Source organism: Actinomadura sp. 9N215 (genome assembly GCF_044326345.1).
Taxonomy (GTDB): domain Bacteria; phylum Actinomycetota; class Actinomycetes; order Streptosporangiales; family Streptosporangiaceae; genus Spirillospora.
Genome location: NZ_JBIRBA010000015.1, coordinates 57,672 through 236,312 on the forward strand (window position 1 = coordinate 57,672; position 178,641 = coordinate 236,312).

A 178,641-nucleotide genomic window follows, 5' to 3' on the forward strand; every position below is an offset into this window, starting at 1 on the left:
GTGGAAGTTGCCCTCGAACGTGACGATGTTCGCCTGCCCGGCCGGGACGCCCTTGACCTCGTACCCCCATTTGCGGGCGGTCTTCAGGGCGGTCTCGACGCCTTCGGCGCCGCTGTTCATCGGCAGCACCATGTCCTTGCCGCACAGCTCGGCGAGCTCGGTGACGAACGGCCCGAAGTTGTCGTGGTCGAACGCGCGGCTGACCAGCGTGACGCGGTCCATCTGCCGCTTGGCGGCGGCGGTGAGGCGCGGGTTCCGGTGCCCGAAGTTGACCGCCGAGTAGGCGGCGAGCATGTCGAGGTAGCGGCGCCCTTCGACGTCGGTGAGCCACACGCCCTCGGCCTCCGCGACCACGATGGGGAGCGGATGGTAGTTGTGCGCGCTGTGCTCATCGGACATCGCGCGCAGCTCTTCGGTGGAGACCGCGCGCGGCTTCTCGATCGGCGTCACGACGCTCCTTCGCGGCTCGGCCCGGCCGGCAGGGCCGGGCATGGCGGGGACACCGGACGGCCGTCCGGTGTCCGCGGGGAGGGCCGGGCGGGTCAGGTGGCCGCCGGTCCACTATCCAGCGTATGTTCGGGATCGACCGTCGACCAATGACGGAAACAGACTTTGGGGGTGTTATTTGTTGCGTCTTGACGAGCTTGACCGTCGAATCGTTGCACAGCTCCTGGAGGACGGCCGCGCCTCGTACGCGCAGATCGGGGACAGGGTCGGGCTGTCGGCCCCGGCGGTGAAACGGCGCGTCGACCGGCTCCGCGCGGACGGCGTCATCAACGGCTTCGCGGCCGTCATCGACCCGGCCGCGCTCGGCTGGACGACCGAGGCGTTCATCGAGATCTTCTGCACGGGCGCGACGTCCCCCGAGGAGATCTACTCAAGCGTCCGGGGGCATCCGGAGGTCGTCGCGGCGTACACGATCAGCGGTGACGCCAGCGCCCTGGTGCACGTGCGCGCCCGCGACATCCAGCACCTGGAGCAGGCCCTCGAACGCCTCCGCCGCGAGGACAACATCACGGCGACGAAGACGGCGATCGTCCTGTCGCGGCTGCTCGGCCGTCCCATCGACGCCCCGTCGCACTGAGCGCGCCGCCCCGTCGCACTGAGCGCGCCGCCCCCCTCGCGCTGAGCGGCCGGGTCACCTCTCCGTAGAGTGCTGGGATGGAGTTCGCGACCGCTGATCTCATCGACGACTTCGGGGACGAGTTGCGCAGCTGCGCGACGCAGTTCCGGCAGTACGGGGCGCGCACGTCGTTCGCCGGACGGGTGGCGACCGTGCGCTGCGACCGCGACAACGGGCTGGTGAAGCGGCTGCTCAACACGCCCGCCGAGGGCCGGGCGCTGGTCGTGGACGGCGCCGGGTCGCTGGCGTCCGCGCTGATGGGCGACATGATCGCGGCCGCGGCGGTGGCGAACGGCTGGGCCGGGGTGGTGATCAACGGCGCGGTCCGGGACGTGGCGGCGCTGCGCGGGCTGGATCTGGGCGCGAAGGCGCTCGGCTCCAATCCGCGCAAGAGCGCCAAGGACGGCGCCGGTGAGGTGGACGTGCCGGTGGTGTTCGGCGGCGTGGAGTTCCGTCCGGGCGACTGGCTCTACAGCGACGAGGACGGCATCGTCCTGGCCGAACGCGATCTCCTGGCCTGACGCGATCTCCTGGGCGAACGCGATCTCCTGGCCTGACCTGGCTCATACCGGACAGATCACGCGCTGGACGGTCTGACCTGGGCGCATCGTCCGACATGCCAGGCCAAACAGGGCGAGATCGGCTAAGTCGGCCGTAGCCGGGCGTATGCCCCATTCTTTACTTTCTCCCCGCAACACCCACCTGAGGCAGGGGAGACATGCGCGCCAAGAACATGCTGTTGGTGCCCGCGGCGGCGATAGGGCTGGTCGTGGGACTCGCGGCCCTACCGGCCGCCGCGCAGCCGAGTCCGCCCATCCCGAAACCGACCGCCAACCCGTGGCAGATGCGGCACTGGCCGCAGACGCAGCCGTGGCAGCGCGCCCAGCCGTCCCCGCAGAGCTTCGGGCGCGGCGTCCCGCGTCCCGTCGACCCGCAGAACTACGAGCTGCCCGACACGATGACCTGGGACGACTACAAGAAGATCCCGGGCACCAACTGGTCCGACCCGGCCAAGAAGGGGTCGCTCAAGAACTTCAACGGCGCCGTCGTGCTGGTCGACTACTCCAACCAGCCGTTCGCGGTGACGCAGCCGAAGAACTCCACGATCTTCGGCAACCCGGTGGCGGTGGGCGACGTCCCGCGCGCCAAGGTCGCCAAGTTCTACGAGGACTTCCTCAACAAGCCGCAGGAGCTCAACCACGGCCACACCCTCCACGAATACTGGATGGAGGACTCCGGCGGCCGGTACGGGGTGAGCCTCACCGGGTTCGGCGCCTACAAGATGCCCGCCAAGGACCACGAGTACGGCGTGGACGGCATGCAGGGCGGCACGGGCTGCCCCGCCGGCGACACCTGCAACCGCGACCTGCGCAAGGACGCGCGCGCCGCGTGGATCGCGGACGTCGGCGAGGAGACCGCGAAGAAGTTCGACTTCGTGTTCTTCCTCAGCGCCGGGCAGGACGAGTCGTCCACCTGGCAGGAGTTCGGCGAGATGAAGTTCGGCACGAAGGAGAACGTGCCCGCCGAATGGGGTCCCGGCGACCCGAAACTGACGAACTGGGTGCGGACCAGGTACGTCCCCTGGACGTCCTGGCAGGCCGGCTCCACCATCTGGCCGAACGCCGTCTTCGGTGAGTCGTCCACGCAGGCGGAGAGCTCCGGCATGTCGGTCTTCGCCCACGAGTTCAGCCACATCCTGGGCATCGCCGACAACTACAACAACCCGTACGGCGTCCCGCCGCGCCGCGCCTACAGCGGGATCTGGGACATGCTGAGCCGCGGCACGTTCAACGGGCCCGGCGGCCCGCACAGCCGGTGGACGATCCCCGCGACGGGCGGCGGCTCCATGGGTGCCCAGCACATGCTGCGCAACAAGCTGAAGCTCAGCATGGTCGACGCGGGCAAGGTGCTCCAGCTCGACCGGGGCGCGCTCGCCACGTCCGGGACGGTCGTCGCGCGCGTGACCGCCCGGTCCGTCGAGCCGGCCAAGAACGAGCTGGCGGGCATCAACCTGAAGCTCGGCGCGGGCGGTGACAAGAGCCCGAAGTGCGACGAGAAGACCGACCCGCTGTGCGACGGCGGCGGTTACAACAACTACACCATCGAGGTCGTCGACCGGATGGGCACCGACTCCTTCACCCCGGACTCCGGCGTCCTGCTGGCGAAGACCAAGGACGCGGACAACGCGCCGTTCATCTGGGTGAAGGACGCCAACCCGCAGGACATCGACAAGGTCGACTTCGTCCTGCCGGACGGTACGCCCAAGAAGATGACGATCGGCGACTACCGGCAGCTCTCCGACGCCCTGTTCCACGCGGGGACGGACTCCGGCAGCGAGTACGAGTACGTCGACCAGGCGAACCGGCTGCACTTCTACGTCCTCGACCTGAAGCGGGACAAGGACGGCGTCCTGTCCTACACGGTCGCGATCCGGTCGCTGGACGGCGCCGGACCGCAGCAGCGCGGCGTCGAGCTCGGCAACGGCAAGGCCGAGCCGACCGGCGGCGGCTGGATGAAGTGCAAGCTGACGCTCCGTAACACGGGCTCGGGCGGCACCGGTCACTACGGATCCGACGTGTTCCGGCTCAAGGCCGGCGTCTCCGCCCGCGGCTGGACGACCTGGCTGCCGAACGAGCTCGCCACCGCCGAGGCCAAGGGCAGCACCGAGGTCGAAGTGTGGGCCAAGGCCGACCGGAACGCGCGACGCCGGGCGAGCCTGCGGCTGACGGGCACCTCCGAAAGCGACCCGACGAAGTCGGCCAGCGGCATGTGCAACATGCGCTGATCGGCTCACTCGTGGACGGGACGGTCTCCGGGCCGTCCCGTCCGCCATTTCCGCGCGCCGTCGCGCCGCGTGACGTCCGGGGCGGGCCGGTGGTAAACCGGCGGGACGTAATGGTCAACGAAAACTATGTTGCATTTTCCGAGGTCATCTCTTCACCAACGGTGAGGACCGGCCGGGATACGTTGCGGAATGTGATCATCTTGCAGCGTACAGCGACCGGGGTTCGCCCGCGGGACCTCATGGCCGCCGCGGCGGCCGTCCCGTTGGCCGCGCTCGCGGCGAGCATCGTCCACGCGCCGCCCGCACGGGCGTCGTCCGCACAAGCATCGTCAGCCCAGGTGTCGCCCGGGCAAGCGTCGTCCGGGCAGGAGGCCACAGCGCAGGCGGCCATCGGGCGTTCGGCCGCCACGCGCCCTGCGGGCCCCGCGGGCCTCGCGGCTCCCGCGGCCCCGAATCCTCGTGACTTCGACCTGCGCCGGGGCTCCGACCGCGGCGCGCCGATCCGCGCGCTCGACGCCCGGCTGGAACGCAGCAGCGTCGGCGCGCTGCTCGACTCGTCCGGCCAGCGGAGGTTCGGCCGCGGCTGCGGCAGGCCGGCCGCCGTGCCCGCCCGCTCCCTCGTGTACTGCTTCGACAGGGAGGACAGCACGACCGGGAAGTGGGTCCCGCAGGGCGTCACGAGCGTGTCGGACGCGGTGGAGGGCGAACGGTGGTCCGGCGGCGGCCGCCCGATGCTGGTGTCCTGGCACGACAGCGGCCGCGTCCGCCTGACCTTCGTCAACCCGGACAGGCGCACGTACCGGCACGTCCTGCTCGTCTACCCGACGATGAAGGGCGGACGGCCGACCTACACCGACATCGGCATCCACGCCGGCGGCATCGCCTGGTACGGCAACACGCTGTACGTGGCCGACACGCGCCACGGCGTGCGCGAGTTCGACATGCGGCGGATCTTCGACCTGGGCAAGAGCAAGGCCGGGTCCACCGGGCACGCGGGCTGGGTCGGCCTGCACGGCAAGAAGTACTACGGCCACGGCCACCGCTACGTGCTGCCGCAGACGGGCAGCCACCACTTCACCGGCGGCCCGACCGGCGGGAAGTGCCGGGGCTCGGGCCCGCTGCGCATGTCGTGGATCGCGGTCGACCGGACCACGTGGCCCCACGTCCTCATCGCCGGCGAGTACTGCAGGCCGAAGGCGCCGCAGGGACGCGTGGCGACGTGGCCGCTGGGGGCGCTGTCCGGGTCCGGTGTCGTCCACGCGAACTGGGCCGCCGCCCTGCCGGGCGACAAGATCCAGGGCGGCGTCAGGACGCACCACCGCTGGTGGTTCACCCAGGGCCGGGGCGAGAAGCGCGGGCGCCTCCTCATGACGTCCCGCGACTGGTCGGACTGGGGGCGCGTCACCCGCCGCACCATCTCGCACGGCCCCGAGGACCTGTCCTGCTACCGCGGCCAGCACCGCATCTGGACGATCGCCGAACACGCCCACAAACGCGCCCTCTGGGGCTTCCCGGCCGACGCCTGCAGCTGACGCCTGCGGCTGATCGCGACGAGACCGGGCCGACGCGGGGACCTCCTCGCGCCGGCCCTCCGTCATGCGTTCACCCTCGGACGAGCCCGCCGTCCGACGGCCGCGGCCGTCCGCTCGCGCCTCTGCCCGAGGGCCACCGCACCCAGCGCCAGCGCGCCCAGGACGGCCCCGATCCAGGCCGTGGACGAGAGCCCGGCCCCCGCGTCGATCGCGAGGCCGCCGAGCCACGGCCCCGCCGTGATCCCGATGTTGAACGCGACGACGTTCCCGGCCGCGACCAGCGCCGCCGAGCCACCGTCCTCCAGCCCCCGTCCGCCACCGTCGAACGACGAACTCCGCTCGGCCACCATGCCGAATCCCCGCGAGTTGAGCGTCGGGTTCGTCGCGAACCCGACGAGGCCCAGCAGGAACACCAGCGCGACCGCCGGCGCGGGCGACCCGGCGGTCAGGGCCAGCGCCACCGACACCAGGACGAGCCCGCCGAATCCGGCGTACAGGGTCGGGACGCCGCGCGCGTCGGCCGTCCGCCCGCCGGCCGTGATGCCGATGAGCGCGCCCGCCCCGTACAGGGCGAGCACCGCCGGAACCCACGCCTCCGCGATGCGGGTCGTCTCCTCCAGCAGGGCGCCCAGATAGCTGAACGTGACCATGAGCCCGCTCGTGGCCAGGGCGATCGTCCCGTACAGCAGCCACAGCCTGGGGACGGCCACGGCGCGCAGCTCGTCCCGGATCCGGGGGACGTCGCCGTCCGGGCGTCCGGCGGGGATCGTCGCCGCCACCCCGGCCATCGCGATCACCGACATCGCGGCGACCGTCCAGAACGCCGCCCGCCAGCCGAGATGCTGCCCGATGACCGTCCCGGCCGGGAGGCCGACGATCGCCGCGACCGTGAGCCCGCCGGCGACGATCCCCATCGCCTTCCCGCGCGCGTTCGCCGGGACGAGTCTGATCGCCGTCGCCGCGGCCACCGCCCAGAACCCGGCGTAGACGAACGCGCCCACCACCCGCGTCGCGAACAGCACCCGGTAGTCGGACGTCAGCGCACCGACCGCGTGGGCCGCGGCGAACGCGGCGAGGAACGCGTGCAGCGCCCGCCGGTGCGGCCAGCGCCGCGTCAGGACGGCCAGCACCGGCGCGCCGAGGAGCATCCCGATCGCGAACGCCGAGATCAGCAGCCCCGTGTCCGGCACGGACACGCCGAGGTCGTCCGCCATGCCGGGCAGCAGCCCCGCCAGCATCAGCTCCGACGTCCCCTGCGCGAAGATCGCCATCCCCAGCACATAGACGGCCAGTGGCATCGGTCTCTCGCCTCTCTGTATTGGACGGTTCGGTTCAAAATCAGGTCGTGAAAAAGGACGGGCGTGTGCCCGTCCCTGGCTCAGATGGCGTCCATGGCCGTGTCGGCGATCGAGGCCAGCACGCGCCTGCCGGCGCCGCCGCGGGCCACGACCCGCATGCCGCTGACCGTCGCGACGACGAAGTGCGCCAGCGCCCGCGCGTCCTTGCCCGCGTCGATCTCCCCGGCGCGCATCCCCTCCTCGATGGCCGCGGTCAGCGCCGCCAGCCGCCGCCGCTCATCCCCTTCGATCCGCTCGGCGATCGCCGCGTCGCGCGGAGCCAGCTCCACCATCGCGTTGACGACCATGCACCCGACGGGATCGTCCGCTTCGGGGTCGACCGTCCACTGCAGGATCGTCCGCAGCCGCTCCCGCACCGGACGTCCGCCGTCCTCCAGCACCTCGATCATGCTGGTGGTGTTGATGTCCATGTAGCGGGCCAGGGACTTCTCGAACAGGTCGTGCTTGCTCCTGAACGTGTTGTAGATGCTGCTGCGACCCAGTCCGGTGGCCACGCACAACTCCTGCGTGGAGGTCGCCTCGTACCCGTCCGCCCAGAACGCCCGCATGGCGGCCTCCACCGCCCGCTCCTCCTCGAACTTCCTCGGCCGCGCCATACCCGCACCGTAACACGTTATGAACTGACCGATCCAATACGGTCAGGACGACCCTGCAACCGGATCAGCGTGCGGGTCTCGCCGCGCACCAGGATGGCGTGGCCCCGCGGGATGGGGCCCCGCAGATCCTCCGGAAGGCGCCACAGGTCCGCGTCCCGGCCCCCGCTGTGGCCCAGCAGCAGCGCCGGGGCCGAGAGCTCGCGCGTCATCTCGACCAGCCGACGTGACCGTTCGTCGGAGCCGGACTCCTGCGACACCACGAGGTGCACGTTGAACTCGCCGCTCCGCGCTATCAGAAGGAGGCTCGACGGCCATCCTCCGATGTCTCGGTTCCGGATGAACATGTACGGCCCGCGATCTGACGCCCGCGCTCGCCGGTGTGCCGTCTCGATGACCTCGAGCACGAGCGAATCGACCGCTCCGTCGAGGTCGGTGTACCGGATGCCGAACATTTCCGCGAACCCCGGATGCGAGGGGAGCGGGGGCGGCTCCCTGTCCACGAAGAAGATCCGATTCTCCTGGCCGCGCTCGCGCCTGGCGATCTCTTCCATGAGCCGGCGCATCAAAGTCGCCTTCCCGGAGCCCGGCGGTCCGATGATCAGAAGATGCCGATCGGCCTCGAAATCCAGCAGGACGGGCTCGCCCGACTCGTCGACGCCGATCAATATCCGTTCTTCCGACGCCGGAGGTCGCGACGGCCGAGACCCACCGCGATCCACGATCCACCGGAACCGATCGGCGAGGAGCGGGTCGATCCGGCGGAACGCGGCCACCTCATCCGCGTTTCCGTAGATGACAACGGTCGGGTTGTCGCCGTGGTCGTCCATCGCCCCGAGCATGGCGTGGATTCCGGTGCGGGTGCGCAGAGGACGCATGTGCTTCAGGTGAAGGAGCAGAACTCCGCCGCGACTCTCGTCGAACAAGTCGCGGATCGACCTGGTCTCCCTCACCGGACGCCCCGATGGATGGAACACGGGTACTTCGCGCACCTCGCCGTCGGGCAGTATCCCCAGGCTCCGGAGCATCAGCCCGTACAGTTCAGCCGCCCTGAGCATTCGGGTTCGGCCCAAGCCCTCGATGACCAGATGGCGGGAACCTCCTCCCGGCGACAGCGACGTGTCGGCCTCCTCAAGGTAGAGCTCCCGGAGCAGGTCCATGATCGATTCGTCTTCGACGTCCTGGTCGAGTGTGAGCCGGTGAGGAGTGGACGTGGTCTGCTCAGGTCGGCTTCGGCTTCGTTCGATGAAGTCGTCGACGACGGCTTGTGAGGGCTCGTTCGCGACGGTGAACGGGCGCGGGGTACCGCCTCCTGCCAGCAGATACGCCGTCCGGTCGTCGGCGAACGGGAGACTCGCACGTCCGAGAACGCGCCGGAGTTCGGCGGGCGGCAGGCGGCTCGCCGCGATCCGCCAGCCGAGGAGCGGTAGGAAACGATTCCAGATCGTGGTGTCCTCGACGGTGGTCGCAGCGAGCAGCAGTTGTACGCCGAGGGCCCTGCCCCGCTGGGCGAGGGAGAGCAGCGTTTCACCCACGTCGCGTCTGCTGGACGGGAATGTCAGCGACACATCCGCTACCACCAGCAGTCGCGGCAAAGTCTCTGGGAATGGCGCCGTGGCCCGGGCGTCCAACTGGTCCCTAAGGCGCGCGATGAACCCATCGAGCGCGTCCGGGCGACCGAGCAACTCGGTGTCGGAGTAGCCGATGTGCGGTAGGTCGATGTGCTCCCCGAGGGGATTCTCGCCCAGCCCTGCGAAATCGAGTCTGACGTCCGAGGGGGAGTAATTCGCGGCGAGCGCGAAAGTGATCGCGCGGACGACGCGTTGCCGGGCCTCGGTCTCGCCGACGACCAGCCCGTGCGGAAGACCCGACGAATCGTCGAGCGGGTAGAGCGTGACGATGTTCCCATCCGCGTCGTGGCCGATGGCCGGATCCCGGGGATCAGACGCGGGAAGCGCCCACCTCTCCTCGAACGTCCCGACGAGCCCGCCGCTGTTCAGCCTCAAGACGTCGAGCTCGGGGACGGACGGAGTCGGCGCCCTCGGCTCGGCTGATCCGTCTGTCCGGTCTACCGGCGCCGGTGCGGTTTCGTCCGGCGATGTGCCCCTGTTCGTGCTCTGGAGGCGTTGGAGGATTTCCTCAAGAATGCGGTCGCCGGCCCTGCGTGATATGCGCGCGGGTAGGTAGTCCTGGATGCTCTCTCCGATGATGTGGAGGGACGCGATGGCGTCGTCCTGTCTGCCAGAGGCGGTGATCCGCCACCAGACGGACTCGGTGAGCCGAGCCGGCCAGCGACGATCCTCTGACGAGCAGAAGACGAACTCCATGCCCAGGGCCGGTCCTGTTTCACAGAGCCGGGCGAGGGGTGCGCTCAGGTCGTTCCAAGCCGCCAGAGAGAGCCTGGGTTCATCGAGGATCACGATCAGGGCGGGAAGCGGTTCGAGACGGCGTCCCCCGGCGATGTCCGACTGGTAATCGAACCAGGTCGATGTCCCCGCGTTCCGCAGGATCGCCGCGCGGCGCCGTCGCTCGGTTTCGAGGTCGGCCCGGAGCCGGGCGACCGCCGGTGACTTCGACGTCGAGCGGGGCACATCGCCGACGATGTGAGGCAGCCCGCCCAGGCCGACGGCAGCGGCGCCCTTGGCGAAGCCGGAGAACCAGAAGGTCACGACGTCCGGCGAGTGGCTGAGGGCGAGGCTGAACACGAGGGTACGTACCAGCCCCCTGCGGGCGGCCCAGGTGCCGACGATCTCTCCATGCGGCCTGTCGACGTCGCCGAAGGGCACCAGCCACACCGGTGCGCCGTCGTCCACGACGCCGAGCAACGTCGGGCGCGGGCCACGTTCCCACTCCTGGCCGAGAAGTTCGCTCTCCGGGGTGTTGAGGAGGTCGGGGTCGCTCGGAGGCGGTATTGGGGTGGGGGTGAGGTGGGTGCGGGTTCGGGGGGTGAGGAGGGCGAAGTGGTCGGTGTCGGCGGTGAGGGTCAGCGGGCCGCCGCCGGCGGGGAGGAGGGCGCGGAACCGGTCGGCGGACGTTCCCGCGCGCCGTTCGATCTCGGCGGAGACGGCTTCGAGGACGCGGCGTGTGTGCAGGGCCTCGGGGCGGGGGAGCGTGTCGAGGAGGGCGTCGCGGGCGCCGGGGACGAACTCGTAGCGGACGCCGCCGGTCGGGCGGAGGAGGCCGCTCAGCAGGACTTCTGCGAGCTGTCCCGGGCCCGAGCCGCCGAGGATGCGGTGCTGGATGAGGCGCATCACCGGCAGGGACGGGACGGAGACCGCGACATGGGCGGCGAGTTCGGCGGCGTCCGGGGAGGCCGTGGCGAGGAAGCGGCGGACGCGTTCGCCGATCGGCAGCTCGCGTTCGCGGTGGAGCGGGGCCGTCCCCGAGGGGCGCGACGCGAACGTCGCGACGGCGGCGGGCTGCGGGCCGGAGCCGGAGACCAGCCGGGCCCAGGCGCCGAACCAGCGGGGCGCCAGTTCCAGGACGGGCACGGGGACACCGGGTGAGGCGACGCCGTCGTACGGGGTGAAGCGCAGGCCCGTGTTCGGTGCGGCGGGGCGCGGCAGGAAGGCGAGGCCGGGGGCGGCTGGGGCGGCGGTGCGGCGCCAGAGGCGTTCGGCCAGGGGCTGGAGGATCGCGGTCGGTCCGGTCTGTGCCCAGCGGCGGACGGCCTGGGCGGCGCGTCCGTTCCACCAGTGCGGGCCGGAGCAGTCGGACAGGACGAGCACCGCGTGGCGGCCTGAGGCGTCCAGGAGGGTGCCGGGGTCCTGGCGCGGGGCGTCCGGGGTCGCGGTGATGCCGCCGGTGGTGTCGAGGAAGGCGGTGTGGACGTCCTGGAACGCGCCCTGGCGGAGGAGCGTCTCGGCCAGCTCGCGGGCGAGGGGGCGCCAGAGCCGCATCGTGGGGCCGGTGTCGACGACGAGGCTCAGGCTCAGCCAGCGTTCGGGCGACGGGACGAGGACGGGCGTCCACAGGCGGGTGTCGGCGATGCGCGCGGCGGTGGCGTCCTCGTCCAGCTCGAAGCGGTGCCGCGACGGGACGCGGCGCTTGAGCGGGCGGAGCGCGCGCTGCACGCCGAGCGGGTCGGCCAGCATCGGCGCGGTCGGGACGAGCACCTCCGCCGCTTCGCCGACCGGTTCGGCCCCGGGCGCGGGACGGGGATGTAGCCGGGTGAGCGGCTCGCGCGCGGGCGGCGGCGGGGCCGGGGCGGGCGACGGGGGCGGAGGAGGAGGTTCGGCGGGCTCCTGCCGAGGTGTCGGCGGGACCGGCGAGCTGGGACGTTGCTCGGCGGGAGGTGAGATGTGGCAGGCGAGCCATAGCATCTCGCTCAGTTCGCGGGCGTCCGGTGGCGGACCGATGGCGGTGAGCGCCTCCCGGAGGCGGTCAATCGTCATCGATGGGCTCCGACAGGTACGGCATGATGCGGTCGGCGAGCGTCCTGCGGTCTTCGGTGTCGGCGTGGCGGCACAGGTAGACGGCGTTGAGGAGCTGGTCGGTCGCGAGGGTGCCGGACGTGGAGCGCTCGAAGAACCGGCGGACGAGGTCGTCGCTCTGGTCGGCGAGCGGCCCCAGGTGCTCGCGGACGATCGCGGACAGCTCCGCCTCGCCCGCGGGCTGCCGCAGCTCGACGGTGACGCAGCGGCGCAGGAACGCGGGCGGGAACTCGCGTTCGCCGTTGCTGGTCAGCACGACCAGCGGGAACGCGTTGCAGCGGACCGTCCCGGCGGTGATCGTGACGCGGGAGTGGGGGCTGGAGGACGGTCCGTCGAGCGGAGCTCGTCCTTTGGATGGCGGTGGGTGGGGGCTGGAGGACGGTCCGTCGGCGGTGAGGACGTCGGCGGACGGGTCGGCGCGGCGGGTCAGCTCCGGCAGCTCGTACTCGCCCTTCTCGAAGATGGTGAGCAGGTCGTTCGGCAGGTCGATGTCGCTCTTGTCGATCTCGTCGACGAGCAGGACGCGCGGACGCCCGTAGGGGAGCAGCGCGGTGCCGAGGGGGCCGAGGCGGATGTAGCGGCCGATGTCCTCCTCGGAGGGGGCTTCGGCTCGTCCGGCGGCGTAGAGGCGGGTCAGGGGGTCGTACTGGTAGAGGCCGTCGCGGAGGGTCGTGCGGCTGGTGATGGGCCAGTGCAGGACGGGCCCCAGCCTCAGTTCGTGGGCCACCGCGTACGCGAGCGTTGATTTCCCCGTACCGGGCGGGCCCGTCACCAGGAGCGGACGACGCAGATACAAGGCGGCGTTGACCTGCTGTACGGCGTCGTCCGACGGACGGTACGTGGTCGCCTGGTGCGCGTTACCCGAGGAGCCGGACGGGAACGGCAGGACGGGCTCGCCGTCGAACGCGCGCCAAGGCGGCGGTGGAGGCAGCCGGTCGATGCCGTCGTGCGGGCGACGGCTCCCTGTGTAGAGCAGCCAGTCGGGCACCTAAACCTCCATGGCGAGTGGGGGATCGGGGAGCCGCGACGGATCGTCCCACAGCAGCGTGAGGTCGCGTCCGCAGTGCGGCGTGTCTTTGGGGGCGACGAGCGCTTCCTTGCGTAGGGCGAGCGCGACCTGGGGCAGGTCGCCGGGGTGTTTGTCGCCCACGGCGGCGGTCAGCTCGTCGAGGACGCGGTGTCCGCGGCAGTCGCCGTGGGACGGCCCGTCGCACGGCGTACGCGTCCACAGCATGACCGGGATGCCGTTGTTGAGCGCGGCCGTCAATCGGCTCTTCACCGGACGCGACCCATACACGAGCACGCAGAAATCGACATGTGCTTCCAGCCAGTCTTGGAATTCGATGCCTTTGCGCGGTTCGTCGCACGGGATCGGGTGCGGGTCGCTGCGGCCGCGCGCGTTCAGCAGCCGCCAGCGGTGGTGGGCCTGGTCGCGGCGGATCGAGTCGGGGCGCAGCCGCTCCACGTCCCGCACGACCACCGGATACCGGCGCATCGGGATCTTGTTGCGGGGGTCGACGTGCCACTGCTCGAACGGCTTGCCGAGCCAGCCCTCCGGCACCGCGAACTCGATCATCCAGTCGTGCCCGAAGAGCTCGGGCGCGAGCGCCGCCACGCCCTCCTCGACCGCCTGCCGCACCCGCCGCTCCGGGACGCGCACGGTCCGCCTGGACGGCCCTTCGGCGCCGTCGATCCAGGTGTGCACGGTGACGTCGAAGGCGTTGTCGAACGTCACCCGCTCCAACCGGACGATCACCGAGGCCGGTCCCGGACGCGCCGCGCCCGGGCCAGGGCCGGGGCCGGCGGGCGCGGCGCCGGGCAGATGCCGCGCCGACCACCCGGCGAGCCGCTGCCGCCGCTCGTCCGGCAGATGCCGCCCCAGCGCCGCCAGATACCGGGCGAGCCGCTCCTCCGCGAGCCCTTCCGCGACGTACCGCACCGACGCCCACGCGGACCGGAACTCACGAAGCGTCCGGCGGCCGACCGCCCGCTCCAGGTCGGCGCCGAGCGGTTCGGTGAAGCGCACGCCGTCCAGCAGCTCCCGCAGCTCGCGCCGCGCCTCGGCGGTCGACCACCGGTGCGGGAGCAGGTCGTCCAGCTCCTCCCAGTGCTCCCGGATGCTGGTGACGGGCAGCATCCAGCCGAGTTCCGCGCGGTCGCCGTCCCGGAGCTCGGCGTTCGTCACCATGCCGATGACCTCGCCCGTCGACGTGTCGTACACGGCGGACCCGCTGTAGCCCTCCTCCAGCCACTCGCCCGCCCCGGTCTTCAGCTCCCACCACTCCTGCCGCATCGCGCGGAACGGCGACGTCGTCACGGTCGCGTGCCGCTCGTTCCGGTCGAACCGGCGGGGGAAGCCGCAGACGCCGAACGTCCGGCCGCCCGGGTTCCCGTCGGGCAGGGTGCGCTCGTGCAGGTCGTCGGGCGCGGCGAGCCGGGCGGGCGCGTACGGCACCGGGTCCCGCAGTTCGAGGACGGCGACGTCGCCCGTGTCGCCCTCGCGCCGCCATCCGCCGCGCCACACGACCCTGGCGGGCAGCCCCTCCCGGAGCCCGGGGAACCCCACGTGCGCCTCGTCCAGCCCCTGGACGGTGTGCGCGCAGGTCAGCAGCCGTGTCGCGGTGACGAGGAACGCGGCGCCGAGCTTCCCGCCCGCCGGATGCCCGACCCAGGCGCGCCACTGCCAGCCGTCCACCCGGCCCCGCCAGCCGTCCACCCGGCTACGCCTCCTCCGGGGCCCCGGTTCCCGTTCCCGGCCGGCCCCAGATCATCTTGACCTTGAGATGCCCCTCGACGGACGTCTTGGCGATCACGGCCCCGGCCGCCGCGTTCAGCTTGACGCCGAACTCCAGCTCGACCCCGTCCGGATTCAGGTCACCGCCGCGCAGCGCCCCGAGCGCCGCCTCCGCCGCGTCCCTGACGTGCTGGAACGCGTCCTCGAACTTCCCGGCCGCGTCGTGGATCACCCCGCCCGTGCGGGACACCGACGCGAACCCGGGCTCGCGGTCGTCGGTCTCCACGACGACGGTCCCGTTCTCGGTCTGCCAGCGCACCAGTTCGTTCACGACCGCCCCCTCGTCACGGAAATCTATCAAGATCATGCGGTGTGTGATGCTGTGCTGAGGACACCGCGGCCCTGCGGCCACGGCCACAGGAGGACAGGATGATCACCGTCGACCAGGTGCGGGCGCTCACCCGTACGCTTCCGCGCACCTCCGAGCACCTGATCAGGGACCAGGTGAAGTTCCGCGTCGGCGCGATCGTATACGTCGCCTTCTCGCAGGACGAGACCGTGATGGGCTTCGCGTTCCCCAAGGTGGAGCGGGACGCGCTGATCGAGTCGGAGCCGGCGAAATTCCACCTGCCGCGCGAATCCGACCTGCGTTTCAACTGGGTGCACGCCTGGACGGAGGCGCTCGACGAGCCCGAAATGCAGGAACTGGTCGTGGAGGCGTGGCGCATGGTCGTCCCGAAAAAGGTCGCCGCCGCCCGCCTCGGCCTCTAACCCCGTCCGGCGGCTTAGTTCGCGTTAGCGCTCGGTTCGTGGTCGTGCTCAGTTCGCGGTTGCGGGCTGCGGTTCCTTCTCGTCCGGCGTCTCCCGCACCGGCTTGGCCTTCGACCGGCCGGACGGGACGCTGCGTCCCCACGCCATCGCCGCCGCGAAACACGCGAACGGCAGCGCGGGCAGCAGATAGCGGTAGTCGAAGTCCACGGTGATGGGCGGGACGGCCAGGAGCATCACGCTCGACGTCCAGAACAGCGCCGTCCGCGCGCGCGCCCGCCGCCACACGATTCCGGCCAGTCCGGCTAGCAGGACGCCGCCCAGCACCGTGCCGGGCACGCTCACGTGTTCCTGGTAGCCGCGCATGACGCCCGCGTACGGGTCCACGATGTGGGTGCGTCCCGTGCCATGCGAATACTCACGCACCACCGTCCGCCGGTCACCGCCGCCGAGCACGGGAAGGTCCGGCTTCTGCGCGGTCGGCTTTGTCGGGAAGTGGTACCGGGCCTCGGTGCCCACGGTCGGGTAGCGGCTGCGGTTCCAGGAGAACGTCCGGACGAAGAAGTCGTACGACACCACCCGCGCGTAGTCGAGCGGCTGGTTCCGTATCGCCCACAGCGCGAACCGCTGCGCGTCCGCGTTGGTCTTCTCGTCGAACGCCTCACCGTTGGACCACCCGGTCGGCGAGCCCTCCCGCCAGATCTGGTGGGACGAGGCGGGCCGGTCGTCCTTCGGGCCGTGCGGGCAGAGCCTGGCGATGTCCGGGGGCGGCGTGAACGCGTCGCAGTCGGCGAACGCGGCCGTCCGTCCCCACAGGAAGATGCCGTCCACCCCGGTCATCCCGAACCGGCCGTGCTCCTGCTGGTACCACGTCGCGTACGCCCCGACGGGCAGGACGAACGTCACCGCGAGCGCGACGTACGCGGGCCACCGCGTCCGCCGCACCAGCAGGTACAGCACCGCGATCAGGAACAGCGGCACCCCGACCGTCCGCGTGACGGCCGCCACGCCGAGCAGCGTCCCCACCAGCGCCGCCCGCTGCCACCCGGTCGCGCCGGGCTTCGCGAGCAGCAGCATCGCCCCGAGCGCCAGGACGGTGAACAGCGTGTCCGACAGCAGCAGATGCTCAAGCTCGATCTGGTACGCGTCCAGCAGGACCGGCGCGACCGCCACCGCCGCCCACACCCGCCGCACGTCGAAGTCGCGCACCAGCATCCGGTAGCCGACCACCGCCAGCCCGACGATCGCCGCATGGTGCAGCACCGTCACCAGCGCCAGGCTGTGGAACGGCTTCAGCCCCCACAGGAAGATCCCGTAACCGGACGGCCGCAGCGGATGCGGGAACGGGTCGTTGGCGATCCGCACGAAGTCGTAGCTGTCGTTGAACCACAGCACGCCCTGGAAGCCCAGCACGGTGATCACACGCAGCACGATCCCGGCGGCCAGCACCGCGGCGAACAGCCGGTTCCCCTTCACCGCGTCCACCACGGCCCCGGCCGTGGGACGGCGATCGAGCAGCGGGGAGAGCAACACCGGGACCCTAACTGTGGGACGTGCGGGCGGACAGAATCCTGTGCCGACCGGACCTCGGCCGCGTCACGCCGGGGGCGGCAATCCTGGGCTCGTCGTACCCATCCGCCCACGCATCGGCCGAGATCTTACCAGCGCCCTCCGAACCCCTCAGCGGCCCAGCGCGCATATCGCCAAACCCGGACGTAGGGGGACCACCCGCCCGCCCCGGGAACACGGCGACGCGATCACCGGCGCGCGCCGCGCCCGCGAACGCCCGACCGGGACACCCCGGCCGGGCATTCGCGGATCGCCCGGCCGGGGTTCGCGGATCGCCTCGATCGACCTCGCGCGTGGCTCTCGCGCGGCTCATGAACGTCCCGGAGCGCCAGGCCGCCGTCCGGGCCGCCCTGCCGAGCCCAGACTCTTCCGCTCAGTGCGCCATGGCCGCGCGCACGTCCGTGGCGATGGCCTCGTCGATCCTTCCGTCGGGTGCGCCGCCGACGCCGATGCCCGCAATCGGGAAGCCCTTGTGCAGGATCGGCACTCCTCCGGGGAGGACGAGCGTGCCGGGAATCTGCTTGATCGTCTCGTTCCCGGTCAGCGCGCTGGTGGGCTGACCGAAGGCCACGGCCGTGTACGCCTTCCGTTTGGCCGACTCGTAGGTCTGCGGGCCCGCCTTGCGCGTCCTGACGACCAGCCGGATGACCCCCGACCGCTCCATGATGACCATCGTCACCCGCTGGTCCCCCCGCCGCTTGGCCGACTTCACCAGCTCCTGGGTGGCGCGGGTGAGCGACCGGTTGGACAGCACATGATCCACCGGCCAGCCGCGGCCGCCCACCGCCCCGACGACCGTCCGCCCCGCCCTGACCTGCGCCGCGTCCGCCTGCGCCGGACCGGCCTGCGCGGGCAGGGCCGCGACGGCGAACGTTCCGGCGGCGACGGCGCCCAGCACAGCGACGCCGCCGACGAGATGCCTGTAAGACATGACGACTCCCCAATTGGCCACTCGAAGTAATCAAAGCACTTCAGAAAGTGACATCTCCCATTGATGCCGGTTGCACCGCCATTAGGGGCGTTTTGGCAGTCGCTTCGCGCTCAATTTAGGAAGTCATGGCGTATCCCGGACTGCTCCGCTCAGACGACCAGTGGCAGGAAAATGGTGTCGACGATCTCCCGGACGGCTGCCGGCGACATCGGCTCGACGTTCATGAGCGCTTCGTGTCTGAGCAGGTCGTAGGGCAGGCTCACGATGCGCGGAGTCACCTTCGAGGCATCGATCTCCCCTCGTTCGACGGCGCGGTTGACCACCGACTCGATGAGCGGCCATCTCCCACTCACCAGGGATTCACGAAGCTCGGCGGGGCTTGTTCCGGTTTCCTCGAAGAAGGTGGCCAGCCGTGCGGTCATCACCGCGGCGAACGCGACGAACGCCTCGTTGAGTTGTTCGAGCAGGGCGATGGTGTCGTCGCGCAGGGAGCCGGTATCGGGATCGACCAGTGTGAACCGATCGTTGGCCCGCGCGATGGCCTCCCGGACGAGGACGTCCTTGGTGGCCCAGCGGCGGTTGACGACCGGGCGGCTGGTGCCCGCACGCCGGGCGACCGCGTCGAACGTGAGCGCCGCGTATCCGCGTTCGGTCAGTTCGTCCCATGCGGCGTCGAGCAGCGCGGCCTCCAGTTCCGCGCCGTGCCGGCGACGGGCGCGGGCCGGCTCGCCCCTTGCAAGATGCATGAGTGCATCTTACACTCCCGGACAGGCCCGTGACATGGGTCGACACACCCCCGGGCCGGGCACCGCGACGGCCGCGGGTGCGGTTGCCCGGATCAAGAAAGGGGATGCGATGGGGATCGATGCCGGCGCACAGCCGTCTCCCTCGGTGACGGTCGCGGTGCGCACGCTGGGCGCCACGTTCGACGAGTCGGCGGTGGATCGGTGGGAGCTGAAGGCCGCACGGCGAGCCCTGAAGAACCTGAAGACGGTGGCCGACGGCCAGGTGATGATGGATCTGCTCGCCGAGCAGATCGACGCCGGCGATCGCTTCCACCGGGAGCTCGTGGAGGCTTCGGGGGGCACGTACCGGGAGTCGCGCACCGAGTTCACCGTACGCGGACTCAGCGGCACCGACCTGGCCGGCTGGTTCCGGTCGCAGACCGCCACCGGCCGCTTCCAGGACAAGGTGCTGCTCCTCAACGCCCACCCCGAGCACTACGTCGAGCCGCCGGACTACACGGGCGGCATGGTGGAGACGATCGGCGGTCACCTCACCCGGTTCAAGGTGGCGGTAGCGCGCGAACTGCCCCCGCCGGTCAGCGCGTACCTCGATCCGTCCTACCCGGCGACGCTGATGAACGCCCTGCTGAGCCTGGACGACGGCACGCCCTTCGCGTACGCGCTGCACCAGGCACGGGACACCGACACCGGCGCGGACGTGGTGGTGCGCATCATCTACCCGTCCGCCGCCCCGGACTCGATGATCGAGGGACACTGCGAACACCTCGCGGTCGAGTTCCGCAGCTGGATCCGGAACGCGGCGGCCGCGACCCGCTAATCCGCCTTCGCCGCCGGCACCGCCCACCGACCCGACAAGGGATGAACCCATGGACTTCAGGACAAGAAAGCGCTGGTCACCGGCTCCGGCATGATCGGTGGCCTGGGCCACGCGGTGGCCGGGCCGCCGGTGGCGCGGACGTGGTGATCACCGGCCGCGACCCGGAACGCGGCGCCCGCGTCGCCGCCGACGGAGGCCGCTGCCGCTCCGCCATCTGACCCCCCCGCCGCCCGCCCGCGCCGCCGGTCATGAGGGCGCGCGTGTTCAGCCGTCCAGTACCTCGATCACGGGCAGGGTTCCGTCGATGGTGGCGCCCGCCGACTCGGGAGGGATCGCCGTCCCCTCCCGCACCGCCGTTGTGATCTTCATGGGGACGGACGGGGTCACCAGGTACCTGCCGGGTGGCAGCAGCCCGTGGTCGGGAAGGACGATCCGGTACGTCGTCGTCCAGCTGCTCAGGTTGGCGCATTCCGATGGGACGTACGGCTGCCGCTCGCCGGTCGTGTCGCTGGTCACGGGGAGGGTGATCGCGTTCGTCGCCTTCTGCGGGATCTCTTTGCGCTTGAGCGGCGGTATCGGGTAGAAGCCCAGAACATCCGAGTCCTTGGCGTCGAGCTGGTCTTCGTCGAGGCCGATGGACCACTTGTACGCGTTGGTCTTGGGCGGGTTCCCCTTCACTCCGAAGCACTGACGTCCACCGCTCGGCGGGTAGTAGACGCCTGCCGGAGTCCGCGCCCGGAACCGGCCCACGAGGCGGACCTCCGTGCCGGTCTTCGCCCTGGCGGGGGTGAGCGTGAACTGGAGGTCGATGTACGGGGTCTCGGCGGCGGGCATGTTGGCCTGGCCGAGGAGCACGCCGGGTTTCTTGAAGTACGCGTGGACTCCGGCGCGGCTCGTCCCGCCGACGTCCGGGCCGGGCCAGAAGAACCACGCCGCGATCACGGCGCCCGCACCCACGGCGCCGATGCCCGCTGCCCCCTTCGCGCCGCCGACCTTGGCCAAGAAGCCCTTGGACACGGGGAGGCCCGTCTTGGCCAGACCCGAAGCGGCGGTGCCCACCGCCGTTGAGGCGGCCCCGGGTGCGAGGAGCGCGCCTCCGAGCATCGTCAAGGGAATGGCCGTGGCGACCGTCGCGGCCACGGCGCCGAGCGCGATCAGGCCGCGCCGCTCCCACTCGGCGCCATAGGTCCGGACGGCGACGGCCTCAAGTTCGCTGACGAATTCGTATGCGTTCCGCGTCCGGTCCGCGGGGCGCTTGGCCAGTCCACGTCGAACCAACGGGTGCAGGGGCTCGGGCACCTTGTCCAACGGGGCCGGGCTTGTGGTGTGCGCGGCCCTCAACTCGGCGAGAGTCGTGCCCCGGAAGGGCCTCTCGCCCGTGACGCATTCGACGAAGACGCAGGTCGCCGCGTAGAGGTCGGTCGCCGGTGAGGCGGGCTCACCGGTCCACTGCTCCGGCGACATGTAGGAGGGCGTCCCCGCCTGCCCGCCCTGGCCGATCAGGACGGCGATGCCGAAGTCGATGAGTTTGCTCCGCCCGTCGTCCTGGACGAGCACGTTCGCGGGCTTGTAGTCGCGGTGCACGACTCCGACGGTGTGGGCCGCCGCCAAACCGAGAAGCGAGCCCTTCAGCGTCACCAGCGCGGCCTCGGCCGCCATCGGCCCGGCGTGCTCGTCCAGCACCTTGCGGAGCGAGCGACCGGGCACCGCCTCCAGGATGATCGCCGCACCCCAGGGCGATTCCCGGTAGTCCAGCAGCCGCGCCACGTGGGGATCGACGACCCGCCTGAGGAGCTGCGCCTCATGGCGGAACGTGTTCCGCGCCGCCGGGTCGCCGAGCAGCTCGGCGGCGAGGTACTTGATCGCGACCGGTCCGCCGCCCGACCGGTGGCGTGCGAGCACGACCTCGCCCTGCGCCCCTGTCCCGAGCTCGGCCAGCTCGACGAATCCGGGCAGCCGATGCTCGCGCGAGATCACTGGCCGGTGTTGGTCTGGATCTCGCTGACGACGAGCGGCGTGGGCGCGGAGGTCGCCGGGTTGGCGCCGAGATCGCCGCCGGGCGCGTCACAGCCCGGGCCGTCGCACGTCCACCTGACGTCCCAGTTGACGGTCGCCGTGATCTTGTACGAGCCCTCGGGCTGCGCGGCGGACGAGCGCCGGTACCTGTAGTTGCAGGTCTTGCCGTCCCTGCTGCCCGCGTCGTCGCAGACGACCTTCTTCTCGCCCAGGTCCCACGTCACGGACTTGGGCGTCGCGATCAGCTGCACGGTCTGCCCGTCCAGGGTGATCGGGTCGGTCTGCACGTTGCCGAAGCCCTCCACCCACAGGGAGGTCCGCAGCCGCACGTAGGTCTTGTTCGCGGGTGCGGTGTGCACGACGGGTGTGGGGAACGTGGTCGCCGCGCGTGCCGTGGCGACCAGGTCGGCCGTCGTGGCGGGCGCGGCCTGGAGCGGCCCCGCGCCGCCGGGCGCCGGTACGAAGCCCTGTGCCTGGTCGGCGGTGAGCCCCTCCGGCGGAGGCGGCAGGACGGGACCGCTGCTGCCCCCGCCTCCGCCGGCTCCGCCGCCGCCCCCTCCCGTGCCGGGCTTGCGGATCACCAGGTTGCAGGTCCCGAGCTTCTTGTTCGCTTTGCTGCACGGCGCGGCCTGCGCCGGAACGGCGATCAGCAAAGGTGCGACCAGCGCGGTCGCCATGATCGCCGCGGTGGCCGTTCGTCGTCCGGTTGGGGGGTGCGGGGACATGTCGCGTCCTTCCCTGCTGGTCGTCAGCATGGGCGGTCCCGAACGTTCGCGGCGACCTTCCAGGCGCCGGAGTCGTACTGGACCGTGGCCCGGTACACGTACGCGCCGCCGGGGACCTCGCCCGTCCGCTTGCCGGTGTCCGCGGAGTAGCGGTAGGCGGCGAGGGTGCGGACGCAGTCGATGACGTAGATCTTCGTGCTGTCCTTGGCGCGGGCGTAGACGCGGGGGTTGAACGTGTTGGTGAAGCGCCAGATCTCGCCCTTGGCCCTGGTGGCCTCGACGTCCTTGGTCACCTGGCTGAGGAGCGGGTCCATGGCGAAGGTGGGGAGTTCGGCGGGATTGTTGGTCTCGTAGGCCTTCTTGTAGGCGGCCTGGTAGGCGCGGTAGCGCTCAAGGATCGTCTTGTAAAGCTGCTGTGGCGGGATGCTGGACGGCGGGGCGGCGGCGGGTGAGGCGGCCGGGGCGCCGTCGTTGAGGGAGCCGTTGGGGGCCAGTTCGCCGCTGGAGGACGAGCCGGACGAGCCGCAACCGGCGACGAGGCAGGCGGTCAGAACGAATCCCAGTGCGGGGGAACTGACTGACCGGGCGCGCATCGCCATCCCTGAGGGGCAGCCGACAACGGGGCGGAATACGCGCAGAAGCTTACAGAGGCGCGTGTGGCGAGAAAAGGGATTCGTTGGGGGCGCCTTGACCTCGACTGGGCTTGAGGTAGCACGCTTCAGGTGAATGCCGTGATGGGAGGGGTTCTTATGCGTGCGGTGTGGTTGAAGGAGTTCGGTGGGCCGGAGGTGCTGGTGCCGGGGGAGGCGCCGGATCCGGTGCCGGGCGAGGGGCAGGTGCTCGTCGCGGTCGAGTTCGTCAACATCACGTTCGTGGAGACGCAGATGCGGGCGGGGGCCGGTCCGGGTCCGGTGCGGGTGGAGCCGCCGGTGATCCCGGGGAACGGGGTCGGGGGCGTGGTGGCGGCGGTCGGGCCGGGGGTCGATCGCGGGCTCGCAGGGCGGCGGGTGGTGAGCAGTACGGGGGGTTCGGGCGCTTACGCGGAGCTGGCGGTCGTGGACGCCGCCGGGCTGTTCGAGGTGCCGGACGGTCTGGCGCTCGACGACGCCGTCGCGCTGCTGGCGGACGGGCGGACGGCGACGATGATGCTGAACGCGGTGCGGCCTCGTCCGAGGGAGCGGGTGCTGGTGGAGGCGGCGGCCGGTGGGGTCGGGACGTTGCTCGTCCAGCTGGCGAAGGCGGCGGGCGCGGAGGTCGTCGCGGCCGTCGGGAGTGCGCGCAAGGCTGAGGTGGCGCTCGGGCTGGGTGCGGACGAGGCCGTCGACTACGCCGAGCCCGGCTGGGCCGAGGCGTCGGAGGCGGTGGACGTGGTGCTCGACGGTGTCGGAGGCGAGGTGGCGCGCGAGGCGTTCACGCTGGTCAGGAGGGGTGGGCGGATGGTCAGCTTCGGGCTGTCGAGCGGCGAGTGGGCCGGTGTCCCGGAGGAGGACGCGGCGGAGCGGGGCGTGACGCTCGTCCGGGCGACGGCCACGCCGGAGGAGTTGCGGGAGTTCACGCTCAGCGCCCTTGCCGAGGCCGCTGCGGGGAGGCTGCGGCCGCTGATCGGGCAGCGTTTCCCGCTGGACGGGGCGGCGGACGCGCACAGGGCCATCCAGTCGCGTGCCACGGTCGGCAAGACGCTGCTGGAGGTCAGGCGACCTTCTTGAGGAAGGCGCTGAGTGCGTTCTCGTAGGCGGCGGGGTCGACGTTCCACGACTCGGTGTGGCCGCCCGGTGTGGCTATGTGCGTGACCATGCCGGGAGGGGCTTTTCTGGTGAAGGCGTAGGCGGAGCCGTTGTCGACGGTGGCGTCGTCGTCGGCGGTGAACAGGAGTACCGGTGTGCGCAGCCTCGGCGCGTACCGGCGCTGGTCGAAGTCGGACAGGTCCATGCCGATGCGCCACTCCAGGACGCGTTTGGCGACGTTCGTGACGAAGCCGGGGAGATTGCGGGCGTCGCCTTGCTTGTCCAAGGTGGCGCTCCAGTCGAGGACGGGGGAGTCCAGGACGACGCCCCTGATGAACGACGAGTCTTCACGGAGGGTCCGCATGGACATCGCTCCGCCCATCGACCACCCGTACAGGACGACGCCCGTCGCACCGTGCGCGCGTGCGTAGCCCATGGCGGAGACGACGTCATGCCATTCCGTGTCGCCCAGGTGGTTCTTCCCGTCGCTGGACTGTGGAGCGCCTACATCGTTCCGATATGCGATGGACATCATCGGCAGACCGAGCGCATGGACGGCCCGCATGGCGCGGAACGTCTCGGCCTTGTCCGCATTCCGTCCGTGGACGCCGATGACCCATGTGCTCTTGGGCGACGTACCTGGAATCAACCATGCGGGCATGGGCCCCGCCCTGGACGGATACGTGACGTCCTGGAAATCGAGTCCGAGAGCTCTCTTCGGGTCGCCGTCGTACACCCAATGGTCGATTGTCGCGGGGGAGCCTTGCACCAAGGTGCCTTCGACTATGGACGAGACCTGTCGTACGACGTGCTCGTCGTCGCCGCCTGTGATGGGGCCCAGCAGGGCGCGTCCGTCCTTCCAGGCGAGCGTCCACGTTCCCGGACGCTCCGTCGCCTCGTCGCGGGGCAGCGTGACCGTGCCGTTCCCTGTGGCCACGATGGTGAGCGGATAGCCGGAGCTGTGGTCGACCTCGATGGCGACGCCCGCGAAGTACCAGCCGATCCCGCCGACGACCGCGCACACCAACACGATGACCGCGACGGCCGCCGCCATCAGCGAGCGGGCGCGGCGCCGACGCCGCCGCCGAATCGGTGGTTCGGGGGCGGCGGGGGCCGGCGACTCCGGAACCGCGGTCGACACGACATACGAACTTAGCCTCCCGCGAGCGTCGCGGACGCTCGGGCCGCTCCGCAATCCGGTGATCAGTGCGGTTAATCTGCCGGACAGGTGCCATTGATCGGACGGAGGGACGCCTGGCGTGACGGGGCAGAACGACCGCATCGCGGAGATCGAGGGCGAGGTCGTCGCGTTCGCGCGGCGGATGGCGCCGCCCGGATGGCGGCGGATCGACCTGCACTGCATCGCGACCGTCGCCGTCAACGACGTCGCCCTGACCGTGCTGACCGGCGACGGCAAGACGGTGACGGCGGAGACCGTCCCGCAGGAGCTGACCGGGCTGCTGATGGACCTGCGCCGCGCGCACTACCTGTCCGAGCAGGGCACCTGGTTCTCGATGGTCGCGATCATCGAGCCCGAGTCCGCGCGGCCGCTGTACAACTACGACTTCGATCCGCTGTGGGATCCGCCGATCCCGGTGGACTACTGGCGGCGCGACCAGATCGTCCTGCCGCGCGACGGCGCGAACGTGCCGGGCTGGCTGCGCGACCGGCTGAACGGTCGCGAACCCGCCCCCGCGGACGTGGCCGACCCGGTGCCGATGAATCCGGTCGAGCAGATGGAGTTGCTGTCGAACCAGGTCACGATCGTGATCGCCGATCACGCGCCGCCGCTGTGGCGGACGATCTCCGGGTACTACCAGGCGGTCGGCGGGCACGTGGAGTTCCCCGCGATGACGTGCCACCGCGCGGACGGCGCCGTGTCGCCCTGGACGGCGCCCGCCGCCACCGCGGGCCTCCTCGACCGGCTCCGCGCCGGGACGTACGCGTTCCAGGGGTCCACCTGGTCCCGGATCGACTTCGAGGTCGTGTACGAGGACGGCGAGGTGCGCTGCCGGGCGAGCTTCCGGCACGACGACGAGCCGCACTGGGATTCCGAGCCGTCGTCCGCCGACATGAGGCGGGAGCTTGAGCGGTTCCCGCGCGACGAGGTCCCGGAGTGGATGGCGCAGCGGCTCGGCAGCCGCACCCAGCCGGAGACGGTCGCCGACGTGCCGGTTCCTCCGCCGCCGGGTGGGCTCCGCCGGGCGCGGATCTTCGACCACGCCGGGCCGGACGGCGCCCGTCCTGCCGTGTCGCGTCCGCCCGTCCCGCCGGACGAGGTGGAACGCGTGACCGAATACCTGCGGCAGGGCCCGATCGTCATGGCGGCCCGTTCCAACGCGCCCGACAGGCTCGATTCCGCACGCGGCGCAGCCGTGCCGCTCACGTTCCACACCGATGGGACATGGGTCTGGTCAGGCGCGGTGGCCTATTACCTGATTGAGCATGGTGTCGCGCCAGAAGCCGATCTGGTGGCGCACATACGCGCCAACGGGTTCCAGGTGCCTGCGGTCGACGACGACACCATGAACGCCGCTAACGCGGCCGTGACAGGCGGGGCGGTGCCTGAACGCGTCCTGACCGAACAGAAACCCGACTGGACGAGCACCCTCCAACACCGTCTGGACCAGCTCCGCGTCGATCGCGCCGCGTACCGCATCAACGACACCGCAGAGGGTGTCTGGTGCCTCCTGCCAGAGGGAGACCGCTGGTCGGTGTTCCAGCAGCGCGACGGTGAGCGCCGCAAGGAGATCACGTTCGACGACACCGAACAGGCCGCCGCGCATCTGCTCGGATGTCTCCTCATCGACCCGCGCCATACCGTCCAGGAGGGTCCGTTCGAGCCGCTCAAGGGCGAACCCCCGCTCTCCCTTCTGCGCGACCGCCACGTCATGGAACTGTCCGCAGGAACGGAAGTGGACCGCTATGGCGGCTCCGAGGGCAACGTGACGTACGCGGCGCGCACGCCGTATCCGCGACGGTCGCTGCCGCGCGAATGGCAGGACCGTCCGTACCACGTCTACCGGCTCGAACGGCCCGTGGAGGCGCTGACGGGCACGGCCGTGCCGTGGTTCGGCGAGCCGGGCGGCGGGACGGCTCACGTGTTCCGCCGATCCATCGCCGAACTGCTGGCCGACGGCGCCCTCATCGAGATCGACGCACGGAAAGACGACTGAACGGGCGACTAGACGGTCGGGCGGTCGGTTAGGCGGATAGGCGGTTAGGCGCTGCCGATGGCGGAGACCAGATTCAGCCCCAGCAGCAGGTCGAGGTGGATGAACGTCTCCAGTTTCGCGCCCGGCGGCACGTCCGCGTCGGCGGCGATCCGGTCGAGGACGGCCAGCGCGCCGGGGCTGTCCAGGTCGTCCGCCAGGGCGGTCTCCGCCTCTGTCGCGTACGCGCGGTTTATGGGACGTCCCGGCGCCGTGGCCCATTCCGCGACCTTGCCGCGCCACCTGTCCAGCCGCTCGGCGGCCTGCGACACCTTCGCCTCCGACAGTTCCAGCGGCTCCCGGTAGGGGACCTGCAGCATCGTGAGGCGCATTGCGAGCCCGTCCACGGACGTGGACGCCGCCGTCCAGCCGTCGCCCGTCTCGCGCGCCACGGTGAGGCAGAGCGCGTCCTCGCGGGCTTCGCTCGCGACATAGACGTCGGCGTCCGCCATCGGGACGTCCAGCGGCTCGAACGACGCGACGTTGGAGTCGGCCAGGGCGGCGTCCGCGGTGAGGGGCGGGGTGCACGCGACGCGGACGCGGCGTCCGGCCCGTTCGGCGACACGGCGCAGCAGGTCGGCGACCACCGGGACGCGGTGTCCCGACCCGTCCAGGACCTGGACGCGCAGGCCTTGCCCGGCGGGCAACGGCTCGGCCTGCCCGGTGCGATGGTCGTACAGCCGCAACATGCCCCCAACCCTAGGGCGGGCGGCCCCGGGGTCAGAGCTGCGGGTCGGACGGCATCGGGCCGGTCGGCATCGGGGCGGCGCCGTCCGGCTTGCGGACGGCGGCGAACCGCAGCCGCACATAGTCGGCGACCCAGCCCGACTCGCGGCGCAGCGCCGGGGCGGCGAGGTCATTGACCCGGGCGAGCAGCGGATCGACCAGCTCGGGCGGGACGTCCGCCAGCGCGGTGGCCGCGTACGCGCGGACCCAGTCGGCCGCGCCGTTCGGCCCCTCGGTCATCCGGGTCGGACGGTCGGCGTGCTCCAGCAGCCGCAGCGTGAACCCGGCCTCCTCCAGCTTCGTCGCGTACTCGGCGGGGGTCGGGAAGTACCAGGGCAGGTCCGGCTCGCCGAGGCCGAACACCCGCCAGGCGGTCTGCATCGCGACGATCAGCTCGGCGCAGTTCCCGGCCCCGCCCAGCTCGCCGACGAACCGCCCGCCGGGCCGCAGCGACGCGTGGACGCGTCCGATCACGGCATCGGGGTCGCGGGTCATCCAGTGCAGGGCCGCGTTCGAGGCGACCGCGTCGAACGACTCGCCGACGGTGAAGTCGTGGGCGTCGCCGAGCACGAACGACAGCCCCGGATGCATCGCGGTCGCCTGCGCGACCATGTCCGGGTTGCCGTCGATGCCCAGCACCTCGGCGCCTCGCTCGGCGATCTCCGCGGTGAACGCCCCGGTGCCGCACCCGAGGTCGATGACCCGTTCGCCGGGCTGCGGATCGAGCAGGTCGACCAGGGGCGCACCGTGCGCGGAGACGTACCCGAAGGCGGAGTCGTACGTCGTCACGGCCCAATTCACTGTCGTAATTTATCGGACATCGTCCCGGGGTGACGCGCCGTACACCCACATCGGGCGACCCCGGCGTCCGGCCGTCCGGACGCGGTTTGCATGATGGGAGGGCATGCGCACGCCGTCCGGAGGACGATCCGCAAGATCCACACTTTGACGGCATGTGTTGCTTTGGTGACGGAGGGTATGAAGCCGCCCGAGCGACACGTTCGGGGGTGCGTGGTGCGGATTAGGACAATCGCCGTTATCGGTGCCGGGCTCCTGCTCGTCGCCGGAAGCGCCGCGGGCGCCGGATGCAGTGGCCCTGAGGAGAAGCGGGCGCGGACAGCCGGCGAGAACGCCGCGCTGGGGAAGAAGGCCCAGTCCAAGCGGCCCCCGGCGCCGCCCCCGCCCAGGAGGATCGACTGCGACCGGGCCAAGTGCGTCTCGCTGACGTTCGACGACGGGCCCGGCCCCTACACGGCACGGCTCCTGGACACCCTCAAGGCCGGCGGCGCCCGCGCCACGTTCTTTCTGCTGGGCGAGAACGTCCACGCCCACCCGGACGTGGTGCGGCGGATGGCCATGGAAGGCCACGAGGTCGCCAACCACACCTGGTCCCATTCGAACCTCACCACGCTGCCGCCCGCCGCCGTGCGGTCGCAGATCCAGCGGACGCAGCAGGCCGTCAAGAACGCCTCCGGCGTCGCGCCGACGCTGATGCGCCCGCCCTACGGGGCGACGAACAAGCAGGTCGGACGTGCCATCGGGATGCCCCTGATCCTGTGGAGCGTCGACACGCTCGACTGGCGGCACCGGAGCGTCAGCCGCGACACCAAGATCGGGATCAAGGAACCGCGGAGCGGCGGCATCGTCCTGTTCCACGACATCCACAAGCCGAGCGTCGACGCCATCCCGAAAGTCGTGGACGGCCTGAAGAAGCGCGGATTCACGCTCGTCACGGTGTCGGAGCTCTTCCAGGGGACGCCGCTCAAGCCAGGCCAGACCTACAACGAGCGCGCCCAGAAGACCGAGCCGGTGACGGCAAGCCCACCTCCATCCGGCTCGCCCGCGGGCGCCCCGTCCGGCGGGCCGCACCGGCCCTCCCCACCCCGTTGACCACCCACGCGGATCGACCGGCCGCGCGGATCGACCGGCCGTGCGGCTTGTCCGGCCGTGCAGGTTGTCCGGCTGTGCGGGTTGACCGGTCGCGCGGGTTGTCCGGTCGTGCAGGTTGACCGGCGGCGCGGATCGACCGGTCGTGCGGGTTGGCTGGTCGTGCGGATTGTCCGGCCGTGTGGGTTGGCCGGCGGCGCGGGTTGACCGGCTGTACGGGTTGTTCGGCTGTGCGGGTTGGCTGGTCGTGTGGGTTGGCCGGGGGTGCGGATCTATCGGCCGTGCGGATCGAGCGGTGGGGCGAGGGTCTGCTAGCTGCGCGGAGAGACCAGGGCGTTGTCGAAGGCGAACACGACCGCCTGGATTCTGTCGCGAAGGTCGAGTTTGGCCAGGATGCGCCTGACGTGCGTCTTGGTCGTCGCCTCGCCGATGTGGAGGCGGGCGGAGATCTCGGCGTTCGACAGGCCGCGCGCCATCAGCAGCAGGACCTCGTGCTCGCGGTCGGTGAGGCGGTCCAGGCGGCGCCGCGCCCCGGCGTCCGGCGGGGCGGGCGAGGTGCGCGCGAACTCGGCGAGCAGCCGCCGCGTCACCGACGGGCCCAGCAGGCCCTCGCCGGACGCGACCGTCCGGACGCCCTCGATCAGCGTCTCCGGCGGGGTGCGCTTGAGCAGGAAGCCGCTGGCACCCGCCCGGACGGCGGCGAAGACGTACTCGTCCAGCTCGAACGTGGTCAGCACCAGGACCCGGGACGCCGGCTGCCGCGCGGTGATCTCGGCGGTGGCGGCGACGCCGTCCATGACGGGCATCCGGACGTCCATGAGGACCACGTCCGGCGCGAGCGCCGCGGTGCTCCGGACGGCCTGCGCGCCGTCGGACGCCTCCGCGACGACGGTGATGTCGGGCTGGGTCTGGAGCATCATGCGCAGGCCGCCGCGCATCAGCTCCTCGTCGTCGGCGAGCAGGACCCGGATCACGCGACGGCCCGCGCGGTGAGGGGGACGCGGGCCTCCACGCGCCAGCCGCCGTCCTGGGCGGGGCCCGCCTGGCACGTCCCGCCGAGCCGTGCGGCGCGCTCCCGCATCCCCGCGAGCCCACGAGCGGCCCCTCCCCGCACGTCGGACGGCTGAGACGGGCCCGGGATGGCGGTGCCGTCGTCGGTCACGGTGAGCCGTACGTCGTCCCCGGCGCGGTCCACCAGGATCCGGACGGTCCCGGCGGAGGCGTGCCGGACGACGTTCGTGAGCGACTCCTGGACGATCCGGTACAGCGTCTGGACGACCGGCTCCCCGAGCGGGGGCAGGTCGCCGTCCACGGCCAGGTCGGCGCGCAGGCCGGGCGGGAGACCGGCGACCAGGCCGCGCAGCGCGGCCGCCAGGTCGGGCGGGTTCGGCGGTTCGGCCTCGTCCAGGAGGCCGAGGACGCGGTCGAGGTCGCCGAGGGCGGCGCGGCCGACGTCCTCGATGCTGCCCAGCGAGCGGCGGACGTCCGCGTGCCCGTCGCCCTCGGTTCCGGGAGATCCGAGGGAAAGGCGGGCTGCCCCGGCGTGCGTGACCATGACCGTGACGGCGTGTCCGACGGCGTCGTGCAGTTCGCGCGCCATCCGGGCGCGCTCGTCGGCGAGGGCGCGCCGCCGGAGCGCCGCGGCGCGCTCGGCCTCGTGCTCCCGCAGCGCCGTGGCCGCCTGCCAGCGCGAGCGGGCCGCGTCCCCGGCGAGCAGCGCGCCGCCGTGCAGGAACGCGCCGAGCACGAACGCCTCGGTGTTCTCGGTGGCGAGCGCGGCGAGCGCCGCAACGACCGGGACGGCGGCGAGTTGCGCGGCGCGCGGACGGGGCCGGGTCTGAGCGACCATCGTCAGCGCCAGCGCGGACGCCGCCGACAGGTTGGTGAGGGGGTGCCCGGCGAGGGCCGTCGCGACGGTCGCCGCCGCCGACGCCCACAGCGCGGTCGCCGGCGCGAACCTGCGCCCCGCGATCGCGGCGAACCACACCACGGCGGCGGCGCGCACGACGACCGGCCCGTGGAACGGCGACGCGGTGACGTCGGAGTCCCCGATGGTGATGGTCGCCGAGACGTAGGCGACGAACACGTCCAGCGCGACCCAGTGCCACCGGCGGCCGGCGAGCCGGTCCGGGCCCCACCGGCCGGCGAGCCGGTCCGGGCCCCACCGTCGAAGGTCCATGGCCGTCAGCGTATGAAAGGTCGGTGATCTGGGGAATCGTCCGGCCGGAGGACGATCCGTACCCTCCAGGGGGACGAACCGGATCCCGGCCGAGGGACGACCGCGCCCCGCCGCCGTTCCTACCGTCGCGGCCATGATCTCGACACAGACCTCGATCCCGACACCGGCCCCCGCGTCCCTGCGGCGCCGGCTCGGCGGCGGCGCGCTGATCGTCACCGGGTTGCTGCTCGCCCCGCTCGCCGCCGCCGTCGCGTTCCTCGCCGCCGCGGCGGCCGGCGCGCCCCTCCCCGCCTGCGCGGCGATCGGCCTGGCCGCCGCCGTCCAGCTCTCCGGCGCCGTCGCCTACCTGGGCGGACGGCTCGCCCGCACGCGCCGCCGCGGACTCGTCGCGGTCCTGGCGGCCGCGGTCATGGCCGTGGTCATGGCGGTCGCGGGACATCTGCTGGTCTTCCGCCCGCTCGGCGTCCCCGCCACCGCCCTTCCCGCCCAGGACACCCGCTACTGGCGGCTCTCCACCGGCTCGCGCATCGCGTACACCCACACCCCGGCGCGCGGCCAGCGGAGGCCGGATCCGGTCGTGCGGCTGCACGGCGGCCCCGGCACCCCGGGCGCCGGCCCGGACGACCTCGACCGCGCCCTGGCCGCGACCGGCTTCGACGTCTACACCTACGACCAGCTCGGGTCCGGGCGCTCGGAGCGGCTGGACGACCCCGCCGGCTACACGGTCGCCGGTCAGGTCGCCGACCTGGAGGCGATCCGCGGACGGATCGGCGCGAACCGGCTGGTCCTGGCGGGCAGCTCGTGGGGCGCCACGCTCGCCGCCGCCTACCTCGCCGCGCACCCGGACCGCGTGGCCCGCGTCGTCTTCACCTCGCCAGGCGCCCTGTGGGCTCCGGAATGGGAGAAGTCGGGCGAGGGCGAGATCTGGGACCGGCTCACCCCGGCCCAGCGCCGCCGCATGGACGACCTGGAGAACCGTCCCCAGCTCGTCGCCTGGTCGCTGCTCATGGCCGTGAACCCGCGCGCCGCGCACGCGCTGCTGCCCGACGAGGAGATCGATCCCCTGTTCGACGCGCTGCTGTCGTCGGTCGGGTCGGCCGCGACCTGCCGTCCAGGACGTCCGCTCCACGAGGCCGCGTCGCGTTCGGGCTTCTACTCCAACCAGATGATCTCCGACGACGCCCTGAAGGTCCCCGACCCGCGCCCCGCCCTGCGCCGCGCCGCCGTGCCCGCGCTGATCCTGCGCGGCCAGTGCGAGTACAAGAGATGGGAGATCGCCCGCGAGTACCGCGACACGGTCCCCGGCGCGAAGCTGGTGCACGTCCCGGGCGCGGGCCACGTGATCGACGCTGAGCAGCCCGAGCTGTACCGCTCCACCGTCACCGCGTTCCTCACCGGCCGCCCGCTCCCCCTGCCCCCGTACACGGCCCAGAACGCCCCACCGGCCACCGTCCGCTGACCTCACCCACCACCGCCCGCCCCCGGCCCTGCCCCCGGGCCGCCGCCGGCCGCTGAGCCTGGTCGCCACCGGTCCCTGACCTTGCCGCCACCGGTAGCTGACCCAGGCCCCACTGCCGCGAATGCGGCGCGCCCGGGCGCAGCGGCTCAGTCGTCCCGGCGGGGACGGCGCCGCGGCGGGGGCTGCGGCGGGACGACCTTCGCCGCGACCATGATCTTTTCTGGGATCTCGACCAGCTCGCCGTCGCGGCGACGCACCGTCAGGACCCCGCCCGACCAGGATTCGAGGACGCCGACGACGTCGCTGTACCCTCCGGTTGGCAGACGACGGCGCAGCGAGATCCGCCGCCCCACGTCCGCGCCGCTGATGGACACGACCAGGCGGGCGGCGAAGCGACCGGACATGTGTCGACCCCCGTGTCGAATCGGCGGCGCCGTGGCAGCCATACTATTCACAGCGAGCTTGCGGTGAGCCGTGACGTTGCGGCGGGGCCGGAAATCCGAGAGGAGTCACTGACGTGACCTACGTCATTGCGCAGCCCTGCGTGGACCTGCTCGACAAGGCATGCATCGAGGAGTGCCCGGTCGACTGCATCTACGAGGGCAAGCGCATGCTGTACATCCACCCGGACGAGTGCGTCGACTGCGGTGCGTGTGAGCCTGTCTGCCCGGTAGAGGCGATCTACTACGAGGACGACACGCCTGACCAGTGGAAGGACTTCTACAAGGCCAACGTGGAGTTCTTCGAGGACCTCGGCTCGCCCGGTGGCGCCTCCAAGGTCGGGAAGATCGACAAGGACCACCCGATCGTCGCCGTCCTGCCTCCACAGAGCCAGGACGACTAGCGGGGCGGTCCTTCGGGACGTGCCCGCGTGGCACGTCCCAAAAGCACGCCTGTGTTGATTTCGGGCCGTGGCCTCCACGTTCGTGGAACGCCACGGCCCCTCGGGTTGAGAGATAGGGGTGCGGACGTGTTCACGTTGCCGGACTTTCCGTGGGACCGGCTGGCGCCGTACAAGGAGCGGGCGCTGGCGCACGCGGACGGCATCGTCGACCTGTCGGTCGGGACGCCCGTAGACCCGACGCCCGAACCGATCCGGGCGGCCCTCGCGGACGCGTCCGACGCGCCCGGATACCCGCAGACGTACGGGACGCCGCGGCTTCGCGAGTCGGTCGCGGGCTGGCTGCGGCGCCGCGCCGGAGTCTCCGGCGCCGACCCGGACGCGGTGCTCCCCGTGCTGGGCACCAAGGAACTGGTCGCCTGGCTGCCGACGCTGCTCGGCACCGGCCCCGGCGACACGATCGTCTTCCCCGAGCTGGCCTACCCCACCTACGACGTCGGCGCGCGGCTGGCCGGGGCCAAGCCCGTCCCGACGGACGGGCTCCTCTCCCTCGGCCCCGTCTCACCCAAGATCGTGTGGGTGAACTCGCCGTCCAACCCGACCGGGAAGGTGCTGCCCGCCGAGCATCTGCGCAAGGTCGTCGCGTGGGCGCGCGAGCGCGGCGCGATCGTGATCAGCGACGAGTGCTACCTGGAGTTCGGCTGGGACGAGGACAGGCCGCCGGTCTCGATCCTGCACCCGGACGTCTGCGGCGGCTCCCACGAGGGGCTCCTCGCGGTCAACTCGCTGTCGAAGCGGTCCAACATGGCGGGCTATCGGGCGGGGTTCCTCACCGGCGACCTCGGGCTGGTCAAGCGGGTGCTGGAGGTCCGCAAGCACGCGGGCATGATCGTCCCGGCCCCGGTGCAGGCGGCGATGATCGTCGCCTTCGACGACGACGCGCACGTGGACGAGCAGCGGGCCCGCTACGCGCGCCGCCGCGCCGCCCTGCGCGCCGCGTTCGAGAGGCACGGGTTCCGCGTCGACCACTCCGAGGCGTCCCTCTACCTGTGGGCCACCCGGGACGAGCCGTGCTGGGACACCGTCGCGCACCTGGCGTCCCTCGGCGTCCTCGTCGGGCCCGGCGAGTTCTACGGCCCGGCCGGAGCCCGGCACGTCAGGATCGCGTTCACCGCGACCGACGACCGCGTGACCGCCGCCACCACCCGCCTCTGACCCACCTCAACGACACCGCCCAGCGGTCAACCGCTGCCGCCCGCGGCCAACCGGTGCCGATCGGCGGTTGACCGGTGCCGACCACGATGAACCAGCAGCCGACCCGCAGTAAACCGGTGCCGCCCGCGATGGACCGGTGCCGACCCGCGGCCAACTGGCGCCGCCCGGCGGTTGACCGGTGGCGACCCGCGGTGGACCGGTGTCGACCGTCGTCAGCCGGTGCTGATCCGTTGTGAGATGGTGTCGGCTCGCGGTTAATGGGTGTTGAGCGGTGGCTGAACGGCGGGTCGCCGCGCCGGCCCGATTTCGTTTCGGTTACGGCGTTCTCGCATGCAACCAGTGGTTCCTTTGATACGTCTGAACGCGGTATGGGCATGAGAGGCCACAGTCGGTAGGATCCCGCAGGTCTGTGACCGTCCTGTAGACGAAACGATGGAGGTGTCCGTGAGCGGAGCGGCGATAGTGATCCTGCTGGCGCTGATCCTGGTCGCCTTGATCGTGCTGATCATTGTCCTGCTGCGGCGCCGGTCCGGGACGGCGAGGACGGGCCCGGCGCCCGCGCCCGCCGCGCCGCGCGACCCGTTCGCGGCCGAGGACCAGGTGGCCGGCGACCCGCGGACGCTCAAGGCCGGCGACATGGTCGAATACCTCGGCACCCGCTACTTCGTGCGCGGCTCGGTGCGGCTGAAGGAGGGCGGCTACACCTGGAGCGAGCACCTCCTGGACGCCGACACCATCGAGGGCACCAAGGTGTGGATCTCCGTCGAGGAGGACCCCGACCTCGAAGTCGTCTGGTGGACGGAGCACGACATCGGCGACCTGACGCCCGGCGAGCGGACCATCGTCGTCGACGACGTCGAGTACCGCCGCGAGGAGCACGGAACCGCCGACTACACGAGCGAGGGCACGACCGGCGTCGGCGTCCAGGGACGGGTCGAGTACGTCGACTACGAGGGCCCGCGCGGGAAGTACCTGTCGTTCGAGCAGTACGGCGGCGGGCAGTGGGAGGCGGGCCTCGGCGAACGCGTCCCGACCGGGTCGATGACGATCTACCCCGGCAGCGGTGGCTGATCTTGCGCACCACCCTCGACGCCCCCTACGCGGACGCGCGCGCCGACGCGCTGTCGTTCGCGCTCGGCCTGCCGCCGCTGGACGCGCTCGCCGTCCTGCCGGTCGAACGGGCAGGGCTGACCGTGGAGTTCCGGCTGCTCGGCGCGTCCCACCAGGTCATCGCCGGTCCGCTGAGCGAGACGGTGGCGTGCCTGCCCGGCGGCGCCGAGCCGCTGCCCGGCCGCGCGAGCACGGACGTGCCCGGCTGGACGTACGAGTTCGCCGCGACCACGGCCACCCTCAGCGACGACACGGCGTTCTGCCGCGCCGTCGAGGCGGTGTGCGCGCGGCTCGCGGACCGCGGCGACGCCCTGACCGGGGACTTCCCCGGCTCCCGGCACGCCGTGACCGCCCTCGCCCTGGAGCAGCCCATTGCTGAACGCGCCGTCCCAGAGCGCTTGGCCACGGAGACCCCCGCAGTGGAAGAGTCCGGGATCGGCTGGCGGACGTGGCACGCCTATCCGCAGACCCGGGAGATCGTGATGACGCGGAGCCGGCTGGTGAGACCAACGTGAACAGTAGACACCGGATGATCGGCGGCGTGTGCGCCGTCCTCCTGACCGTCCTGGCGCTCGGGGGCTGCGGCAGCACCTCGAAGGAGTCCTGGATCAAGGGCAAGTACAAGAAGAGCGGGACCGACTACCGGTCCCCGAAGGCTCCGCCGGCCGTGGCCACGGAGATCAACAAGAAGTTCAAGGCGATCGACCGGGTGGACTCAATGGCGACCAGGGGCGCGGCGGGCGGCATCTTCCTGCGCTACCCGAAGCTGGTCGTCGGCGTCCTGCCGAGCGGAACGGGCAGTCAGATCACTCTGTCCTCCCCGAGCCTCGGCTACAACCGCTACTACTCGCACGTCAGCGGATTCTGGGCCAGGCCCGGCAGCGGCGGCTGGACGAACGGCGGCGCCGCGTCCTTCCGCGGCGGCGGGCCGGGGTCGGGCAAATAAGGAGCAACAGATGGACGACCTCTTGGACGAGATCGGCGCCACCTTCGCCTACGGCGCGGTCGGCATCGCGCTGATGGCGATCGGCTACCTGGTGGTGGAGGTGACGACGCCCGGCCGGCTCGGCAAGCAGATCTGGACCGAAGGGAACCGCGGCGCGGCGCTGCTGCTGTCGGCGAAGCTCCTCGGCATCGGCGCGATCGTCACCACCGCGATCATCACGAGCGACGACGACCTGAGCGACGGCCTGATCGACACGGCGGTCTTCGGCGGGATCGGCGTCGTGCTGATGGTCGTCGCGTTCCTCCTCCTCGACGTGACCACGCCGGGCAAGCTCGGCGCGACGCTCGTCGACGGCGGCGCGGCCGGCGCGGGCGGCGTCGGCGCGGGCATCCACCCGGCCGGGTGGGTGGTCGCCGCCGCCGACCTGGGCGTCGCCGCGATCGTGGCCGGGGCGGTCTCCTGACGTCCCGCGACCTGGACGACCCCGCCGCCCCGGCCCGTTCCGCGGCGGCGGAGCCGTCTCCGCCCGCGCGGGACGAGCCCGCGCAAGACGGGTCCGGGCGGGACGAGCCTGTGCGGGACGGGTCCGGGCGGTTGCGCGTCCCGGCGCGGGCGGCGCGGACGCTGGTCCTCGCGGCCGTGTTCACCTGCGCGGCCTGCGGGCTGGTGTACGAGCTGGCCTTGGTCGCGCTCGGCAGCTACCTCGTCGGCAACTCCGTCACGCAGGCGTCGATCGTCCTGTCGGTCATGGTCTTCGCGATGGGGATCGGCTCGCTGGCGGCGAAGCCGCTGCAGGGCCGTCCGGTGGTGGCGTTCGCCGTCGTGGAGGGCGCGCTCGCGCTGACCGGCGGGCTGTCCGTGCTGGCGCTGTACGCGGCGTTCGCGTGGCTCAACCTGTACGTCCCGGCGCTGGTCGTGGTGGCGTTCGCCGTCGGGGCGCTGATCGGTGCGGAGATCCCGCTGCTGATGACGCTGTTGCAGCGGATCAGGAAGCAGGACGCGGGCAGCGCCGTCGCCGACCTGTTCGCCGCCGACTACGTCGGGGCGCTGATCGGCGGGCTGGCGTTCCCGTTCCTGCTGCTCCCGGCGTTCGGGCACATCAAGGGCGCGCTGCTCGTCGGCGTCGTGAACGCGGTCGCCGGGATCGCCGTCGTGCTGTGGCTGTTCCGGCACCAGATCGGACGGCTCACGCGGGTCGCGCTGGGCCTCGGGATGGTCGCGGTCCTCGCCGTTCTCGGCGGGACGTACGCGCTCGCGGACGGGTTCGAGGTGTCGGCGCGGCAGGCGCTCTACACCGACCCGATCGCGCTGTCGAAGCGCACCAAGTACCAGGAGATCGTCATCACGAGGGGGCTCTCCCTCTCCGGCGCCGCCGACGTGCGGCTGTTCCTGAACGGCGACCTGCAGTTCTCGTCCGTGGACGAGTACCGGTACCACGAGTCGCTCGTCCATCCGCTGATGCCGGGTCCGCACGGCCGGGTGCTGATCCTCGGCGGCGGGGACGGCCTGGCGCTGCGCGAGGTGCTGCGCTACAAGGACGTCCGGTCCGCGACGCTGGTCGAGCTCGACCCGGAGATGCTGCGCCTCGCCCGGACGTACGGGCCGATCGCGTCCCTCAACGGCCACGCGTTCGACGACCCCCGGGCCAAGATCGTGGCCGCCGACGCGTTCTCGTGGCTGCGCGGCCTGAACGAGCAGTTCGACGCGGTGATCGTGGACATGCCCGACCCGGACGACGTGTCCACCGCGAAGCTGTACTCGGTCGAGTTCTACGGCATGGTGAAGCGGGTGCTGGCGCCGGGCGGGCGGATGGTCGTCCAGTCCGGGTCGCCGTACTTCGCGCCGAAGTCGTTCTGGAGCATCGAGAAGTCGATCGCCGCCGCCGGCCTGGCGACGACTCCGTACCACGTGGACGTGCCGAGCTTCGGCGACTGGGGCTACGTCCTGGCGTCGCCCGCGGCGAAGCCGGTGCCGAGGCTCGCGCCCGGTGTCTCCGGCCTCCGCTTCGTGGACGAGCCGCTCCTCCAGGCCGCGACGGTGTTCCCCAAGGACCGCCGCGTCCGCGACGTCGAGGTGAACACACTCGTCCACCCGCGGCTCGTCGAGTACGAGCGCCAGGAGTGGAAGAACGCCTGACCAGGGCGTTCAGTCGGGCACGGACTCCCGGATCGCCTTGTCTACGGCCCGCTGGAACGACGTCACCAGCGACTGGATCATCAGGGGCTTGAGCTTCCCGGCCATCACCATCAGCCGCTCCCGCTCCTCCGGCGCCCGCCCGCCCTCCCGGTACGGCCGGACGACCGTGTCCTGGAAGACCCGCTGCAGCTCGGCGGCCAGCGCGGTCGTGTGCCGGTCGACGGCGTCGTGGGAGGCGATCAGCGTGTCCAGCGGCATGGGCAGCGCGGCCACCTCGGCGCTGATGCCGAGCAGCGCGGGGCTCAGCACCCGCACGCCGCCGTCCGGCGTCCGCTCCACCACGCCGAGGGCCTCAAGCCGCTTGAGGGTGTCGTCGTCGAGGTGCCGTCCGGCCCGGCGGTCCAGCTCGTGCCGGTCGAGGTCTTCCGGACGTTCCGGCGCCCACGGCGACAGCAGCGCCCGCTGCAACGCGAGGTCTTCGGCGGACGCGTCCGGCGGGATCCTCCGCAGATGCTTCTCGATCGCCGACAGCGTCAGCCCGAGCGACTGCAGTTCCCGGACGAGCTCCAGCCGCGCCAGATGGTCGGCGCCGTACAGGCCCGTCCTGCCGCGCAGCCTCGGGGGCGGGAGCAGCCCGCGCCCGGCATAGAACCGGACGGTGCGGACGCTGACCCCGGCGCGCGAGGCCAGCTCGTCGACGGTGAGCTCCATCCCGCCTCCTCTATGTGACAGTGCCAGTGTTACATTAATCCTGTATCAGGACGTACTTACCGAGGGGACCCGCCTGATGGGACGCGACATCTACACCGAGGAGCACGAGGCCTTCCGCGACATGGTGCGCTCCTTCATCGCGAAGGAGGCGGCGCCGCACCACGAGCAGTGGGAGAAAGAGGGCGTCGTCTCCCGCGAGGTGTGGCTGGCCGCGGGCCGCGCGGGCCTCCTCGGAATCGACATGCCCGAGGAGTACGGGGGCGGCGGCAACCCCGACTACCGCTACTACGTGATCTTCAACGAGGAGCTCGCGAAGGCCGGGATCCACGGGCCGGGCTTCGCCGTCCACAACGACATCAACGGCGGCTACCTGCGCCAGCTCTGCACCCCCGAGCAGAAGGCCCGCTGGCTCCCCGGCTACTGCTCCGGCGAGATCATCACCGGCATCGCGATGACGGAGCCCGCCGCCGGCTCGGACCTGCAAGGCATCATGACCACCGCGATCAAAGAGGGTGACCACTACGTCCTGAACGGCTCGAAGACGTTCATCTCCAACGGCATCCTGGCCGACCTCGTCATCGTCGTCGCCAAGACCGACCCGTCCGCCGGGTCCAAGGGCGTCAGCCTCCTCGCCGTCGAACGCGGCATGGACGGCTTCACCCGCGGCCGCAACCTCGACAAGGTCGGCATGCACGCCCAGGACACCGCCGAGCTGTTCTTCGACGACGTCCGCGTCCCCGCGTCGAACCTGCTCGGCGAGGAGGGCATGGGCTTCGTCTACCTCATGCAGAACCTGGCCCGCGAACGCCTCTCGATCGGCGCCACCGCCCAGGCCGCCGCCGAGACCGCGTTCGAGCAGACCCTCGACTACTGCAAGACCCGCGAGGCGTTCGGCCGTCCTATCGGCAGGTTCCAGCACAACCGCTTCACCCTCGCCGAAATGAAGACGGAACTGACCGTCACCCGCGCCTTCACCGACCAGTGCATCGTCAAGGAGGGCGAGGGCGAGCTCACCGCCGAAGAGGCCGCGATGCTCAAATACTGGAACACCGAACTCCTCAAAACCGTCGTGGACCGCTGCGTCCAACTCCACGGCGGCTACGGCTACATGACCGAATACCCCATCGCCAAGGCCTACCAGGACGTCCGCGTCCAAACCATCTTCGGCGGCACCACTGAAATAATGAAAGAAATAATAGGCCGCTCCCTCGGCGTCTAGCCGACTGCCGGTGTGCTGCTCACCAGGGCGATCAGGACGGTCACACCGAGATCGCCATGTGCGGCTGGAGTATTAACCGCGTCGACGTAGAGCGCGTAGCGCGAAGAGGTTGATCGCGAAAATCAGCGCAAGCCCGGTGAGTGAGACCCAGAATCCGGTCTCGGGACCGGCGGCGTAATGGAACTCTTCTTCCCCCCGTTGCCCGAACTCGTTGGCGAGGAGGCCATACGTGTTGTCTTCCATCCGTCCGGCGGCCGACAGCACCGCCAGCGCCAGGAACACCCCGGCCACTGCCGCCACCTGGGCGGCATGCCGCAGACGCCTCTCGGCAGGACGAACCAGACCAGTTCCCGCACCCGCCGCCATGACGAGGACCGTGACGATCGTGCCCATGCGCAGCTCGACCGACCAACCGTAGCCGGACCGGTGGGCCGACTGGTGGGGCGGGCCGTCGCGGAACGCGATGTTCCCGCCCGTCACGGAATCGTCGGTGACCGCCTTGAAGAATGAGTTGTCGCGCAGCACAAAGATTGAATTGTCGCGCAGCACCATGGAGGGCCACTCTGTGACCGAGACGGAGGCGCACGGCAGAAACAGGAACGCGAGCACGACGGCCACGAAACCGACCGGGTTGATCACTCGGGTCACCCATTGATCGAACGAGAATCGAGGCATGACGCTCATTCGCGGAACGCTAGCCTCGGCCGTTCGAGAGGGGTCCCGCCATGACAGCGGCCGGTTAGTCGATGGTGACGCCGTGGTCTCGGGCCAGGCCCGCGAGGCCGTCGGCGTAGCCTTGGCCTACGGCGCGCAGGCGCCAGCCGCCTTGGCGGCGGTAGAACTCGGCGCAGATCACGACTGTTTCGGTCGTGGAGTCGGTCGCGAGGGCGTGGGCGGGCCCGTTTCGCTCGGTCACGGTGAGCCGGACGGCGCCGGGCGGCCCGCTCGTCACCAGCAGGACGGTCGACACGTCCGTGGGGAGCCGGGCCAGGTCCACTCGCACCTGACGGGTCGCGGTGTCCAGTTCGACCGCGCCGTCCGCGGAGACCGGCTGGTTGTAGAAGACGAAGTCGGCGTCGGAACGGACCTTGCGGTCGTGGCCGAGAAGCAGGGCGCACACGTCGTGGTCGGCGGACGGCAGCGCGAAGGCGCACAGCAGCGCGGTCGCGGAGATCTTGACGTTCCCGCCCGCGCGCAGCGGGCTCGGGGGAGCGGCAGAGTCGGCCCGGTCGAGGCCGGGGTCGCGCCAGCCGTCCGGTGCCTCGATGCGCGCGTCCACCCCTGCGTGCTCCTTGAGGAGGTAGAGGAGGTTCGCGCCGTCGAGAAGCTCGATGGGCTTGTTCTTCGCGAAGTCGAAGGACGCCTGGCCGTAGCCGCTGGTCGTGACAAGGATGCCTTTCGACGCGCCCTCGTTTTGCAGCGTCCCGAACAGGTCGCGGACGGCGGAGACCCCGACGGTGTTCCGGTAGCGCTTCGCCTGGATCACGACCTTGCCGCCCATGATCGGGCGTGGGTCGTAGGCGACGCAGTCGACGCCGCCGTCGCGTGACGGCCTGGTCTGCCGGGTCTCCAGCCCCATCCGGGTGAACAGGTTCTGGATCAGCCCCTCGAACTCCGTCGGGCTCATGTCCAGGAGGTTCGGCCGCTCGTCCAGTTCGCCGAGGACGTCGGTCTCCTCAACGAACCGCGGGTCGACCATGCTGAACTCCAGCACCGGACGGACGGGTGCGAGCTCGGCGGTGTTCCGGGACACGCCCGCGCCGAGATGCTTCAGGCAGGCCGCCGGTTCGACCCGCGCGAGATCGAGTTCGGAGAACGTCTCCTTGGTCGTGCGCAGCGTCAGCAGGCAAGGGCGGACGGGGCGCCCGGTCGCCGCGTCGATGGTGTCGACCATGCCGTTGAACACGACGGTCGTCACATGACCGGCGGCGTCGGCCTTGAACAGGTCCCGGACGACCCGCAACGCGACCTGGCTGACGACGGACGTGTACTGGGCTTTGACCTGTGCGGCCGCACGCTTGGTCTCGGTGACGGAGTCGGACGTCTTGACGTACCGGTAGGTCTTGACCGTCGGGACGACGTCGATGGCCGGCAGTTCGTACTCGACCACGAGCTGAGCCGACTCCGGGACGAAAGCCAGCCGCCACTTCGCCGGAAAGCCGTCCGGGTAGGAGACGGTGTTCAGGACCAGGTCGAAGTAGGCGACGACGGCGTCCGGCCGTCCTTCGGCGAGTTCCCGTTTGAAGGCCTCGACTTCGGCGTGCTGGCGCCGGGTCTTCTCTTCCGCTTCGCTCGTCCGCCGTACGTGTTCCTGCTGGAGGCGGCCCAGCGTGGCCTGACGGGCCTGTTCCCGCTGCGCGTGCTCGGCGCAGGCCTGCTGGTAGGCCAACTGCCCCTGCTGGACCTGTTCCTCGTGCCGCGCCCCGCCGAACAGCTTGGACAGGCCCGTCTGCGGCGGCGGCAGAAACGCTTCCTGCCGCGGCGGGGGTTCCGGACGGGCCACCGGACCGGGCTCGAATGGCGTCACCTCCGCCTTCTGCTTGAGCCGGTCGAGGTTGAAACGCGTGTTGATGCGCAGGCCGGAGACCAGGACGGAATCCAGTTCGTCCAGTCGCTGGGCGAGGCTCTCGTTCAACGCGGCGACTTCGGCCACCCGGGATTCGGTGTAGAGGCGCTTGCGCTCCTTCTCGTCGGCGGCCCGCGCGCGCTGGTATTCGGCCTGGGCCCGCGCCGCCTCCTGTTGTGCGGCCATTTCCGCCCGCCGTCTCGCCGCCGCCGCGCTCTCCGCCTCCCGCTGCATCCGCGCGACCGTCGCCATGAACCCCTGACGCCTCGCCATTCACCTCACCCGTCGATCTTGACCCGAATCCTGCGAACTCCTCGTCGTCAACGGTAGGCATTTACTCGTTCCGGTCGAGTAATTTCCTCTTGATCAGTTCACCTGACCGATGGCGGTCACGCGGGCATTCGAGCGGGTGCGGGACCGGCGCCTGTCAGGTGGGCATTAGGGCCCGGACGATTTCGCCCTGACCGGTGGCGGAAGGATGGGTGCCGGTGGCCTTGGCGTAGGCCGCGCTGATCGCCAGCCCTCGGCCGTTTTCGGCTTTTTGGACGCTTCGCGGCGGTGAGGAGCGTGGGAGAGGGATCCCAGCACTCAAGGAGCGGGGCGTTGTCGTGGAGGGTGCAGCGGAGGCGGATGTGATGGCCTCGGGCGGTGGTCACGGCGTTGGTGACGATCTTGCTCATCACGAGCATGGCGTCGTGGACGAGGCCCTGGCTTGTCGGGGTGGCGGTGCCGGTCCGCTTCCGCGTCTCGCCGAGGCGCGCTGTGAACTCCGACTCTGACCACCGGGGGCGTAAGGGGCGGGTGAGCGTTAGCGGTCACCTTGGCGAAACCGGGTGGGTGGAACGGTTCAGCGCGTGGAGAGACGTGAGGAAACGGTCGTGCGGCTCGATGCCGTGCGCAAGGCATACGGTGACGTCGCCGCGCTGGACGGGGTGACGCTGGAGATCCGGCGCGGCGAGGCCGTGGCGGTGATGGGGCCGTCGGGGAGCGGGAAGTCGACGCTGCTCAACATGGTCGCGGGGCTGGACCGTCCGACGGCCGGGACGGTGACCGTGGACGGCGAGGACCTCACCGGGATGCGGGAGGCGGCGCTGGCCAGGTTCCGGCGCCGCCGGATCGGGATGGTCTTCCAGTTCTTCAACCTGCTCGACGATCTGCCCGCGCTGGAGAACGTGGCGCTGGCGGCGCGGCTGGTGGGCGTCCCGGCGCGCAAGGCGCGGGCGCGGGCGCTTGAGCTGCTCGACGAGCTCGGCGTCGCCGACCGGAGCGACGCCTATCCGGCGGTGCTGAGCGGGGGCGAGCGCCAGCGGGTCGGGGTCGCGCGGGCATTGGTGAACGGGCCGGCGCTGCTGCTGGCCGACGAGCCGACCGGCGCGCTCGACAGCAGGAACGGCGAGCAGGTCGTCGACCTGCTGCTCGAACTCAACCGGAAGGGCCAGACGCTGCTGCTGGTCACCCACGACGAGCGGCTGGCCGCCCGGTGCGCCACCCGGCTGGTCGACTTCGTGGACGGACGGATCGAGCGGGAGAGGAGCGAGCCGTGGAGCGTCCGCTAGGCGCGGTGTGGGCGGCCTCGCGCGCGGGCGTGCGGCGCCGGCGGCTGCAGTCGGTCAGCATCGCGATCGTGGTCGCGCTGTCCACGGCAACGATCGTGTTCGGTCTCGGGCTGCTGGCGGCGTCGAACTCGCTGTTCGACGACGCTTTCGCCGAGGCGCGCGGCGCGCACGCCACCGCCTTCTTCGACGCCGGCAAGGTGACGGAGGGGCAGGCGGCGGCGACCGCGCGGGCGTCCGGCGTCACGGCCGCGGCGGGGCCGTTCCGGACGGCGGTGCTCAAGTCGGACGAGACGCCCGGCAGGATGCCGCTCTGGCGCGGCGGCGACCTCACCGTGGCCGGACGGGCCGACCCCGGCGGCCCGGTGGACAGGCTCACGATCACCGCTGGACGGTGGGCCCGCGCGCCGGGCGAGCTCGTCCTGCGCGGGCGGCCCGAGGGGCCGATGAAGGTCGGCGGCAAGGTGGTCTCGCCGGGGCTCCCGGAGCTCACGGTCGTCGGCTTCGCGACGTCGGCGACCGGCGGGACCGACGCGGACGGCGGGACCGGCGGGTGGGTGACGCCGGAGCAGGTCGGTCGGCTCCGTCCGGACGGGCTCCAGATGCTGTACCGGTTCGCCGACGCCGCGGACGCGTCCGAGGTGCGGCGCAGCCTCGCCGCGGCGACCGGCGGGCTGCCGATGACCGGCAACGAGTCCTACGTGGTCGCCAGGCAGGAGTTCGAGGGCAGGTTCAACGAGCTGATCCCGTTCATCACGATCTTCGGGTCGCTGGCGCTGGCCGTGTCGGTGTTCATCATCGGCAACGTGGTCAGCGGCGCGGTGGTCGCGGGGTATCGGCGCATCGGCGTGATGAAGGCGCTCGGCTTCACCCCGGCGCAGGTGTCCGCGGTGTACGTCGTGATGATCGCGGTTCCGGGGCTGGCCGGCTGCGCGGCGGGCCTGGCGGCCGGCCATCTCCTCGCGGCGCGGGTGGCGCGCAACCTGGCCGAGGGGTTCGAGCTGCCGTCGGCGGGCGGGTCCGCGATCATGCCCGATGCGGTGGCGGGCGGCGGCGTCATGGCGCTGGTGGTCGTGGCGGCGCTCGTCCCGGCGCGGCGGGCCGGACGGCTCCCGGCGGTCCAGGCGATCAGCGCCGGGACGGTGTCGCGCCGCGGCCGCGGCCGGAGGGTGCAGCGGTGGCTGGCCAGGACCCGGCTGCCCGTCCCGGTCGCGCTCGGGCTGAGCCTGCCCTTCGCCCGTCCCGGCAGGACGGCGCTCACGCTCGCCGGGCTCTGCCTCGGCGTGACCGCGGTGACCATGGGCCTCGGGCTGCACCAGACGGTCATGAAGATCCTCACGGCCGACACGGAGGGGCACACGTCCGTCAATGTCGGCGTCGACCCGCGCGCCGCGGGGAGCGCGAACCTGTCGGAGCGGCAGGTGTTCGCGCTGCTGAAGGCGCAGCCTGGCACCGGCCACGTCATGTCCTTCAGCACCGCGAACGTGCGGATCCCCGGGCTTCCGTCGCGGCTGTCGGCCGAGACCTACAGCGGGGACTACCGGCCGTTCCTCGGCGACAGCCTCGTCCGCGGGCGCTGGTTCGCGGGCCCGGGCGAGCTGGTGCCGAGCGAGGCGTTCCTGCGGCTGCACGACCTGGACGTCGGCGACACCGTCACGCTGCGGACGGGCGGCGCCGAGCAGGTCAAGGTCCGGATCGTGGGCTCGTTCGCCCACCCCGACACCGCCCGGCTGATGCTGGACGCCGCGAGCCTGCCGAGCACCGGCGGCGGGGTCGAGCGGCGGCCGTTCGCGGTGATCGTGAAGTCGGGCGCCGACCCGGCCGCCTATGCCGGCCGCGTCAACGCCGCGGCCGGCTCCACCGGGCTCTTCGCCGAGGTCACCGAGCCAGACCTCGGGGACAGCGCGGTCTTCGACGGCCTGTTCCTGCTGTTCTCCCTGATCATCTGCGCGGCGGCGGGCCTGGGCGTGCTCAACAGCGTGGTGCTCAGCGCCCGGGAGCGCAGCCGGGACCTCGGCGTGCTCAAGGCCGTCGGGACGACCCCGCGGCAGGTGATCGTCCTGATGGTGACGTCGATGGCCGTGCTCGGGGTCGCGGGCGGAGTGGCCGGGCTGCCGCTCGGCGTCCTGGCGCACCACGGCGCCGCCGAGCTCACCGGCGAGATGATCGGCAGCGGGATGGCGGCGTCGTGGATCCACGTCTACGGCTGGCGGCTGCTGGTCCCGCCGGCGCTCGCCGGGCTGGCGATCGCCGTCCTCGGGGCCTGGCTGCCCGCGAGCTGGGCCGCCGCCACCCGTACCGCGACCGTGCTCCGCAGCGAATGATCAACCCGGCGGATCGTGGACGGGGAGGGCCACGGTGACGGTCAGGCCGCCGTCGCGGTTCGCCGTGGCCCGCACGGAGCCGCCGTGCGCGTGCGCGATCGCGGACACGATCGACAACCCGAGCCCCGCCCCGTCGCCCGATCCCGTGCGATCGCCCGATCCCGTGCGATCGGCTGATCCGGTGCGGTCGCCGCGCAGTCTCCTGAACGGCTCGAAAAGCCCGTCCACCTGCTCGGACGGGACGCGCGGCCCGCTGTTGCGGACGATGAGCCCGGCGTCCCGGGACAGCCTGACGTGGACGTCCCCGCCCGGATGGTTGTGCCGGATCGCGTTCTGCACCAGGTTCGCGACCATCCGGGTGAGCAGCACCTCGTCGCCGGCCACCGTGACCGGACGGATCGTCGCCTTGACGGTGACGCCGCGCCGCTCGGCGTGCGCCAGCTCGTCCTCGACGACCTGCCCGGCCACGACGCCGAGGTCCACCGGCGTCCGCGCGTCGAGGCCGCGCTCGCCCTGCGCGAGGACGAGCAGCCCGTCGATGAGCCGCTCGGACCGCCGGGTGTTGCGCAGCATCTCGGCCCGGATCGCGGCGAGCCGCTCCGGCGACGGGTCCGCGAGCCCGACCTCGATGGCGGTGCGCTGGATGGCGAGCGGGGTGCGCAGCTCGTGGGACGCGTTGGCGACGAAGCGCCGCTGGCTCGCCACGGCGTCCTCCAGCCGGTCGAGCATGGCGTCGAAGGTGTCGGCGAGCTCCTTGAGCTCGTCGTCCGGGCCGGTCAGCGCGATGCGCTCGTGCAGGTTGGACAGCGAGAGCCGGTGCGCGGCGGCGGTGACGCGCTGCAGCGGCCGCAGCAGCCGCCCGGTCAGCCACCAGCTGACCGCGAACGCCAGCACGATGATCACCACGATGGCGACCAGGGTGACGAGCCGCTGCGACCCGGCCAGGTTGTCCTGGAACTCCTCCGGCCCGATCGCCCGCTTGCCCGCCGCCTCGGGCGGGACGGGCACCTTGGGCACGTCGGGCAGGTCAGGGGGCTCCGGACACACCAGCTCGGTGCCCTGCCGGTAGCACGGTGGCCTGCCGGCGATGAAGGGAGCGTCCTGCATCCTGTCGTTCACGATCCGCTGCTGGATCCACAGCACGGCGCCGAGCACCCCCAGTGTGATCACGGTGAAGAGGCCGCCGTAGAGCAGCGTCATCCGGACCCGCACCGAGCCGCGCACCCGCCGCCTGATCAGCGCCGGTGTCACAGCCGGTACCCGAATCCGGGGACGGTGACGATGACGGGCGGCTCGCCGAGCTTGGCCCGCAGCTTGCTCATGGTCACCTTGACGACGGTGGTGAACGGGTCGGTGTGCTCGTCCCAGGCCCGTTCCAGCAGCTCCTCCGTGCTGACGACCGTGCCGCGCGCCTGCATCAGCACCTCCAGCACGGCGTACTCCTTGCGGGACAGCGGCAGGTACCCGCCGTCCCGGAACGCCTGCCGCCGCGCCGCGTCCAGCGTGATCCCCGCGTGCTCCAGGACCGGCGGCAGCGGCGGGACGTTCCGCCGCGCCAGCGCGTTGACCCGCGCCACGAGCTCGTCGAACGCGAACGGCTTGGCCAGGTAGTCGTCGGCTCCGAGGTTGAGCCCGTCGACCCGCTCGTGCACGGCGCCGGACGCGGTCAGCATCAGGATCCGCACCGCCGCCCCGCGCTGGGCCAGCTCCCGGCACACCTCGTCGCCGTGCACCAGCGGCAGGTCCCGGTCGAGGACGAGGACGTCGTACTCGTTGACGGCGAGGCGCTCCAGCGCCCCGGCCCCGTCGTAGGCGACGTCCACGGCCATGGCCCGTTTGCGCAGGCCCTCGGCCACCAGGTCGGCGAGGAACCACTCGTCCTCGGCCACGAGTATCCGCATCCTGCCATTGGCCCAGATCACCGATAAGGCGACGGTTAACGCTTGAGAGCCTCACGCCCGCGGCGGGGCGTGAGGGTCTCGTCCGAGATCATCGCGGAGGCCGGGCCTCCAGGGGAGCGGTGGCTCAGAATGCCGAGTAGGCGCTGAGGCCCTCGACGGGCAGGAAGGGCGCCGACTCTCCCCGGTCCAGGTGGTCGAGGAGCTTGCCGGTGCAGTCCTTGCCCGAGTAGACGACCAGGATGACCGGGATGCCGGGACCGCTGCCGTTCCACGTGTTGGCGGCGGATCGGAGCGGGAACTCCGCGTTGGAGCAGCCGCCGCCCGCCCGGAACGTCCTCACCTGTCCGGTGAAGTTGGTTCCCGACCAGCCGCACAGCAAGGTCTCCGGGCAGCCGGGAAGACCGGCGGCTGCGGTGGTGGTCGTTGTCGCGGACGCGAGCGACGCGGGCAGCACGACCGCGGACGCCGCCACCGCCGCGGCGAGCAAGACCCGCCCTAATGATCGCTTCATGGATGCACTCCCTTCGATGGGTGGTGCCTCACACGATCACCGGGCGGACGGACGGAGTCCACGACAGAGATCAACATTGCCGGAACCGGACAGACGCTCCGGGCGCGGACGAGCCGGGGGCGCTATCCCGGGGCCACGATCTGCTGGACGTTCCAGCCGTTGCCGTCCGGGTCCTTGAAGAAGACGAAGCGGCCCCAGGGGAAGTCGTGGACGTCGCTGACCTCGACGCCGCGGGCGGCCAGTTCGGCGCGGGCGGCGTCGGCGTCGGCGACGACGAGTTGCAGGCCCTGGAGGGTGCCGGGGGCCATCTCGGCGCCCAGGCCGGTGCCGATGGCGATCGAGCAGGCCGAGCCGGGCGGGGTCAGCTGGACGAAGCGGATCTCGTCGCTGACCCGGTGGTCGTGGTCGGCGTTGAAGCCGGCCTGTTCGGTGTAGAAGGCCTTCGCGCGGTCGACGTCCGAGACGGGCACCGCGACCAGTTCCAGTTTGAAGTCCATGGGGTTCTTTCTATCCCAGGGGTGACATTCCCATTCCCGTCAGGCGGGCCTTCCGCCTGCGCCTGGGCCCGCGCTCTCGCTCGCGTCCGGGCCTGGGAAGCGGATGAGGAACGTTCCAGCGATCACCACCAGGCCGGACAGCGCCAGGACCAGGCGGGGCGGGACCATGCCGAGCGGGCTGACGTCCCACCGTTCCAGCAGGTCGGACGCCGCGCCGGAGAGCAGGGCCGCCAGCGCCAGGCCGAAGCGCAGGACGGCGTGGAACGCGGTCAGGGCGAGGTTGCGCCGGTAGCCGTCCAGGCTCTCCTGCAGGTAGGTGATGCCGCCGACGAGGGCGGCGGTGGCGGCGCCGCCGAAGACGACGGCGCCCACGAACGACCAGGTGATCGACGCGGCCGCGCCCATCGTGGCGATCGTCGCGCCCTGCAGGGCGGTGGCCGTCCTGATCTGGGTCATCAGCTGCCACCGGCCCTTGCGGACGATCATCAGGCCGGTGATCGCGCCGACCCCGAACAGCGCCACCAGGGCGCCGAAGCCGACCGGGCTCGCGTCCAGGACGTCCTTGACGAACACGACGCCGAGCGAGAACAGCGCGCCCAGGCCGAGCGCGACGACCGCGACGCCGGGCAGGACGCCGCGCACCACGCGGAGCCGGAGCGCGTCGATGAAGCCGCCCTGCCGCTTCCCCGCCCGCTCGGCGGCCTGGTCGGCGGCCCACCGCTCCCCGGGCGCGGGGCCGAGGTCCGGGATGGAGCGGATCGCGAAATAGGACACGAGGTAGGTCAGCGCGTTCAGCCAGAACACCACGACGTAGCGCCAGTGGCCCTCCCAGCCGGCGTTGTTCGACGCCCAGAGCATCAGCCCGAACAGGCCCGCGCCGACCGGGATCATGCCGTAGGACGTGGCCATCGTGATGCCGTTGGCGACCTCCAGCGTCCCGGTGTCGTGCTCGCGGCCGTGCCTGCGCTCGTCGCGGTCCTCGATGAGGTAGGGGATGGCGGCGTCCCGGGCGGGCAGGAAGCACAGGCCGACGACCTCGATGGCGAACGCCCAGAAGTACACCCACCACAGCCAGGGCAGGACGGGCAGCGCCACCGCCATCCCCACCCGGATCAGGTCGGAGGACATCATGACGCTGCGGCGCCGCCACCGCGTGACGACCCGTGCCGCGACCGGCGCGCCCAGCGCCGAGGGGAGCAGGCGCAGCACGAGGACGCCGCCCACCGCCGTCGTGGATCCGCTCAGCTCCAGCACGAAGTACATGAGGGCGAGCGTCCCCGTCCAGTCGCCTAAGGAGGAGACGGTCTGCCCCACCATGAGGCGCCGGAAGTCGCGGCGGTTCAGCTGCTCTTTGAGTCCCATGCGGGATCGGCCCTCCGTACCGCGTCCCGAAGCGCGTCCCGCCGGGCCGGGCCGGCGCCGGGCGCTCCGGCGGGGACGGGCGGTTCGGCGGGGGCGCCGCGGAGGAGGGCGGCGAGCCGGGCGGCCGCGCGGTCCCAGCTCCATTTCTCGCACACCCAGCGGCGGCCGTCGTCGCCCATGCGGCGGGCCCGGCCCGGGTCTGCCAGCAGGTCGTCCAGGACGCCCGCCAGGCCGTCCGCGCGTGTCGCGTCGACCAGGACGCCGGTGCGCCCGTCCAGGACGGACTCGGGGCTGCCGCCGGACCGTCCGACCACGACCGGCAGCCCGGCCGCCGACGCCTCGAGGACGGACAGCCCGAGCCCCTCGACCTGCAGCCCGCCCCGGGTGTCCCGGCACGGCAGGACGAACAGGTCGGCGGCGGCGTAGTAGCGGGGAAGGTCCGCGGCGGAGACGGTTCCGGGGAGGGTGACCGTGCCGGGCGCCGCGCGTGCCGCCTGTTCGATCAGGTGGCCGCGCATGGGGCCGTCGCCGACGATGACCAGCCGCGCGCCCGGATGCCGCCGGACGACGCCGGGCCAGGCGTCCAGCAGCAGGTCATGGCCCTTGCGGCGGACGAGCCTGGACACGCTGAGGACGACCGGCCCCGGCCCGAGCCCGTGCCTGCGGCGCACCGCCCGGCCGTCCAGCCCCGGACGGAACCGGACCGGGTCGACGGCCCCGGCGAGCTGGACCAGCCGCGTCCGGTCGCCGAGGACGGCCGCGATCTCGCCGCGCGTCCCCATGCTGAGGAAGGTGAGCGCGTCGAAGGCCGGGGCCACGGCGCGGAGCGCGGCGCGGGTGGGCGCGCAGCGGAACCAGCCGAGCTCCTGGCCGTGCGTGGAGCCGATCAGCCGGGGCACGCCCGCGGCCTTCACCAGCGGCGCGTACATGGCGAACGGCGCGGCGGCGGTGATCCAGGCGACGTCGGCGCCGTGCCGGGCGGCGAGCCTGCGCAGTCCGCGGAACAGCAGGTAGCCGTGCCGCCGGACGACCGGGAAGCCGAGCCGGGCGTCGAAGGCGGCGTCCCCGGGCCAGGCGGGCGCGACCACGAGCAGCCGGTCGGCGGGGAGCCGGCGCACGAGTTCCCAGGTGAACGTCTGCACCCCGCCGGCCTCCGGCGGGAAGTGCCCGGTGATCACGAGGGTCCGGGGTATCTCCATGTGGACCCGTTTTCCCCGGTAGCGGGGTGCCATTCACCGGCGCTGGGAGGCGCTACCGGGTCCGGTGCCACCCACACCGGACCCGGCCGCCTCCTCGGTGGACCAGGCCGCCCCCTCAGTGGACCGCCATCGCCATGACGCAAAGCGAATCACGCCGCCACGGCCATAGTCAACTATTCATACAAAGATAGTGGGAAACATCACGCGTCCCCGCCGATGTGGCCGAGGGACGGCGCGCAGTGGAGTGTGACATTTCTGGGTGAAATGTGATGTGAACCTCATCGTCGGGTGTCCGTGTCACACTTCGGCCCGCCGATTCGCTCATGGGACGCGACTCGATTCGACTCGGAGGACCCCATGACAGACAAGGCGGAGGGGACGGGCGCCGGCCCGTCCTTCCTCGCGACCGGACGCGGCAAGCTGACCCTGACGCTGCTGTGCGCCATCGCGTTCCTGGACTTCATCGACGCCTCGATCGTCAACGTGGCGCTGCCCGCGGTCAGGCAGGACCTGGACTTCTCCGTCCAGGACCTGCAGTGGGTGCCGAGCGGCTACCTGCTCACCTACGGCGGTTTCATGCTGCTCGGCGGCCGGCTCGCCGACTTGCTCGGCCGCCGCCGCGTCGTCCTCGCCGGGACGGTGCTGTTCTCGCTGTCGTCCCTCGCGGGCGGCCTGGCGGTCAGCTCCGGGATGCTGGGCGGGGCGCGCCTCGCGCAGGGCGCCGGGGCCGCGCTGATGCTCCCCGGGACGCTCTCCATCCTGACGACGATGTTCAGGGAGGGCGGCGACCGCGCCAAGGCGCTCGGCGTCTGGGGCGGGGTCGCGGGCGGCGCGAACGCGCTCGGCGTGCTGCTCGGCGGGCTGCTCACCGACGGACCCGGATGGCGCTGGGTGATGCTCGTGAACGTCCCGGTCAGCGCGCTGGTGATCGTCGGGCTGTTCCTGCTGGTGGACGGCGACCGCAGGTCCGCGCGCCTGAAGAGCTTCGACCTCGGCGGGACGGTCCTGGTCACCGGCGGCATGCTGCTGCTCGTCTTCACCCTCGTGAAGGCCCCCGAGGCCGGCTGGGACTCGGCCCGCACCATCGGCGGCCTCGCCGGGACCGCCGTGCTGCTGGCCGCGTTCGCCGCCAACGAGCAGCGCCACCGCAGCCCGCTGCTCCCGCTGTCGATCTTCCGCGTGCGGGGGCTCGCCGTCACCGACGTCGCCTACCTCGTCGCCGTCGCCGGGCTGGCGTCGATGTTCTTCTTCCTCAGCCTCTACATGGTGAACGTCCTCGGCTACTCGCCGCTGGAGACCGGCCTGGCGTACCTGCCGCTGTGCTTCGGCGTCGGGATCGCCGCCGGCGTCACCCCGATGCTGATCGCCCGGACGGGCACCCGCCCGTTGATCGTCGCGAGCCTGCTCGTCACGGGCGGCGGGATCTTCTGGCTGTCCCGCATCCCGGTGGACGGCGCGTACCTCACCGACCTGCTGCCGGGCCTGCTCGTCACCTCGCTGGGCCTCGGCGTGGTGTTCGTCGCCGTCACCACCGCGGCGAACGCGAACGTCTCCCCGGACAAGGCGGGCCTCGCCGCCGCGCTCCTCAACTCCTCGCAGCAGATCGGCGGCGCCCTCGGCCTGGCGATCTTCTCCGCGGTCGCCACGTCCCACACGGACGGCCTGCTCGCCGACGGCAAGCCGGTGCCGGAGGCGCTGACGTCCGGTTTCGCGAGGGCCCTGCTGGTGTGCAGCGTCTTCCTCGCCGTGGCCGCCGCCGTCGCCCTGCGCGCCGCCAACACCCGGGGCGAGGCGTCCGGCGTGGCGTCGGAGCCCCGCCCCGAGCCGCTCCCCGTCAAATGAGGGGCGCGGCCGGGAGCCGGCGGTGGCTGGCCGGGTGTCAGAAGTAGCGGACGGACGCGCTCAGACCCGGGGAGGGCAGATTGCGCAGCGACTGCTTGTTGGAGACCGAGCCCAGGCGTTCGCCCGTGCAGTCCTTGCCGGACCAGACGGTCAGGGAGATGGGCAGCTCCCACCTGATCGGGTAGTTGTTGTGGATCGACCGGACCGGGAACGGCGCGTCCGTACAGGTGAACTTGCCGAAGGTCGTCATCGTCCCGGTGAAGCCGACTCCGTTCCAGCCGCAGAAGGACGATAACGGGCAGTCCTCGACTCCGGACGTGGTGGCCGCGGAGGCGTTGGCGGCGGGCAGCAGGGCCAGCGCCCCCGCCGCCGAGGCGGCGAGCGAGATGTGTGCGAGCTTTCGCAACATGGAGCGACTCCTTTCGTGAGTGCTCCCGCCATCAACGCATGAAGCGCTCTTGATGATCAACGAACGGCGTCCGAATTGCCGATTGTGGACATCCGCAGTTGAACGGCGGCGCGGTCGAGTATCGGTCGCGCGGCCAATGGAGCCGAATTGCCGGACGTGGTCGCCAGGGCGCTTCAGCGGATTCAGCGGATGATGACGGCGTCGGCGCGGGCGGGCTTGTCGTCCGTCCAGCCGTCGTGGCCGGCGTCGGCCTCCCAGTGGCGTCCCGCGAAGCGGACCTCGGTGAGGCCGTAGGCCTGCGCGTGCGTCACCGCCCACGCCGCCACCGCCCAGCCCGCCCGCGCGTTCGTGACCTTCACCGCGTTCCAGGAGTCGGGGCGCGCGGGCGCGCCCGTGCCGAGCGGGCCCGGGCCGCTCACGCGGAGCTTGCTCCCGAACGCGCGGCGCAGCTCCCGGATCGCCTCCGGACGGCGGGACGCGGTCCGCTTGCCCGGCGGGTACCAGCAGCGCGCGGTGCCCGCCTCGCGTCCGGTGAACGCCGCCGCGAGGAGTTTGCCGTCGTCCTCGTGCTGGGCGTAGGCGCTGCCGTCCGCGCTGCGCTGCACGCGCTGCGCCGCGTCGTGCAGGTCGCGGTCCAGGTAGCCCTTCACCTTGACCAGCGCCTTGAAGAACCTGGTGGTGGACTCGACGGGGTCGCGGAGCTTGTGCGGAGCGCCCCAGCCCTGCGACGGGCGCTGCTGGAACATGCCCACCGAGTCGCGGTCGCCGCCCGGCAGGTTGCGGATGTGCGACTCCTGGATCGCGGTCGCGTAGGCGATCACCGCGGCCCGCTCGGGCAGCCGCTCGCGGAACGCGACCCCGGCGATCGTGGCGGCGTTGGCGCCCTGCTCCAGGTCGAGCGGCATCTTGCCCACGCTCGTGCTCACCTCGCAGCCGGTGCCGTGCAGATACGGGCGGGCCTTGTGGAACAGCGCGTAGGCGCCCACGCCGAGCAGCAGCACGACGACCGACACGCCCGCCGCCCAGCGCCCGCCGCGGCGGCGTCCGCCGTGGTCAGGCCCCTCCTCGGGGCGCGCCTTCAACCTCGCCCAAACAGCCACGCGATGAAGGTACCGGGGAATGGCCCCCAGTAAGCTCATGGCCCATGACCGAAACGTTCACCAGCCCGATCTCCGGCGGCATCGACGAGCTGTGGGAGCGGCGCGCCGACCTCACCCCGGACGACGTCGACGCGCGCACCGCCATCGTGGCCGCCGTCGACCAGATCGACGCCGGCGAGGCCCGCGTCGCCCGCATCGACCCCGGCACCGACGAGGTCCTCGTCGACGAGCGGGCCAAGCGGGCGATCCTGCTGAGCTTCAAGGTCCTCGGCATGGTGCGCTCCCAGGTCGGCGACTTCCGGTACCACGACCGCATCCCGCTGAAGACCCGCCTGGACGGCGTCCGCGTCGTCCCCGGCGCGATCGCCCGCTGGGGCTCCTACCTCGCGCCCGGCGTGGTGCTGATGCCGTCGTTCACCAACATCGGCGCCTATGTCGACTCCGGGACGATGGTCGACACGTGGGCGACCGTGGGGTCGTGCGCGCAGGTCGGCAAGAACGTCCACCTTTCGGGGGGCGTGGGCATCGGCGGCGTGCTGGAGCCGCCCAACGCCAAGCCGGTGATCATCGAGGATGAGGCGATGATCGGCAGCCGGTCGATGATCGTCGAGGGGGCCCGGGTGGGGCGCGGCGCGGTCGTCGGGTCCGGCACGAACCTGTCGGCGTCCATGCCGGTCATCGACGTCGAGACGGGCGAGGAGGTCGCCCGCGGCCGCGTCCCCGACTGGTGCGTCGCGGTCGGCGGCACCCGTTACAAGGAGTTCAAGGGCGGCACGTTCGGGCTGCCCGCGGTGCTGATCCTCAAGCGCCTGGAAGAGGGGCAGCGGCACGACAAGGCGTCCCTCAACGACATCCTGCGGGACCACGGGATCAACACGTGACCTCGGTGATCTTGAGCGGGCGGTCGGTGAGGACGGCCGCCGCGGCGGCGTAGCCGGGCCCCGGAGTCAGGTCGGCCAGGCGGACGGGCGAGACGGCCGCCTCCCCCTCCCAGGCGACGACCTCGGGAGGCTCGTCGGGCGCGGAGACGTGGATGGCCGTCATGGGCGCCGCCAGGCCGTGGCCCGTCGCCTTCAGGAGTGCCTCCTTGCGCGTCCAGTAGCGGTGGAAGCCGCGCCGTTGATCGTCCATGGCGGCGAGGACGGCGCGCTCCGGGGCGGCCAGGACCATCTCGCCGAGCCTGTCGATGTCGCGGTCGCCCTCCTGCTCGACGTCCACGCCGACCTCGGCGCCCTCGGTGAGGACGACCACCACGCGGTCGCCCGAGTGGGACAGCGAGAAGTCCACGGCGGAGCCGGGCAGCCGGGGCTTGCCGTGGGAGCCGCCACAGTGGGGGCAGTCGGTGGTGAACCGGATGTCCTCGGGGGCGAGGCCGGTGGCCTCGGCGAGGGCCGTGCGGGCGAGGAACCGCCCGGTGACGAAGCGGGCCTTGTCGGCGGGGCGGAGGAAACGGTCGTAGCGGTCGCGTTCCCCGTCGTCCAGGAGGGCGCGCATCTCGGCGTCGTCGGCGGGGCGTGCCCAGCGGACGGCGCACTCCAGTACAGGCTTGTCCACGACGGCGATGATAGGAGTTGGGCATGGGGCTTGATCTGTTCTCGGACGTGGCGGACCTCACGGCCGCCATCGTCGACGTCGAGTCGGTGAGCGGTGCGGAGGAGGCCCTCGCCGACGCCGTCGAGGAGGCGCTGCGGGCGCTCCCGCACCTGGCGGTGGAGCGCGACGGCAACAACGTCGTCGCCCGTACCGGGCTGGGACGCGCCGAACGGGTCGTGCTGGCCGGGCATCTCGACACCGTCCCGCTGAACGGGAACCTTCCGTCGCGGGTGGACGGCGACCGCCTCTACGGCTGCGGCACGACGGACATGAAGAGCGGCGTCGCGGTCGCGCTGCGGCTCGCCGCCACCGTGGCCGAGCCTGTGCGCGACGTCACGTACGTGTTCTACGAGTGCGAGGAGATCGAGGCCGAGCGCAACGGGCTGCGGCGGCTCGCGGCGACGCGTCCTGACCTGCTCGCGGGCGACTTCGCCGTCCTGCTGGAGCCGACCGGCGCGCAGATCGAGGGCGGCTGCCAGGGCACGCTGCGCGCCGAGGTCACGGCCGTGGGGGAGCGGGCGCACAGCGCGCGGGCGTGGATGGGCTCCAACGCGATCCACACGGCCGGGCAGATCCTGGACGTGCTGCGCGCGTACGAGCCGTCCCGTCCGGTGGTGGACGGCCTGGAGTTCCGGGAGGGCCTGAACGCGGTGTTCATCAGCGGCGGCGTCGCCGGGAACGTCATCCCGGACGAATGCGTCGTCACCGTGAACTACCGGTTCGCGCCCGACAAGTCCGTCGAAGAGGCGGAGGCGTACGTTCGGGAAATCTTCGGCGGCTTCCAGGTGACGGTCACCGACACCGCGTCCGCGGCCCGTCCCGGGCTGACGCATCCGGCGGCCGCGGCGTTCGTCGCGTCCAGCGGGGCCGGCGTCCGCGCCAAACTCGGCTGGACGGACGTCGCCCGCTTCGCCGAACTCGGCGTCCCGGCCGTCAACTACGGGCCCGGCGAGCCGACCCTCGCGCACACGAAGGACGAATTCGTCGAGATTCCCCTCATCGCCGAGTGCGAGCGACGTATGCGCATGTGGCTGGAGCGTCCTACTAACGTGGGTCCATGACATCGGAAGTGAACTCCCGCTCGCGCCGGCAGGGCCCGGCCATGCTGCGGGGACGGGCCGTCCCCCAGACCACCACCGACCAGCGCCTCCTCGACGGCCGCGGCCCGGCCGACTGGGTGCACGCCGACCCCTGGCGCGTGCTGCGCATCCAGGCGGAGTTCGTCGAGGGCTTCGGCCTGCTCGCCGAGCTGCCGAACGCCGTCAGCGTCTTCGGCAGCGCCCGCACGAAGCCGGGCAACGAGGAGTACGAGCTCGCCGTGGACATCGGCGCCCGGCTGCACGACGCCGGCTACGCGGTGATCACCGGCGGCGGCCCGGGGATCATGGAGGCGGCCAACAAGGGCTGCGACGAGAACGGCGGTCTGTCGGTCGGGCTCGGCATCGAGCTCCCGTTCGAGCAGCGGCTCAACGACTACCTCGACATCGGGCTGGAGTTCCGTTACTTCTTCGTCAGAAAGACCATGTTCGTCAAGTACTCGCAGGCGTTCGTGGTCCTGCCCGGCGGGTTCGGGACGCTGGACGAGCTGTTCGAGGCGATCACCCTCGTCCAGACCAGGAAGATCACCCGGTTCCCGATCGTGCTCGTCGGGACGGAGTTCTGGGGCGGGCTGCTCGCCTGGATCAAGAAGACCATGCTCCCCGGCGGCAAGATCTCCCCGCAGGACCTGGACCTGATCCACCTCACCGACGACCCGGCGGAGGTCGTCCAGATCATCATCGACGGCCACACCCGGGCCCAGCAGGAGATCATCGAGGCCCGGGCGTCGTCCGAGGCGGCGGAGACCGCCGGCGAGTGACCGCCCGTTCCGCGCCGGTGCGGGACTCGATCGCGTGGACCACGGCCGCCATGTCCGCCTCGCCGTGCCCCAGCGCCAGGGTCTCGCCGTAGAGGGCGTGGCAGGCGTCGAGCAGCGGCGAGGCGATGCCCGCGTCCCTGGCGGCCTCCGCGACCAGGCGGTTGTTGTCCAGGACGTTGGCGATCGACGCCTGGACGGCGAAGTCGCGGTCGACGAGCATGCGCGACTTCGCGCGTGACACGGTGCTCGCCATGGGGCCGGCGTCGAGGACGTCCCGGAGGCGGTGCTCGTCCAGGCCGTGTCCGCGGGCGAAGTGGAACGCCTCCGCCAGCCCGGTGACCATCGTGATCAGGAAGAGGTTGACCGAGAGCTTCATCAGCAGCGCGTTCGGCACCGGGCCGCAGTCGAACGACTCGTGGCACATCGGGCCGATCAGCGGGCGGACGGCATCGACGGCGTCCGGTTCGCCTGCCAGCATCGCGACCAGGCTTCCCGCCTCGGCGGGCCCGCGCGAGCCGGAGACGGGCGCCTCGACGTACCGGCCGCCGGCCGCGCGCAAGTCGGCTTCGAGGCCGCGCGAGTAGCCCGGGGACGTCGTGCCCATGTGGACGATCACGCGCCCGGCGACGTTGGCGGCGAAGGCGGGCGTGCCGCGTCCCAGCACGGAGTCGATCGCGGGGCCGTCGGCCAGCATGAGGAACACGATCCCGGCGCGGCGGCACACGTCGGCGGGGCTCGCCGCCACCGCCGCTCCGGCGGCCCGCAACGGCTCGGCCTTCGCGGCGGTGCGGTTCCAGACGACCAGCCCGGTACCAGCCCGAGTGGCATCGGCGCGGGCGAGGTTGAGCGCCATGGGCCGCCCCATGACGCCGAGACCGATGAAACCGATGTCCGCACGCATCGCCGCCTCCGGCCCTGCCGTCGTCCGATCTTGCGAGTTATGACAACGGTCATGATAATGGCCCAGGTGATAGACGCAATAGCGGGATGGATCTGATGGCCGCGGCCGAGCGGGGGCCACGGGAGCGGATGGTGTTCAGCGCGGCGCAGCTCATCCGCCGCGACGGCGTCACCGCCACGGGCCTGCGGGACGTCGCCGTGCACGCCGGGGCGCCGCGCGGCTCGCTCCAGCACTACTTCCCCGGCGGCAAGGAACAGCTGGTCAACGAGGCCGTGGAATGGGCGGGCCGGTACGCGAGCAAGCGCGTCGCACGGTTCATGGCGGCGATGGCGCGGCCCACGCCGGGCAGGCTGTTCGCGGCGATGGTCCGGCAGTGGACCGACGAGTACCGCACGGCGGGCTTCGCGAAGGGCTGCCCGGTCGCGGCGGCGACGGTCGACTGCGCGGACACCGTCGAGTCGACGCGGGCCGGGGCGGCCGCCGCGTTCGCCGACTGGCGGCGTCCGGTCGCGCGGGAGCTGGCCGCGATGGGCGTCCCGTCCAGGCGGGCGGACGCGCTCGCCACGCTGATGATCAGCTCGCTGGAGGGCGCGATCCTGATGGCGCGGGCGGAGCGGAGCGTCCGGCCGCTGCGGGCCGTGGCGCACGAGCTCGCCCCCTACCTGGACTCCTGCGTCGAAAGGCCCGCCGAGGAGGGCTGAGCGCCTCCTCGTGGTGGCGCTGCGGCTCAACCTCACCCTGGACAAGGCCGTCCCCTGCCGCGGCTGAGAGGATGGTGACCATGGCCAGGGGGCGGCTCCGCATCTACCTCGGGGCAGCCCCCGGGGTCGGGAAGACCTACGCCATGCTGTCGGAGGCGCGGCGGCGGCAGGACCGCGGCACCGACGTCGTCGTCGGCTACGTCGAGACGCACGGCCGGGCCCGCACCGCCGCCCTCCTCGACGGCCTGGAGGTCCTCCCGCGGGCGACGGTGACGCACCGCGGCGCCGAGTTCACCGAGCTCGACGTGCCCGCCGTGCTGCGCCGCGCCCCCGAGGTCGTGCTGGTGGACGAGCTGGCCCACACCAACGTCCCCGGCGGCCGGCACGACAAGCGCTGGCGGGACGTCGAGGAGATCCTCGACGCCGGGATCGACGTGATCACGACCGTGAACGTCCAGCATCTGGAGTCGGTCAACGACGTCGTGGAGAGCATCACCGGGGTGCCGCAGCGGGAGACCGTCCCGGACGAGGTCGTCCGCGGCGCCGGGCAGGTCGAGCTGGTCGACATGGCGCCGGAGGCGCTGCGCCGCCGGATGGCGCACGGCAACGTCTACACGCCGGAGAAGGTCGACGCGGCCCTGTCCAACTACTTCCGCGTCGGGAACCTGACCGCGCTGCGCGAGCTGGCGCTGCTGTGGCTGGCGGGCAAGGTCGACGAGCAGCTCGACCGGTACCGCGCCGACCACGGCATCGGCGGCACCTGGGAGGCGCGGGAGCGGATCGTCGTCGCGCTCACCGGCGGGCCCGAGGGGGAGGCGCTGCTGCGCCGCGCGACCCGCATCGCCGCCCGGTCCAAGGGCGCCGACCTGCTCGCCGTGCACGTGGCCCGCGGCGACGGGTTGGGCGGCGGCGCGCGGCCGCGCGACCTGGCCCGGCAGCGGGAGATCGTGGAGGGGCTCGGCGGCACGTTCCACCAGGTCGTCGGCGACGACATCCCCCGCGCCCTGCTGGAGTTCGCGCGCGCCGTCAACGCGACGCAGCTCGTCCTCGGCATCTCGCGGCGGGGGAGGCTCGCGCAGCTGCTGCGGCCGGGGATCGGGGTGACGACGACCGCGCTGTCGGGGTCGATCGACGTCCACATGGTCACCCACGACCAGGCCAGGCAGGGCATCCGCGGGCCGGTGCGCGACCAGGGCCTGTCGTCGCGCCGCCGCGCCGCCGGGTTCCTGGTCGCGGCGGGCGGGCTGCCGCTGCTGACGTTCGGGCTGGTGGAGGCGCGGCCCGCGTTGTCGCTGCCGTCCGACATCCTGTTCTTCCTCGCGGCCGTCGTCGGGATCGCGCTGGTCGGCGGGATGTGGCCCGCGCTGTTCACCGCGGTCGCCGGGTTCCTGCTGCTCAACTGGTACTTCACCCCGCCGCTGCACCGGTTCACCGTCGCCGAGCAGGAGAACCTGATCGCGCTCGCGGTGTTCGTGCTGGTCGGCGTGGGCGTCAGCATGGTCGTCGACAACGCGGCGCGGCGGTCGCGGGAGGCGGCGAAGCTGGGCGGCGAGGCGGGGCTGCTGTCCACGCTGGCCGGGAACGTGCTGCGCGGCGAGCGCGCCCTCGACATCCTGCTCTCGCGGATGCGCGAGACGTTCGGGCTCACGTCGGTCACGCTGCTGGAACGTCCGGTGCCCGCCACGCCCGACAGCCATGACGACCCGTCCGACTGGCGGATCGTCGCGACCGTCGGCGGACGGCCCTGCACCTCGCCCGGCGAGGGCGACACCGAGATCCCGGCGGGCGACGGCCTCACGCTGGCGATCCGGGGGCGTCCGCTCCCGGCGGGCGACCGGCGGGTGCTGGAGGCGTTCGCCGTCCAGGCCGCGGGCGCGCTGCACCAGCAGCGGCTGGAGGCGGAGGCGGGACGGGCCCGTCCCCTGGAGGAGGCCGACAAGATGCGGACCGCGCTGCTCAACGCCGTCAGCCACGACCTGCGCACCCCGCTGGCCTCGGCGAAGGCCGCCGTCGACAGCCTCGGCACCACCTCGGTCGCCTGGACGCCCGAGGAGCGCGCCGAGCTGCTCGACACCGCCGCGCAGTCCCTCGACCGGCTCGACCGCCTGGTCGCCAACCTGCTCGACATGAGCCGCCTGCAGGCCGGGGTCCTCGGCATCGCCGCGCAGCCCGTCGCCCTGGACGAGATCATGCCCCGCGCCCTGGACGACATCGGCGGCACCGGCGGCACCGGCGACCGGGTGACCGTCCGGCTCGACCCGCGGCTGCCGGAGGCGACCGCCGACCCGGCGCTGCTGGAACGCGTCCTGGTCAACCTGGTCGCCAACGCGCTGCGGCACAGCCCGCCGGGCGAGCCCGTCCTGATCACCGCCGGCGCGATCCAGGGCCGGGTCGAGCTGCGGATCGCCGACCGCGGCCCCGGCGTCCCGCCCGCCGACCGGGAACGGATCTTCCAGCCGTTCCAGCGGCTCGGCGACCGCGACAACCACACCGGCGTCGGCCTCGGCCTCGCGCTGGCCCGCGGGCTCACCGAGGCGATGGGCGGCGAGCTGGTCCCCGAGGACACCCCGGGCGGCGGCCTCACGATGATCGTCGCCCTGCCCGTCCACGAGCCGGGGCCCGTCCATGAGCCGGGGCCCGTCCATGAGCCGGGGCCCGTCCATGAGCCGGGGCAGGTCCACGAGCCGAGGGAGGCGTCGTGACGCGGGTGCTGGTCGTCGACGACGAGCCACAGCTCCTGCGGGCCCTGCGCATCAACCTGCGCGCCCGCGACTACGACGTGGACGTCGCCGCCGACGGCACGACCGCGCTCCGCCGGGCCGGGGCGGCCCCGCCCGACCTGGTCGTCCTCGACCTCGGGCTGCCCGACGTCCCGGGCGTCGACGTCATCCACGGGCTGCGCGGCTGGACGCGGGTGCCGATCATCGTCCTGTCCGGCCGGGCGGGCAGCCGGGACAAGGTCGAGGCGCTGGAGGCCGGCGCCGACGACTACGTCACCAAACCGTTCGACATCGAGGAGCTGGTCGCCCGCATCCGCGCCGTGAGCCGCCGCGTGTCGGTGGCGGGCGAGGTGTCGCGGGTGGACGTCGGCGACCGCACCGTCGACCTGGCGGGCAAGACGGTCAGCGGCGGCGTCCGCCTGACGCCGACCGAATGGCATCTGCTGGAGATCCTGCTCCGCAATCCGGGCAAGCTCATCAGCCAGCAGCAGCTCCTCACGACGGTGTGGGGGCCGTCCTACCGGCGCGAGACGCACTATCTGCGCCAGTACATGGCGCAGCTGCGCCGCAAGCTCGAAGCCGATCCCGCGCACCCGAGGCACCTGCTCACCGAGCCCGGGATGGGGTACCGCTTCCAGCCCTGACCTCCCATGCCTGATCTCCGGGAGGAGGGAAGGAACCCGTCCGGGAGGTGGGGAGCGTGGAGAGGAAAGCGAAGGTCAAGGCATGCGCGGCGGTGGCGGCGGGGACGCTGGCGCTCGCCGGGTGCAGCGGCGACGAGGGCGCCGGATCGACGGCCGCGCGGACGTCCGCCCCGGTCAGCGCCGGGCCTGCGGCGGACCTCCAGCAGCAGTACGAGAAGGTCGTGGACGCCGTCCTGCCGTCGGTGGTGAAGATCCAGACCGACCGGGGCGAGGGATCGGGGGTCGTCTACGACGGCCACGGCAACATCGTCACCAACGCGCACGTGGTCGCCGGGGCGAACAGGATCCAGGTGACGGCGGCCAGCGGCGGCTCGCCGCTGAACGCCGACCCCGTGGGCGCGTTCGCGGCCGACGACCTCGCCGTCGTCAAGGTGTCCGGCGGGTCGCTGCGCCCGGCGTCGTGGGGCGAGTCGGGCAAGGCCGAGGTCGGGCAGATCGTCCTGGCGATGGGCAACCCGCTGGGCCTCGCGGGCAGCGTCACGAACGGGATCGTGTCCGCGCTGCACCGGACGGTCTCCACCAAGGGCGAGGGCGACTTCCAGGGATCGACGATCGCCGACGCCATCCAGACGAGCGCGGCGATCAACCCGGGCAACAGCGGCGGCGCCCTGGTCACGCTGAGCGGCCAGGTGATCGGCGTGCCCACCGCCGCCGCGTCGGACCCGTCGATCGGCGCGCCGGCGGCCGGGATCGGGTTCGCGACGCCGAGCGACACGGTCAAGCGGATCGTCCCGCAGCTCATCAGGTCCGGGAAGGTGTCGGACTCGGGGCGGGCGGCGCTCGGCGTGACGGTCCGGACGATCGTCGACCCGCAGAGCGGGCGGCGGTCCGCGGTCGCGGTCGTGGAGGTCCAGCGGGGCAGCGGCGCGGCGAAGGCGGGGATCGAGCCGGGCGACCTGGTCCTGTCGGTGGACGGCACCGCCACGCCCGACCAGACGGCGCTGGCGTCGGTGCTGGCGAACCTCAGTCCAGGCGGCATCGCGAACGTCGAGATCCAGCGGCCGGACGGGAAGAAGCAGCGGGTCCAGGTGACGCTCGGCGAGCTCCCCGGCGGCGGCTGAACCGCGTCCCGGAACCGCGTCCCGGAGGGGCCGTCCGCGGCGGCCGGCCCCGGTTGGACACCCTGCCTGTACAGGGGTACAGTGTGCATCGGTACAGCTTACTGATCGTTTGTACAGGTGGTGAAGATGCGGGGCAGGGAGCGGGCCGAGGATCTGACCGGCAAGGCCCGGATCAGGGACGCCGCGCTGCTGGAGTTCGCGGAACGCGGGGTGAAGGGCGCGACGATCCGGGGCATCGCGAAGGCCGCCGGCGTCTCGCCCGCGCTCGTCCAGCACCACTTCGGGACCAAGGAGGCCCTGCGCGAGGCGTGCGACGAGTACGTCATGCGGGCCATCCGCGAGGTCAAGGACGAGTCGCTCCAAGGCGGGATGGCCAGCCCCGGATTCACCGAGCTCGCCCTGCGGACGACCCTGCCCATCCAGCGCTACGTCGCCCGGGCGATGACCGACGGATCGCCCGCGGCGGCGGCGCTGTTCGACGACATAGTCGTCTACACCAAAGAGGTCCTCGAGAGCGGCAGGCCCGGGGTGGCCAGTCCCGAGTCCGACGACCTGCACGCCTACGCGGTCGTCATGACCGGCATGAGCCTCGGCGCGTTCGTCCTGCACGACCACCTGACGCGATCCCTCGGCGCCGACGTCCTGACGAGCGAGGGCTACCCCCGGATGGCGCTCGCGATGATCGAGATCTACGACGACAGGCTGCTGTCGCCGGAGCTGGCCGCACAGGCGCGCGCCGCCATGAAGAGCATGCTCGCCGCCGGCGAGCAGTCACCCAACGAGGAGAACCGGTGACCGAGAAGACGCCCCCCGTCGAGATCTCCGGTCTGGTCAAGACCTTCGGCCAGACCCGCGCGCTGGACGGGCTGGACCTGACCGTCCGGCAGGGAGAGGTGCACGGCTTCCTGGGCCCGAACGGCGCGGGCAAGTCGACCACCATCAGGGTCCTGCTCGGCCTGCTGCGCCCGGACTCGGGCACGGCCAGGCTGCTCGGCGGCGACCCCTGGCGCGACGCGACCGACCTGCACCGCCGCCTCGCCTACGTCCCAGGCGACGTGACGCTGTGGCCGAACCTGTCCGGCGGCGAGGTGATCGACCTGCTCGGCCGGATGCGCGGCGGGACGAACCCGCGCCGCAGAGCCGAGCTCTTGGAACGTTTCGAGCTGGACCCGCGCAAGAAGGGCCGCGCCTACTCCAAGGGCAACCGGCAGAAGGTCGGGCTGATCGCGGCGCTGGCGTCCGACGCCGAGCTGCTGCTGCTCGACGAGCCGACCTCCGGCCTGGACCCCCTCATGGAGGAGATCTTCCAGGAGTGCATCCGCGAGGAGCGGCGCGACGGGCGGACCGTCCTGCTGTCCAGCCACATCCTGTCCGAGGTGGAGGCGCTCTGCGACCGGGTGACGATCATCCGCAACGGCGCCGCCGTGGAGACCGGCACCCTGGACGAGCTGCGGCACCTGACCCGCACGTCGATCCACGCCGAGCTCGCGGCCCCGCCGGACGGCCTTCCGCTGCCCGGCGCCCACGACATCCACATCGAGGGCACCACGATCAGGTTCGAGGTCGACACCCCGCGGCTCGACGAGGCGCTGCGGCAGCTCACCGAGATCGGCGTCCGGAGCCTGACGAGCCGTCCGCCGACGCTGGAGGAGCTCTTCCTCCGCCACTACAAGGAGGAACTTGAGGAGGTCGCGCGATGACCGCGCTCGTCGGAACGGGCGGGCTGGTCCGGCTGATCCTGCGCCGCGACCGGTTCCTGCTCCCCGCCTGGGTGATCGCGTTCGCGGTCATCCCGATGGGCTTCGTGGGGGCGACCGACAACCTCTACCCGGAGGCGGCCGACCGGCTCCACTACGCCGACACGACCGGCACCAACCCGACGTTCCTCGCCCTCTACGGGCCGCTGTACGACACCAGCCTCGGCGCCATCATCGCGCAGCGCTCCGGGTTCATCCCCGTCGTGGTCGGGCTGATCAGTGCGCTGACCGTCGTCCGGCACACCCGCACCGAGGAGGAGGCGGGACGCCGCGAGCTGCTCGGCGCCACCGTGACCGGACGCGGCGCGGGCCTGGCCGCCGCGCTCATCGTGACGATGGCGGCGAACCTCGTCCTCGCCCTGCTGCTCACCGCCGGGCTGACGGCCCAGGACCTCCCGCTCGCCGGGTCGCTGGCCCTCGGGCTGCAGCTCGCCGCGGCCGGCTGCCTCTTCGCGGCGGTCGCGGGCGTCACGGCGCAGCTCAGCGAGGGCGCGGGCGCCGCCCGCGGGATCGCGCTCGCCGCGCTCGGCGCCGCGTTCGCGATCCGGATGGCCGCCGACGTCGGCGGCAAGGACAGCGGCCTGACGTGGCTGGGCTGGGCGTCGCCGTTCGGCTGGACCAACCGGATGCGCGCCTTCGGCGGCGAACGCTGGTGGACGCTCGCGCTCGTCGCGGCGCTCATCGCCGTCCTGGTGGCCGCCGCGGGGGCGCTCCAGGCGCGCCGCGACGTCGGCGCCGGCATCCTGCCCCCGAAGCTCGGGCCGGTCGCCGCGTCGGTGCGGCTTTCGGGGCCGTTCGGGCTCGGCTGGCGGCTGCAGAGCCGTCCCATGTACGGGTGGCTCGCCGGGTTCGCCGCGCTCGGCGTGATCTTCGGCGCGCTCGCCAAGGGCATCGAGGACATGGTGGAGGACAACCCCGAGCTGGAGGAGATCTTCACCAAGATCGGCGGCCAGTCCGGGATCACCGACGCCTACTTCGCCTCCGTGATGAGCATCCTCGGCATCATCGTCGCCGCCTACGCGGTGTCGGCCGCGCTGCGGCTGCGCACCGAGGAGTCGGGGCAGCGCGCCGAGCCGCTGCTCGCCACCGCGACCGGACGGCTCAGGTGGGCGTCCAGCCATCTGGTGTTCGCCCTGCTGGGGCCCGCTGTCGCGCTGGCCGTCTCCGGCACGGCGGCCGGGCTGACGCACGGCCTCAACGCCGGCGACGTCGGCGGGGAACTGCCCCGCGTGTTCGGCGCCGCGATGGCGCAGCTGCCCGCCGTGTGGCTGGTCGCGGCGATCGCGCTCGCGCTGTTCGGGCTGGCGCCCAGGCTCACCGCCGGCGGCGCCTGGGCGGCGGTCGGCCTGTTCGGGGCGATCTCCATGTTCGGGCCGAGCCTCGACCTGAGCGAGGGGGTGATGGACGTCTCGCCGTTCACCCACATCCCGAAGATCGGGCAGAACTTCGCCGTCATGCCGCTGGTCTGGCTGGCGGCCATCGCCGCCGTGCTGGCCGTCCTCGGCATGGTCGGCTTCCGTCGCCGCGACCTCGCCATGCACTGATCCATCCTGCTCCGTCCGCCAGCAGGGCCGTCCGGCGCCGACCCCCCCGTCCGGCGTCGGACGGCCCGTAGGATTGGGCCGGTGGAATCCCCGAAGCGCCTCGCCGTCTGCGTCTTCTGCTCGTCCAGCGGGACGATCGACCGCCGGTACGTCGACCTCGCGGCGCAGGCCGGAGCCGAGCTCGCCCGGCGCGGGCACAGCCTCGTCAGCGGCGGCGCCCAGGTCTCGTGCATGGGCGCGGTCGCGCGCGCCGCGCGGGCCGGCGGCGCCCGCACCGTCGGGGTGATCCCCGAGGGCCTGGTCAGCGTCGAGATCTCCGACGAGGACAACGACGAGCTGATCGTCACCCCCGACATGCGCACCCGCAAGGGCGAGATGGACCGCCGCAGCGACGCGTTCCTCGTCCTGCCCGGCGGCATCGGCACGCTGGAGGAGCTGTTCGAGGTGTGGACGGCCCGCGTCCTCGCCATGCACGCCAAGCCCGTCGTGATCCTCGACCCGACCGGCGTCTACGACCCGCTCCGGGAGCTGATGCGGGGCCTCACCGAGCAGGGCTTCGCCCGCGCGAAGATCTGGGACGCCATCGGCTGGACGAACTCCGTCCCCGAGGCGTTCGACCTGCTGGAACGCTCCCAGCCGCGCATCGAGTTCTCCCCGGAGGACTACGCCGAGGCGGAGCTCTAGCCCGCGTCCGGCGCCGAGGCGGAGCTCTGGGCATCGGATAACGTCGGAATGTGCGCGCCCGTGAACTCGCCGCCGAGTACCCGACCGTGACGCCGTCCGACAGCGCGATGGACGCGGCCCGTCTCCTCGCAGGTCAGGGCCTTCCGGGCCTGGTCGTCGTGGACGGCGAGGGCCGCGCCGTCGCGGTGGTCCCCGGCTCGCGGCTGCTGCGGCAGATCGTCCCGGCGCACGTCCGGGACGACCCGGCCCTCGCCCGCGTCTACGACGAGCGCCACGCCGACCGGCTGTGCGCGAAACTCGCCGACCGGACCGTCGCCGACCTGCTGAAGGACGACCGGATCCCGCTCCCCGTCGTCGACCTCGACGCGACCGTCATGGAGATCGCGAGCGTGATGGCGGGCGCCCGGAGCCCCGTCGTCGCCGTCACCGACAACGAGCGCCGCCCCGAGGAGGGCGCGGTCGTCGGCGTCATCACCGCCGCGCGCCTCCTGGAGCGCCTCCTGCCCGCCTGACCGGCGTCCGCCCTGCCTGCGTCCGCCTGCCCGCAAGCCGTCACCCGAAGGAGCCGAATGAACGCCGACGTGCCCGCCTCACGGGAGCTCGCCGCGATCGCCGAACTCGCCGCCCGGACCACCGGCGGCCGGTTGCGGACGGCGTTCCGCTCGCGTCCGGAGGTCGACGTCAAGACCGACTTCCACGACCCGGTCACCGAGCACGACCGCGCGGCCGAGGAGACCATCCGGGAGGTGCTCGCCGAGCACACCCCGGGCAGCGTCGTGGTGGGGGAGGAGGGCGGCGCGCGCGGCGACTCGTCCGGCTCGGGCGGTTCCGGGATCCGCTGGTACGTGGACCCCATCGACGGGACGGCCAACTTCGCGGTCGGCCTGCCCTTCTGGTGCGTGTCGATCGCCGCCGTCGCGGGCGACGAGCTGGTCGCGGGCGCCGTGTACGACCCGGTGCGCGACGACATGTTCACCGCGACCCTGGACGGCGCCACCTGCAACGGCGAGCCGCTCCGCAGCCGGGGCGCGACCCACGACGCGACCGCCGTGGCCGCCTCGTCCTACCCCAGCCCGCGCGACCTCGCCGACGGCGACCGCGACGAGACCCTGCGGCGCTTCGGCCTGATGGTGGACGCGTTCGCCACCGTCCGCAGGCCCGGCAGCGCCGCCCTCACGCTCGCGCACATCGCCGCCGGCTGGACGGACGTCGCCTACGACTCGTCCATCAACGCCTGGGACATCGCCGCCGCGATGCTCCTGGTCAGGCAGGCCGGCGGGACGTACCTGCCGCTCGGCGGGCGGCCGGGCGGCCACGACTGGGACGCCCCCGGCTACCTCGCCTGCGTCGGCGGCTTCGACCTGGCCGCCTCCGTCATGACCGAGGTCGCCGGGCTCGCGGGCGCGGGAACGCGCCGGCCCGGAACCCCCTCCTGAGCGGGTCCCGAAGTCCGGAAACTGAAGATTGTCCTGGGGGTTTGCCACCCGGCCGGTGCTCGTTCACCGCTGGTTCAGGGGCGGCGACCAGGCTCCCGCGTGATCCCCTCACGTGAAGGAGTGCCCATGTCCGTGACCCGTCGCGGAGTCGTCAAGGGCGGCGCCGCCGGTGCGATGTCCATCGCACTCGCCGGAAGCCTGGACGGAATCTTCCAGACCTCCGCGGGCGCCGACACCGGTGAGGCGTACGGCTACGGCCCGCTCGTCCCCGACCCCAAGGGCGTCCTCGATCTGCCCAAGGGTTTCTCATACAAGACGCTGTCGGTGGAGGGCGAGCCGATCTCCAGCGGCGTCGTCGTCCCCGGCAAACACGACGGGACGGCCACGTACCCCGCCCGCGGAGGCCACGACCACTTCCCGCACTGGCCCGACTTCCCCGACTTCCCTGACTGGCCCAACTGGAGCGCCCGGGAGCGCGAGCGCGAGCGGGGCCACGGCCGCCGCGGGCAGACGATCCTCGTCCGCAACCACGAGCAGAGCAACGGCGGCACCCGCACCGTCGCGCCGCCCGAGCTGACCTACGACCCGGCGGCCACCGGCGGCACGACCAACCTGCTGGTCGACCGCGACGGCGGCCTGGTGTCGCAGTACGTCAGCCTCGCCGGGACGGCCGTGAACTGCGCCGGCGGCCGCACCCCGTGGGGGACGTGGCTGACCTGCGAGGAGACCGAGGGCTTCAAGGGCGAGACCAAGAGCCACGGCTGGGTCTTCGAGGTCGACCCGTACGGGCGGCGCACCAAGCCCGTCCCGCTGACCGGTCTCGGCCGGTTCGCGCACGAGGCCGTCGCCGTCGACCCGCACACCCTCACCGCCTACCTGACCGAGGACGCGTCCGGGCCGTTCGGGCTGTTCTACCGGTTCCGTCCCCGCGCCCACCGCGGCGGCTACCACGCCTACCTGAAGGGCGGGGAGCTGGAGGCGCTGAACGTGCCGAACGTCCCCGACCTGTCGCTCGTCACCGAGCCCGGGACGAAGCTCCGCGCCCAGTGGGTGGACGTGCCGGACCCGTCCGCGAAGCAGACGTCCGTCCGCAAGCAGTTCGAGACGATCACGCGGAGCCAGAAGCTCGAAGGCGCCTGGTGGGGCCACGGCAAGGCGTACTTCGTGTGCAGCTTCTCCAGCAAGGAGGACGGCGCCGCGGGCGACCACGCCGGGCAGGTCTGGACGTACGACCCGCGCCGCAACGAGATCGAGCTCCAGCTCATCTTCAAGCCGGGCGGCCGCTTCGACGGCCCGGACAACATCACCGTCTCCCCGTACGGCGGCGGCGTGATCCTGGCCGAGGACGGCGACGGCGAGCAGTACCTCGTCGGCACCACGCGGCGCAACAAGCCGTTCGCGATGGCCCGCAACGCCCTCAACGGCAGCGAGTTCACCGGGGTGACCTTCTCCCCGGACGGCCGCGTCCTGTTCGCGAACCGGCAGTCCGACCCGGGCGCGACGTTCGCGATCACCGGCCCCTGGCACCGCCTCCGCGGCTAGACGGGGTCCACGGTCAGGCGAGGCGGAGGGGCGCCGGGCGAGGCGGAGGTCAGGCCAGGCCGCGGCGGGCGACGGCGGGGGGCCGGGCGCCCTGGATGGACGCCACCATGTCCAGCACCTGCCGGACGCCGTCCGCCTGCGAATCCGGCACCCGGAACACCGCCGCGCCCAGCCACGCGTAGACGGACGCCGCGGCGAGCAGCCCGGGATCGGGCTCCCGCGCGTCCGTCTCCAGCGTGACGAGCACCGCGTCCCCGGCGGCCGTGAGCCGCTCCACACGGCCCGCAGGGGGCGCCGTGCCCGCGTCCACGACACCGTCCGGCACCGGCGCGCCCGATGACAGGACCTTCCGCTCTCGCACGTCCATGCCGTAAAGCGTGGCACGATCTGGGTTCGGGAATCGTCCTTACAGAGGGACGTCAGGCAGATCGGAGCGTGATCGTGGTCGTCGTGGTTCTCGTCCTGGCCGGCGTGGCGGTGCTGGGCGCCGTCGTGCTCCTCGCCATGGGCAGGGGCGGCGAGCTGGCCGAGACCCATCCCGACTATCCGCGGCTTCCGCTCGGCGCCGACGGCCGTCCCATCACCGGCCCCGAGGTCGCCCACATGCGGTTCCCGCGCACGTTCTGGGGCTACCAGCCGCACGTGATGGACGAGGCGCTGCGCCGCGTGTCGCATGCGCTCTCCGAGCGCGACGCCCGGGTCGCCATGCTCGAACAGCAGCTCCACGACCTGCGCCACGGCGCGGGCTCGATCGGCGCCCTACACGGCCTGGAAGACCCACACGTCCTGGAAGCCCCGCGCACCCTGGACGACCCGCGCACCCCAGAAGATCCGCGCACGCTGGCCGACCCGCACGCCCTGCCGGGCGCGAACGGTGACCGGCCACCGCGCCTCGACAAGGACGAGACCCAGGACGAGCGGGTGGGCGGCGCGGCGGAGGAACGTCCGTGAGCCGCGTCGCCGTCCATGCGGAGGCGGTCTCGTCCGCGTCCGCCGATCGCCTCTTCGACGTCCTGACCGACTGGCCGCGGCACGCCGAGTGGATGCCGTTCACCAGCGCGGAGGGCGGCCGGAAGGCCGGCGACGAGCTGCGCGCCCGGACCGGGGTCGGCCCCGTCGGGTTCCTCGACACGATGGTGATCACCGACTGGCGGCCTGGCAGCCGTGTCGCCGTCCGGCACACCGGACGCGTGGTGCGCGGCGAGGCCTGGTTCAAGATCGTCCCAGAGGGGACCGGCAGCCGCATCGTGTGGGCCGAACGCGTCGACCTGCCGCTCGGTCCGCTCGGCCGCGCGGGATGGCTCGTCGCCGGTCCGGTCGTGAAGGCGTTCATGCGCCTCGGCCTCCGCCGTCTTGCCGTTTTGTCGGAGTCGTGAGGTAGAACGGGCGGGTGACCACCGCGATTCTGGGCGAGGACGGGCTGGCCCGCTGCCCGTGGGGCCTGTCGGCGCCCGACTACGTCGCCTACCACGACGACGAGTGGGGGCGTCCCGTCCGCGACGACCAGGGCCTTTACGAGAAGCTCTGCCTGGAGGCGTTCCAGTCCGGGCTGTCGTGGCTGACGATCCTCCGCAAGCGCGAGGCGTTCCGGGCCGCCTTCCACGGGTTCGACCCCGAGAAGGTCGCCGCGTTCGGTCCCGGCGACGTCGAGCGGCTGATGGCGGACGCGTCGATCGTCCGCAACCGGGCCAAGATCGAGGCGTCCATCGCCAACGCCCGCGCCGCCCTCGACCTCCCGGGCGGCCTCGCCGCCACCGCCTGGCGTTACGCCGACCCCGACGCGCCCGCGTACGCCGACATGGACGACATGCCCGCGTACACCGACGGGTCGAAGTCCCTGGCCAAGGAGCTGAAGAAGCACGGCTTCCGCTTCGTGGGCCCCACCACCGCCTACGCCCTCATGCAGGCCTGCGGCCTCGTCGACGACCACCTCACCGGCTGCGATTTCCGTGGCGTTGCTCGTGGCTGGAAGGCGTGACCGCCTTCCAGCCACGAGCAACGCGTGCGATCGCTGCATCGCTCCGGCTCGCCTAGCGGCTCGCTGCGCGATCAGGTTTCTCGCAGGCTCGAAACCTGCCTTCGGTCGCGATCGCGAGGACTGAGGTCGTTGCGGGGTTGCGGCGATGGCTGGGGTCATGGCGGATCCGCCTCATTCGGCCTTGGCCGCCTCCAGGATCGGCACGGCCGAGGCGCGGCGGGCGGGGAGGGCGGACGTCGCCAGGGTGACGCCCGCCGCGCCCGCGATGACCACGACGAACAGCCACCAGGGCGGGTTCGGCGCCAGGAACGAGCTGCCCGTCCCGACGTGCATGAGGAGGCCGGTGCCGAGCGCGGTGCCGAGCCCGAGGAGCGTGCCGAGCAGGACGACCGTCGCCGCCTCCCAGCGGACCACCGAGCGGATCTGCGCCGCGGTGGCGCCGACGGCGCCGAGCAGCCCGAACTCGCGGGTCCGTTCGCCGACGCTCATCGACACGGTCGTCGCCATGCCGAACAGGGCCAGCAGGAGCGCCATCCCGATGAAGCCGTAGATGACCCTGATGCCGTTGGTCATCGCCTTCGCCGCCGTCTTGACGTAGCCGGACTTGTCGAGCACCTGCGCGCCCGGCACGTCCGCGACGGCCCGCGCCAGGCCGTCCTTGGTGCCGCCGCGGACGAGGACGGCCCGCGTGCCCGCCCCCGAATCCAGGCGGTCCATGGTGGCGGAGGACACCAGCGCCTGGTCGGCGAACAGGTGGGACGGGTCGTGGTAGGCGCCCGCGATGGTCAGCGGGACCTTGCCGCGGTTGCCGCGGACCACCACCCGCTGCCCCTTCTTCAGCTTGTTCGCCTTCAGCACCGTGGACGTGACGCCGATCTCGCCGGGCCGGAGCGGCCGCAGGCTCCCGCCGAGGTCCAGGACGGACGGCAGCGCGCCCGGGTCGGCGCCGGTCACGTCCAGGAACACCGGCTCGGGCTCCTCCCCGGGCGACGGCCGTTTCGGCGGCGGCGCGACGAGCTCGGCGGACGTGCCGGTGAGCGCCATCGCGCGGGACACGCCCGGCGCGGCGGCGGCCTTGGCGACGGTGTCGCGGGGCAGCGGCGCCTGGCCGTCGGACGTCTTCTCCGACGCGGCGATCGCGTGCTCGGCCAGCATCACCTCCTTGCCCGCGCTGTCGAACCTGGCGTTCACCGACAGGACGATCATCGCCGTGGCGGAGACGAGCGCGACGCCGAGCATCAGCGAGGACGCGGCCGATGACACGCGGCGGGGGCTGCGGGTGATGGTGGCGCGGGCGAGCCGTCCCGCCTCCCCGCTGACGGCCGTGCCGATGCGTCCGACCAGGCCGCCGAGCGGGCCGACGAAGAACGGGGCGAGGACGGCGAGCCCCGCCACCATCGTCATCGACCCCATCAGGATCAGCATGCAGACGCCGACCGTGCGCTCGACGCCCGGCGGCTCCTCGCTCCGTATCCCGAACACGGCGCCGTAGAGCATGAAGGCGAAGGCGAACACGGTGAGCGCGCCGATGATCCGGGGCCAGCGCCGTCCGGCCGTGTCGGTGCTCGCGGCGCGCAGCGCCTGCATCGGCGCGATCCGGGACGCCCTGTGCGCCGCGCGCCAGGCCGCGAGCTGGGTGACGAGGATCCCGGCGAGGGTGGGCGCGGTGAGGGCGATCCAGCCGAAGTCGGCGTCGGCGACGGAGATGTCGAAGCCGTCCTTGGCGAACAGGTCGGTGAGGGCGCCCGACACCGGGTAGCCGACCAGGACGCCGCCGATGGACGCGACGATCCCGAGCGCGAGCGCCTCCAGCCGGATCAGCCGTTTGATCTGGCGGGGTGTGGCGCCGATCGCGCTGAGCAGCGCGAGCCGCCGGGTCCGCTGCCGGACGAGGGTGCCGAACGTGTTGGCGACGACGAACAGCCCCACGAACACGGCGAGGGACGCCAGCATCCCCAGCGAGCCGCCGACCGAGGTGCTCGCGGAGTCGAGGGTGGCCGACTGCGCGTGCCGGACGCTGCCGGCCGTCCGCACGGTGGCGTCCTCGCCGCGCAGGTCCCGGGCCAGCCCGGCGCGGAGCTCCCCGGCCTGCACGCCGGGCGCGGCCTTGACCCACACGCCCTGCCAGGTCCCGGGCGGCAGCTCGGCCGCCCGCCGGACGGTCTCCGGCGGCGCCAGCAGCAGGTCACCGCTCGCGACGGCGCTGCGCCCCTCAACGGTGACGATCCCGACGATCTTCATGGCGCGGGTCTGCTTCGGCAGCGTCGTCCGCAGCGGGTCGCCGACGCCCAGCTTGCCGGCGCGGGCGACGTGCCGGGTGACGGCGACCTCGCCGTCGGCGGCGGGGGCGCGCCCGTCCTCCAGGTGGTACGGGTTGAGCCGCGGCTCGGGCGTCCACGGCCTGAGCTGGGTGGACGCCCCCGCCGGCGGCAGGATGAGCTTTCCGTCGGAGCCGGTCGCGGTCACCGGGACCGTCGCGTCCCCGGCCACGGCGGCCACGCCGGGACGTCCGGCGACCCGGTCCAGCGGCACCTGCCCGTCCGGGGCGGCGTAGACGTCGCCGGGGTCGGTCGTCCCGCCGAGCACCAGCACGTCGGCGCGGGCGTACTCGCTGGCGTCGGTGCCCGCCACCGCCTCCTGCGCCCGGAACGTGAACTGCAGCGACCCGGCGATCAGCCCGATCGCGAACATCGCCGCCAGCAGCGTGGCGGTCAGCTGCTTCCAGCCGCCGGTGAACGAGCGGCGCGCGATGAGCCACATGACGCGCTCAGCCCTCCATCCGCCGCATGGCGGCGTGGACCTGGTCGATGGTGGGGGAGTGCAGCTCGTGCACGATCATCCCGTCGGCGAGGAACAGCACCCGGTCGGCGTGCGCGGCGGCCACCGGGTCGTGCGTCACCATGATCACCGTCTGGCGGTAGGCGTCGACGGCGCGGCGCAGGAACCCGAGCACCTCGGCGCCCGACCGCGAGTCCAGGTTGCCGGTCGGCTCGTCGGCGAACAGCACCTCGGGACGGGTCAGCAGCGCCCGCGCCACCGCGACCCGCTGCTGCTGCCCGCCGGACAGCTCGCTCGGACGGTGCGCCAGCCGCTCCCGCAGGCCCAGCGCGTCTACGATCGTGTCGAACCACTGCCGGTCGGCGCGCCGGTTCCCGAGCCGTCCGGTGAGCCGGATGTTCTCCTCCGCCGTCAGCATCGGCAGCAGGTTGAACGACTGGAACACGAACCCGAGCCTGTCGCGGCGCAGCTTGGTCAGCCGCGTCCGCGTCAGCGTGGTGATGTCGACGTCGCCGATCAGCACGGAGCCGGACGTCACCGCGTCCAGCCCGGCCATGCAGTGCAGGAACGTCGACTTCCCCGAGCCGGACGGACCCATGATCGCGGTGAACCGGCCGCGGGGGAACGCCGCCGAGACGCCGCGCAGCGCGGTCACCGCGCCGTCGCCCGTCCCGTACGACTTGACCACGTCGCGGGTCACGGCGACGTGGTCGTGGACCTGCCCGGCAGGGGGAACGGCGGTTGTCTGGATCATGCCGTCCAGCAAACCGCCGGAGGCCCCTCGCGCGCATTGACGCCCGCTCCCGGGCCTGCGGTGGGGACAGCCCCACCCGCCCCCACGTGGAGACCCGAGCCTGCGTCCTCAGCCGCGCTCAGCGGCCTTCAGCGGCCCTCGAACGCGGGCTGCTGCTTCTTCAGGAACGCCTCGGTCGCGTTGTGGTGGTCGCTGGTCCTCTCGCACTCGTCCTGGAGCTCCGCCTCCCGTTCGAGCGCGGCCGCCAGATCGTGCGTCGCCGCGAAGTCGAGCGCCGCCTTGACCGCGCCGTAGGAGACCGTCGGACCGGCGGCGAGGCGGCGGGCCAGCTCCACCGACGCGGAGGCCAGCTCGTCCGCCGGGACGACCCGGCTCACCAAACCCAGCTCCAGCGCCTGCTCGGCCTTCACCGGCTCGCCGAGCAGCAGCAGCTCGGACGCCTTCGCGCGGCCGACGAGGCGCTGCAGCGTCCACGACATGCCGCTGTCGGGCGCGAGCCCGATCCCGGTGAACGCGGTCGCGAACCGGGCCTTGTCGGACGCGACGGCCAGGTCGCACGCGAACGCCAGCGACGCCCCCGCCCCCGCCGCGACGCCGTTCACGGCCGCGACCACCGGCTTCCGCATCCCCGCCAGCGCCAGCACGATCGGGTTGTAGTGCTTGCGGACGGTGTCGTCCAGCCCCTTCCCGGCGGCGAGGTTGTCACCGTGCTCGCGCAGGTCCTGACCGGCGCAGAACGCCCGTCCCGCGCCCGTGAGGATCACCGCGCGGGCGGCCGGGTCGGCGGCGGCGCGCACGACGGTCGCGCGGAGCAGTTCCTTCATCTCGACCGTCAGCGAGTTCATCCCGTCCGGACGGTTGAGTGTGATCGTCCCCACGCCGTCGGTCACGTCGTACAGCACGGTCTCGGCCATCGTCGTCCCCTCCCGCAAGCCCTCCGCCGATCCTCTCATCTTCCGATCTGGAGGCTGATCGTTACCACTTCGCGCCCGGAAGACGAGATAATGGACCACTACTGATGACGCGGATGCGACACGCGGCCACGCGGCCAACGGTGTGCGAAGGCCGCGGCCCTACGCAGGAAGGGGATACGCATGGCGGCGATGAAGCCGCGGACGGGAGACGGTCCGCTCGAAGTGACCAAGGAGGGACGCGGAATCGTCATGCGGGTCCCATTGGAAGGCGGCGGACGTCTCGTGGTCGAGCTGTCCGCCGACGAGGCCAAGGAGCTCGGCGAGGCCCTCAAGGGCGTCGTGGGCTGACGGCGATCGCCGTTCCCGGCTTGTTGGTGACGGTCCCGGCGGGTTTCGCCGGGGCCCTTGCCATTCCCGCCTGAAACACACCCGACCGAGAACCTGGGGGATTCGCCGACATGCCCATCGAGACCCGCATCCAAGGCGCCGGCGGCACCGTGTCGCAGACCGCGGTCGACCTGGAAGCGGAGGCTGTGGCGGTGCCCGTCGTGTCCGGGCCGGTCGCGCCCGCCGCCGAGGTGGCACAGTCGCTGCCGTTCACCCTGGACGAGCTGCTGGAGCTCCACCGCGCCAAGGGCGAGCCAGGCGAGATCACGGCCACCCAGGTCCGGCTCGGCGACCGGATGCGGGAACTGCTGCTGTACGGGGTGGGCGAAGCGGCCCCGGCCGACCTGCGCAAGGCCGGCGCCGCACTCGCCCGCCGCGGCAAGGGCCGCACCGCGCTGGTCGCGGGCGTCCCCACCGGGGACCTCGCCGCGTTCGTCGAGGGCGCGCTGCTCGCCGGCTACGAGTTCAAGATCGGCGCCCCGCCCGCGAAGAAGGCGCTCGGCACGCTGGCCGTCCTCACCGAGGCCGGTCCCGCGGCCGACGCGCCCGCGATCGAGCTGGGCACGGCACGGGCGCGCGCGACGGCCCTGGCCCGCGACCTCGCCAACACGCCGTCCCGCGAGAAGGACCCGTCGTGGCTCGCCGCGCAGGCCGGTCAGGTCGCCGCGGAGACGGGCCTGACCGTCCGCGTGCGCGGCGAGAAGGAGCTGGTGAACGAGGGCTTCGGCGGCCTCGTCGCGGTCGGCGGCGGGTCGTCGCGTCCGCCCCGGCTGATCGAGCTCTCCTACACCCCGGAGGACGGGCCCGCCGAGCGGCACGTCGTCCTCGTCGGGAAGGGCATCACGTTCGACAGCGGCGGCCTGTCCCTCAAGCCAAACGACGGCATGAAGGCCATGAAGACCGACATGGCGGGCGGCGCCGCCGTCATCGCCGCGATGGGCGCGCTGCGCGGCCTCGGCGTCCGCACCCGCGTGACCGGGCTGGTCGCCGCCGCGGAGAACATGCCGTCCGGGTCGTCCATGCGGCCGGGCGACGTGATCGCCCACTACGGCGGGACGACCTCGGAGGTGCTGAACACCGACGCCGAGGGACGGCTCGTCCTCGCCGACGCGCTCGCCTACGCCCGCGCCGAGCTGGCCCCCGACGTGATCGTGGACGTCGCGACCCTGACCGGCGCTGCGAAGGTCGCGCTGGGCCTGCGGCACGCGGCCCTGTTCGCCAACGACGACGCGCTCGCGGCCGAGCTCGCCCGGGCCGGGTCGGCGTCGGGCGAGCAGGTGTGGCGGCTGCCGCTCGTCGACGACTACCGCGCCGCGATCGACTCCGACGTCGCCGACATCAACAACATCGGGCGCGGCGGCTACGGCGGCGGGTCCATCACGGCGGCGCTGTTCCTGCGCGAGTTCGCCGGCGACCGCCCCTGGGCCCACCTGGACATCGCCGGGCCGGGACGCGCCGCGTCCGACGACGCCGAGCTCACCCGCGGCGCGACGGGCTTCGGCGTCCGCCTCCTCCTCACCTGGCTGACCGCCCAGACCGCCTGACGGCCTCCGGTCGGCAGACCGTCCTCCAGCCCCCGCCCGCCACCATTCAAACGACGAGCTCCGCTCGGCTTATCACTTCGTGCGGCGGTCGATCACCGGGACGCGGCGGTACCGCCGGGCCTGCTTGACGATCTGCGGGAGCGTCGCGTCCCAGGCCGCGTCCACCGCGAACGACCACGGCACGGCGTCCGCCGTGGCCGGCACGTCCCGCAGCGTCAGCGCCACCAGCCGCGGCCGCTCCGACGTCAGCGCCATCTCCGCCAGCTCGGCGGACGGCAGGAACACCAGGTAGTCCTGCTCGCCCCGGCGGGTTCCCGCGGCGCCGCGCCGCAGCGCCGCGATCGCCGCCACGTCCGGCCAGGGCAGGACGCGTCCGGACCGGCCGGGCAGCGGCCAGCGCGCCGGGCGCCGCACCCCGCCGCCGTCGAACTCCAGGACGGGACGCCGCGCCAGCATGCCCCCCGCCGACGCGAGCAGCCCCGCGCCGAACAGCCCGAGCCCCGCCACGCCGAGGACCATGACGGTGACGCCGGCGGCACCGGAGCCGCGCATCGCACCGCCCGCGACGAACGCCACCGACGCCAGGAACATGATCAGGAAGGCGGTCAGCCGCCACATCCCCCGCCAGGTCACCCGCTGCCGCACCGCGAACACCTCACCCGCGGCGGCGGCCTCCGCCTCGCTCACGGGCTAGTCGCGCTTCACCGCGCACAGCAGGCCGTCGCCGACCGGGACCAGCAGCGGGACGAGCCGCTCGTCCTCGCGGATCATCCGGTGCACCTCGCGGATCGCCTCGGTGTCCGGGTCGCGCCGGTCGGGATCGGCGACCCGGCCGCCCCACAGCGCGTTGTCGAACGCCACGACGCCGCCCGGCCGCAGCAGCCGCAGCGCGCCGGTCAGGTACTCGGGGTACTCGCGCTTCTGCGCGTCGCAGAACACCATGTCGTACGCGCCGTCGGTGAGCCGCGGCAGCACCTCCAGCGCCGGCCCGGTGATCATCCGGGTGCGGAAGGAGCCGAGCCCGGCCTCCGCGTACGCCTGCTTCGCCAGCCGCTGGTGCTCGGGTTCGATGTCGACGCTCGTCAGCACCGCGTCCTTCGGCATGCCGCGCATCAGCCAGACGCCGGACACGCCGCAGCCGGAGCCGATCTCCACGACCGTCCGCGCGCCGATCAGCGTCGCGAGGAAACGCAGCGCCGCGCCGCCCGCCGCGCCGATCGGCGACGCGCCGATCTCCTGGCCGCGGCGCCTGGCGTCCAGCAGCGGCTCGTCTTCGGGGAGGAAATCCTCCACATAGGCCAGTGTGGCCTGGTCGGCGTCGATGGCTGCCTCCTCGCGGGACCCCCGCCTGGCTCATGCTGCAACGACCTTATCGCTGCCAGGGAACCAACCGGAGTTTCAGCGCGTTGTAACCAGAGAAGGAACCCGTCATGCGCGGGTTGAACCCACGAGAACCCAGTCGGTCCAGAACCGCCCCAGCCCAGGCGAGACCGTGCCGTTCCAAGGCGAGACCTTGGCTCACGAGAGAGGAACAGCCCGGCACCATGGGAGTCGCAGCACTCAGTTTCAGAAGCGCTGTGGGGGTCGGCCCCAGGCAGGGGCTTGGTAGCGTCGCGGGCACTCGCGAGAACGCCCCCGAGGCAGAATGGGCACCGCCGTCCTGGGACGAGGTCGTCCGCGAGCACTCCACGCGCGTGTACCGGCTCGCGTACCGGCTGACAGGCAACCAGCACGACGCCGAAGACCTCACACAGGAGGTCTTCGTCCGCGTGTTCCGTTCCCTGTCGAACTACACGCCGGGGACGTTCGAGGGATGGCTGCACCGGATCACCACGAACCTGTTCCTCGACATGGCGCGCCGCCGCCAGCGGATCCGCTTCGAGGGGCTCGCCGACGACGCCGCCGAACGCCTCCAGGGTCGTGAGCCGACCCCGGCGCAGGCGTTCGACGACAGCAACTTCGACGCCGACGTCCAGGCCGCACTCGACGCGCTGGCCCCCGAATACCGTGCGGCCGTGGTGCTGTGCGACATCGAGGGCCTGTCGTACGAGGAGATCTCCGCGACGCTCGGCGTCAAGCTGGGCACCGTGCGCAGCCGCATCCACCGGGGACGCGCGCAGCTGCGCGGCGCCCTGGAGCACCGCGCGCCGACGCGGCGCAGGCCCGGCACGCGCAACGAGTTCCAGCCCGCGGACGCCATGCTCATGGAGGCCGCCGAGCTGGACGGCAGTCACCAGGACGCCAGGGGGACCGACGACGAGGACGGAGGCCTGCACGCGGCAGGCGGCCGGCCTCAGCCGGAGGGCGTGTAAAGCAGTGTTCACCGCGCGGTGACGGGACCGCGCGGATGACAGAACGGGAAAGACGGAGGCCGCGTGAGTTGTCTGGGGGAGCGTCTGACCGCTCTGGTCGACGGCGAGCTGGGACATGAGGAGCGCGACCGCGCCCTCGCCCACCTGGCGTGCTGCGACCATTGCAGGGACGAGGTCGCCTCGCTGCGCAAGCTCAAGGGCCGGCTGCGGGGGCTGGACGAGACCGACGAGCTTCCGTCCTCCGACTTCCTCACCCGGCTCCGCTCCCTGCCCGGGGCGGCGGCCGGTGCGCCCGCGGCCCCCGACGCCGCGCTGGAGCCCGCCGGTCCGCCCGCTGGAGCCCCGGTACGGCACACCGCGCGCCCGCTCCGGTCGGCGACGCGCCCGGTGCGTCCGTCGTCCGCCGTGCGCCCGCGCGACAACCGTCCCGCCGGACGCGGCGCCGTCGCGCTCGCCGTCCAGCCCCGGCGCCGCTACCTGGTCATGGGCGCCGCGACCCTGTTCCTCGGCCTTGGCGCCGCGTCGTACGCCGTCGGCGGCGCTGAAGACCCGCAGACCGTCACTCCGGCGTTCGACCGCTACGCCGTCCAGCACGCGCTGACCTCAGGGGACGCGCCGATGACCGATCCGCTCACCGACCCGGTCAACCAGGTCCAGGTCTCCCCGGGGCCGTGATCGCGCAGACCGTTACCCGTCCGGGACGGCGCAGATCCACCGTCCTGGTGTGCGGGCTTGCGGGCGCGCTCGCCCTGGGCGCGGCGCTCGCGGGCGACCCGGCCGCCGCGCGGCGCGTCCGCAGCGACCCCGGCGCGGTGGGCCTGCTGCGCGCCGCCGCCGACGCCGCCCGTCGCGTCCCCTACGAGGGCAGGCGGTTCATGACGACGTGGAGCCGCAGCCGGTCGAGCACGTCCCGCGTGACGGTGTCCCACATGCCGGGCGACGGCGTCCGCTACCGGTCCGGGACGGGCTCCGGCGACGGCTACCAGCCCGACGCGGACGGCGGTGACCCCACGGGCTTCACCGCGGCGACGCTCGACCTGCTGACCCGCAACTACTCGGTGGTCCGCGCGGCCGACGCCGCCGTCTGCGGCCGGCACGCCCGCGTCGTCGAGGCCCGCCGCGAGGACGGCAGCCCCGCCGGACGGTTCTGGATCGACTCCGAGACCGGGCTGCTCCTGCACCGCGAGCTGATCGACGCGACCGGCCGCCGCGTCGTCGCCACCGGGTTCAGCGAGATCAGCTACACCGTGCCCGCGGCGGAACCGGCGCCCTACGGCCTCGGCGCCCCGCGCGGCGGGGCCGCGCGGTTCCCCGCGACCAGCGGCCAGGGCGCCGCGTCCGTGTGGGGCGACCGGCTGGACGGCGCCGACCTCGCCGACCTCCGCGACGGCGGCTGGCCCGTCCCCAAGGCCCTGCCGGGGCGCCTCACCCTGCACGACGCGCGCCGCGACACCGGCGGCGGCGCCGTCCATCTGAGCTACTCCGACGGCCTCGCCGCCGTGTCCGTCTTCGTGCAGCCCGGCGTGATCGACGAGCGGGGCCTGTCCGGCTGGCAGAAGACCGTCAGGCGCGGGCGGACGATCTTCCACCGCGAGTCGCTGCGGCGCTGGGCCGTCTCCGCGGGCGACGGCTACGTGTACACGGTCCTGACCGACGCGCCGCAGAGCACAGCCGACGCCGTGGCCGCGAGCCTGCCCCACGACAGCACTTCGTTCTGGACGCGCGTGTCCCGCGGCGCCCGCCGCCTCGCCGGCACCGCGAACCCGTTCGACTGAAAGATCACGCGGGATGAGCGCTTTGCCCTAGGGTCTTATGCTCGCCACATGCCGTGGCGGGCACGATGAGCACGGATCACGAAGACCATGCTCGGTAGGAGAGATGGGGATGACGGAAGACAACCGCGGGCCGGTCAGGGCGCCGTCGGAGGACGACGACGTCGTCCCCGCCCAGGAGCCTGAACGGCAGGAGGCGGCGGCTCCTCCCGAGACGGTGACCGACCAGGAGATCCCCCTGGAGCCGCCGGCCGACACACCCGACCCGGAGCCCGAGGCGGACACCCCGCCCGCGGCCGACGACGACCCGGCCCCGCCACCGGCCTCGGAGCACGAGTCCGAGTCCGAGCCGGACTACGGGACCGACCGGCTCGTCGCGGGCGGCTTCGCGCCGCCGGACTCGCTCGGCGACCCGCCCGACACCAGCGAGGACGTGTTCACCCGGGCCGGCCCGTCCGACATGGGGCCGCAGGAGGTTCCGCTGCAGGACGCCCCGCCCCGCGACATGCCGCAGCCGCCGCCCGTCCCGCTCGACAAGCCCATCGCGGACCGGCCGTTCGCGGACACGCCCGACGACCGCGGGCGGCCCGGGTTCGTCCCGTACGACCAGGACCCGAGGGCCGCGCAGGGGCGGCCGCCGTACGGCGGCGGCTGGCCGCAGCAGTCCCATCAGGGCCCGCCGCCCCCGCCCGGGGCGGGCAGGCCGCCGATGGGTCCGCCGCCGGCGCCGATGGGCCCGCCGCCCGGCGGCCCCCGCCCGATGGGCGGCTTCGGGATGCCGCCCGGAGGGGGCCCGAACTGGGCGCCCGTCCCGGCGCTCCCGTCGTCTTCGCGCGGCGGCCCTGGCCTCGGCCTGTTCGCGATCGTCGCGCTGATCATCGCGCTGGTCGCGGGCGCGGTCGGCGCCGGGGTCGGCGTGATCGCGGCCAACGACGGCGACGACGGCGGCTCGGTGAGCCTCGGCGGCAGCAACGACAGCGACACCCCGGTGCAGGCCCGTCCGCCGGACTCGGTCGCGGGCGTGGCGCAGCGCGTGCTGCCCAGCGTCGTGATGATCCGTGCGCAGTCCTCGCAGGGCGAGGTCGGCGGTACCGGCTTCATCGTCAACGGCGGCTACGTCATCACCAACAACCACGTCGTGTCCGGCGCGGGCGGGCAGATCCAGATCGTCTTCAACGACAAGAAGGTGCTGCCCGCCACGGTCAAGGGCACCGACTCCAGCTCGGACGTCGCCGTCCTGAAGCCCGAGGGCCAGCACTCGCTGCCCGCGCTGGCGGTCGGCGACTCCAGCAAGATCGCCGTCGGCGACCCGGTGATCGCGATCGGCTCGCCGCTGGGCCTGCAGGGCTCGGTGACCACCGGGATCGTCAGCTCCCTGAACCGCGCCGTGCCGACGCAGGGCGAGGGCGGCGGCGACGCGTCCTTCCTCAACGCGATCCAGACCGACGCGGCGATCAACCCCGGCAACTCGGGCGGCCCGCTGGTGGACGCGAAGGGCCGCGTGATCGGCATCAACACCGCGATCGCGACGCTCGGCGGCGGCGGCCTCGGCGGCGAGCAGCAGAGCGGCAGCATCGGCCTCGGCTTCGCGATCCCGATCAACCAGGGCAAGCGGGTCGCCGAGGAGATCATCAGGAGCGGCAGCGTGCGCCAGGCCAAGCTCGGCGTGCTCCCCGACCCCCGCTACCAGGAGGGCGGCGCCCGGATCATGCCGCAGGCCGTCAACGGGCAGGAGCCGGTGACCAAGGGCGGCCCGGCCGACAAGGCGGGCCTGAAGGCCGGCGACGTGATCACCTCGGTGGACGGCAAGCCGATCGAGGACGCCACCGACCTGATCGCGCAGATCCGCAGCCGTGCGCCCGGCGACAAGGTCAAGGTCACCTACCGGCGCGACGGCCGCGAGAGCACGGTCGAGGTGACGCTCGGCGCCGACTAGCGCTGATCTTGGCAGGGACGTTCAGGTCCGGTTCATCCGGGCTCGGGATACGCTGGGGGGACCGGTCCGTCGCAGGGCCGGTCCCCTTTGGCGGTTTGTGGAGGATGGGTGTTCGACGTCGGACTCGGTGAGATGGCGGTTCTCGTCGTCCTCGCCCTCGTCATCTTCGGTGACAAGCTGCCCCAGGTCGCCGGGCAGGCGGGCCGCATGCTGCGGCAGTTCCGCCAGATGGCCAACTCCGCCAAGGCGGACCTCCAGGAGGGGCTCGGCCCGGAGTTCAAGGACTTCGACATCGCCGACCTGAACCCGAAGACGTTCGTCCGCAAGCATCTTCTCGAAGACGACGACGACTTCCTGGACGGCAAGAACAACGTCTTCGACGACGAGCCGTCGTTCGCGACCACGGGCGGCGAACTCGCCTACGGCGAACGCCCCCCCTTCGACAACGAAGCCACCTAACCCGCCCCTAGAGGGGGTTAGGTGGCCTCAGAGCGCTTCTCCTCAGTCGCGCTTGGGGGAGATGCCGAGGGATAGGCCCGCGAGGCCGCGGCTGCGGCCGCCGAGGCGGTCGGCGATGGTGCGCAGCTCCTTGGCGGCGGCGGCGTCCGGGTCGGACAGCACCAGCGGGACGCCGTTGTCGCCGCCCTCCCGCAGCCGCGGGTCGATCTGCACCTGGCCGAGCAGGGGGACGCGGGTCCCGAGCGTCTTCGTCAGCGCGTCCGCGACCGACTGGCCGCCGCCCTCGCCGAAGATGTGCTGCCGCTCGCCGCAGTGCGGGCACGTCAGGTACGACATGTTCTCGATCACGCCGACGACCTGCTGGTGGGTCTGCGCGGAGATCGCGCCGGCCCGCTCGGCGACCTCGGCGGCCGCCTGCTGCGGGGTGGTGACCACGAGGATCTCCGCGGACGGCAGCAGCTGCGCCACCGAGATCGCGATGTCGCCGGTGCCGGGCGGCAGGTCCATGAGGAGGATGTCGAGGTCGCCCCAGTAGACGTCCGCGAGGAACTGCTGCAGCGCCCGGTGCAGCATCGGCCCGCGCCACACGACCGGCTGGTTCCCGGCCGTGAACATGCCGACGGAGATGACCTTCACGTCGTGCGCGGACGGCGGCATGATCATGTCCTGGACCTTGGTGGGCGAGCCGTCGACGCCCAGCATCCGCGGCACCGAGTGGCCGTAGATGTCGGCGTCCACGACGCCGACCTTGCGGCCCTGCGCGGCCAGCGCGGCCGCCAGGTTGACGGTGATCGACGACTTGCCGACGCCGCCCTTGCCGCTCGCGACCGCGTACACCTTGGTCAGCGAGTTCGGCTTGGCGAACGGGATCTCCTTGGCGGGCTCGCCGCCGCGCAGCTTGGTCTGCAGGTCCTTGCGCTGCTGCTCGCTCATCACGTCCAGCTCGACCTGGACGGCGGAGACGCCGTCCAGTTTCGCCACGGCCTCGCGGACGTTCCTGGTGATGGTGTCCTTCATGGGACACCCCGCGACGGTCAGGAAGACGCCGACGCGGACGGTCCCGTCCGCGCCGATGTCGACGTTCTTGACCATGTCGAGCTCGGTGATGGGCTTGCGGATCTCCGGATCGATCACCGTGGAGAGCGCCGCGGTCACCTGCTCGGTCGTCAACTGGGAGGCCATGCCCCCATGGTATGAACCGGAAGCCCCTCCGTCCTAATCCGGGTGTCCCCCAAGGGGCGGGCGCGCCGGAGGTGTCACGGGGTTCATCGCGCGGGCGGCGGCACGGCCGTACGATCGGTCCGTGACAAGCAGCACCCTCTCGGCCACCGAGCTGATCGTCTGGCGCACCATGCTGCGCGCCCAGGCGCGCATCTCCCGCCGGCTCCAGGCCGACCTGCTGGCCGGCCACGACCTCGCGCTCGGCTCCTACGAGGTGCTGATGCACCTCGGCGAGGCCCCGGCCGGACGGCTCAGGATGAACGACCTCGCCGACCGCGTCCTGCTGTCCCGCAGCGGCCTGACCAGGCTCGTCGACCGGCTCCAGCGCGAGGGCCTGGTCGTCAGGCAGTCGTGCACGAGCGACGCGCGCGGGCTGTACGCCGTCCTGACCGGCGCCGGGCGGGCGCGTCTCGCCGAGGCGACCCCGACGTACCGGCAGGGCGTCCGCGACTACGTGCTCAGCAGGCTGGACGAGCCCGACCTGCGCGCCCTGGGCGCCATCCTGGACAAGCTGGCCGACGAGAAGGTCCCCGCCTGAGCCCGGCTAGCGGGGGGCGTCCTTGGCGTCGAGCTCCTTCATGATCTGCTGGAGCTCGGAGCGCAGGAAGTCGCGGGTGGCGACCTCGCTCAGCGCGACCCGCAGCCCGGCGATCTCGCGGGTGAGGTACTCGGTGTCGGCGATGCTGCGGTCGTTCCTGGAGCGGTCCTGCTCGTACTGGACGCGGTCCCGGTCGTCCTGCCGGTTCTGCGCGAGCAGGATCAGCGGCGCCGCGTACGACGCCTGCAGCGACAGCATCAGCGTCAGGAAGATGAACGGGTACGGGTCGAACTTCAGGAACGACGGCGCCAGCAGGTTCCACAGGATCCACACGGCGACGAACACCGTCATGTAGACGAGGAAGCGGGCCGTGCCGAGGAACCGCGCGATCCGCTCCGACAGCCGTCCGAACGATTCCGGGTCGTAGTGGACGCGCGGCACGAACGTCCGGCGGATCTCCCTCGGCTGGTCCAGGCGTGCGGTCATCTGGCGTGTCGTCATCACATGTCCCCCCGGAGAGCCTCTTCCTCGGGATCCCGAGCCGTGGATTCCTCCGCGGCGGCGTCCATCACGGCCTCCCGCCAGTCCTCGGGCAGCAGGTGGTCGAGGACGTCGTCGATGGTCACCGAGCCCAGCAGATGGCCGTTCTCGTCCACGACGGCGCCCGCGACGAGGTTGTAGGTGGCCAGGAACATCGCGACGGCCTCCAGCGACATGGTGGGCCGCAGCGTGTCCAGTTCGGCGTCGACGATGCCGCTGACCAGCGTCGGCGGCGGCTCGCGCAGCAGCTTCTGGAAGTGCACGGTGCCGAGGTACCGGCCGGTCGGCGTCGCGGTCGGCGGGCGGCACACGTACACCTGCGCGGCGAGCGCCGGGTTCAGGTCGGGGCGGCGGATCAGCGCGAGCGCCTCCGCGACCGTCGCGTCCGGCGGGACGACCACCGGCGCGGTCGTCATCAGCCCGCCCGCCGACTGGTCCGGGTAGGTCAGCAGCCGCCGCAGCGGCGCCGCCTCGTGCGGCTCCATCAGCGTCAGCAGCTGCTCCCGCTGCTCGGTCGGCAGGTCGCCGAGCAGGTCGGCCGCGTCGTCGGGGCCCATGGCCTCCAGGACGTCGGCGGCCCGGTCCACGCCGAGCTTGCCGAGGATCTCGATCTGGTCGTCCTCGGGCAGCTCCTCCAGGATGTCGGCGAGCCGCTCGTCGTCGAGCGCGACGGCGACCTCGGCGCGGCGCTTCTCCGGCAGCTCGTGCATGATGTTCGCGAGGTCGGCGGGCTTCATCCGCTCGAACGCGGCGATCAGCCCGGCGGCGCCCTGGCCGTGCTCGACGGCGGAGAACCCTTCGACGTCGTCCCAGTTCACGACCAGGCTCTCCCCGCGTTTGCGGAGTCCGCGCCCCGTCCGGCGGCGGACGGCGACCTTCCCGACCAGCCAGTCGCGGGTCCGGGTCGGCTCCATGGCGACGTCGACGACCGCGACCGGCTCGCCGCTGTCGCGGAACCGGACCGTCCGGTCGAGCATCTGCCCGATGACGAGCGTCTCCGACTCGCGCTTCTCGAACCGGCGGACGTTCAGCCGCCCGTCGAAGATCACCGCGTCCGCCTCGAACACCGTCACCCGCGTGATCGGCAGGAACACGGTCCGGCGCCCCGCGACCTCCACCACCAGCCCGAGCACCCGCGGCGGCCGCGGCGCGAGCCGCAGCGCGGCCACCACGTCGCGGACGCGTCCGACCTGGTCACCGGCCGGATCGAACACCGCGACGCCCGCGAGCCGGGCGATGAACACCCGCGTCGGAGCTCCGCTCATGGTCCGGACACTACCCATGATCGACCGGCTGATCCGGGACAAGGGGGCAGATACGGGGCGCGACACCCGCATGAGAGGCTGAGGACCGTGAGCGACGTCGTGACGGAGCCGTTCGAGGAGCACCGCGGCCTGCTGTTCGGGGTCGCGTACCGGATGCTGGGCACCGCGGCCGACGCGGAGGACGCCGTCCAGGACGCCTGGCTGCGCTGGTCCGCGGCCGACCGGTCGGGCGTCGCCGACCCGAAGGCGTACCTCGTCCGGATCACCACGAACGTCGCGCTCGACCGGCTGCGGTCGGCGCGGGCCCAGCGCGAGACGTACGTCGGGCCGTGGCTGCCCGAGCCGATGCTCACCACCCCCGACATCGCCGCCGAGGGCGCCGAGCTGGCGGAGTCGGTGTCAATGGCGATGCTCGTCGTCCTGGAGACGCTGAGCCCGCTCGAACGGGCCGTCTTCATCCTCAAGGAGGTCTTCGGCTACCCGTACGCCGAGATCGCGGAGGCGCTGGACCGCTCGGAGGCGTCGGTGCGGCAGCTCGGCACCCGCGCCCGCAAGCACGTGGAGGCGCGGCGCCCCCGCTTCGAGGCCGGCGGCGCCGAGCGGCGCGCCGCCACCGACCGGTTCCTGGACGTGGTGCTCGGCGGCGACATCAACGAGCTCATGGAGGTCCTCGCCCCGGACGTGACCCTGTGGACGGACGGCGGCGGCAAGGTCAAGGCGGCCCTCCGGGTCATCGCGGGCGCCCGGAAGGTGGCCCGCTGGCTCGCCGGGGTCACCGGCCAGCCGTACGCGGGCGTCCAGCCCGACGACATGCGCGTGATGCGCGTCGACCTCAACGGCGAGCCCGCCCTGATCGTCGAGGGCCCGGACGGCCCGCTCGGCACCGTCACCGTGGACATGGACGCCTCCGGACGCGTCCAGGCCATCCACCTCGTCGCCAACCCCGACAAACTGTCCGCCATCGTGAACGGCCACCGCCTACCACTGTGACACCGCCCACGGACGTGGCGCCCAGGCGATGGGCCCGGTGCGCGACCTATCGGTCGACGCGGCGGCGTTTTCCGCCGAACAGGCGCGGCGGCGCGCTCGCCGTCGTCGCGGGCGTCGGCACGGGACGGACGGTCGCGTACTCGTCCGCCGCCTCCACGATCTCCTCGGCCGGGGTGAGCCGGATGATCCACGACTCGGTGGTCCACCGCTCCACCTGGCCCTCGTGGGACCCGGCGTTCAGGCGGTCCTTGGCCAGCTGCGGCGTCACCGCGTCCCACAGCTCGGACCCAGGCTCGACCAGCTCGGCGTCGGCGACGAAAGAGATCAGCCGCCCGCCCTTGTCCTTGCTGCGAAGGATCACCGTCACCTGCCCGGCCTCCGGCAGGCCGGGCAGCGGCTGCTCGCCGTCCCCGCCGGTCAGCACGTACGCCGACCCTTCGTGCCACACATGCCAGGCGGCCCTCGGCTGCGGAAGGCCGGGCAGATCCAGCCACAGCAGCCCCGACTTCTTGGCCGCCTCCTCCACCAGCGCCGCGTTCAGCTCACCCATGCTCCGAGGGTCTCACATCGTCCAGATAGCATCCGGGCCATGCGCGCACGCCGAACGACCCTCTCCGTCCCTGCCAGCAACCCCCGTTTCATCGAGAAGGCCCAGGGCCTCCCCGCCGACGAGGTCCTCCTCGATCTGGAGGACGCCGTCGCGCCGTCCGCCAAGGAGGACGCCCGCAAGCTCGTCGTCGCCGCGCTGAACGAGGGCGACTGGACCGGCAAGACCCGTGCCGTCCGCGTCAACGACCTCGACACCCACTGGGCGTACCGGGACGTGATCGAGATCGTGGAGGGCGCCGGCGCCAACCTCGACGCGATCATGCTGCCCAAGGCGCAGGACGCCGGGCACGTCCAGTGGCTCGACCGGCTCCTCACCCAGATCGAGTCGGCGATGGGCCTGCCCGCGGGCCGCATCGGCATCGAGGCCCAGATCGAGGACGCCCGCAGCATGGTCAACATCGACGCGATCGCCGCGTCCTCGTCCCGGCTGGAGTCGCTGGTGTTCGGGCCGGGCGACCTGATGGCGTCCATCAACATGAAGACCCTCGTCGTCGGCGAGCAGCCGTCCGGCTACACCGAGGGCGACGCCTACCACTACATCCTGATGCGGATCCTGATGGCCGCCCGCGCCCACGACCTGCAGGCCATCGACGGCCCGTACTTCAACATCAAGGACGTGGACGCGTTCACGCGGGTCGCGCGACGCTCCGCCGCGCTCGGCTTCGACGGCAAGTGGGTGCTGCACCCGACGCAGATCGAGGCGGGGAACGCGGTGTTCTCGCCGTCCCAGGACGACTACGACCACGCCGAGCTGATCCTCGACGCCTACGAGCACTCCGTGACCGTCGAGGGACGCGGGGCCGCCCGCCTCGGCGACGAGATGATCGACGAGGCGTCCCGCAAGATGGCCCTGGTCGTCGCGGCCAAAGGCCGTGCCGCCGGAATGCGCCGCACCAAGCGCTTGGAGGATGCGCCCTCTGGGAACTGACTCCCCGTACGATTCGTCCCACGAGGGCGAAGCCATTACGGGAGGGTCGCACGTGTCAGAACCAGGGGACGCCGACGGCTGGGCCCCGCTGGACCCCGACCACTCCACCGGAAACCAGCCCGAAGCACCGCATGCGGACGAACCATCCCGCCCAGCCGCTCCGCCGCCGCCACCCCCGCCACCGCACAACCCTGCCCAGCCACCCAACCAGCCGCAGCCGTACTGGACCGATGCGCCGGTGCCGCCGTCTGGCTTCGCGCAAGGGTACGGCCCTGGTCCGTACGGCCCCGGTCCGTACGGCCCTGGCCCATACGACCATGGCCCGAACGGCCCCGGTCCGTACGGTCCTGGTCCCTATCCGCATCCGAGCGGTCCTTATGGGCAGGCGTACGCGGGTTATGGCCCGCCGCCGGTGAAGCGGCCGTGGACGGTGGCGGCGCCGAAGGGGAGTCCGTTCCATCGGCTGGCGCGCACCGAGGCGCACCGGTGGTGGCGGCCGCTGGTGGGGACGCTGGCGATCGCGGCCACCGGGATGATCCTGGCCTTGGGGCTCATGCTCGTCGGGATGATCGTCCAGGTGGTGGCGACGGGTGAGATGCCCGAGACGTCCGGGTCGGACGGCGACTCGATCTTCGGGGACGAGACGGCCGACCTGGCGTTCAACCTGGCGGCGCTCGCGGTGTTCCTGCCGGTGGCGCTGTTCGCGGTGTGGGGGATCCAGCGGCGGCGGCCCGGCACGCTGTCGTCGGTCGCCGGGCGGCTGCGCTGGCGCTGGATGCTGGCGTGCTGCGGCCTGGCGGTCCTGTTCTGCGTCGTGTCGTACGCGACGTCGATCCTGGCGGGCGTCTCCCTCGACGACCAGTCGGACGGCGACGAGCACTGGGTCGGCTGGCGGGACTTCATCGTCCCGGCGATCGCGATCGTCCTCCTGGTGCCGTTCCAGGCGGCGGCGGAGGAGTACGTGTTCCGCGGCTGGATGCTGCAGGCCGTGGGCGCCTGCACGCTGGAGAACGCCAAGCGGCGCGTCGGACGGGCCCTCAGCGTCGTGTTCCGCACCCCGTGGCCGGGCATCGTCGTCGGCTCGGCGCTGTTCACGTCCGGGCACGGCTACACCGGCTGGGGCATCCTCGACATCTTCGCCTTCGGCGCGATCGCGGCGTGGCTGGCCGTGAAGACGGGCGGCCTGGAGTCGGGCATCGCGCTGCACGTGTTCAACAACCTGATGGCGTTCCTCTTCCCGGCGGCGGTCGGCGAGCTCGACATCGAGCAGGGCGGCGTGCCGTGGCAGGTCGTCGTGGCCGACATCGTCCCGATGGCGCTGTACGCGGCGGCCGTGGTCTGGCTGTCGCGCCGGATGCGGGTCCAGACCGTCACGTCCGGCCCGGAGGACGAGGACGACGTTCCCGTGGCGGCCGCGCATCAGCCGGCGCACCTCTCGTCCTCATAGGAGCCCCCACAGGGTGAGCGCGTCCAGCAGCCCGGGCGTGACGGGCAGTTCGCGCAGCTCGTCCGGCGGGATCCACCGCACGTCGGACGCGTCGTCGCCCGCGCGGAGCGTCCCGCCCGTCCCGTCCGCCACGGTCGCCGCGTAGTCGTGGACCTCGTAGACGACACCGCCGGGCCCCGGACGCTCCACCGTGCCGATCTTCGTGCCGGCGACGACGTCCAGGCCGGTCTCCTCCTTCAGCTCCCGCGCGACGGCCGCCGGGTCGTCCTCGCCGGGCTCGACGCGTCCGCCGGGGATGGACCACAGGCCCTCGCCCGGCGGGTTCCTCCGCCGCACCATGAGCAGCCGCCCGGCCTCGTCCCGGAGGATCCCGCCGACGCAACGTACGCGCATGACCCCATTTTGTCCCCCCTTTCCCCGTGCGGCGACCCGCCCGACTTGACGAGCCGGGACGTCGCCGCGCAGGGTGGGTAGTCATGAGGGCGGAGCCGACCTGCCCGCGGTGCGCGGGTCCCGTGCAGGAGCCGGGACTCTGGTCGAGCGACTGGATCTGCGGCGTGCACGGCGCCGTCCTGCCGAGGCAGCCGGCCAAGCGACCCGGCCCGGACGGGCTGGCCGCCGTCCTGCTCGACTCGAAGGTCCCCGTCTGGACGCCCTGGCCCCTTCCGCTGGGCTGGCTCGTCACGGGCTTCGCCACGGTCGGGGACGACCGCTCGGGCGCGCGGGCGACGGCCGTCGCGGTGTCCGGGCCTGGGCTGCTCAGCGGCCCCGCCGACCTGGTGCTGATCGCCGAGCAGCCCGGGGTCGGCCTCGGCGCGTACTACGCGGGCCTGGACGGCGGCGACCCCGGCGAGGTCTTCGACGGCAGCCCGCCGCACGTGAAGCTCGACATCAGCGGTCCCTCCGCGACCTGCGGCCATACCCTGCCGATGTGGGCGGTCGGCGAGCGACCCGACCGCGCCGTCTACGTCGGCGAGGCGATGGGCGACTGGCTGTGGGCGGTGCTGTGGCCCGCCGACGCCGGCGTCCTCATGCTGGAGCGGCAGAACCTCCTCGACCTGCGCGAACCCGGGATGGACCTCGACCTCCCGTACGGCGCCCCCAGCCCCCGGCTCGACGACTGACCCGAGCACCGACCGCGGACCGACCCGCCGACCGACCCGGGCCGACCCGCCGACCGGCCGCTGGACCGCCCCGCAGACCCGACCGAGTACCGACCCGCAGACCGACCGAGGACTGATCGATGCGCATCGACCTGCACAGCCACAGCGACGCGTCCGACGGCACCCGCCCGCCCGCCGAGGTGGTCAGGCGGGCGAGGGAACGCGGGCTCGACGTCCTCGCGCTGACCGACCACGACACCGTCGCGGGCTGGACGGAGGCCGCCGCCGCGCTGCCGGACGGCCTCACCCTCGTCCCCGGCATCGAGCTGTCGTGCACGCAGGACGGCCGCAGCCTCCACATGCTCGGCTACCTGTTCGACCCGGCGGAGCCCACGCTGGCCGCCGAACTCGCCCGGATCCGCGACGACCGCGTGCTCAGGGCCCAGGGCATGGTGGACAGGCTCCGCCACCTCGGCGTCGACGTCACCTGGGGCATGGTCCGCGCGCTGGCGAAGGGCGAGGCGGTCGGACGCCCGCACATCGCGCAGGCCATGGTCGACGCGGGCGCGATCGAGACGCTGGACGAGGCGTTCACCGAGCGGTGGATCGCGCAGGGCGGCCGCGCCTACGTCCAGCGTTACGCGCTGGACCCGGCGCACGCGATCGGGCTCGTCCGCGCGGCCGGGGGAGTGTGCGTCCTCGCGCATCCGCGGGCGAGCGGCCGCGGCTACGTCTTCTCCGACGAGGTGATCGAGCGCCTCGCCGCCGCCGGGCTCGCCGGGATCGAGGCCGACCATCCGGCCCACGACCCCGAGGACCGCGCTCACCTGCGCGACCTCGCCGCCGCGCTGGGCCTGGCCGCGACCGGTTCCAGCGACGACCACGGCGAGCCGACCGGCGACCGGCTCGGCTGCGAGACCACCGATCCGGACGCGTTCGAGCAGCTCGCCGCGGCCGCGTCCGCCGGTGATCTCCGTGTGCGGGATCGGGGCCGCGAAGCACGGTAGGGTGCCTTGCGTGGACGCGCGCATCGAACAGGTTGTGACGTCGGGGAAACTGACCCTGGACGACACCGAGTACGACGTCGAGAACAACACCTACATCGTCGGCGACGACGACGAGGTCATCGTGATCGACCCGGCGTACGACGCCGAGGCCATCCTCAGCGAGATCGGCGAACGCGAGGTCATGGCCGTCCTGCTCACCGACGGCAACGAGCACCACCTCAACGCGGTGCTCGAAGTCGCCGCCGCGGGCGAGGACGACGAGGAGAACTGGGCCCCGATCGCGTTGCACCGCGCCGACCGGCTGCTGTGGCGCGACTACTTCGGCCGCCTCGCCAAAGAGGAGGAGGACGAGGACGACGCGAAGGCGCTCCGGGCCCTCGAACCCGACATCTGGCTGGAGGACGGCGGCATCTTCGAGATCGCCGACGCGCAGCTGGAGATCGTGCACACGCCGGGACACACGCCGGGCAGCGTCTGCGTGATCAGCGAGCAGCTCGGCTCGCTGTTCTCCGGCGACACCCTGCACCGCGGCCGGCCCGGCTCCGTCGGCGGCGTCTACGAGGACCTGCGCAACCAGCTCAACTCGATCGGCGCGCTGCTCACCCCGCTCCCGAAGGACCTGCAGGTCCTGCCCGCCCAGGGCGAGGAGACCACGGTCGGCGAAGAGGACTCCCGCTGGGAGACGTGGGGCGCGCTGGCGCAGGAGTCCGACGACTAGCGGTGGAGCAGCTCGGCTTAGAGGGCATGCCCCGGCGGCTGTACACGTGCACGCCGTCACGGCTGAACGCGTGGCTGGACTGCCCGCGCCGCTACCGGATGACCTATCTTGATCGTCCGATGCCGCAGAAGGGCCCGCCGTGGGCCCACAACAGCATGGGCGCCAGCGTCCACAACGCGCTCGCGGGCTGGTGGCGGCTGCCCGTCCACGACCGCACCCCCGCCGCCGCCGGACGGCTCCTCACCCGCGGCTGGCTGACGGACGGCTTCCGCGACGAGGCCCAGTCCGCCCAATGGCGCGACCGGGCCCGCGACATGACGGAACGCTACGCCGCGGGCCTCGACCCGTACGACGAGCCGCTCGGCGTGGAACGCACCGTCGCGACCCGCACCGACCGCATCGCCGTGTCGGGCCGCATCGACCGCCTGGACGCCCGGGGCTCCGAACTCGCCGTCGTCGACTACAAGACGGGCCGGCGCCCCCTCACCGCCGACGACGCCCGCGGCTCCCTCGCCCTGGCGATCTACGCGGTCGCCGCGTCCCGCGTGCTGCGCCGCCCCTGCCACCGCGTCGAGCTGCACCATCTGCCGTCCGGCGAGGTCGCTGCCTGGGACCACACCGACGAGTCCCTGGACCGCCACATCCGCCGTGCCGAGTCGATCGCCGCGGAGGCCGCCGAGGCTGACGAGACCTACCGCGCCCGCGTCCCGAAACCCCGCCGCGGCGAGGTACGCCCTACCCCCGGCCCCGCGGCTGACCCCTCCCGCCCGGCCGCACCGGACCACGCCCCGCACGACGACCTGTTCCCACCCCGTCCGGGCACCCTGTGCTCATGGTGCGACTTCGCCCGCCACTGCCCGGAAGGCCAACAGGCCGCCCCCCGCAAGGACCCCTGGTCCGCCCTCCCCATAGACGTCGCCTAACAACCCGCGCCGCGCAGCATCCCGCGTCGCGTCAGGAGGCGGTGGCGAGGGGGTTTCGGTGGTCGGACGGCCAGCGGCGGGGGTCGCGGAGGCCGTAGAGGCCCTTGCTCACGTCGTAGCCGTCGGCAGCGAGCCGCCTCTTGGCGCGTCCCAGCATGTCGCGGGTGTTCTTGGCGAAGGCGTAGTCGTGCAGCCGCTCCGGCATCGAGTTCATCGCCAGGCGGAACGACCTGAGCGCCGCCGTCACCGCCGGCTGCGGCACTTCGGGCAGCGACCCGTACATCTGGCGGGCCCAGCCGGGCAGCGTGTAGTAGCAGAGCGCGCCGAACGGGAAATATCCGGGCTTGCCGGGCGCGAGGAACCTGAGTTTCTCCGGCATCGCCGGCCACATCAGGAATCGCACCGTGGCCGCGGCCTCGTCCGTCAGCCTGAGTTGGGGGCGCATCTCCGCGAAGTACGCCTCCATTTCGGCGACGCTGCCGGGCACGTCCTCCGCGTGCAGTCCGACGAAGGTGGCGGACCGGCGCTGCTCGTCCAGGTACCTGTCCGCCATGGCGTCGGTGAGCGGCAGCCCGGCCCGCCGTGCCGTCTCCAGGTACGAGTACACCTCGGCGCAGTGCACCCACAGCAGGAGTTCGGGCTGGTCGAGCCGCTCCTTCCTGCCGGTGTCGTGGTTGAGGATGCGCAGGCTCCGGTGGAGTTCCCGGACGCGGTACGCCGCCTTCTCGATCTCCTCGGGGCTCCCGAACGTGCCGATGCCCACGAAGTCGGCGGTGCGCTGGAGCCGTCCGAACGGGTCCTTCTGGAAGTCGGAGTTCTGCCAGACGCCCCACATGGCCATGGGGTGCAGCGCCTGCAGCATGAGGCCCCGCACCCCGCCGACCCACATGGACCGGTCGATGTGGACACGCCAGGTGACGCTCTCGGGTGGCTGGACGGTCGCGGGGGGCCGGACGTTCGCGGACATTCACACCTCCATGAGACAAACTCAAGTAAGTGTGTCATTGCGTCCGCCGCTCCGCGACATCGCCCCCGCCACACCGTCACACCGCTCCCGACCGCGCCCGGCCTGAGGCCGTGGTCACGTGACGATGAGCGAAGAGATCCGGTTACGCCATTCGCCCGGTCCGCGAGCGCCGAGGTGGCTCAGTTCTGCCAGTGGGAGCGGCAGTGCTCGTCCAGCCATTTCACGCACTGGTCGAGCGTCAGGTCCGCGTACTCGAACGGGTAGGGGCCGTGCGGGCCGGTGATCAGGTCCAGCGAGTCGGGACGGGCGATGAACACCGTCTCCAGCCGGGCGCCGGGCCCGCGCCGGTAGCCGGGCGGGAAGAAGAACTCCAATTCCTGCCAGAACTTCGACGTCTGGTTCCGTCCGCCGTTGACCCGGCCCGTCTTCACCTCGGCCGCGTCGAACCGGAACCCGAGCGCCTCGTAGGCGCCGAAGAAGACGTCCTGGGCGGGCAGCGCGTGCACGGCGATCTCGTCGAAGTCGCCCCGGTCGACCGCGTTGTCGATCTCCAGGATCGTCCGGACGGCGGCCCGCGTGCCGCGCAGGCGTCCGGCCAGGGCGTGCGTGATCGGCATCTCCCACGGAACCTCGATCGCGAGCCCGTGCTCCCGGACCTCGCCGGCCGCGAGGTCGAAGGCCGGGACGTCCTGGGACGCGACCACCCCCGGGTTGTCCCAGCTCTTCTCGGTCGGCTCCGCCGCCTCCACCCGCGTGACGAGCTGGACGGCGATCCGCTCGATCCGGACGTCGGCGCCGCCGCCCTTGACGGTCACGCGGCCCCGCACGGCGCCGCCCGGCCTGACCTCGCCCGCGTCCAGGACCGTCGCGACGTCCGGCGCGTTGACGCCGAGCGAGCCGAGGAACGTGCGAAACGCCATCTGCGCCTACCTTCGGAACGGTCCCGAGCGGACGCCCCAGATTAGGGTCTGAGACGTCCGCCGACGCGCACGCCACGACGAAGCCGCCGCTTCCGGCCATTCCGGGAATTCAGTTGATCGTGTCGAGAACCTCACGGAAACGGACGGCGAACGCGGCGGGGTCCTCGGTGAAACCGATGTGGCCGCCGGGGAACAGCACGGGCTCGACGCCGAGCCCGCCCGCGAGCACCCTGGACGCCCGGTCGCAGAGCTCCCCGCCCGACGCCTCGCCGATGCCGACGACGATCCGTGTCTCCACGGACCTCAGCGCGGCGAGATCGGGCTTCCAGAACGTGGTCTCGCGCAGCTCATGCTCGAACCAGCGCCGTTCGTCGGCGACCCGCTCCGGGTCGCGCTCGCCGCCGAACATCTGCTCCAGCGCGCCCGGGGGCAGCTGGATGTTCGCCTGCGCCATGAACTTCCCCCACGCCCCGATGACGTCCCCGTCGAGGTAGGTGGCGATCAGGTCGTCCGTCCCCTTGTGGAGCTCGTCGCGGTCGTCCAGCAGCTCGATCAGCGGCGGCTCGTGCGCGACGACCGCCCGGACGCGCTCCGGATGCGCCTGCGCGAGCGCCAGCACCGAGCAGGCCCCGCCGCTGGAACCCAGCGCCACGGCCGGTCCCGCGTCCACGTGCTCGATGAGCCGGGCCAGGTCGCGGGCGCGCAGCGGCGGCGTCGAGTCCTGCCGGGGATCGTCGACCGGGCTCCGGCGGATGCCCCGGGGGTCGGTCGTCAGGACGGTGTGGCCGGCGGCGAGCAGCTCGGCCAGCGGCTCGAACGCCTGCGCGTCCATGGGCGCGCCGACCAGCACCACGAGCGGCCCCTGGCCGCGCACCTCGAAGTGCAGGCGCGCGTCAGAGACCCTCAGCGTGGACGAAACAGTTGTCATCGATCCTCCCGGCGTGAGTCCAGCCTGGTGTACGGAGGTGCAGACCTCCGAACCCGGCCGAACTCATCGCCGAGCGTCTCGGCTGGCAGATGGCTGGGCGGGACGGTCACCGCATCGCCGGTTGCTCGTCCTTCAGCATGCCGCGGATCTCTTCCCGGAACTCCGGTGTGTCGTCGTGCCCGTGCACCGATGCCGCGTGCTCGGCGGCGGCGCGGACGACCTCGTCCTCCTGGCCGCTGATCATGAGCGTGCAGCCGGATTCGCTGGGCTCGTCCCGGCAGTCGACGTACTTCCGCATGGCGTCTCCCCCTCCTGGCCGGTCGGCCCGCGAGGAGCGACACCGCGGCGCCGACCGCTATCGCGTCTCCCTCTCATCGTCGCATAAGCCCAGGTCAGAGGGAAGAACTGCGGAAATGTCGGACGGGGGGCGTAGGGTGGCGCGGCTGGCGAAGGGAGGCGGGATCTGTGGACTGGGTCGAATCCGGCGGGGGGCCGCTGCTTCTCGCGCCCGCGTCCCAGCTGGCGCAGTGGGGCGGCGTGGACGACGATGACGGCCCCGTGGAGACCTGGGGCGACTACGGGCGCGCGTGCGCGGTCGAGGGCTACATCGGCCTCGTCTCCGTCGGGAGCCTGGACGGCCTGGTCCTCGGCGACGAACCCGCCATGACCACCTACCTGCCGGACGAACGGCTCATCCTCCGCTGGTCCGCGGCCGACTCCGAGGCCGAACTCGTGGCCGCCGCGAAGAAGGCCGCCCCCACCGCTCCCTGGGAGGAGCACCTCACCTGGGACGTCGACGGACCGGTCGTCCTCATCGACTCCGCCTGGCCCGGCTCCTCCCCGGAACCCGGCAACCACCTGCTCGTCGACCTCGCCCCGTCCCGCTACACCGTCCGCGCGGCCTACGTCGAGGACGGAAGCAACTGGATGATCCTCGTCCACCTCACGCCCTAGCCGTCCGTCCGGGCTCTGACGCCGTCGCCGCGCGCCGCGCCGACGATTACGCCACTGGTTCGGCGGTTCCGGCGATGAAGTTGGAGCCGACCGCCCGCACGTCGCCCGACCACCCCCACCCGGCCAGATCCCGGACGAGCTGGTCAGGCTCATGGAACACCTTCACGACCCGGTGTTCGCTGCCGTCCGCCAGCCGTCTCCGCACCGCGGGAACGCCCTCTCCTGCCAGGACCTCTTCGATCGCGGCCTCACCCGGGCCATTGTCGAGGAAAACGGCCTTGCCGCCGGGGGCGAGAGCGTCCGCAACGGTCTGCCAGAACCCCGGCAAATGGCTCGGCGGCACATGCGAGAGCCAGAAAGCGAAGAAGACCGTGTCGTATCGACGCGCCGGACGCCAGCCGAACAAATCAGCGCACACGAACTCGACCTCCGCGGGCGCGACCCGTTCCCGCGCGATGGCCAGCGTTTCGGGGGCCGCGTCGACAGCGGTCAGGGAACGCGCCCGAGCGGCCAGCGGCGCCGTCCACTGCCCGGTCCCGCAGGCCAGTTCCAGCACGTCACCGACGATCGGAAGCCCGTCGAAAACCGGCCGCAGCTCCCGCATGTCCTCGCGCTCGGCGTACTCCTGGTCGTACTCCGGCGCGCGCGCCCGGTAGTACGCGATCTGTTCCCGCACCGCAGCGTCATCGTCAAGCGCCATCCCGCCACCGTAGACCGATCACCGCAATCCGGGCCACAACCGCAGTACCGGCATAAGGGACACAAAGCACGGGATTTACTGGCAGGCCGCCCGATTATGCGTCCTTGCATCGGACGACCTTGAAGTCGCGCTCCCTCATCCATGCGAACCCCGGGGTGTCCGCCGGGGTGCGGACGGCGCGGAAGACGACAGGCCCCACGCGTACCGGCCCCTTGGCGGAATAGAGCGTTATCCCCTCGTTCCGGTACTTGTTCTTGAGTACGCGCGCGCTCCTACGCGGTGGGCTACGCCCGATCGCGGACCTTCGTCGGCGGCTACCGGAAACCGGCCGCGCAAGGCCCGATCCTGCGAAGTGACGCGCCATCGGACGGTAGTGACCAGATGCGACCAAGCGGCGATACGTCGGCGAATACCACGGGACAATCGGTGTGCGCGGGCGCATCGCCCGGGTCGGCATCGCGGGAGGCGTGGTGGGCAGTGGAGGCGCCAGGCGGCGGCAGGCGAACGCGGCCGCCGCGGGTGTGGTGGTCGGCGCGGTGGTGAACGTGGCCACCGGCATGCTGACCCAGCAATGGGGTCTGGCGTGGCTGGCGGCGACGGCGGCGTTCGTGGCGACCGGCGCCGGTCTGCTGGCATGGCTGACGTTCCGCGCGACACCGGACCCGGAAGAAACACGCCCAGGCCGGGTGTCGGCGTCCGGCGACGGAGCGATCGCCGCCGGCGGTTCGGTGAAGGGGTCGTCGACCAAGGTGGCGCGACCGCCCGCAGGCGCGCCGACGCCACCGGGCCCGGACACCGGTGAGGGCGTCGGCGCGCCGGGCCTGGGCGCGATAGCCGCCGGTGGCGACGTGGAGGACTCCCACACCGAGGTCACCGGGGACGACCCGGCCGCGCCATGAGACGCGCGCGAGGCGCCCCCTCACCCGGCGACGCGGGACGGGACGACGACGAACAACGGGCACATCGCGTCGAAGCGCCGGGCATCGGGGCGATGGCCGCGGCCGGCGACATCATCGACTCGTCCACGTACGTGGGCGACGTGTACCAGGCGGCGCCGCTGCCGCGTCCCGAAGAGGTGGAGCCACCGGCGTGGACGCCGCCGACGCTCCCCCCGCGCACGACGATGTTCGTCGGACGGGACGAGGCGCTGGCCGAGCTGGACACCGCGCTGGCGGACCCGGGCGGGGTGGTGGTGCAGGCTGTGCACGGGCTGGGCGGCGTGGGCAAGAGCGCGCTGGCCGCCCAATGGGCACACCGCCACGCTGACGCCCACGTCCTGACGTGGTGGATCACCGCCGATTCCACGGCGGGCGTCACCGCCGGGCTGGCCGATCTCGCCGGGACGCTGGTGCCGGAGATGACCCGCAGCACACCGGGAGCGGTGCCACTGGAGGAGCGTGCGGCCTGGGCGCGGCGGTGGCTGGCCACCCACACCGGGTGGCTGGTGGTGCTCGACAACGTCACCGACCCCGCCGACGTGGCCGACCTGGTGAACTGCGCGCCGGGCGGCCGCTTCCTGGTGACGAGCCGGTTGCGGGAGGGCTGGTACGAGCTCGTCCCGGAGCTGATCGAGCTGGACGTGCTCAGCGCGCCCGAGGCACACGAACTGCTGACCCGCATCACCGCCAACGGCCGTCCGGCCGCCGACCCGGCCGCCGCCGATCCGGCCGCCGACCCGGCCGCCGCCGATCTGGCCGGTGTCGCCGAGCTGTGCGACGAGCTGGGCCATCTGCCGCTGGCCGTGAAGCAGGCCGGTGCGTACATGCGCCAGACGCACCTGACCCCGGCGGCCTACCTGGAACTCCTGCGCAGCGACCCGGCGATGATGTTCGACCGGACCGGTCGCGGCGCTGACGGCCGACGCACCATCGCCCGGATCTGGCGCCTCACCCTGGACCATCTGACCGCGGCCACGCCGCTCGCCGGGGACCTGCTGCGCGTCCTGGCGTGGTGGGCGCCCGAGGACATCCCCCGCGGCCTGCTCACCCCGCTGGACGACCCGGCCCGGCTGGCCACCGCGCTGGGCGACCTGGCCGCCTACAACCTGATCACTCTGGACGCCGACACCATCAGCCTGCACCGTCTGGTCCAGGCCGTCGCCCGCACCCCGGACCCACGTCCCGTCCAGGACGAAGGCGACCCCCACCGCCGCCCCGGCGACATCGACCGCGCCCGCACCCGGGCAACCGAACTGCTCAACCAGGCCCGTCCCGCGACGCCCGCCGACCCGGCACACCGGCCCGCCTGGCAGGCCCTGCTTCCCCACATCACCGCTTTGGCCGACCACACCGCTCCCGACACCGACACCGTCGACACCGCGCTCCTGCTTCACGTGACCGCATATTTCCTTCACGAGCAAGGAACCGTGAATCGCGCCATCACCTACTGCCGGCGTGCTCTGATCGGTCGTGAGCGGCTGTTGGGTGATGACCATCCCCACGTCCTGTCGACCCGTATCAATCTCGCCGGCGCGTATCGTGCGGCTGGTGATCTGGGTCGTGCGGTTCCGTTGTACGAGCAGACTTTGGCCGACTGCGAGCGGGTGTTGGGCGATGGCGACCAACTGACCTTGACGTGCCGTAACAATCTCGCCGGCGCGTATCGGGCGGCCGGCGACTTGGGCCGTGCGGTCCCGTTGTACGAGCGGACTCTGGCCGAGCGGAGCCGTGTATTGGGTGATAACCATCCCTTCACTTTGACGTGCCGCAACAATCTCGCCGGCGCATATCGTGCGGCGGATGATCTGGGCCGCGCGGTCCCGTTGTACGAGCGGACAATGGCCGACTGCGAGCGGGTGTTGGGCGATGACCACCCCCTCACCTTGACGTGCCGCAACAATCTCGCTCGCGCGTATCGAACCGCCGGTGATCTGGGCCGTGCCGTCCCGTTGTACGAGCGGACCATGGCCGACTGCCAGCGCGTGCTGGGCGATGACCACCCCAACACCTTGAGGTCCTGCAACAACCTTGCCTACGCCTACCGGACGGCCGGTGACCTGGGCCGTGCGGTCCCGTTGTACGAGCGGACACTCGCCGACTGCCAGCGCGTGCTGGGTGACGACCATCCCCTCACGAAGCGAGTGCGAGCGCACCTGGCCTTCGTGCGGCAGTGATCGGCGGCCAGGTCACGGGCGCCGCCCGCCGGTGCGGGTACAGGCTGCTGTACCCGAGGATGGCGCGTTGGCTGGATCGTCCGCCCGGGGCGGTGGCTTCTAGCGTCGGAACGCATTCACCGACACTGGAAGGACGTGCAAACGTGCGCAGATTCCGTTCCATGCTGATCGCGTCGGCGGCGGCGTTGCTGTGCCTCGGCCTGACCACTCCTGCCGCGCTGGCCGGGCCCGAACCCCCCGCAACGGACGGCGGCGCCTCCACCATGATCATCGGTGGGGAGGAGGCGACCGAACCGTACTCGTTCATGGTGTCGTTACACGACAAGATCGAGGGCCAGCATGTCTGCGGGGCCAGCCTGATCGACGCCGAATGGGTCGTCACCGCCTCTCACTGCGTGGATTTCGGCACCAAGCCCGAGGACCTCCAACTTCGCATCGGGAGCCTTCGCAAGAGCGAGGGCGGGAGCGTCCGGGGCGCCGAACGGATCGTTCTGCATCCCGAGGCCGACCCGGCCCACTTCGATATCGCGCTGATTCACCTCGACCAGCCGGTGTCGAACGCGCCCGTGGCGGTGGACGCCCGGCAGCCCGCCGGTACCCCGGTCCGGATGCTGGGATGGGGGTGCACCAAGGTGAGCACGCCCATGTGGGGCTGTCCCGCCGAGGGCAAGCCCGAGGTGTTGCGGCAGCTCGACTCGGGGATCCGTGATTCCGGGGCGTGCGTGAACGTCAAGGCGCCGATCGAGCCGGACTCCGAGCTGTGCACCGGCAACCCGGAGACCGACGCCGGCGCCTGCTTCGGCGATTCCGGCGGGCCGCTGCTGCGCTCGACGGCGGGCGGCTGGCGGCTGCTCGGCGCGTTCAGCCGGGTCGAGATCGTGTCCGACGGCCACACGCCCGACTGCTCCACGGGAATGGGCATCTACACCGATGTGACCGTCCATCGGGAATGGATGGAAAGCGTGATATCCGGCGCGTAGTGGTGGGGGATGACCGATCGGCCCGGCTGCCTGGGGAGGGAGCCGGGCCGATCGCTATCCGCGCAGGGCCGATCGCTATCCGCGCAGAGTGGCGCGCTGGTCTTCCAGGAGGGTGCGGGAGTCGGCGGGGGAGAGGGTCACCTCTTCGATGCGCCGCCAGGTGTCCCAGAGGTCGTCCATGGACGCGTCGATGCCGAGGGCGGTGTGGACGACGGAGATCCGGTCGGTGACGTCGGGGAACTCGAACACGTCGAAGGACCCGTGGAGGCCCGCGTGGACGCCCGTGGACGGAGGGATCACGCGGACGGTCGACCGGCCGTCGGCGGAGAGGCCGAGCAGGTGGGCGAGCTGCGCGTCCATGACGTCCGGCGGGCCGCCGTGGTGGACGAGGGTGTGGCCGTCCAGGATCACGTCGAGGGTCCGGGACTCGCCGCCCGGGCGGTGCCGCTGGCGGTGGAGGAGCAGGTCCAGCTCCTCTTCCACGTCCACACTGGGGATGTGGTGCTCGAAGGCCAGGCGGGCGTACGCCTCGCAGCGGGCGAGTTCGGGGATCCGGGCGATGCCGTAGGTGTGGACGAGCGACGACTCCGACTCGACGGTGTAGATGTCGCGGACGAGCGCCTTCAACCGGCCGACGTGCCTTGCCAGCCAGGGCGGGCCGTCCGGGCGGGACGCCAGGTCGACCAGGACGTCCCGGATCTTCTGCGGCACGCCGTAGGCGTCCAGGATCTCGGCGACCTCGGCGGGGGTCACGTGGCCGAAGCCCGTCTCGACGCGGGCGAGCCAGTCGGCGTTGCGGCCGAGATGGGACGCCGCGTCGAGATAGGACAGTTCGAGGATTTCCCGGATCTTCCTCAGGTGCTGCCCCAGGCTCCGGGCGTTGATGTTGGGGGCTCGGTAATCCACCGGCATGCGTCCACCCTAGGCCGATCCGCTTTCGGTGCGCAGCCTTTCGATCGCCGAACGTGTTCAGCGGCAGGAGTGCTCCGACTGGTTCCAGAAGGCGATCAGGGCGGTCGCGGTGGTTTCGGGGGCGTCCCAGGCGGGGGAGTGGGCGGCGCCGGGGATGACGACCTTGGACGAGTTGAGGCGTTCGGCCATCGCGGCCTGGGCGGCGGGCTGCCAGACGTCGTCGTCCTCGCCGTACAGGACGAGGGTGCGCAGGCCCGTGCCGGCGCAGTGCTTGGCCAGCTCGTCGACGCGGTCCGGGGCGGAGAGGATCTCGTTGGACATGCAGACCAGGCCCGTCTCGGAATTGCCGAGCGTGCGGGCCTTGATGAAGGCGATGATGTCCGGCTGGACGCCGCGTCCGGTGTAGTCGGGCTCCATGGCGATCTCCCAGATCGCCTGCATGCCGAGCTGCGGGACGGCGTCGCGGAGCGACTCGGCCTTCGTCGCGGCCTGGCCGGTGACGGCCGAAGGCCCCGAGCTCATCAGCGTGAACGACGCCGGGCGGACCCGGTCGGCGAGGACGGACTCGCGTCCCACCAGGCCGCCGAACGAGTGGCAGACGAGGTGGGCGGGCTCCGGCCCGAGCGTCTCCAGCAGGACGGTGAGGTCCTCGCCGAGCGCGGCGCGGGTGTACGCGGACGCGTCGTCCGGTCCGGCGGACTCGTACTGGCCGCGCATGTCGATCGACACGACGCGGCGGCCGGACGCGGCGAGCGTCTGCAGCACGGCGAGGAAGTCCTCCTTGCTGCCGGTGAGGCCGGGCACGAGGAGGGCGGGACGGCGTTCGGGTACGCCCGATCCCGGGAGGGCCTCCAGCGCGGCGAACGGGCCGCGGGACGTCTCGATGGTCGTCCGGCGAACGCCGGGGGGCAGCTTCAGGAACCGGGGCGTACTCACAGGTGACCACCATAGTCAATGCAGCACAGCGGGGCCGGAGTGAAAATCTTCCGGTGATAGCGTCGCAGGGTGCGTCCGAAGCCTGCCGTCTCCGCGCATCGCCGCGACGAAGCGGGCCTGACGGGCCTCACCGAGGCCGTCGAGTCCGGTGCCGAGTACGTAGAGATCGACATCCGGCGGACGGGGGACGGGCGGCTCGTCGTCCACCACGACCCCGACCTCGCCGGGCTGCCGCTGAAACGCCTCGCCTACGAGCGGGCGCAGGAGCTGTCGCCGCGCCCGATCCCGCTGGTCGAGGACGCGATGCAGATCATCGCAGGGCGCGCGCAGGGGCATCTGGACCTCAAGGAGCGCGGCACCGAGCACGAGACCGTGGCGATGGCGGTGGACGCGTTCGGGCGGGACGGCTTCGTCGTCACCACCCGGGAGGTGCTCTCGCTGGTGGAGATCAAGAAGAGTTTCCCGGGCGTCCGGACGGCCCTGTCGGTGGGACGCAACCTGTGGGAGCGCGGCGTCGCGCATGATTTCGCGCCGTTGCGGCTCATCCGGAAGGCGGGCGCCGACATGGTCGCCGTCAACCACCGGCTGGCCCGCGTGGGCGTGCTGCGGCAGTGCGGGCGCGCCGGCATTCCCGCCATGGTGTGGACGGTCAACGCCGAGCCCGTGATGCAGCGGTTCCTGCGCGATCCGCGCGTCGCCGTTCTGGTGACCGATCACCCGACGATCGCGCTGAAACTGCGCGACGGTTAGCCCCGGCGGCCAAGCCAACGGACGGCGGCCAAGCCACGGGACGGTGACCAAGCCGCGCGGGCGGCGGCCAAGCCGCGCGGGCGGCGGCCAAGCCGCGCGGGCGGCGGCCAAGCCGCGCGGGCGGCGGCCGGGACCGCGGCAACCGCGAGACTGAGCGGGAAGTCTCGCGGTCGGCTCGGTGGTCCCGGTCGGCTCGATAGACCCGGCCGCCTCGACTGACCTAGGCGGTCTGGGACTCGGCGGTGTCGGTCGCGGACGTGGCCGCCTTGCCGGCGGCCGGCTTGCCGGCGCGGGTGCGGCGGCGGGGAGCGCGGCTGCGCTTGCGCTCGGTGGCGACGGCGTCGACGACGTTGTCGTCCGCCGGGGCCTCGGTCTCCGCCGCGGTCGCGTCGACCGGCTTGCCGGCGCGGGTCCGGGACCGGTTGCGCTTGCGGCGGCGGGGCCGCGGGCGCTCACGGTCACGGTCGCGGACGTGGCTGCTGCGGACCTTGCCGGTCTCGCCGATGTCCTCCAGCTCCTCGGCGTCCAACCCGGCGCGCCCGTGCCGCTGCTCGGCGGGCAGGCGCCCCTTCGTGCCCTCGGGGATGCCGAGCGTCGCGAAGAAGTGCGGGGACGTGGAGTACGTCTCCTCCAGGTCGGCGAACGGCAGCCCGAGCGTCCCGTTGATCAGCTTCCAGCGGGTGATGTCGGACCAGTCGACGAACGTGACGCTGACGCCCTCCTTGCCCGCGCGACCGGTCCGGCCGATGCGGTGCACATAGGTGTCGGCGCTGTCGGGGCACTCGTAGTTGACGACATGGGTGACGTCGTCGACGTCGAGACCGCGGGCGGCCACGTCGGTGGCGACCAGCACGCCGATCTTGCCGTTGCGGAACGCGCGGAGCGCCCGCTCGCGCTGGCTCTGCCCGAGGTCGCCGTGCACGGCGGCGGCGTCGAAGCCGCGCTGCGCCAGGTCGGCGGCCACCCGGTCGCAGGCCCGCTTCGTCTGGCAGAAGACCATGGTCAGGCCACGGCCGTCGGCCTGCAGAAGGCGGGCCAGCATCTCCGGCTTGTCCATCTGGTGGGCCTGGAAGACGTGCTGGACGACCTGCGGCGTCGCGTCCGACTCGGTGTGCGACTCGGCCCGGACGTTGGTCGGCCGGGTCAGGTACCGGCGCGACAGCGCGACGATCTCGCCCGGCATGGTCGCGGAGAACAGCATCGTCTGCCGCTGCGCCGGGATCCGGTCGATGATGCGCTCGATGTCCGGCAGGAAGCCGAGGTCGAGCATGCGGTCGGCCTCGTCCAGCACCAGGATCTCGACCTTGGAGAGGTCGAGGTGCTTCTGCTTGACGAGGTCGAGCAGCCGGCCCGGCGTGCCGACGACGACGTCGACGCCGTCGCGGAGCGCGCCGATCTGCGGCTCATATGCGCGTCCGCCGTAGACGGACAGCACGCGGGAGCCGAGCTTGCCGCCGGCGACGAGAAGGTCGTCGGTGACCTGGAGGGCCAGCTCGCGGGTCGGTGCGACGACGAGCGCGCGCGGGGCGCGGCCGCCGTGCTCGATGCGCTGCAGCAGCGCGGCGCCGAACGCGAGGGTCTTGCCGGTGCCCGTACGGGCCTGGCCGATGATGTCGTGCCCGCCCAGCGCGATCGGCAGGGCGAGCTCTTGGATGGGGAACGCTTCGACGATGCCCTCCGCTTCAAGGGCATCTGCTATCTCGGGGACGACCCCGAGTTCACGAAAGGTAGTCAGGGCTTTCAGCCTCCAATATGCGGGGTCTCCGCTCCCGGGTGCGGCGCGGCCCATCGGAGGGCGGCGCCGCCAAGGCGCGCCCGCCGATCGCTCTTCTCTGAGGCCGCGCGCTCGCGCGGGAGGGACCAGCCGTTGCTCAAAATCGTTCGGCGACCGCAGTCAGGGGTCGAAAGCAGTCACTCGCTGTGACTGCGTGCGGTCACACTCCGCGACGCAGTGTACCGACCGTTGATTGCATACACCAATAGCCGATCACTGTACTCAACGTTTGCATGGTTTGATCTATTCCGCAGCTTGCCCGCCAGGGCGAATCCGCCGCGGGCGGTGGGTGCGCGGGACCGGTTCACGGCCCCTGCCGGACGGCCACTTCCGGACATCGCGACGGCGGGAGGCCCCCGCCGCCGCGCGGCGAGGGCCTCCGAATCCATCGTGTCGGTGTCGCCTGAGTGGCGACGCCCCAGGGGCCGAATCCGTTTGGATCGGTGTTTTCGAGGGGTGCCCCGGGGCGTCGTCGGGTCAGAAGTGGGTGCGGCGGCGTGGGCGCCAGCCGCGCCAGCGGCCGTGGCCGCGCGAGTTCGCCGAGGTGAGCCCGGCCACGCCGAGCGCGGCGATCACGATCGCGAACACGACGGCGACGAGGGTGCCCGCGCCGAGCGCGTCCGCGATGACCCCGCCGAGGATGGCGCCGCCGACGCCGACGAGCACCGTGAGGACGACGCCGATCGGGTTGCGTCCGGGGACGAGCAGCCGTGCCAGGGCTCCGATGACGGCACCGACGACGATGAACCAGAGGATCGTCGTGAGCATGTCGATCATCCATTCTTCTTCCGTGGGCCGGAAGGCCCGTGGTCGAAGACCGGTGTGCCCGTCGTGCCGGGATGAAACAAAGGGCTGGTCAAGCCCCGGTCGAGCGGGGCCGGACGGCTCAGGTGTACTGGGTGCCGAAGCCGACGCTGCGCTGCTCGTCCTCGACGATCTCCAGGTAGCCGACCCGCTCGGCGGGGACGACGACCCGTCCGGCGCGGCGGTCCTGGAGGACGAACACCCCGTGCGGACCGGCGAGCGCGTCGGACAGCGCGGCCTGGACCTCGTCCGCCGACTGCCGGGTGTCGACCACGAGTTCCTTCGGTACGTTCTGCACGCCGATGCGGACCTGCACTCGATGCTCCCGTCGTTCGCCACGTCCCGCCGACGGCCGGCGGGCCCCTCCCGATATTCGCACGCGGACCGGCCGGCGCGCCGTCACGGGGTTCGGCCCAGGGTGAAACCGCCCGGCGGCGGCTCCGCGGTCAGGTGTTGTCGCCGGCGCGGGGGAAGCCGGAGATGCCGCGCCAGGCCAGCCGGGCGATGATCTTCTCGGCGGTGTCCTTGGGGATGGCGCGGTGCTGGGAAAGCCAGTAGCGGGCACTGACCTCCGCCATGCCGACCAGGCCCATGCCGAGCAGGTGCGCCTCGTCGCTCGGGGAGTCGGTGTCCTCGGCGATGACCTGGGCGATCATCTCGGCGCACTGCTGGTTGGCGCGGTCGACGCGGGCCCGGACCGGCGCGACGTTGCGCAGGTCGGACTCGAAGACCAGGCGGTACGCCTCGCCGTCGCCGGCCACGAAGTCGTAGAAGGCCCCGATGCTCGCCTGGACGCGCAGCTTGTTGTCCGTGGTGGAATCGAGCGCCTCGCGGACGATCTTCACCAGGGCCTCGGCGTGCTCGTCCAGCAGGGCCAGGTACAGCTCGAGCTTGCCCGGGAAGTGCTGGTAGAGCACGGGTTTGCTGACGCCGGCGCGCTCGGCGATCTCGTCCATCGCGGCGGCGTGGTACCCCTGCGCGACGAACACCTCCTGGGCCGCGCCGAGCAGTTGCCTGCGGCGCGCCAGCCGCGGCAGCCTCGTGCCGCGCGGGCGTGCGTCCGGGGTCGCGGTCACCACACTCTCCGATCACCGATTCTGTGCGGCGGATGGGGGGCGTCCGCCGCGTGGGAACAATCCCATCATCCTACGCGCGGGTAACTCCGTCGGTCACGGGCTGAGCCCGCCGACGTTGGTTCACGCAGGTCAGTGTATTTCCGGCGAAGGGCCGCGGGCATCCCCACCCCGATCTTCGGGCAACTTTGTTGCCTGTTGGCGGGCGGCGCGGCACGGCCCGTCAGGTGGCGCGGCTCGTCACGTGACGGGGTGCGTCAGCGGTAGTCGTCCTCGTCCAGGCGTACCTCGCGCCGCTGCTCGGCGGCGTCGGCCTCGTTGACGTCATCGGGGACCTGCGCGAACCACTCCCGCGGGCCCTCGTCCTCGTCGATCGCGGCGCGCTGCTCGGCGGCGTCGGCCTCGTTCGCCTCGCCGGCCGTGTCGATCTCGGCCGTGTCGGGCGCCGGCTGCTCCAGGTCGTCGGTCTCGCTCATCGGCGGTGTCCTCCTCACGCGTCCAGGCCGGGGGGCTGCCTCACGGGTGCCCGGCCAGTTCCCGCAGCGGCGCCTCGACGGACTCGCCGTACGTCGGGAACGCGTGGACGACGTCGGCGAGCAGGCTCAGCGGCGTCTCCGCTCGGATGGCCAGCGCGATCTCGCTCATCCACTCCTCGGCGTTGAGTCCGGCCGCGGCGGCGCCGATCAGCAGCCCGCGGGAGCGGTCGGCGTACAGTTCCACCCGGCCGCGCTCGTCGGCTTCGACCGCCGCCCGGGCCGTCGCGGCGAGGTCGTACCCGGCGGTGCGGAGGTCTATGCCGAGTTCGGCGGCCTGCGTCGGCGTGACGCCCACGGAGTAGACGGTCGGGGAGGTGTAGACGACGCGGGGAATCGCGCGGTAGTCGGCTTCGCGGCGCTGCCCGAGCAGGTTGGACAGCACCACGCGCGCCTGGTAGCGGGCAGCGTGCGTGGTGCGCGCGACACCGGTGACGTCACCCGCCGCCCACACACCCCCCGCGTCGGACTGGGCCCGGCATGTGTCGTCCACGGGGATGCCTTGGCCGGGCGTGGCGGTGATGCCGAGCCGTTCGAGGCCGAGGCCTTCGACGCGTGGACGGCGGCCCGCGGCGACCAGGATGCGGTCGGCGTCGAGCGTGCCTCCGTCCGACAGCCAGAGCCGCAGGCCGGTGTCCTTGCGCTCGACGTTCGCGAGCGCGGCGCCGAGCCGCAGGTCGACGCCCATCCGGCGGAGCGCGTCCGCGAGCACCTCCCCGGCGAACGGCGCCTCGGCGGTCAGCAGCCGCCCGGACGCCTCGATCACCGACACCTGCGACCCGAACGCCGCGTACACCTGCGCCATCTCGCAGCCGACCGGGCCGCCGCCGAGGATCACCAGCCGGCGCGGCAGGTCGGGGACGGACAGCGCCTCGTCGCTCGTCCACACCGGGACGTCGGCGAGGCCCTCGATCGGCGGGATCACCGGCTCGCTGCCGGTGCAGACGACGAGGTCGCGGAAGCCGTGGACCCCGCCGTCCACCTCGATCCGGCCGGGTTCGAGGACGCTGCCCCGGCCGCGCAGCACGGTCACGCCGGCCTCCGCCATCCGCGCGACGGCGGGGTCGTCGCCGCGGCGGCCGGTCAGCTCGTCCCGCCGCGCGACGGCCATCTCCCAGGTCTCGCCGCGCCGCGCCGACAGCAGCAGCGACTTGGACGGCACGCACGCGAAGTACGGCGACTCCCCGCCGACGAGGCGGTTCTCGACGAGCGCGACGTCCCGGCCGGCGCGGGCGAGGCCGGACGCCACCAGCTCTCCCGCCGTCCCCCCGCCCAGCACCACGGCGTCGTAATGGTGGTTCTGCGCCAACTTCGATCTTCCTTCCGGCCGCGTGGTTCCCCGTCTCATGGTGGCGGAATCCGGCGCCGGAGAGTGGCCGTTCAACCACATAGGGCGTTCGACCTGCGCGAAGGCGCTTCAAGGCGCCTCAGGGGAGGGGCTGGCGGTCCTTGAGGAGGGGCTCAAGGAGGTCGCCGTGGTCGTCGACGCGGTCGAGCATCTCGGCGGGCGAGAACGTCAGGTCGGCGGCGTCCGCGCAGGCGCCGAGCTCGTCCCAGGTCACGGGCGTCGACACGGACGGACGGCCCGCCGCCCGCAGCGAGTAGGGCGCGACGGTCGTCTTGGCGGGGTTGTTCTGGCTCCAGTCGACGAAGATCTTGCCCTTGCGCAGCCGCCGGTCCATCTTCGCGACGACGAGGCGGGGATGCTCCTCGGCGAGGCGCTGCGCGGCGGCCTTGGCGTACCCGGACGTCCGCTCCGCGTCCTTCGGCTCGCTGACCGGCACGTACAGGTGCAGGCCCTTCTTGCCGCTCGTCTTCGGGTACGACTCCAGGCCGTCCTCGGCGAGCAGGTCGCGGAGCAGGTGCGCCACCTCGCACGCCTCCACGATCGTCGCCGGGGGGCCCGGGTCGAGGTCGAAGACCACCAGGTCGGGGGTGCGCACCTTGCCGCGCGGGCCGATCTTCCACTGCGGGACGTGCAGTTCCAGCGCGGCGAGGTTGGCGCACCACACGAGCGTCGGGAGGTCGTCGACGACGACGAAGTCGAGCGTGTCGCGGCCCGTGGAGCTGCCGGGCGTGGGGATCGTCGCCGTCCGGACCCAGTCCGGGGTGTGGGACGGGGCGTTCTTCTCGAAGAACTTGACGCCGTCGACGCCGTCCGGCCAGCGGATCCGGGTGGCGGCGCGGTCCTTCAGGTGCGGCAGCATCACCGGGGCTATGCGGGCGTAGTAGTCGATGACCTCGCCCTTGGTGAACTCCGGATAGAGGTCCTTGTCGAGGTTGGACAGCGACAGCTTGCGTCCGTCGATCTCCACGGGCGTCCGCTTGGCGTTCACCGGGTGCTCCCCGGGTCACTGCTCACTGGTGACCTCCAGCGGGTCCTTGTCGTCGCGCAGGCCGCGCCAGGACGGGAAGCGGAGCCGCCCGTCCCTGGTCCGGGCACTGTAGGCGACCTCGCCGACGAGCCGCGGCTCGACCCATTGCGCGTCGCGGGCGAACTCGCGCGGGACGGCCTCGTCGTACGGGCTGGTGGGGCGGCGCAGCGGCCACAGTGTTTCGTACAGCTCGTCCAGGGCGCGGTCGGAGAAACCGGTTCCCACGTGCCCGACGAAGCCGAGCCCGCCTTTGACGTCGTACTCGCCGAGCAGCAGCGAGCCCACGCCGCCTTCGCGCCGCCCCTTGCCGGGCTTCCAGCCGCAGACGATGACCTCGCGTGTCATGAAGTTCTTCACCTTGCGCCAGAAGTCGACGCGGCGTCCGGGACGGTACGGGGAGTTCAGGCGCTTGGCGAGCAGCCCTTCGAGGTGCTGCTCGCGGGTGAAGGCGAGCAGCTCGTCCACCTGGTCGGAGTCGCCGCCGTGCAGGTACGGGGGGACCTCGACCGGGCCGGTGCCGGCGAGGTCCAGGTCGGCGAGCAGGGTGCGGCGCTGCGCGTACGGCATGTCGTAGAGGAGGTGCCCGTCCAGGTACAGGACGTCGAAGACCACGTACCTGACGGGGACCTCGCGGATCAGTCTCGGATCGGGATGGGCCACGTGCATCCGGCGCTGGAGGCGTTCGAAGCTGGGGCGTCCGTCCTCGAAGGCGACGACCTCGCCGTCCAGGATCACGTCGTGGTCGGGCAGGAGATCGGCGAGCGCGGACAGCTCCGGGTAGCGGCTCGTGACGTCGCCGCCGCGCCGGCCGCCCGCCCGGACGCCGTCGGCGGAGACGTGCGACAGGACGCGGACGCCGTCCCACTTCAGCTCCAGACCCCATTTCGCGCCGTCGGAGGGGAGGTCCCCGGTGGCGGCCATCATCGGCTCAACGGGCCACGGCATGGTCATACCGGCGTCTTACCCGGTCCCGTCCCACAGAAAAGGATCAAGGGCCCGATGTGGCGCAAATCGAACGCGATTGCGAGGCTAGGGGCCTGAACGCACGGGGTAAGGACTGGTCATGCGCAGTATCTGGAAGGGCAGCATCTCGTTCGGGCTGGTGACGATACCGGTGAAGCTGTATTCGGCGACCGAGCAGAGGGACGTCAGCTTCCACCAGGTGCACAGGGAGGACGGGGCGCGCATCAAGTACAAGCGGGTCTGCACGGCCGACGGCGAGGAGGTGCCGTACTCCGACATCGCGAAGGGGTACGAGCTGCCGAGCGGGGAGATGGTCGTGCTGACCGACGACGACTTCGCCGACCTGCCGCTGTCGTCCAGCCGGCGGATCGACGTCCTGCAGTTCGTGGAGCAGGAGGAGGTCGACCCGATCTACTTCGCGAAGTCGTACTACCTGGAGCCCGACGCGCAGGGCGCGAAGCCGTACGTGCTGCTGCGGGACGCGCTGGAGAACTCGGGGCAGGTCGCGATCGTCAAGATCGCGATCCGGCAGCGGGAGTCGCTGGCGACGCTGCGGGTGCGGGAGGGCGTGTTCGTCCTGGAGACCATGCTGTGGCCGGACGAGGTCCGCACCCCCGACTTCGCGTTCCTGGACGAGGACATCGAGGTCCGCAAGCAGGAGCTGTCGATGGCGACGTCGCTGATCGAGTCGATGGAGGGCGAGTTCGACCCGTCGGAGTACAAGGACGCCTACCGGGAGGCGCTCCAGGCGGTGATCGACGCCAAGGTCGAGGGCCGGGAGGTGACGCGGCCCGCCGAGGAGGCCGCGGAGGAGCCGGCGGCCGACCTGCTCAGCGCGCTGCGCGCCAGCGTCGAGGCGGCGAAGAAGAGCCGCGGCGAGAAGGAGGGGAAGGCGGCGGGCTCGGGGGCGTCGGGGAAGAAGACCGCCGCGCGGAAGTCGTCGTCGTCGAAGTCCGGGACGGGGTCCGGGTCGGGATCGGGATCGGGATCCGGGGCGAAGAAGGAGCCCGCGAAGGGACGCGGCCGCAAGTCCGCCTGACCCCGCCACAGGCCTGGTCTTGCGGCCGCGAGTCGGCGTGACCCGCCGCCGGCCAGGACCGCGGCGGGTCGGCTCGTACCGCTTGGAACGGCTCCCCGGTCAGAAGGGGACGGTGGTGCAGAGGTTCCGCGCGCCGGCGCCGCCGGTGGCGGGGTCGGTGGGCAGGGCGTGGATGATGACCGATCCTGCCGCCTTCTCGGCGACCTTCCACGGCACGACGTCACCGGAATGGGCGGTGCCGTTCTTCGCGACCGTGGCGTCGAGCCAGATCTCCATCTGCTCCATCGGCAGGTCGTGCGAGCCGTCGGGGTTCATGTAGTGCGGCCCGGCGTCCTCGCCCTTGGGCCCGCACGGGTTGACGTGCACGTGGACGCCGAACGTCTTGCCGGCGGCGTCCGCCGGGAATCCGGACGCCTGCAGGAGCACGCTCGTCGAGCCCTGGTCGCGGACGACGGTGATCTTGGTCTTGACGTCCTTGTACGCCTGGTCGTAGACGTAGGTCGGGCCCTTGACCTCGATCCTGTCCTGGCAGAGCGCCATGGCGGGGTTGGCGAACGCGACGAGCGCGGCGCCTGCCGCCGCCAGCGGGACGGCGGCGCGGACGGATGGTCGCATGACGTTCCTCTCCGGGTTGCGGGAGTCTTGCGGGAGCTTGCGGGGACCGCTCGCGGGCCCGGTGCCCGCGCTCGGTGGCTCACGATCATGCCCACCGGACGGGGAATGTGACCCCGCCGATCTGCGGGAGGCCGGATCGATGCGCCGAGCGGATCGGTTGTCCCGGCGGACGGCGCGGATCGGCCGTCCTGGTGGCGGCCCGGATCGGCCGTCCCGGCGGACGGTGTGGATCGGCCGCCTCCGAGGCGGTGCGTGTCAGTTGTCGCGGCGGGCGGTGAGGACGCGGCCCAGCGCGGCCGCCGCGGCCGCCGTGTCGGCGCAGGAGGCGATGCGCTCGCCCCACGCGTAGAAGTAGGACCAGCCGTCGCCCTGCCGTTCGCGCGCGGCGATGACGTTCTCGTTCAGTGCCGGCGTCCGCGGGTCGGCGACGAGCGCGGAGGGCCGGCGGTCGTGGGGGGCGGCGACCTCGACCGTCCAGCCGCGGGAGCGCAGCTCGGCGGTGAGGCGTTCCAGATGCCCGAGCGCCTCCTCCGCCTCGGTGATCACCTGTGCGGACATGATCTGCCTCCAAGAAATGCACGTCAGGAAATGCGCGAACGGCGCGGGGGAGTGGAATTGGGTTCAGTGTCCCGGTGGGTGAGGCAGATCACAAGCGGTTTGACCAGATCGGTGTGGGGCGGCCGGGAGGCGGACGGTGAACACCGCGCCCGCTCCCGGACGGCCGTCCGCGCTGATGGTGCCGCCGTGGCCGTCCACCACCTCGCGGGCCAGGGCGAGCCCGAGGCCGAATCCGGACGAGCCGTTCGACGAGCCGTTGGACAAGCCGCTGGACGAGCCGTTGGAGGAGCGGTTGGGGGAGCCGTTGGAGGAGCCGGTGGGTGAGCCGTTGAAGAAGCCGCGGAACAGGCGCTCGGCGTCGCGCGGGTCGAAGCCGTCGCCGTCGTCGCGGACGGTGAGCTCCACCGTCCCCCGCGCGCACGACACCGTCATCCTGATGTGGCCGCCCGGCGGGGTGTGCCGGAGCGCGTTGTCGACCAGCGCGGACAGCACCCGCCGCAGCGCGGGCGCCGAGCCCCGCACGACGGGGCGGGCGCCGCCGCCCCGGCCGACCTCGATCGTCACGCCGCGCTCCAGCGCCCGGGGCGACTCGGCCGCTGCCAGCTCGTCGGCGAGCGCGCCGAGGTCGACCGGTCCGAGCGCGGCGGGACACCGGCCGAGCCGCGCCGACGCGAGCACGTCCTCGACGATCTCGCCGAGCTGGCGGGTGCCGGAGACGAGGCGGTCCACGTCGGCGGCGGCGTCCGTCCCGGTCCGCAGCCGGCGCGCGGCGAGCTGCGCGCGGGTGTGCAGGCGGGTCAGCGGGGCGCGCAGCTCGTGGCCGACGTCCGCCGCGAACCGCCGCCGCCGGGTGAGGGCGTCCGCCAGCGGCGCGAGGGTCAGGCGGGCGACGAGGCGGCCGGTCAGCAGCGCGAGCGGCAGTCCGGCGGCCTCCGCCGTGACGAGCGCCAGCCGGAGCCTGCGCCGGTCGGCGGCGTCGAGGCGCGGCGCCGCCCCCCGGTAGGCGACCGCGCCGAGGCCGCCGGCCAGCAGGACGGCCGCCGCCGCGACCTGGACGGTGACGCGGCGCCGCGCCCGGGCCAGCAGCCACTGGTCCGTTCCACGCGGTGCGGGGGGTCGTCCCCTCACGAGAGACCGGTACGGATCGAGGGCGTCCCGCCGCCGGTTCACAGCTCGCCCAGGCGGTAGCCGACGCCCCGCACGGTGCGGACGACGTCCGCGCCGAGCTTGACGCGCAGGTAGTAGACGTAGGTGTCCACGATCGACTCCGTCCTGGCCTCGTCGAACACCCGCTGCCGCAGCGAGGCGCGCGTGTGCACCTGGGCGGGACGGGTCGCGAGCGCCATCAGCAGCCGCGCCTCCCGTCCGGACAGCTCCACGTGCTCCCCGGTCGGCAGGCTGACCAGCCGGGACCGCGGGTCGAGCCGGCCCGCGCCGAGCGGCAGCACCTGCGCCCGGTCGAGATGGCGGCGGTGCAGCGCCCGCACCCGGGCGAGCAGCTCGTCGATCTCGAACGGCTTGACGACATAGTCCTCGGCGCCCGCGTCGAGCCCGGCGACCCGGTCGGCGAGCGACCCGTAGGCGGTCAGCACGAGCGCGGGCGCGGTGACGGCCCGGCCGCGCAGCCGCCGGAGCAGCTCGACGCCGTCGAGCACGGGCAGCCCGCGGTCGATGATCAGTGCGTCGTAGTCCCGGCTCAGCCCGAGGTGCAGTCCGCGCTGGCCCTCGGCCGCGAGGTCGACCGAGTATCCCTGCTCGGCGAACAGACCGGCGAGCATCCGGGCGAGCTCGCGGTCGTCCTCGACGATCAACAGCCGGCGTGGCGGGTCGCCGGGGCCCGTTGGATCGGCCACGGTCCAACGCTCCCACCGCTTCCGGTGGACCACCAGCGGTCCGGACAGTACCGGACAATTTTCTTTAAATTTGAACCGAACGGGCGCCTGACTCGTCATGTTCCGTGGCCGCCGTGCCGTCAGGCGGCCCGCGCGACGGGCTCCGGCTCGTCCGGGACGCGTTCGCGCTCCAGCCGCTCCGGCAGCGCCAGCCGGTAGAGCGGGACGGCGCCCGCGGTGGTGATGACCGCGACGAGCACCAGCATCGCGAACAGCTCCCGGGTGATCATGCCCTGCGCCAGCCCGATGTTGATGAAGATCAGGATCATCAGGCCGCGCGCGTTCATCAGCCCGCCGACCGCGTAGGCGTCGCGCCAGCCGAACCCGAGCCACCGCATCGCCAGCGCGCACCCGAAGTACTTCCCGCAGAACCCCGCGGTCATGATCGCGAGGAAGGCGAGCACCAGGGTGCCGCCGGTGATGCCGCCGAGCTCGGTGTTCAGGCCGGAGAAGGCGAAGAACACCGGCAGCAGCAGCGTCGAGACGACGCCCATCATCCGGGCGTGCAGCTCCTTGCGGAACGCCGCGTCGCGGGGCATGGCGAGCCCGGCGACGAACCCGCCGAACACCGAGTAGACGCCGATCCAGTCCGTGGCCCAGCCCGCCGCCAGCGGCACGATGACGACGATGTACAGCGCGGTCGGATTGAGCGTGCCCGTCCGGACCACCTGCTCTCCGAGCGGACGCAGCAGCCGCGAGACCACCAGCAGCATCACCGCCGCGAACACGGCCGCGAGCCCGATGGTGCGCACCGCGTCGCCCGAGCCGGTGCCGAGGTGCCACGCCGACAGGACCGCGAGCAGGCACCACGCCGCCGCGTCGTCGATGGACGCGGCCAGCAGCGACAGCCGTCCGAGCTGCGAGTTCTCCAGGCCCCGCTCGTACAGGATCCTGGCCAGCATCGGGAACGCGGTCAGCGACAGCGCACCGCCGACGAACAGCGCGAACTCCCACCGGCCGACGTCGTCGCGCGACAGCGTGCCCCACAGGACGGCGCCGACGGCGAATCCGAGGACGAGCGACGGCAGTATCCCCGACAGGGCGAGCAGCGGCGCGCGCCGTCCTTCGCCCGGTGTCCGCGAGCCGTGGTCCAGGCCCGCGCCGACGAGGAACATGTACAGGGTCAGCCCGAAGGTGCTCAGGACGTAGAGGACCGGGACGACCTCGTCCGGGAACACCTTCTCCTGCGCGTCCGGCCACACCGCCCCGAACAGCGTCGGGCCGAGCAGGACGCCCGCGATCATCTCGCCGAGGACGCGCGGCTGGCCGACCGTCAGCGCGAGGCGTCCGCACACCCCGGCGGCGATCAGGATGACGATGAGCGCGGGGAACACCTTGAGCATCAGCTCAAGGTTCGGGTCAACGGGTGCCGCTGCGAGATGAGGCATGGCTGGTCTCCAGTTGTGCGAAGTGGCGTTCGCAGAGCCGCTGCCGCCGCGCGTCCCACACCATGTAGGTGCCGAGGACGAGCTGGACGAGGCTGCGCCACACGTCCTCGGCGCGGTCCCGCGTCCAGATGAACAGCAGCGCGGTCCGGTGCGTCCAGGCCCGGCCCTGCTTGCGGGCCCCCTGGGCGGAGGGCGCGTGGCGGGGGACGAGCAGGCACGGCCCCCGGTTGGGCATCGATCTGGTGTGCGCGGCGGACGAGGCGAGCGCGTACCGGCGCACGATCTCCCGCGCCGCGACCCGCATCGTGATCGGCGCGAGCCGCCAGGCGGGGCAGGGCCGGTTGGCGGCGATGCCGAACGGGATGTGGTTCAGCTCCCTGGCGGCGGGCCCGTCCCGGAACCTGCCGGGGTCGAAGCGGCCGGGGTCGTCGAACCCGGCGCGGTGGAACTCGGGGTAGCCGAAGCAGAGCACCGAGCCCTCGGGGATGGACGTCCCGTCGTCGAGGTCGATGTCGCCGGTGGTGATGCGGTGCGCGACGCCGAACAGCGGATACAGCCGGAACGTCTCCTGCATGACCGCGTCGAAGGCCCGGTCGTCGCCGGTGATCGCGACCGCGGCCGCGTCCGGGTGCCGCGCGAGGACCATCAGCAGGTGCGCCATCGCCTCCGACATCTGCACGACCGCCGTGTTGAAGAACGTTCCCTGGAGGTAGTAGGCGCGCTCCTCGTCGGACAGGCCGGCGGGCAGGGGGAGGCGGACGTCGTCCAGCCGTCCGGCGAGGTAGCGGGTCAGGCGGTGGCGGCGGCCCATGTGGCGGAGCCCGCAGCACTTCAGCGCGGTGACGACGTCGTCCGCGTTGCCGACGATCAAGTCGCGGGCGGCGCGCGGGCACGGCTCGCCGAACACCAGCTCGTAATAGAACTCGGCCCAGACCGGCATCATCAGGTCGCGCAGCCGCACCAGGCGCGCCGCGTCGCCGCGTGGAGCCTTCTCGCGCAGTACGCGCGTCACGCAGCGGAGCGTCAGCTCCTCGGCCTCCGCGCGCGGGACGGCGAGGAACCCGCGCGTGGTGCGGGCGACCTCGTCGTAGCGCTCGCCCGCTTCCAGATGCTCCTGGTGGACGTCGGCGCCCGGCGACAGCCAGTACCAGAACAGGTCCGACAGGGCGGCGCCCCTGCTCCGGCCGCCCGCCGCCGGATGCCCGTAGACCTCCCTGAAGCGTTCCAGCCCGATCAGGTCGCCGGGGACGGGGATGCCCTCGTTGCCGTTGATCCGGGCGAAGAGGCGTCCGCGCAGGGCCACGACCCGGCCGGGCAGCCACCAGGGCAGGCTCAGCACGACGGCCACCGCCGCCGCCGCGACCAGCGCCGTCACCATGACCGCCTCAGCCGCCTCACCATGCCGGGCTCCAGGTCGTGGACGGACGCCAGCCCGCACAGCGCCAGCGCCTCCTCGACCTCCGCGCGCAGGAGTTCCAGGACGCGGACGGCTCCCCTCTCGCCGTCCGCGCCCAGGCCCCAGACCACCGGACGTCCGACCGCGACCGCGGCGGCGCCGAGCGCCAGCGCCTTCAGCACGTCGGTGCCGCGCCGGACGCCGCCGTCCAGCAGCACTGGCGCCGCGCCCCCGACGGCGGTCACGATCTCCGGCAGGACGTCGACGGTGGCCGGGACCGTGTCGAGCTGCCGTCCGCCGTGGTTCGAGACGATCAGCGCCGACACGCCGTGGTCGAGTGCCGTGCGGGCGTCGGCCGGGTGCAGGACGCCCTTCAGCACGATCGGGAGCGAGGTCAGTTCGGTGAGCCGGGCGATGTGGTCCCAGGAGATCGCGGGGGAGAGGACGATCGGCCTGATCCGGTCGCCGTCGCGCATGTTCTCGCAGCACAGGCCGTCGGGCAGGTCGTGGAAGCCGTTGCGCTCGTCCCGGCCGCGCGTGCCGAAGACCGGCGAGTCGACGGTGACGACCAGCGCCGCGCAGCCCGCCGCCTCCGCCCGCCGGACCAGCGTCTCGGTGAACGCCATGTCCGGCTGGACGTAGAGCTGGAACCACAGCCGGGCCCCTGGCGCGGCGGCGGCGACGTCCTCGACGGCCACGGTCGAGGCCATGCTCACCATCATGATCGTCTCGGTGGCGGCGGCCGCCCGCGCCGTCGCCCGCTCGCCCTCCGGGTCGGCGAGCCGGTGGAACGCGGTCGGCGCCACCAGGACCGGCATGGACGCGCTGCCGCCCGGCGCGTCGCCGAGCAGCGTGACGCCCAGCTCCGGCTTCTCGGCGCCGCGCAGGACGCGGGGGAGCAGCGCGAGCCGTCCGAACGCCGACTCGTTGGCGCGCAGCGTGACCTCGTCGCCCGCCCCGCCCGCGAAGTAGTCGTAGTGCACCGGGTCGAGGCGCTCGCGCGCCACCGCCTCGAACTCCCGCACGCTGCTCGGCGCCGGGTTCGACGGCCGGGTGCCGGGCGGCGGGAGGTTTGCTGGTGGGGGGTTGGTCGGCGGGGGGGTCGGGGGGTTCATGGTCAGACCCGGGTGGGCGCGGTCTGCCGGGCGAAGAACGCCCGCAGCGGCTCGGCGTGGACCTCCTCGGACGTCCAGTCGTTCTCCAGGTTCTCGGTGACGTGGTGGACCGCCGTCACCGCGCCGTCCCGGTGGTGCCGGACGATCGGATGCAGGTAGTGGCCCTCGTGCGCCTTGGCGGAGTCGCTCTGCGCGATCCGCGCGACCGTCACGTCGAACGGGTCGACCTTGTCGTGGTCGGGCCCGTAGTCCAGCGTGATCGAGAAGAAGCCGCCGGGGCCGGCGGCGGAGACGGGCGCGTCCCGGAAGTCGGCCGGGACCTCCTCCAGGTAGCGGGCCCCGCCGGCGTCGTCCAGGACGATCACGTCGGCGAGCACGCCGAACTGCTGCCACAGCGCCGAGCTGCGGTTCACCCGGGCCAGCACCGCCGCCGCGAGCTCCTTCGGGTCGGTGCTGAGCGTCTGGCCAGGCCACTCCGAGCCGTGGTAGCGGTGCTCCATGATGCGGTGCAGCGCCCGCGTCCCGTAGCGGAAGCCGTGGATGAAACCGCTGGTCCCGTGCTTGAAGTCGCGCGACTGCGTGAGCGTCCCGGCGAAGTACAGGCCGGGGACGTTCACCGACTCGTAGGCGGGCGTGAGCGCGGGGAACCGGCCGTTGATCGTCAGCTCCGGGCGGCAGCCGTCGCCGAAGACCGACGCGTCCATGCGGAAGCCCGTGCACACGATCACCCGGTCGTAGGGGATGTCCTTGGTGACCTCGTCCACGCGGGTGAACGCCACCGTGGCCAGGTAGCCGCCGTCCGGCTGCCGCTCGATGCGGCGGACGTCGCCGTCCAGGATCGCGTTCTGCGACTTCAGCTGGTAGGTGTCGAGGAAGTTGTTGTTGACGGCGCGCAGATGCCCGACGAAGTGCGTCCGCCACGCCATCCGGAGCGAGCGCGGCCCCGCCACATGGATCACCGCGGCCGTCTCGATGAGATTCTCCGCCGTCTCGAACGCCGAGTTGCCCTTGCCGAGGATCAGCACCCGCTTGTCCAGGTACTCGGCGGGGTCGGTGGAGTGGTCGCCGTACAGGTCGGCGGTCTCGACGCCCGGGATCGGCGGGACGTTCGGCCGGGTGAAGCCGGCCGCGATGATCAGCCGCTCCGCGCGCCGGGTCTCGCCGCCGTCGTCGACGACCTCGAACCGGCCCTGGTCGTCCCTGGTGATGGACGCGGCCCGGGTGTTGTAGGCGATGTCCAGGGCGCAGCGCTCGGCGAAGTCGCCGAGGTAGCGGACCATCTCGTCGGCGGGCGGGAAGTACCGGTCGCTGTAGCGGGTGAACAGGAGCTCGGGGTCGTCGGAGAGCAGCGAGTTCCAGTCCATCCGCAGGTTGAGCTCCGGGTCGTCCGTCCCGGTGTGCTTCTTGTTGGTGGAGATGAGGGTGCGGTGGCGCGGGAACGTACGGAAGAACATCCCCGGCGCGGCGCCCGCTTCCAGGATCAGATACCTCCGCCCCGCCTTCTTGAGGAGGTAGCCCAGTTGCAGGCCGGCCGGTCCGGCGCCGATCACCAGGTAGTCCAGGGTTTGGTTCGCCACGACACCCTCCACCACGACGACGATGTGATTGAACGGTCAACCCAAGTGAAGGCGGCGAATCTCAGAGGTTGATCAGAAAGGCCCGTGCACGATCTCCAGCAGCGCCCGCTTGTCGGGCTTGCCGCTCGCGGCGGTGGGCACGCCGGGCACGATGGTGATCGTCCGCGGGACGCTGTCCTCGCCCAGCTCGTCCTGGACGAGCGCGGCCAGCTCCTTCAGCACGGCATCGTCCGGGGTGTCCAGGTTGTTCGGGGGGTTCGGGGTGTCCAGGGCGTTCAGGTCCGGGTCGTCGGGGTCCTCGTGGGCGTCCGGGGCGTCGGGGTTGTTCAGGGTGCGTCCCGCGGCCGGGACGATGAACGCGTGGACGGCCTCGCCGGTGCTCTCGTCCGGCGCCCCGACCACGTACGCCTCGGCGACGTCCGGATGCCCGGCGAGGACCCGTTCGATCGGGCCCGCATACACCACCATCGCGTTGACCATGACGGCGTCGCGGGTGCGTCCGTCGAGGTGGAGGAAGCCGTCCTCGTCGAGATGACCGAGGTCGCGGGTGCGGATCCAGCCGTCCCGCAGCGTGTCGCGGTTCTCGTCCGGGTCGGCCCAGTAGCCCGTCATCGTGTACGGGCTCCGCACGTGGATCTCGCCCGTCCGCCCTGGGGCGAGCTCGGAGCCGTCGTCGTCCAGGACGCTGATCTCGACGCCCGGATGCGGGCGGCCGACCGACGTCACGTGGCCCGCCGCGATGTCGGCGGGCGTCAGCATCGAGACCGAGCCCGCCTCCGTCTGCCCGTACCCGTTGTAGACGACCGGGCCGAGCCGTTCCACCGCCTCCGCCAGCCGGTGCGGGCCGAGCGGCGACCCCGACACCATCAGCGCGCGGAGGCTCCGCACATCGACCGTCTCCCGTCGCAGGAGGTCGAGCATCTGGCCCAGGCGCGGGACGGTCACGATCGAGCCGGTGATCCCGTAGCGCTCGATCGCGTACGGGAACGGCGGGCGGCCGTCGTCCTCGGGGATCACGGCGGTGCCGCCGCCCAGCAGGCACGGCGCGACGAACTCGAACACCACCATGCTGGCCAGCGTCCCGAACAGCATGTACCGCTCGAACGCCGCCGCGAACCCGGCGGCGACCGGGCCCCAGGCGCGCGGCTGCCACGCCCAGTGCTCGCTCAGCGCCCGGTAGGTGACCGCGCAGCCCTTCGGCCGTCCGGTGCTGCCGCTGGTGAACGCCAGCAGGGCGACGTCGTCGGGACGCGCCGTGATGTCGAGCGCCGCGCCACCCGGGCCCGGGCCGCCCTGGCCGTCCAGGAGGTCGACCGCCCCTTGGCACGGCCCGCCGAGCGACAGCACGGACACTTCACCGGCGGCTTCGCGGAGATCCGGCGACACGGACTCCGGATCGACGAGCAGCGCGTCGACGCCCGTCCCCAGCACGTGCGCGAGCTGACCGGCGGCGTACCCCGGCCGGACGCCGACGACGCGGCAGCCGACGACGTGCGCGGCGATGTGCGCGGCGAACGCCTCCGGCGTGACGGCGGTGCGGACGGCGAGACCATCGCCCGCCCCGAGCCCCGCGTCCCGCAGACCGGCCGCGAGCGTGGCGATGAGCTGCAGCAACTCGTCGCGGGAGACGACCCGGCCGGCGTGCTCGAACGCCGCCGTGCCGGGCGACTCGCGCAGCGCGTCAAGAAGCGATCCCGGAAAGAGACTCATTGCCCGACTCCTCGATTCCGCACACAATTCGGTTCGTCCTCCGCGAAGGTAGGCGGCGAGCATCAGAGGCTGATCAGAGGCCGGTGGCCGGCCGGATCGGCGGCGGATCGGCGGAACGGAGTCGGCATGGACGTGATCGGCGCGGGTTTCGGCAGGACGGGCACGGCCTCGCTGAAGGCGGCGCTCGAACGGCTCGGCCTCGGCCCCTGCTACCACATGTCGACCATCATCGCCGAGCCGCACCGCGTCCGGCACTGGCTCGACATCGGAGAGGGCCGCACCGTCTCCCCGGCCGGTCCCGAGGCCGGTCCCGAGGCCGGTCCCGGTTCCGAGGCCGGTTCCGGAGCTGGCTCCGCGGCCGGTTCCGGAGGCGTCGACTGGGACGGCGTGTTCGCCGGATACCGGTCGGCGCTGGACTGGCCCGCCGCGTCCTACTGGCGGGAACTCGCCGATCACTACCCGGACGCGAAGGTGATCCTGACCGTCCGCGACCCGGAACGGTGGTACGACAGCGTCGCGTCCACCATCTTCGCCCGCGCGCTCGCGGAACGGCGCCTGCCGCTGCGCAGGAGGATCGTCCGGCGGCTGGTGGCGCGGCGGTCGCCGGACTTCGCCCTCTACCCCCGGATGGCCCGGGCGACCGTCATGGACCGGGTGTTCGACGGGCGCATCGACGACCGCGACCACGTCCTGCGCGTCTTCGACCGGCACGTCGCCGAGGTGAAGGCCGCGATCCCGGACGAGCGGCTGCTGGTCTTCGACGTCGCGGAGGGCTGGGAGCCGCTGTGCGCGTTCCTCGGCGTCCCCGTCCCGGACGAGCCGTTCCCGGAGTCGAACGAGCGCGCCGCCTGGCACCGCAAGCGCCCGCGCCGCCTGGCGCGCCTCCTCCTCCGCGGCCGCTGATCCCGTCCCGCGCGGCGCGTCCGGAATCGGTCGGTAAGTACGGACGATTCTGTGCGATCATCGCGAACGCCGACGGCGCGGATCACAAACGGATCAGTGGAACGGAGTCGCCATGAAGGTGATGGGAGTGGGCTTCGGACGGACCGGCACGGCCTCCCTCCAGACCGCCTTGGAGCAGCTCGGCTTCGGCCCCTGCTACCACATGTGGGGCGTCATCGCGGAGCCGCACCGCATCCGGCACTGGCTCGACCTGGGAGACGGCCGAGGCGCCGACTGGGACAAGGTCTTCGCCGGGTACGGGTCGGCGGTGGACTGGCCGGCCGCGTCCTACTGGCGGGAGCTCGCGGAGCACTATGCGGACGCGAAGGTGGTCCTGACCGTCCGCGACCCCAAACGGTGGTACGACAGCATCGCGTCGACGATCTTCGAGAACATTCTGGACCAACGGCGTCGTTCGCCGCGGCAGCGGGTCGTCAACTGGCTGGTGGCGCGGCGGTCACCGGACCTCGCCCGCTTTCCCCGCCTGCTCGAAACGACCATCGTCGACCGCGCGTTCGGCGGACGCGTCGAGGACCGCGACCACGTCCTGAGCGCCTTCGACCGGCATGTCGTGGAGGTGAAGGCCGCGATCCCGGACGAGCGGCTGCTGGTCTTCGACGTCGCGGAGGGCTGGGAGCCGCTGTGCGCGTTCCTCGGCGTCCCCGTCCCGGACGAGCCGTTCCCGCGCTCCAACGATCGCGCCGCGTTCCACCGCGACTGGTCCCGCCACCTCAGACAGGTCATCCTCCACGGCCGCTGACCCCTGACCGTGACCCGCCCGGAAGCCGTCCGGGAGTCACCCTTTGCCGCGGTCTTCGTCGTCGCCCGCGATGCCCGCGAGCGCCGGACGCCGGTGCAGGGCGAGCAGCACGATCAGCACGACGACGCCGATGCCCAGCCAGATGAACCCGAGCTCCTGCGCGGCGACGTCCGCGTTGTAGACGACGTAGCCGAGGACGCAGAACCCGATCACCGGCGCGATCAGGTGGGCCCACCAGTTCCGGCTCCGGGCGCGCACCACGTAGTGGACGACGACGGACACGTGCAGCGTCAGGAACGCCGTCATCGCGCCGAAGTTGACCAGCGAGCTGAGCAGCGTGATGCCGTCGTCCCGCTGCTCCATGTAGAGGCCGAGGGCCAGCGAGATGACCGCGACCAGCAGCGTCGCGTTGACGGGGACCTGCCGCTTGGCGTCCACCCTGGCCAGGAATCCGGGGAGCTGCCGGTCGCGCGCCATGGCGTACAGCAGCCGGGACGTCGCGGCCTGCGCGACCAGCGAGTTGGCGAAACCCCACGCGATCGCCGTGGCGGCGGCGGTGAGCTTGGCCAGCCAGACCCCGCCCGCGACGTCGGCGGCGTCGTAGAACGAGGTGCCGTCGGGGTCGCCCTCCGCGATGAGCTTGTCCGGGTCGGCCACCAGCAGCGACGCCACCCAGGTCTGCACGATGAACAGGACGCCGACCAGCAGCAGCGCGGCCACCATCGACCGTCCGATGGCGCGGGCGGACTCGCGGTTCTCCTCCGCCAGCGTCGAGATCCCGTCGAACCCGAGAAAGCTCAGGACGGCGATCGAGACGGCCCCGAACACCAGGCTCCACGAGAACGTCGCGTCGTTGTAGATCGGGGTGAACCCGCCGCCGTCGTGGCCCTTGCCCTGCGCCAGCGCGACGACGCCCACCACCAGGAAGACCGCCAGCACGATCAGCTCGGCGACCAGCATGACGCGGGTGATCCGCGCGGTCATCTCGATGCCGAAGAAGTTGACCGCCGTGTTGAGGACGACGAAGCCGACCAGCCAGAGCCACACCGGGACGTCCGGCACGAGCGAGTTCATCGCCACGCCCGCGATCAGGTACAGCAGGGCCGGCACCAGCACGTAGTCGAGGAAGATCATCCAGCCGGACAGGAACCCGACCGGCTGCGCGATCCCGCGCCCGGCATAGGTGTAGACGGACCCGGCCATTGGGAACGCCCGCGCCATCTGCCAGTACGACGCCGCGGTGAACAGCATGACCAGCATCCCGACGGCGTACGCGAGCGCGACCATGCCGCCCGAGCCCTCGAAGACGCTGCCGAAGATCCCGAACGGCGCGATCGGCACCATGAAGACCAGGCCGTAGACCACCAGGTCCCGGAAGCCGAGAGAGCGCCGCAGCTCCTGCCTGTACCCGTAGCGCTCGATGCCCTCGGGCCCCGCTGGACCTTCCGGCCGCGCTTCCTCGACGGTCACGGTCGTCCTCCTTCGCCGCGAGGAGCACCGGGCCCCGCGGTTCCAGCGCGCAGCCTAGAATCATTCTTTTCAAATGAAAAGCTTTGAGACGAAAAGACCTCAGAGCCGGGTGATCACGGTGAGATCCAGCCCGTCCGCCCGCGCCAGATAGCCGCCCGACCGCGGCACGCCCAGCGGCGCGCAAGCCCAGGCCCGCCGCACCCCCGCCTCAATACCCGCTCCCGCCGCCGCCCGCGTTCCTGCCCCCGCGTCCGCTCCCGCGAGGAGCCGCGCCGACGCCGCCTTGGCCCGCCGCGCGTCCAGGACCCCCGCGACGGCGAGCGCCACCAGCAGATGGACGCCGTCGTAGCACCCCTCCGCGTACGCGTCGAGCACCGGACAATCCGGCCCGAACACCGCCCGATGCCGCTCGGCCAGCGCGATCCGCCGGTCGTCCCCCTGCCCGGCGAACGACCGCATCGCCGAGTACAGCTCGCCGCTGTCGTCCCCACCGCCCGCCAGCAGGACGTTCTCCTCCAGCGCGCCCGACAGCCGCACCACCCGCGAGGACAGCCGGGACGCGGAGAACACCCGGTTGAAGACAGCGAGATCCCGTCCGACCAGGCTGAGCAGCACGGCTTCGGCGCCCGTCCGTCCCAACTCGTCCACGAGCCGCTCGAAGCCCGCCTCCCCGGCCGCCCACGGAAACGGCACAAGCCGCTCCATCACGACCACCGCGCCCAGCGACCGGACCGCCCGCGACGCCGCCCGATGCACCGACCGCGGCCAGATGTAGTCGTTGCCGATCAGCGCCCACCGCCGCAGCCTCAGCCGTTCGCCCAGCCACCGCACCGCCGGGCCGAGTTGCCGCGTCGGCTCGTCGCCGAGCAGCACCACGCCCTCTCCCCGCAGGCCCCCTTCATGCGGCGGCGTGAACACGTACGGGACCCGCCCGGCCAGTACCGCGTCCAAGGCGCGATGCACGTCACTCGTGTGAAACCCGACGAACGCCTCCACCACCCCCGCGTCCGCCAGAAGCCGGGCCTCCGCCGCCACCGCCTCCGGGGCGCGCCCGGCGTCCACCGGCACCAGCTCGACCCCGCGCCCCGCGGCCCCGCCTCCCGCGTTGACCTCGGACGCGGCCAGGCACGCGGCACTCAGCCCGGACGGCCCGGTCAGCCCGAGCGGCCCCGACAGCGGCAGCAGCAGCCCGACCCGCAGCGCGGCGCCGTCCGGCCCCGCGACCAGCAGCTCCATGCTGTCTTTGACGACCGCTGAACCATGCATGACCAGGCAAGTATGCTCTGGCAGGGGCGGCCGGGCGAGGGGAGGGCACAGCGTGGCCGAGCGACACGACACGACTCTGGACCGGACGGCGAACACCGAACTCGTCGACCTCCTCACCCGCACCCAGCGCGCCCTCGCCCGAGACCTGGGCGGCTTCCTCGAAGAAGAGGGGACGTCCGTGGAGCAGTGGCGCGTGCTGCGCGCCCTGGCGGTCGCCGACGACATTTCGATGGGCGAACTCGCGGTCATCGTAGAGATCCCGCACCCCACGCTGACCCGGATCGTCGACTCGCTGGCCGACTCGGCGTACCTGTACCGGTCCCACTCGTCCCGCGACCGGCGGCGCGTCTCCGTCCACGTCTCCGACCGGGGCCGCACCAAACTCGCCCGCCTGGAATCCCTCGCCCGCGCCCACGAACAAACCCTCACCACCAAACACGGTCCGGACACGATCCGCGACCTGACCACCCTCCTCACTCACCTCTGCGCCAACGACGTCTCGGCCACCTGACCCGTCCGCCCAGAAGTGGTGAGCTGATCGATGGGCACGCCTGTTATTCGCTGCTGGGAGAATCCGCCGAAAATGCAGGTCTAGGCGTATTGGGCAACTCTTATGTATCCGGACGAGCTGGTTTGGCGTGCGGTGTGATCGGCCGCTGCTGTGCGCGGAGGCTAAAGCGGTGTGCGTTCAGGCGTAAGGACACCCGTGAGTCCTGGGAGCAGACTCTGGCTTGGCCGTCACGCGACGGCGCCTGCACACCACGTGAAGGAGACGGAAATGGCAGTGCGAAGTTCGGTGGCGAGAATCGTCGCGCCCATCGCCCTAACGGTCGCGGCGCTCGTGCCCATGGGTGCGACCGCGACGGCGCAGGCGGCTCCGCTGCCGGATCAGCTTTCGGCCACCGCGGCGGGGCGGGGGACGACCGGGCCGGCGGCAGCGCCTTCGATGGTGGGGGAGCCCGGGCCGTACCAGGTCCGGAGCCGGCAAACGGGACGGTGCCTGGACACCGACAGAAGCGGCGCGGCCTACTACTCGTCGTGCAACGTCAGCGACGGCGGCCAGCGCTGGATCATCTGGAATGGCGGGTGGGTGAAGAACCAGGTCACCGGCGACTGCCTGACGGCGCGCAATCCGTCGAATGCCAGCGTCACCCGTGACTGTGCCCACGTCAACACACAGTACTGGCGATTCTGGACCCCCGAATGGTTCCAGAACGTCCACTACGGTTCGGCTCTTGGATGTCTGGCCGACAGCGGCGGCACCCATTCAGCAGCGGTCAGCATGTGCTACGACTCAAACCCGTTGTATTGGTACGTGCAGCTGTGGTAGGCCGGAGTAGAATCGGTGGTGGTCGCTGTCGCCGGCCGTAAGAGCCCGGGCGCCGGCGGGCTCCTTGGTCACCGTCGGCGCCCTTCCAATTCGTCCTGTGAATGTCCTGTGGCTTGCCTGTTGTCGTCCTTCCGGGTGATGAAGGCTGGCCGGAGAGTTTGTTCTGGACATTGCGGCTTCGCCGCCTTGACGACGGATCTCCTGCATGCACATCGTGACCACGGACGGGTTGCCCGCCGGCGAGCGTCTTGATTTCTGGCGTGAAGCGGGCCCGCGGAACCGCGTGCCCTACGACCCGTACCGCGAACCGGGTCAGGAGGCGGCATTCCATCCCCGGCTGATCGTCCGTGATCTCGGCTCCATCCAGGTCACGCTGATGACCGCGACGCCGTATGCGATCCACCGCACGTGCGAGCTCCTGCGCCGGGACGACCCCCGGCTGTGCAAGCTGGGCATCGTCGTGTGCGGGGCGGGAACCACCGTGCAGGACGACGACCGCCAGGCGATGGCCGGTGCCGGTGATCTCGTCCTTTACGACACGACGCGGCCGTATTCGGTGGCGCTGCCGGCGGACGTCGCGTCCGGTCAGCTGCTGGTCCTGCGCTTCGCGCGCTCCCTGTTGCCCTTGCCGGACCGGGATCTCAGCCGCGTGACGGGGAGGCGCATTCCCGGGAGCCACGGTGTCGGCGCGCTCACGTCGGCATTCCTTCTGCACCTGGCCCGACGCGTCGACGAGCACAGTCCGGCCGACGCGGCCAGGCTTTCCCGTCTCGCACTCGAAATGGTGACGATGGCGCTCGCCCACGAGTTGGACGTCGTCGACTCGGTGCCGCGTCACACGCGCCAGCGGACGCTGCTGACCAAGATTCACGCGTTCATCGAGCAGAACCTTGGCGACCCTGAACTGGGACCGGCGTCGATCGCCACCGTCCATCACATCTCATTGCGCTACCTGCACAAGCTGTTCCACGCGCAAGGCCGGACGGTCGCCGGCTGGATCCGCGAACGCCGCCTGGAGCACTGCCGCCGCGACCTGGCCGAACCGCTGCTCGCGACCCGTCCGGTCAGCGCCGTCGCGGCCCGATGGGGCTTCTCGGGCCCCGCGCATTTCAGCCAGGCGTTCCGTACCGCCTACGGCCTGTCCCCCCGCCAGTACAGGGAACAGCACGGCCAGGCTCCCGCGGCCGACGGCATGGCTTGAATTCTCCATTACGGCCGCCCGCGAAAGCCGGCCATATGCGAAGCCCCCGAACCCGGGTGGTGTCTGGGTTCGGGGGCTTTGGTGGGGTGTCAGTAGGTGGGTTGGGTTGGGTCGATCTGGTTGACCCAGGCGAGGACGCCGCCGCCTACGTGGACGGCGTCGGAGAAGCCCGCGTTCTTGACGACGGCCAGGGCCTCGGCGGAGCGGGCGCCCGACTTGCAGTGCAGGACGATCTTCTTGTCCTGCGGGAGGCGCTCCAGGGCCGAGCCGTTCAGGAACTCGCCCTTCGGGATGAGGGTCGCCCCGGGGATCGAGACGATCTCGTACTCGTTGGGCTCGCGGACGTCCACCAGGAAGATGTCGTCGTTCCGGTCCTGCATGGCCTTGAGGTCGGTGACGGTGATGGTGGAGTCCTGCGCGGCCTCGGCGGCCTCTTCGGAGACGGCGCCGCAGAACGCCTCGTAGTCTTCGAGGAGCTCGGTCTGCGTGGGGTTCTTGCCGCACAGGGGGCACTCCGGGTCCTTGCGGACCTTGACCGAGCGGTACGTCATCTCCAGGGCGTCGTAGATCATCAGGCGGCCGACGAGGGGCTCGCCGATGCCGGTCAGCAGCTTGATGGCCTCGTTCACCTGGATGGAGCCGATCGACGCGCACAGCACGCCCAGCACGCCGCCCTCGGCGCAGGACGGGACCATGCCCGGCGGCGGCGGCTCGGGGTAGAGGCAGCGGTAGCACGGGCCGTGCTCGGCCCAGAACACGGACGCCTGGCCGTCGAAACGGTAGATCGAACCCCAGACGTACGGCTTGCCCAGGAGGACGGCGGCGTCGTTCACCATGTAGCGGGTCGCGAAGTTGTCGGTGCCGTCCACGATCAGGTCGTAGCCGGAGAAGATGTCCATGATGTTGTCGCGGTCGAGCGCGGTGTTGTGCACGACCACGTCGATCAGCGGGTTGATCTCACGGACGGTCTCGGCGGCGGACTCGACCTTCGGCTTCCCCAGCGACGACTGCCGGTGGATGATCTGCCGCTGCAGGTTGGACTCGTCCACGACGTCGAAATCGATGACGCCGAGCATGCCCACGCCAGCGGCGGCGAGATAGAGGAGTGCGGGGGAGCCGAGACCGCCCGCGCCCACGACCAGGACCTTGGCGTTCTTGAGGCGCTTCTGCCCGGCCATCCCCACATCGGGGATGATCAGGTGCCGCGAGTAGCGGTTGACCTCGTCGCGGGTGAGCTCCGCTGCGGGCTCGACCAGAGGTGGCAACGACACGGTGGGTGCTCCTGTGCTGACGCGTGATTAGGCGGGACGTCTTCGTCCTCTCACCGCACAACCTTGCCATGCGCTGGGGCATTCCCGGGCGTCCGCCGTCCTGGACGGGCCCCTCACCGCAATGTCAGGGCGGAATGTCGTGAAGCAAAGCTAATCTTGACTGTTGTGGCATTCCTGCCCCCCTCCCAGCAGCCGCCCCCGCCGCGGCACCCGCAACAGCCCGGCACGCCCGCCGGTGGCCCCTCCGGCATGCCCCCGGGCGGGCCTACTGGTACGCCTGGCGCGGGTCTGCGTCCTCCTGGCATGCCTTACATGGGGCCGCCCGGTTCGCCGGGGCAGCCGGGGCAGCCGGGGCCGCCGTCCGTGACGGTGCTCGGCCTGGGCGGACGGCAATGGATGGTCGTCGCGCTCGTCGTCGCATGCTGCTACCTGGTCACCACCGGCATCTCCCTCACCGGCGCCTGGACGACCCTCAACCGCGACCCGACCAACGCCGAACTGCAACTGGCCGCGAACAAGGAGGTCGCTCGCCGGTGGCAGGCCTGGCCCGCCGAACGCATCTTCCCCGAACAGGTCAGTTACCGCCCGCAGACGGGAAACAGCGAGTACGCGGCCCGGATGGGCATCGTCCCCGACGCCGCGTGCGCGCAGGCCGTCGATCCGGAGATCGCGGCGACGATCGGCAGGCACGGCTGCCGGGCCGTCCTGCGCGCGACGTATGTGGATCAGCTTCAGGGCATCGTCGTCACGGTCGGCGTGGTGGCGTTCCCCGATCCGTGGAAGGCCGACAAGGCGTACAAGGAACTGCCCGCCTCGCAGGGCCCTGAGGCGAGAGGCAGTGTGCGTCCGGCGCTGCGCGCGGCGGCGTTCCCCGGGACGGCGGCCGCCCGGTTCACCGACGCCGCCCGGCAGGACCGGACCATCGACCGCGGCGGCCCGTACGTCGTGCTGACGACGTCGGGCCAGACCGACGGCCGCCCCGGGGCGGCGATCAAGAAGGAGCGGCCGGGCGAGCCGTTCATCGTCGCGCCGCAGGTCGGGCACGCGATCGCGCGGTCGCTTGCCGCGAAGTCCCTGCCGGACTGCGACGAACCCGAGTGGGCATGCTGACGGGAGCACCGATGCCAGGGCGCCACCAGGCGGGTGGGACGCGGCGAACGCGGTCGACGAAGCCTGCGCAGTCAGCGCGGCTGGGGCGGCGGGCGCGGACGGTGGCGGGCGTGGTCGCGGCGGCGGCGCTGGCCGGGACGTGGCTGACGCCCGTCCCCGCGCACGCCGACATCGTCCGCGACCGGCAGAGGCCCATCCTGAACCTCCTCGGCATGAACGCCGCCTGGAAGATCACCAAGGGCAGGGGCGTGACCGTGGCGGTCGTCGACTCCGGCGTCGACGCCCGGCAGGCGGATCTGGCCGGGTCCGTCACCACCGGACCCAACATGCTCGCCGAGATCGACGCCGGGACGAAGCCGGTCCGGCAGCACGGCACCGGGATGGCGTCGCTGATCGCGGGCCACGGCCACGGCGCCGGGCGCGGCTCCGGCATCATCGGGATCGCGCCGGAGTCCCGCATCCTCGCCATCCGGGCGATCGGCGAGCCCGAGGACGACAGCTTCTTCCGCTACCGGACGTCCGAACGGGCCGACACCGCCGTGGCGCGCGGCATCCGCTACGCCACCGACAACGGCGCCGACGTCATCAACCTCTCGCTCGGCAAGGACGAGGAGGTCCCCGAAGAGCGCTCCGCCATCGGATACGCCCTCGGCAAGGGCGTCGTCGTGGTCTCCGCGGTCGGCAACGACGGCGACGACCCGCGCGCCCTGGACGGCGACGGGTTCGCGCCGTACTCCTACCCGGCGTCCTATCCGGGCGTCATCGCGGTCGCCGCGACCGAGCCCGGCCACGCGCGCGCGCCGTTCTCGAACCGCAACTACTCGGTGCTGCTGTCCGCGCCAGGCGTGGACGTGCCGGTCGCGTCCCCGGACGGCAGATACTTCTCCAGCGGCGGGACGAGCGACTCCAGCGCGCTCGTGTCCGGCATCGCCGCGCTGATCCGCGCCAAGCACCCGAAGCTGTCGCCGTCACTGGTCACGCAGGCGCTGCTGCAGAGCGCCCGGCATGGGCCGACCGGCGGCTACGACGCCGACGTCGGGTTCGGCGAGGTGCACGCGGTACGGGCGCTGTCCGCCGCCGACGCGCTGGCTTCCTCCACCAGGTCCGGCAGATCCCCCGGTAAGTCCGCCGGTCAGCGGTTCGGGGAGGACGATCCCGGGCCGGTGGAGGTCATCGAGCGGCCGGGCTGGGTCCAGCCGCTGATCATCGGGCTCGTGGTCGCCGGGATCGGCGGGACGCTCACGGCCGGCGCGATCGCGAGGACGTTCCGCCGCCGCCACCCCCGGCCTGCCGGCGGCCTGCCGCTGGGCCCGGCGATGGGCCCGCCGTTCGGCCCGCCCAGGGGACAGATGATGGGCTCGCCGATGGGCGGCCCCCGCCCCTTCCCGCCTCAGGGACGGCCGCCGCAACCCGGCGGCCCACCGCATCCCCCGCTGTACGGCCCGCCGGCCTCGACGCCGCCACCACCGAGGCCGTCCGGGCCACCTGGGCCACCCGGGTCGCCGTCGGGGACGCCTGATTCGCAGCAGCCAAGGCAGCCATGGCCACCGAGGCAGCCAGGACCGCCGCAGCCAGGGCCGTCGGGGCCGTCGGGACCGCCGCCGGACTCGCCGCCCACGCCGCCGGGGTCGCTGCCGCCCCTGCCCTCCTGAGACCGCGAGAATCGCCGGATGTGGTCTGAACCCGATGAGTACGCCGAGGCCGTCCTGGACGCGGTGGAGCGGATCCCGCCGGGCCGGGTCCTCGCCTACGGCGACGTGGCCGAGCTGATCGGCCGGGGCGGCGGCCCCCGGCAGGTCGGGCGCGTGATGTCCCTGTACGGGGGCGGTGTGCCGTGGTGGCGGGTGATCCGCGCGGACGGCCGCCCGCCGAGCGGTCACGAGATCGAGGCGCACGAGCACTACCGCGCCGAGGGCACGCCGCTGCGCCCGGACGGCCGCCGCGTCGACATGTCCCGCGCCCGCTGGACCGGGCCGTCCTGATCTCGCTGGACTGGGCCGTCCTGATCTCGCTGGACTGGGCCGTCCTGATCTCGCTGGACTGGGCCGTCCTGATCTCGCTGGACTGGGCCGTCCCGATTACCGTCGCCGCGTGGTGTTTCTCTGGCGACATGCGTGCGTTGTGGTCAGAACCGTCCCGGTGATCTGTTCCAATGAACTGTTGTGCCGCCTGCTTCCTACCGTCTCGTGCGCCGCGCGGGTCCCGCGCGGGCCGTCCCGCCCGTGCTCGACGAGCAGCAGCGGCGGGTGGTGGAGCATGCCGGTGGGCCGATGCTCGTGCTGGCCGGGCCTGGCACCGGGAAGACGACCACGATCGTCGAGGCCGTCGTCGACCGCATCGAGAACCGGGGCGTGGATCCGGAGCGCGTCCTCGTCCTGACGTTCAGCCGCAAGGCGGCGGGGGAACTGCGGCAGCGGATCACCGGGCGCCTGCACCGGACGACGCGGACGCCGCTCGCGCTCACCTTCCACAGCTACGCCTACGCGCTGCTCCGCCGGGACGCGGTCCTCGACGAAGACCCCGCACCGCGCCTCCTGTCGGGGCCGGAGCAACTTCTTGAGGTGCGACGGTTCCTGGAGGGCGAACTGGCGGACGGTGCGCGCGGCTGGCCGGAACGCCTGAGGGCCGCTCTGGCGACGCGCGGGTTCGCCGAAGAGCTGCGTGACTTCACCTTGCGCGCGGTAGAGCGGGGGCAGTTCGGGGAAGACCTCGTCGCGCTCGGACGCATGCGCGGCCGTGACGATTGGCCCGCCATTGGCGAATTCATGGAGCGGTATGCGGATCGGTTCGCGCTCGATCCCGTCCCGACGTTCGACTACGGCGAGCTGATTCAGGTGGCCGCGCGCATGCTCGCGGACGAGGAAGTGCGGATCCGGGAGCAGGACGCCTACGACATCGTTTTCGTGGACGAATATCAGGACACCGACCCCGCGCAGGAAGCCCTACTGCATTACCTCGCCGGCGACGGACGCGACCTCATCGTGGTCGGAGACCCGGACCAGTCCATCTACGGATTCCGTGGCGCCGATGTGCGCGGCATTCAGGACTTCCCGAATCGGTTCCGCACGCTGGACGGCGACCCCGCGTCCGTCGTGGCGCTGCAGACATGCCGCCGGATGGGCGCCGAGATCCTGACGGCGTCGCGGCGGATCGCCCGGCGCCTGCCCGCCGGGTCGGCGGGGGCCGCCGAGCACCGCGCGCTGCGTCCGCTGGAGGAGCTGGAAGAGGGCGAAGTGCGCGCCGTGATCGCCGACTCCGAGAGCCAGGAGTCGGCGCTCGTCGCGGACGAACTGCGCCGCGCGCACCTCCTGGACGGCGTCCCCTGGTCGCGGATGGCGGTCCTCGTGCGCAGCGCCGTACGGCAGGTGCCCGTGCTTCGGCGTGCGCTGGCCCAGGCCGGTGTGCCGGTGGTCGTGGCGGGTGACGAGGTTCCCCTCATCGGTGAGCCCGCCGTTCGTCCATTCCTTGTTCTGCTACGGGCGGCGCTGAAGAAGGGCTTCCTGGACGAAGTCGTCGCAGAAGACCTGCTGACCGGACCGCTAGGCGGTGCCGACGCCCTGGCCATGCGCCGGCTGAAGCGGGCATTGCGCGACCTGGAGGAATTGTCGGGTGGGCAGCGTCCGCTAGGGGAATTGTTGGTCGCCGCCGTGAACGATCCGCGTGAGTTGGTGCTCGTCCACGAGAGGGTTCGGGCACCGGCCGAACGGATCGCGCACCTGATTGATGTAGCGCGGCGCAGCGTCCACGACGGCGGTTCTGCCGAGGACGTGCTGTGGGCCGTGTGGCAGGAGAGCGGGCAAGCGGACGTCCTGCTGGAGCAAAGCGTCAAGGGCGGGACACGCGGCGCCGCGGCTGACCGCGACCTTGACGCGGTCGTGGCACTGTTCGACCATGCGGCGCGGTTCGTCGACCGGCTTCCGCAGGCGGGGCCTGAATTGTTCGTCGACAACATCGCGTCCCAGGAAATCGCTGGGGACACCCTTGCCGAACAGGCGCCGGAAGGTGAGGCCGTCCGGATCCTCACGGCGCACCGCTCCAAGGGGCTGGAGTGGGACGTGGTCGTCGTGGCCGGCGTCCAGGAGGGCGTCTGGCCGGACGTCCGGCTGCGCGGATCGCTGCTGGGCATCGAAGAACTGATCGAGCACGCCGCCGGAACCGAGCCGGAAGGGGACGCCGCTGCCGGCGCGTCCATGGCGGCCAAGATGCTGGACGAAGAACGACGCCTGTTCTACGTCGCTGTAACACGAGCCCGGAAACGACTGGTCGTGACGGCCGTGGGCGGCGACGACACCGAGGAACGGCCGTCACGGTTCCTGAACGAACTCCTTCCAGGCGCCATCGAACAATCGCAACTGGACGAGAAGACTCGGTGGCTTTCGCTGTCCGCCCTCGTCGCGGACCTTCGTTCCGTGGTCGCGGACGCGTCCCGTCCAGAACCGCTAAGGCGCGCCGCCGCCGGACACCTGGCGCGCCTAGCGCGCGCGGGCGTGCGCGGTGCGAAACCGGAGAACTGGTACGCCATCACCGCACTGTCCGACTCCGGCCCCGCGTTCGCCGAGGACGAGCCCATCACGATCTCGCCGTCCCAGGTCGAGGCGTTCACGACGTGCGGGCTGCGCTGGCTGCTCGCGTCCGCCGTCGGCGCGCAGGAGGGCGGGCCGAACGAGTACAGCACCATGGGCAAGGTCATCCACGCGGTCGCCGAGCTGGCCGGCGCGGACGACGGCGTCAACGAGCTCCATGTCGCCGAACGGCTCGACGAGATCTGGAACGACCTGGAGTTCCGCAGCTCCTGGTACTCCGAGAAGCAGCGCGAGCAGGCCGGCCGGATGGTCGACAAGTTCCTCGCCTGGCATCGCGACAACCCCAACGAGGTCGTCGCGCTGGAGGAGTCGTTCAAGGTCGACCTCGGCCGCGTCGTCATCAAGGGCCGCATCGACCGCGCCGAACGCGACGAGGACGGCCGCGCCGTCATCATCGACATCAAGACGTCCTCCACCGCCGTCCCCAAGGACGACCTGGCCCGCCACCCGCAGCTCGGCGTCTACCAGTACGCGGTGATGCTCGGCGCGTTCGAGCGGCACGGGCTGATCGAACCGGGCGGCGCGAAGCTCGTCCAGGTCGGCAAGGCCGCGTTCACCGCCAAGGCGCGCGAACAGGAGCAGCCCCCGCCCGCCGAGGACGACGATCCCGAGTGGCCCAAGAAGCTCGTCGAGATCGTCGCGACCGGCATGGCCGGGGAGGTCTTCCAGGCCAGGGCCAACGACAAGTGTCGGACGTGCCCCGTACGCTCCTGCTGCCCGGTCCACGACGAGGGCGGCCAGGTCGGAGACTAGCCACGGCAAGGCCGGAGACTAGCCGCGGCGGATTCTGTACGCTCCTGCTGATCCGTCCGCCCTGCCGAGGGCGGGCACGTTGACGCGTAGCTCGGGGGGAGTGGGGTGATCACGCCGGGAGAGCTGGCCCGGCTGCTGGAGATCCCGGAGCCGACGGAGGAGCAGGCCCGGGTGATCGAGGCGCCGATGGCGCCCATGGCGGTGATCGCGGGCGCCGGGTCCGGCAAGAGCGAGACGATGGCCGCGCGCGTGGTGTGGCTGGTCGCGAACGGGTTCGTCCGGCCGGAACGCGTGCTCGGCCTCACGTTCACGCGCAAGGCCGCCGCCGAGCTGGGCGTCCGCGTGCGGAAACGCCTCGAAAAGCTGCGCGAGGTGCTGCCCGGCGACGAGCTGGAACGGCTCGGCGGCGAGGCCCTGTTCGACGGCGAGCCGATGGTGTCGACGTACCACGCGTACGCCGCCCGGCTGTTCGGCGACCACGCGCTGCGCGAAGCGCTCGAACCGACGATGCGGCTGATCTCCCCGGCCGTGGCCTGGCAGATCTGCTCGCGCGTCGTCGACGCCTACCACGGGCCGATGGACCGCATCGAATGGCAGCCCGACACCGTGACGAAGGCCATCATGGAACTGTCCGGCGACCTGTCGGAGCATCTGCGGACGGCCGAGGACGTCCGCAAGGTCGGGACCTGGCTGGACGAGCGGTTCGCCACACTGAAGAAACCGCTCAAGGCGCAGCGCGACATCCTCGCCAAGCAGGCCGTCCGGGAGCAGCTCCTGCCGCTGATCGAGGCGTACGGGCGCGCGAAGGCCGACCGGGAGGTCATCGACCACGGCGACCAGATGGCGCTGGCGGCGCGGATCGCCTACAGGCATCTCGAGGTCGGGATGATCGAGCGGTCGCGGTTCTCCGTCGTCCTGCTGGACGAGTACCAGGACACGTCGCAGGCGCAGCTCGTCCTGCTGAAGTCGCTGTTCACCGGCGGGCATCCGGTGACGGCGGTGGGCGACCCGTGCCAGTCCATCTACGGGTGGCGCGGCGCGAGCGCCGGGAACCTGCTGCGGTTCGCGTACGACTTCCCCTTGCAGGCCGGGATCGCCGGAGGACGTCTCACGCCCGCGCCGGTCGTCCAGCTCAGCCGGTCGTTCCGGAACGGCGAGCAGATCCTGGACGCGGCCGCCAAGATCCAGGAGGAGCTGCGGGCGGAGACGAAGGCCGTGCCGCGCCTCATCCCCGGCGCCGGGCGGGAGGGGCGCGGACGCGTCGAATGCGCGCTGTTCGACACCGTCGAGGACGAGGCCGAACGCGTCGCCGAACGCGTCGCCGCCCTCATGGCCGCCGGCCCCGAAGCGGCCCCCGACGGCGGCCCGCACGCCGGCGAAGGGCTGGAGTACTCCGACATCGCCGTCCTCGCGCGGAAACGGTCGCAGTTCCCGCTGATCAGGCGGGCGCTGGAGGCGCGCGGCATCCCGGTCGAGGTCGTCGGGCTCGGCGGGCTGCTCACCGTCCCCGAGGTGCAGGACGTCGTCGCCACGATGCGGGTCATGCACGACCCGACGGCGGGGGCGTCCCTCGCCCGGCTGCTCACCGGCCCGCGCTGGCGGCTCGGCCCGCGCGACCTCGTCGCCCTCGGACGGCGAGCCCGCACCCTCGCCCAGGATTCCGCCCGCGACGTCACCCCGCCGGAGAGGCCCGAGCCGCCCGAGCCGCAGGAGACTCCGCCGGACGAAACCAGCCAGCCCGGCGAAACCAGCGAATCCGGCGAGTCTGGGGAGGATCCGCTGCGGCAGCTCGTCAGCGAGCTGAACCAGGAGACCGGGAGCCTCGTCGACGCGCTCGACGACCTCGGCCCGCCCGACGCGTACTCCCCGGAAGGCCACGGACGCCTCCGGCGCCTCCGCGACGAGCTGCGCACGCTCCGCGGCCAGGTCGGCCTGCCGCTGCCCGACCTCGTCAGCGAGGTGGAACGCGCGCTCGGGCTCGACATCGAGGTCGCCGCGCGCTCCGGGCTCGACCCCGTCACCGCCCGCGCCGACCTGGACGCCTTCATCGACGCCGCCGCCACGTTCGCGGGCGACGCCGAAGATCCCACGCTCGGCGCGTTCCTCGCCTACCTCAAGGCCGCCGAGACGGAGGAGTTCGGGCTGGAGGCCGGACGGGTCGGAGAGACCAACAGCGTCAAACTGCTCACCGTCCACGCGTCCAAAGGGCTGGAATGGCCGGTCGTCGTCGTTCCCGGCTTGTCCTACGTCCCGCAGAAGAACGGCGCACCGGCGAAGGGGTCGATTTTCCCTTCGCCACCGCAGAACGCCACCCGCTGGACGGCGAATCCCCGCGTCCTACCGTTCATGCTGCGCGGCGACCGCGCCGACCTGCCGCCACTGAACGGGCTGGAGAAAGACGACCTCGCGGCGTTCGACGAAGCGTGCGCCGAGCGCGACCTGCGCGAGGAGCGGCGGCTCGCCTATGTCGCGGTGACGCGCGCGTCCAGCCTGCTCATCGCCACGGGTTACTGGTGGGGGTCGTCGGGGCGTCCGCTCGGGCCTTCGCCGTTCCTGGACGAGATACGCGCGGTGTGCGCGGCGGGCGCCGGGTCCGTCACCGTGTGGGCCGACCCGCCGGAGGAGGGGACCGCCAACCCGCTGCTCGCCGACCCCGACGCGGCGCAGTGGCCCGTCGCGCCCGGCGACCGCGGCGGCTCCGACGTCACGGCCCGCGAACGGTACGAGGCCGTGGTCGAGGCCGCCCGCATGGTCGAGGACGAGGTGGCCGGACGGACGCGGCACTGGGCCGGGCACTCCGGGCTGTCCGACGCCGACCGCGCCCGCATGACCGCCTGGGCGCGCGACGTCGAACTCCTCCTCGCCGAGCGGGACCGGGGACGCGGCGGCGACGGGCTGCTCGTCGAACTGCCCGCGCACCTTTCGGTGTCGTCGCTGGTGTCGCTGGCCCGCGACCCGGCCGCGCTGGCCAGGCAGATCCGCCGCCCGATGCCGCGTCCGCCCGCCCCCTACGTGCGGCGCGGCACCGCGTTCCACGCCTGGCTTGAGGGCCGCTGGGGCCAGCAGCGCCTCCTCGACCCGGACGAGCTCCCCGGCGCGGCCGACGAGGGCGCCGCCGACGACGCGCAGCTCGCGCGGCTGCGCGACCGTTTCGAGGAGTCCGAATGGGCGTCGCGGGAGCCGCTCGACATCGAGGTGCCGTTCGAGACGATCATCGGCGACCGGCTGATCCGCGGCCGCATGGACGCCGTCTTCCGGTCGGACGGCGGCGGCTACGAGATCGTCGACTGGAAGACCGGCTCGCCGCCGTCCGGGGAGGAGGCCCGGTTCGCGTCGGTGCAGCTCGCCGCCTACCGGATGGCGTGGGCGGAGCTCGCCGGGGTGGACGTCGGCCAGGTCAGCGCGGCATTCCACTACGTCAGCGCCAACGTCACCGTCCGCCCGGCGGACCTGCTGGACGCCCGGGGCCTGGCCGCGCTTCTGGAATCCGTCCCCGCCGCCTAGGCCGTGACGAGTCTCACCCACCCCCTGTTCACCTTGCGTGGTTTCGGGGATGATCCGGGCAACCATCCGAGGAGGCGACGTGACGGTGACGCATGACGACAAGGTCGTACGGGAGTTCTCCAAGCAGGCGGCCGGGTTCGCCGACCCGAGGTTGAACGTCGCGTTCACCCGCGACCTGGACCGGCTCGTCCGGTTCATGGAACCGGAGATCGACCTTGAGGACGTCGTGCTGGAGGTCGCCGCCGGCACCGGGATCGTCTCCCGCGCGATCGCCGCCCGCGTCCGCCACGTGACCGCCCTCGACCTCACGCCCGCGATGCTCGCCGAAGGGAAACGCGACGCCGACCACGCGGGCCTCACGAACGTCACCTTCACGCGCGGCGACGCCACCGCGCTGCCCTACGTCGACCGCTCGTTCACGCTCGTCGTCACCCGGTTCTCGCTGCACCAGGTCGCCGACCCGGCGGCCGTCGTGGCGGAGATGGTCCGGGTCAGCCGGCCGGGCGCCGCGCTGATCATCGCCGATCTGGTCCGTCCGGACGATCTGGAGGGCGACCCCGACCGGATCGAGCGGCTCCGCGACCCCTCGCACGGCGCCGCGCTCACCGAATCGCAGGTCACGGACCTCGTCACGGCGGCGGGCGCGGAGGTGAAGCGCGCGGAGCGGTTCGACCACGTCCGTCCGCTCGACCCGTGGCTCGAACTCTCGCGGACGCCGGACGACGTCGCCGCGCGGATCAGGCGGGAGCTGGACGACGAGCTGGCGGGCGGGCCCGCGACCGGGATGCGTCCGAGCAGGCCGGACGGCGTCCTGCATTTCACGCACACGTACCTCTTCCAGCAGGCGATAGCCGGTTAGCGCGCCGCACCCCGGCCGCCGGATCGGCCCCCGGACCGGGCCATCGGCCTTACCGGTTCGCTCAAACGTTCGACGATTGTCCTCCCCGTGGTTTATGTTGTCGAACATGGGTTCTAAGAATGTGCGCTCCCTCGAACGCGAACCGGCCGCGCTGGCGATGCGCATCGGCGTCGTCGCGGCCGAGGCCGCCCTCGCCACCTTCGCCCGCAACCTCGACGTGGACGACCTTGAGGACGGCGTCGACTTCCAGGGCGCCATCGGCCCCGCCGAATGGCCCGTGTTCTCCCTGGTCATCGACACCCTCGCCGAGGCCGGTCCGGGCGACCGCCGTTCCCTGGACGAGCGCCGCGCCGACGCGCTCAACGACCTCGCCCGCATCTGCATGGCCGCGAAGAACCGCGCCGGCGCCGCCTGACCATCGCGCGGCTAGTCGTTCGGGGCGTTCGCCTTTACCTTGCCGGTGCTGGTCCGCGGGAGTTCCTCGACGAACCTGACCTCTCGCGGGACCTTGTACCTGGCCAAACGCTTCTTCACATATGCCTTGATGTCGTCCTCGGTGATCTGCGATCCGGGACGGCGGACGATGCGCGCGGCGAGCCGCTGGCCGAATCTCTCGTCGTCCACGCCGGTCACCGAGACCTCGGCGACGTCCGGATGGGCGCCGAGCAGGCTCTCGACCTCGCCGGGGAACACGTTCTCCCCGCCTGAGACGATCATGTCGTCGGCGCGTCCGTCGATGAACAGCCGTCCCGCCGCATCGAAATGCCCGAGATCGCCGGTGCTCGTCAGGCCGTCCCGCACCTGTTTGCCTCCGCCGCCCGTGTATCCGGCGAATCGCAGGCCGCCGCCGGTGTAGATCTCGCCGGTCTCGCCGGGGGGCAATTCACGTCCGTTCTCGTCCAGAATCTTGATGGTGAGGCGGAAGGACGGCTTTCCCACCGTCCCGGGGGCATTTCTCAGGTCGTCGGGGGTCGCGATCGTGGCCCAGCCCGTCTCCGTCGCGCCGTACACGTTGATGAGGACATCGCCGAACCTGTCCATGAACGCGTCCGACAGGTGGGGATGAAGCGCCGAACCGCCGCATACGACGACGCGGAGGGACGGCGTCCTCGGTGATTCCTCCAGGTCAAGGACGCGCTGGAGCATCACGGGCACCGCCACCAGCGCCTCCGCCTCGCACGCGGCGATCGATTCGAGTGTCTTCCGCGCGTCGAAACGGCGGGACAGGACGAGCGGCATGCCCATGCCGAGCCCGACCGTCGCATATGCGAAACCCAGGATGTGGAACAACGGCGGTGCGATCACCATGGGCGCGCCCGTCCGGATCGGAACCCGCATGAGATGGCTGAGTGCCACTGGCAGTAATGACGAAATCGACAGGTCGTGCGTCGCGCCCTTCGGTGTTCCGGTGGTTCCCGAGGTCATGGCGATGACGCGGCTGGTTCGGCCTGGCCTGATCGGCTCCGGTGGCGTGTCGTCTATCAGCGCATCGATGGCGTCATGCGGCGCAGTCGCTTTGCGTGGGTCGGCGTCCGTCCAGGCGAGGAGGCGGTGTCCGGTGAATCCGGACCTCGTCGACGGCCGGGGCGAATTCCTCATCGTGAACGAGCAGCGTGATGCCTTCACGTTCGGCGACCTCGCCCAGTTGTGGGGCGGAGAAATCCGCGTTGAGCAGCACCACGTCATTGCCTAGGCGCGACGCGGCGAGAACCGTTTCGACGAACCCTCGATGATTGCGGCACAGAACCCCGACTCTTCCGCTGTCCGCGCGGTCGCGGAGCGCGGTGGCGAGCCGCGCTGCTCGCTGCTCAAGGTCCCGATACGACAGCGTTCCGCGTTCGTCGATCAGCGCCGTCCGGCCGGGAAATCGCAGTGCCGACATCGCTCCGATCGTCGCGGGGACGGGCCCGAAGCGCAGGTACGGAAACAGCAGGCGCACGGCCCTGTCCGGTCTTACCGGATGCATGACGCCGATGTCGCGTACGGCCCGGGTCGCCCGCAGTCCATGGCTCGCGAAACCACGCATCCGGTCGAGCAGCGGCACGGCGTCTCTCCTCCGAAGACCCTGGATCCGCGGTCGGCCCGCCCGCGCGGACGAGTCCCGGGATACGGCATACCCGCCTTTCCGCAACATAATTGGCCCGCGTCGGCAGGTCGTGTTCGGCCGTCCGCCCGACGGCAGGGAGGCGGTGGGTCTCGGTATGCGGGCCGGGTGGGTAGTGTCGGGCCATGCCGCGCTCATCTGATGCCGTTACCGCGGACGACCTCGACACGGCCGTTCAGCTCGCCGTCGCCACATTGCGGAAGGCGTCTCCGGACGCCTGGGAAGCCAAAGCCGGGACCCTCGAATGGGACTGCTGGGAAACGGTCGAGCATCTGAGCGACGACCTTTTCGCGTATGCGGCGCAACTGGGGCCGAAGGCGCCGCCGATGGACGGCGAGGTGCCGTTCGTGTGGGAGAGCCGGAGGCCAGGCGGGCCCGCGAACGCCGTTCACGCGAATCGTGAGGCCGGGCCCGCCGGGCTTTTGCAGGTGCTGGAGGCGTGCGGCGCGATGCTCGTCGCCATGGTGCGGGTCACCCGGCCGGACGTCCGTGCCCATCATGGGTTCGGGGCGTCGGATCCGGAGGGGTTCGCCGCGATGGGCATCGTGGAGACCCTCGTCCACACCCATGACCTGGCGGAAGGCCTCGGCCTGGCGTGGGAGCCGCCCGCCGGATTGTGCGCGCGAGTGCTCTGGCGCCTCTTCCCGGACGCCCCGCGCGACACCGATCCGTGGCCGACTCTGCTGTGGGCCACCGGTCGTGGAGAACTGTCCGGCCGTCCGCGCCTCACGTCCTGGCGCTGGCACGGCTCCCCGCGCGGATGACCGCCGCCTGGCTCGGCCCGCCCATCGATGTGAGGTCGCTGTTCGCGGAACAGCAGGCCCATTTCGTCGAATTGCTGCGCGGTCTCGGGGACGATGAATGGACGCGGCCCACCGTCTGCCCGGGATGGGACGTCCGGGACATCGCCGCCCATGTGCTCGGCGACCACGTCGGCCGTTTGTCCATGTTGCGTGATGGTTTCGTGGCATTGCGGCCCCGGGCAGACGAGGCGTTTCCAAGGTTCATCGACCGCATCAATGATGAGTGGGTGACGGCGGCGCGGCGTATCAGTCCGCTGCTCCTCGTCGATCTGCTCTCGGCCGTCGGGGAGCAGGTCGTGGAGTATTGGCAGGGCGTCGATATGGACGCCATTGGCGGTTCCGTCAGCTGGGCCGGTCCTGAATCGCATCCGGTGTGGCTGGACGCCGCACGCGACTTCAGCGAGTACTGGACGCATCACCAGCAGATCTGCGACGCCACCGGACGGGCCGGGCTCACGGAACCGCGCTATCTCGAACCCGTCCTCGACACGTTCATGCGGGCGTTGCCGTACACCATGCGGGACGTTCCCGCGCCGGAAGGTGCCGTCGTCCAGGTCGTCATCACCGGATTCGGCGGCTGGGCCTGCATTCGCGGGAGTAACGGGAGTGAGCGGTGGGCGCTGCGGCGAGAGACATTTGACCGGACTGACGCGCTTATCGAACTCGACGCGGACACGGCTTGGCGGCTGTGCACCCGCGGCATCACGCCCGCCCATGCCGTTGGGCGCGCTCGGATCGAAGGAGATCGGACGCTTGGGGATTCGGCGCTACAGATCGTGTCGATCATTCACCCTGGCGACGACACACCCGTTCAACGGATGTAGTGGAATGCTGGTTTTGGGTGCATGAGAAAGTCGTGGTGGGAGATGTTCCAGGCGTAGGCACCAGCCATGGTGAACGCGATGACGTCACCCGGGATCAGCGGCGGGACGAGGACGTTGCGCGCGAAGACGTCCTTGGGGGTGCATAGCTGGCCCACCAGGGTGGCCGGGCTTCCAGGGCCATTCGTCGTGAGGGCCTCAAATGGTTGATCGTGGCCTTTCGTCACCGGGGTTCGCAGGTGGTGGGTGCCGCCGCGCAGGATTACGTAGGTCTCGCCGCGGGTCGTTTTCACGTCCAGGACGTCGGTGACGTACCAGCCGTGGTAGGCGGTTATGGCGCGGCCGGGTTCTATGCGGACTTTCGCGGGAATGAGGCCCAGGCCCGCTCCGTAGGCGTGCCAGTCGAAGCGCGTCCCGGGGGACGTGTAGTCGACGGCCATGCCGCCGCCCACGTTCAGTTCGGGATTGTTCACCCCTTGGGCCTTGAGCCAGGGAAGCGCCCATTCGGTTATCTGGTCGGCCAGGTCGAGCATGGTGGGGGCGTCCAGGCCCGAGGCCAGGTGGGCGTGGATGCCGCGAAGGGTGAGTTGCGGATTGTCCGTCAGCAGGTAGGCGCATTCATTGAGGGTGTCTTCGTCCATGCCGAATGGGCCGCTCATGGTCAGGGCCGCGTCCGGTGTGCTGAGGGGCAGGTTCGCGCGGAGGAGGATGTTCGCGAAGCCCTGGGCGGCGAGGCGAGTCAGTTCGCTTGGGCTTTCCACGTGGATTCGGTCGGCGTGGAGCGCCAGAGACAGCTCTTGGGTTGTCTTGCCGGGGCCGCCGAAGGCTATGCGGGTCCTGGGCAGGGTTTCCCGGACGTGGGTGAGTTCGCCGCCGGACGAGACCTCCACGCCGTCCACATGGGGCGCGATAGTGCGAAGGATCTCGGCGTCGGGATTGGCCTTCGCGGCATAGAAGAGCTCCGTTGAGCCGAGCGCGGCGCGAATGGACTTGATGTGCGATTCCAGGCCCGCGAGGTCGTAGATGTAGGCCGGATACCTGTCGAGGCTGAGGGCGTATTCCTTCATAGCGGGCGGGGCGCGGCGAGCGGGTTGGGGACCGTGACATAGGTCGCGCCGCGGTCGGCCGTGCGTGACCAGCGCGTCCTCAGGTTCGCCTTCGCGGGGAGCGGCACTCCGGCCAGCAAGGCCCTTATCTCGGGATGCCGGTCATGGACGGTGAAGTGTTCTCTCGCCGTTCGCCACAGCGTTTTCTCCAGAAGCGGATGCAGGTCGGCTATCGCGGCAGCGATCTCGGTCAGATGGTTGACGAGGAGGCAATAGCTGACACGGTTCCAGCCCCGCTCGGGCGCGTAGGTGAGGCTTTCCGCGACGCGGAGCGGTAGATGCGTCAGGTCCCAGCGGCCTGCGGTGAGCTTCGTGCCTTCCAGGTCTCGGAATGCGGTGTGGACGGGCATGCCTTCATCGTCCAAGCAGATGAGGACGTTTTGAAGATGGGGTTCCAAGACGATGCCGTGGTCGAGGTAAGCGCTCAGGACCGGCGGTGCTACGTGGGCCACGTACGCGTCCCACCAGGCTTGGGCGCTGTCCGGGGTCGCAAGGGCGGGCAAGTCGGCAAGGGTCGAGCTGTAGGGGTCGGCTAGGGCGCCCGCAAGAAGCGGTGTACCGGGAAGGGATTTGATGCCCTCCCGCAGGATCACGCCCAGGCCCTCGTACAGGCGGCGGTCGGCGAGAGTGATGCTGCGGTACGCGGGCTCTGTGAGGAGCGTGGAGTTCAGCTTTCTGAAAATTGGCGGCAGCAGGTCGTTCAGGGCTATCGCGCTGGCCAGCTCGTACCAGGCGTTCTTGCGGACGCAGTTGGTGATGCGCACGTCCAGGCTGAACTTGCAGAACACGTCGGCGTCGGGCAGGTACGCCGTACGGACGGACGACGTCGGCACCGCTTCGGCGTCAGACGGACCAAGGTTGAGCAGCAGCCCCCGCTCCAGGGCCTCCTGTAGGAGGGGATTGTCCGCCAGTAGGGAGAACTGCCAGGGGTGGACGGGAATCAGTTTGCGGCCATGCGGAATGCGAGGCCCGTAGGTCTCCAAGGCTGTGAACGCTTCAGGCGTTCCTTCTTCCGCGATGAGGTGTTCGGGGACGGCCAGCCACAGCGGACGGAAACGGGCCCTGGCCTCTGGCGCGTACCGCAGCCAGTCGGTCGGCGAACCCTGGCGGGACTTCGGCGACGGGTGGAAACGGTGACCCGCCACCAGAGATTGCTCAGAGTCGATGTACGGGCTGTGCGAAGGGCTGACGTAGGGGTTGTGCGAAGGTTCGCGCCGTGCGGCGGCTATGGCCTCCAGCGCGGTGTGGCTGTCGTCCACCTGGATGAGGAATTCCGGGTTCGGACGGCCGGTCGCCAGTTCCAGTTCACCGGCCACCAGGTTCGCCAGCCTGCCCCAGGAGGCGCGGATCCAGCCGTCCCCATCCCGCTCTTCGTACGGTGGCGCCAGCCGGTAGGTCGCGCCCACCGGTGGACGGGCGAGGCCCGTGCGCAGCACGACTCCGGCACGGGGAAGGCGGGCGACGAGATGGGCGCCGTCCGGCCAGACCTGCTGCTCGGGTGCGCACACCTCCCGGATCAGGCAGTTGAGCAGCGCGGTGGAGGTGGTGTCGTCGGCGGAGACGGTCGTCGAACGCAGCGGTGCGGTGTGGTCGGGGGATTCGGGTTGTGCGATGGGCACGTCGCATCCAGTGGGTAGGGCGGCGTGGTCGGTCGGTGCGGGTCCGGTCACGGGCACGTCGCGTCCAGTAGGTAGTTGGGTCCCGGTGGGCCGTAGTGCTTGTTGATGTCGGCCGCGCCTGTCCTGGCCTTGTCGACGAGGGTTCCGGCGGTGACCATGGCCTTGCCCGGCAGGGTGCCGGCGTCCAGCGTGCGGGAGCGCAGGAACGCGTCGCCCGGACCGAGCGCCTCGTCCAGCCGCTCGCGGATCAGCGTGCGCCCGGTGCGCCAGGGGAGCAGGCCGCGCTCGGCCAGGCCGAGCGCGGGGGCCGCGGCGCACAGGTGCAGCGTGATGGTCACGAAGACGCGGGCGAGGGCCTCGTCGTCGCCGGTCGTCATGCGGCGGTCGATGAGGTCGCGCGGGTCCGCGCCGGGGGACGGGGTCAGGCGCTCACGGAGCCTGGACGTGTTGATGAGCGCACCATCGTTGTCCTTGACCAGGAGCCGGGGCGGGGCGTCGTCCAAGACCAGCGCAACGTTCTGCTGGTGCGCCTCTAGGGCGATGCCGTACCGGAACAGCGTGACGTTCCAGGAGAACAGCGCCGACAGGTATGCGTCGAAGAGAGGCTCGACGTCCCAGCGTTCGACTACATGACCGCTGTCGGGGGCGCCCGCCAGCAGTGCCGCTATCGGAACAATGTGCGCGCGTGCGGTTTCGGGTGGGAAACGCCGCACCAGATAGCCCAGGAGAGGGTCTTGCGCGTGGCCGTAGGTCTGCTCGTCGGCGAGCAGGACGGGAAGCCCATGCTCCTGTCGCAGGACGTCGCGGAGGAGGCGTTCGACGAGCGCGCCGTCCGGAAGCGTGCCGGGCATGATCGTGCGGCGGTTGCGGAGGCCCAGCGTGGCGGTCGGCAGCGGCATCTTCAGGTGGTCGAGCGGCGCGGCGGCCACGGTCCGCATCGAGAGGGTGGGGCTGACCTGGAGGTACGGGTCAGGGGCAAGGACCGCGCCGGGATGATCGCGCACTTGCGGCGCCGCCAGCGGATGGACGGGAAACAGAACGCCACCGCCCGACGGCAAATCACCGCCCGAGGCCGAACCGCCGCGTGCGGCCAGGCCGCCGCCGTCCGGGGGCAGGCCCACGTCGCCGGGGGTCGGCCACCAATCCGGCAGCGTCCCGACGAGCGCCGGGTCCCGCACCGCCGCCCAGCGCAGCGGGAACGAAGGCGCGAATTCGGGCGCGTAGCGGCTCAGATCGGCCATGGACAGCCCGGCGCGGCTCCTGCCGGTCGGATGTACCGGGTGGTCGTTGTAGGCGGCGAGCGTCTCGTAGAACGTCCCGGGGCCGGTGCGCAGCTCGTCCGGTAGGCGCGCCAGCCGCCGGTGCACCGCCGGCCGCGCGTCGAGATGGAGCTTGATCGTCGCCAGCGCGTCCAGGCACTCCCGCTCGAACGCGGCCGTGTCGTCGCGCGGGTCCGCCAGGGCGTGGACGGCGGTGAAGACGTCGCTCAGCCTGAGGTTCTGCGCCGGATCCACGACGAGGTCTGACAGGAACGCGGGCCGTGCATGCAGAAGACGCACAGGACGGTGCGGAAGCCGCAAAGTCGTCTGTTCGATGAAGCGACGTAGGCCCGCGTAGTTCTCGCGTAGGAGCGCGTCCAGAATCCGGGCCGCCAACGAGGCCTCGACGTCAGAGCCGTTCACATGGTCGCCCACGCTTGCGAAGCCGGGGGTGGTGCTGCCGGTCACGTGATCGTCCAGTCGTGGGCGGCGCGGAAACGCGCCAAGGCGGCGTTCACCTCGTCCGGCCCGGGGCCGATGGCGCGGACGGTGCCCAAGTAGTCGCGGTTCGTGCGGGTGACGGCGACGGCGTCTCCTACGGCGCGCTGAGGGCGGTAGGCGAGCCGCACTGGGCCGTAGTCCAGCCGAAGTGAGCCGGGGGCGGCTGTCAGCGTGCCGGACCGGTCGGCGATGACCGGCTCTGCGATGGCGTGCCGTTCACCGGCGCCGTGCCAGTCGTCGAGACGTCCGCCTAGGTGGACGGTCAGGATCTGCTCGAACAGCGGCATGCCCAGTAGATCGGCTAAGAGAAAGTCACAGTGGTCGCCGATCAGCCTGTAGTTGACTTCGATGATGCGCGCGCGTCCCTCGTGGACGACGAACTCCGTATGGCAAGCCCCGAAACCGATGCCCAATGCGTGGAGCTGCTCAAGAATCTGCGGAGTTTCTGGCGGCGGGGCAGCCCACTCAAGGCGCTCTTCGACGAAGAAGGGCGGCGGAGAGAGCGTCGTCCGGAACGAGCCGAGGACGCGCAGCTCCCGTCCATCACCGAGCGTTTCGAGAGTGTGGAGACGGCCAGGGAGGTATTCCTCGGCCACCAGCGGGTCGTCCCGGCGCGCGGCGATCTCGTCGACGCGCGTGGCCAGTTCCAGGGCGTCCTGGACGAGGAACACGTCCTCGCTGGCGACGCCCTCACGCGGCTTCAGGACGAGCGGATACGGCGCGTCCGGCGGCACATGCCGGGCGTCCGCCGAGAAGACCGGGTCGATGGACGCCAGGTGGCGGCGCATGAGGGCTTTGTTCTTCGCACGGGTCGCCGCCCGCCATTCCTTGGCAGGAAGCCCGAAGTAGGAGGCGGCCAACGCGGTGGGCGCCTGCAGGAAGTCGCTGTTGGAGAAGATGGCCGCGGGCTCGTCGCCGACCGCCGCGACGATTTCCCGGAAGTCGGTGACGTCGCATTCGACGATCGGTCCGTCGTGCGTCCCGGCATGGGCTGGCGGCCGGTCGGTGAGGAGCGTCACGTCCAGGGCCAGGCGGGCGGCGGCGGGCAGGAAGCCGTGCGTCACCGAGTCGGTCGCCTTCCCGGCGGCCAGGTAGACAGAGGCGGCCACGGATCGGCCTTTCCAGTGCGTGGGCCAAGGCAGTCAGTGAGGTAACGCGGTCAATGCGACGGAATGCTCGGTGAGGTAAGGCTTGCCTAACTCGAAGCCACCATAGTGGCGGGGCTGGTCCGCGTGGGCAAGGACGGTGACATCGCGTGTCCCCCCTGGGCCGATCCGCCAAGATGAGGCCATGGATCTAGTCGACCGGTGGGTCGCGCTCGCCGGACCTCACACCCGGCATATCGGGACGGAGCTGGACCATCGCTATGGCGAGCCGCATCGTCGCTACCACACGCGCGAGCATCTCACCGCCGTCCTCGACCTTGTGGACGAGCTCGCCGAGCACGCCGCCGCGCCCGACACCGTCCGCCTCGCGGCCTGGTTCCACGACGCCGTCTACGACCCCGAACGCGCCGACAACGAGGAGCGCAGCGCCCGCCTCGCCGCCCGCATGCTCGCCGACACCGACCTCCCCGCGCCGGACGTCGAGCAGGTCGTCCGCCTCGTCGAACTGACCGCCACGCACGCTCCGGCAGAAGACGACCGCGACGGCCAGGTGCTGTGCGACGCCGACCTCGCCATCCTCGGCTCAGAACCCGCCCAATACGCCGCCTATGCCGCCGCCGTCCGCGAGGAGTACGCGTTCGTCCCCGAAGAGCTCTTCCGTGCCGGACGCGCCGAAGTGCTCAACGCCTTGCTCGCGCTACCGAAACTCTTCCACACGCCCATCGCCCACGAACGTTACGAACAACGCGCACGCAACAACCTCCGCACAGAACTTATGCTCCTCAACACAACCCCCTCCTAGCGCCCAGCGACACTCCGGGGCTTCTAGCGGCTGACGGTGTCTCGGGGGTGGAATTGCTGTGGAATTGCTGAGGCGGCGTAGGGCCGCGGCTGTGAGACGCTGGAGCAGTTCTTGGCACCCCACTGCTTCCGCTCCCACGAGGAGTGCGGCCTCCGGTACGACATGTGAAGGGGCATGCAGGTGAACGATGTAGCGGCGTACATCCAGGCCGGCCGAGACCGGTTCGTCGCGGACCTCAAGGACTGGCTGGCGATCCCGTCCATCTCCGGGGACCCGGCGCACGTCGGGGACGTACGGAGGTCGGCCGACTGGCTCGCCGACTACCTGCGCGGCCAGGGTTTCCCGACCGTCGAGATCTGGGAGACCCCCGGCCTTCCCGCCGTGTACGCCGAATGGCCCGCCGAAGACCCCGGCGCCCCGGCGGTCGTCGTGTACGGGCACCACGACGTCCAGCCCGTCGAGCCCCTGGACGAATGGCACACCGACCCCTTCGAACCCGTGGAGGAGGGTGACCGGCTCATCGGGCGCGGCACGTCCGACGACAAGGGGCAGATCTTCTTCCACACGCTCGGGATCCGCGCGGGGCTCGCCGCGTCCGGCCGGCAGGCCCCGCCCGTGACGATCAAGCTGCTCGTCGAGGGCGAAGAGGAATCAGGGTCGGTGCATTTCGCGGAATTGCTCCGATCCCATCGGGACCGGCTCGCCTGCGACGCCGTCGTCATCAGCGACACGACCATGTGGGCCGCGGACGTCCCGTCGATGTGCACCGGCATGCGCGGGCTCACCGAGGCCGAGGTCACGCTGCGCGGCCCGTCGCGCGACCTGCATTCAGGCTCGTTCGGCGGCGCGGTGCCCAACCCGCTCCAGGCGATGGCGAAATTGCTCGCCGCGCTCCACGACGCCGACGGCCGCGTCACCCTCCCCGGCTTCTACGACGACGTCGTCCCGCTGACGGACGAGGAGCGGACACTGTTCGCACGCCTCCCGTTCGACGAGGACCAGTGGCTGCGCACCGCGGGCGACAGCCGCGCCGCCCACGGCGAGAAGGGCTACACCACCCTCGAACGCATCTGGGCGCGACCTACCGCCGAGATCAACGGCATGTGGGGCGGGCACACCGGCCCCGGCGGAAAGACCATCGTGCCAAGCGACGCGCACGCCAAGGTCTCGTTCCGGCTCGTCGCCGGACAGGACCCCCGCAAAGTGCAGATGGCGTTCGAGGCGTGGGTGGCCGAGCAAACCCCGCCTGGTGTCGAGTCAGAGGTGCGCGTCCGGGGCAGCGGCGTCCGGCCTTGCTTCTCGCCGATCGACTCAGCCGGCGTCAAGGCCGCGCGCCGCGCCATGGAACGGGCGTTCGGCACCGAGGTGCTGTTCACCCGCGAAGGCGGCAGCGGCCCCGAAGCCGACCTCGCCGACATCCTCGAAGCGCCGCTGATCTTCGTCGCGGTCGGGCTGAACGGCGACCGCATCCACGCACCGAACGAGAAGGTCGAGATACCGCTGCTCCTCAAGGGCGCCGAAGCCGCCGTGTACCTGTGGGAAGAACTCGCGGCCGCGCTGCGCTGAACGGTCGCGCTGCGCTGAACGGTCGCGGGCGCCGGAGGAGGACAAGGTGGACGATGCTCCCAGGAGCAGCCCGCAGCACCGACCTGTGACCGAAGACCGAGACCGGTGACCGAAGGCCGAGGGGTGTCCGAATGATCGGGGGACGTGACGGATGGTGAACGACGCTCCCCTGGAGTGGCTGGCGCTCTCGCGCGGAACGCTCGACCGGGTCGCGCTGAAGCGCCGCGACGACGCCTGGCTGGACGCCGCCTGGACGAACCCGGACACCCGCGTCGTCGTCGTCCAGGACGGCCGGTCCCTCGTGACGTACGAGCCGAGCCCCGCGCTCGTCCTCGTCCCGCCGGAGCAGGCGCCGGACGGCGACCGCTGGCTCCTCGGCGAGGACGAGTCCGGCGCCGTGTACTTCGGGACGTCCGGTCCGCTGCCCGCCATCGAGGGCACGCAACCGGCCGGGCTGCGGCGCGTCGGCGCGCTCCTCGGCGACCGCGACTCCGGCCTGATCACGCACGTCGTGGCCCTGGAGCACTGGCACAGGACCCACCGGCACTGCCCGCGCTGCGGCGCCGAGACGCGGGTGGCGTCCGGCGGGCACATGCGCGTCTGCCCCGAGGACGGCTCCCAGCACTTCCCGCGCGTCGACCCCGCCGTGATCATGCTGGTGACCGACGACGCCGACCGGATCCTGCTGGCCCGCGGCCCGCAGTGGCCCGAGGACCGCCGCTCGATCCTCGCGGGTTTCGTCGAACCGGGCGAATCCCTCGAACAGGCCGTCGCGCGGGAGGTGGAGGAGGAGGTCGGGCTGCCCGTCCGGGACGTCCGCTACCTCGGCAGCCAGCCGTGGCCGCTGCCGCAGAGCCTCATGCTCGGCTTCACCGCCAGGACGGACGGCGACGTCCCGCTGCGCCCCGACCCGGAGGAGATCCTCGACGCCGCCTGGTACACCCGCGACGAACTCCGCGCCGCCATCGACGCCGGCGACCTCGTCGCACCGGGCCCGCTCTCCATCGCCGCCCAGCTCATCATGCGCTGGTACGGCGGCGACCTCCCGCACATGCAGCCGTTCTGACGCACGCGCGCGGGGCGAGGAAAAGCCCGCCGACCCGATGGGTCAGCGGGCCGTCCGCATGGTCAGTGAGTCTTCGCGATCTCCGCCAGGCGGCGCCGCACTTCCTTGGCGCTCGGGTTCGTGGCGGCCGTGCCGTCGGGGTACAAGATCGTCGGGACGGTCTGGTTTCCGCCGTTGACGCTCATGACGAAGTCGGCGGCGGCCGGGTCGCGCTCGATGTCGACCTCGACCATCTCGATGCCGTCGCGCGCGAGCTGGCTCTTGAGGCGCCGGCAGAAGCCGCACCAGGACGTGGTGTACATGGTGAGCTGGCCGGTCGGGTCCTTGGCCCGGTCGGTCGTCGGCGTCGCCATCGCTGCGTCGTCTCCCTCTTCGCTCGTCCGATTCGCCTACCGGAGAACAGTAGACAGGGGTTCCGCATTCCTGCTTGTCCACAGGTGGAGGTATTGCCGATACGGGTGGGGCGGGCTGCGAGTATGGGGGGATGTCGACTGAGGCGGTGCTGGAGGGACTCGACCCCGAACAGCGGGCGGTCGCCGAGGCGGTGCAGGGGCCGGTGTGCGTGCTCGCGGGCGCCGGGACGGGCAAGACCAGGGCCATCACGCACCGCATCGCGTACGCGACGCTGACCGGCGTGATGTCCCCGCAGCGGGTGCTCGCCGTGACGTTCACCACGCGGGCGGCGGGGGAGCTGCGGAGCCGGCTCCGGCTGCTCGGCGCGCCGGGCGTCCAGGCGCGGACGTTCCACGCCGCCGCGCTGCGCCAGCTCACCTACTTCTGGCCGCGGGTCGTCGGCGGCGAACCACCCAAGATCATCGAGTCGAAGATCGCGCTGGTGGCGGACGCGGCGCGGGCGTGCCGCCTGTCGCTCGGACGGACGGAGCTGCGCGACGTCGCGAGCGAGATCGAATGGGCGAAGGTCACACAGCACCGCCCCGAGGACTACCCGGCCGCCGCCGTCAAGGCCGGCCGCCGCGCGCCCGCCGAGGTCGTCGACGTGGCCCGCGTCTACGCGATGTACGAGCAGCTCAGACGCGAACGCAACCTGCTCGACTTCGAGGGGATGCTGGAGCTGACCGCGGCCGTCCTCACCGAGCACCGCGAGGTCGCCAACCAGGTCCGCGAGCAGTACCGGCACTTCGTCGTGGACGAGTTCCAGGACGTCAACCCCCTGCAGAAGATGCTCCTCGACACCTGGCTCGGCGACCGCGACGACCTGTGCGTCGTCGGCGACCCGAACCAGACGATCTACTCGTTCACCGGCGCGTCCCCGTCGCACCTGCTCGACTTCACCCGCGAGCATCCGGACGCGAAGGTCGTGCAGCTCGTCCGCGACTACCGGTCGACGCCGCAGGTCGTCCGGCTGGCGAACGGGGTGATCGGGCAGGCGAAGAGCGGGCGGCACCGGATGGAGCTGGTGGCGCAGCGCGAGTCCGGGCCCGACCCGATGTTCAACGAGTACGACGACGAGGTCGCCGAGGCCGACGACGCGGCGCGGCGGGCCCGCAAGCTCATCGACGAGGGCGTCCCGGCGCGGGAGATCGCGATCCTGTACCGGATCAACGCGCAGTCCGAGACGTACGAGGCGGCGCTGGCGGCGGCGGGCGTCCCCTACGTGCTGCGCGGCGCCGAGCGGTTCTTCGAGCGGCCGGAAGTGCGGCAGGCGGTGATCATGCTGCGCGCCGCGACCCGTGCGGGCGCCGACGCCGAAAACGACGGGACGGGGTTGATACTGACCGTCCGGCACGTCCTGTCCGGCGCCGGGTTCTCCGACCAACCGCCCGAGGGTGCGGGCGCGGCGCGCGCGCGCTGGGAGTCGCTCGCCGCGCTGGCACAGCTCGCCGAGGACATGGCCGCCGACGACCCGAAGGCCGCCCTCACCGACTTCGTCACCGAACTGGAGGAGCGCGCCGCCGCGCAGCACGCGCCGCCGCTGGAGGGCGTCACGCTGGCGTCGCTGCACGCCGCCAAGGGCCTGGAGTGGGACGCCGTGTTCCTCGTGGGCCTCGTCGACGGAACCCTCCCGATCATCTACGCGGAGACGCCCGCGCAGATCGAGGAGGAGCGGCGGCTGCTGTACGTCGGGGTCACGCGGGCGCGCGTCCACCTGTCGCTGTCGTGGGCGCTGTCGCGGTCGCCGGGCGGGGCGCGGCACCGCCGCCCGTCCCGCTTCCTGACCGGCCTGACGGGCAAGACCGCCACGCACACCCCGGCCCGCGCCGACCGGACGAAACGCCGCGCCGCCAAGGGCCCGCAGCCGTGCCGGGTGTGCGGGCGCCCGCTGACCGCCGCCGTCGAACGCAAACTCGGCCGCTGCGAAGACTGCCCGTCCGAGCTCAACGAGGAGCTGCTCATCGCCTTGAAGGAATGGCGCACGCAGGTGTCGGCGGAGCAGAAGGTCCCCGCCTACGTCGTGTTCACGGACGCGACGCTCCAGGCGATCGCCGAGCACAGCCCCGAATCGATGGAGGAACTCGCCCGGATCCCCGGCGTCGGCAAGGTGAAACTCGACCGCTACGGCGAGGCCGTCCTGACCCTCTGCGGCTGCTGAGCGGCGGCGGGCCGGGGGGTGTGAAGTGAGATCCTGATCACGCAGGTGGATACGGAAGACTGGCCGCCGTGAAGGAATCGTTGAAGGCGCTGCTTGACCTGCTGGACCTCGAACAGATCGAGACCGACATCTTCCGCGGCCGCACGTCCGACGAGCGCAGGCAGCGGGTCTTCGGCGGCCAGGTGGCCGGTCAGGCACTCGTCGCCGCCGGGCGCACCGTCCCGGTGAACCGGCCCGTGCACTCCCTGCACGCCTACTTCATCCGGCCCGGCGACCCGCTCGTCCCGATCGTGTACACCGTCGACCGGGTCCGGGACGGACGGTCCTTCACCACGCGGCGCGTCCTGGCGATCCAGCACGGCAAGGCGATCTTCTCGTTGTCGGCGTCGTTCCAGATCGTCGAGGACGGGCCCGTCCACCAGGCCGCGATGCCCGACGCGCCCGCCCCCGAGACGCTGCCGGACGGCCTGACGCGCATGACGCCGCTGTTCGGCGAGGCTGCCGCGCGTGAGTTCGTCACCCGGCGGCCGTTCGACATCCGGCACGCGACACCGCTGTCCTGGGAGGCGGCGCAGGACCCGTCGCTCGTCACCCCGGAGTCGAAGGTCTGGCTGAAAGTGGACGGCGAACTCCCCGACGACCCGCTGCTGCACGTGTGCCTGATGACGTACGCGTCGGACATGACGCTGCTCGACACAGTCCTGCTCAACCACGGGCTCACCTGGGGCGACAATCGGACGATGGGCGCCAGCCTCGACCACGCGATGTGGTTCCACCGGCCGTTCCGCGCCGACGACTGGCTGCTGTACTACCAGGACACGCCGTTCGCCGGCGGAGCCCGCGGCCTCGCCCGCGGCCAGGTGTTCACCAGGTCGGGCGAACTGGTCGTGTCCGTCATGCAGGAGGGCCTCATCCGCGTCGCACCACGCCCCGAACCAGAGACCTGATCTTCCGGGGTGGACCCGGAGTGGTATGTGTAGGATGATCGTTTCGTATGGGACTCCCGGGAGTCCGGGACGCTCGCCAGGCGCCGAAGGTTCTCCGGGAAAAGGGTGAAAGTCAACCACAAAACCGCAGGTCAAAAATGCCTTGCTTGATTCGGCGGAAGCCCCGTACGCTCGAACGCGAACAATCAGCCGGCCCGCTGGCGCGGATCATCGATCCGACGGCGAGGCCCGAGGAGCCAGGAAGGTGGTGTGCAGTCCGGTGAGCAGCACGTTGTTCAAATCCGCGTCGTCCTGGACCGCCGCATGCCCTGGCGCCTCGATTCCCGGCGTCCCAGCCGCCTATGCGGAGACGTCCGGCCCGCGACCGCGCGACCCGCGCGGCATGCGCGGCCTGAACCTGCGCGATCTGCGCGTCAATCTGCGTGATCTGCGCGTCGACCAGCGAATCCAGGACCAGGGGCGGACTGTCTTCGACCACCTTCTCGAAGGCATGAACGTCCAGGCTCCGGCCACGGCCCACGTGGGCGTCACCGTCAAGGGTGACGTGTCGGGTCCGTATCCCTGGAGGCCACCGGTTTAGCACCACACCGGCAAGCCCCCAGGCCGCGGATCCAGACACCGGATCCGCGGCCTTCTTATTTGCCCAGACAACCCACCGACACGCCCGTTGAGATCCAACGAGAGGAACAAGGGTGACTGTGATGCAGGGGGCACTCGCAGTAAGCGAGGAGGACCTCACTCTTCCGTGCCGGACCGACCCGGAGCTGTTCTTCGCCGAGGCTCCCGCCGATGTCGAGCTCGCCAAGGCCCTGTGCCTGGAGTGCCCGCTCCTGAAGGAGTGCCTCGCCGGCGCGCTTGAGCGCAAGGAGCCCTGGGGCGTCTGGGGCGGCGAGCTGTTCGTCCGCGGTGTGATCGTTCCGCGCAAGCGGCCGCGTGGCCGCCCGCGCAAGCACCCGCGGCCCGACGAAGTGACCGTCTGATGCCGGCGACCCCGGCTCCCGTCGACCCCGGAGGCGCGGCCCCCGTGCGGGGACCGCGCCTCCGGGCCGCGGACGCCGGAGCGAACCCGGCCGTCCGGCCGCCGGACCTGCCCGGCGAGCTGGCCGTCCGGCTGCGCGTGCTGCGGCGCGCGCGCCGCGACGCGCAGACGAGGGCCTCGCGGGTGCGGCGCGTCCTGCTCGCGCCGACCGCTTCCGCGGGGACCGGCGAAACGTTCACGCAGACTTCGAACCCACAACACCGGAATTGAACTCGATGGCGCGCCTGAAAAGGCCGTCACTAATGGAAAGTCCTAGAAAGCCCGCACTGGTCGCAGGCCGCCGCCCCGCCCTTCTTGGATGGTTTGGCGGACGAGTGCGCCTCCCGGCGGGTGTCTGGAGCGCGTCCCGGTGGCCCACTCACTCGGACGCGCGAAAAGCGGGGCCTCGCGCGTGCCATCAATGCGCGAGGCCCCGCTCAGCCTTTCCGGCGCTTCGGTCTTTCCGGCGCTCCGGTCTTCTCGGCGCCCGGGTTTTCTCGGCGGCTCGGTTGACCGGTCAGCCTGAGATGAGCTCGCCGTCCTCGTCGTCGGCGAAACCGGGGACCCACCTCAGTGACTCGGCGCGGGCCGGGATCTCGCATTCCAGCTGGCAGAGCACGCCCGTGCCCGCCGAAAGCACCCGGTGGATGATCACATACTGGGGCGGCAGGTTGAGCTGCCGGACCACATTGCCGGGACGCAGGTCCGTGACCCTCGCGGCCATGTCGCGGAGCCATTCGCGGCTGAACTTGAACGTCTCGGTGACGAACGGCTCGGTGATCGGCGCGAGGAACGCCTGCAGCGAGTCGGCGTCGATCTCCACGCCCTCGCGGATGAAGTCCTCGCGGCGCAGCGCGTCCTCGATCTCGTCGATGTCGGCCATCGTGCCGATGCGCAGCAGCAGGCCGAGCCGCCGCTGGAAGCCGCCGGGAATGCGGTCGACGGCGCCGAAGTCGAGGACGCCGAGCCGGCCGTCCGCCAGCAGCCGGAAATTGCCGGGGTGCGGGTCGCCGTGCAGCATCCCGCACCGTTTCGGGCCGGAGAGCAGGAAACGGCAGTAGAGCAGGGCCGCGTGGTTCCGGGTCTCCTGGTCGCCCTCGCTGATGATCTTCGAGAGGAGGGTGCCGTCCATCCACTCGCTGATCAGGATGTCGCCGTTCTGCGCGATGACCTCGGGGACGTAGAAGTCGGGGTCGTTCTCGTAGGCGTCCCGGAAGATCATCTGTGATTCGGCCTCGATCGTGTAGTCGAGCTCCTCGACCACCCGCTCCTTCAGCTCCGCGAGCATCGACTTGACGTCCAGTCCGGGCATGAGCACGCCGAACAGCCGGCCGAGGCGGGCGAGCTGGTTGAAGTCGCTGATCAGCGCCTTCCCGGCGCCCGGATACTGCACCTTGACGGCGACGTGCCGGCCGTCGTGCCAGACGGCCCGGTGCACCTGCCCGATGGACGCGGCCGCGGCGGGCTGGTCGTCGAACGACTCGAAGTAGTCGCGCCAGTCGTCCCCGAGGAACTCGGCGAGGACCTTGTGGACGGTGCCGGCCGGCAGCGGGGGAGCGGCCTCCTGCAGCCTGGTCAGCGTGGCGCGGTACGGGCCCGCGATCTCCGGCGGCAGCGCCGCCTCGAAGATCGACAGCATCTGGCCGAGCTTCATCGCCCCGCCCTTGAGCTCGCCGAGCACCTTGAACAGCTGCTCGGCGGTCCGCGTCTGGATCTCCATCGCCACGGTCTCGGCCGGGCGGCCGAACGTCCGCTTCCCCATGCCGAGCGCGGTGCGCCCCGCGAAGCCGATGGGGAGGGACGCCAGCTTTGCTGACCGCGTCACCGCGCGGCGGGGAAGATCGCTCACGCCGACCATTGTCGGTGATCGACTGTCGTTCACGCCACAACCATCCGCAAGTATCACCGGCGCCAAGAACCATGGAACGACCTGACCTGGGACGACCTGGTAAGTGTGCGCTTTCTCACGCCGTGGCCGAGGCCGGCGGGCGAACGCGGGAGGGGGTGGGGCGGTACGGTGCGGGCCATGGCCGAAGAGGTTGGTGAGGTGCTGCTCGTCGAACGGCGTCCGGGCGGGATCGCCGTCCTGACGTTGAACGACCCCGGCCGCCGCAACGCGATGTCGGACGAGCTGACCGCCGCGTGGCGGACCGCGATCGAGGACCTTCGCGGCGACGGGGCCCTGCGGTGCGTCGTCGTGACCGGCGCGGGCAGCGCGTTCAGTTCCGGCGGCGACCTCTCCTGGCTCGCGGACACCGGCGACGTCGCCGTCCCCGCGCTCCGCGACCGGATGCTGACCTTCTACCGGACGTGGCTGACGATCCGCACCCTGGAGGTCCCGACGATCGCCGCCGTCAACGGGCACGCCGTCGGCGCCGGACTGTGCCTCGCGCTGGCCTGCGACCTGCGGTACGCGGCGTCCGACGCCAAGCTCCTCGCCCCGTTCACCGCGCTCGGGCTGCATCCCGGCATGGCCGCGACCTGGCTGCTTCCCGAGGTCGCCGGGCTGCCGCTGGCCCGCGAGATGCTCCTGGCCGGACGGGTCGTCACCGGCGCCGAAGCCGAACGGTACGGCCTGGTCAACCGGGCCGTCCCCCGCGACCGGGTCCTGGACGAGGCGCTCACCGTTGCCGGACGGGTCGCCGCGCAGGCCCCGATCGCGACCCGGCTCACGAAGGCGGCGCTGTCCGGCGGCGGGCACGGGGACCTGGAGTCGGCGCTGCGCTGGGAGTCGCTCGCGCAGCCCGTCACGATGTCGTCCAAGGACATGCTGGAGGGGCTCGCGGCGCAGCGCGACAAGCGCGTCCCGCGGTTCACCTGTGAGTGAACGTCTGTCAAAAACAGAGCCTCTGACCTGCGACAACGTCAAACACCCCCTGTGGTGGACGCAAAATTTCGAGTACGGTTCAGGCGTGCCCCCTAACGTTGAGGTCCGTCGAAGCGCGAGGCGCCGGCGAACCGTGTCCGCCTACCGCGACGGCGACAAGGTGGTGGTGATGGTTCCGTCCAGGCTGAGCAAGGCCGAAGAGGAACAGTGGATCGCGACCATCCTGGAGCGGCTGGAGGAGAGGGAACGCCGGCGGCGTCCGAGCGACGCCGACCTCCAGTCGCGGGCCAGGGAGCTGTCACGCCGCTACCTGGACGGCCGCGCCGACCCGGTCAGCGTCCGCTGGGTCGCGAACCAGCGCACCCGCTGGGGGTCGTGCACCCCCGACGACGGCACGATCCGGCTTTCCACACGCCTGCGCGGCATGCCGGGGTGGGTCGTCGACTACGTTCTCGTCCACGAGCTGGCGCACCTGCTCATCCCGGGGCACGGCGCCGACTTCTGGGAGCTGGTCGGCAACTACCCGAAGGCCGACCGGGCCCGCGGCTACCTGGAGGGCGTCGCCGCCGCCGCGCACCTGCCCCTTGAGGCGGACGCCCCCGACGACGAGATCGCCGACGACGGCGTCCACCACGGGGACGACTTCCCGCACGAGGTCGCCGGGTGACCCACCCGCCCGACCCCCGCCAGGCCCCGATCCCCGGAGCGCCGGCGCGGTTCGCCGCGGTGCTCTCGTTCCCCCGCCGGCCGCCGGACGTCCCGCCGGGCATCGACCCCGGCGAGTTCCGGCTCGCCCTGCTTGAGGACACCTACGAGGTCGTCGCCGGGCTCGAACTGGTGACGTCCGCGCTCGTCCTCGACCCGCCGGACCAGCCGGACGCCGAGGCCGTGACCTGGCCCGGGACGCCGATCGTCCGGGAACCGACGCTCGCGGGCGCGTTCGCGGCGCTGCACGCGCTCGGCGCCGGCACCGCCGCGCTGGTCGCGCCGGACGCCCCCGACCTGCCGCCACTGCTGATCGGCAAGCTGTTCCGCGCCCTCGGGCACGCCCCGTCCGCCGCCTGCGCCGCCCACCCCGCCGGGCTGGTCGCGCTGGCGGCGCGGCTGCCGCTGCCCGGCTGGCTCGCCGCCGTCCTGCGGGAGGTCGATCTCGATACGCCGGACGCGCTGGCCCGGCTGCGCGCCGCCGCCCCGCGGCCGGGACTCGTCCCGCAGGGGCCCGGCTGGCATCGCCTCCGCACCAGCGATGACCTGCGGTTTCTCGACCCCGGCCTGGAGGGCTGGGAGAACACCCGCGCGCTCCTCGAAGGTCACCCGCTGAGTTCCTGACAGCGCGCCACGAGCCGCCGGAGAGCGTCGTCGGTGGGCTCGGGGAGGCCGTCCACCGGGAACCAGCCGAGGGCGTCCGACTCGTCGCTCACCGTGTGCCGCGCGTCCGCCGGGGCGATCGCCGCGTACTGGACGTCGAGATGCCAGGTGCCGTCCGGGTGGCAGCGGACCGCGTGCCGGTCGAGCTGGACGGGCCCCGGCAGCAGCCGCAGATCCCCGATGCCCGACTCCTCCGTCGCCTCCCGCAGCGCCACGTCCGCGAGCGTGACGTCGCCGGGCTCGCAGTGCCCGCCGAGCTGGAACCACAGCTTGAACTTCGCGTGCAAGGTCAGCAGCACCCGGCCGCGGGACGCGTCGAGAACGGCGGTGCTGGCGGTGATGTGGCCCGCCGCGCACTCCCGCCACATCCCGTCCGCCGGGTACTCCTCCAGGTGCCGGAGGAAACCGCGCCGGACGTCGTCCTGCCCGGCGTCGGGCGCTTCCCACGACGACAGGACGCGCACGGCGTCCTCGTACAGGGGGCCTCGCGGCGCGCCCTGCGTCACGAGCGGCCCACCCGCGGGTAACGGGAGTTGACGGGATGGCGGCGCCGACGCTCCTGGTCGACGGGCCGTTGCCAGCACAGGCTCGCCCGCGCGACGCGCCGCCTGATCGCGTTCGTGGACGACCCGGGCGCGTACCGGCAGCCGTTAACGCGCGACAACGGCACCCCGTGCGACTCACGCGACAGGCTCATGCGCGAGACCCGCCGTCGTCCGGCCCGCTGTCGCCTGGCCCGCCGTCGCCTGGCTTGTCATCGCCTGGCCCGTTGTCGCCTGGCTTGTCGTCGTCTGGCTTGGCGCTGGACGGACCGTCGCCCAGGCTGTCCTCGTCATCCGGCTTGGCGTCGGGCGCCTCGCCTGGCTTGTCGCCCGGCTTTTCGGCTTCGCCCTCGTCCTGGGCCTTGGTGAGCTTGGACAGGTCCAGGTCGGACAGGCCCTCGATCTCCTCGCGCCCGTGGACGAACCCCTCCGGGTCGTCGAGGTCGCCGGACGTCGGGAGCAGGTCGGGGTGGTCCCAGATCGCGTCCCGGCCCTGTGCGCCCCGCACCTCCGTGAGCGTCCGCCACAGCGCCGCCGCCTCGCGCAGCCGCCGCGGCCGCAGCTCCAGGCCGACGAGCGTCGCGAACGTCCGCTCCGCCGGGCCGCCCGTCGCGCGGCGCCGCCGCACCGCCTCGGCCAGCTTCACCGAACCGGGCAGGCGTCCCTGCGCCGCCTCGTTCACGACCGTGTCGACCCAGCCCTCGACCAGCGCGAGCGTCGTCTCCAGCCGGGCCAGCGCCGCCTTCTGCCGCGGCGTCTCCTCAGGCTGGAGCTGGATCTCGCCGCCGAGCGCCTCCTGGATCGCCTCCGGGTTGGACAGATCAAGGCCCTGGACGGCCTGCTCGATGCCCGACAGATCGACGGTGATGCCCCGCGCGTACTCCTCGACCGCGCCCAGCAGATGCGAGCGCAGCCACGGCACATGCGCGAAAAGCCGCTGGTGGGCGGCCTCCCGCAGCGCCAGATACAGCCGGACCTCGTCGCCGGAGACCTCAAGGCCCGAGCCGAACGCCTCGACGCCCGCGGGCAGCAGCGCGCCGACGCCGTCCGGCGCGAGCGGCAGGCCCACATCGGCGGAGCCGGTCACCTCGCGGGCCAGCGCGCCGAGCGCCTGCCCCGCCTGGCCGCCGACCATCGCGCCCGCCATCTGCTTGACCATCCCGATCAGCGGACCGGCCATCGCCTGCATGTCGGCGGGGATGTCGTCGCCCGTGCCGCCGAGCGCGCCGCCCATCGACTCGACCATGCGGGTCGCGATCGGGTCGCACACCTTCGCCCACACCGGGAGCGTCTGCTCGATCCACTCGGACCGGCTCCACGCCTGCGGCGTCCGGATCCCGGCGGGCAGCGTCGTCTTCTCGTCCAGCCACAGGTCGGCCAGGCGCAGCGCCTCCTCGACCTGGCGCCGCTCGGCGTCGACGACCGACGGGTCACCCTGCTCCACCACCTGGTGCCGCGCGATGTTCTTGGCCAGATCCCAGTTCAGGGGCCCACCGCCGCCGCCCATGCCCTGGCCGCCGATCATGTCGGCGAACCGGTGCAGCATGTCGGCGAACTGCGCCATGTCGCCGCCCATGCCCTTGAATGGATCCTGGGGCCGGTCGTCGTCGTCACCGTCGCCGGGACGATTGAAGCCGAAGGGAGTGTTGCTCATCGGATCGCCCCTGGGATGCATGATGGGCTCATATCCGCAACGTTAGCCGGTCCTGGCAAGGTCGCGTACACAAGGAAGGGGGCACCCCCGTGGCAACGGGCAAGGTTCGCCCTCGGCGTAGCAAGGGCCCGGTCGTCGCCGTCACCGGCGCCGCATCCGGTGCGGGACGGCTGCTGGCCGCCCGGCTCGCCGACCGGCAGGAGATCCGCAAGGTCGTCGCCATCGACGGGCAGCGCGGCGATGTGCCAGGGGTCACGTGGCGTGTCGTCGACATCCGCGACCCGCTGCTGTCCAACCGGCTGTCGGACGTCGACGTGATCGTCAACCTGGACGTCGAGCACTCCCCGGACGTCGATCCCCGCGAGCGCCGCACCCACAACGTCCGCGGTGCCCAGACCGTCGTCACCGCGGCCGCCGCAGCCCGGGTCCGCCGGGTGGTCCTCGTCACGTCCGCGATGGTGTACGGGGCGGAGCCCGGCAACGAGGTCCCGCTGCACGAGGACGCGCCGCTGCTCGCCGAGGCCAGCACGTCCATCGCCGGGGACTACCTGGAGATGGAGGAGCTGGCCGTGACCGCGCCGGTCACCCACCCTGGGCTGGACGTCACCGTCGTCCGCCCGGCCGCGCTGGCCGGGCCCGGCGTCGACACGGTCATCACCCGGCATTTCGAGGCGCCGCGGCTGCTGTCGGTCAAGGGCAGCACGCCCGGCTGGCAGTTCTGCCACATCGAGGACCTCGCGTCCGCGCTGGACGTCGTCGTCACCGAGAACATCACCGGGCCCCTGGCGGTCGGCTGCGAGGGCTGGCTCGGCGCCGACGAGGTGACGGGGATCACCGGGAAGCGGAGCTTCGAGCTGCCCGCCGCGCTCACGTTCGGGATGGCGCAGCGGCTGCACCGGCTCGGCATGACGCCCGCGCCCGCCACCGACCTGCACTACGTCGCCTACCCCTGGGTCGTGGACTGCGCGCGGCTCCGCGCCGCCGGCTGGAAACCCCTGTACGACAACGCCGGCGCGCTGCGCGCCGTGATGGAGGAGACCGCCGGGCGGCACGCCGTCGTCGGACGCCGCGTCGGCGGCAAGGAGGCCACCATGGCGACCGCCGCGGGCGCCACCGTCGCCGCGATCGGCGCGGCCGCCGCCATCCGCCGCGCCCGCAAACGCCGCCGCTGACCCTGCCCCGGCCTGGGAAATCGCCGGTGTCTCAGCTTGCGGACGGTGTGACGGTCGGGCTCGGGGAACCGGACGGCGACCCGGACGGCTTCGGCGACGGGCTCGGCTGCGACCCCGGCGCGGGCCGGCCCGCCGTCCACAGCGCGGCCTCCGCCTCCTTGATCTTCCGCCAGGCCTCGCCCATCTTCGCGTAGTCGCCGCTCTTCTGGGCGGTCTCGAAGTCCTGCAGGGCCTTCCGCAGGTCGGCACGGGCCTTCTGCAGCTCAGGGCTGAGCTGCCCGCCCGCCGGCGGGGTGCCCGCCGGCGGCCCGCCCGCGCCGCCGAGGAGCTGCTCCATCGCGTCGTCCAGCGTGTCCGCGGCGACGATGCTGTTGCCGTACCGGACGAGGATCTTGCCGAGGATCGGGTACGGCTGGCTCTCCTTGCCCCCCGCCGCCTTCGTGTACATCGGCTCGACGTACAGCAGGCCCCCGCCGAACGGGATCGTCAGCAGGTTGCCAGGCACGGTCTTCGTGCCGCCCTGTCTCAGCGTGAACAGGTCGCCCTTCACCTTCTGGTCCGTCTCGAACGAGTTCTGCACCTGACCGGGCCCCGGCGGCTGGGCGTTGCGCGGCATCTGCAAGATCTGGATCTGCCCGTAGTCGCGTCCCGGCGTCGACCCGACCGACATGAACGCGGCGAGCTGCGGGTTGGCGCGCGTGTTGCCACCCGGGGTGAACACCGTCGTCAGCGCGAACGACTCGGCGTCCTGGCCCGGCATCCGCAGGCTCTGGTAGTACGGCGGCTGTCGCTTGCCCTTCGCGGACGGGTCCTCGGGCACCTCCCAGAAGCCCTCGCCGTTGTAGAACGCCGACGGGTCGGTCACGTGGTATTGGGTGAGGATCTTCCGCTGCACCTTGAACAGGTCCTGCGGGTAGCGGAAATGGGCCTCCAGCTCAGGCGGGATCGACGACTTCGGCTGGACGGTGTCGTCGAACACCTTCATCCACGTCTTGGTGATCGGGTCGTTCTCGTCCCACTGGTACAGGCGCACGGAGCCGTCGTAGGCGTCCACCGTCGCCTTCACCGAGTTCCGCATGTAGTTGATGTGGTCGTCGGCCTGCCGCGCCACCGCCGACCGCGTGTCGGTGATCGTGTCGCGGGTCCCGTCGCCGAGGCTGATCTCCTCCGAGTACGGGTAGCTGTTGGACGTCGTGTAGCCGTCCACGATCCACAGGATGCGGCCGTTCACCACGGCCGGGTACGGGTCGCCGTCCAGCGTCAGCCACGGCGCCGCCTTCTGCACCATCTGCCGCGGCGACCGGTCGTAGAGGATCTTCGCGTTCTGGTCGATCGCGCCGGAGAGCAGGAGGTTCTTGTCCTGGAACTTCGCCGAGAACAGCAGCTTGTGGAAGAACGAGTCGATGGGGACGCCGCCGTCGCCGTCGTAGTTGCTGCTCTGCTGGCCCGTCTTGCTGTTGTCGTCCGGGTAGTTCAGCTCCTGCTGGCCGCGCCCGCCGACGACCGAGTACCGCGGCGACCGCTCCCCGAAGTAGATCTCCGGCTTCGCCACCCTGATCTTCTGCTCGGGGGAGACCGGCATGTTCTTGGTGATGAAATCGGGCACGTTGCCCTCGGCGAACCGGTCCCCGAACGCGGACACGAAGCCGTAGCCGTGCGTGTAGACCAGATGGTCCTTGACCCAGCTCCGCTGCTCCGCCGGCGCCCGGGACAGCTCCCGCAGCGCGACGATCGTGTCGACCGGCCTGCCGTCCACCTGGTAGCGGTCGACGTCCAGCGTGTCGGGGAACTGGTAGAACGGCCTGATCTGCTGGAACTGCCGGAACGTCTCGCCGACCACCGCCGGGTCGAGGACGCGCACGCCGCCCAGCTTGTCGGCCTCCTCCTGCAGCTTCTTCTTGTCCGTCACCGGCTGGGTCCCGTACGGGACGACCTTCGCGCCGTCCACGCCGTACGCCTGCCGGGTGGACTCGATGGTGCGCTGGATGTACTGGCGCTCCTTGGCCAGCTCGTCCGGCTTCACCTGGAACTGCTTGATCAGCAGCGGGTACACCCCGCCGAGCAGGATCGCCGACAGCACCAGCAGCGTGAGCCCGACGCCCGGCAGCATCATCCCGCGCCGCAGCAGGTTGCTGAAGAACATCACCGCGCACAGCAATGCGATGATCATCAGGATGGTCTTCGCCGGGAGCAGCGCGTTGACATCGGTATAGGACGCGCCGGTCGTCGCGCCCCGCTCCGAATGCACCAGGCCGTACCGGTCGAACCAGTACGCGACCGCCTTCAACAGGATGAACAGCCCGAACAGCACCGACAGGTGGGCGCGCGCGGGCGGGCTCGCCTTGTCGCCGGGCCCCTGCAGCCGCAGCCCCCCGTACAGGTAGTGCACCATCACCGCGGCCAGGATCGACAGGATCACCGTGGCGAAGACCACACCGAGGACCAGCCGCAGGAACGGATACGTGAAGACGTAGAACGACACGTCCTTGTGGAACTGCGGGTCCTCCACGCCGAACGGCGTCCGGTTCAGGAACGCCAGCCACACCGCCCACTGGCCCGCGACCGACGAGCCCGTCAGGATCCCGAGCAGCCCCAGCAGCGACCACGCGATCAGCCGCCGCCGCGGATCGATCACCGCCCGGTACCGCTCCAGGCCCTGCTGCTCCACCGACAGCGGACGGTACGCGGGCCGCAGCCGGTACGCCACCGCCACGTTCGCGCCCACCAGCAGCGTCATCAGCAGCCCCGCCCCGAAGAACAGCACCACCTTCGCCTGCAGCTGCGTCGTGTACACCTTCGCGAAGCCGATGGAGTCGTACCAGAGCAGGTTCGTGTACGTCGCCGTGAAGACCATGAACCCGATCAAGAGCACGGCGAGCGCCACCAGAGCCGGCAGCACCAGCCGCGTCCGTCCGGTACCGAGCCGGCGCCCGAAGCCGGGAGTCCGGAAGGTCAAGTGACCCCCTCGATCGAGATCTCGCCACCGGCCGCCCGCCGGTGCTGTAGAAGCAACTTACCGACTGGCGCGGGGGTTCCCGCATGTCCTCGTGCCGAAAGGAGGAAAGATGGGCCCCGTGAGCCTCCTCGAAGAAGTCGTCCTGGACCTCGAACGCCACTCGGCGCAAGAAGGCTGGGACGCCGCGCCCCGCCTCTACGCCCTCGTGCGCAGCACCGAGCTCCGCCAGGCCGAACCAGAGCTCGCCGACCAGCTCGGCCTGGATCCGGGCGCCGACACCCTCGCCGCGCTCGAACAGCCCGCCCTCCCCGAACGCGACGCCGTCGAGGACTCCCTCGCCGCCATCGCCTGGCCCGACACCGTCGAAGGCTGCGCCCTCGTGATGGAACGCGTCGTCCTGCCGCCCGAGGCCGAGGACGACATCCCCGACGACGACGCCGAGGCCGCCGCGTTCGCCGCGTCCCATCCAGGACGGGAGGACGTCCGCATGATCGTCGGCGTGCTGCGCGACGGCGCCCGGCACTCCGCGCTCCGGCTCCGCCGCCACGACAACGACGACGAGGTCCTCACCGGGCCCGACCTCGTCCCCGCCCTCGCCGAGGCCCTCGCCGCCACCTTCGATCCGGACGAACCGGGCGGCCCGGCCGCCGGGTAGCCTGCGGGACGTGAGCCGCGACAGCGTGAGCCAGGGCAGCACAGACCAGGACAGGCCGGGCCCGGACGGCGTGATCAGGTTGGCCGGCGTCCGTGCCGAGACCCTGTCTGTAGACGAGGTCTTGGGCGCCGTCGCCGCTCCCGGAGCCGGCGGCATCGCCGTCTTCATCGGGACCGTGCGCGACCACGACCACGCCCGCACCGTCAACGGCCTCGACTACTCCGCCCACCCCAGCGCCGAACAGCAGCTCCGCGCCGTCATGGAGAAGGTCGCCGCCGACCATCCCGTCCACGGGCTCGCGGCCGTCCACCGCGTCGGCGACCTGCGCGTCGGCGACCTCGCCGTCATCGCCGCCGCGTCCAGCGCCCACCGCGCCGAAGCGTTCGCCGCCTGCCGGCAGCTCATCGACGACCTCAAGGCGAACGTCCCCATCTGGAAACACCAGACCTTCGCCGACGGCGGCGACGAATGGGTCGGCGCGTGCTGACGGCCCCGACCGCATAGAGTTTCGGGCATGTCCCGTCGTGCCGCCACGCTCACCGCCGCGAGCGTGATAGTCCTCGTGCTCGCCATCATCGGCTCCGCCATGCCGGTCCCGTACGTCGCGCTGATGCCCGGTCCGACGAGCAACACCCTCGGCACCAACGACAAAGGCCAGCCCCTCATCAGGATCGACGGCCGCCAGACCTACCCCGACGCCGGCCACCTGAACTTCACCACCGTCACCTACCGCGGCGGACCTGGCGGCCGCATCGACCTCTTCACCGCCCTCCGCGGCTGGATCGCCGGCGACACCGCCATCGTCCCCGAAGAGACGATCTTCCCGGAGGACGAGTCGCCCAAGAAGGTCGACGAAGAGAACACCCGCCAGATGCAGGACTCCCAGCAGAGCGCCGAAGCCGCCGCCCTCCACGAACTCGGCATCCCCGTCACCACCCGCGTCGTCATCGACGGCATCCAGAAGGGCCGCCCCGCGGACGGCGTCCTCAAGCCCGGCGACGAGATCACCGCCGTCGACGGCGCCAAGGTCACCAACGTCGCCCAGATCACCGGCACCATGGCCAAGCACAAGATCGGCGACAGCGTCTCCCTCGCCTACAGCCGCGCCGGCAAGGCGGGCACCACCACCCTCAAGACCGTCGCCACCCCCGGCGGAGACCGCGCCGCCGTCGGCGTCGTCATCTCCGACCAGTACAAGTTCCCGTTCAAGATCGACATCAGCGTCGGCGACATCGGCGGCCCCTCCGCCGGCCTCATGTTCTCCCTCGCCATCATCGACAAGCTCACCCCGGGCCCCCTCACCCAGGGCCGCTTCATCGCCGGCACCGGCACCATCACCCCCAAGGGCGAAGTCGGCCCCATCGGCGGCATCCAGCAGAAAATGATCGCCGCCCGCAAGGCCGGCGCCACCGTCTTCCTCACCCCCAAGGACAACTGCCCCGACGCCGCCTCGTCCCGCCCCGACGGCCTCCGCCTCATCCGCGCCGACACCCTCCACAACACCGTCCAGGCCATCAACGCCCTCACCACCGGCAAAGGCGAAGTCCCCACCTGCTGACGTCCGGCCCGTTCGCACCACCCCACCCCATGCCATAGACTCGTCCCATCACCGCGGGGTGGAGCAGTTCGGTAGCTCGCTGGGCTCATAACCCAGAGGTCGCAGGTTCAAATCCTGCCCCCGCTACGGATCTGGGATCCCCTGGTCGCCGCTTTGCGGCTTCCCGGGGATCCTTCGCTTTTCCCGGGGGGACGACCCCCCGGAGCCCCCCGTGCCGCCGCCATCCCCCACCCGCCC

General features: G+C 71.9%; 168 protein-coding genes, 1 tRNA gene and 1 pseudogene (1 of these 170 cut by a window edge). 89 read left to right on the forward strand and 81 right to left on the reverse strand.

What is annotated here, in order from left to right:
* Positions 1-450 carry the start of an ornithine--oxo-acid transaminase gene (rocD, locus tag ACH34T_RS24060; protein ID WP_396023156.1) on the reverse strand. It extends 768 nt beyond the left edge of the window, so 450 of the gene's 1,218 nt are visible here — the first part of the coding sequence; it begins with the start codon at positions 448-450; the stop codon falls past the left edge of the window.
* Between the two features lie 178 nt (positions 451-628).
* On the opposite strand from rocD, the gene ACH34T_RS24065 reads away from it, so the two are divergent.
* From ACH34T_RS24065 to ACH34T_RS24080, 4 genes are all read left to right on the forward strand, one after another.
* Positions 629-1,084: an Lrp/AsnC family transcriptional regulator gene (locus tag ACH34T_RS24065; protein WP_396023157.1), complete on the forward strand. Its 456-nt coding sequence runs from the start codon at positions 629-631 to the stop codon at positions 1,082-1,084.
* 77 nt (positions 1,085-1,161) lie between these two features.
* Positions 1,162-1,644 carry a ribonuclease E activity regulator RraA gene (rraA, locus tag ACH34T_RS24070; protein ID WP_396023158.1) on the forward strand — a complete coding sequence of 161 codons (483 nt, stop codon included), beginning with the start codon at positions 1,162-1,164 and terminating at the stop codon, positions 1,642-1,644.
* A gap of 197 nt (positions 1,645-1,841) precedes the next feature.
* Positions 1,842-3,908, forward strand: a complete 2,067-nt coding sequence (locus ACH34T_RS24075) for a M6 family metalloprotease domain-containing protein (protein WP_396023159.1) — start codon at positions 1,842-1,844, stop codon at positions 3,906-3,908.
* A 191-nt stretch (positions 3,909-4,099) separates the two neighbouring features.
* On the forward strand, positions 4,100-5,440 hold the full coding sequence (locus tag ACH34T_RS24080) for a hypothetical protein (protein WP_396023160.1): 1,341 nt from the start codon (positions 4,100-4,102) through the stop codon (positions 5,438-5,440).
* 62 nt (positions 5,441-5,502) lie between these two features.
* Here ACH34T_RS24080 and ACH34T_RS24085 read toward each other — a convergent pair whose 3' ends face one another.
* The 6 genes from ACH34T_RS24085 to ACH34T_RS24110 all read right to left on the reverse strand — a co-directional run bounded on the left by ACH34T_RS24085 (position 5,503) and on the right by ACH34T_RS24110 (position 14,925).
* The gene (locus ACH34T_RS24085) at positions 5,503-6,738 is read right to left on the reverse strand and encodes a Cmx/CmrA family chloramphenicol efflux MFS transporter (protein ID WP_396023161.1); all 1,236 of its coding nucleotides are present in this window, start codon (positions 6,736-6,738) and stop codon (positions 5,503-5,505) included.
* A gap of 80 nt (positions 6,739-6,818) precedes the next feature.
* A complete protein-coding gene (locus tag ACH34T_RS24090; protein WP_396023162.1) occupies positions 6,819-7,394 on the reverse strand; it encodes a TetR/AcrR family transcriptional regulator in 576 nt (191 codons plus the stop codon).
* Between the two features lie 17 nt (positions 7,395-7,411).
* Positions 7,412-11,785 carry an SAV_2336 N-terminal domain-related protein gene (locus tag ACH34T_RS24095; protein WP_396023163.1) on the reverse strand — a complete coding sequence of 1,458 codons (4,374 nt, stop codon included), beginning with the start codon at positions 11,783-11,785 and terminating at the stop codon, positions 7,412-7,414.
* Positions 11,775-12,812 carry an AAA family ATPase gene (locus ACH34T_RS24100; RefSeq protein WP_396023164.1) on the reverse strand — a complete coding sequence of 346 codons (1,038 nt, stop codon included), beginning with the start codon at positions 12,810-12,812 and terminating at the stop codon, positions 11,775-11,777. The genes ACH34T_RS24095 and ACH34T_RS24100 overlap by 11 nt, the downstream gene beginning before the upstream one ends.
* The gene (locus tag ACH34T_RS24105) at positions 12,813-14,540 is read right to left on the reverse strand and encodes a trypsin-like peptidase domain-containing protein (RefSeq protein WP_396023165.1); all 1,728 of its coding nucleotides are present in this window, start codon (positions 14,538-14,540) and stop codon (positions 12,813-12,815) included. It lies immediately after the preceding gene.
* A gap of 4 nt (positions 14,541-14,544) precedes the next feature.
* Entirely contained in the window at positions 14,545-14,925 is a 381-nt protein-coding gene (locus tag ACH34T_RS24110) for a CU044_2847 family protein (protein ID WP_396023166.1), read from the reverse strand.
* A gap of 62 nt (positions 14,926-14,987) precedes the next feature.
* Here ACH34T_RS24110 and ACH34T_RS24115 point away from each other — a divergent pair, with 62 nt between their 5' ends.
* A complete protein-coding gene (locus tag ACH34T_RS24115) occupies positions 14,988-15,329 on the forward strand; it encodes an MmcQ/YjbR family DNA-binding protein (protein WP_396023167.1) in 342 nt (113 codons plus the stop codon).
* A gap of 48 nt (positions 15,330-15,377) precedes the next feature.
* On the opposite strand, the gene ACH34T_RS24120 is transcribed toward ACH34T_RS24115, so the two are convergent.
* From ACH34T_RS24120 to ACH34T_RS24130, 3 genes are all read right to left on the reverse strand, one after another.
* Positions 15,378-16,856, reverse strand: coding sequence for a hypothetical protein (locus tag ACH34T_RS24120; protein ID WP_396023169.1), 1,479 nt, complete (start codon positions 16,854-16,856; stop codon positions 15,378-15,380).
* Positions 16,857-17,268: 412 nt separating this feature from the next.
* Entirely contained in the window at positions 17,269-17,826 is a 558-nt protein-coding gene (locus ACH34T_RS24125; RefSeq protein ID WP_396023170.1) for a heme-binding protein, read from the reverse strand.
* Between the two features lie 149 nt (positions 17,827-17,975).
* Positions 17,976-18,572: a TetR/AcrR family transcriptional regulator gene (locus tag ACH34T_RS24130; RefSeq protein ID WP_396023171.1), complete on the reverse strand. Its 597-nt coding sequence runs from the start codon at positions 18,570-18,572 to the stop codon at positions 17,976-17,978.
* A gap of 109 nt (positions 18,573-18,681) precedes the next feature.
* On the opposite strand from ACH34T_RS24130, the gene ACH34T_RS24135 reads away from it, so the two are divergent.
* On the forward strand, positions 18,682-19,389 hold the full coding sequence (locus ACH34T_RS24135) for a hypothetical protein (protein WP_396023172.1): 708 nt from the start codon (positions 18,682-18,684) through the stop codon (positions 19,387-19,389).
* A gap of 264 nt (positions 19,390-19,653) precedes the next feature.
* Here the strand turns inward: ACH34T_RS24135 and ACH34T_RS24140 are convergent, their stop codons facing one another.
* From ACH34T_RS24140 to ACH34T_RS24150, 3 genes are read right to left on the reverse strand one after another with little or no spacing between them, the layout of a single operon-like run.
* A complete protein-coding gene (locus tag ACH34T_RS24140; RefSeq protein ID WP_396023173.1) occupies positions 19,654-21,366 on the reverse strand; it encodes a serine/threonine-protein kinase in 1,713 nt (570 codons plus the stop codon).
* Positions 21,363-22,130: a hypothetical protein gene (locus ACH34T_RS24145; RefSeq protein ID WP_396023174.1), complete on the reverse strand. Its 768-nt coding sequence runs from the start codon at positions 22,128-22,130 to the stop codon at positions 21,363-21,365. The genes ACH34T_RS24140 and ACH34T_RS24145 overlap by 4 nt, the downstream gene beginning before the upstream one ends.
* Before the next feature lie 23 nt (positions 22,131-22,153).
* Entirely contained in the window at positions 22,154-22,723 is a 570-nt protein-coding gene (locus ACH34T_RS24150; RefSeq protein ID WP_396023175.1) for a hypothetical protein, read from the reverse strand.
* 141 nt (positions 22,724-22,864) lie between these two features.
* Between ACH34T_RS24150 and ACH34T_RS24155 the strand changes: the two genes are divergently transcribed.
* Positions 22,865-23,836: a zinc-binding dehydrogenase gene (locus ACH34T_RS24155; protein WP_396023176.1), complete on the forward strand. Its 972-nt coding sequence runs from the start codon at positions 22,865-22,867 to the stop codon at positions 23,834-23,836.
* Here the strand turns inward: ACH34T_RS24155 and ACH34T_RS24160 are convergent.
* A complete protein-coding gene (locus tag ACH34T_RS24160; RefSeq protein ID WP_396023177.1) occupies positions 23,820-24,995 on the reverse strand; it encodes an alpha/beta hydrolase family protein in 1,176 nt (391 codons plus the stop codon). The two genes, ACH34T_RS24155 and ACH34T_RS24160, sit on opposite strands and share 17 nt — an antisense overlap.
* Positions 24,996-25,113: 118 nt before the next feature.
* On the opposite strand from ACH34T_RS24160, the gene ACH34T_RS24165 reads away from it, so the two are divergent.
* The gene (locus ACH34T_RS24165) at positions 25,114-27,030 is read left to right on the forward strand and encodes a TNT domain-containing protein (RefSeq protein WP_396023178.1); all 1,917 of its coding nucleotides are present in this window, start codon (positions 25,114-25,116) and stop codon (positions 27,028-27,030) included.
* Between the two features lie 44 nt (positions 27,031-27,074).
* Here ACH34T_RS24165 and ACH34T_RS24170 read toward each other — a convergent pair whose 3' ends face one another.
* Together ACH34T_RS24170 and ACH34T_RS24175 are read right to left on the reverse strand one after the other, a co-directional pair.
* Entirely contained in the window at positions 27,075-27,755 is a 681-nt protein-coding gene (locus ACH34T_RS24170) for a hypothetical protein (RefSeq protein ID WP_396023179.1), read from the reverse strand.
* Positions 27,756-27,786: 31 nt separating this feature from the next.
* The gene (locus ACH34T_RS24175; RefSeq protein ID WP_396023180.1) at positions 27,787-28,581 is read right to left on the reverse strand and encodes a class I SAM-dependent methyltransferase; all 795 of its coding nucleotides are present in this window, start codon (positions 28,579-28,581) and stop codon (positions 27,787-27,789) included.
* Positions 28,582-28,806: 225 nt separating this feature from the next.
* Between ACH34T_RS24175 and ACH34T_RS24180 the strand changes: the two genes are divergently transcribed.
* Positions 28,807-29,682 (forward strand): polysaccharide deacetylase family protein, encoded by an 876-nt coding sequence (locus ACH34T_RS24180; RefSeq protein ID WP_396023181.1) that lies wholly within the window; start codon positions 28,807-28,809, stop codon positions 29,680-29,682.
* 308 nt (positions 29,683-29,990) lie between these two features.
* Here ACH34T_RS24180 and ACH34T_RS24185 read toward each other — a convergent pair whose 3' ends face one another.
* Both ACH34T_RS24185 and ACH34T_RS24190 read right to left on the reverse strand, forming a co-directional pair.
* Complete coding sequence (locus ACH34T_RS24185) at positions 29,991-30,653, reverse strand: response regulator (RefSeq protein ID WP_396023182.1); 663 nt, start codon at positions 30,651-30,653, stop codon at positions 29,991-29,993.
* Positions 30,650-31,858: a sensor histidine kinase gene (locus ACH34T_RS24190; protein WP_396023183.1), complete on the reverse strand. Its 1,209-nt coding sequence runs from the start codon at positions 31,856-31,858 to the stop codon at positions 30,650-30,652. Before ACH34T_RS24190 ends, ACH34T_RS24185 begins: the two co-directional genes overlap by 4 nt.
* Positions 31,859-31,991: 133 nt before the next feature.
* Between ACH34T_RS24190 and ACH34T_RS24195 the strand changes: the two genes are divergently transcribed.
* Positions 31,992-33,317, forward strand: a complete 1,326-nt coding sequence (locus tag ACH34T_RS24195) for an alpha/beta fold hydrolase (RefSeq protein ID WP_396023184.1) — start codon at positions 31,992-31,994, stop codon at positions 33,315-33,317.
* Positions 33,318-33,463: 146 nt separating this feature from the next.
* On the opposite strand, the gene ACH34T_RS24200 is transcribed toward ACH34T_RS24195, so the two are convergent.
* Positions 33,464-33,721, reverse strand: coding sequence for a hypothetical protein (locus ACH34T_RS24200; protein ID WP_396023185.1), 258 nt, complete (start codon positions 33,719-33,721; stop codon positions 33,464-33,466).
* 113 nt (positions 33,722-33,834) lie between these two features.
* Here ACH34T_RS24200 and fdxA point away from each other — a divergent pair, with 113 nt between their 5' ends.
* From fdxA to ACH34T_RS24235, 7 genes are all read left to right on the forward strand, one after another.
* A complete protein-coding gene (fdxA, locus tag ACH34T_RS24205) occupies positions 33,835-34,161 on the forward strand; it encodes a ferredoxin (protein ID WP_396023186.1) in 327 nt (108 codons plus the stop codon).
* 126 nt (positions 34,162-34,287) lie between these two features.
* The gene (gene dapC / locus ACH34T_RS24210; RefSeq protein ID WP_396023187.1) at positions 34,288-35,373 is read left to right on the forward strand and encodes a succinyldiaminopimelate transaminase; all 1,086 of its coding nucleotides are present in this window, start codon (positions 34,288-34,290) and stop codon (positions 35,371-35,373) included.
* 444 nt (positions 35,374-35,817) lie between these two features.
* The gene (locus tag ACH34T_RS24215) at positions 35,818-36,444 is read left to right on the forward strand and encodes a DUF4178 domain-containing protein (RefSeq protein WP_396023188.1); all 627 of its coding nucleotides are present in this window, start codon (positions 35,818-35,820) and stop codon (positions 36,442-36,444) included.
* 2 nt (positions 36,445-36,446) lie between these two features.
* The gene (locus tag ACH34T_RS24220) at positions 36,447-36,998 is read left to right on the forward strand and encodes a DUF2617 family protein (protein ID WP_396023189.1); all 552 of its coding nucleotides are present in this window, start codon (positions 36,447-36,449) and stop codon (positions 36,996-36,998) included.
* On the forward strand, positions 36,995-37,429 hold the full coding sequence (locus ACH34T_RS24225) for a DUF4247 domain-containing protein (protein ID WP_396023190.1): 435 nt from the start codon (positions 36,995-36,997) through the stop codon (positions 37,427-37,429). The genes ACH34T_RS24220 and ACH34T_RS24225 overlap by 4 nt, the downstream gene beginning before the upstream one ends.
* A 10-nt stretch (positions 37,430-37,439) precedes the next feature.
* The gene (locus ACH34T_RS24230; RefSeq protein WP_396023191.1) at positions 37,440-37,892 is read left to right on the forward strand and encodes a DUF350 domain-containing protein; all 453 of its coding nucleotides are present in this window, start codon (positions 37,440-37,442) and stop codon (positions 37,890-37,892) included.
* A gap of 110 nt (positions 37,893-38,002) precedes the next feature.
* A complete protein-coding gene (locus ACH34T_RS24235) occupies positions 38,003-39,565 on the forward strand; it encodes a polyamine aminopropyltransferase (protein ID WP_396023192.1) in 1,563 nt (520 codons plus the stop codon).
* Between the two features lie 9 nt (positions 39,566-39,574).
* Here the strand turns inward: ACH34T_RS24235 and ACH34T_RS24240 are convergent, their stop codons facing one another.
* The gene (locus ACH34T_RS24240; RefSeq protein ID WP_396023193.1) at positions 39,575-40,276 is read right to left on the reverse strand and encodes a MerR family transcriptional regulator; all 702 of its coding nucleotides are present in this window, start codon (positions 40,274-40,276) and stop codon (positions 39,575-39,577) included.
* A gap of 76 nt (positions 40,277-40,352) precedes the next feature.
* On the opposite strand from ACH34T_RS24240, the gene ACH34T_RS24245 reads away from it, so the two are divergent.
* Positions 40,353-41,495, forward strand: a complete 1,143-nt coding sequence (locus ACH34T_RS24245) for an acyl-CoA dehydrogenase family protein (protein ID WP_396023194.1) — start codon at positions 40,353-40,355, stop codon at positions 41,493-41,495.
* A 72-nt stretch (positions 41,496-41,567) separates the two neighbouring features.
* On the opposite strand, the gene ACH34T_RS24250 is transcribed toward ACH34T_RS24245, so the two are convergent.
* Positions 41,568-42,179 (reverse strand): hypothetical protein, encoded by a 612-nt coding sequence (locus ACH34T_RS24250; protein ID WP_396023195.1) that lies wholly within the window; start codon positions 42,177-42,179, stop codon positions 41,568-41,570.
* Between the two features lie 55 nt (positions 42,180-42,234).
* Complete coding sequence (locus ACH34T_RS24255) at positions 42,235-44,334, reverse strand: restriction endonuclease (protein WP_396023196.1); 2,100 nt, start codon at positions 44,332-44,334, stop codon at positions 42,235-42,237.
* Positions 44,335-44,915: 581 nt separating this feature from the next.
* Between ACH34T_RS24255 and ACH34T_RS24260 the strand changes: the two genes are divergently transcribed.
* Positions 44,916-45,617: an ABC transporter ATP-binding protein gene (locus ACH34T_RS24260; RefSeq protein ID WP_396023197.1), complete on the forward strand. Its 702-nt coding sequence runs from the start codon at positions 44,916-44,918 to the stop codon at positions 45,615-45,617.
* Positions 45,602-47,938 carry an FtsX-like permease family protein gene (locus ACH34T_RS24265; RefSeq protein ID WP_396023198.1) on the forward strand — a complete coding sequence of 779 codons (2,337 nt, stop codon included), beginning with the start codon at positions 45,602-45,604 and terminating at the stop codon, positions 47,936-47,938. Before ACH34T_RS24260 ends, ACH34T_RS24265 begins: the two co-directional genes overlap by 16 nt.
* Here ACH34T_RS24265 and ACH34T_RS24270 read toward each other — a convergent pair whose 3' ends face one another.
* The 6 genes from ACH34T_RS24270 to ACH34T_RS24295 form a co-directional block, all read right to left on the reverse strand.
* Complete coding sequence (locus tag ACH34T_RS24270) at positions 47,939-49,189, reverse strand: sensor histidine kinase (RefSeq protein WP_396023199.1); 1,251 nt, start codon at positions 49,187-49,189, stop codon at positions 47,939-47,941.
* A complete protein-coding gene (locus ACH34T_RS24275; RefSeq protein WP_396023200.1) occupies positions 49,186-49,839 on the reverse strand; it encodes a response regulator transcription factor in 654 nt (217 codons plus the stop codon). The genes ACH34T_RS24270 and ACH34T_RS24275 overlap by 4 nt, the downstream gene beginning before the upstream one ends.
* 124 nt (positions 49,840-49,963) lie before the next feature.
* Positions 49,964-50,350 (reverse strand): hypothetical protein, encoded by a 387-nt coding sequence (locus ACH34T_RS24280; RefSeq protein WP_396023201.1) that lies wholly within the window; start codon positions 50,348-50,350, stop codon positions 49,964-49,966.
* A gap of 122 nt (positions 50,351-50,472) precedes the next feature.
* Positions 50,473-50,847, reverse strand: coding sequence for a VOC family protein (locus ACH34T_RS24285; RefSeq protein WP_396023202.1), 375 nt, complete (start codon positions 50,845-50,847; stop codon positions 50,473-50,475).
* Positions 50,848-50,886: 39 nt separating this feature from the next.
* Positions 50,887-52,209 carry an MFS transporter gene (locus tag ACH34T_RS24290; RefSeq protein WP_396023203.1) on the reverse strand — a complete coding sequence of 441 codons (1,323 nt, stop codon included), beginning with the start codon at positions 52,207-52,209 and terminating at the stop codon, positions 50,887-50,889.
* Positions 52,188-53,408 carry a glycosyltransferase family 4 protein gene (locus ACH34T_RS24295; RefSeq protein ID WP_396023204.1) on the reverse strand — a complete coding sequence of 407 codons (1,221 nt, stop codon included), beginning with the start codon at positions 53,406-53,408 and terminating at the stop codon, positions 52,188-52,190. The genes ACH34T_RS24290 and ACH34T_RS24295 overlap by 22 nt, the downstream gene beginning before the upstream one ends.
* A 357-nt stretch (positions 53,409-53,765) precedes the next feature.
* On the opposite strand from ACH34T_RS24295, the gene ACH34T_RS24300 reads away from it, so the two are divergent.
* Positions 53,766-55,250, forward strand: a complete 1,485-nt coding sequence (locus ACH34T_RS24300; protein ID WP_396023205.1) for an MFS transporter — start codon at positions 53,766-53,768, stop codon at positions 55,248-55,250.
* Positions 55,251-55,287: 37 nt separating this feature from the next.
* Here ACH34T_RS24300 and ACH34T_RS24305 read toward each other — a convergent pair whose 3' ends face one another.
* Both ACH34T_RS24305 and ACH34T_RS24310 read right to left on the reverse strand, forming a co-directional pair.
* Positions 55,288-55,659, reverse strand: a complete 372-nt coding sequence (locus ACH34T_RS24305; protein WP_396023206.1) for a peptidase inhibitor family I36 protein — start codon at positions 55,657-55,659, stop codon at positions 55,288-55,290.
* A 182-nt stretch (positions 55,660-55,841) separates the two neighbouring features.
* The gene (locus tag ACH34T_RS24310; protein WP_396023207.1) at positions 55,842-56,759 is read right to left on the reverse strand and encodes a hypothetical protein; all 918 of its coding nucleotides are present in this window, start codon (positions 56,757-56,759) and stop codon (positions 55,842-55,844) included.
* 44 nt (positions 56,760-56,803) lie between these two features.
* Between ACH34T_RS24310 and ACH34T_RS24315 the strand changes: the two genes are divergently transcribed.
* Positions 56,804-57,640: a 2,3,4,5-tetrahydropyridine-2,6-dicarboxylate N-succinyltransferase gene (locus tag ACH34T_RS24315; RefSeq protein ID WP_396023208.1), complete on the forward strand. Its 837-nt coding sequence runs from the start codon at positions 56,804-56,806 to the stop codon at positions 57,638-57,640.
* On the opposite strand, the gene ACH34T_RS24320 is transcribed toward ACH34T_RS24315, so the two are convergent.
* On the reverse strand, positions 57,630-58,313 hold the full coding sequence (locus ACH34T_RS24320; protein ID WP_396023209.1) for a 4'-phosphopantetheinyl transferase family protein: 684 nt from the start codon (positions 58,311-58,313) through the stop codon (positions 57,630-57,632). The two genes, ACH34T_RS24315 and ACH34T_RS24320, sit on opposite strands and share 11 nt — an antisense overlap.
* Positions 58,314-58,336: 23 nt before the next feature.
* On the opposite strand from ACH34T_RS24320, the gene dapE reads away from it, so the two are divergent.
* Both dapE and ACH34T_RS24330 read left to right on the forward strand, forming a co-directional pair.
* Positions 58,337-59,413 (forward strand): succinyl-diaminopimelate desuccinylase, encoded by a 1,077-nt coding sequence (gene dapE, locus ACH34T_RS24325; RefSeq protein WP_396023210.1) that lies wholly within the window; start codon positions 58,337-58,339, stop codon positions 59,411-59,413.
* Positions 59,410-60,210 (forward strand): TIGR00730 family Rossman fold protein, encoded by an 801-nt coding sequence (locus tag ACH34T_RS24330; protein WP_396023211.1) that lies wholly within the window; start codon positions 59,410-59,412, stop codon positions 60,208-60,210. The genes dapE and ACH34T_RS24330 overlap by 4 nt, the downstream gene beginning before the upstream one ends.
* On the opposite strand, the gene ACH34T_RS24335 is transcribed toward ACH34T_RS24330, so the two are convergent.
* The gene (locus ACH34T_RS24335) at positions 60,161-61,111 is read right to left on the reverse strand and encodes an NAD(P)-dependent oxidoreductase (protein ID WP_396023212.1); all 951 of its coding nucleotides are present in this window, start codon (positions 61,109-61,111) and stop codon (positions 60,161-60,163) included. The two genes, ACH34T_RS24330 and ACH34T_RS24335, sit on opposite strands and share 50 nt — an antisense overlap.
* A gap of 86 nt (positions 61,112-61,197) precedes the next feature.
* On the opposite strand from ACH34T_RS24335, the gene ACH34T_RS24340 reads away from it, so the two are divergent.
* The 11 genes from ACH34T_RS24340 (at position 61,198) to ACH34T_RS24390 (ending at position 73,260) form a co-directional block, all read left to right on the forward strand.
* A complete protein-coding gene (locus ACH34T_RS24340; protein WP_396023213.1) occupies positions 61,198-61,812 on the forward strand; it encodes a TetR/AcrR family transcriptional regulator in 615 nt (204 codons plus the stop codon).
* 80 nt (positions 61,813-61,892) lie between these two features.
* The gene (locus ACH34T_RS24345) at positions 61,893-64,514 is read left to right on the forward strand and encodes a DUF4118 domain-containing protein (protein ID WP_396023214.1); all 2,622 of its coding nucleotides are present in this window, start codon (positions 61,893-61,895) and stop codon (positions 64,512-64,514) included.
* The gene (locus ACH34T_RS24350) at positions 64,511-65,176 is read left to right on the forward strand and encodes a response regulator (RefSeq protein ID WP_396023215.1); all 666 of its coding nucleotides are present in this window, start codon (positions 64,511-64,513) and stop codon (positions 65,174-65,176) included. The genes ACH34T_RS24345 and ACH34T_RS24350 overlap by 4 nt, the downstream gene beginning before the upstream one ends.
* 56 nt (positions 65,177-65,232) lie before the next feature.
* On the forward strand, positions 65,233-66,297 hold the full coding sequence (locus ACH34T_RS24355; RefSeq protein ID WP_396023216.1) for a S1C family serine protease: 1,065 nt from the start codon (positions 65,233-65,235) through the stop codon (positions 66,295-66,297).
* A 126-nt stretch (positions 66,298-66,423) separates the two neighbouring features.
* The gene (locus tag ACH34T_RS24360) at positions 66,424-67,092 is read left to right on the forward strand and encodes a TetR/AcrR family transcriptional regulator (RefSeq protein ID WP_396023217.1); all 669 of its coding nucleotides are present in this window, start codon (positions 66,424-66,426) and stop codon (positions 67,090-67,092) included.
* Positions 67,089-67,997: an ATP-binding cassette domain-containing protein gene (locus ACH34T_RS24365; protein ID WP_396023218.1), complete on the forward strand. Its 909-nt coding sequence runs from the start codon at positions 67,089-67,091 to the stop codon at positions 67,995-67,997. The genes ACH34T_RS24360 and ACH34T_RS24365 overlap by 4 nt, the downstream gene beginning before the upstream one ends.
* A complete protein-coding gene (locus tag ACH34T_RS24370) occupies positions 67,994-69,598 on the forward strand; it encodes an ABC transporter permease (RefSeq protein WP_396023219.1) in 1,605 nt (534 codons plus the stop codon). The genes ACH34T_RS24365 and ACH34T_RS24370 overlap by 4 nt, the downstream gene beginning before the upstream one ends.
* Before the next feature lie 81 nt (positions 69,599-69,679).
* Positions 69,680-70,282: a TIGR00730 family Rossman fold protein gene (locus tag ACH34T_RS24375; protein WP_396023220.1), complete on the forward strand. Its 603-nt coding sequence runs from the start codon at positions 69,680-69,682 to the stop codon at positions 70,280-70,282.
* 50 nt (positions 70,283-70,332) lie between these two features.
* The gene (locus ACH34T_RS24380; RefSeq protein ID WP_396023221.1) at positions 70,333-70,794 is read left to right on the forward strand and encodes a CBS domain-containing protein; all 462 of its coding nucleotides are present in this window, start codon (positions 70,333-70,335) and stop codon (positions 70,792-70,794) included.
* A gap of 57 nt (positions 70,795-70,851) precedes the next feature.
* A complete protein-coding gene (locus ACH34T_RS24385; protein WP_396023222.1) occupies positions 70,852-71,718 on the forward strand; it encodes an inositol monophosphatase family protein in 867 nt (288 codons plus the stop codon).
* Between the two features lie 126 nt (positions 71,719-71,844).
* On the forward strand, positions 71,845-73,260 hold the full coding sequence (locus tag ACH34T_RS24390) for an alkaline phosphatase PhoX (protein WP_396023223.1): 1,416 nt from the start codon (positions 71,845-71,847) through the stop codon (positions 73,258-73,260).
* 49 nt (positions 73,261-73,309) lie between these two features.
* Here the strand turns inward: ACH34T_RS24390 and ACH34T_RS24395 are convergent, their stop codons facing one another.
* Entirely contained in the window at positions 73,310-73,627 is a 318-nt protein-coding gene (locus ACH34T_RS24395) for a hypothetical protein (protein ID WP_396023224.1), read from the reverse strand.
* A gap of 74 nt (positions 73,628-73,701) precedes the next feature.
* On the opposite strand from ACH34T_RS24395, the gene ACH34T_RS24400 reads away from it, so the two are divergent.
* The 3 genes from ACH34T_RS24400 to ACH34T_RS24410 are packed head-to-tail and all read left to right on the forward strand — an operon-like array spanning position 73,702 to position 75,238.
* A complete protein-coding gene (locus ACH34T_RS24400; RefSeq protein WP_396023225.1) occupies positions 73,702-74,211 on the forward strand; it encodes a hypothetical protein in 510 nt (169 codons plus the stop codon).
* The gene (locus tag ACH34T_RS24405) at positions 74,208-74,636 is read left to right on the forward strand and encodes an SRPBCC family protein (RefSeq protein ID WP_396023226.1); all 429 of its coding nucleotides are present in this window, start codon (positions 74,208-74,210) and stop codon (positions 74,634-74,636) included. Before ACH34T_RS24400 ends, ACH34T_RS24405 begins: the two co-directional genes overlap by 4 nt.
* Before the next feature lie 14 nt (positions 74,637-74,650).
* Positions 74,651-75,238, forward strand: coding sequence for a DNA-3-methyladenine glycosylase I (locus ACH34T_RS24410; protein ID WP_396023227.1), 588 nt, complete (start codon positions 74,651-74,653; stop codon positions 75,236-75,238).
* A 171-nt stretch (positions 75,239-75,409) separates the two neighbouring features.
* Here ACH34T_RS24410 and ACH34T_RS24415 read toward each other — a convergent pair whose 3' ends face one another.
* The 3 genes from ACH34T_RS24415 to ACH34T_RS24425 form a co-directional block, all read right to left on the reverse strand.
* Positions 75,410-77,998: an FtsX-like permease family protein gene (locus ACH34T_RS24415; RefSeq protein WP_396023228.1), complete on the reverse strand. Its 2,589-nt coding sequence runs from the start codon at positions 77,996-77,998 to the stop codon at positions 75,410-75,412.
* Positions 77,999-78,005: 7 nt separating this feature from the next.
* On the reverse strand, positions 78,006-78,770 hold the full coding sequence (locus ACH34T_RS24420) for an ABC transporter ATP-binding protein (protein WP_396023229.1): 765 nt from the start codon (positions 78,768-78,770) through the stop codon (positions 78,006-78,008).
* A gap of 128 nt (positions 78,771-78,898) precedes the next feature.
* Positions 78,899-79,684 carry an enoyl-CoA hydratase-related protein gene (locus ACH34T_RS24425; protein WP_396023230.1) on the reverse strand — a complete coding sequence of 262 codons (786 nt, stop codon included), beginning with the start codon at positions 79,682-79,684 and terminating at the stop codon, positions 78,899-78,901.
* A gap of 180 nt (positions 79,685-79,864) precedes the next feature.
* On the opposite strand from ACH34T_RS24425, the gene ACH34T_RS24430 reads away from it, so the two are divergent.
* Positions 79,865-80,032, forward strand: a complete 168-nt coding sequence (locus ACH34T_RS24430; RefSeq protein ID WP_083946426.1) for a DUF3117 domain-containing protein — start codon at positions 79,865-79,867, stop codon at positions 80,030-80,032.
* Between the two features lie 110 nt (positions 80,033-80,142).
* Positions 80,143-81,615, forward strand: a complete 1,473-nt coding sequence (locus ACH34T_RS24435) for a leucyl aminopeptidase (protein WP_396023231.1) — start codon at positions 80,143-80,145, stop codon at positions 81,613-81,615.
* 72 nt (positions 81,616-81,687) lie between these two features.
* Here the strand turns inward: ACH34T_RS24435 and ACH34T_RS24440 are convergent, their stop codons facing one another.
* On the reverse strand, positions 81,688-82,302 hold the full coding sequence (locus tag ACH34T_RS24440; RefSeq protein WP_396023232.1) for a hypothetical protein: 615 nt from the start codon (positions 82,300-82,302) through the stop codon (positions 81,688-81,690).
* A 3-nt stretch (positions 82,303-82,305) separates the two neighbouring features.
* The gene (locus tag ACH34T_RS24445) at positions 82,306-82,908 is read right to left on the reverse strand and encodes an O-methyltransferase (protein ID WP_396023233.1); all 603 of its coding nucleotides are present in this window, start codon (positions 82,906-82,908) and stop codon (positions 82,306-82,308) included.
* A gap of 251 nt (positions 82,909-83,159) precedes the next feature.
* On the opposite strand from ACH34T_RS24445, the pseudogene sigE reads away from it, so the two are divergent.
* The 5 genes and pseudogenes from sigE to ACH34T_RS24470 all read left to right on the forward strand — a co-directional run.
* Positions 83,160-83,768 (forward strand): annotated as a pseudogene (gene sigE, locus ACH34T_RS24450) (RNA polymerase sigma factor SigE); the annotation flags it as partial.
* A gap of 222 nt (positions 83,769-83,990) precedes the next feature.
* The gene (locus tag ACH34T_RS24455; RefSeq protein ID WP_396023234.1) at positions 83,991-84,602 is read left to right on the forward strand and encodes an anti-sigma factor family protein; all 612 of its coding nucleotides are present in this window, start codon (positions 83,991-83,993) and stop codon (positions 84,600-84,602) included.
* Positions 84,599-85,702, forward strand: coding sequence for a MucB/RseB C-terminal domain-containing protein (locus ACH34T_RS24460; protein WP_396023235.1), 1,104 nt, complete (start codon positions 84,599-84,601; stop codon positions 85,700-85,702). The genes ACH34T_RS24455 and ACH34T_RS24460 overlap by 4 nt, the downstream gene beginning before the upstream one ends.
* A gap of 109 nt (positions 85,703-85,811) precedes the next feature.
* Positions 85,812-87,635 carry a S1C family serine protease gene (locus tag ACH34T_RS24465; protein WP_396023236.1) on the forward strand — a complete coding sequence of 608 codons (1,824 nt, stop codon included), beginning with the start codon at positions 85,812-85,814 and terminating at the stop codon, positions 87,633-87,635.
* 108 nt (positions 87,636-87,743) lie between these two features.
* Complete coding sequence (locus tag ACH34T_RS24470) at positions 87,744-88,094, forward strand: sec-independent translocase (RefSeq protein WP_396023237.1); 351 nt, start codon at positions 87,744-87,746, stop codon at positions 88,092-88,094.
* 42 nt (positions 88,095-88,136) lie between these two features.
* Here ACH34T_RS24470 and ACH34T_RS24475 read toward each other — a convergent pair whose 3' ends face one another.
* A complete protein-coding gene (locus ACH34T_RS24475; protein ID WP_396023238.1) occupies positions 88,137-89,276 on the reverse strand; it encodes an Mrp/NBP35 family ATP-binding protein in 1,140 nt (379 codons plus the stop codon).
* A 121-nt stretch (positions 89,277-89,397) separates the two neighbouring features.
* On the opposite strand from ACH34T_RS24475, the gene ACH34T_RS24480 reads away from it, so the two are divergent.
* A complete protein-coding gene (locus ACH34T_RS24480; protein WP_396023239.1) occupies positions 89,398-89,853 on the forward strand; it encodes a MarR family winged helix-turn-helix transcriptional regulator in 456 nt (151 codons plus the stop codon).
* A 6-nt stretch (positions 89,854-89,859) separates the two neighbouring features.
* On the opposite strand, the gene ACH34T_RS24485 is transcribed toward ACH34T_RS24480, so the two are convergent.
* Both ACH34T_RS24485 and ACH34T_RS24490 read right to left on the reverse strand, forming a co-directional pair.
* Complete coding sequence (locus tag ACH34T_RS24485; protein ID WP_396023240.1) at positions 89,860-90,354, reverse strand: DUF1003 domain-containing protein; 495 nt, start codon at positions 90,352-90,354, stop codon at positions 89,860-89,862.
* On the reverse strand, positions 90,354-91,658 hold the full coding sequence (locus tag ACH34T_RS24490) for a magnesium transporter MgtE N-terminal domain-containing protein (RefSeq protein ID WP_396023241.1): 1,305 nt from the start codon (positions 91,656-91,658) through the stop codon (positions 90,354-90,356). The genes ACH34T_RS24485 and ACH34T_RS24490 overlap by 1 nt, the downstream gene beginning before the upstream one ends.
* An 87-nt stretch (positions 91,659-91,745) precedes the next feature.
* Here ACH34T_RS24490 and ACH34T_RS24495 point away from each other — a divergent pair, with 87 nt between their 5' ends.
* A complete protein-coding gene (locus tag ACH34T_RS24495; protein ID WP_396023242.1) occupies positions 91,746-92,648 on the forward strand; it encodes an RNA polymerase sigma-70 factor in 903 nt (300 codons plus the stop codon).
* Between the two features lie 46 nt (positions 92,649-92,694).
* Here ACH34T_RS24495 and ACH34T_RS24500 read toward each other — a convergent pair whose 3' ends face one another.
* Positions 92,695-93,198: a hypothetical protein gene (locus ACH34T_RS24500; RefSeq protein WP_396023243.1), complete on the reverse strand. Its 504-nt coding sequence runs from the start codon at positions 93,196-93,198 to the stop codon at positions 92,695-92,697.
* Positions 93,199-93,237: 39 nt separating this feature from the next.
* Here ACH34T_RS24500 and ACH34T_RS24505 point away from each other — a divergent pair, with 39 nt between their 5' ends.
* Both ACH34T_RS24505 and ACH34T_RS24510 read left to right on the forward strand, forming a co-directional pair.
* Positions 93,238-94,185: an HpcH/HpaI aldolase/citrate lyase family protein gene (locus ACH34T_RS24505; RefSeq protein ID WP_396023244.1), complete on the forward strand. Its 948-nt coding sequence runs from the start codon at positions 93,238-93,240 to the stop codon at positions 94,183-94,185.
* A 412-nt stretch (positions 94,186-94,597) separates the two neighbouring features.
* On the forward strand, positions 94,598-95,632 hold the full coding sequence (locus ACH34T_RS24510) for a lysostaphin resistance A-like protein (RefSeq protein ID WP_396023245.1): 1,035 nt from the start codon (positions 94,598-94,600) through the stop codon (positions 95,630-95,632).
* Here the strand turns inward: ACH34T_RS24510 and ACH34T_RS24515 are convergent.
* Complete coding sequence (locus ACH34T_RS24515) at positions 95,627-96,025, reverse strand: NUDIX hydrolase (RefSeq protein WP_396023246.1); 399 nt, start codon at positions 96,023-96,025, stop codon at positions 95,627-95,629. The genes ACH34T_RS24510 and ACH34T_RS24515 overlap by 6 nt on opposite strands.
* 83 nt (positions 96,026-96,108) lie before the next feature.
* Here ACH34T_RS24515 and ACH34T_RS24520 point away from each other — a divergent pair, with 83 nt between their 5' ends.
* The 4 genes from ACH34T_RS24520 (at position 96,109) to ACH34T_RS24535 (ending at position 99,383) form a co-directional block, all read left to right on the forward strand.
* Complete coding sequence (locus ACH34T_RS24520) at positions 96,109-96,756, forward strand: DUF6758 family protein (protein WP_396023247.1); 648 nt, start codon at positions 96,109-96,111, stop codon at positions 96,754-96,756.
* Between the two features lie 119 nt (positions 96,757-96,875).
* Positions 96,876-97,742, forward strand: a complete 867-nt coding sequence (locus tag ACH34T_RS24525) for a PHP domain-containing protein (RefSeq protein WP_396023248.1) — start codon at positions 96,876-96,878, stop codon at positions 97,740-97,742.
* Positions 97,743-97,752: 10 nt separating this feature from the next.
* Positions 97,753-98,460, forward strand: coding sequence for an MBL fold metallo-hydrolase (locus ACH34T_RS24530; RefSeq protein WP_396023249.1), 708 nt, complete (start codon positions 97,753-97,755; stop codon positions 98,458-98,460).
* A gap of 26 nt (positions 98,461-98,486) precedes the next feature.
* Positions 98,487-99,383 (forward strand): RecB family exonuclease, encoded by an 897-nt coding sequence (locus ACH34T_RS24535; protein WP_396023250.1) that lies wholly within the window; start codon positions 98,487-98,489, stop codon positions 99,381-99,383.
* 31 nt (positions 99,384-99,414) lie between these two features.
* Here ACH34T_RS24535 and ACH34T_RS24540 read toward each other — a convergent pair whose 3' ends face one another.
* From ACH34T_RS24540 to ACH34T_RS24555, 4 genes are all read right to left on the reverse strand, one after another.
* The gene (locus ACH34T_RS24540) at positions 99,415-100,350 is read right to left on the reverse strand and encodes an oxygenase MpaB family protein (protein WP_396023251.1); all 936 of its coding nucleotides are present in this window, start codon (positions 100,348-100,350) and stop codon (positions 99,415-99,417) included.
* Between the two features lie 179 nt (positions 100,351-100,529).
* Positions 100,530-101,270, reverse strand: a complete 741-nt coding sequence (locus ACH34T_RS24545) for a sporulation protein (RefSeq protein WP_396023252.1) — start codon at positions 101,268-101,270, stop codon at positions 100,530-100,532.
* A gap of 109 nt (positions 101,271-101,379) precedes the next feature.
* On the reverse strand, positions 101,380-102,198 hold the full coding sequence (locus ACH34T_RS24550; RefSeq protein WP_396023253.1) for an alpha/beta fold hydrolase: 819 nt from the start codon (positions 102,196-102,198) through the stop codon (positions 101,380-101,382).
* A gap of 106 nt (positions 102,199-102,304) precedes the next feature.
* Positions 102,305-102,496, reverse strand: coding sequence for a DUF1059 domain-containing protein (locus tag ACH34T_RS24555; RefSeq protein WP_396023254.1), 192 nt, complete (start codon positions 102,494-102,496; stop codon positions 102,305-102,307).
* A gap of 167 nt (positions 102,497-102,663) precedes the next feature.
* Between ACH34T_RS24555 and ACH34T_RS24560 the strand changes: the two genes are divergently transcribed.
* Positions 102,664-103,152, forward strand: coding sequence for an Imm21 family immunity protein (locus ACH34T_RS24560; RefSeq protein WP_396023255.1), 489 nt, complete (start codon positions 102,664-102,666; stop codon positions 103,150-103,152).
* A 46-nt stretch (positions 103,153-103,198) separates the two neighbouring features.
* Here the strand turns inward: ACH34T_RS24560 and ACH34T_RS24565 are convergent, their stop codons facing one another.
* A complete protein-coding gene (locus tag ACH34T_RS24565; protein ID WP_396023256.1) occupies positions 103,199-103,852 on the reverse strand; it encodes a class I SAM-dependent methyltransferase in 654 nt (217 codons plus the stop codon).
* A 428-nt stretch (positions 103,853-104,280) separates the two neighbouring features.
* Here ACH34T_RS24565 and ACH34T_RS24570 point away from each other — a divergent pair, with 428 nt between their 5' ends.
* The 3 genes from ACH34T_RS24570 to ACH34T_RS24580 all read left to right on the forward strand — a co-directional run bounded on the left by ACH34T_RS24570 (position 104,281) and on the right by ACH34T_RS24580 (position 107,944).
* Complete coding sequence (locus ACH34T_RS24570) at positions 104,281-104,751, forward strand: hypothetical protein (RefSeq protein WP_396023257.1); 471 nt, start codon at positions 104,281-104,283, stop codon at positions 104,749-104,751.
* The gene (gene fxsT / locus ACH34T_RS24575) at positions 104,748-106,964 is read left to right on the forward strand and encodes an FxSxx-COOH system tetratricopeptide repeat protein (RefSeq protein ID WP_396023258.1); all 2,217 of its coding nucleotides are present in this window, start codon (positions 104,748-104,750) and stop codon (positions 106,962-106,964) included. Before ACH34T_RS24570 ends, fxsT begins: the two co-directional genes overlap by 4 nt.
* 143 nt (positions 106,965-107,107) lie before the next feature.
* Positions 107,108-107,944 (forward strand): S1 family peptidase, encoded by an 837-nt coding sequence (locus ACH34T_RS24580; RefSeq protein WP_396023259.1) that lies wholly within the window; start codon positions 107,108-107,110, stop codon positions 107,942-107,944.
* 75 nt (positions 107,945-108,019) lie between these two features.
* Here the strand turns inward: ACH34T_RS24580 and ACH34T_RS24585 are convergent, their stop codons facing one another.
* Together ACH34T_RS24585 and ACH34T_RS24590 are read right to left on the reverse strand one after the other, a co-directional pair.
* Positions 108,020-108,856, reverse strand: a complete 837-nt coding sequence (locus ACH34T_RS24585; protein ID WP_396023260.1) for a helix-turn-helix domain-containing protein — start codon at positions 108,854-108,856, stop codon at positions 108,020-108,022.
* Between the two features lie 57 nt (positions 108,857-108,913).
* A complete protein-coding gene (locus ACH34T_RS24590; RefSeq protein ID WP_396023261.1) occupies positions 108,914-109,792 on the reverse strand; it encodes an alpha/beta fold hydrolase in 879 nt (292 codons plus the stop codon).
* A 69-nt stretch (positions 109,793-109,861) separates the two neighbouring features.
* Here ACH34T_RS24590 and ACH34T_RS24595 point away from each other — a divergent pair, with 69 nt between their 5' ends.
* The gene (locus ACH34T_RS24595) at positions 109,862-110,542 is read left to right on the forward strand and encodes a glycerophosphodiester phosphodiesterase (protein WP_396023262.1); all 681 of its coding nucleotides are present in this window, start codon (positions 109,862-109,864) and stop codon (positions 110,540-110,542) included.
* 220 nt (positions 110,543-110,762) lie between these two features.
* Here the strand turns inward: ACH34T_RS24595 and ACH34T_RS24600 are convergent, their stop codons facing one another.
* From ACH34T_RS24600 to ligD (ACH34T_RS24635), 8 genes are all read right to left on the reverse strand, one after another.
* The gene (locus tag ACH34T_RS24600; RefSeq protein ID WP_396023263.1) at positions 110,763-112,331 is read right to left on the reverse strand and encodes a DEAD/DEAH box helicase; all 1,569 of its coding nucleotides are present in this window, start codon (positions 112,329-112,331) and stop codon (positions 110,763-110,765) included.
* A 462-nt stretch (positions 112,332-112,793) separates the two neighbouring features.
* Complete coding sequence (locus ACH34T_RS24605) at positions 112,794-113,093, reverse strand: GlsB/YeaQ/YmgE family stress response membrane protein (RefSeq protein ID WP_396023264.1); 300 nt, start codon at positions 113,091-113,093, stop codon at positions 112,794-112,796.
* 109 nt (positions 113,094-113,202) lie between these two features.
* A complete protein-coding gene (locus ACH34T_RS24610) occupies positions 113,203-113,436 on the reverse strand; it encodes a DUF3107 domain-containing protein (protein ID WP_396023265.1) in 234 nt (77 codons plus the stop codon).
* Positions 113,437-113,566: 130 nt separating this feature from the next.
* Entirely contained in the window at positions 113,567-114,196 is a 630-nt protein-coding gene (locus ACH34T_RS24615) for a TetR/AcrR family transcriptional regulator (protein WP_396023266.1), read from the reverse strand.
* Between the two features lie 254 nt (positions 114,197-114,450).
* Positions 114,451-114,669 carry a hypothetical protein gene (locus ACH34T_RS24620; protein ID WP_396023267.1) on the reverse strand — a complete coding sequence of 73 codons (219 nt, stop codon included), beginning with the start codon at positions 114,667-114,669 and terminating at the stop codon, positions 114,451-114,453.
* Between the two features lie 40 nt (positions 114,670-114,709).
* Positions 114,710-116,035 carry a dihydrolipoyl dehydrogenase family protein gene (locus tag ACH34T_RS24625; protein ID WP_396023268.1) on the reverse strand — a complete coding sequence of 442 codons (1,326 nt, stop codon included), beginning with the start codon at positions 116,033-116,035 and terminating at the stop codon, positions 114,710-114,712.
* Positions 116,036-116,153: 118 nt separating this feature from the next.
* Positions 116,154-117,062 (reverse strand): non-homologous end-joining DNA ligase, encoded by a 909-nt coding sequence (gene ligD, locus ACH34T_RS24630; protein WP_396023269.1) that lies wholly within the window; start codon positions 117,060-117,062, stop codon positions 116,154-116,156.
* 15 nt (positions 117,063-117,077) lie between these two features.
* Positions 117,078-118,052, reverse strand: coding sequence for a non-homologous end-joining DNA ligase (gene ligD / locus ACH34T_RS24635; RefSeq protein WP_396023270.1), 975 nt, complete (start codon positions 118,050-118,052; stop codon positions 117,078-117,080).
* Between the two features lie 112 nt (positions 118,053-118,164).
* On the opposite strand from ligD (ACH34T_RS24635), the gene ACH34T_RS24640 reads away from it, so the two are divergent.
* Positions 118,165-119,103, forward strand: coding sequence for a Ku protein (locus ACH34T_RS24640; protein ID WP_396023271.1), 939 nt, complete (start codon positions 118,165-118,167; stop codon positions 119,101-119,103).
* A 99-nt stretch (positions 119,104-119,202) separates the two neighbouring features.
* On the opposite strand, the gene ACH34T_RS24645 is transcribed toward ACH34T_RS24640, so the two are convergent.
* The 9 genes from ACH34T_RS24645 to ACH34T_RS24685 all read right to left on the reverse strand — a co-directional run bounded on the left by ACH34T_RS24645 (position 119,203) and on the right by ACH34T_RS24685 (position 129,354).
* Positions 119,203-119,718, reverse strand: coding sequence for a hypothetical protein (locus ACH34T_RS24645; RefSeq protein ID WP_396023272.1), 516 nt, complete (start codon positions 119,716-119,718; stop codon positions 119,203-119,205).
* A gap of 255 nt (positions 119,719-119,973) precedes the next feature.
* Positions 119,974-120,276, reverse strand: coding sequence for a hypothetical protein (locus tag ACH34T_RS24650; protein WP_396023273.1), 303 nt, complete (start codon positions 120,274-120,276; stop codon positions 119,974-119,976).
* A gap of 63 nt (positions 120,277-120,339) precedes the next feature.
* On the reverse strand, positions 120,340-121,404 hold the full coding sequence (locus tag ACH34T_RS24655; RefSeq protein ID WP_396023274.1) for a sensor histidine kinase: 1,065 nt from the start codon (positions 121,402-121,404) through the stop codon (positions 120,340-120,342).
* A 38-nt stretch (positions 121,405-121,442) separates the two neighbouring features.
* Positions 121,443-122,129, reverse strand: coding sequence for a response regulator transcription factor (locus tag ACH34T_RS24660; RefSeq protein ID WP_396023275.1), 687 nt, complete (start codon positions 122,127-122,129; stop codon positions 121,443-121,445).
* A gap of 119 nt (positions 122,130-122,248) precedes the next feature.
* Positions 122,249-123,556 (reverse strand): cation:proton antiporter, encoded by a 1,308-nt coding sequence (locus ACH34T_RS24665; RefSeq protein ID WP_396023276.1) that lies wholly within the window; start codon positions 123,554-123,556, stop codon positions 122,249-122,251.
* Positions 123,528-124,934: a cytochrome P450 gene (locus ACH34T_RS24670; protein ID WP_396023277.1), complete on the reverse strand. Its 1,407-nt coding sequence runs from the start codon at positions 124,932-124,934 to the stop codon at positions 123,528-123,530. Before ACH34T_RS24670 ends, ACH34T_RS24665 begins: the two co-directional genes overlap by 29 nt.
* Entirely contained in the window at positions 124,928-126,067 is a 1,140-nt protein-coding gene (locus ACH34T_RS24675) for an alpha-hydroxy acid oxidase (protein ID WP_396023278.1), read from the reverse strand. Before ACH34T_RS24675 ends, ACH34T_RS24670 begins: the two co-directional genes overlap by 7 nt.
* Before the next feature lie 2 nt (positions 126,068-126,069).
* A complete protein-coding gene (locus ACH34T_RS24680) occupies positions 126,070-127,644 on the reverse strand; it encodes an NAD(P)-binding domain-containing protein (protein WP_396023279.1) in 1,575 nt (524 codons plus the stop codon).
* A 72-nt stretch (positions 127,645-127,716) separates the two neighbouring features.
* Positions 127,717-129,354 carry a class I adenylate-forming enzyme family protein gene (locus ACH34T_RS24685; RefSeq protein ID WP_396023280.1) on the reverse strand — a complete coding sequence of 546 codons (1,638 nt, stop codon included), beginning with the start codon at positions 129,352-129,354 and terminating at the stop codon, positions 127,717-127,719.
* Between the two features lie 126 nt (positions 129,355-129,480).
* On the opposite strand from ACH34T_RS24685, the gene ACH34T_RS24690 reads away from it, so the two are divergent.
* Both ACH34T_RS24690 and ACH34T_RS24695 read left to right on the forward strand, forming a co-directional pair.
* The gene (locus tag ACH34T_RS24690; RefSeq protein ID WP_396023281.1) at positions 129,481-130,257 is read left to right on the forward strand and encodes a sulfotransferase family protein; all 777 of its coding nucleotides are present in this window, start codon (positions 129,481-129,483) and stop codon (positions 130,255-130,257) included.
* A 112-nt stretch (positions 130,258-130,369) separates the two neighbouring features.
* Positions 130,370-131,056: a sulfotransferase family protein gene (locus ACH34T_RS24695; protein WP_396023282.1), complete on the forward strand. Its 687-nt coding sequence runs from the start codon at positions 130,370-130,372 to the stop codon at positions 131,054-131,056.
* Positions 131,057-131,092: 36 nt separating this feature from the next.
* On the opposite strand, the gene ACH34T_RS24700 is transcribed toward ACH34T_RS24695, so the two are convergent.
* Together ACH34T_RS24700 and ACH34T_RS24705 are read right to left on the reverse strand one after the other, a co-directional pair.
* The gene (locus tag ACH34T_RS24700; RefSeq protein ID WP_396023283.1) at positions 131,093-132,526 is read right to left on the reverse strand and encodes an APC family permease; all 1,434 of its coding nucleotides are present in this window, start codon (positions 132,524-132,526) and stop codon (positions 131,093-131,095) included.
* Between the two features lie 99 nt (positions 132,527-132,625).
* A complete protein-coding gene (locus ACH34T_RS24705) occupies positions 132,626-133,792 on the reverse strand; it encodes an ABC transporter substrate-binding protein (protein ID WP_396023284.1) in 1,167 nt (388 codons plus the stop codon).
* Between the two features lie 52 nt (positions 133,793-133,844).
* On the opposite strand from ACH34T_RS24705, the gene ACH34T_RS24710 reads away from it, so the two are divergent.
* From ACH34T_RS24710 to ACH34T_RS24720, 3 genes are all read left to right on the forward strand, one after another.
* The gene (locus tag ACH34T_RS24710) at positions 133,845-134,303 is read left to right on the forward strand and encodes a MarR family winged helix-turn-helix transcriptional regulator (RefSeq protein WP_396023285.1); all 459 of its coding nucleotides are present in this window, start codon (positions 133,845-133,847) and stop codon (positions 134,301-134,303) included.
* 267 nt (positions 134,304-134,570) lie between these two features.
* Positions 134,571-135,122 carry a ricin-type beta-trefoil lectin domain protein gene (locus tag ACH34T_RS24715; RefSeq protein WP_396023286.1) on the forward strand — a complete coding sequence of 184 codons (552 nt, stop codon included), beginning with the start codon at positions 134,571-134,573 and terminating at the stop codon, positions 135,120-135,122.
* A gap of 205 nt (positions 135,123-135,327) precedes the next feature.
* Positions 135,328-136,323, forward strand: coding sequence for a helix-turn-helix domain-containing protein (locus ACH34T_RS24720; RefSeq protein ID WP_396023287.1), 996 nt, complete (start codon positions 135,328-135,330; stop codon positions 136,321-136,323).
* 89 nt (positions 136,324-136,412) lie between these two features.
* On the opposite strand, the gene moeZ is transcribed toward ACH34T_RS24720, so the two are convergent.
* The gene (moeZ, locus tag ACH34T_RS24725; RefSeq protein WP_396023288.1) at positions 136,413-137,594 is read right to left on the reverse strand and encodes an adenylyltransferase/sulfurtransferase MoeZ; all 1,182 of its coding nucleotides are present in this window, start codon (positions 137,592-137,594) and stop codon (positions 136,413-136,415) included.
* A gap of 312 nt (positions 137,595-137,906) precedes the next feature.
* Between moeZ and ACH34T_RS24730 the strand changes: the two genes are divergently transcribed.
* The 7 genes from ACH34T_RS24730 (at position 137,907) to ACH34T_RS24760 (ending at position 148,818) form a co-directional block, all read left to right on the forward strand.
* Positions 137,907-138,704, forward strand: coding sequence for a hypothetical protein (locus ACH34T_RS24730; protein WP_396023289.1), 798 nt, complete (start codon positions 137,907-137,909; stop codon positions 138,702-138,704).
* Positions 138,705-138,814: 110 nt separating this feature from the next.
* Positions 138,815-140,356, forward strand: a complete 1,542-nt coding sequence (locus ACH34T_RS24735; protein WP_396023290.1) for a S8 family peptidase — start codon at positions 138,815-138,817, stop codon at positions 140,354-140,356.
* 18 nt (positions 140,357-140,374) lie between these two features.
* On the forward strand, positions 140,375-140,686 hold the full coding sequence (locus tag ACH34T_RS24740; protein WP_396023291.1) for an MGMT family protein: 312 nt from the start codon (positions 140,375-140,377) through the stop codon (positions 140,684-140,686).
* 180 nt (positions 140,687-140,866) lie between these two features.
* The gene (locus tag ACH34T_RS24745; protein ID WP_396023292.1) at positions 140,867-144,040 is read left to right on the forward strand and encodes an ATP-dependent helicase; all 3,174 of its coding nucleotides are present in this window, start codon (positions 140,867-140,869) and stop codon (positions 144,038-144,040) included.
* 105 nt (positions 144,041-144,145) lie between these two features.
* Complete coding sequence (locus ACH34T_RS24750; RefSeq protein ID WP_396023293.1) at positions 144,146-147,544, forward strand: ATP-dependent helicase; 3,399 nt, start codon at positions 144,146-144,148, stop codon at positions 147,542-147,544.
* Between the two features lie 79 nt (positions 147,545-147,623).
* On the forward strand, positions 147,624-148,403 hold the full coding sequence (locus tag ACH34T_RS24755; protein WP_396023294.1) for a class I SAM-dependent methyltransferase: 780 nt from the start codon (positions 147,624-147,626) through the stop codon (positions 148,401-148,403).
* A 106-nt stretch (positions 148,404-148,509) separates the two neighbouring features.
* The gene (locus ACH34T_RS24760; RefSeq protein ID WP_396023295.1) at positions 148,510-148,818 is read left to right on the forward strand and encodes a hypothetical protein; all 309 of its coding nucleotides are present in this window, start codon (positions 148,510-148,512) and stop codon (positions 148,816-148,818) included.
* An 11-nt stretch (positions 148,819-148,829) separates the two neighbouring features.
* On the opposite strand, the gene ACH34T_RS24765 is transcribed toward ACH34T_RS24760, so the two are convergent.
* Together ACH34T_RS24765 and ACH34T_RS24770 are read right to left on the reverse strand one after the other, a co-directional pair.
* Entirely contained in the window at positions 148,830-150,002 is a 1,173-nt protein-coding gene (locus ACH34T_RS24765; RefSeq protein ID WP_396023296.1) for an AMP-binding protein, read from the reverse strand.
* The gene (locus tag ACH34T_RS24770; RefSeq protein ID WP_396023297.1) at positions 149,902-150,447 is read right to left on the reverse strand and encodes an AMP-binding protein; all 546 of its coding nucleotides are present in this window, start codon (positions 150,445-150,447) and stop codon (positions 149,902-149,904) included. The genes ACH34T_RS24765 and ACH34T_RS24770 overlap by 101 nt, the downstream gene beginning before the upstream one ends.
* 185 nt (positions 150,448-150,632) lie before the next feature.
* On the opposite strand from ACH34T_RS24770, the gene ACH34T_RS24775 reads away from it, so the two are divergent.
* On the forward strand, positions 150,633-151,271 hold the full coding sequence (locus tag ACH34T_RS24775; protein WP_396023298.1) for a hypothetical protein: 639 nt from the start codon (positions 150,633-150,635) through the stop codon (positions 151,269-151,271).
* Positions 151,268-152,134, forward strand: a complete 867-nt coding sequence (locus ACH34T_RS24780; RefSeq protein WP_396023299.1) for a maleylpyruvate isomerase family mycothiol-dependent enzyme — start codon at positions 151,268-151,270, stop codon at positions 152,132-152,134. The genes ACH34T_RS24775 and ACH34T_RS24780 overlap by 4 nt, the downstream gene beginning before the upstream one ends.
* Here the strand turns inward: ACH34T_RS24780 and ACH34T_RS24785 are convergent.
* From ACH34T_RS24785 to ACH34T_RS24800, 4 genes are read right to left on the reverse strand one after another with little or no spacing between them, the layout of a single operon-like run.
* Positions 152,122-153,198 carry an alanine racemase gene (locus tag ACH34T_RS24785; protein WP_396023300.1) on the reverse strand — a complete coding sequence of 359 codons (1,077 nt, stop codon included), beginning with the start codon at positions 153,196-153,198 and terminating at the stop codon, positions 152,122-152,124. The two genes, ACH34T_RS24780 and ACH34T_RS24785, sit on opposite strands and share 13 nt — an antisense overlap.
* Positions 153,195-154,856, reverse strand: coding sequence for an IucA/IucC family protein (locus ACH34T_RS24790; RefSeq protein WP_396023301.1), 1,662 nt, complete (start codon positions 154,854-154,856; stop codon positions 153,195-153,197). The genes ACH34T_RS24785 and ACH34T_RS24790 overlap by 4 nt, the downstream gene beginning before the upstream one ends.
* Positions 154,857-154,903: 47 nt before the next feature.
* Positions 154,904-156,583, reverse strand: a complete 1,680-nt coding sequence (locus ACH34T_RS24795; protein ID WP_396023302.1) for an IucA/IucC family protein — start codon at positions 156,581-156,583, stop codon at positions 154,904-154,906.
* Entirely contained in the window at positions 156,580-157,725 is a 1,146-nt protein-coding gene (locus ACH34T_RS24800; protein ID WP_396023303.1) for a siderophore biosynthesis protein, read from the reverse strand. Before ACH34T_RS24800 ends, ACH34T_RS24795 begins: the two co-directional genes overlap by 4 nt.
* A 181-nt stretch (positions 157,726-157,906) precedes the next feature.
* Between ACH34T_RS24800 and ACH34T_RS24805 the strand changes: the two genes are divergently transcribed.
* From ACH34T_RS24805 to nudC, 3 genes are all read left to right on the forward strand, one after another.
* Positions 157,907-158,524 (forward strand): HD domain-containing protein, encoded by a 618-nt coding sequence (locus tag ACH34T_RS24805; protein ID WP_396023304.1) that lies wholly within the window; start codon positions 157,907-157,909, stop codon positions 158,522-158,524.
* Positions 158,525-158,698: 174 nt separating this feature from the next.
* Positions 158,699-160,090, forward strand: a complete 1,392-nt coding sequence (locus ACH34T_RS24810) for a dipeptidase (protein ID WP_396023305.1) — start codon at positions 158,699-158,701, stop codon at positions 160,088-160,090.
* A 151-nt stretch (positions 160,091-160,241) separates the two neighbouring features.
* Positions 160,242-161,156 (forward strand): NAD(+) diphosphatase, encoded by a 915-nt coding sequence (nudC, locus tag ACH34T_RS24815; RefSeq protein ID WP_396023306.1) that lies wholly within the window; start codon positions 160,242-160,244, stop codon positions 161,154-161,156.
* A 62-nt stretch (positions 161,157-161,218) separates the two neighbouring features.
* On the opposite strand, the gene ACH34T_RS24820 is transcribed toward nudC, so the two are convergent.
* Positions 161,219-161,509, reverse strand: coding sequence for a mycoredoxin (locus ACH34T_RS24820; RefSeq protein ID WP_396023307.1), 291 nt, complete (start codon positions 161,507-161,509; stop codon positions 161,219-161,221).
* 131 nt (positions 161,510-161,640) lie between these two features.
* Here ACH34T_RS24820 and ACH34T_RS24825 point away from each other — a divergent pair, with 131 nt between their 5' ends.
* From ACH34T_RS24825 to ACH34T_RS24845, 5 genes are all read left to right on the forward strand, one after another.
* The gene (locus ACH34T_RS24825; protein WP_396023308.1) at positions 161,641-163,707 is read left to right on the forward strand and encodes an ATP-dependent DNA helicase UvrD2; all 2,067 of its coding nucleotides are present in this window, start codon (positions 161,641-161,643) and stop codon (positions 163,705-163,707) included.
* 68 nt (positions 163,708-163,775) lie between these two features.
* Positions 163,776-164,654: an acyl-CoA thioesterase II gene (tesB, locus tag ACH34T_RS24830; RefSeq protein ID WP_396023309.1), complete on the forward strand. Its 879-nt coding sequence runs from the start codon at positions 163,776-163,778 to the stop codon at positions 164,652-164,654.
* Between the two features lie 259 nt (positions 164,655-164,913).
* The gene (locus ACH34T_RS24835) at positions 164,914-165,234 is read left to right on the forward strand and encodes a hypothetical protein (protein ID WP_396023310.1); all 321 of its coding nucleotides are present in this window, start codon (positions 164,914-164,916) and stop codon (positions 165,232-165,234) included.
* A gap of 121 nt (positions 165,235-165,355) precedes the next feature.
* Complete coding sequence (locus ACH34T_RS24840) at positions 165,356-165,634, forward strand: WhiB family transcriptional regulator (protein ID WP_395957199.1); 279 nt, start codon at positions 165,356-165,358, stop codon at positions 165,632-165,634.
* Between the two features lie 44 nt (positions 165,635-165,678).
* Positions 165,679-165,903 (forward strand): hypothetical protein, encoded by a 225-nt coding sequence (locus tag ACH34T_RS24845; RefSeq protein ID WP_396023311.1) that lies wholly within the window; start codon positions 165,679-165,681, stop codon positions 165,901-165,903.
* A gap of 286 nt (positions 165,904-166,189) precedes the next feature.
* On the opposite strand, the gene ACH34T_RS24850 is transcribed toward ACH34T_RS24845, so the two are convergent.
* Positions 166,190-167,521 carry an ABC1 kinase family protein gene (locus tag ACH34T_RS24850; protein WP_396023312.1) on the reverse strand — a complete coding sequence of 444 codons (1,332 nt, stop codon included), beginning with the start codon at positions 167,519-167,521 and terminating at the stop codon, positions 166,190-166,192.
* A gap of 177 nt (positions 167,522-167,698) precedes the next feature.
* Here ACH34T_RS24850 and ACH34T_RS24855 point away from each other — a divergent pair, with 177 nt between their 5' ends.
* The 3 genes from ACH34T_RS24855 to ACH34T_RS24865 all read left to right on the forward strand — a co-directional run bounded on the left by ACH34T_RS24855 (position 167,699) and on the right by ACH34T_RS24865 (position 169,828).
* The gene (locus tag ACH34T_RS24855) at positions 167,699-168,499 is read left to right on the forward strand and encodes an enoyl-CoA hydratase/isomerase family protein (RefSeq protein ID WP_396023313.1); all 801 of its coding nucleotides are present in this window, start codon (positions 167,699-167,701) and stop codon (positions 168,497-168,499) included.
* A gap of 133 nt (positions 168,500-168,632) precedes the next feature.
* On the forward strand, positions 168,633-169,166 hold the full coding sequence (locus ACH34T_RS24860) for a M48 family metallopeptidase (protein ID WP_396023314.1): 534 nt from the start codon (positions 168,633-168,635) through the stop codon (positions 169,164-169,166).
* On the forward strand, positions 169,163-169,828 hold the full coding sequence (locus ACH34T_RS24865) for a hypothetical protein (RefSeq protein WP_396023315.1): 666 nt from the start codon (positions 169,163-169,165) through the stop codon (positions 169,826-169,828). Before ACH34T_RS24860 ends, ACH34T_RS24865 begins: the two co-directional genes overlap by 4 nt.
* Here the strand turns inward: ACH34T_RS24865 and ACH34T_RS24870 are convergent.
* Both ACH34T_RS24870 and ACH34T_RS24875 read right to left on the reverse strand, forming a co-directional pair.
* Positions 169,810-170,373, reverse strand: coding sequence for an NUDIX hydrolase (locus ACH34T_RS24870; protein ID WP_396023316.1), 564 nt, complete (start codon positions 170,371-170,373; stop codon positions 169,810-169,812). The genes ACH34T_RS24865 and ACH34T_RS24870 overlap by 19 nt on opposite strands.
* 187 nt (positions 170,374-170,560) lie before the next feature.
* Positions 170,561-172,063 carry a zinc-dependent metalloprotease gene (locus ACH34T_RS24875; RefSeq protein ID WP_396023317.1) on the reverse strand — a complete coding sequence of 501 codons (1,503 nt, stop codon included), beginning with the start codon at positions 172,061-172,063 and terminating at the stop codon, positions 170,561-170,563.
* 89 nt (positions 172,064-172,152) lie between these two features.
* Here ACH34T_RS24875 and ACH34T_RS24880 point away from each other — a divergent pair, with 89 nt between their 5' ends.
* Complete coding sequence (locus ACH34T_RS24880; protein ID WP_396023318.1) at positions 172,153-173,235, forward strand: NAD-dependent epimerase/dehydratase family protein; 1,083 nt, start codon at positions 172,153-172,155, stop codon at positions 173,233-173,235.
* A gap of 31 nt (positions 173,236-173,266) precedes the next feature.
* Here ACH34T_RS24880 and ACH34T_RS24885 read toward each other — a convergent pair whose 3' ends face one another.
* Positions 173,267-176,191 carry a UPF0182 family protein gene (locus ACH34T_RS24885; RefSeq protein WP_396023319.1) on the reverse strand — a complete coding sequence of 975 codons (2,925 nt, stop codon included), beginning with the start codon at positions 176,189-176,191 and terminating at the stop codon, positions 173,267-173,269.
* 109 nt (positions 176,192-176,300) lie between these two features.
* Between ACH34T_RS24885 and ACH34T_RS24890 the strand changes: the two genes are divergently transcribed.
* From ACH34T_RS24890 to ACH34T_RS24905, 4 genes are all read left to right on the forward strand, one after another.
* Entirely contained in the window at positions 176,301-176,846 is a 546-nt protein-coding gene (locus ACH34T_RS24890; protein WP_396023320.1) for a PPA1309 family protein, read from the forward strand.
* Positions 176,847-176,916: 70 nt separating this feature from the next.
* The gene (locus ACH34T_RS24895; protein WP_396023324.1) at positions 176,917-177,333 is read left to right on the forward strand and encodes a molybdenum cofactor biosynthesis protein MoaE; all 417 of its coding nucleotides are present in this window, start codon (positions 176,917-176,919) and stop codon (positions 177,331-177,333) included.
* Positions 177,334-177,360: 27 nt separating this feature from the next.
* On the forward strand, positions 177,361-178,404 hold the full coding sequence (locus ACH34T_RS24900) for a PDZ domain-containing protein (protein ID WP_396023321.1): 1,044 nt from the start codon (positions 177,361-177,363) through the stop codon (positions 178,402-178,404).
* A 52-nt stretch (positions 178,405-178,456) separates the two neighbouring features.
* Positions 178,457-178,530 (forward strand) — tRNA-Met (locus ACH34T_RS24905).
* The last annotated feature ends 111 nt before the right edge of the window (positions 178,531-178,641 follow it).

Excerpts from the sequence above, each read along its gene's own strand:
- ACH34T_RS24095 (WP_396023163.1), bottom strand. The coding sequence starts at position 11,785 with ATGACGATTGACCGCCTCCGGGAGGCGCTCACCGCCATCGGTCCGCCA.
- ACH34T_RS24810 (WP_396023305.1), top strand. The coding sequence starts at position 158,699 with ATGCAGGTGAACGATGTAGCGGCGTACATCCAGGCCGGCCGAGACCGG.
- ligD (WP_396023270.1), bottom strand. The coding sequence starts at position 118,052 with ATGACCATGCCGTGGCCCGTTGAGCCGATGATGGCCGCCACCGGGGAC.
- ACH34T_RS24075 (WP_396023159.1), top strand. The coding sequence starts at position 1,842 with ATGCGCGCCAAGAACATGCTGTTGGTGCCCGCGGCGGCGATAGGGCTG.
- ACH34T_RS24780 (WP_396023299.1), top strand. The coding sequence starts at position 151,268 with ATGACCGCCGCCTGGCTCGGCCCGCCCATCGATGTGAGGTCGCTGTTC.
- ACH34T_RS24840 (WP_395957199.1), top strand. The coding sequence starts at position 165,356 with ATGCAGGGGGCACTCGCAGTAAGCGAGGAGGACCTCACTCTTCCGTGC.
- ACH34T_RS24110 (WP_396023166.1), bottom strand. The coding sequence starts at position 14,925 with ATGATCTTGATAGATTTCCGTGACGAGGGGGCGGTCGTGAACGAACTG.
- ACH34T_RS24675 (WP_396023278.1), bottom strand. The coding sequence starts at position 126,067 with ATGAACCCCCCGACCCCCCCGCCGACCAACCCCCCACCAGCAAACCTC.
- ACH34T_RS24585 (WP_396023260.1), bottom strand. The coding sequence starts at position 108,856 with ATGCCGGTGGATTACCGAGCCCCCAACATCAACGCCCGGAGCCTGGGG.
- ACH34T_RS24425 (WP_396023230.1), bottom strand. The coding sequence starts at position 79,684 with ATGGCCGAGACCGTGCTGTACGACGTGACCGACGGCGTGGGGACGATC.
- ACH34T_RS24435 (WP_396023231.1), top strand. The coding sequence starts at position 80,143 with ATGCCCATCGAGACCCGCATCCAAGGCGCCGGCGGCACCGTGTCGCAG.
- ACH34T_RS24390 (WP_396023223.1), top strand. The coding sequence starts at position 71,845 with ATGTCCGTGACCCGTCGCGGAGTCGTCAAGGGCGGCGCCGCCGGTGCG.
- ACH34T_RS24605 (WP_396023264.1), bottom strand. The coding sequence starts at position 113,093 with ATGATCGACATGCTCACGACGATCCTCTGGTTCATCGTCGTCGGTGCC.
- ACH34T_RS24145 (WP_396023174.1), bottom strand. The coding sequence starts at position 22,130 with ATGTCCCCGCACCCCCCAACCGGACGACGAACGGCCACCGCGGCGATC.
- ACH34T_RS24170 (WP_396023179.1), bottom strand. The coding sequence starts at position 27,755 with ATGTTGCGGCTGTACGACCATCGCACCGGGCAGGCCGAGCCGTTGCCC.
- ACH34T_RS24715 (WP_396023286.1), top strand. The coding sequence starts at position 134,571 with ATGGCAGTGCGAAGTTCGGTGGCGAGAATCGTCGCGCCCATCGCCCTA.
- ACH34T_RS24090 (WP_396023162.1), bottom strand. The coding sequence starts at position 7,394 with ATGGCGCGGCCGAGGAAGTTCGAGGAGGAGCGGGCGGTGGAGGCCGCC.
- ACH34T_RS24370 (WP_396023219.1), top strand. The coding sequence starts at position 67,994 with ATGACCGCGCTCGTCGGAACGGGCGGGCTGGTCCGGCTGATCCTGCGC.
- ACH34T_RS24535 (WP_396023250.1), top strand. The coding sequence starts at position 98,487 with ATGCCCCGGCGGCTGTACACGTGCACGCCGTCACGGCTGAACGCGTGG.
- ACH34T_RS24640 (WP_396023271.1), top strand. The coding sequence starts at position 118,165 with ATGCGCAGTATCTGGAAGGGCAGCATCTCGTTCGGGCTGGTGACGATA.
- ACH34T_RS24540 (WP_396023251.1), bottom strand. The coding sequence starts at position 100,350 with ATGTCCGCGAACGTCCGGCCCCCCGCGACCGTCCAGCCACCCGAGAGC.
- ACH34T_RS24130 (WP_396023171.1), bottom strand. The coding sequence starts at position 18,572 with ATGCATCTTGCAAGGGGCGAGCCGGCCCGCGCCCGTCGCCGGCACGGC.
- ACH34T_RS24465 (WP_396023236.1), top strand. The coding sequence starts at position 85,812 with ATGACGGAAGACAACCGCGGGCCGGTCAGGGCGCCGTCGGAGGACGAC.
- ACH34T_RS24240 (WP_396023193.1), bottom strand. The coding sequence starts at position 40,276 with ATGGAGCTCACCGTCGACGAGCTGGCCTCGCGCGCCGGGGTCAGCGTC.
- ACH34T_RS24690 (WP_396023281.1), top strand. The coding sequence starts at position 129,481 with ATGGACGTGATCGGCGCGGGTTTCGGCAGGACGGGCACGGCCTCGCTG.
- ACH34T_RS24125 (WP_396023170.1), bottom strand. The coding sequence starts at position 17,826 with ATGTCTTACAGGCATCTCGTCGGCGGCGTCGCTGTGCTGGGCGCCGTC.
- ACH34T_RS24275 (WP_396023200.1), bottom strand. The coding sequence starts at position 49,839 with ATGCGGATACTCGTGGCCGAGGACGAGTGGTTCCTCGCCGACCTGGTG.
- ACH34T_RS24115 (WP_396023167.1), top strand. The coding sequence starts at position 14,988 with ATGATCACCGTCGACCAGGTGCGGGCGCTCACCCGTACGCTTCCGCGC.
- ACH34T_RS24345 (WP_396023214.1), top strand. The coding sequence starts at position 61,893 with ATGGCCAGGGGGCGGCTCCGCATCTACCTCGGGGCAGCCCCCGGGGTC.
- nudC (WP_396023306.1), top strand. The coding sequence starts at position 160,242 with ATGGTGAACGACGCTCCCCTGGAGTGGCTGGCGCTCTCGCGCGGAACG.
- ACH34T_RS24565 (WP_396023256.1), bottom strand. The coding sequence starts at position 103,852 with ATGGCGCTTGACGATGACGCTGCGGTGCGGGAACAGATCGCGTACTAC.
- ACH34T_RS24855 (WP_396023313.1), top strand. The coding sequence starts at position 167,699 with ATGGCCGAAGAGGTTGGTGAGGTGCTGCTCGTCGAACGGCGTCCGGGC.
- ACH34T_RS24395 (WP_396023224.1), bottom strand. The coding sequence starts at position 73,627 with ATGGACGTGCGAGAGCGGAAGGTCCTGTCATCGGGCGCGCCGGTGCCG.
- ACH34T_RS24195 (WP_396023184.1), top strand. The coding sequence starts at position 31,992 with ATGATCTCGACACAGACCTCGATCCCGACACCGGCCCCCGCGTCCCTG.
- ACH34T_RS24775 (WP_396023298.1), top strand. The coding sequence starts at position 150,633 with ATGCCGCGCTCATCTGATGCCGTTACCGCGGACGACCTCGACACGGCC.
- ACH34T_RS24520 (WP_396023247.1), top strand. The coding sequence starts at position 96,109 with ATGAGGGCGGAGCCGACCTGCCCGCGGTGCGCGGGTCCCGTGCAGGAG.
- ACH34T_RS24385 (WP_396023222.1), top strand. The coding sequence starts at position 70,852 with ATGAACGCCGACGTGCCCGCCTCACGGGAGCTCGCCGCGATCGCCGAA.
- ACH34T_RS24555 (WP_396023254.1), bottom strand. The coding sequence starts at position 102,496 with ATGCGGAAGTACGTCGACTGCCGGGACGAGCCCAGCGAATCCGGCTGC.
- ACH34T_RS24280 (WP_396023201.1), bottom strand. The coding sequence starts at position 50,350 with ATGAAGCGATCATTAGGGCGGGTCTTGCTCGCCGCGGCGGTGGCGGCG.
- ACH34T_RS24335 (WP_396023212.1), bottom strand. The coding sequence starts at position 61,111 with ATGCGTGCGGACATCGGTTTCATCGGTCTCGGCGTCATGGGGCGGCCC.
- ACH34T_RS24720 (WP_396023287.1), top strand. The coding sequence starts at position 135,328 with ATGCACATCGTGACCACGGACGGGTTGCCCGCCGGCGAGCGTCTTGAT.
- ACH34T_RS24550 (WP_396023253.1), bottom strand. The coding sequence starts at position 102,198 with ATGACAACTGTTTCGTCCACGCTGAGGGTCTCTGACGCGCGCCTGCAC.
- ACH34T_RS24645 (WP_396023272.1), bottom strand. The coding sequence starts at position 119,718 with ATGCGACCATCCGTCCGCGCCGCCGTCCCGCTGGCGGCGGCAGGCGCC.
- ACH34T_RS24875 (WP_396023317.1), bottom strand. The coding sequence starts at position 172,063 with ATGAGCAACACTCCCTTCGGCTTCAATCGTCCCGGCGACGGTGACGAC.
- ACH34T_RS24505 (WP_396023244.1), top strand. The coding sequence starts at position 93,238 with ATGCGCGCACGCCGAACGACCCTCTCCGTCCCTGCCAGCAACCCCCGT.
- ACH34T_RS24255 (WP_396023196.1), bottom strand. The coding sequence starts at position 44,334 with ATGGCGAGGCGTCAGGGGTTCATGGCGACGGTCGCGCGGATGCAGCGG.
- ACH34T_RS24765 (WP_396023296.1), bottom strand. The coding sequence starts at position 150,002 with ATGAGGAATTCGCCCCGGCCGTCGACGAGGTCCGGATTCACCGGACAC.
- ACH34T_RS24420 (WP_396023229.1), bottom strand. The coding sequence starts at position 78,770 with ATGATCCAGACAACCGCCGTTCCCCCTGCCGGGCAGGTCCACGACCAC.
- ACH34T_RS24825 (WP_396023308.1), top strand. The coding sequence starts at position 161,641 with ATGTCGACTGAGGCGGTGCTGGAGGGACTCGACCCCGAACAGCGGGCG.
- ACH34T_RS24290 (WP_396023203.1), bottom strand. The coding sequence starts at position 52,209 with ATGGGACTCAAAGAGCAGCTGAACCGCCGCGACTTCCGGCGCCTCATG.
- ACH34T_RS24285 (WP_396023202.1), bottom strand. The coding sequence starts at position 50,847 with ATGGACTTCAAACTGGAACTGGTCGCGGTGCCCGTCTCGGACGTCGAC.
- ACH34T_RS24900 (WP_396023321.1), top strand. The coding sequence starts at position 177,361 with ATGTCCCGTCGTGCCGCCACGCTCACCGCCGCGAGCGTGATAGTCCTC.
- ACH34T_RS24515 (WP_396023246.1), bottom strand. The coding sequence starts at position 96,025 with ATGCGCGTACGTTGCGTCGGCGGGATCCTCCGGGACGAGGCCGGGCGG.
- ACH34T_RS24150 (WP_396023175.1), bottom strand. The coding sequence starts at position 22,723 with ATGCGCGCCCGGTCAGTCAGTTCCCCCGCACTGGGATTCGTTCTGACC.
- ACH34T_RS24250 (WP_396023195.1), bottom strand. The coding sequence starts at position 42,179 with ATGAGCGTCATGCCTCGATTCTCGTTCGATCAATGGGTGACCCGAGTG.
- ACH34T_RS24300 (WP_396023205.1), top strand. The coding sequence starts at position 53,766 with ATGACAGACAAGGCGGAGGGGACGGGCGCCGGCCCGTCCTTCCTCGCG.
- ACH34T_RS24760 (WP_396023295.1), top strand. The coding sequence starts at position 148,510 with ATGGGTTCTAAGAATGTGCGCTCCCTCGAACGCGAACCGGCCGCGCTG.
- ACH34T_RS24600 (WP_396023263.1), bottom strand. The coding sequence starts at position 112,331 with ATGGGCCGCGCCGCACCCGGGAGCGGAGACCCCGCATATTGGAGGCTG.
- ACH34T_RS24230 (WP_396023191.1), top strand. The coding sequence starts at position 37,440 with ATGGACGACCTCTTGGACGAGATCGGCGCCACCTTCGCCTACGGCGCG.
- ACH34T_RS24475 (WP_396023238.1), bottom strand. The coding sequence starts at position 89,276 with ATGGCCTCCCAGTTGACGACCGAGCAGGTGACCGCGGCGCTCTCCACG.
- ACH34T_RS24650 (WP_396023273.1), bottom strand. The coding sequence starts at position 120,276 with ATGTCCGCACAGGTGATCACCGAGGCGGAGGAGGCGCTCGGGCATCTG.
- ACH34T_RS24685 (WP_396023280.1), bottom strand. The coding sequence starts at position 129,354 with ATGAGTCTCTTTCCGGGATCGCTTCTTGACGCGCTGCGCGAGTCGCCC.
- ACH34T_RS24705 (WP_396023284.1), bottom strand. The coding sequence starts at position 133,792 with ATGCATGGTTCAGCGGTCGTCAAAGACAGCATGGAGCTGCTGGTCGCG.
- ACH34T_RS24415 (WP_396023228.1), bottom strand. The coding sequence starts at position 77,998 with ATGTGGCTCATCGCGCGCCGCTCGTTCACCGGCGGCTGGAAGCAGCTG.
- ACH34T_RS24330 (WP_396023211.1), top strand. The coding sequence starts at position 59,410 with ATGACATCGGAAGTGAACTCCCGCTCGCGCCGGCAGGGCCCGGCCATG.
- ACH34T_RS24695 (WP_396023282.1), top strand. The coding sequence starts at position 130,370 with ATGAAGGTGATGGGAGTGGGCTTCGGACGGACCGGCACGGCCTCCCTC.
- ACH34T_RS24200 (WP_396023185.1), bottom strand. The coding sequence starts at position 33,721 with ATGTCCGGTCGCTTCGCCGCCCGCCTGGTCGTGTCCATCAGCGGCGCG.
- ACH34T_RS24485 (WP_396023240.1), bottom strand. The coding sequence starts at position 90,354 with ATGACGACACGCCAGATGACCGCACGCCTGGACCAGCCGAGGGAGATC.
- ACH34T_RS24525 (WP_396023248.1), top strand. The coding sequence starts at position 96,876 with ATGCGCATCGACCTGCACAGCCACAGCGACGCGTCCGACGGCACCCGC.
- ACH34T_RS24740 (WP_396023291.1), top strand. The coding sequence starts at position 140,375 with ATGTGGTCTGAACCCGATGAGTACGCCGAGGCCGTCCTGGACGCGGTG.
- ACH34T_RS24670 (WP_396023277.1), bottom strand. The coding sequence starts at position 124,934 with ATGGTGACGGCGCTGGTCGCGGCGGCGGCGGTGGCCGTCGTGCTGAGC.
- ACH34T_RS24340 (WP_396023213.1), top strand. The coding sequence starts at position 61,198 with ATGGATCTGATGGCCGCGGCCGAGCGGGGGCCACGGGAGCGGATGGTG.
- ACH34T_RS24430 (WP_083946426.1), top strand. The coding sequence starts at position 79,865 with ATGGCGGCGATGAAGCCGCGGACGGGAGACGGTCCGCTCGAAGTGACC.
- ACH34T_RS24360 (WP_396023217.1), top strand. The coding sequence starts at position 66,424 with ATGCGGGGCAGGGAGCGGGCCGAGGATCTGACCGGCAAGGCCCGGATC.
- fxsT (WP_396023258.1), top strand. The coding sequence starts at position 104,748 with ATGAGACGCGCGCGAGGCGCCCCCTCACCCGGCGACGCGGGACGGGAC.
- ACH34T_RS24785 (WP_396023300.1), bottom strand. The coding sequence starts at position 153,198 with ATGAAGGAATACGCCCTCAGCCTCGACAGGTATCCGGCCTACATCTAC.
- ACH34T_RS24730 (WP_396023289.1), top strand. The coding sequence starts at position 137,907 with ATGGGGCCGCCCGGTTCGCCGGGGCAGCCGGGGCAGCCGGGGCCGCCG.
- ACH34T_RS24545 (WP_396023252.1), bottom strand. The coding sequence starts at position 101,270 with ATGGCGTTTCGCACGTTCCTCGGCTCGCTCGGCGTCAACGCGCCGGAC.
- ACH34T_RS24490 (WP_396023241.1), bottom strand. The coding sequence starts at position 91,658 with ATGAGCGGAGCTCCGACGCGGGTGTTCATCGCCCGGCTCGCGGGCGTC.
- ACH34T_RS24190 (WP_396023183.1), bottom strand. The coding sequence starts at position 31,858 with ATGGACCTTCGACGGTGGGGCCCGGACCGGCTCGCCGGCCGGTGGGGC.
- ACH34T_RS24135 (WP_396023172.1), top strand. The coding sequence starts at position 18,682 with ATGGGGATCGATGCCGGCGCACAGCCGTCTCCCTCGGTGACGGTCGCG.
- ACH34T_RS24245 (WP_396023194.1), top strand. The coding sequence starts at position 40,353 with ATGGGACGCGACATCTACACCGAGGAGCACGAGGCCTTCCGCGACATG.
- ACH34T_RS24620 (WP_396023267.1), bottom strand. The coding sequence starts at position 114,669 with ATGAGCGAGACCGACGACCTGGAGCAGCCGGCGCCCGACACGGCCGAG.
- rraA (WP_396023158.1), top strand. The coding sequence starts at position 1,162 with ATGGAGTTCGCGACCGCTGATCTCATCGACGACTTCGGGGACGAGTTG.
- ACH34T_RS24295 (WP_396023204.1), bottom strand. The coding sequence starts at position 53,408 with ATGGAGATACCCCGGACCCTCGTGATCACCGGGCACTTCCCGCCGGAG.
- ACH34T_RS24315 (WP_396023208.1), top strand. The coding sequence starts at position 56,804 with ATGACCGAAACGTTCACCAGCCCGATCTCCGGCGGCATCGACGAGCTG.
- dapE (WP_396023210.1), top strand. The coding sequence starts at position 58,337 with ATGGGGCTTGATCTGTTCTCGGACGTGGCGGACCTCACGGCCGCCATC.
- ACH34T_RS24500 (WP_396023243.1), bottom strand. The coding sequence starts at position 93,198 with ATGGGTGAGCTGAACGCGGCGCTGGTGGAGGAGGCGGCCAAGAAGTCG.
- ACH34T_RS24820 (WP_396023307.1), bottom strand. The coding sequence starts at position 161,509 with ATGGCGACGCCGACGACCGACCGGGCCAAGGACCCGACCGGCCAGCTC.
- ACH34T_RS24085 (WP_396023161.1), bottom strand. The coding sequence starts at position 6,738 with ATGCCACTGGCCGTCTATGTGCTGGGGATGGCGATCTTCGCGCAGGGG.
- ACH34T_RS24305 (WP_396023206.1), bottom strand. The coding sequence starts at position 55,659 with ATGTTGCGAAAGCTCGCACACATCTCGCTCGCCGCCTCGGCGGCGGGG.
- ACH34T_RS24665 (WP_396023276.1), bottom strand. The coding sequence starts at position 123,556 with ATGCCTCATCTCGCAGCGGCACCCGTTGACCCGAACCTTGAGCTGATG.
- ACH34T_RS24890 (WP_396023320.1), top strand. The coding sequence starts at position 176,301 with ATGGGCCCCGTGAGCCTCCTCGAAGAAGTCGTCCTGGACCTCGAACGC.
- ACH34T_RS24155 (WP_396023176.1), top strand. The coding sequence starts at position 22,865 with ATGGGAGGGGTTCTTATGCGTGCGGTGTGGTTGAAGGAGTTCGGTGGG.
- ACH34T_RS24805 (WP_396023304.1), top strand. The coding sequence starts at position 157,907 with ATGGATCTAGTCGACCGGTGGGTCGCGCTCGCCGGACCTCACACCCGG.